General features: G+C 54.5%; 153 protein-coding genes and 1 tRNA gene (1 of these 154 cut by a window edge). 81 read left to right on the plus strand and 73 right to left on the minus strand.

From position 1 onward, the window contains the following. Nucleotides 1-1,370, plus strand: the 3' portion of a protein-coding gene (locus tag R3C20_15675) for a PSD1 and planctomycete cytochrome C domain-containing protein (protein ID MEZ6041941.1). The gene continues 967 nt to the left of window position 1, outside the view; the window shows 1,370 of its 2,337 coding nt (coding positions 968-2,337); its start codon lies beyond the left edge, outside the window; its stop codon occupies nucleotides 1,368-1,370. Nucleotides 1,371-1,408: 38 nt separating this feature from the next. Here the strand turns inward: R3C20_15675 and R3C20_15680 are convergent, their stop codons facing one another. From R3C20_15680 to R3C20_15695, 4 genes are all read right to left on the minus strand, one after another. Next, on the minus strand, nucleotides 1,409-2,677 hold the full coding sequence (locus tag R3C20_15680; protein MEZ6041942.1) for an efflux RND transporter periplasmic adaptor subunit: 1,269 nt from the start codon (nucleotides 2,675-2,677) through the stop codon (nucleotides 1,409-1,411). Nucleotides 2,678-2,752: 75 nt separating this feature from the next. Continuing rightward, on the minus strand, nucleotides 2,753-3,595 hold the full coding sequence (locus R3C20_15685; protein ID MEZ6041943.1) for a 1,4-dihydroxy-6-naphthoate synthase: 843 nt from the start codon (nucleotides 3,593-3,595) through the stop codon (nucleotides 2,753-2,755). Between the two features lie 3 nt (nucleotides 3,596-3,598). Then, the gene (locus R3C20_15690; protein ID MEZ6041944.1) at nucleotides 3,599-5,170 is read right to left on the minus strand and encodes a hypothetical protein; all 1,572 of its coding nucleotides are present in this window, start codon (nucleotides 5,168-5,170) and stop codon (nucleotides 3,599-3,601) included. 66 nt (nucleotides 5,171-5,236) lie between these two features. Next, complete coding sequence (locus R3C20_15695) at nucleotides 5,237-7,711, minus strand: cytochrome c (GenBank protein MEZ6041945.1); 2,475 nt, start codon at nucleotides 7,709-7,711, stop codon at nucleotides 5,237-5,239. A gap of 469 nt (nucleotides 7,712-8,180) precedes the next feature. Between R3C20_15695 and R3C20_15700 the strand changes: the two genes are divergently transcribed. Continuing rightward, nucleotides 8,181-8,786: a sigma-70 family RNA polymerase sigma factor gene (locus R3C20_15700; protein ID MEZ6041946.1), complete on the plus strand. Its 606-nt coding sequence runs from the start codon at nucleotides 8,181-8,183 to the stop codon at nucleotides 8,784-8,786. A gap of 501 nt (nucleotides 8,787-9,287) precedes the next feature. Next, nucleotides 9,288-13,910 (plus strand): protein kinase, encoded by a 4,623-nt coding sequence (locus R3C20_15705; GenBank protein ID MEZ6041947.1) that lies wholly within the window; start codon nucleotides 9,288-9,290, stop codon nucleotides 13,908-13,910. Nucleotides 13,911-14,301: 391 nt separating this feature from the next. On the opposite strand, the gene R3C20_15710 is transcribed toward R3C20_15705, so the two are convergent. The 11 genes from R3C20_15710 to R3C20_15760 all read right to left on the minus strand — a co-directional run bounded on the left by R3C20_15710 (nucleotide 14,302) and on the right by R3C20_15760 (nucleotide 22,049). After that, the gene (locus R3C20_15710; protein MEZ6041948.1) at nucleotides 14,302-14,595 is read right to left on the minus strand and encodes a hypothetical protein; all 294 of its coding nucleotides are present in this window, start codon (nucleotides 14,593-14,595) and stop codon (nucleotides 14,302-14,304) included. Between the two features lie 328 nt (nucleotides 14,596-14,923). Next, entirely contained in the window at nucleotides 14,924-15,118 is a 195-nt protein-coding gene (locus R3C20_15715) for a hypothetical protein (GenBank protein ID MEZ6041949.1), read from the minus strand. A gap of 468 nt (nucleotides 15,119-15,586) precedes the next feature. Further along, a complete protein-coding gene (locus R3C20_15720; protein MEZ6041950.1) occupies nucleotides 15,587-15,979 on the minus strand; it encodes a hypothetical protein in 393 nt (130 codons plus the stop codon). Nucleotides 15,980-16,069: 90 nt separating this feature from the next. Next, nucleotides 16,070-16,507: a hypothetical protein gene (locus tag R3C20_15725; protein MEZ6041951.1), complete on the minus strand. Its 438-nt coding sequence runs from the start codon at nucleotides 16,505-16,507 to the stop codon at nucleotides 16,070-16,072. Between the two features lie 101 nt (nucleotides 16,508-16,608). Further along, nucleotides 16,609-16,881, minus strand: a complete 273-nt coding sequence (locus tag R3C20_15730; GenBank protein ID MEZ6041952.1) for a hypothetical protein — start codon at nucleotides 16,879-16,881, stop codon at nucleotides 16,609-16,611. Between the two features lie 12 nt (nucleotides 16,882-16,893). Beyond that, nucleotides 16,894-17,106 carry a hypothetical protein gene (locus R3C20_15735; GenBank protein MEZ6041953.1) on the minus strand — a complete coding sequence of 71 codons (213 nt, stop codon included), beginning with the start codon at nucleotides 17,104-17,106 and terminating at the stop codon, nucleotides 16,894-16,896. A 377-nt stretch (nucleotides 17,107-17,483) separates the two neighbouring features. Then, nucleotides 17,484-17,909, minus strand: coding sequence for a hypothetical protein (locus R3C20_15740; GenBank protein ID MEZ6041954.1), 426 nt, complete (start codon nucleotides 17,907-17,909; stop codon nucleotides 17,484-17,486). Nucleotides 17,910-18,703: 794 nt separating this feature from the next. Next, the gene (locus tag R3C20_15745) at nucleotides 18,704-19,357 is read right to left on the minus strand and encodes a DEAD/DEAH box helicase family protein (GenBank protein ID MEZ6041955.1); all 654 of its coding nucleotides are present in this window, start codon (nucleotides 19,355-19,357) and stop codon (nucleotides 18,704-18,706) included. A gap of 206 nt (nucleotides 19,358-19,563) precedes the next feature. Next, nucleotides 19,564-19,875, minus strand: a complete 312-nt coding sequence (locus tag R3C20_15750; protein MEZ6041956.1) for a hypothetical protein — start codon at nucleotides 19,873-19,875, stop codon at nucleotides 19,564-19,566. Next, on the minus strand, nucleotides 19,872-21,338 hold the full coding sequence (locus R3C20_15755; protein MEZ6041957.1) for a DUF234 domain-containing protein: 1,467 nt from the start codon (nucleotides 21,336-21,338) through the stop codon (nucleotides 19,872-19,874). The genes R3C20_15750 and R3C20_15755 overlap by 4 nt, the downstream gene beginning before the upstream one ends. Before the next feature lie 123 nt (nucleotides 21,339-21,461). Then, nucleotides 21,462-22,049: a type I restriction-modification enzyme R subunit C-terminal domain-containing protein gene (locus tag R3C20_15760; GenBank protein ID MEZ6041958.1), complete on the minus strand. Its 588-nt coding sequence runs from the start codon at nucleotides 22,047-22,049 to the stop codon at nucleotides 21,462-21,464. A gap of 399 nt (nucleotides 22,050-22,448) precedes the next feature. Here R3C20_15760 and R3C20_15765 point away from each other — a divergent pair, with 399 nt between their 5' ends. Continuing rightward, nucleotides 22,449-22,769 (plus strand): hypothetical protein, encoded by a 321-nt coding sequence (locus R3C20_15765; protein ID MEZ6041959.1) that lies wholly within the window; start codon nucleotides 22,449-22,451, stop codon nucleotides 22,767-22,769. A gap of 142 nt (nucleotides 22,770-22,911) precedes the next feature. Next, nucleotides 22,912-23,796: an alpha/beta hydrolase gene (locus tag R3C20_15770; protein ID MEZ6041960.1), complete on the plus strand. Its 885-nt coding sequence runs from the start codon at nucleotides 22,912-22,914 to the stop codon at nucleotides 23,794-23,796. Nucleotides 23,797-24,059: 263 nt separating this feature from the next. Here the strand turns inward: R3C20_15770 and R3C20_15775 are convergent, their stop codons facing one another. Then, nucleotides 24,060-25,523 carry a DUF1501 domain-containing protein gene (locus tag R3C20_15775; protein MEZ6041961.1) on the minus strand — a complete coding sequence of 488 codons (1,464 nt, stop codon included), beginning with the start codon at nucleotides 25,521-25,523 and terminating at the stop codon, nucleotides 24,060-24,062. Between the two features lie 306 nt (nucleotides 25,524-25,829). Between R3C20_15775 and R3C20_15780 the strand changes: the two genes are divergently transcribed. From R3C20_15780 to R3C20_15805, 6 genes are all read left to right on the plus strand, one after another. Next, nucleotides 25,830-26,330 carry a DinB family protein gene (locus R3C20_15780; protein MEZ6041962.1) on the plus strand — a complete coding sequence of 167 codons (501 nt, stop codon included), beginning with the start codon at nucleotides 25,830-25,832 and terminating at the stop codon, nucleotides 26,328-26,330. Nucleotides 26,331-26,611: 281 nt separating this feature from the next. Beyond that, nucleotides 26,612-28,897 (plus strand): protein kinase, encoded by a 2,286-nt coding sequence (locus R3C20_15785; protein ID MEZ6041963.1) that lies wholly within the window; start codon nucleotides 26,612-26,614, stop codon nucleotides 28,895-28,897. A gap of 18 nt (nucleotides 28,898-28,915) precedes the next feature. Further along, nucleotides 28,916-30,325, plus strand: coding sequence for a hypothetical protein (locus R3C20_15790; protein MEZ6041964.1), 1,410 nt, complete (start codon nucleotides 28,916-28,918; stop codon nucleotides 30,323-30,325). Nucleotides 30,326-30,334: 9 nt separating this feature from the next. Continuing rightward, nucleotides 30,335-31,123, plus strand: coding sequence for a 5'/3'-nucleotidase SurE (gene surE, locus R3C20_15795; GenBank protein MEZ6041965.1), 789 nt, complete (start codon nucleotides 30,335-30,337; stop codon nucleotides 31,121-31,123). Between the two features lie 153 nt (nucleotides 31,124-31,276). Next, complete coding sequence (locus R3C20_15800) at nucleotides 31,277-32,224, plus strand: ribose-phosphate pyrophosphokinase (GenBank protein MEZ6041966.1); 948 nt, start codon at nucleotides 31,277-31,279, stop codon at nucleotides 32,222-32,224. Between the two features lie 422 nt (nucleotides 32,225-32,646). Continuing rightward, complete coding sequence (locus R3C20_15805; GenBank protein MEZ6041967.1) at nucleotides 32,647-37,788, plus strand: PA14 domain-containing protein; 5,142 nt, start codon at nucleotides 32,647-32,649, stop codon at nucleotides 37,786-37,788. 172 nt (nucleotides 37,789-37,960) lie between these two features. On the opposite strand, the gene glgX is transcribed toward R3C20_15805, so the two are convergent. Then, complete coding sequence (glgX, locus tag R3C20_15810) at nucleotides 37,961-40,195, minus strand: glycogen debranching protein GlgX (protein MEZ6041968.1); 2,235 nt, start codon at nucleotides 40,193-40,195, stop codon at nucleotides 37,961-37,963. Between the two features lie 621 nt (nucleotides 40,196-40,816). Between glgX and R3C20_15815 the strand changes: the two genes are divergently transcribed. The 7 genes from R3C20_15815 to R3C20_15845 all read left to right on the plus strand — a co-directional run bounded on the left by R3C20_15815 (nucleotide 40,817) and on the right by R3C20_15845 (nucleotide 46,555). Further along, nucleotides 40,817-41,512, plus strand: coding sequence for a hypothetical protein (locus R3C20_15815; protein MEZ6041969.1), 696 nt, complete (start codon nucleotides 40,817-40,819; stop codon nucleotides 41,510-41,512). A 37-nt stretch (nucleotides 41,513-41,549) separates the two neighbouring features. Next, nucleotides 41,550-42,401, plus strand: a complete 852-nt coding sequence (locus R3C20_15820) for a hypothetical protein (GenBank protein MEZ6041970.1) — start codon at nucleotides 41,550-41,552, stop codon at nucleotides 42,399-42,401. Nucleotides 42,402-42,471: 70 nt separating this feature from the next. After that, complete coding sequence (locus R3C20_15825) at nucleotides 42,472-42,594, plus strand: hypothetical protein (GenBank protein ID MEZ6041971.1); 123 nt, start codon at nucleotides 42,472-42,474, stop codon at nucleotides 42,592-42,594. Between the two features lie 307 nt (nucleotides 42,595-42,901). After that, on the plus strand, nucleotides 42,902-43,636 hold the full coding sequence (locus R3C20_15830; protein MEZ6041972.1) for a hypothetical protein: 735 nt from the start codon (nucleotides 42,902-42,904) through the stop codon (nucleotides 43,634-43,636). 156 nt (nucleotides 43,637-43,792) lie between these two features. Next, nucleotides 43,793-44,794 carry a DUF3299 domain-containing protein gene (locus R3C20_15835; protein ID MEZ6041973.1) on the plus strand — a complete coding sequence of 334 codons (1,002 nt, stop codon included), beginning with the start codon at nucleotides 43,793-43,795 and terminating at the stop codon, nucleotides 44,792-44,794. A 17-nt stretch (nucleotides 44,795-44,811) separates the two neighbouring features. Next, a complete protein-coding gene (locus R3C20_15840; GenBank protein ID MEZ6041974.1) occupies nucleotides 44,812-46,029 on the plus strand; it encodes a hypothetical protein in 1,218 nt (405 codons plus the stop codon). After that, the gene (locus R3C20_15845; GenBank protein MEZ6041975.1) at nucleotides 46,004-46,555 is read left to right on the plus strand and encodes a hypothetical protein; all 552 of its coding nucleotides are present in this window, start codon (nucleotides 46,004-46,006) and stop codon (nucleotides 46,553-46,555) included. The genes R3C20_15840 and R3C20_15845 overlap by 26 nt, the downstream gene beginning before the upstream one ends. 3 nt (nucleotides 46,556-46,558) lie before the next feature. Here the strand turns inward: R3C20_15845 and R3C20_15850 are convergent, their stop codons facing one another. Continuing rightward, nucleotides 46,559-47,896: a serine/threonine-protein kinase gene (locus R3C20_15850; protein MEZ6041976.1), complete on the minus strand. Its 1,338-nt coding sequence runs from the start codon at nucleotides 47,894-47,896 to the stop codon at nucleotides 46,559-46,561. Nucleotides 47,897-48,200: 304 nt separating this feature from the next. Here R3C20_15850 and R3C20_15855 point away from each other — a divergent pair, with 304 nt between their 5' ends. The 4 genes from R3C20_15855 (at nucleotide 48,201) to R3C20_15870 (ending at nucleotide 56,317) form a co-directional block, all read left to right on the plus strand. Next, entirely contained in the window at nucleotides 48,201-52,967 is a 4,767-nt protein-coding gene (locus R3C20_15855; GenBank protein MEZ6041977.1) for an FG-GAP-like repeat-containing protein, read from the plus strand. Nucleotides 52,968-53,151: 184 nt separating this feature from the next. Then, the gene (locus R3C20_15860) at nucleotides 53,152-53,763 is read left to right on the plus strand and encodes a hypothetical protein (GenBank protein ID MEZ6041978.1); all 612 of its coding nucleotides are present in this window, start codon (nucleotides 53,152-53,154) and stop codon (nucleotides 53,761-53,763) included. A 200-nt stretch (nucleotides 53,764-53,963) separates the two neighbouring features. Then, nucleotides 53,964-54,683: a head GIN domain-containing protein gene (locus R3C20_15865; protein ID MEZ6041979.1), complete on the plus strand. Its 720-nt coding sequence runs from the start codon at nucleotides 53,964-53,966 to the stop codon at nucleotides 54,681-54,683. Between the two features lie 152 nt (nucleotides 54,684-54,835). Continuing rightward, nucleotides 54,836-56,317: a DUF1501 domain-containing protein gene (locus R3C20_15870; GenBank protein MEZ6041980.1), complete on the plus strand. Its 1,482-nt coding sequence runs from the start codon at nucleotides 54,836-54,838 to the stop codon at nucleotides 56,315-56,317. 76 nt (nucleotides 56,318-56,393) lie between these two features. Here R3C20_15870 and R3C20_15875 read toward each other — a convergent pair whose 3' ends face one another. The 5 genes from R3C20_15875 to R3C20_15895 all read right to left on the minus strand — a co-directional run bounded on the left by R3C20_15875 (nucleotide 56,394) and on the right by R3C20_15895 (nucleotide 64,121). Beyond that, nucleotides 56,394-59,690, minus strand: a complete 3,297-nt coding sequence (locus R3C20_15875; protein MEZ6041981.1) for a TlpA disulfide reductase family protein — start codon at nucleotides 59,688-59,690, stop codon at nucleotides 56,394-56,396. A gap of 119 nt (nucleotides 59,691-59,809) precedes the next feature. Beyond that, entirely contained in the window at nucleotides 59,810-60,952 is a 1,143-nt protein-coding gene (gene mtnA, locus R3C20_15880; protein ID MEZ6041982.1) for an S-methyl-5-thioribose-1-phosphate isomerase, read from the minus strand. Between the two features lie 132 nt (nucleotides 60,953-61,084). Further along, nucleotides 61,085-62,701 (minus strand): arylsulfatase, encoded by a 1,617-nt coding sequence (locus tag R3C20_15885; GenBank protein MEZ6041983.1) that lies wholly within the window; start codon nucleotides 62,699-62,701, stop codon nucleotides 61,085-61,087. A gap of 970 nt (nucleotides 62,702-63,671) precedes the next feature. Further along, a complete protein-coding gene (locus R3C20_15890; protein MEZ6041984.1) occupies nucleotides 63,672-63,836 on the minus strand; it encodes a hypothetical protein in 165 nt (54 codons plus the stop codon). An 81-nt stretch (nucleotides 63,837-63,917) separates the two neighbouring features. Then, the gene (locus R3C20_15895) at nucleotides 63,918-64,121 is read right to left on the minus strand and encodes a hypothetical protein (GenBank protein MEZ6041985.1); all 204 of its coding nucleotides are present in this window, start codon (nucleotides 64,119-64,121) and stop codon (nucleotides 63,918-63,920) included. Between the two features lie 566 nt (nucleotides 64,122-64,687). Between R3C20_15895 and R3C20_15900 the strand changes: the two genes are divergently transcribed. From R3C20_15900 to R3C20_15930, 7 genes are all read left to right on the plus strand, one after another. Beyond that, nucleotides 64,688-70,384: a DUF3320 domain-containing protein gene (locus R3C20_15900; protein ID MEZ6041986.1), complete on the plus strand. Its 5,697-nt coding sequence runs from the start codon at nucleotides 64,688-64,690 to the stop codon at nucleotides 70,382-70,384. A 746-nt stretch (nucleotides 70,385-71,130) separates the two neighbouring features. Next, on the plus strand, nucleotides 71,131-71,637 hold the full coding sequence (locus R3C20_15905; protein ID MEZ6041987.1) for a hypothetical protein: 507 nt from the start codon (nucleotides 71,131-71,133) through the stop codon (nucleotides 71,635-71,637). Nucleotides 71,638-71,713: 76 nt separating this feature from the next. After that, nucleotides 71,714-72,580, plus strand: coding sequence for a transposase (locus tag R3C20_15910; GenBank protein MEZ6041988.1), 867 nt, complete (start codon nucleotides 71,714-71,716; stop codon nucleotides 72,578-72,580). A 75-nt stretch (nucleotides 72,581-72,655) separates the two neighbouring features. Next, the gene (locus R3C20_15915; protein MEZ6041989.1) at nucleotides 72,656-73,237 is read left to right on the plus strand and encodes a hypothetical protein; all 582 of its coding nucleotides are present in this window, start codon (nucleotides 72,656-72,658) and stop codon (nucleotides 73,235-73,237) included. A gap of 269 nt (nucleotides 73,238-73,506) precedes the next feature. Then, nucleotides 73,507-74,454, plus strand: coding sequence for an RHS repeat-associated core domain-containing protein (locus R3C20_15920; protein MEZ6041990.1), 948 nt, complete (start codon nucleotides 73,507-73,509; stop codon nucleotides 74,452-74,454). A gap of 49 nt (nucleotides 74,455-74,503) precedes the next feature. Beyond that, nucleotides 74,504-75,616: a hypothetical protein gene (locus R3C20_15925; protein MEZ6041991.1), complete on the plus strand. Its 1,113-nt coding sequence runs from the start codon at nucleotides 74,504-74,506 to the stop codon at nucleotides 75,614-75,616. Nucleotides 75,617-75,673: 57 nt separating this feature from the next. Further along, nucleotides 75,674-75,958, plus strand: coding sequence for a hypothetical protein (locus tag R3C20_15930; protein ID MEZ6041992.1), 285 nt, complete (start codon nucleotides 75,674-75,676; stop codon nucleotides 75,956-75,958). Between the two features lie 45 nt (nucleotides 75,959-76,003). Here R3C20_15930 and R3C20_15935 read toward each other — a convergent pair whose 3' ends face one another. Next, nucleotides 76,004-79,657 carry a WD40 repeat domain-containing serine/threonine-protein kinase gene (locus R3C20_15935; protein ID MEZ6041993.1) on the minus strand — a complete coding sequence of 1,218 codons (3,654 nt, stop codon included), beginning with the start codon at nucleotides 79,655-79,657 and terminating at the stop codon, nucleotides 76,004-76,006. A gap of 340 nt (nucleotides 79,658-79,997) precedes the next feature. Further along, entirely contained in the window at nucleotides 79,998-80,615 is a 618-nt protein-coding gene (locus tag R3C20_15940) for a sigma-70 family RNA polymerase sigma factor (GenBank protein MEZ6041994.1), read from the minus strand. A gap of 186 nt (nucleotides 80,616-80,801) precedes the next feature. Between R3C20_15940 and R3C20_15945 the strand changes: the two genes are divergently transcribed. From R3C20_15945 to R3C20_15960, 4 genes are all read left to right on the plus strand, one after another. Continuing rightward, a complete protein-coding gene (locus tag R3C20_15945; protein MEZ6041995.1) occupies nucleotides 80,802-90,221 on the plus strand; it encodes a hypothetical protein in 9,420 nt (3,139 codons plus the stop codon). A gap of 98 nt (nucleotides 90,222-90,319) precedes the next feature. Beyond that, nucleotides 90,320-90,814, plus strand: coding sequence for a fibronectin type III domain-containing protein (locus R3C20_15950; protein ID MEZ6041996.1), 495 nt, complete (start codon nucleotides 90,320-90,322; stop codon nucleotides 90,812-90,814). Between the two features lie 135 nt (nucleotides 90,815-90,949). Next, a complete protein-coding gene (locus R3C20_15955) occupies nucleotides 90,950-91,381 on the plus strand; it encodes a hypothetical protein (protein ID MEZ6041997.1) in 432 nt (143 codons plus the stop codon). Between the two features lie 411 nt (nucleotides 91,382-91,792). Further along, nucleotides 91,793-96,139 carry a hypothetical protein gene (locus tag R3C20_15960; protein MEZ6041998.1) on the plus strand — a complete coding sequence of 1,449 codons (4,347 nt, stop codon included), beginning with the start codon at nucleotides 91,793-91,795 and terminating at the stop codon, nucleotides 96,137-96,139. Between the two features lie 96 nt (nucleotides 96,140-96,235). On the opposite strand, the gene R3C20_15965 is transcribed toward R3C20_15960, so the two are convergent. The 4 genes from R3C20_15965 to R3C20_15980 all read right to left on the minus strand — a co-directional run bounded on the left by R3C20_15965 (nucleotide 96,236) and on the right by R3C20_15980 (nucleotide 98,998). Further along, the gene (locus R3C20_15965) at nucleotides 96,236-96,631 is read right to left on the minus strand and encodes a transposase (protein ID MEZ6041999.1); all 396 of its coding nucleotides are present in this window, start codon (nucleotides 96,629-96,631) and stop codon (nucleotides 96,236-96,238) included. A 12-nt stretch (nucleotides 96,632-96,643) separates the two neighbouring features. Further along, a complete protein-coding gene (locus R3C20_15970) occupies nucleotides 96,644-96,919 on the minus strand; it encodes a hypothetical protein (GenBank protein MEZ6042000.1) in 276 nt (91 codons plus the stop codon). A gap of 623 nt (nucleotides 96,920-97,542) precedes the next feature. Further along, nucleotides 97,543-97,989: a hypothetical protein gene (locus R3C20_15975; protein MEZ6042001.1), complete on the minus strand. Its 447-nt coding sequence runs from the start codon at nucleotides 97,987-97,989 to the stop codon at nucleotides 97,543-97,545. Between the two features lie 433 nt (nucleotides 97,990-98,422). Then, nucleotides 98,423-98,998, minus strand: coding sequence for a response regulator (locus tag R3C20_15980; GenBank protein ID MEZ6042002.1), 576 nt, complete (start codon nucleotides 98,996-98,998; stop codon nucleotides 98,423-98,425). A gap of 314 nt (nucleotides 98,999-99,312) precedes the next feature. Here R3C20_15980 and R3C20_15985 point away from each other — a divergent pair, with 314 nt between their 5' ends. The 6 genes from R3C20_15985 (at nucleotide 99,313) to R3C20_16010 (ending at nucleotide 104,772) form a co-directional block, all read left to right on the plus strand. Next, nucleotides 99,313-99,933 carry a response regulator gene (locus R3C20_15985; protein MEZ6042003.1) on the plus strand — a complete coding sequence of 207 codons (621 nt, stop codon included), beginning with the start codon at nucleotides 99,313-99,315 and terminating at the stop codon, nucleotides 99,931-99,933. A 43-nt stretch (nucleotides 99,934-99,976) separates the two neighbouring features. Beyond that, nucleotides 99,977-100,522, plus strand: a complete 546-nt coding sequence (locus tag R3C20_15990) for a heme NO-binding domain-containing protein (protein ID MEZ6042004.1) — start codon at nucleotides 99,977-99,979, stop codon at nucleotides 100,520-100,522. Further along, entirely contained in the window at nucleotides 100,519-101,610 is a 1,092-nt protein-coding gene (locus R3C20_15995; protein MEZ6042005.1) for an ATP-binding protein, read from the plus strand. Before R3C20_15990 ends, R3C20_15995 begins: the two co-directional genes overlap by 4 nt. Beyond that, the gene (locus tag R3C20_16000; GenBank protein MEZ6042006.1) at nucleotides 101,600-102,571 is read left to right on the plus strand and encodes an ATP-binding protein; all 972 of its coding nucleotides are present in this window, start codon (nucleotides 101,600-101,602) and stop codon (nucleotides 102,569-102,571) included. The genes R3C20_15995 and R3C20_16000 overlap by 11 nt, the downstream gene beginning before the upstream one ends. Nucleotides 102,572-102,601: 30 nt before the next feature. After that, nucleotides 102,602-103,399 carry a response regulator gene (locus R3C20_16005; protein MEZ6042007.1) on the plus strand — a complete coding sequence of 266 codons (798 nt, stop codon included), beginning with the start codon at nucleotides 102,602-102,604 and terminating at the stop codon, nucleotides 103,397-103,399. Nucleotides 103,400-103,488: 89 nt separating this feature from the next. After that, a complete protein-coding gene (locus tag R3C20_16010; protein MEZ6042008.1) occupies nucleotides 103,489-104,772 on the plus strand; it encodes an HD domain-containing phosphohydrolase in 1,284 nt (427 codons plus the stop codon). A gap of 68 nt (nucleotides 104,773-104,840) precedes the next feature. On the opposite strand, the gene R3C20_16015 is transcribed toward R3C20_16010, so the two are convergent. The 7 genes from R3C20_16015 to R3C20_16045 form a co-directional block, all read right to left on the minus strand. After that, a complete protein-coding gene (locus tag R3C20_16015; protein MEZ6042009.1) occupies nucleotides 104,841-105,236 on the minus strand; it encodes a YraN family protein in 396 nt (131 codons plus the stop codon). Between the two features lie 201 nt (nucleotides 105,237-105,437). Then, nucleotides 105,438-105,824: a 50S ribosomal protein L19 gene (gene rplS / locus R3C20_16020; GenBank protein ID MEZ6042010.1), complete on the minus strand. Its 387-nt coding sequence runs from the start codon at nucleotides 105,822-105,824 to the stop codon at nucleotides 105,438-105,440. Nucleotides 105,825-105,857: 33 nt separating this feature from the next. Next, a complete protein-coding gene (gene trmD / locus R3C20_16025) occupies nucleotides 105,858-106,553 on the minus strand; it encodes a tRNA (guanosine(37)-N1)-methyltransferase TrmD (protein ID MEZ6042011.1) in 696 nt (231 codons plus the stop codon). Between the two features lie 11 nt (nucleotides 106,554-106,564). Then, nucleotides 106,565-106,930, minus strand: a complete 366-nt coding sequence (gene rpsP, locus R3C20_16030) for a 30S ribosomal protein S16 (protein MEZ6042012.1) — start codon at nucleotides 106,928-106,930, stop codon at nucleotides 106,565-106,567. A 110-nt stretch (nucleotides 106,931-107,040) separates the two neighbouring features. Then, nucleotides 107,041-108,525 (minus strand): signal recognition particle protein, encoded by a 1,485-nt coding sequence (ffh, locus tag R3C20_16035; GenBank protein ID MEZ6042013.1) that lies wholly within the window; start codon nucleotides 108,523-108,525, stop codon nucleotides 107,041-107,043. Nucleotides 108,526-108,917: 392 nt separating this feature from the next. Then, on the minus strand, nucleotides 108,918-110,231 hold the full coding sequence (locus R3C20_16040; protein MEZ6042014.1) for a hypothetical protein: 1,314 nt from the start codon (nucleotides 110,229-110,231) through the stop codon (nucleotides 108,918-108,920). A gap of 134 nt (nucleotides 110,232-110,365) precedes the next feature. Next, entirely contained in the window at nucleotides 110,366-110,917 is a 552-nt protein-coding gene (locus R3C20_16045; GenBank protein MEZ6042015.1) for a DUF3365 domain-containing protein, read from the minus strand. Between the two features lie 138 nt (nucleotides 110,918-111,055). Between R3C20_16045 and R3C20_16050 the strand changes: the two genes are divergently transcribed. Both R3C20_16050 and R3C20_16055 read left to right on the plus strand, forming a co-directional pair. Beyond that, nucleotides 111,056-111,478: an Rrf2 family transcriptional regulator gene (locus R3C20_16050; GenBank protein MEZ6042016.1), complete on the plus strand. Its 423-nt coding sequence runs from the start codon at nucleotides 111,056-111,058 to the stop codon at nucleotides 111,476-111,478. Between the two features lie 424 nt (nucleotides 111,479-111,902). Then, on the plus strand, nucleotides 111,903-114,332 hold the full coding sequence (locus R3C20_16055; protein ID MEZ6042017.1) for an ATP-binding protein: 2,430 nt from the start codon (nucleotides 111,903-111,905) through the stop codon (nucleotides 114,330-114,332). Nucleotides 114,333-114,366: 34 nt separating this feature from the next. On the opposite strand, the gene R3C20_16060 is transcribed toward R3C20_16055, so the two are convergent. Further along, entirely contained in the window at nucleotides 114,367-114,579 is a 213-nt protein-coding gene (locus R3C20_16060) for a hypothetical protein (GenBank protein MEZ6042018.1), read from the minus strand. 131 nt (nucleotides 114,580-114,710) lie between these two features. On the opposite strand from R3C20_16060, the gene R3C20_16065 reads away from it, so the two are divergent. Together R3C20_16065 and R3C20_16070 are read left to right on the plus strand one after the other, a co-directional pair. Further along, nucleotides 114,711-121,064 carry an MG2 domain-containing protein gene (locus R3C20_16065; GenBank protein MEZ6042019.1) on the plus strand — a complete coding sequence of 2,118 codons (6,354 nt, stop codon included), beginning with the start codon at nucleotides 114,711-114,713 and terminating at the stop codon, nucleotides 121,062-121,064. A gap of 208 nt (nucleotides 121,065-121,272) precedes the next feature. Further along, the gene (locus R3C20_16070; GenBank protein MEZ6042020.1) at nucleotides 121,273-122,043 is read left to right on the plus strand and encodes a DUF1559 domain-containing protein; all 771 of its coding nucleotides are present in this window, start codon (nucleotides 121,273-121,275) and stop codon (nucleotides 122,041-122,043) included. Between the two features lie 3 nt (nucleotides 122,044-122,046). Here the strand turns inward: R3C20_16070 and R3C20_16075 are convergent, their stop codons facing one another. From R3C20_16075 to R3C20_16085, 3 genes are all read right to left on the minus strand, one after another. Continuing rightward, nucleotides 122,047-124,305, minus strand: coding sequence for a protein kinase (locus R3C20_16075; GenBank protein ID MEZ6042021.1), 2,259 nt, complete (start codon nucleotides 124,303-124,305; stop codon nucleotides 122,047-122,049). 172 nt (nucleotides 124,306-124,477) lie between these two features. Next, nucleotides 124,478-125,461, minus strand: a complete 984-nt coding sequence (locus R3C20_16080) for a purine-nucleoside phosphorylase (GenBank protein MEZ6042022.1) — start codon at nucleotides 125,459-125,461, stop codon at nucleotides 124,478-124,480. A gap of 158 nt (nucleotides 125,462-125,619) precedes the next feature. Next, a complete protein-coding gene (locus R3C20_16085; GenBank protein MEZ6042023.1) occupies nucleotides 125,620-126,597 on the minus strand; it encodes a hypothetical protein in 978 nt (325 codons plus the stop codon). 213 nt (nucleotides 126,598-126,810) lie between these two features. Here R3C20_16085 and R3C20_16090 point away from each other — a divergent pair, with 213 nt between their 5' ends. Further along, on the plus strand, nucleotides 126,811-128,439 hold the full coding sequence (locus tag R3C20_16090; protein MEZ6042024.1) for an NAD(P)/FAD-dependent oxidoreductase: 1,629 nt from the start codon (nucleotides 126,811-126,813) through the stop codon (nucleotides 128,437-128,439). A 190-nt stretch (nucleotides 128,440-128,629) separates the two neighbouring features. Here the strand turns inward: R3C20_16090 and R3C20_16095 are convergent, their stop codons facing one another. Next, on the minus strand, nucleotides 128,630-128,941 hold the full coding sequence (locus tag R3C20_16095) for an EthD family reductase (GenBank protein ID MEZ6042025.1): 312 nt from the start codon (nucleotides 128,939-128,941) through the stop codon (nucleotides 128,630-128,632). A 387-nt stretch (nucleotides 128,942-129,328) separates the two neighbouring features. On the opposite strand from R3C20_16095, the gene R3C20_16100 reads away from it, so the two are divergent. Then, the gene (locus R3C20_16100; protein MEZ6042026.1) at nucleotides 129,329-130,594 is read left to right on the plus strand and encodes a hypothetical protein; all 1,266 of its coding nucleotides are present in this window, start codon (nucleotides 129,329-129,331) and stop codon (nucleotides 130,592-130,594) included. Further along, nucleotides 130,594-133,377: a tetratricopeptide repeat protein gene (locus tag R3C20_16105; GenBank protein ID MEZ6042027.1), complete on the plus strand. Its 2,784-nt coding sequence runs from the start codon at nucleotides 130,594-130,596 to the stop codon at nucleotides 133,375-133,377. The genes R3C20_16100 and R3C20_16105 overlap by 1 nt, the downstream gene beginning before the upstream one ends. Before the next feature lie 89 nt (nucleotides 133,378-133,466). Here the strand turns inward: R3C20_16105 and R3C20_16110 are convergent, their stop codons facing one another. Beyond that, nucleotides 133,467-136,778 (minus strand): UTP--glucose-1-phosphate uridylyltransferase, encoded by a 3,312-nt coding sequence (locus R3C20_16110; GenBank protein MEZ6042028.1) that lies wholly within the window; start codon nucleotides 136,776-136,778, stop codon nucleotides 133,467-133,469. Nucleotides 136,779-136,847: 69 nt separating this feature from the next. Beyond that, nucleotides 136,848-137,702, minus strand: a complete 855-nt coding sequence (locus R3C20_16115; GenBank protein ID MEZ6042029.1) for a hypothetical protein — start codon at nucleotides 137,700-137,702, stop codon at nucleotides 136,848-136,850. 544 nt (nucleotides 137,703-138,246) lie between these two features. On the opposite strand from R3C20_16115, the gene R3C20_16120 reads away from it, so the two are divergent. The 3 genes from R3C20_16120 to R3C20_16130 all read left to right on the plus strand — a co-directional run bounded on the left by R3C20_16120 (nucleotide 138,247) and on the right by R3C20_16130 (nucleotide 144,021). Then, entirely contained in the window at nucleotides 138,247-139,767 is a 1,521-nt protein-coding gene (locus R3C20_16120) for a hypothetical protein (GenBank protein ID MEZ6042030.1), read from the plus strand. Nucleotides 139,768-140,225: 458 nt separating this feature from the next. Continuing rightward, nucleotides 140,226-141,530, plus strand: coding sequence for a hypothetical protein (locus R3C20_16125; protein ID MEZ6042031.1), 1,305 nt, complete (start codon nucleotides 140,226-140,228; stop codon nucleotides 141,528-141,530). Between the two features lie 307 nt (nucleotides 141,531-141,837). Continuing rightward, a complete protein-coding gene (locus R3C20_16130) occupies nucleotides 141,838-144,021 on the plus strand; it encodes a hypothetical protein (GenBank protein MEZ6042032.1) in 2,184 nt (727 codons plus the stop codon). A gap of 132 nt (nucleotides 144,022-144,153) precedes the next feature. Here the strand turns inward: R3C20_16130 and R3C20_16135 are convergent, their stop codons facing one another. The 5 genes from R3C20_16135 to R3C20_16155 all read right to left on the minus strand — a co-directional run bounded on the left by R3C20_16135 (nucleotide 144,154) and on the right by R3C20_16155 (nucleotide 150,368). Beyond that, on the minus strand, nucleotides 144,154-146,463 hold the full coding sequence (locus tag R3C20_16135) for an efflux RND transporter permease subunit (GenBank protein ID MEZ6042033.1): 2,310 nt from the start codon (nucleotides 146,461-146,463) through the stop codon (nucleotides 144,154-144,156). Nucleotides 146,464-146,488: 25 nt separating this feature from the next. Continuing rightward, nucleotides 146,489-147,538, minus strand: a complete 1,050-nt coding sequence (locus R3C20_16140; protein MEZ6042034.1) for an amidohydrolase family protein — start codon at nucleotides 147,536-147,538, stop codon at nucleotides 146,489-146,491. Nucleotides 147,539-147,607: 69 nt separating this feature from the next. After that, entirely contained in the window at nucleotides 147,608-148,894 is a 1,287-nt protein-coding gene (locus R3C20_16145) for a redoxin domain-containing protein (protein ID MEZ6042035.1), read from the minus strand. A 175-nt stretch (nucleotides 148,895-149,069) separates the two neighbouring features. Beyond that, on the minus strand, nucleotides 149,070-150,107 hold the full coding sequence (locus tag R3C20_16150) for an ATP-binding protein (protein MEZ6042036.1): 1,038 nt from the start codon (nucleotides 150,105-150,107) through the stop codon (nucleotides 149,070-149,072). Between the two features lie 176 nt (nucleotides 150,108-150,283). Further along, nucleotides 150,284-150,368 (minus strand) — tRNA-Ser (locus R3C20_16155). 361 nt (nucleotides 150,369-150,729) lie between these two features. Here R3C20_16155 and R3C20_16160 point away from each other — a divergent pair. Further along, nucleotides 150,730-152,289, plus strand: a complete 1,560-nt coding sequence (locus tag R3C20_16160; GenBank protein MEZ6042037.1) for an altronate dehydratase family protein — start codon at nucleotides 150,730-150,732, stop codon at nucleotides 152,287-152,289. Between the two features lie 162 nt (nucleotides 152,290-152,451). Here the strand turns inward: R3C20_16160 and R3C20_16165 are convergent, their stop codons facing one another. Both R3C20_16165 and R3C20_16170 read right to left on the minus strand, forming a co-directional pair. Next, nucleotides 152,452-152,811, minus strand: a complete 360-nt coding sequence (locus R3C20_16165; protein MEZ6042038.1) for a PilZ domain-containing protein — start codon at nucleotides 152,809-152,811, stop codon at nucleotides 152,452-152,454. 132 nt (nucleotides 152,812-152,943) lie between these two features. Further along, the gene (locus R3C20_16170) at nucleotides 152,944-154,668 is read right to left on the minus strand and encodes a hypothetical protein (protein ID MEZ6042039.1); all 1,725 of its coding nucleotides are present in this window, start codon (nucleotides 154,666-154,668) and stop codon (nucleotides 152,944-152,946) included. 311 nt (nucleotides 154,669-154,979) lie between these two features. On the opposite strand from R3C20_16170, the gene R3C20_16175 reads away from it, so the two are divergent. Next, complete coding sequence (locus R3C20_16175) at nucleotides 154,980-156,770, plus strand: DUF885 domain-containing protein (protein ID MEZ6042040.1); 1,791 nt, start codon at nucleotides 154,980-154,982, stop codon at nucleotides 156,768-156,770. Between the two features lie 98 nt (nucleotides 156,771-156,868). On the opposite strand, the gene floA is transcribed toward R3C20_16175, so the two are convergent. Continuing rightward, on the minus strand, nucleotides 156,869-157,813 hold the full coding sequence (gene floA / locus R3C20_16180; protein MEZ6042041.1) for a flotillin-like protein FloA: 945 nt from the start codon (nucleotides 157,811-157,813) through the stop codon (nucleotides 156,869-156,871). Between the two features lie 476 nt (nucleotides 157,814-158,289). On the opposite strand from floA, the gene R3C20_16185 reads away from it, so the two are divergent. The 3 genes from R3C20_16185 (at nucleotide 158,290) to R3C20_16195 (ending at nucleotide 160,716) form a co-directional block, all read left to right on the plus strand. Continuing rightward, nucleotides 158,290-158,751: a RidA family protein gene (locus R3C20_16185; protein MEZ6042042.1), complete on the plus strand. Its 462-nt coding sequence runs from the start codon at nucleotides 158,290-158,292 to the stop codon at nucleotides 158,749-158,751. A 119-nt stretch (nucleotides 158,752-158,870) separates the two neighbouring features. Continuing rightward, nucleotides 158,871-159,800: an ATPase domain-containing protein gene (locus tag R3C20_16190; protein MEZ6042043.1), complete on the plus strand. Its 930-nt coding sequence runs from the start codon at nucleotides 158,871-158,873 to the stop codon at nucleotides 159,798-159,800. Between the two features lie 151 nt (nucleotides 159,801-159,951). Further along, entirely contained in the window at nucleotides 159,952-160,716 is a 765-nt protein-coding gene (locus tag R3C20_16195) for a TIM barrel protein (protein MEZ6042044.1), read from the plus strand. A gap of 144 nt (nucleotides 160,717-160,860) precedes the next feature. Here R3C20_16195 and R3C20_16200 read toward each other — a convergent pair whose 3' ends face one another. Together R3C20_16200 and R3C20_16205 are read right to left on the minus strand one after the other, a co-directional pair. Next, nucleotides 160,861-162,081 carry a GTPase gene (locus R3C20_16200; protein ID MEZ6042045.1) on the minus strand — a complete coding sequence of 407 codons (1,221 nt, stop codon included), beginning with the start codon at nucleotides 162,079-162,081 and terminating at the stop codon, nucleotides 160,861-160,863. A gap of 36 nt (nucleotides 162,082-162,117) precedes the next feature. Next, complete coding sequence (locus tag R3C20_16205; GenBank protein ID MEZ6042046.1) at nucleotides 162,118-162,984, minus strand: AAA family ATPase; 867 nt, start codon at nucleotides 162,982-162,984, stop codon at nucleotides 162,118-162,120. 459 nt (nucleotides 162,985-163,443) lie between these two features. Here R3C20_16205 and R3C20_16210 point away from each other — a divergent pair, with 459 nt between their 5' ends. Then, complete coding sequence (locus tag R3C20_16210; protein MEZ6042047.1) at nucleotides 163,444-164,379, plus strand: dihydroorotate dehydrogenase; 936 nt, start codon at nucleotides 163,444-163,446, stop codon at nucleotides 164,377-164,379. A 91-nt stretch (nucleotides 164,380-164,470) separates the two neighbouring features. After that, a complete protein-coding gene (gene trpS, locus R3C20_16215) occupies nucleotides 164,471-165,451 on the plus strand; it encodes a tryptophan--tRNA ligase (GenBank protein MEZ6042048.1) in 981 nt (326 codons plus the stop codon). Nucleotides 165,452-165,597: 146 nt separating this feature from the next. On the opposite strand, the gene R3C20_16220 is transcribed toward trpS, so the two are convergent. The 6 genes from R3C20_16220 to R3C20_16245 form a co-directional block, all read right to left on the minus strand. Continuing rightward, on the minus strand, nucleotides 165,598-165,906 hold the full coding sequence (locus R3C20_16220; protein ID MEZ6042049.1) for a YkgJ family cysteine cluster protein: 309 nt from the start codon (nucleotides 165,904-165,906) through the stop codon (nucleotides 165,598-165,600). 87 nt (nucleotides 165,907-165,993) lie between these two features. Then, nucleotides 165,994-167,418: a sigma 54-interacting transcriptional regulator gene (locus R3C20_16225; protein ID MEZ6042050.1), complete on the minus strand. Its 1,425-nt coding sequence runs from the start codon at nucleotides 167,416-167,418 to the stop codon at nucleotides 165,994-165,996. A gap of 66 nt (nucleotides 167,419-167,484) precedes the next feature. Continuing rightward, entirely contained in the window at nucleotides 167,485-170,583 is a 3,099-nt protein-coding gene (locus R3C20_16230; GenBank protein ID MEZ6042051.1) for a CusA/CzcA family heavy metal efflux RND transporter, read from the minus strand. Between the two features lie 85 nt (nucleotides 170,584-170,668). Then, nucleotides 170,669-172,141 carry an efflux RND transporter periplasmic adaptor subunit gene (locus R3C20_16235; GenBank protein ID MEZ6042052.1) on the minus strand — a complete coding sequence of 491 codons (1,473 nt, stop codon included), beginning with the start codon at nucleotides 172,139-172,141 and terminating at the stop codon, nucleotides 170,669-170,671. A 291-nt stretch (nucleotides 172,142-172,432) separates the two neighbouring features. Further along, nucleotides 172,433-172,894 (minus strand): hypothetical protein, encoded by a 462-nt coding sequence (locus R3C20_16240; GenBank protein ID MEZ6042053.1) that lies wholly within the window; start codon nucleotides 172,892-172,894, stop codon nucleotides 172,433-172,435. A 300-nt stretch (nucleotides 172,895-173,194) separates the two neighbouring features. Continuing rightward, on the minus strand, nucleotides 173,195-173,746 hold the full coding sequence (locus tag R3C20_16245) for an SRPBCC family protein (protein ID MEZ6042054.1): 552 nt from the start codon (nucleotides 173,744-173,746) through the stop codon (nucleotides 173,195-173,197). A gap of 540 nt (nucleotides 173,747-174,286) precedes the next feature. Here R3C20_16245 and R3C20_16250 point away from each other — a divergent pair. Beyond that, on the plus strand, nucleotides 174,287-176,269 hold the full coding sequence (locus R3C20_16250; GenBank protein MEZ6042055.1) for a fructose-bisphosphatase class III: 1,983 nt from the start codon (nucleotides 174,287-174,289) through the stop codon (nucleotides 176,267-176,269). Between the two features lie 97 nt (nucleotides 176,270-176,366). Here R3C20_16250 and R3C20_16255 read toward each other — a convergent pair whose 3' ends face one another. The 3 genes from R3C20_16255 to R3C20_16265 form a co-directional block, all read right to left on the minus strand. Further along, nucleotides 176,367-178,187 carry an FMN-binding protein gene (locus tag R3C20_16255; protein ID MEZ6042056.1) on the minus strand — a complete coding sequence of 607 codons (1,821 nt, stop codon included), beginning with the start codon at nucleotides 178,185-178,187 and terminating at the stop codon, nucleotides 176,367-176,369. Next, nucleotides 178,153-180,438, minus strand: a complete 2,286-nt coding sequence (locus tag R3C20_16260; protein MEZ6042057.1) for an FAD-dependent oxidoreductase — start codon at nucleotides 180,436-180,438, stop codon at nucleotides 178,153-178,155. The genes R3C20_16255 and R3C20_16260 overlap by 35 nt, the downstream gene beginning before the upstream one ends. 354 nt (nucleotides 180,439-180,792) lie before the next feature. Then, entirely contained in the window at nucleotides 180,793-182,883 is a 2,091-nt protein-coding gene (locus tag R3C20_16265; GenBank protein ID MEZ6042058.1) for a hypothetical protein, read from the minus strand. 353 nt (nucleotides 182,884-183,236) lie between these two features. Here R3C20_16265 and R3C20_16270 point away from each other — a divergent pair, with 353 nt between their 5' ends. Both R3C20_16270 and R3C20_16275 read left to right on the plus strand, forming a co-directional pair. Further along, complete coding sequence (locus tag R3C20_16270; GenBank protein ID MEZ6042059.1) at nucleotides 183,237-184,487, plus strand: molybdopterin-binding protein; 1,251 nt, start codon at nucleotides 183,237-183,239, stop codon at nucleotides 184,485-184,487. A gap of 105 nt (nucleotides 184,488-184,592) precedes the next feature. Next, nucleotides 184,593-185,207, plus strand: a complete 615-nt coding sequence (locus R3C20_16275; GenBank protein ID MEZ6042060.1) for a GNAT family N-acetyltransferase — start codon at nucleotides 184,593-184,595, stop codon at nucleotides 185,205-185,207. Between the two features lie 151 nt (nucleotides 185,208-185,358). Here R3C20_16275 and R3C20_16280 read toward each other — a convergent pair whose 3' ends face one another. Together R3C20_16280 and R3C20_16285 are read right to left on the minus strand one after the other, a co-directional pair. Beyond that, nucleotides 185,359-187,875, minus strand: a complete 2,517-nt coding sequence (locus R3C20_16280; GenBank protein ID MEZ6042061.1) for a POTRA domain-containing protein — start codon at nucleotides 187,873-187,875, stop codon at nucleotides 185,359-185,361. A 117-nt stretch (nucleotides 187,876-187,992) separates the two neighbouring features. Continuing rightward, on the minus strand, nucleotides 187,993-190,632 hold the full coding sequence (locus tag R3C20_16285) for a sialate O-acetylesterase (GenBank protein ID MEZ6042062.1): 2,640 nt from the start codon (nucleotides 190,630-190,632) through the stop codon (nucleotides 187,993-187,995). Between the two features lie 231 nt (nucleotides 190,633-190,863). Here R3C20_16285 and R3C20_16290 point away from each other — a divergent pair, with 231 nt between their 5' ends. Beyond that, nucleotides 190,864-192,567 (plus strand): NADPH-dependent assimilatory sulfite reductase hemoprotein subunit, encoded by a 1,704-nt coding sequence (locus tag R3C20_16290; GenBank protein MEZ6042063.1) that lies wholly within the window; start codon nucleotides 190,864-190,866, stop codon nucleotides 192,565-192,567. A gap of 318 nt (nucleotides 192,568-192,885) precedes the next feature. Here the strand turns inward: R3C20_16290 and R3C20_16295 are convergent, their stop codons facing one another. From R3C20_16295 to R3C20_16305, 3 genes are all read right to left on the minus strand, one after another. Continuing rightward, the gene (locus tag R3C20_16295) at nucleotides 192,886-194,607 is read right to left on the minus strand and encodes a sigma-70 family RNA polymerase sigma factor (protein ID MEZ6042064.1); all 1,722 of its coding nucleotides are present in this window, start codon (nucleotides 194,605-194,607) and stop codon (nucleotides 192,886-192,888) included. 558 nt (nucleotides 194,608-195,165) lie between these two features. Beyond that, on the minus strand, nucleotides 195,166-195,651 hold the full coding sequence (locus tag R3C20_16300; protein ID MEZ6042065.1) for a hypothetical protein: 486 nt from the start codon (nucleotides 195,649-195,651) through the stop codon (nucleotides 195,166-195,168). A 41-nt stretch (nucleotides 195,652-195,692) separates the two neighbouring features. Beyond that, a complete protein-coding gene (locus R3C20_16305; GenBank protein ID MEZ6042066.1) occupies nucleotides 195,693-196,664 on the minus strand; it encodes a DMT family transporter in 972 nt (323 codons plus the stop codon). A gap of 247 nt (nucleotides 196,665-196,911) precedes the next feature. Here R3C20_16305 and R3C20_16310 point away from each other — a divergent pair, with 247 nt between their 5' ends. From R3C20_16310 to R3C20_16375, 14 genes are all read left to right on the plus strand, one after another. Further along, the gene (locus R3C20_16310; GenBank protein MEZ6042067.1) at nucleotides 196,912-198,354 is read left to right on the plus strand and encodes an MFS transporter; all 1,443 of its coding nucleotides are present in this window, start codon (nucleotides 196,912-196,914) and stop codon (nucleotides 198,352-198,354) included. Between the two features lie 43 nt (nucleotides 198,355-198,397). Beyond that, entirely contained in the window at nucleotides 198,398-199,633 is a 1,236-nt protein-coding gene (locus R3C20_16315; GenBank protein MEZ6042068.1) for a hypothetical protein, read from the plus strand. Between the two features lie 281 nt (nucleotides 199,634-199,914). Then, nucleotides 199,915-200,649: a flagellar hook basal-body protein gene (locus R3C20_16320; GenBank protein ID MEZ6042069.1), complete on the plus strand. Its 735-nt coding sequence runs from the start codon at nucleotides 199,915-199,917 to the stop codon at nucleotides 200,647-200,649. Nucleotides 200,650-200,705: 56 nt separating this feature from the next. Next, a complete protein-coding gene (flgG, locus tag R3C20_16325; protein MEZ6042070.1) occupies nucleotides 200,706-201,503 on the plus strand; it encodes a flagellar basal-body rod protein FlgG in 798 nt (265 codons plus the stop codon). A 32-nt stretch (nucleotides 201,504-201,535) separates the two neighbouring features. Further along, on the plus strand, nucleotides 201,536-202,612 hold the full coding sequence (gene flgA / locus R3C20_16330; protein MEZ6042071.1) for a flagellar basal body P-ring formation chaperone FlgA: 1,077 nt from the start codon (nucleotides 201,536-201,538) through the stop codon (nucleotides 202,610-202,612). Nucleotides 202,613-202,622: 10 nt separating this feature from the next. Continuing rightward, nucleotides 202,623-203,261 (plus strand): flagellar basal body L-ring protein FlgH, encoded by a 639-nt coding sequence (locus tag R3C20_16335; protein ID MEZ6042072.1) that lies wholly within the window; start codon nucleotides 202,623-202,625, stop codon nucleotides 203,259-203,261. 67 nt (nucleotides 203,262-203,328) lie between these two features. Then, nucleotides 203,329-204,492, plus strand: a complete 1,164-nt coding sequence (locus R3C20_16340) for a flagellar basal body P-ring protein FlgI (protein ID MEZ6042073.1) — start codon at nucleotides 203,329-203,331, stop codon at nucleotides 204,490-204,492. A gap of 53 nt (nucleotides 204,493-204,545) precedes the next feature. Continuing rightward, complete coding sequence (locus R3C20_16345) at nucleotides 204,546-204,962, plus strand: rod-binding protein (protein ID MEZ6042074.1); 417 nt, start codon at nucleotides 204,546-204,548, stop codon at nucleotides 204,960-204,962. Nucleotides 204,963-204,968: 6 nt separating this feature from the next. Further along, complete coding sequence (locus R3C20_16350; GenBank protein MEZ6042075.1) at nucleotides 204,969-205,415, plus strand: hypothetical protein; 447 nt, start codon at nucleotides 204,969-204,971, stop codon at nucleotides 205,413-205,415. 139 nt (nucleotides 205,416-205,554) lie between these two features. Further along, the gene (locus R3C20_16355) at nucleotides 205,555-206,127 is read left to right on the plus strand and encodes a flagellar basal body protein (protein MEZ6042076.1); all 573 of its coding nucleotides are present in this window, start codon (nucleotides 205,555-205,557) and stop codon (nucleotides 206,125-206,127) included. Between the two features lie 177 nt (nucleotides 206,128-206,304). Continuing rightward, nucleotides 206,305-206,691: a hypothetical protein gene (locus tag R3C20_16360; protein MEZ6042077.1), complete on the plus strand. Its 387-nt coding sequence runs from the start codon at nucleotides 206,305-206,307 to the stop codon at nucleotides 206,689-206,691. Then, entirely contained in the window at nucleotides 206,688-207,488 is an 801-nt protein-coding gene (locus R3C20_16365) for a flagellar basal body rod C-terminal domain-containing protein (GenBank protein MEZ6042078.1), read from the plus strand. The genes R3C20_16360 and R3C20_16365 overlap by 4 nt, the downstream gene beginning before the upstream one ends. Nucleotides 207,489-207,596: 108 nt before the next feature. Further along, complete coding sequence (gene flgL / locus R3C20_16370) at nucleotides 207,597-209,036, plus strand: flagellar hook-associated protein FlgL (protein MEZ6042079.1); 1,440 nt, start codon at nucleotides 207,597-207,599, stop codon at nucleotides 209,034-209,036. A gap of 30 nt (nucleotides 209,037-209,066) precedes the next feature. Then, on the plus strand, nucleotides 209,067-209,414 hold the full coding sequence (locus R3C20_16375; GenBank protein ID MEZ6042080.1) for an HDOD domain-containing protein: 348 nt from the start codon (nucleotides 209,067-209,069) through the stop codon (nucleotides 209,412-209,414). A 1-nt stretch (nucleotide 209,415) separates the two neighbouring features. Here the strand turns inward: R3C20_16375 and zwf are convergent, their stop codons facing one another. The 6 genes from zwf to R3C20_16405 all read right to left on the minus strand — a co-directional run bounded on the left by zwf (nucleotide 209,416) and on the right by R3C20_16405 (nucleotide 223,257). Next, nucleotides 209,416-210,930, minus strand: a complete 1,515-nt coding sequence (gene zwf / locus R3C20_16380) for a glucose-6-phosphate dehydrogenase (protein MEZ6042081.1) — start codon at nucleotides 210,928-210,930, stop codon at nucleotides 209,416-209,418. A 385-nt stretch (nucleotides 210,931-211,315) separates the two neighbouring features. After that, nucleotides 211,316-218,503 carry a S8 family serine peptidase gene (locus tag R3C20_16385; GenBank protein MEZ6042082.1) on the minus strand — a complete coding sequence of 2,396 codons (7,188 nt, stop codon included), beginning with the start codon at nucleotides 218,501-218,503 and terminating at the stop codon, nucleotides 211,316-211,318. A gap of 548 nt (nucleotides 218,504-219,051) precedes the next feature. Continuing rightward, nucleotides 219,052-219,363 carry a Rieske (2Fe-2S) protein gene (locus R3C20_16390; protein MEZ6042083.1) on the minus strand — a complete coding sequence of 104 codons (312 nt, stop codon included), beginning with the start codon at nucleotides 219,361-219,363 and terminating at the stop codon, nucleotides 219,052-219,054. Then, nucleotides 219,360-220,547: a dipeptidase gene (locus R3C20_16395; protein ID MEZ6042084.1), complete on the minus strand. Its 1,188-nt coding sequence runs from the start codon at nucleotides 220,545-220,547 to the stop codon at nucleotides 219,360-219,362. The genes R3C20_16390 and R3C20_16395 overlap by 4 nt, the downstream gene beginning before the upstream one ends. 10 nt (nucleotides 220,548-220,557) lie before the next feature. Further along, nucleotides 220,558-221,997, minus strand: coding sequence for a DUF1501 domain-containing protein (locus R3C20_16400; protein ID MEZ6042085.1), 1,440 nt, complete (start codon nucleotides 221,995-221,997; stop codon nucleotides 220,558-220,560). Nucleotides 221,998-222,063: 66 nt separating this feature from the next. Then, the gene (locus tag R3C20_16405; protein MEZ6042086.1) at nucleotides 222,064-223,257 is read right to left on the minus strand and encodes a TlpA disulfide reductase family protein; all 1,194 of its coding nucleotides are present in this window, start codon (nucleotides 223,255-223,257) and stop codon (nucleotides 222,064-222,066) included. Between R3C20_16405 and R3C20_16410 the strand changes: the two genes are divergently transcribed. The 7 genes from R3C20_16410 to R3C20_16440 all read left to right on the plus strand — a co-directional run bounded on the left by R3C20_16410 (nucleotide 223,256) and on the right by R3C20_16440 (nucleotide 230,644). After that, nucleotides 223,256-223,432 carry a hypothetical protein gene (locus R3C20_16410; protein MEZ6042087.1) on the plus strand — a complete coding sequence of 59 codons (177 nt, stop codon included), beginning with the start codon at nucleotides 223,256-223,258 and terminating at the stop codon, nucleotides 223,430-223,432. The genes R3C20_16405 and R3C20_16410 overlap by 2 nt on opposite strands. Nucleotides 223,433-223,515: 83 nt before the next feature. Next, nucleotides 223,516-225,051, plus strand: coding sequence for a sulfatase (locus R3C20_16415; protein ID MEZ6042088.1), 1,536 nt, complete (start codon nucleotides 223,516-223,518; stop codon nucleotides 225,049-225,051). A gap of 420 nt (nucleotides 225,052-225,471) precedes the next feature. Beyond that, nucleotides 225,472-226,569 carry an alkene reductase gene (locus tag R3C20_16420; GenBank protein ID MEZ6042089.1) on the plus strand — a complete coding sequence of 366 codons (1,098 nt, stop codon included), beginning with the start codon at nucleotides 225,472-225,474 and terminating at the stop codon, nucleotides 226,567-226,569. 26 nt (nucleotides 226,570-226,595) lie between these two features. Then, nucleotides 226,596-228,014 carry a hypothetical protein gene (locus R3C20_16425; protein MEZ6042090.1) on the plus strand — a complete coding sequence of 473 codons (1,419 nt, stop codon included), beginning with the start codon at nucleotides 226,596-226,598 and terminating at the stop codon, nucleotides 228,012-228,014. A 200-nt stretch (nucleotides 228,015-228,214) separates the two neighbouring features. After that, complete coding sequence (locus R3C20_16430; protein MEZ6042091.1) at nucleotides 228,215-228,796, plus strand: hypothetical protein; 582 nt, start codon at nucleotides 228,215-228,217, stop codon at nucleotides 228,794-228,796. Between the two features lie 1,116 nt (nucleotides 228,797-229,912). Beyond that, nucleotides 229,913-230,044, plus strand: coding sequence for a hypothetical protein (locus tag R3C20_16435; GenBank protein MEZ6042092.1), 132 nt, complete (start codon nucleotides 229,913-229,915; stop codon nucleotides 230,042-230,044). Between the two features lie 84 nt (nucleotides 230,045-230,128). After that, the gene (locus R3C20_16440) at nucleotides 230,129-230,644 is read left to right on the plus strand and encodes a helix-turn-helix domain-containing protein (protein ID MEZ6042093.1); all 516 of its coding nucleotides are present in this window, start codon (nucleotides 230,129-230,131) and stop codon (nucleotides 230,642-230,644) included. The last annotated feature ends 42 nt before the right edge of the window (nucleotides 230,645-230,686 follow it).

Below are 230,686 nucleotides of genomic sequence, written 5' to 3' on the forward strand. Positions count from 1 at the left end.
CCTGGCGATACCGCGAATGGGTCATCAATGCCCTCAACAGTGACCTGCCCTATGATCGTTTCGTCACGCTGCAACTGGCTGCCGATATCATCGATCCTGAAGACACCTCCGGACACGTCGCGCTTGGCTTCATCGGACTCGGACCAAAGTACTACCGACGAAACGATCCGGAAGTCATGGCAGAAGAATGGGAAGACCGTGTTGATGTTGTGTCCCGGGGCCTGCAGGGCCTGACCGTTGCCTGTGCCAGATGTCATGACCACAAGTACGATCCGGTTCGCACAGAAGACTACTATGCGCTGGCGGGCGTGTTTGCCGGAACGGAGATGTTCAACAAGCCCATGGATGGCGTCGAAATCGACGGTAAAGGATTGGCCAAGAAACCGGAAGACGCCATTCATATTGTGCGTGACGGAAAACCGCGAGACCTGAACGTGATGATTCGGGGCAATGTCAACAACAAGGGAGCCATTGTTCCGCGAGGCTTTCTGGAGGTCATGTTTGACGGTGAACGACGTTTGTTTCAGAAGGGTAGTGGACGAGCCGAACTGGCGGCGGCGATCACAGATCCCTCAAACCCTCTGACAGCTCGTGTCATCGTCAATCGTATCTGGCAGCAATACTTTGGTAACGGCATCGTCCGAACTCCAAGCAACTTCGGACAACTGGGTGAAGCTCCCACGCATCCGGAATTGCTCGACGATCTGGCAGCTCGGTTCATGCAGAACGGATGGAGCCTGAAGTGGCTTCATCGCCAGATTGCATTGTCCGAAACTTATCTTCAGTCGTCTGATATCCACCCGACAGCTGCCCAGACCGATGCAACAAACAGTCTGCTTTGGCGCATGCCCCGCCGAAGGTTGTCCATTGAATTCTGGAGAGATGCTGTTCTGGCTGTCAGTGGACAACTGGAGCAATCTATCGGAGGACCTTCTTTGCAACCGGACGATCCCGATCAGAATCGGCGAACAATCTATTCAGAAATCAGTCGCTTCGATCTCAATCCGATGCTGGCTCGATTCGACTTCCCGGATCCAAACACGCACGCCGCCAAGAGAACAGAAACCAATACACCGCTTCAGAAACTGTTCCTGCTGAACAATCCTTTTGTGACAAAGCACGCAGCAGCCATCGGAGAACGTGTGCAACAAACGCTGCATGACAATGCTGTTGAGAAGAGTTTTTCGAATACGACAGCACAGCTCTTCATGACTGTCTTACAGCGAAGACCGACCCCCGAAGAGTCAGCCGCCATGCAACAGTATCTGGCATCCCTGAATCAAGATTCACAGGATGAAGCCGCCCCGGATCGATTGACCCTGGCTGCTCAGGCTTTGTTGTCATCCAATGAATTCTGGTGGCTGGACTAAAGTCGCGACTGGACGAAAACGGTAGCAGGACGGCTTAATCATTTCGCAGCTTTCAGCCCGACAACAACAACGTCATTTTCCTTCAGATCACCTTCGACGACATGAGTGAACTGATAGTCGCTCTCACCCACGACGACATCGACCGCTTTCAACAGATCTCCATCTTTCACCCAGACAACCCGCTTCTTTGCCTCGACAACGGCTCTGGCCGCTTCGTCCACCGGTGTTTCTTCAGTGGCAGTGCTTTCATTTTCACCCGGAGGTGCTTTATCCAGATTCAGTTCCAGTCTGGCCTGATCTTCCTTTCGAACGTGTTCCTTTTGGGGAAAGTACCGCAATGCTCCATTCGGAATTTTGACGACATCCTTGTGTTCGCGGATCAGGAAAGTCAGATTGGCAGTCATCCCCGGCAGTAACTTCATGTCGTTATTCGGCGTTGCAACAACCACAGGATACGTCACGACATTTTGATTCGTCGTTGAACTGAGTCGAATCTGCTCGATGACACCGCTGTCGAACACCTCATCCCGGTAGGCATCGACTTTGAACTGTACCGGTTTCTGGTTGGCTCTTGCTTCGCTGATCAGACCGATGTCTGCTTCATCAATGGACGCGAAGATGTGCATCTTTTCCCGCATATCCGGGGCAACAATGAACAGTTCGGGCGTCTGAAACTGTGCGGCCAGGGTTTGCCCCGGATCGATCTTTCGATCAATCACAATTCCATCCACCGGAGATCGGATCTTTGTGTAATTCAGATTCGCCTCTGAGTTCTCCAGATTGGCCTTTGCCTGACGAACAGAAGCTTCCGCAATCTCCAGTTGTGCCTCCAGCGACATACGAGTGAATCGATACTGATCCAGTTCGGCCTGTGAAATGAAATCTTCGTTTTCTCCTTTCAGAGCCAGCGCACGCTGTTCATCATTGCGTGCTCTCTGCAGTTCGGCTTTCACTCTCGAGATTTCCGCTTCGCGGGTTTTCATCGCGGCGGTATCACGTTCTACCGATGCTTCGTAAATCCTGGGGTCGATGGTTGCCAAAATCTGATCGGCTTTGACTTCGTCGTTGAAGTCCACGAACAGTTCCTGTATCGGACCCGAAACGAAACTGCCGATGTGGACAGACAGAACCGGTTTCACTTCTCCGGTGGCATTCACAACGACGCGAATATTGCCGCGCGTGACTTTGTCCGTACGAAAATTCGGCTTGTTGCGTTCCGCCATCCAGACGGAGGCTTTGCGATAGCCGAAAAAGCCGCCGCCTCCCAGAACACCAAAGACAATCAACCAGATAATAAGCTTTTTCATGTGCCGGATCTTGCCTGGACATTTGCGTTGAGTCCACCCTTGTTTGGCAACTCAGCAGCAAAGTTTCATGGATTGTCACCCCTGATGAAGCACTTCGAGGGGCCGAGCATTCGGAGCAACAATTTTCAGTCCGGCCGCTCGGCGAAAGAGTTCGCCCAACGCGTTGCGGCCAACGTCGCCAAGGTCGATTGTCCAGTCGTTTACATACAAGTCGACGTGTTTCATCAGTACGTCATCATCAAATTCCTGTGCATACCGTCGCATCGTGGGCAGAGCAGCAGCGGGATTTGACTGAGCATACAACAACGAGTCCCGGATCACCGACTGAACCGTCTGCAGGGTTTCTTCGGGCAAACTCCGGCGTGCGACAATGCCTCCCAGAGGCAGCGGGCAGGACGTTTCATTCTCCCAACGCGTCCCAAGATCCTCGACAAGCCCGAGTCCCTCGTTTTGCCAGGTAAACCGGCCTTCGTGAATGCAGACGCCAAAATCCGCCGACCTGTTCTGAAGACACGGCATGATCTCAGAAAACACGACATGCTCAATCCGAGCGGTATCACCATAGAACAGCCGATACAAAAGAGCGGCTGTCGTATGCTGCCCCGGACACAGCGTCAGTTGATTCTGACTTGTCGGCCGTATCCCCGGCTCACAACTGAGCAGCAGGGGACCGACGCCAAAGCCAAGCGCAGAACCAGAGGGAAGCACAATCATCTGTTCTGACAAAAGCAACGCCGCGTGAAAACTTGTCTTGGCGACATCAAAGTCACCTGCGAACAGGCGATCATTGAGTTGTTGGATATCGATCAAACTGACATCAAACTGCAGGCCCCGCAAATCGACTTCACCCGTCATCAACCCATGAAAAGCAAAAGTGTCATTCGGGCATGTTGAGATCCCAAGTTGTATGGTTGTCATCCTTCAGTCCTTTGGCACGCGATTCAGGGTGTAGTAGGCATGGGGATGCAACAGGGGCTGACCACTGGCAGCTCTGATGCCGGGAGCATGCAGCTCATGGACGAACAAGGGGCGCAGACCCCGGATCGTCAGATCGACCCGCAGACCATCTTCGGACACACGGGCCTCTGTAATCTGAAGGTCCTGTTTTTGGATTTCGTCGCTGCCGTAAGAAGATTGATAAAGGTATGTGTAGCTGTTCATCGAATAAGAATTCACATTCGCTGCCGATTCGCGATCCACCGGAGTCGTAAACACCAGCTGAAAACCCGTCGGGAGAGCCTTCATTTCTTTGATTTCAAACGGCGTCCGGCCAGTCCAGACAAGTCGCTGCAGACCATACGAAGCTGTCCCCAGACTGCTCCAGCCTCGATTAGTCAACCCGACAAACATACTGCCATCGGTTCCCTGGGCCATCCGCAGAACCGCCGAAGCAAAGCCACTGCGGAATGGAAAACAGGCTCCCTGATATTCACCATCCACAGTTTCGAGGAACACACGATTCATTCCCGCCTGTGTAAATTCGCCGACAAATAATTGTCCATGGAATGGCCCGAAACGGCCGTTGCTGTCATCCAGCATGATGTCTGTTGTCGACTGTCCCATCTTCTTATAAGGAAACCATACGGCGGGAGGCTTTAACTGAGAAAACTGGTCGATCGCATCAGGAAAGGGAATGCCATTGGGAACTGTCCTGACACCATGAATGGTCGATCCGTTTTCATTCATCGAAGCCAGAGCTTCCGCATGGTGAAAGAAGGCTCCCTCGCGCATGTGGTGCAATGTATTTGTACCAACCCAGTTTCCCTGCTGGTCTGTGTAAAACGCGTCTCCCGCAGCATTGATTCCGATTCCGCTCGGTGAACGCATGCCCGCACAAACCGGGTGAAGCTGGCCATCCGGCGTGACTTTCATTCCCCATCCACGCCATTTTCCCTGACGGAAATTCAGTGTGGGCTCATGAATTGTTCGCTTTAATTCTTCGCCTTTCAGGCCAAGCCCGATATTCAGCGTGATCCAGAGATTTCCTTCTCGATCCAGCTTTGGACCGTAAGCATATTCGTGATAATGCCCTGTCACTCCCCAGCCTTTTGCAACAGTCAGATACTCGTCGGCAACATCATCACCATCAGTATCTCGCAATTCCGTCAGCTCGGATCGCTGCACCGTAAACAGCGACCCCCTGTGGTACAGCAGTCCCAAAGGCTCGTGCAATGCCGACGCAAAACGATGGTAGGTCACGTTCGAAGGTGAATCGTCGTAGACGCCCCCCAGTATCCACACTTCCCCTTTGCGAATGGCAACCGCAATGCGGTGATCATCCAGCACCGCAATACCACTCACTTCCAGAGCAAGTCCGTCAGGTGCCGGCTTCCATATTTTTGCCCGCGACGCCGTCGGCGCCTGCGACGTGCTGACGGAAATCAGTTTGTAAAAATCATCTTCCTGCAGCGCCTCATGATCCTGGGCACAGGTACTGTTCCACGGAAAGTCAAATAGTGTCAGCAGGAGGATTGGTAGTATGAGTGTTCGCATAGAATTTGCCCGGGGCGAATGAAGACAGGTGCTGAATCGAAGCATGAATCGAGGCCCATAAAGAAACTACCATCGATACCGAAGGTGAATCGTCACGGGGCGTTGACCATGAACCGTGATCGGAGCGATCTGTTCAACAGTCCCTTCCCGCGTCCGAATCTCGCTGCTGAGGCTCTCTTCAACAGAGACCGTCACGCCCTGATCATTGATATAGGCTCCGTCCGATCGTGCGTCCGGCTCCAGTTTCAATCCCTGATTCATTCTCAGCCAGAGTGAACTGCTTTCTGTGCTGGATGATTGAGTCAATGTCATCGTGCGTCGGAGACCACCATCGCCGTCCGGTTCGATACGATCTTCCAGATTGCAGGTCTTCAGCCGATACAAGAACGTCGGAGTGCCGTCCTTGTTCAGACGATAACCCTGAAAGGTCGCACCCGCTTTTTCTGCATTGTCCGGCCACTGCGAATTCATGTCCTTCAATTCAGACACCACAATTCCGGGTGGAAGCAGCACCTGATGTTCTCCGAGCGGATCAGCTGGCGGAGCGAATCGGACAAACCATGTTCCTTCCGCATCCAGAAATCGCCCTCGCCACGCCTGAGCCAGTGAAAGATTTTCGGCATCGAATGCGAAATGAACGTGCTGCGGAAAGCCAACGGCAATGGCATGCATCCCCGCCGCCGGCATAAAGGTTCGAATGACGATGGGGCGATCTTTGGGCGTGAGCTCATAATCCTGAGCACGAGCTTCCTGAATCTTCGCGGGCAAAGGCTGGTTGGGCAAATCATTCAGATAGGCATACATCGCGGCAATCTGTAATTCCACATCGCCGTCCAGCACCTCTGAATTCTGACTTCTGCCATTGGGAAAGAACGTCGGCATGCGAGTCCGGGGTTTCAATGCACCGGGGTCTTTCAGGAAATCATGCAACCACTCCGCGTTCACCCGTTTCGTTGCTCCTTCAAGATCAACCCCGACGGTTCCCGGCAGCGTTTCGCCCCGAAACGCATGACACTGAACACAACCGGTGTCCATTAATTGGCGACCGGCTTCAATCAATGCGTTTCGGTCACCTTTGGCGAAAACAGCATCAGCGGGCAACGGCCTGGCCGACTGACCATCAGACATGGTAATCAGCGCCGGCAATGATTTTGTCACCGAAGCAGGAAAGACGGGCATTCTGATGGTCATGTGCGGGCGAATATTGCCTTTACCTGTCAGGACACTGTTCAGAGCAGCAACAGTCAGACGCCTGCCCACTCCGGTGAGCGCAGGAGGAAGCCGGCCTTCGTCGCCAATATCGACATGCCCCACCGTTTCAAAATATGGTTTGCGAAAGCGACCCACGCCTCCCATCGAGTTGCGTTCGTGACATGCATAGCAGTTACTCTGAAGCAGCCGCATCTCTGTCTCGTCCTGCAACTCTCCGGAACTGAACGAACGCAACGCACTCTCCTGTGCACTGCTGAGCTCAAACAGGGGCTGACCTGCCTTGCGAGTCGCCTGTGTTTGATTCGCCGGTTCCCGTATGGATGAATCATCAGCTGTCGCCTGAATACACGACAACGGAGACGAAAGATTCAGTGATTCGAGACTGGCAACACTTGCTTCTGGTTTCAATCCCTTTACGTCGTGACAGTTGACGCAACCGAGCTGGACAAACAATTGACGTCCCGACTGAATCCCTGCATCATCGCCCCGAGCGTTGTCGGCTGGCTGTGGAACCGCAAGGGCCTGATCCCTGGTCATCAACCACTCAGCGATGTCAGCAGCATCCACGGCCAGCAGACTCAGATTCGGCATACGGCCTGACGGACGGACTTGCTGCGGATTCAGTAGAAAATGAGTCAGCGACTCGTTCGTATACTTCTGAGCGACCACCGGAAGAGGCACGGAATTCACACGCCTCGCTGCTGATGACAAGCCCATTTCCCTGAGCTCGTCCGGCTCCAGCTGCTCCAGAAGCTGGTCGAGCGGCGAGGGCTGAATCGCCACAACATCGTAACTTCCATCGGGTTCATGACATGCCACACAGCCGATCTGGTGAAATAGTTGCCGCCCATGTTGCGCATTGCCTTTTTTCCAGAATTCCATGGGAACCGGATTTGCGCCGGTCGCTTTGATTTCCGGAAAGGGCTGTGTCAGCGATGCCAGAAAGGCAGCGAGAGATGCGGCGGCATCAGATCGCTGAGCTGGCGGCAATGCTGACAGCATATCCGGCATGGTCGTTCCGGGCTTCTGTTCTGCCGGATTCAATAAATAATCCCGGATCCATTCGAACCGCACACGGCTTCCCACGGCATCCAGCACCGGCCCTCGTTTTGGATCCAGCAACACTTCTTTGCTCTTGTGACAAGCGGTGCAGCTGAGTTCGGAAATTAACAGTCTGCCAGCCGTCGATGGATCGATGTCAGCATGCAGACCGAAACGATCAAACGCAGGGACGAACGGCACGTTCGGCGCTGCGTCGTTCGAAGCTTGTCCGGAAGCTCCCAGCAAGAGCGTGGCAATGAAACAAATTGTGGGACGCAAGCACGTCACAGTCAGACTCCCGCAGACGGTCAGTTGGCAGAATAGACCTATCCTGGCAACTGAACCGAATCATGCAAGCAGCCTCGACACACGCTTCCCGGATGGATCTTCCTGCCAGGTCTGTCCTCTGGAAAACAGTCCCATTGTGAACCATGAAATTCGACTGTGATCCCTGCAATTCGACGCATCCCACGGCGTCGACGGCGGCCTCCTTCAGCGACGAGTATCCGAGTCCGTCACCAGCCAGTCCCCACAGCCAGGCGAAGAACTGCCCGGGTAGGCTCAAAATTCGGTCGGCAAACGCTCTTTGAATCTCCAATCCGTTCGATACCGTTGTTTCCCGAGGGCAAAATCATCGCTTCAACATTGTCTCGAATCGGCGCTGTTGAGCCGTTATCCTATATGCCTTCAGGTGGAGTGCAGTCAGCGAGATCCTGCGATGCTGTGCCTTTTCGTCCCATTCTGAGAAAGCTGCCCGGTGAACATTTCACTTTCCACAGATGCCGAACGCGATGACACTCCGCTGAGTCTGCTGGACGGACTTCGACAAAATGATGAATCCGCGTGGAGCCGACTTGTCGAACTCTGGACGCCGCTGATCTATGGTTCGTGTCGCAGCCGAGGTTTCAGTTCGGTCGATTCAGATGACATCGCACAGACAGTGATCGTCCGGGTCTATAAGGGACTTCCGGGGTTTCATCGGGACGGAGCCAGCAGACGATTTCGCTTCTGGATTATGAAGATCCTGAGAAACGAAATCGCTCGCTTCTGTCAACAGAACTCTGATCGCCCAGCCGCCGCTGGAGGCAGTGACCATCAAGTCATTCTGCAAAACCTGTCTGAATCCGAATCACCCAGCGACAGTGACTGGTTTTCTCCGGCACGAGTGGTCGCTCGAGCACTCGAAGTGATTCGAAATGACTTCGATGAAAAGAACTGGCATGCATTCGAACTGGTTGAATTCGAGAAACTGCCCAACCAGGAAGTCGCCGATCGCCTGGGCATGACGGCAAACTCGGTCCGCCAGGCCACCTTCCGTATTCGTAAACGGCTCAAGCAGGAATTGGAAGGCATGCTGGAATGAACGACGGAAGTCCTGACCGCTCGGGACCCTGTTCCACTCCAGTCACCAGGCGTAGCCCTACCGTCTGCGGTTGAAGGTCCACAGTTGGTCCTTTTTGCCGTCGAGCATCAGAGAATCAAACCCCCAGATCAAGCCGGTGTCACGAGCACCGTCGAGACTGCGCCAAACGTCCGGCGGATCGTCACGTCGTGGTGAGTCCAGCCGGATTTCAAACTGTACGGCTCGATCTTCAGAAGCCGCTGTCGTTTCGGATAAAATTTCCCGTAACGCTGGTCGGTTTCTTCCAGTGGTTCCTGGTTGGACAGCGCCAGGTTTGTGGATGATGGTACTTGCAAGTCAGTGGTTATCAACAACTTGCCTCCATCGGCTGGTCACCCGGGGCGTCTGCGAGGGATTCTGCAGAAGTCGTTCCCTCGCTGACGCTTCGGGTGACCATCGGCGTAAACCTGGGGCTGTCCAGTTGGAATTTCACGCCATCACCTCTGTGACTGAAGCAGTTTCATGACAGATCCACGCCCCAACCAGCCCTCGCCGCAACCAGGTCCTGCCGATCTCAATTCCGGTGACATGCCGACGATTCTGGCGTCCAATGGTGATACTCAGGCCGATTTCGAGGCCGCACTGGCTTCTGTGAAGTCGCTTCCCAATGACACGGAAATGGTGAAACAGTGTCAGGATCTGACGAATCGGCTGCGCAACATTGACGAGGTTCGTCGGCTGGCTGCGCAGTTGCCGGATGGTAGTGAAACCACGTCGGACGTTCCGGAGAAGCTTGGTCAGTTCGAGCTGCTGGAATGCCTGGGCAGTGGCGGTATGGGGCGTGTCTATAAGGCTCGTCATCAGCGACTGAACAAAATTCAGGCGATTAAGTTGCTGCACATCCATCGTGCCGGTGATCCGGAAGCCGTCAGCCGATTCCAGCAGGAAATGAGGGCCATCGGGCAGATGCAGCACCCGAATATCGTGTCTGCACAACATGCTGATGAAGCCGACGGAGTTCCCTATCTGGTGATGGATTTTGTCGAAGGCCGGTCGCTTTCTCACCTGACCAGAGAATACAGAGAGCAGGGTCGGAATATTCCCGTGGGCATGGCCTGCGAGATCGTTCGGCAGGCTGCCATCGGACTACAGTATGCTCATGAAAAGGGCGTGATCCACCGTGATATCAAGCCTGGAAATATCATGCTGGACGTTCACGGAGTTGTCCGTGTGCTCGACCTGGGCCTGGCTCGAATCTCTCCACAGAATGAAGACGATCGCAACCACGAATCACTGACCTCAGACTTTCAGGTCCTGGGAACGCCGGACTACATGGCACCGGAGCAGCTGCGGAGCAGCAGAAATGTTGATGCTCGCTGCGATATCTACGCGTTGGGAGCAACGTTGTTCTATCTGCTGACGGGACAAGTGTGTTTTCCGGCTGACAAAGACACTCCGCTGATGGATAAGGCCGTTCGGATCCTGTCAGATCCGCCGCCGGATGTGTCAGCGCTTCGGTCAGATCTGCCTGCCGAACTGGCCGACCTTGTGAATCGCTGTCTCGCAAAAGATCCAGCAGGTCGACCGGAGTCCGCGGGGAAACTGGCAGAAACGCTGGGCAACTGGGCAAGTCGAACAGCGATTCAACTGTCATCGGAAGGCAGCACAACAGAATTCGACAGTCGGACTTTGGCCAACCGGGCCACGGCCGGTGCCGGCGATCATTCGATGCATCGCAGGCTGATGATTGCGGCCGGTCTGCTTCTGCCAATTCTGTTTTTTGCCGGGGTAATTTACCGACTGAAGTTGCCGGACGGTGGCGAACTGGTGGTGGAGCTGACGGACCCGTCCGCAAACCTGACAGTGATTGCGGTCAAAGGTGACGAAACCAAGGAACTGGAATTTGCTCAGGAAGAATCTTCAACATTTCGACTGACGAAGGGGCCCTGGTCACTGCGGCTTTCCGGGCTGGATGCTGATCGATTTGAACTGACCGAAAGCTCGGTCACAATTCTGGACGGGCAGCAGAAACTCGTTTCCATCAAAGTGCGAAATCCTTCGGAAGACGCGGTTGCTCTGAAAGACCCCCCTGTGGAGCCAGCTTTGCCGGAACCTTCGCAGGGCCCGGGAGAACCTGCTGCGGCCATAGAACATCCTTCCGCAGAAACATCAGCAGCCGCAATCGACTGGACACCTCAGGACGCGTCAACTGATCTGTCAGGCATTGTCCTTCAACCGGCCAAACTCAGCCCCCACTTCCAGGTTGGCACTCACCTGCTTTGCAGCCCTGTCGGGATCAACGATCACTGGAATCACCTGCGCCACCATTTTGATGTGGACGTGACGGGCAAACGATGGCTGTATTTAACCGGCAAGGAAGTTCTGCTGCGGGATATCGCAACAAATGAAACCCTTGCAATGGCAGTTGGTGGAACCAGCGTGCACTGGGTGAGTACCGCCTTCTCGCCTGATGGTTCGCTGTTCGCCGTGCTGGATGCCAACATCAACAAATCAAGAGGGTTGGAAATTCGCGATAAAACCGGGCGACTGATCTCTCAGTGGCAGTATTCGGAGCCATTCCACGAGCTTCCTGAGTGGCGTCCCTGCCAGGTTCAGTGGATGTCCAACAATCAGCAGATCCTGCTCTGGAACCATGGCGCGGCGATTGTTTTTGATCTGCAGGGGAACGTGGTACATAAGGTTCTGTTCGCAAACAGCGCGTTCAACGCGCCACCCGAATGGCACGGTCTGAATTTTCCTGCCCCTGCTTCTCCTCCCGGAACCTGGACCGTCAGTGTCCATCCGGATGGTGGCGAGGTGACCTTCGTGCTGGGAGTCGGCAGAATTGTTCGCTGGAATCTGACGGACAATCAGTTGTCCGAGATTGATCAGTTCAAGCCATCATCGCACGAGGACTATGGAGGACTGAAATGGAGTCCGCAGGGAGACAAATTACTCGTTTGGTGTGGTGCACAGGAAGGTACGGAGGAACCGACGGCTCGCATTTATTCGCGAACCGGAGAGCTTCTGCATTCTGAACCTCGCATCCACTGGGGGCTGGCAGACTGGTCACCGGACGGGCTGTCCATCGTGACTGACAGCGGAGCGATACTTGACGACAAACTGCAGTTCGTGAAACAACTGCCTGTGACTGATCAGGAAGGCGAAATCTATCCTCATGCGTCTCGCATTCCGTACTGGAAAGCTCCCCTGGAAGTCGTCTTCACCTACGCTCATAACGGGCGGATTGATCATTCCGGAATGATTCGCCGATTCCGGCTGTCCGGTTCGGAACTGGAGACACGGCAGTCCGTTCAGCCGCTCAACGTTCGAGCTGCATCGCACACTTACGATGGAAAGCCGAGTTCCGTTCACACAATCGGTGACGGACAAGTGGAGTTATTTTGCTGGGATGGGGCAGGCCGTCGGGCGAACAGTGTGTTGAAAACTCCTATGTATATCAATGCCACCGGAATCAGCTGGTCCCGGACGGAACCTGTCATCGCAGTTCAGGATCACTTCTGCCAGAGGATTGTCGATTATTCAAACGGAGAGAATAACGTCTGGGATTATGACAACGCCATAGAAGATCGACTCGCGCCAACCTTCAGCCCGGATGGCCAATCGGTGGCTTACGCTGATGTCCGATCCGACAGGTTCGTAATCCAATCCCGGGAAGGTCAGATCCTTCATGAATTCGAAGGAGGAGAATACCACTCATTTCCCCACTGGAGCCCCGACGGTCGCTGGATCGTGTGGAAGAGCCTTAAAGGCGAAAACGTCAGGCTGAATATCGTGGACCTGTCAGCAGCTTCTCCAGTCCCTGTCACGATTCCACTCACACTGCATTTTCTGTTTGCCGTCACCATCAGTCCGGACAGCCGCTTTGTTGCCTACATCGACCATACCGACAACGAAAGACGCGCAGAGCGATTGCATGTCTATGAACTTGCAACGGGCCAGCAAAATCATTCAGAAATCACCTGGAATCGTCATTTCGGTTTTGCTCCTGTCTGGTCTCAGGATTCCAGCCAAATCTACGCCGGACAATTGTTCTCTGTGGGGCAGAACAGCGAACTGAAACTTGTCAGCGATCTGAATCGAGCGTCCTATGTTCAGTTTGCAGAATTTACGTCTGCTGGCAGGATCCTGCTGGGCGGTGCTGAGTTCACGAAAGGCGACCCATTCGCTTTCCACCTGCTGGAGGCGACCGGTGCTGAGTTAGCGACCAAAGTCATCTCCACCCGCATCAATCCCCTGTTGCAGCCTCCGTGCGCAAGAATTCGCCGACATGAAGATCACGCGATCGTGATCGCTCAACACGACATGCTGGGCCTCGGACATTCGTTGGCAATGCTGAACGTGGAAACTGGTGAATTCCAATGGAATGGAATTGCCTTCAGTGACGGACAGACACTGGCGTTGACGCCCGGCGGTGACATCCTTCATGGTCCCGAAAACATCGACAGATACATTGTTCAATCCATCCGTTACCCCGGAGGTCGAACGGTACCGGCCACGCGCAAACAATTGCTGGAGCGACTTTCAGAAACCGACCAGCAGGCCGCGGTTCGCTGGGCCACCGATCATGGCGCTCGGATGGTTACGGAAGACGGTGCTGAATCCGACCCGGAAGGAACCTCCCAGCCTGCCTCAACAGCACTGCCGAAGGCAGCGTCCATTTCTGAACTGGATTTCTCAGGGTCGAAAGAACTAGTGCAGGAAGAATTGGCTCATCTGGCAGCATTTGAGAACCTCAGCGTCCTGGACCTTTCGTCCACGAATCTGCCGGAATTGCCTCCTCTGGATACTCTCAAACATCTGACGGATCTGAATCTGAGCCATTCCTCGGTCACCTCGATTGCCGGAGTTCGGGAGTGTGTTTCTTTGCTTGCACTGAATCTGAGCCACACACCGATTGATCCTGTCGCTGTCGAATCCATCAGAGAACTCAAGAATCTGACACGACTCAACCTGAATCACACCAGGATCGACCGCTTTGCACTTGCTGAACTCGCCAGCTTACACAGTCTGAAAGAACTGCATCTTGAAGGAGTCGAAGTGCCGACCGAAAACATCAACCAGCTGAAGATGGCACTGCCCGACTGTCGGATTATCGTCGCTGAAAATCCTCCTCGCCCGTGAAGGGCTGTTGGTCGGATGTTCTGCCGCCGAAATCAGCTTGGTGAAACGGGACCAGCTCGAGCAGGAATCCTTAAACACGACGCTTTCCAGTCGAGCTGTCTGCCTGTTCCGGCTTTTCAATGGACAGCTACTCAGTTTGTCCAGCTGATGTTGCCTGAGTTGCAAACGCTTACCGGACGGTGGGCCAATAACGGACCGTTGCGAGACGGCAAGCAAGCGTCTACGAGGGCGCATCCGAGTACCCACTGTGCGTAGTCTGGCCGGGCCGGATTGCGGCCGGTTCGGAACACGGATCGGCGATGATGTCGATGGATATTCTGGCCAACGTTATTTCAGCGGCTGGTTTGTCTGTCCCGGATGATCTCGATGGCCGTAGTTTTCTTCCGGCACTTCAGGGCAAGACCAGCCACCGCCGCGCAGTGAGTGGCTGTTTACTCGACGCGAAGGCGGGATTCGATACGGAGGCAAGACGATTGAAGCCATCCGCGAAGGCGAGTGGAAACTGCTTCAGAATTCCCCGTTTGAACCACTGGAACTCTACAACCTGTCGGCGGGTCCCCGGAACAAAACAATCTGGCAGACAAAAAACCGAGGCATCGTCAACCAGCTCAATGCGAAACTGCGTCTCCATCTCCAACGCGGCGCTGTGCCAAAAGTAACCACCAGCCAGGTAGTTACGAATCACTGATGATAAGGAACGACGTTCATGAACACTGTGTTTGTCTGGGAACGCTGTTCGTGTCGCTGTGATTCAGGAATGACAACTGGTCTGAAAGGGTTCGACTGGGGTTTGGGGCTGAATGTTCGAACAGGTGATTTGTCCTTTGTGGGAAATCAGGCACCGAAGTTTCTCGAGTGGCGGGGGTATTGAGAAACATCGTGCCGAACGGGCATAGTTGTTGGAGCCAACGGTTTCAACTGTCGGAATGTCGGTTGCCCATCTTTTGCAAGAAACAATCGGTTGAGAACCTATTCTCGCCCGCTCGTCATCATTTGCCCGAGTGCCTGTAAGGCTATCGCTTCGGCAGAAAGCCTGAATGCGTCGACTGGTGAAAGACGACTGGCTGCTGAGATCTCGGGCGTGAGTCCTTCAATTCTGCCGCGATGTTTGCGAACTGTTCCAGGGCCGTTTGCAGGTCGTCGACGATTTCCTGGGCGAGGATATCGGGGTCGGGCAGGTTGTCGGATTCTTCCGGTGGTTTCGTCACGCAGCCAGAAGATGTCCAGGTTGGCTTTGTCTCGATTCAGCAGCTCGTCGTATTCGTTAGCAACGCCAGCGACCTTCGGGAGTTTCTTCCGTCTAGGTGGCCTTGCGGCGATTGGGACTTTGGGTTGTAGCATCTGGATGAACTCAACCAGCGTCAGCTCGTTTTAGCGGGTTGGCTTTCAGAATGGGCCGGTTTCCACCGGCCACCGGAAACCAAAGAATTGCAATCAAGCGGCACGAACCGGCCGTACTTGATAATCCGCACCGACATCGGCTCGTCCAGTATCTTTGTGAAGGTGATCGGTATCACATGAAGTACCGGAAGTCGTATGGGCGGGGCGACAGCGAAGGCAGTCGTTTCACAATCCGAGCGAGCGACGACGCGTATTCGATTGTGACCGGGAGCCTGTCATACAGGCTGTCGTTGAAACCAGTTCCATTCCTTGGTCAGGCTCAAGGAGTTCTGCTGTCAACTTGCCCAACCCGAGTGCCCAGAAAACCGGGTCAGCAGCAGCGGATTGGGGATACCTTTTTGGGCAGCGTAAAAATTGTCACCCGTCACTGACGGTACGATTCCCTGAGTCCAGAAAAAGCCGCTTCCGTTCCGCTCAAAGGTAGGCACGAGCCGCGATGGACCGGATAGCCTGCAAATGTCATGCTTGCCCGCCACACGAATTCCCCGCCACGGAGTGTCTTGCTGAACCTCGATCAGATCGACGGCCAGGGATCTCCATGCATCAAGGCAGCCGTCGATCTCTTCGTAACGAAACGGTGTCGTCTTGTAGACCACGACTCGCTTCGGTGACCGGCCATCGTGCCGCTTCTGGTACATGACGCGGCCTGGCGACATCAGTCGCCGCATCTCGTCTCTCGTCAAGAATGGGTTCTTGCCGTATTCGCGTGAACTCCCTCCGATTCGTAGACCAGGAACTGCAGACCACAGCCATCTGCGTCAAAGACCTGACTGCAGCAGTTGACGAACCGCGGCCGCAGTATCAGAAGCCCGGATCGCGTAACCGAGCCCAATGTACGCCGTACCTGGTCTCCCCAGCGATCCTCCACGGAATTCCACCAGCCTGCAGTACGTTGCCAGGCCAAGTCGCCATGACGCTGCGCGACATTTGTATTTGAGAACACGATCTTCTCGCAGAATCTGGAAGTGGAATTGCGGCGGCGGCACACTCAGCCTTGGAGAAACGTGAAGGTCGAAGTCCTCGCCCAGAGGTCCACGAAATCCTGCCGACCAGCGTTCTGGCAGAAAGAGGTAGAGGACATCGAACCGGCTGGATGTCCGCCGCAGGGCATTCAGCGCCCGACACGCCGATCCGCCAATTCGCGATGCGGTGTCGAACTTGTTGTGATGCCATCTGTGGCTGCGGGCAGCTCTCACGACTAATGCCCTCGGCTTCGACGGCTCGAACACGGAAAGCGGTGGAGAATCCAGATACTCCACCAAATACTGTTGGCGTTCTTGTGGATGATGCGTCCGGTTCAATTCACCAATGATGCCGGTAAACCACGTTCTGCAGCCAGGTGGAATATCGCTACGCGGATTGGGTCCATCATTGAACTGACGAGTGAACCACTGAGTGGACCAAATCGTCGCAGCCCTTTTAGCGGATGGCGATCACGGTCTTCCTCTCTCTCCGGATGAAAACCCAACCACGGCTCGTCTTGCCAGCCATGCGCTGGAAACGCTGGCACCCGCTCATCCTTGATGCCTCCGCGAGAACCCGGTTGTGGCGTTGATCGTGAAGCTGGCATCAATTCCTTGCGTTAGGCCAAAGGTCGATACGGTCCACTTTGTCCACCTGAAAGAACATTGATCCACGCATCCAGTAACTCGTTCCATCTCTTGTTGTAGCGAGTCGCCAATCGCTCACGCACGAACTCCTTGCGACGTTGCCGTTCATCCGCAGGCGTTTCGTCCGTCACAGTTGAGCCCAACACGGTTGGCTCAAGCAACAACCACAAAATGATCGTTTGCATGTTCGACTCGGACGCAGATCGCTTCAGCCCGTGAAAGTGTGGTTTGGGGAATCTTTCCAAAGACCCGCTTCGTGATGTCGACGAGTGGTTTCAGCCGGGCCCTTTTTCACGCTGTCCTCTCTGACGATCAAGAAATGCTGTCGTCCTCGCACGGCCCGAAGTGGAAGTGTCCTCGCAATCGCCCGGACAATCGAGTCATAGAGCAAAACCACGCTGGGCACCAGGGCGGTTCAGTTGCTCCATCGTCAGACTGTGAATGTCAAACAATCGATGTCGAACGGAGCAAAGACTTGACGGAGTTCCTCATCTGTACCAAAGGCCAAGACACCGGAATTCGACCGAACCGCCAACGAGGTCGCATTCGCATTGTCAACGCTTCACGGACTTCCTCGTCCCACCGATCGTGCAATCAATGAGTCTGCACGCTGCCGGGAAGGGAGGTGATTCGCAGTCCATTGGTCCGAACGACTGAAAGCCGCCTTCAGGTCGGGACAGACAAGTTTGTCGCCAAATGAGTCCGCCCTCGGCAGCACCAGTTTTCGGGATTCATCGTCGATCTTGACATCAATGGTGATCAGGTCGGCCATCAGCTCGTCGAAGTTTTCAATCTCAACGACTGCCGCTTGAATCTTCTTCGCATGCGCTTCCTTTAACAGCGACGCAACCTGGGAAGTACCTTCTGATCCACGTCGATTCAGCCAGAATAGGCCGCGTGGGAAACCCTTCCCGTCGGCAAGTGCATCCGCCAGCCGCGGACATGACAGATGGATCGCGCCCACTGTAACCGGCGACGACCAGTCCATTTGTGAGACTGCTTGTGGAAAGTATTTGCCTCAACTGAGCGTCTTGTGAAGCAAGTTCCGGCTTGATGTTCTTCAATCGGTCTGACCGGAAATCTCCATGCAGCTTGATTAGACTGCCACCGTCCCTCCGTGAGCTGAAACTGCAACCTGCGGTTGTCGAGATTCGTAGATGTGAGCGACCGTGTGGTGCGAAATGCGGTTGCACATGCATCCTGGCAGGTGATCGAAGTTTGTTGTCCAGACGATCTATGCTCGGCCACACCGGGGATATTGCAGCCAGCAGAGTTGCCCGAAAGACTCCCTTCCTTGTGCGATTGCAGATTCGATATACGCGCGACGGTCAGCTTCGCTTGGCCAGGCCTTCTGGAAGTAGACTTCGTATTCGCGAGGATCGTCTGCCGGGGGATACGCGTCTGGACCTTTGCTGTCGAAGAAATCCCCGGATGCGACGGCGAAGCCGGTCGTCAGACAGGCTCGCGCAGCGTGTCCGAGATATTTGTTGCTCAGAGCAATAGATCAGCCGCTTGAACTCCCAGATCATGTCCCACGCGGTCGGGATTCCGGGCGCCTGCAGATGCCTGTTTCCAAGGGAAATCCACATGAGATGTGGGCGCGCATGGGGTGGCTAGCCAGCCTCAGAAACTCGGCGAGACTGAGATGTGGGACTGAAACGGAGTCCATTCAATCTCCTTCGTGTAGCAATGCGATTTACAGTCAAAATATCAGAGTGCCGCCCTCACCTAGCGGTGCCCACTCTACGGTGAGGTCTAAGTCACTACAATCCACGGTCTGGATCATAGGGCAGTTTCTAACGTTCTACCCTCCAAGTGGAAAACGTCCGGCTGCGGCAGGGTTGCGAGCGCCTGTATGGCTTGGACGCAGAAGATCACTAACACGGTGAAGGTCTTGCCGGAACCGGTGGCCATTTGCACGAGGGCTCGCGGGTTGTTGTCGGACAGCGACTTTTCCAGATTGGTGATGGCTCGAACCTGGACGTCCCACAGGCCGGTGGTGTCGAGTTCGGGCATGTCGCGAAGGTTAGCGCGGAGTTGACTTTCCTGCCGGACAAGTCGCCGCAGTTCTCCCGGCCGATGAAACGAAAACACCTCGCGGCTTCGGGCGTTGGGTTCCAGCGTGTTGGTGAACCGAGTGTCCGCGCCCGTGGATTCCCAGGCAAACGGTAGCGGCAGGCAATAATGAGGCACCGTCTTTGGCAGGCCGCTGGTGTATTTGGCTGACTGGATTTCCACGCCCGTCAGGCTGTGCCCTTCCGGCTTAGCTTCGATCACGCCCGATGCCTTGCCGTCAAGACACAGCAGATAATCGGCGAACCCTGTCTTGAGCGGGAATTCTCGAACGGCCACGCCAGGGCCGGCCGTGATGTTCATGTCACGGCATTGGGCAAGCAGGTTGTCAATATTCTGTCGAGCAAGTTGTTCGGGAAACATGTGGCAACTAAGGGCAAATGTACGATCGTGTGCCTGGGTAGCGCGAGTCGGAACACCACGGAGGATACCTTTCCGGAGGCGTTGTGTCGCTCATGAAGAGTCGTTCAGTCCAGTAAATCGGCATGCGGCATCGACGGTGTTCGGCTCATTGTATTTCTCCTGCGAGCCTGCGGGTGGTTTTTGCCTTGGCGTTTGTATCCAGCGAGTTAGTTGGCTTCCCGGGTTTGGCGGCGGGTGGTGAGAGTGCGCTCGAGCAACTCGGTGGCGGGATTGGCGGCTCGCCAGTCAGCGTCAAGCAAATCGCATTGCTCATGGCAACTCGCCATGAACGTGGTGCATTTAAAAAGATGCGAAGGCTTCGCACCTTCAGCCAAACTGCGCTGGGAGTTGCAAGGCTGGTTCATCGAAACGGCGATTCGGTTTTCAACCGTACAACCGCTCTGATAGCCAGATCCAACCGTGGCTAAAGCCGAAGCGGCTAATGGGAGATCAAATAGGTGCTCGATGGTCGGACTCATTGCAATCCTTCCGTGAGATCGACTAAGTCCTGAGGAATGACGTCGTATCGAGCCAGAACACGTCGCTGCTCGGCATCCAAGTGCGGTGCGATGGCGACATGTTCGACTTGCCAGTCCTGATACTCGCGAAACGCCTCCAGAAACCTTGTCACGTGACCTTTGAAATTGTTGATGTCGGCGATCAGCTTGCCAGGGGAACGCTTGCAGGAACCAAATCGTAAACGTCGATCAGTCTCGTTCACGGCGACAAGATCGATCTCGGTATCGTTTTTGTCCCAGTATCCAAGGATACGATTGGTAAGAGGAAAGTCTCCAATGCCTTTCCGACTGCGTTCTTCGTACAACTGCCCGGCGAGTTTTTCGAGCCCTTTGCCTTCAACGACTTGCAATCGGTCAACTGCTTCGGCAATCAATTGTGATTGCGGGCGAAATTCACGAGCGGCAACTGAAGGTGCGATCGCGGCCAGCCACGATTCCAAAAAGTTATCGCTCAAGTAGTAGCGTCGACGTCGAGCAGTGGGCTTGGCAAAAATTGGTAGCCTGGATTCGATCAGGCGGTAACGGTCACTGAGTGTCTGCAGGTAGCCGCCGATCTGATTCGTTGAGTCGCCACTGGCCTCTCGCATGGCGTTGATCAGGTCGCCGTGACTGCTGCCGGGATGTCGAGCAACAAATTTCAAAACGGTATCGTAGCGTCCGCGTAATTCGCGAAGAAACCAGTTATCGGCTTCGGTTCGCAGTGGTGATGAACTGCCAAAGAAGATCTTCTGCAAGACGTCGGCTGGCGATTTGTCGATCACGCCTTGCTCCCAACAATCACGATAAAACTTGGGGACGCCTTCAAACAATGTCCACAAACTCAATAAGCGTTCTGGTGCCGCATCGGTGTGGTCGCGCAAAACGGACATGATTGAACCGATGTCCCAGTGAATCAAGTCAAGCACATCGGTCACGCGGTTGTACAACGGCGCGTCGCGGTTATCCAGAAGCGCCGTCATCTTTGTGTGAATGGAACCCAAAACGATCAGGCCACCGGCTTGCCGATTGGGTTGGGCAGACAAGCGATCCACTGCCGCCTGAAGATACGATGTGAAATCGGCCAAAGGTGAGCGGATGAAGGACTGAAACTCGTCCAGGATGACGATCGTTCCGGCTGTAATCAACGCTTCAATGGTCGCTGCCATTTCGCTCAGTGAACGTGGGTAGGGAAACTGCTCCGGTGAGATGCCGAATGTCGCGAGCGCGTCGACGAAAGTGGAAAGAACTCCGGCGTCACCTGAATCCGGAATCTGGACGTAGACAAGGGCAGTCGAACCGTGAGCTGCGATCGCCTGTTGAACGAGAGTGGTCTTACCAATGCGTCGTCGCCCAGTGATCTTGGCGAAAAACCAGCGATTGCGACGCAGTATGGCGGTGAGGTCATCCAGCTCAGTTGTTCGTCCGTAAAATCGCCAGTCTGCCATCGTTTTCTCGTGCGAACTAAGCTAAAACACCGTTACTCTAATAAGATAAGCCAGTTTTATCTTACCGATTATTTTGCTGCAAGTGTTTGACACTAAAAGGTTTCTGACGACATTAGTCCTGCATTATGCTGCCAGCCTCGCGTTCAATTCTTCCAAAATCGAGGTCAGCGAATCGCCGAACAACTCATACGCTCGGCCTAAGCCGCCGAGCTGATTGAAGGGGATGTCTGAAAAATCTTCGCTGTCGATGGCCAAGCTGCTGGCGATGTGGTCTTTGATGGCGTCGAGCCACTGTGTCTGCTCAGCGGTAAAGCTGACTCCGGCAGTCTGCTGGTCGGCCAGCCATTGCTGATAACGCTCCTGCACCATCGTGCTGATCGGCACCAGCGGCGAGTCCGGCTGCAGGACGTGACGCACAATGGCGATCAGATCGACCAGTTGTTTGCCTCCCTTGCCTTTGACTTTGTCAGGCTCAGTCTGTTCGAACGCGTCCCACAACTCTTGAGCATCCGCATTCAATGGCGGACGCTTGATGGCCTGCAACAAGTCTTTGACCTGTGAATATCGCAGGCCAGCTCGATGAGGACGAGAATACAAAATCTGCAAAGCTTCGATTTCATCCTTGTGCGTTTCAATGAACCCACGAAACCCTTTCACCAACTGGCGGGCTCGGTGATCGGCTCGATCGGTGAAACCCGCGTTCAGCAGCACGTCCTGGGTGACTTCGTCACACTGGCGAAACCGTTGATGGCATATTTCACGGAGTTGTCCCGTAGTTTCAATGCGGTGAACTTCGCACCCTTCCGGCGGACTGAGGACACATCGTCGTGCAAAGTGACGTAAGCGGTCAGGTAACCTCCTGCAGATCCCGCTGTTACGCCGATCCGATCAGGATCGATGTTCTAATTCTTTGCGTGATGTCGGACGAACTGCACGGCTCCTCCGAAATCAAGCTGCGGCAATGCACAGCATGGATTTATCCGTGACAAGAAGATTCCGGGTCGCTATACAATTCAGGCAGATTGCCGGCGGTTATTGAATGGCCTGAATGCATTTCTCTGGTCCCGGTCGCTGTTGTCTGAGTTTCTGAGCACTCACCCGGGGAGCGAGATGGCAACTGATGATACTGAAGATCAACTGCCGCATTGCATTTTCATGACTCTGTCGACCGAGTCTTTAGCGTCTAAAGTCAATCAATTGTTCCTGAACCACGGTTGGTCGTCACGGATGTGTTCCTGGACGGAATATGAAGTTCGTTCCGACTTTGCAGAACTGGTGATTGCATCTGAGCGTCCTGTGCTGATCAGCGGTGGTGTCGATCGCCAGTTGGAATCCGTCAATCGCATCGTTGAGATCCTGCAGAGCTCCGGTCTCCAATGCAGTTTTGATGTCTACGACGAACACCAGAATTGTGTTCGTTCCCAGCAATAGACACTTGAAGTACAACACCCTCAATTGATCCAGACAATGTGGTTTCAGTTCGGCGTCATACCCGTTCAGCAACCACCTGAACATTTGCTGAGACAAGGCCAGTCCCGTCAATTGAATCCCGTCCGTGAATTCGGAGAAACCTATGAATTCCTTCCGGCTGTATTTCGTCGCTGCCCTGGCACTCCTGATGTATGTGAACGGCGCCATTTACGCGCAGGTCGTCACGTCTGATATTCGGTATTGCGAAGGTCATCATCCGCGACATGTCCTGGACATCTACCGGGCAGAGAAACCGACCCGGACACCGGGTCCTGTCATGTTTTGGATCCACGGCGGAGGTTGGCAGGCGGGAGACAAAACGGATGTCGGTTTGAAGCCGAAGGTTCTGACAGAACGAGGCTTCGTGTTTGTTTCCATCAACTACCGCCTGCTGCCAGAAGTACCAATGGAGGACCTCATCAGCGATGTTGCCAAAGCGTTTGGATGGGTTCACAGGAATATCGAAACCTACGGTGGCGATCCCGATCGAATAATTGTTGGTGGCCATTCCGCGGGTGCGCAACTCGCCGCAATCCTCTGTACGGATCAACGCTACCTCGCGTCGGAAGGTGTTGGCATGGAAGTGCTCAGGGGCTGTGTACCGGTCGATGGAGACACATACGACATCCCCAAGATCATACTTACCGCCGAACATCGACAGGCCATCTACGGCGGAAAGATGTTTACCTTCGGACATCGGCAAAAGTTCGGTAACGACCCCGAAAAGCATGTGCAGTTTTCGGCGGTGACGCATGTGGCTCCAAACAAAGGTATTCCTCCGTTTCTGCTTCTGTATTTCTCGGGCAACCCGGATACGCGCGCTCAAGCCGACCGTTTGGCATCTGTGCTGAACGAAGCTGGTATCCAGGGGCGAACATTTGGTAAGGGGGACACGAACCACAGCCAGCTGAACAACGATTTGGGAAAACCCGACGATCCCGCAACAACCCAGTTCCTGTCTTTTCTGGATCATCACGCATCGAGGTAAATCATGCGATGACGCAAGCGACACAAAACGAAAGCCTGCCCCGGAACCCGGGATTCAAGCGGAAAGGCTCTTTCGATAGGACAGTGTCTCAAAAAGGGCTCTTATGTACGCAGAGGCCCTGTTGAGTACGTTGCATCTCACAGTGCAGGACTGTAGCGAGCCAGGGGTTTGAAGCCCGTTGTTGGGTTATCTGCGAATCCCAGCGAGACAGATCCATCGATGGTCGGTCTCTTCTTACAGGCCGGGCAGACATCGCGGTTGACCTATGCAATAATGTCGTGGACGATGTGCCCGGCCAGGTCGGTTAATCGGAAGTCGCGGCCGTCGTATCGATAGGTGAGTCGTTCGTGGTCAAGACCCAGCAGGTGCAGTAATGTTGCGTGCAGGTCGTGCATGTGCACCCTTCCTTCGACGGCATTGTGCCCAATTTCGTCCGTGCTGCCCCACGCAAATCCTGGCTTGACGCCTCCGCCGGCAATGAAGACGCTGAATCCCCGCGGGTTATGATCACGCCCGTCATTGCTCTGATTGAACGGTGTTCGCCCGAATTCGCCTCCCCACCAAACGATGGTATCTTCCAGCAGACCACGTTGTTTCAGGTCAGTGAGCAGCCCTGCAACTGGTTTGTCCGTAGCCAGTGCGTGGTCGGCATGCTTGTGCATTCGGGAGTGCTGGTCCCATCGGGGATTTGGCGATTCGTCTGCGTAGTTCACCTGAACGAAACGGACTCCGGATTCTGACAGCCGGCGAGCCAGTAAACACTGTCGACCGAACTCGTCCGTCGGCTTGTCTCCAATGCCATACAGATCCAGCGTTGCGGAGGTTTCGCCACTCATGTCCATCACCACCGGTGCAGCCGTTTGCATACGGAATGCGAGTTCGTAACTGCGAATCACACTTTCCAGCTGACTGTCCTGCACCTGGCGACGATTCACCTGAGCCTGGCTGAGCTGCTGTGTGAGTCTGAAGCGTGTTTGCGATGATTCGGCAGACAGGTTTGGATTTCGGATATGATCAATCGTCATCTGGTCGATGGGTTTCCAGGATCGACCAATGGCTGTTCCCTGATACACCGATGGAAGGAACGCATTGGAATAGTTTCGGGGGCCGCCTTTTTCGTCTGATGGCTGCAGAGTCACGAATCCTGGCAGATCCTGATTTTCCGTGCCCAGGCCGTACATCAGCCAGGCTCCCATCGACGGACGCACCAGATTTGTAGCGCCGGTATGCAGAAACAACGTAGACGGACCGTGCGCGACTCCCTCCGTGTGCATCCCATGAAGAAAGCACAGGTCGTCGACGTGTCCGGCAATATGTGGAAACAGTGTGGATACCATCTGGCCGCACTGTCCATGGGGTGCAAAATCCCACATGGGCTTCATCAGCGTTCGCTGGGTCAGTTTTCCAAAATCGCCCGACCGTACACCGGTAAAATCGATGGTCTGACCGTCCCTCGCAAAAAGCTCGGGCTTATAGTCGAATGTATCCACCTGACTGGGGCCACCCTGCATAAAGATAAAGATGATCCGTTTTGCCCGAGGGGCAAACATCGGGTTCTTTGGCAGCAGCGTGTCGCCGGAAATGGCCGTTGATGTGGTACCTGATGCATCAGGCCGCGCTGAGGCACCCTGAGACGTTTGGCCGGCCAGCATCGCCTGAAGAGCCACAGATCCAAAACCGCAGGCCGTTGACCTGAGCATGTCGCGTCGGGTTGTGTTCGAAGGCATCACGAAAGTCTCAATGGCGGGCCGAGGTGGAATAGGTGTGACGCGATGAAACATCCCTTGTTCAATCACCGCGCCGGCAGGGTCTACATGTTGGGCAGAACTGCGCCGACCTGCAAGTCGAAGTCGTCAACATGGGCAGTTTTCACCTTCAGATGAACAAAACAGGCCTATTGCGCGCTCTGTGCCGTTGCGAGGGCAATCTTGATTCGGGATTTTCGCCCGATAAGAGCACAAACGCGGATGACGAAACCGTTCCGGGTGGGACAATGCCGGTGCGGAAATCACCGGGAATCTCAGGAGCACACGATGACACAGGAAGCCGGCAGCTGCGGGAATGAAAAGGAATCGATGAACGCTGCTGCGGCAGCAACCATAGACTCCTGGATTGAAGTGTGGCGGGAAAGGCTGAAGAAGATTCCGCATGATACGGCCCATCGCAAGCATTCGGCCGACCGTTGGTCGATTTCAGAAGTTGTCGGGCACCTGATCGATTCGGCATGCAACAATCATCAGCGATTTGTTCGCGCTCAATTTCGTGACTCGCTGGTGTTCCCGAAATACGATCAGAATCAATGGGCAAACGCCGGGCATTATCTTCACGCCGACTGGGGGAACCTGATTGAGCTTTGGTACTTTTATAACAAGCAGATCGCAATCATCATTCGCGACATGGACGCAGCCAAACTTCAAACTCCCTGCACGATCACTCCTTACGACACGTGTACGCTGCAGTTTCTGGTGACTGACTACGCGGACCACATGATTCATCACCTGAACAAGATCGACGAACGACTGACACGGGATTAGCTGTCCGTTCGAAACCAGGACAGGCACGCTGGACGACTGTCAACGATCGTGTTTTTCTGAATGCAGTCTGCTGTGAAATCGCAGGCAACAGTGACGTCGCAGGCTACAGTGACGTCACGGGCGTCTATGAAGGGGCAGAGAACGGTGAAGAGACAGGTAACGGTGAAGGGGCAGGCAAAGTGGGAAGCCAGACATCGGAGCGAGTCCTGGAAGGCAGACACGTGTCTGCTTGTCTGGAATAATGTTCATTCTGCAGGGGGACATTGATATGATCCCGGGCCATGCCTGACGCCACCCTGAAATCTTTCCTGAATCTGTTGAAGAAGAGCCAGCTGCTGAACAGTGATCAGCTGGCTTTGGCTGAATCCCTTGCGCGCGGAAGCGAGCGAGTCGGCGGACAGAATTCTCTGCCGGCTGCTGGCAACGAAGCAGCGGTGAATTCCCGGTCGGCAGCCGGACTGAACACGCCCGAACTTCTGGCAACTGAGCTCGTACGTCGAAAGATGCTGACGTCGTGGCAGCGCAGCCAGTTGCTGCAGGGCCAGTCCGGATTCGTGTTGCAGCAGTATCGACTTCAAAAGCCCATCGGGCGCGGTGGAATGGGCCATGTCTTCCAGGCCCTCGACACAAATACGAGAGCCATTGTCGCCATCAAGGTCATGGCAAAAAAGCTCACAGCCAATCAGACGCTGGTGAATCGTTTTCGGCGAGAAATCAAGGCGACATCCAGGCTCAACTGTCCACATATCGTTCGCACGCTGGATGGTGGTCGAGTTGGTGATATTGATTTCATGGTGATGGAATTCGTCAATGGAGATCAGCTGGACGATGTCACTCGCCGCATCCCCGAGTTACCGGTAGGGATCGCCTGCGACATCATTCGTCAGGCCGCACTGGGGCTGCAGCATGCCCATGAGCAAAAAATGGTTCACCGGGATATTAAGCCAGCCAATTTGATCATCGCCTGGTCGGACAAAGGCGATGGCACGGTCAAACTAATGGATATGGGGCTCGTGCGATTGTCGGAAGAATCGACCACTGACACGACGTCGGCAGAACGAGCGGCAACTCGGGCAGGGCAGGTCATGGGAACGCCCGACTACATGTCTCCCGAACAGGCTTGGGATACAGCGACGGCGGATATTCGAAGCGATATCTACAGTCTGGGTTGCTCATTTTTTCGAATGCTGACAGGCCGAATCCCCTTTCCCGGGGACAATCCCCTGCAGGTGTTGATGAATCGATGTTCGAAGGATGCCCCGTCCGCTCGCAGCCTTCGATCCGATCTTCCGGAAGAGATTAATGCCATTTGTCAGCGAATGACGCTGCGAGATCCGGACGCTCGATTTCAAACACCCGCGGAAGTTGCCGCGGCACTCGAACCCTTTTGCGAACCGCTTACGGTGGATGCATTAAGAAAGGCCGCTCGCACCGCAAAAGCAGAGGACCTGCTTCCATTAGAGCCATCGAAAGACAGCGCTGATGAAAAAGAAACCAGCTTTGCTCAGGATGCCAGCTACCAGCAGTTCCTGAAGGAAATGGAAAGTGGGGCGGCAGTCGATCTGCTGAATAGTCGATCCGCCCAGGCGGACGGACTTCCTGAACTGTCCATTGAAGCCGCGATGGCGAATACCGTTCCTGATTTTCGTCGTCCGACATCTCCTGTCCTGACCCAGCGCAAACAAAATCGGGCCGCATTCCGGCCGGGCCTGATTGCCGCAATTGCATCTGCCGTGGTCTTGTTGCCAGTGGGGTACATTCTTTTTTCACCGGATCCTCAAACCAGTCGAAACGATGTACCAGTCAATGGCTTGGTGGATGTGGAAAACAAAGGCCAGACGAAAGAGGCAAATGTCGATTTGCCAGCCGCGAGATTCGCATCCCCTGACCCTGTGGAAGTCAAGGCGGGCGACGTCGTAACATTCAGTCCTGAACTAAGTATCACGCGTCCGGCGAACCGCGGCGTACTGTTCTATCGACTTGGCCCTGAAGCCCCGACTGCCGCGACAATTGATGCCGAAACGGGTGATGTCACCTGGCAGACCACTGTGCTGCAAAAGCCTGTTCGCTACCAGATCCCAATTCAGCTGGTTTACGCCGCCGCCTCGACGACGCCTCCCGTCACCAATTCAGACGCGGGCAATATCATTGCCGACTGCACGCTGGAAGTCGCGGTGACACGCGAATCCTCTCGATTTGCCTTGCCAATCCTGCCGCCGCAGCGAATGCCCATCGGGGAGTCATCGCAGATTTCGTTTGCGACGAAATCGGAACTTCCTCCGGAAGCTGAACCGGAATATCAGGTTATCCGCGGGCTGATGCCTGGAATGCAACTGGATTCGGTCAATGGAATTTTGCGATGGAATCCCGCCAAACGGCAGATCGGACGGCATGTCCTGACCGTACAACTGACCGACAAGGCATCGGACCAAATCCTTGCCACAACCGTTTACGAAATTCGAGTCGTTCCGACGGTTTTCAGTATTCAGCTGATCGAACCAACAACCCGCTCTATTGCAGCCGGACAAACACTTCAGTTGAACCTTGTCGATGCCAGTGGAATGTGACTCCTGCGCGGAGTGCGTTTGAAGACCGATCCCGACAGCCCGCCGGGCGTCGTCATCGATCCGGGCACAGGTGTACTGAGCTGGGATGTGCCGAAGGATGTCTCCGGAAAACAAGTGATCAGGGTGTCGGCCGAGCCGCTGTTGCCGGACGTTGAATTTGCGACAGATGCCCGAACCGAAACATCCATCGTTGTGGACGTGCAGGGGTCGAGTACACCAGATGCCACGCAGATGACCGATGCTCGTACACCAGATGCCACGCAGATGACCGATGCTCGTCCACCAGATCCGGACGAAGTGGCGGCTGCGGCCAAAGAACTCGAAGAAGTCTATAAGCGGGAAGTCAGCCAGGCGCGGACCCCGGCGGCTCGATCAGAGCTGGCTCGCACATTGTTCCTGGTGAGTGCCGATAAGCCAGCCAGTGCGACGGACTATGCACTGCTGAATCTGGCTGAAGAGCTCGCATCCCGAGCGAAAGCTGCAGACATCATCCTTGATGTCAGGCAGCTTCGGCATCGTCGATATGGCGTTTCTGAGCTCGAGGAGCTGGAGCCTCTGTTCCGGACTTTCAGCAAGTCGGCTCTCAATCAGTTGCAGCAGGATGTTGTTGTCGAGCACACCGTTCGTCTTTGCAGAAATGCGGCCACGGCAGGAGACTGGGCTTCCATCGACCACATGGTTTCGTTTGCGAAGTCGCTTCTGAAAAATGCCGATGGCGTGGCAGAACAGCTGAATGACGATCTGAACACCGTCGCTGATCTTGCATCTCAGCTCAAATCGGCAGGAACAGGTTCGCTCGACCCTGCATCCCCCGATGCTTTACGCCGGGACGCACTCATTCAGAAACTGGATCGCTGGCAGTTTGAGCGGTTGTTCAGCGATCTGGAAAAGCTTTCGTTCTTCCAGGCTCGAAACACGGCGAACCCGCTTCCGCAGAATGGCAAACCTCAGTGGAAGCTGCAGGACGGGCGACTGACCTTCGACGCGTCTTCGCAGGACGGCGCGGCCGGTTTGATCGATGTTCAGCGTGAAGTGGATCGGTATGTGGTGCGTTTTGAAATGTCTGTCGAAACTACATCACTGCAGTTTATTTTCGGGGCGTCCAGAGATCAGAATTTATCGGCATTCACCCTGATTCTGGATGCAACAGCTCCGGGGCAGGTGCAGCGCGTTTCCGGAGGCACGGTCATCGCGCGGCCCGGTGTATCAGTCCCCGCCTCCGGCTTTACGAGGCGACGCGTGGAGATCATGGTCGATAAGTCATCCGTCCTGGCCCGGATGGATGGCGTCGTCATTACCAATACTCAGATCGCTGACCTGAATGCAGGGCGCATCGGTTTACTTGTGGCATTGCAGCAGCAATCATCCCTGCCACGACTTCAAATCCATGATGCTCGCATCCTGGTCCTTCCGGCTCCGGCAAACTGACAGAATGTTATGCAGTTTCTGATTACCAACGACGATGGCTACGACGCTCCTGGACTTGCGGCTCTGTATCACGCTCTGAAACCCATTGGTGATGTCGTTGTTGTGGCACCTGCGAAATGCCACAGTTCAAAGGGCCATGCGGTCGACACGAAAAACCCCATTCGGATCGAGCGTCGGAACGTCGAACCATTTGGCGAAATCTATATCGTTCATTCTTCTCCTGCCGACTGCATTCGGGTTGGTTTGCGACACGTGCTTTCATCTCCGCCCGATCGTGTCGTCGCGGGAATCAATCCCGGCGCCAATCTGGGGGTCGATCTTTATTATTCCGGAACGGCCGCGGCTGCTCGCGAAGCGGCTCTGATGAATGTGCCCGCCATCGCCACGTCCCGGTATTTCCGGGATGATGCGCCAATCGATTGGGAAATTCTGGGCAAACATGTCAACCGCGTGGTCCGGCGGCTTCTGGAACCTCAGTTCGATTTACCGGTCGGGCACTTCTGGAATGTCAATTTTCCGGCCATCCCCGGTGAAATATATCCCAACGAAATCTCTTTTGTTCCGCATGGCAGCGAACCCCACGCCGTCAGTTTTGAGGTCGTGGAAGAAGATGGTCAAAGTCAGGTGTTGCGGTATTCCGCAATGTACCGCGACCGTGGTCGCTCTGAGACCTGTGACGTGCGTCATCTGTTCGACAATCAGCTCACGGCCACCGCAGTTGGCCCTCATACCACGGCCAACCAGCAATTTCCTCACAACTCCGAAGTTTCTCCATTCCGCGCAGTTCTCCCGGATTGACGATTGGAACGCTGGATGTCAGGATGCTCGCATTCGATCGTGGTAAGCGTGCACCGTGCACGCAGATTTTGAGCAACCGGCGTGAGCGGCGACGCTTTTCGGCCCGGGCGCTCGACATTGGGTCAGGGGATCAGCCCCTGGTAAGCGTCGCTCATGTACGAAAATCTGACCATCCTGAGCGGGCGAGCTAATATCGATCTTGCCAGGGAAATCACGCAGTACCTTGGCATCGGACTGGGGCATGTCGACTGCAGCAACTTTCCGGACGGGGAAACAAGCGTCAAGCTGAACCAGAACATCCGAGGCAGCGACGTCTTTCTGATTCAGCCGACCTGCCCACCGGTTAATGACAATTTGTTCGAGCTACTGGTGATGATCGATGCCTGTCGTCGAGCCAGCGCGGCCAGAATAACTGCGGTGATTCCGTACTTCGGGTACGCCCGTCAGGATCGAAAAGATTCCGGACGTGTACCGATCACATCCAAGCTGATTGCGAATCTGATCACGACGGCCGGTGCGCATCGTGTTCTGACCATGGATTTGCATGCCGCCCAGATTCAGGGGTTCTTTGACGTCCCCGTCGACCACCTTTATGCGTCGCCAATTCTGGATCGGTATTTTCAGTCACTCAATATTCCCGACGATGAACTCGTGGTGGTCAGCCCGGACGAAGGCAGCATCAAGCGAAGTCTGCAGCATCAGGAACATCTGGGCGGTACGCTGGCCATCGTAGACAAGCGTCGCGCGAACGCCATGGAAACTCGCCAGGCAAATCTGATCGGCGGTCCCATCGAAGGCAAGACGGCGCTGATCTTTGATGACATGATCACCACAGCCGGCTCAATTTGCGGCGCGGTGAATGTCGTCCGACAGCACGGCGCGAAACGAATCTTTCTGGGAGCTTCCCACGCTGTTCTCTGCGGTCCCGCGATCGAACGCCTGCAGGCGGCAAATGTTGACGGTATCGTTGTTACAAATAGCTGCCCATTGTCTGCAACACAAAAACTACCCAATATCACCGTTGTGAGTGTTGCGGAACTGCTTGGTGAAGCCATCCGGCGCGTCCACCGCAACGAAAGCGTCAGCTACCTCTTCGATTGAACAGCTCCCTCGTGAAGAGTTCAGAGACTGGCGACGAGTTGTGATGTCGTGACGAACTTGTCAGCGTGCTGCGAGGGTTCGTGGCCCTGGCATCTGTCGTCCCCTCGCCAGAATCCCCGTTTCAGGTCGTCGGAAATTTCAGGCCGGAACGCGGACCAGGTGGCTGGTGTCGCCCATTGGCTTCACGTTCTGATCACACCGCCGGACGAGGACATTCGTATGTGCCCATACTGACCCCGAGACCATTCCGGGTTTGGTGTTCTGAGGAACGTCGAGTTGTCCAGGCCTTCCGTGGGGACCTTGATTGCATGGGATTGAGTGTTTCGACATGATGCTTGGCTTCCCGCCGCTTCTGCCGCAAAACGAGTTCAATGCTGGTGAAATCTTCTTCACCACATCTGAAGAATACCGGAGCCTGCCCTATGTTCGAACGTCGCTGCCCTTTGTCTGCCGGTTTGTGGTTGCTGCATCAAACACTGCACTTCGGCCTGGTCAGTGTGATGCTGCTCCCGTACTGCAAAACGGCTTCCGTTGTATCGGCCGCCGAATCAACATCTGCGGGCGATGTTCAGAGGCTCAGTTTGCACAAGGGTGATCGGATCGCAATCATTGGCAATACGCTGGCCGATCGCATGCAGCATTTCGGGCATGTTGAAGCGGCTCTGCACAATGCATTTCCGACGCACGAGCTTGTTATCAGAAACCTGGGTTTCAGCGGCGACACACTGACGACTCGCCCCCGATCCGATAATTTCGGAACTCCGGATGAATGGTTGAATCGCGTGAAAGCCGACGTGATTCTGGCTTTCTTTGGCTACAACGAATCGTTCGGTGACGAAGCAGGTCTGGATCAGTTTCGAAAAGAACTGACCGATTTTATCGAACACACTGTTGCTCAGCGTTACAACGGCCGCTCTGCGCCGCGACTGGTCCTCTTCTCTCCCACGGCCTGTGAGGACCTGAAATGGCCGCATGTGCCGGATGGTGTTGAAAACAACAAGCGACTGGCCATGTACACAAAGGCGATGCAATCGGTGGCCGAATCGAAAGGTGTTGCATTCGTCGATTTGTTTGCCGCAAGCCGGAAGATCTATGGCCTGGCCAACTGGGACGTCAGTGTGCTGCGCAACCTGGATGGTGTTGAGCGGGATCGATTCGGAAAAAAGCTGCCGCCTGAAGGGACGTCCGGAACCCTTGCCTTTCCCCCTGCGACCATCAATGGGGTGCATCTGGATGACTTTGGCTACCGCGGTCTTGCCGCGATCATCTCCGGAAGTTTGTTTCCGGAACAGGCGAACAGCGCCGCGAAGGCTCGTCTTGAGGCCATCCGAACTGCGGTGCTGGATAAGAATCTGCACTGGCACAATATCTATCGAGCGACCGACGGATACAGCGTCTTTGGCGGTCGATCGACATTGAAGTTTGTCGACGGCCAGACCAATTTCGAAGTCATGCAGCGCGAGCTGGAGATTCTGGATGCAATGGTTGCTAATCGTGATCGAGTTATCTGGAAAATCGCAGGCGGTGCCGATCCGAAAACAACCACTCCGGACGATTCCGGCGTGCCGCAGCCGCTTGAGGTCAAAACCAACAAACCGGGTGCACTGGATGGGGGACAGCACAGATTTCTCACCGGCGAAGAAGCCATTTCTGAAATGACCGTCCACAGCGGGATGTCGATTGGGTTGTTTGCGTCTGAAGAACAGTTTCCCGAGCTTGTCAATCCGGTTCAGAGCGCTGTCGATCCTGACGGCAGGCTCTGGGTCGCTGCGTGGCCCACTTATCCGCACTGGAATCCGCTGGGAGAAATGAATGACAAACTGCTGATTCTTCCGGACGATGACGGAGATGGAAAAGCAGATCGATGCATTACGTTTGCAGACGGGCTGCATAACCCAACCGGATTCGAATTCTGGAACGGTGGAGTTCTTGTCGCGATGGCACCGGATATCTTCTTCCTGAAGGATCTGGATGGCGACGACATCTGCGACGTTCGCGAACGCATGTTCCACGGACTGGATTCTGCAGATACGCATCACACAGCGAACAGCTTTGTGATGGGACCATCCGGTCGATACTACTTCTCCCGCGGAATCTTCCACTATGAAAACTTCGAAACGCCGTGGGGGCCAACATCACGATTCGGCAGCAGTCCGTGCGGTGTCTTTGAATTTGACCCGCTACGATTTGACATTCGGTTCCAGTTTCCGATCGGGCCAAACCCGCACGGCGATTGCTTCGATCAGTGGGGAAATCAATTTGCGACGGACGGCACCGGCGGCACCGGAGACTACATCGGGTTTCCCGGACATGGATCGCCCCGGAAGTTGTATCGCAAACGCGTCCGACCGGTCCCGGCGACGGTCATTCTGGACAGTCCGCACTTTCCGGAAGCCAATCGCGGCAACCTGCTGATTGCCAATGTGATCGGATTTCAGGGGGTTACTCAATATGAATTCGGTCGCGATGGCGCGAGCCTGCAGGCGACTGAAGTCGAACCTATCGTTTATTCGACGGACCCCAATTTTCGGCCGAGCGACATGGAAATCGCCGGAGACGGTTCACTTCTGATTCTGGACTGGCACAACCCATTGATCGGCCACATGCAGCACAATCTTCGTGACCCAAGTCGGGATCACGGACATGGTCGTGTCTACCGTGTGACTGCAAATAACCGTCCTGTCATTCCGGTGGCCAGAATGAGGGGGAAACCAGTGCAGGAAGTTGTTAGCCATCTTTCTGCCCCCACATTGTCCGAGCGCTACCGGGCACGACTGGAACTGACAGGCCGGAATCCTCAGGCCAGTACGGAAGCCGCTTCAGAATGGGCAGCACAGTTCGACGCTTCAAAGCCGGAGAACGCACGTCATCTGACCGAAGCACTGTGGGTGCATCAGCAGCATCGTGTGCCTGACATGGAGTTGCTCTCCCGAGTATTGGGGTCACCCGAACCCAACGCTCGCGCCGCAGCGGTCAAGGTGCTTGCAGAATGGTCCACGCCCAATCCTTCCCCTGCTGTGGCGGATGGTACCCCGCCGCTTCCGGTGGATGAAACGATTTCTATGCTGGTTGACCTTGCCAGCGATCCGAGTCCCATTGTGCGAGCGCAGGCTGTCATCGCTGCCGCGAATATCAATGCAGCTGGCAGTGCCGAAGTGATCTTTACGGTGATGCAGCATCCGACCGATGTTCAGATTGATTTTAATCTGAAAGAGGCCGCCCAAATGATGGACCTGAATGGTTACATCCGCGAGCAACTGGCAGCCGGCAATCCGCTTTCGGCAGCAGCAGAAGCGTTCGCCCTGTCGAACGCCAGCGTCGAAGAACTGTTGAAAATGCAGAAAACCGAAGCTGTTTATCGAGCGATTCTGACCCGTGAAAACGTGCCGGCTGAAACATTAAGGGCATCGCTGTCCGGCCTTGCAGAACTGAGCGGCAAGACGGAAATCGAAGAACTGTTCTCGCTCATTGAAGGCCTGAATGATGAGGCCAGTGTCAACATTTTGAACAGCCTGAGTCGTCTGCTGGCTAATCAGCCGACACAGCAGTTGGCGAGCGTACGCGATCGAATTGTCCGACTGGCGGTCACCACGCCGTCCGCAGAAACCCGACGGGTTTCTCTTGCCGCGTGGATGAACGTCGATGGAACCAGCGATGGTGTCTTTGAAGCCGTTGCAGAGAAAAAGGTGGAGCTTGAGGATGTGCTGCAGAGCACGACGCTGGTTTCATCGACGACAGCTCAGTCGTCTATGCGAAAGCAACTTCTGGATCTCATCCCCGAAATGCCCGGTCACAAAGGAGCAGTGCCATTGACCCGGCCGGGGCTGAAAGTGGACTTTTTCGCCCCCAGCACCACGAACGTTGCCCTGGAGACGCTGGCAGCCATGACGCCGAAAGCGTCGGGCACGGCCGACATCGTGACGATGGATCTGCCTATTCTTCTGACTCGCGATGCTTTCGCGCTGAGATTCACGGGACACGTGAAAATCGAAACGCCTGGTGAGTATACGTTCTTCATTGCGTCGGACGACGGTTCGCGTTTCTACCTCAACAATCAACTGCTGATCAACAACGACGGGCTGCATGGGATGGTGGAACGCAGCGGGACCGTGAATCTGACCGCTGGTCTGCATGCCATCACAACAACTTATTTTGACAACGGAGGTGGTGATGGTCTGCATATGTCCTGGAAGGGGCCGGGAATCGGGAAAGAGCAGATTCCGGCCAATGCCTTCGTCACTGCAGCCGACCAGACGCTGCAGGATCTTGGCATTGCGGCATTGATGCAATTGCCCGGCGATGGGGCAGCCAAAACGGGCATGCTGGCTCGACTGCTGAAAGACCGTGCTTCTGTGAATTCGGCATTACAGGCATTGAACACAATTGAAGCCGACGCGTGGCCGAAAGAACAGTATGGTCCGCTTGCCGAAGCAGCCGTCTCGTATCTGGCCAGTCGAGAGCCAGAGGAACGCAATTCGGATCAGGCTCAGTTGGCGCTGAAAATTGCCGATGCTCTCCGAACGCGACTTGATGAACCCGGACGAAGCCGATTCGAAAAGCGTCTATCGGAAGTCGTGGTACCGTTGATTGAAATCGGGACCGTGCGCGAACGGATGATCTACGACAAAGAGACCATCGTGGTCCAGTCAGGTAAGGCGGTTCAGTTTCGACTAACCAACACGGACAACATGCCGCACAACTTTGCGGTCGTCCTGCCAGGATCACTCGAAGAGGTCGGGGAACTCGCCGAAACCACCGGTCGTGATGCTGATGCAGCAGCGCGGCATTTCGTGCCCGTGAGCGATAAGATCCTTGCGTCCAGTGACCTGATGCAGCCCGAACAAACCGTGTCTGTGTTCTTTGAAGCTCCGGAAGAACCGGGCGTTTATCCCTACGTCTGCACGTACCCGGGCCATTGGCGCCGGATGTATGGCGCGCTCTATGTTGTTCAGGATCTTTCGTCCTGGGATGCGGATCCTGCCGCCTATATGGCGGCCCATCCGATGCCGGTGAAAGACACACTCCTGAAGTATCTTGGTCGCAACACCGACTGGCAGCTATCGGACCTGAAGGGAGATGCCATGCACCTGTCGCACCGAGCGAACAATTTCGCCGTTGGTCGGCAGTTGTTTAAGGTGGCCAGTTGTTCGGGGTGTCATAAGATGGCAAATGAGGGCACGAACGTGGGCCCCGATTTGACAAAGCTTCCCGTCGAGTACTCTGTCGTCGATGTTCTGGATCATATTCTGAATCCGTCGAAGAAAATTGACACCAGGTACCAGTCGAACACATTCGTTCTGACATCCGGCAAGGTGATTACAGGGCTGGTCATTGAAGACACCGATAAGGAAGTCCGGGTTGTGGACAACCCAACGACACCAGACAAGCCAGTGGTAATCAGAAAATCAGACATCGACGAGCGAAACGTGAGCGATGTCAGCATTATGCCCAGGGGAGTACTGAATAAGTTAACCCGGGAAGAGATTCTGGATCTGCTGGCATTTGTAGTGGCGAAAGGCGAAGCGCAGCACAAATTGTTTCAGACCCACGAACATCAACACTGATGACTGGACTCATCAGCGAAACGGACAGCCTTTGAGGAGAGACGCCAGGCCTGTCTTCCGAGAGATATCGACGGAGGACAGGCGAGCGTCCTGGATGCGACGCAAATCCCGCGACTTGTGGACGCCGGAAAGGGTTCCGGTTGTTGGACAGGCATCTTTGCCTGAGGATTCCTCAGGTCACCTCTGACTCACCGTCAACTGCGCTGGTTTTCTGGCGACGGACAGGCGGAAGCGGATGTGACTTGTGCAGCAGTTGCTTCAGCGGACTCCAGTTGGTTTTCAGCTGCAGCACAACAACGCTGCGATCCTGAAGCGGATAGGTATTGTCGTGTGAGAACGCGATTTGTTCGGTTCGTGGAAGGCTGGTGTCGATGAGTGAGATCCAGCGTTCCGATGGTTTGTGATGCGGCAGTCGGAAGTCGATCTTCTCCGGGTTTGAGTTGAACAGTACCAGAAGAGTATCCCCGGAGATTGGTTTGCCGCGATCGTCCACTTCGTCGATCGATGCACCATTCAGCCGCATTCCCAGTGCACGAACAGTTCCGGAATGCCATTCGTGGTCTGCAATCTCAACGCCCGCCGGCGTCAGCCATGCAATGTCTTTGACACCGGCACCGCGAATTCGTCGCCCCTGAAAGAAGTTCCTGCGTTTGAGTACAGGTTGTTTATGCCAGAGCGTTGTGAGCTCTCGGCAGAATTTCAGGAAGTGCTGATCGGCATCCTCGCCCCATTGCAGCCAGCTGATTTCATTGTCCTGGCAGTACGCATTGTTGTTCCCATGCTGCGTATGGCCGAGTTCGTCACCGCCACGCAACATGGGGACGCCCTGTGAGAGCATCAGCGTCGCCATGATATTCTTTCGCTGTTTCAGGCGGAGCGCGTTGATTTCGGCATCGTCCGTCTCGCCTTCGACCCCGCAATTCCAGCTGTTGTTATGACTATCGCCGTCGCGATTGTCTTCCAGATTCGCCAGGTTACGTTTTTCGTGATAGCTGACCAGGTCCCGCAGACAGAATCCGTCATGCGCAGTCACGAAGTTGATGCTTGCATACGGCTTTCGGCCATTGTGCTGATACAGGTCACTGCTGCCCGTGAGTCGAGTTGCAAGCTCGGACATGGCTCCCCCGTCCCCGGCCCAGAATCGACGAACGGTATCCCGATATCGTCCGTTCCACTCAGACCACAGATGTGGAAAGTTGCCAACCTGATAACCGCCACTTCCCAGGTCCCACGGTTCCGCGATGAGCTTCACCTGAGACAAGACCGGGTCCTGAAGAATGATGTCAAAGAAGGCACTCAGCTTGTCGACATCATGTAGTTCCCGGGCCAGGGCGCTGCACAAATCAAAGCGGAAGCCATCAACGTGCATTTCCTGAACCCAATACCTCAAACTGTCCATGATCAGCTGAAGCACTCGTGGGCACTGCATGTTGAGCGTGTTGCCGCAGCCGGTGAAGTCCTGGTAGTAGCGACGATTATTGGGCATCAGCCGATAGTACGATGCGTTGTCGATTCCCCGCATGGATAGTGTCGGTCCGAGCTCATTGCCCTCACCCGTATGGTTATAGACCACATCCAGAATGACTTCGATGCCCGACTGATGAAGCCGTTTCACCATGTTTTTAAATTCATGAATGACTTCTTCAGGCTGACTGGCGGCGGCGTAGCGACTGTCAGGAGCGAAAAACGAAAGGGTGTTGTAGCCCCAATAGTTCGACAAACCATTGGCGACCAGGTGTCGATCGTCGACGTGGTAGTGGATCGGCATTAATTCAACCGCCGTCACCCCCAGTTTTTTCAGGTGGTTAATTGCTGCACGCGAAGCCAGTCCGGAATACGTGCCGCGAATTGGTTCCGGCACATCCGGGTGCAGCTGAGAGAATCCTTTGACGTGGGTTTCGTAAATGAGCGTCTGGTGCCAGGGCGTTCTTGGATGTCGATCACGGCCCCATCGAAAATCGGAATCCACAACAACGGCCAACGGCGCACACCACGCATTGTCGCGGTCATCCATCATCAGGTCCGCGTCGCTGTGGGACACCTGATAACCAAACATCGCATCCGACCATTCAATGCCACGGCCGATTGACCGAGCGTAGGGGTCGAGCAGAATCTTGTGAGGATTGAATCGATGCCCGGCGTGTGGATCGTATGGTCCGTGCACTCGGTAACCGTATAACTGGCCAGGACGGACATCGGGCATGTAGGCATGCCAAACCAGATCGGTCTGCTCACGAAGCGGAATGCAAAAGGACTCAGAACGATCATTGACGTTCCTGAAGAGACACAGTTCCACTTTGGTCGCATGTTCCGAATACAGCGCAAAGTTCACACCACCTCCGTCCCACGTGGCGCCCAGAGGAAACGGTTTGCCCGGCCATACTCTCAATTCCGCGTGTGATGCCATGGTTTTTCAGATGTATCGAAATGGGAGAGATTGCGATCTGGCTCGGCCTGGCCCGCAAGTTGCCCCAAAGGAGGTTCGTCGAGCGTTGCAGAGAACCAGAAACTGAAGTTGGCCTGTTTTTGTGCTCCGGGTTTCTTCAAGTTATCGACGCATCCGGCACGACATGCATGATCCACCTAACCAGCACCGCAGGTTTCTCGCAAAAGAACCACCCAGACTGCTTAATCGGCATGAATCCCTTCAACACAACGGAACACTTGATCAGTATGATTGGTGCGTGCGGAGGGTTTGAAGAATCCGGTTAGGCGGACTGTGAGTGAATTCGACACCTTGACCGGGGGCTTTCACGGGTTGTTTGGTACTCCGACCCATCGAACAGCCTTGACCCTGACCGATACTCAGCTTCGAACCTCTTTTGTGCGCGCTTCAACAGCCGGACGAACGGTTTGAGTTGAGTGATATTGGAAGAAGCCGTCCAGTTTCTGTTTGACTCTGTTTTTGTTGCACATTTGAATACGCAAGCTGCGTGCTTCCGGGAAGCTGCAGAGAATTTAGGGCCAGGCGTCGCGGTGCGTGAGCTGGTCTTTGACGATTACCGAACAACGAAGCCCCTTGGACACCATGAAAAACAGCATCTTCAAAGTAATGGCTGTGATCATGACCGTCGTTTCGGTCACGTTGGCAGGGATGGCGTGGGTGGCGAATTTCAATTCTCCGCACCACTTGTCCGAGATGTCGACGGAGCCGATGCAGGATTACACGTTCGAAAAAGGGGTTGGGATTGAGCCCACCTGGACTGTGACTCGCCGTGTAGGTGAGCCAGGCACTCTGGGTTCACCGTCTCCGAATCCGTACGAAGCGATTATTAAGGCACACAAGGACCTTCAGTCCCGCAAGCAAGCCGCGACAACCGAAGCCAACGATCGGGTTGCGTTGCTGACAAACGCAGATAATGGACTGATTCCAAGCTTCAAAGCGTCTCAGGAACAGGATCAGGCAGCAATGACGGTTCGGCGTCAGCAGCTTGAGCAGGCTTTAACGCAAGTGAAAGCTCAACTGTTGAAGTTGTCCGAAGAACTACAAGCGTTATCCGTTCAGTCAAAGGCCATTCGGGACGAAACCGATGTTCGACGCACAGACGTGAGTCGCTTGCGAAACGAACTGGAAGAAGCCCGGACGGATCTTTACCGCCTGGATCAGTTGAAGCGTGAATTGACGGATCGACTGGTTCGTCTGCAGATCGAAAATCAAACCCTGAATGAACGTCAGGAGCAGCTGTCATCCCAAACGAATGGCGCTGGCGGTTCGCAAATCTGAATCAAATGGGTCTGAATGAGGTTATCGGAGTAGCTCGATGAACAATGTCGTCGGCAAAACATTGGTTGTACTCAACCTGGTTTTCAGCCTGCTTTTCGTATGTTTTGCGGGAGCCGTTTATTCGTTCAGCCAAAGCTGGCGATCAAAGGCACTCGATGCGCAGTCTACGATTGCGACCCTGAACCAAAACATCGATGAGTTGAAGAGTCAGCAGCAGGAGGAGCTGGAGACACTGAAACAGGAGTCTCTGGCGTTCAAGGATCGCGCTGAAACATCGGAAGCCATGGTGACTCGGCTGAATACCAACATCAACGCCATCCAGGGGCAGTTGGCTCAGGCGCAGCAGCAGCGCGATAAACATCTGGCTGACCTTCAGGTTGCACAGGCAGAGTCAAAAGCCCGAATCCTGGAAGCCGCTGATCTTCAGCGAGAAACCAAGAAGCTGCGGGACACGATCGGCGAGCAAATCTCGCAGATTCGTGAGAAAGAAGACCTGAACCTCACACTGTCCGGCAAAGTCGCAGAAGCCTCAGAGCTGCTGGCGAGTTCCGATGAAGAAATTGCTCGACTTCGTGATTTGTGCCGCCAGAACAAGATCAATCCTCGACAGGCGGTCGTCGGACCGGTGCCAGCTGACAAGACGAATGTCGACGGCAAGGTGCTCGCCACCCGGCAGAACGAATCCCGCAGTGCGGAACTCGTTCATATTTCAATCGGTGAAGACGATTACGTCTCTGAGGGAATGACAATGACGGTCTACCGAAGCGGCGAATACCTCGGTCAGATTCGGATCATTGATGTCTATCCGGACAACGCGGTTGGTATGGTCATAGAGAAAACTCGAAGCGGCGTGATCGCTCGAGGCGATAACGTGACGACTCGCATCTGAGTGCGAGCTGCCAGCCAGTTTGCGAACATCAATCAGGTTTATTTACTCGTGTCTTCAGGGATTTCCCCCCATGTCTCAAAGCTCTGACCCTACTATCTATGACGGCCTGATGTTTGTCTCCCTTGGCGCTATCATCACAGCCATCATCTTCCTGACCCTGGCACTGGACAACTACCACTGGTCCGCAAGCTAATTGCCGTTGGAAGATTCAGGGACAGATTTCAGAGGACAGATAAAGACCGAGTCCGCCACGTCTGATCGAATGATCAGCAGTGGCGGATTCGGTTTTTTTCGTTTTATGCTGAAAACGAATGTTGTTCAGAATGCAGAAGGACTGATCCCCTGCCCGTTGAATTCGCTCGGCTGCTTCTCTTTTTGCGCCTAAGGTTTCGCGAATGTGGACCTGTCATCGTACAATCCACCACCAACCGGGAGAATGTACGGGTCTGGTTGTGGCATTGGTGTGTCTTTATGTGCAGGTGATTTTCGGGTTCAAGATCATGTCTAATTCTGTCGCTGCGCAGCCAAATACTCTGGTTTCTTCTGAAAACAGGCAGGCCGTCTGGGGAAAGACTGAGGGTTCTGACGATTTTGAGTATGTGCCAATTTCGCCATGGGCTCCCATTTCGCTGGTGATGGGAGCAATGGCGGTGTCTGGTTTCTTCGGTATCTACGGACTTGTCGTGGCGTTGTTTGCCTCGATTGTTGGTCTCACGGCCGTTCTGAAGATTCGTCAGTCGATCGAGCCAGTGACAGGCCAGTGGATGGCTGTCGTCGGTACTCTTGTTGCCGTCCTGTCTCTGACTTTGGGTACTGGCAAGATGGCCATGGCCTATTCGACAGAATGTCCGGATGGATTTCAGAGAGTGAATTTTTCCAGAGAGATTTCGGACAAGCAGTTCATCTATCTTGGATCAAAGCGGAAGCTTCACCCGGATGTATTGCCATTGGTGGATCAGAAGATCTTCCTGAAGGGTTTTATGTGGCAGACGAAAAGCAGTTCCGGATTGACAGAATTCACATTGCTGAAGGATAACGGTGAATGCTGTTTTGGCGGAAAAGCACAACCCTACGATATGATGAATGTGGTGCTTTCCAAAGGAACTTCCACCGACGCGTACACCAGCATGGTTGCCGTGGCTGGTACTCTGCGAGTCAATCTGGATGCCGGTGAGGATGAAGCGGTTTACATCATCGAGGACGCCACGGTAGGTGAGGCACAAACAGGGTTCTAATGCAGCATGACTTCGGGTTTGGGAGGCATCAGGCGGCTATTCCGCCGACTTTCCTTTGAATTCCCGCGTTATGCATCGAAGAATACTTTGCTTGCGACCTCGGTTGATGATGGCAGAGCAGGGAGGATGACAGGTGTGGCGATGGGATATTCCAAAATGAAAAAATGGCTACGCCCTGACAATCGGAAATTCAGCTTTCCTGCTGTCACATGCTGGTTTGTACTGGTGCTGGGGTGTAGCGACAGCTCTGAAAACTACGTCGATTACGCAAGCACCGCATCTGAGAACGTCCTGATTCAGGAATCGACCGACGTAGACCCTGATGACTCATTGACGTCCGCCGCTGAGGGAAAGGATGAGTCGCCGACAGCGCCATCCACCGACAGTCAGGAAATCGAACAGCCAGTCCCGGCGACTGAGGAGAACGTCATTGGGGCTGAGAAGGTCACTGCAGCTGATGAGGCCACTGCGGCTGATGAGGGCGGCAATACCAGCACCGAAACGTCGACGGATGGATCTGAGGGCAGCTTGGCGTCGGCTCAGCGTTCTGGTGAATCTGACAACGAAAACGTGGTAGAGTCCGAATCGGGCTCGGGAATTCAGCAAACCAGCGGGGTTCCGGAGCGAATGGGTGGTGGGGTGATCCCCGGTGCAGTGATCCCTGGCGCAGTGATCACCGGTGCAGAACTGCTGGGATCCGAAACTCCCGCGGAGCCACTTCCCATTCAACTTCTGATTCCGCACAAGACATTCCGCAAAGAGCGAGGCAGCAATGCACTGCGAGTGACCTACGACGATATTGACTTGCTCAAGGTGCTGAATATGGAACCCGTGCCGGTCGATGCCGTAGAGCATTTTCCGGAATGGTTGAGTTCACTGGATGGGCAGCGCATTCGCATCCGTGGATTCATGTTCCCGACGTTTCAGGCGACGGGAGTTGTCCACTTTACGCTGGCTAGGGACAATGGCATTTGTTGTTTCGTGCGGAAGCCAAAGATTTACGATATCATTGAGGTGTCACTGACCGAAGGAGCGGAAACTGACTACATCGAAGGGAAGCCCTTCGACGTTGAGGGTGTGTTTCACATTGAACCGATCGTGAATGAGATGGAACTCTTCGGTCTGTTTCGAATTGATGACGCGCGAGTGCTTCGGTAGCGTCAGGGGTGAATCCAATGAAGAGTTCCGCTTTCGCAATAGCGTCCCTGTCTTGCCTTGTTCTGTCCGGGGCCACCGCGACTGCTGCGTGGCTGTGCCCTTTTTGTGACGCGCCGTCGCTGTCCATGGCCGAACAGCTTCAGATGTCCGATCACGTATTGCTTGGCAAATGGCTGGGCGGAGATAAACCGACAGAGACCAAAGCGGGGTCATCACAATTCAGGATTGTTCAGGTCAGCAAGTCTGTTGGTCAGCGATTTGCAGTGGGGCAGACCATTGAACTTCCGCAGTATATCGCCGGCGACAAAGCAGCCTTGTATTCATTGATGGGGCCGGACGCCCAACTTCTGGACTGGCAGGTCCCGACTCAGATTTCGCAATCCGGATGGGACTACCTTTCGCAGATTCCCGCTCCGGTCACTGACCCTGAGGCTCAAACGGAACGCCTTGCCTTTGCGATTGAATTCCTGGAACACCCGGACCTGATGATTTCGAACGACGCCTATGCGGAATTCGCTGCTGCTCCGTACGAAGTGATTACACCATTGAAGGATCGGCTGCCGCGCGAGAAGCTTCGCCAGTGGCTGATGGATCCGAAGACATCAGCGACGCGCATCGGGCTTTACGGGCTGTTGCTGGGACTCTGCGGCACTGATGACGACGCAGCCGCTATGGAACAGAAAATTGTCGTACCCGACACCGATTTCCGTCTTGGAATCGAAGGCGTAATGTCCGGGTATCTGCTGATTCGAGGTGAGGCGGGTCTGAAGGTTCTGGAAGACACGAAAATGCTGTCGAAGACATGCCGCAACCCGGAGGGTGAAGAGATCAAACTTCCCTTCAGCGAAACGTATGCCTCCATGCAGGCGCTTCGATTCATGTGGACCTACGAACCAGACCGCCTTCCAAAAGACAGGCTGAAGCAATCCATGCGTCTGCTGTTGCCTCGCGTTGAAATGACGGACCTGGTGATTGCGGATCTGGCACGGTGGAAAGACTGGGATGTGCAGGATCAATTGATGGAAATGTACGATGATCCGAAATTCAATATTCCGGCCATCAAAAGAGCCATCGTTAAGTTCTTGTATTATTGCAGTCAGGACAAACCAGCGGTCGCCGATGGACAGGACCCCGTGAATCCACCGCACGCTGTGAAAGCTGCTGCACATCTGGCAGAACTTGAGAAGAAAGATCCAAAGACAGTCAGCGATGCCAAGCGTTACCTCATTCGTTAAACGTGGTCTTATTCTGATGGTGATCGTCTGTGGTGCAGCGAATCACGCTGCTGCAGAAGTGACTGATTCCGCCGATACGGGCTTCACGATCCGACACCATCAGCAAGTTGCCGTGGAGCCAGCCGAAGCGTACCGACACTTTGTTCGCGTGGGCTCCTGGTGGAGCTCCGCACATACGTATTCAGGCGACGCGACCAATATGACAATTGACGACAAGCCGGGCGGAGCGTTTCTGGAGAAGCTACCCGGCGGTGGATTCGTTGAGCATATGAAGGTTATTTTTGCCAATCCCGGAAAGAAGATTCGTTTATCCGGCGGTCTGGGTCCTCTGCAGGAATACCCGGTCAACGGTGTCATGACTGTCACGTTTACAAAGAACGACCGTGGAACGGGCATTGACATGACTTACCGTGTCGGCGGCTCTGTTTCCGGTGGATTAATGAGCTGGAGCTCCCCGGTCGATCAAATGCTTGCTGAACAGTTCGCAAGTCTGAAAGAACAGATCACCACACCCGATGCGCGATGAGTCTCAATTGTCACCAACGAGTGTAGCCTCGGGCTCTTCCAGGGCAGGATTCTGCCTGTTTTCGACTGACGTAAGTCCGATGGTTTCTGTCTGATCTGTAGCGGCCGAAGGAAGCTTCGCCTGGTGTTCACGCCACCATCGCTCAGCCGACTCCCATCCCCAATTCTGACACTGCGTGCAGTTTTCGAGTGCAGTCAGTAACTCTCTCGGTGTCCGATATCTGTCATCGGGCTTCTTATTCAGGCACTTCATAATGACGGCAGACAAGTCTGCTGGCACCTTCACCCCAATATCTTCGAAGGCAGGCGCCGGCGTTGTGCCGTGAGCGACAACCAGCAACACAGGGTTGCGTTCATCAAATGGAGGGTGCCCTGTCAGCAGAAAGTAGGCAACGCAACCCAGAGAATATAAGTCGCCACGACAATCGGAATTCTGACCACGTGCCTGTTCGGGACACATATAGCGGGGGGATCCCTGCAATTGCTGCCTGGTATTTCGAATATCGAAACCTTCTTCAGAGGCTGGTCGGACGAGTCCAAAATCGAGTAGTTTTGCGACATCGTACATGTGGCCCCGCTCCGTCAGAAAGATATTGCTGGGCTTGATATCGCGATGCACAAGTCCGTTTAACGCAGCTTCGTGCAGTGAACCGCAAATCTGCTTCAGGATGAAGACAACTCTGTCAGCGGGTTGCGGACCGAACTGATCCACCAGCTGTCGCAGATTCAAGCCTCGCAGGTATTCCATGGCATAATAGAACGTACCGGACTCTGTTCTTCCGTAGTCATACACCTGAATGGTATTCCAGTGTGTCAGCTGGGCCGTTGCTTTCACCTCACGTTCGAAGCATTCCAGAAGGTGAGGGCTTTCAGCGCGATCGCGTCGAACGAGCTTCACGGCGCACAGTCTCTTGAGCAGGCGGTGTTCTGCCAGATAGACATCACCCATACCTCCCGTCCCCAACAGCTCCTTCAGCTTGTACGGGCCCATATCTTCCTGTAATCGCAGTCGAAGACTGAGCTGCCGATTAATGAGACATCCATAAATGGCAAATCCGAATCCGACGGTCAGAATCGCGATGTTTTGAGAAAAGAACGTCAGCAGAGCCGGAGCCCTGCCTCCGGAAAGATGGATTTTCTGATCCAGAATCCACTCTGCTGTAACACCGGCGATCAGAATGCTCCCGAGGAACATGAGGTGTTTCCACGGCGACATCAAATCGGCTGGTGCCTGAGGAGCTTTCACCGCCGCCATCGACTGCGCAAACGATTCCACAACCTGCGGCAACGGGGCCGCGTTGTCAATCTCATATCGATCGGATGAAGTGATGGGTTCAGGCACGCCTGCTTACCAAGACGGAAGAATTGGTGTTTCTGATGACAACTGTCACCGGATGCCGGGGATGTGTACACCATCAGAAGCATAGTTCGGCCTCGACGTTCAAATCTCAAATACACGGCTCACTACGGAGTAATACCAGGGGCGATTTCCTCCTTTCGAGTTCACTTCCTGCGGGTAAGGTGAGTCATGGCGTCGACAGCGACGGGCAGAATCTTCGCTGCATCGCTCGAATGCAGAAAACGTTTCTGCGATCATGCCTGTCTGGCCTGTATTCGACTCACCTTGTTCCCTTCGGAAGTCTGCCATGCCCGCGTGCTGTCCCCGCCTGACCACATCCTCAATTGTTTCCTGCCTTTTGACGATTGCACTGAACAATTCCGCGCTGGCGGATGATCACCGGCTGGACGAGTTCCAACGCGTCGAACTTTCGGACATCTATTTTTCCGAGGGTGCTGGCGCCGGAGACATCAACGGTGATGGGCACGGTGACGCGGTTTACGGGCCGCACTGGTATGAGGGCCCGGCGTTTGAAAAGAAGCACGAGATTTATCCGGCTGTCCCGCAGAACATGAAGGGCTATGCGGATCACTTCTTTCACTGGGTTTATGACTTCGATGGTGATGGCAACAATGACGTTCTGACCGCTGGCTTCCCCGGCACTCCCGGCTACGTGTATCGCAATCCCGGTCGAAACAACCTGGATTCGCTCTGGGAAAAATTCACCGTAGCGGATCAGGTCAGCAATGAAGCTCCACAGTTCGCCGATATCACGGGCGATGGAATTCCCGAACTGATCTGCACGCGGGACGGGCATTACGGTTACTACCTTCCTGCCGCTGGCAAGCCGCTGGAAGCCTGGACCTTCCACAGCATCAGCGCCGCGACGGCCCCCAAGCCGTTTGGTCATGGTCTGGGCGTCGGCGATGTCAACGGCGACGGACGTATGGACATGCTGGCTCGCGATGGATGGTTCGAACAGCCAGCAAAAGTTACAGCCAACGAAAACTGGGCGTTCCACAAACACGAATTTGCGCGAGCGTCGGCGGACATGTTTGCTTACGATGTCGATGGTGACGGCGACAACGACATCATCACCAGCCTGTCCGCTCACGATTACGGTCTCGCGTGGTTTGAGAACACCGGCAAAGGCGCTGGCGACGAAATCGGTTTTACTCGCCACCTGTTGATGGGCGACAAGGCAGAAGACAGTCCGTACGGACTGTTGTTCACCGAACTTCACGCCGTGCAACTGGCCGACATCAATGGCGACGGCCTGAAAGATATCATCACCGGCAAAACGTACTGGTCGCATCACACGCAAAGCCCGATGTGGGATGCCGGTGCGGTTGTGTACTGGTTTGAGCTTCACCGCAACGGTGACGGCACTGTCGATTTCATTCCGCACAAAGCCGATGGCGAAGCGGGTATCGGTCGCGGGCTGACAGTGATGGACATCAACAACGATGGTCTGCTGGACATCATCACTGGTGGCATGAAGGGTGGCAATGTTCTGATTCACACTCAAAAAGAAGTCAGTCACGAAGAATACGAATTAGCGCAGCCGCGGAAGACCGTTGCCATGGCCGAAGGTCTTGAACCCGAAGCCGCCGCCGCCCATATGACCGTGCCGCCGGGATTCAAAGTCCAGCTGGCCGCCGGCGAACCAACCGTCCATCAGCCGGTCGCGATGTGTTTCGATGCCAGAGGGCGCGTCTGGATTGCGGAAGCTCACACATATCCTTTGCGAGCTGAAAATGGTCAGGGCAAGGACAAGATTCTGATTCTGGAGGATACCGATGGCGACGGTACGCTGGATAAGTCAAAGGTCTTTATCGAAGGACTCAATCTTGTTAGTGGTCTGGAAGTGGGTTTCGGTGGCGTTTACGTGGGAGCTGCTCCGTACCTGATGTTCATCCCCGACATCGACGGCAACGATATTCCGGATGGTCAGCAGGGAGGTCTAATCACGGCGTCAGCATCTGCCGCGCTGGAGACAATGAACGGTATCTCGCAGGCAAACCTTCAGTTTCCCGGCGATGTGCCCAAAGGCGCGATCGTTCTGCGAGACGGTTTTGGATGGCATGACACTCACGAAACGCTCAACGCATTCATCTGGGGCCCCGATGGCTGGCTCTACGGTTGCCACGGTGTCTTCACCCACTCGAAAGTGGGTCGACCGGGCGAATCCGACCAGCAGCGTATCCCCATGAACTGCGCGGTGTGGCGCTATCACCCCACGAAAGACATCTTCGAAACCTTTGCCAATGGAACCAGTAATCCCTGGGGCGTCGATTTCAATGATCGCGGTCAGGCATTTATCACGGCATGCGTTATCCCGCATCTGTGGCACATGGTTCAGGGAGGCAGATATCATCGGCAGGGTGGTCGTCACTTTAACGAATACACCTACGACGACATCAAGACTATTGCTGACCATGCTCACTATGTTGGCAACATTCGCGACCATGCCTGGTGGGGCCACGAACCCAAAGCAGCAGGCGGCACTTCCGAAGCAGGCGGCGGACACGCTCACGCCGGAGGCATGATCTATCTGGGCGACAACTGGCCCGATCAGCACCGCAATCAGATCTTCTTTAACAACATCCACGGGAATCGCATCAACAACGATCTGCTGGAAAAGATCGAAGGCCAATCCGGCTACGTCGGACACCATGGCCAGGACTTTCTATTCGCTAACGACCACTACTATCGCGGCATCAACCTGCGTTACAACCACGATGGTACGGTATATCTGATCGACTGGTACGACAAGAACGCGTGCCATCGCACCAATCCGGAAATCTGGGATCGCACGAACGGCCGCGTGTATCGAGTCAGCTATGGCGACGTCAAAGCCAATTCTGTGGACGTTGCCAGCTGGAACGAATCGCAACTGCTGGCGGCTCATGAACACAAGAACGAATGGTTTGTACGGATGGCCCGCAAGACGCTGATGCACAAAGGCTGTTCGAAGGAAGGAATCGCAGCCATCAAAGCGGGGGCGGCCAACGCGGAACTTACCGTTGAGCAGCGACTCCGATACCTGTGGACACTGAATGCTCTGGACTCTTTTACCGAGGACTTTGCCGACGAACTCCTTCTCGATAAGGACGAATACATCCGAGCGTGGACCATTCAGCTTCAACTGGAAGATTTCCAGGTTTCTGAAGAGCTGATGGAAAAATTTCAGGTCATGGCGGCGTTTGAGAATTCGGCTGTCGTCCGCATGTACCTGTCATCTGCCCTGCAGCGCTTGCCGCTCGAAAGTCGCTGGCTGCTTGCGAAGAATCTGGCTGCTCACGCAGAAGACGCGGATGATCACAATATCCCTCTGCTCTTGTGGTATGGCATCGAACCTCTTGTGCCAACAGATGCCAAACGAGCTATGGAACTGGCTTTGCAAACAAAAATTCCACTGCTGCAGCGGTACATCGTACGGCGAGCATCTGTCCAAAACGACACGATCGCTCCGGTCGTAGCTGCACTGAACACCGCCAGTGCCGAAACACAGCGGCTGATCATGGACGAAATGCTGGCGTCGTTTGAAGGTCGGGTCGGCATTCCCATGCCCGAAGCATGGCAGGCCGCTTATGATCGCCTGAATAAGAGTGGTCAGCAGGATCTGGCTGACAAGGCAGATCAGCTGGCGATTCTCTTTGGCGATCAGCGCGTGTATCCGAAAATGCGAGCTCTGCTGGCGGACGCCTCGCAGAACGTCAAACGTCGTCGTCAGGCACTGGATGTGCTGGTGCGAGGTCAGGACAAATCGGCCGCCGGAGTACTGCTTGGCGACTCCGTCCTGAAAGATACAGAACTGCAGGGCGCGGCTGTCCGAGCATTGGCGACGCTGGCCGACGCAAAGAACGACGATGTGCCAGCGACGTTGCTGGCGGCCTATCCGTCATTCAGCGAGGCCACTCGCAAAGATGTTGTCAGCACGCTGGTGTCTCGGCCCGCATGGACGACCGCTCTGCTGAATTCCATTGGCAAGGGCGACGTTCCCAGCAGCGAACTGCACGCTTATCATGTGCGACAGATTCTGGCATTCAATAATTCGGCTCTGAATGAGCTGCTGAAAAAGAACTGGGGCGAAATACGCGAATCCAGCGAAGACAAGAAGCAGCAGGTCATCGAATGGAAACAGCAACTCACGCCCAAAGCCCTGAAAGCCGCGCATCTGGGGAACGGTCGCCGCGTCTTTGCGAAAACCTGTCAAAACTGCCATCGCCTGTTTGGAACCGGCGGTGACATTGGTCCGGACATCACAGGTTCTAACCGATCCAACCTGGACTACATCCTGGAAAACATCCTGGACCCAAGTGCCGTTGTCGGTCGTGATTATCAAATGACAGTGGTGGCTTTGACAGACGGTCGTGTCATTAGTGGCCTTTTGAAGCAGGAAACCGACAGCGCACTGACCATTCAAACCATCAACGATAAAGTCGTCGTGCCGAAAGCGGATATCGATGAACGCGCTCTTTCGAACGTGTCGATGATGCCCGAAGGGCAGCTCAAGACTCTTACGAAAGAAGAAGCTCGGGATCTGATCGCGTATCTGGCCAGCCCGACTCAGGTTACGATGTCCGGACCGCCGTCTGACATCGATCCAAAGACGGGGCGGGTGTCCGGAGCCATTGAAGGTGAAAGTATGAAGATCATCGGCAAGACCGGCGGAACTACCCGCAACCAGGCCATGGGCAACTTCAAAGCGGATCGCTGGAGCGGAAATGATCATCTGTGGTGGACCGGCGCAAAACCAGGCGACACATTGTCGCTTGAGTTACCCGTGGAAGCCGATGGCGTCTACAACGTTGAGCTCGTCTTCACCAAAGCCAAAGACTACGGTACGGCAAAGATCAGCATCGACGACCAGGTGCTCGAAGGAAGTGTGGATTTCTTCAACGATCCCGACGTAATCACCACCGGGGTGCTGAGCTATTCCAACATTCGCCTGACGAAAGGCAACCACAAACTGAATCTGCAGATCACCGGAGCCAACGAAAAAGCAGTCAAAGCCTACATGGTTGCGATCGATTACGTCAGATTGACAGAAAATCCATCTGACAAGTAGCCTGCCAACAGCTCGGCGGGGCATTGATTCATGTATCCCATTGATTCAGGTATCCCATTGATTCAGGTATCTAATAGCCAAACCGTGCCCGCTTCGCAGAACATCTCCCGTTGTTAATGAATCGACATCGTGCCTGCCGGGTCCGTTCGTTTCCGAGTCCGAGTCTTTGAATTGAGTCTCACCAATGAATTCGGGGTCAATCGATGGCAAGAAGGTCACACTTGGCGGCTGGATTGCTCAGCATGTGATTGTCTTTGTGATTTGTATCGTGTTTCCCGGCATTGTGACGGGGATGGCCCCGGCCAGCTGGATCTGCTTCGAACGCATAGACGGTGAAGTTCGTTGCACAGCAAAGACGTGCATGTACTTTGTTGTCCCCTTCAAAACGCAGAAGATTCAACCGGCCAGAGAAATCACGAAAAGGGAACGCGCGGGTGGGACCCAACGAAAACGTGAATTCGGTCGAACAACCAACAAGACCGTCTCCGTCGACGGCGAAGGCTTTTTGCAGGTTCATGGGCCGGGTGATCAGTTCATCGAAGTGAGCGTTTCACCCGCCAGCCTCGATAGCGTTGTTGAAAAGGCCAGGGCGTTTGTAAGTTCTTCAGAACCTGAGTCGCAAACACTCTTCGCAATCGCCAACTGGAAATTCGGCGCGCTGATGGGCGGATGCCTGACGGTGTTGACTGTGCTTTATGTCGTTGGCTATTCGCTCGCTTTATTCCTCGGAATCTTCAAAGGTCTGCGGCGTTTGCTTTCGATTGGTGTTTCGCCAGACACTCTCGAGGGCGAGTGACAAGCAGAAGTGCAGTCAAAGAACGTTTCGGGTTAGTTCAACGATTCTGAACAGGCGTGTTTCGACCAGAATCGAGAGATTCGACCGAATCCATGCCAGGAATTCAAAGACTTTGGCGAATCGTTCATTCGCGGACGTCATTTCGCCGGAATCAGGCAGGACTTCTGACCTGCCGTTGCAACATCTGAAGAACAACCTCTATGCACACGCCACATCCTTCTGTGATCCCTTCTTGCTCATCGTTACTAATGCTGATTGGAGGTTGTGCACTTGCAACTCCTGCTGTCCCCGGATCAGGGACAGCCAGAACGGAAGTCAGGGATCTGAAGGACTTCGATCGAGTCGAAATTGCCATTCCAGTGGAAATTGAAATCCGAAAGGCTGACAGCTTCCTGGTAGAACTGACGCTCGATGATAACCTCCTGCCTCTGGTCGATTCGACGGTGACGGATGGCTTGCTGAAGGTCTCTTCGAAGGAAAACCTGGCCGTCAAGGCACCTTCGAAGCTTGTGATTTCTGCTCCGGTGATATCAAGCGTCGCCCTGGCCGGGGCGATTGATGGCCGGATTGATGAATTGGGTGGTGACAATGTCAAACTGAGTTTGGCCGGGTCCACAGATATCAGCGTGGGGCTGCAGGCAAAGGACTGCAGAATCAGTATTGCAGGTTCAGGAAAGGTTTCAGCCACGGGGACGTGCGAGCAGTTGAATATCTCCATCGCGGGCAGTGGCACCGTGCACACGGAAGAGGTTCCGGCAGATGGTGTCGATGTTTCGGTGTCAGGTTCAGGTGATGTCTTTGTGCAGGCGACTCAAAAGCTGAAAGTGTCCATTGCCGGCAGCGGTCGAGTCCGTTATGTCGGAGAACCAGAGATCACGCAAAAAGTCGCCGGAAGTGGCGAAGTCTCACGCATCGAATGAGTCCAACGCCAACGGTCGTTTGGTTTTCCTGCAGATTCGGACGATAATCGGTGACCCTGCTTTAAGCTGTCGCTGAGGACTGTTCGATGGTTGCACAACATACTTGCCCTGTCTCAAATCCTGTGTTTTCGGCTGCGCCATCACCGAATACAGTGGCTTCACGTCGTTCATTCCTTGAATCGGCAATGGGATTCGGCAGTGTCGCAGCAGCAGCCATGTTGTTCGAAGACGCTGTCGCTGACGGATCAGTTCAGGATATTGGTCCCTATGATCGTCCGGGCAACGGTTCGCATCTGACAGTACTGCACCACCCGGCCAAAGCGAAGCGAGTGATCCAGTTGTTTATGGCAGGGGCAGCCAGTCACATCGATCTTTGGGATTACAAGCCTCAACTGGAACAGCACCACGGAAAGCCATCCGATTTTGGTGAGCACGTCGAAGCCTTTCAGAATGGACTCGGTCCGTGGATGAAGTCGCCATTTCCATTTCGTCCATACGGTGGATGTGGCAAGTTCCTCAGCGACGCTGTTGCTCCGCTGGGAGACTGCGTCGACGATATCGCTTTTATTCACAACCTGGTCGGAAAGACAGGCGTCCATAGTCAGGCAACATACCTGCAGGCCACCGGATTTGACAGGCCTGGCTTCCCAAGTGTCGGTGCATGGGTGAGTTATGCACTGGGATCGATACGGCAGAATCTTCCCACATTTGTCGTGCTGCCGGATCATCGCGGCTTTGCCAGCAACGGTCCCAAAAACTGGAGCTCTGCATTTCTTCCCGCAACTCACCAGGGCACGATGATCTTTCCACAGCGAGCCAATCCAATCGCCGACCTTCGACCCGAGCTTGAATTCGCGACAAAATCGGCGGACCGCGACGGTTTCGCGCTGCTCCGACAGATGAATCATCAGTATCAGCAGCTACGCCCGGGTGACAGCCGACTGGAAGCTCGACTGAGGTCCTATGAACTTGCCGCTCAAATGCAATTGACTGCACCTGAGGCATTCGATTTGTCACAGGAAACAGAACAGACTCTGAAGTCCTATGGACTGGATCGTGCAGGTACGGAATGGCCAGCGGAAATCAATATCCCGGAAGAAGCCGAGTACTTCGGGAGAAAATGCCTGATCGCACGGCGACTAATCGAACGTGGAGTACGATTTATTCAAATCTGGTCCGGAAACGACAATGGCTTCCCACGCCGCAACTGGGACAGTCATGAAGACATTGAACGGGATCATCGACCGCTGGCGACAGGAATGGCTGTTGGTACCGCAGCCCTGATCAAAGACCTGAAACAACGTGGCCTGCTTGATGACACACTTATCCTGTGGACAACCGAGTTTGGCCGAATGCCGTCAACGCAGGGCAGCAAAGGCCGCGATCACAATCCGTATGTGTTCACCAACTGGCTTTGCGGTGGTGGTGTTCGGGGAGGCGTAACTTACGGTCCTTCCGATGAATGGGGCTACAAACCGCTTGATCGCAGTCAGCCGACGCAGGTTTACGATATTCATGCTACGGTGCTGCACCAATTGGGCATCGACCATCAGCGGCTGACTGTTCGTCATGACGGCATTGACAGGCGATTGACTGACGTGCACGGCCATGTGATTCACGATATTCTTGGGTGAAAGCTGCCCCAGCCTGCCAGCAGAGCTCCGGATTGGAGTCACCGTGCAATGCCTGACTTTGCTTTGGGTGCGATGTCTATGGATTGATTCGGGGCATATTCGGCTTTGCAGGGGAGGCGCCGGAAGCTTGCCGTTTCCACGTTCCGTTCAGGATCTTCTCGACAATCTGACGCAGTTCGGCTGCTGCTCCCGGTTGATAACCAACCTTCACGGCTTCGACAAATCCATCCGGGCCGATAATGATCGTACAGGGAATCCCGGACACGCCATAGATCGTCGCACCGATACCATTGCGGTCCAGTAACGTAGTCGGTGCCAGATTTCGGTCTGCCAGAAACTTCGAAACGGTCGCAGGTTTCTCTTTCAGATTGACCGCCACCAGCATTACTTTTTCCGGGGCGAATTCCGATGTCGCTCGTACATATTCGGGCATGATTTTTGTGCACGGTCCACACCATGATGCCCAGAAATCGAGGATCAGCACTTTCCCCGAATGGTCGGACAATCGGAACGGAGAACCATCCAGCATCGGTAGCGACAGGTCCGGTGCAGGTTCTCCAACAAGTTCCATCACCTGCTCATCTGTTGTCGGCATTTGCCATTTCGGGTCCGGGGCGTGATGAAGGTCCCATGCTGTGTAGCTGGCGAAGTTTTCATCGGAATTCCATTGGCCGGAGAAGATCTCGCGAATGCTGCCCGATGGAATTTGACAGTTGCCGAGCATGCTGGATGTTCCCGTCAGCGCGGTGTCATCCATCTGACCAGGAATCAGACTCATCGCCAGCCCCTGGTCCATGACAATCTGAATCGCATGCTCATCCTTCACAAGCGTTGCGCCTGTCACCTGCTCACTGGTCCCATCACTGCCCATTGCCCCGCTCGGAATATCCGGCGGAGGCGTCAGCCAGATGATGGAAGCGATACGATGCCGTTCAATCTGCAGTGTTTCCTGCTGAGATTCGAATCGCACAAAGGTCTCATCGGCATTGATCAGGTGACCGCGAAGCAGATCACCATTCGGAGACATCAACACGTGCGTTGCAGGTGCTTCAGATCGGAATCTGGGAACGGTCAGCGTGATGGCCTTTGCATCGTCGTCGATGAAGTGCCGGATTGAGTTCCCGACGGTATCTCGAATCTGAAGATTGCTCAGTCTGACAAACGTCTCGCCCTCGATCGGGTTTGGACTTACTCTGTTTCCATTTGCGCGAACTGCGTTCGGAGGTTGAATACCGGAGCTGCGGCGTCGGTTGATCACACTCGCTCTCACCAGCAATGCGCGGGACGTTCGATCGATACTGTCCATCTCGAACGATTGAGCGACCTGGCCGTTCACAGATACTCTCAGCTTGTTGCCCTGCCGGAAGATGGTGATACGAGCCTTCATCGCGGGCAGCTTGATCTCTGTGTCCACATCATCTGCTCTGCGACGTCCATCAACCGATCCATCCATCACCATGATGGTGTTGTCGCGAATCGCAAAGGCGATTGCAGGGCCGCCTGGTTGGTTACTTGGGATCTGAGTGAACAGATTCAGAAGGACGTTGGCAGAAACATTCTCGGTCCATGAAAGGGAAAATTCGACAACGTCACCATTCAGAATGGAGGCGTGCCCGATGGCTTCGGAAGCTCGGAAAGTAACGTGGTCCGGTTTCAGATCCGGGCTGCCGACAATGCGTCTCCAGTTGGGATCTGAGAATCCGCCGCCGCTTTTCTTTGGCTGCTTTGGATTTGCAAGCTCAATGGCTCGAACGACCCCGGCATCCACTTCGACGGCGTCAAAGAATGGGGAAGAAAGCTGAATTTTCTGAGATGTACACTGCAAAACGCGGCAGGGAATGACATCGTTGTTTCGCAGGTAGATAACGTCCGGAAAGGCATCCGCGTCATAATCAGACTCATTCCCTTTGCGGCCTGCAAGAATTCGGGCGGGCTGGCCCGAACGCAGACGGACCGCATTGCGACCACCCGGCGGCGTCCAAAGAATCGGGTGCGTGGGATGGTTATCGATGGTTAACGATCCTGGAAGAGTTCCATCTGCAAAGAAAAGCCGGTCCGGCAACGGTTGCTCCGTGCCTGTTGCCGGAAGTCGAATTCGTTGAATGGATTCGATCGACGATATGATGGGGTCGATACTGTTGAGGGTTTGAACAGTGATGGTTTTTTCGTCGGCTTTCATCCATTCGCCGGAAATTAATTCTCCGTTGCTCCACGTAGCTGCGATCTGGCTGACGGACCTTTCCGGCACATTGGCATAATGGCTGACGATCCCCTGGATCTCGGAGACTTTGACAGGTTGTTTGCCGTCGTCGGTGATCAGGATTGCCTGATCCGGTGTGCCGACGATGGCCTGCAATTGTCCATAGTACGACATGCCATTCGTCAGGTGAATGCGGCTGAATTCAGGTTTGACACCTTCGAAATTGCTTCCATCCCATTGCGACACCGTGAGATGTTCGATTGAAAGATCGTGAGATCCGTTGCGGATCAGCAATCCTGGATTGCCTGGCGACGAATTCCTGGTGTCAAGTTCGGCGAGTTGCTGACCACTTTCTGAATAAACGATCATTCGATGAGCAACGTGATCGACAAAGAGCATCAGGTGCAGCCGACGAGTGTTGTTTTCCAGCCGGCGAACTTCTTTGAAAACATCATTGCTTACCGCAACCAGTGTCTGATCCCAGACCTCCAGTCTTAAGCTGGAGTCCGTGTTGCTGCCAAGAGAAAAAACAAACGAAGGGCATTCCGTGGAAGTCAGAATCAATTCGACTTCATAGCGATCCGGAAGCTGCAGCGGCCGAAACATGACCGCGTCTGCTCTGGTCGTTGTCACATGTCCGCCGCGTTCTTCGACCCAGCCTGGTGGTTCTGTCCATGAGGAAATCAGCGGATGTCGCCAGCCGGTTAAACCTGACGGTCCGGCATACAATAAGCTGGCGTTTGCTGGCTGCGAGTCCTGTGATCCTGAATGAACCAGTCTCATCTGTTTGCGTAACAATTTCACGAGCCCATGACGATCCGTCTGAAGATAGAATTCGTCTTCTGTTATCCCCGTCAGCACTCCCGCCAGAACGTCACCATTCCGCATCTGAAAGACATGCATGCCGGGCGGAATGGATTGCCGTTCCTGTTGTGGCCAGGTCACGGATGCCAGATCCGCAAGCTGGATCTGCATCGGTTGCTCAAAGAGGAGTGACTGCCAGGACAGTGTCTCCTTATCTGCTGTAACAAGCTTTCCGGGAAGATTGTCTCCGCTGACCCAGTGCAAGACCGGATCATCCGCGCGACATGGCCCCCGTCCGATCATCAGCGCGATGAGCAGTAACTGGACTGGCAGAATCGTGAATGAAAACGAGCGGATGAACGACAACACGAATCGCCTGCGAATTAAGCAGTGATGAGGACACAAGTCGGCGACCGTTCGGGGTCCGGCTATTGTTTTGCAGATGGGGCGGAGAGCACGTTTCGCTGGGAGACCGGCGGGCAACTTAGTCATGACTTCCCCAGAAGCGATGCAATGTTCTGTGTTGTTGGAGAATGAATCACGCCGCGTTCTGTGATCAATGCTGTAATCAGCGACGCCGGTGTTACGTCGAACGCCGGGTTGTAAACGGCGGCTTCCATCGGCGCTGTGATTCGGCCAAATCCACAGCGAATCTCATCGGCCGACCGTTGTTCGATGGGAATCAGACTTCCATCCGGAATGTTGAAATCAAATGTGCTCGATGGCGCCGCGACGTAAAACGGAATGCCATGATGTTTCGCAAGGACGGCCACCCCGTACGTCCCAATCTTGTTGGCCGCATCACCGTTTGCCGCAATTCGATCAGCCCCGGTGATCACCGCCTGAATTCGCCCTTCTTTCATCACTTGTGCCGCCATGTTATCGCAAATCACGGTCACGGGAATTTGTCGGCGAGACAATTCCCACGCCGTCAGACGACTCCCCTGCAACAGCGGACGCGTCTCATCTGCAAAGACGTGCAGTCGTTTTCCGGCCCGATGGGCAGAATAGATCACGGACAAAGCCGTACCGTCGCCTGCTGTGGCCAATGCTCCGGCATTGCAGTGAGTCAGAATGGAGGCGGATTCGGGCAGCAACGCCGCACCGTGTTCGCCCATCTGCCGACACATTTGAACGTCTTCCTGATGGATACGTTTTGCTTCTGCAAGCAGTCCGTCATGGATCTCGGCGGGCGGCAGATCATGAAGTGATGCCGCATGCCGCTCCATTCGATCCAGTGCCCAGAATAAATTGACGGCCGTCGGTCGACTTGTTGCGAGAAAATGACTGACCTGCTTCAGACTGTTTGCAAATTCATCGGCGGTTCCGTGTCGGTGAGGTTGTGTTCCGACGACGACACCATAGGCCGCAGCCACCCCGATGGCCGGAGCTCCTCGAACTCGCAACACCTTGATTGCATCCCAGACAACTTCCACTGTGGGGCAGGAGATTTCCTGAAAAACCTCGGGAAGCAATGTCTGATCAATCATCCACAGCACACCGGATTCTGCATCGCCCTTCCAGTGAAGCGTCTGAAAATCGGAACCGGATTTGTCGTCGTTCATCGGATTACCATTCTGCCGCGCCACGACACGGTCCTGCGTTGCACCGAGATCACAGGGCACGGTCATTACCTTGCATGTCGCATTGGATTTGCCGGACTAAGAATTCCGGACGGAGATCTTCGGACAATAACTGACCTTCAGCGGGATCGAACATTTGCTGATCAGCTGAAGGGCAACGGGACAAAATGCAGACGTCCGTTACTGAGCGGACTGCGCCTGAAATTGTTCAGACAATTCGTTCCATCGCCGTTCCAGCTGCGTCACTTTTTCCGGATGGGCAGTTGCCAGATTAGTGGATTCCCCACGATCTTTGCTCAGGTCGTACAGTTCCCAGGGTTCGCCATTGGAAGCGACGATCTTCCAGTCCCCAAGTCTCAAAGCTCGATGATTGTCGTGGCACCACCAGAGTTCTTCATGCGTAACGGTTCCATCCTCTTTGAAAAGGGGCACCAGACTGTGACCGGGCGCTTTGGGGACGGGTTCGCCCTGCCATTCTTCCGGGGCTCTTGTACCGGCAACGTCCAGAACTGTCGGGACGATATCAATCAGGTGTCCCGGGGTATGACGCAATTCGCCTCTGGAGGTGATTCCTTTGGGCCAGTGAGCGATCAGCTCTGTTGAAATGCCACCTTCGTGCACCCAGGTTTTGTGTCGACGATGGGGAGTGTTGGCAAGGCTTGAAAAGCCAGGCCCCAGGCAGAGAAAGGTCTCGCCGGATCCCATCGGAGCGTCGGGATTGTGGCTGTCTCCTCGCACCATGATTTCAGCACTGGCCCCGTTGTCCGAGGCAAACAGAATCAGTGTGTTCTCGAAGGCATTCATCTGTTTCAGTTGACTGATCACGCGACCAATCTCCTGATCCATTCGGTCGACCATGGCAGCATGGATCGCCATTTTTGTTGCCTGAAACTCCTGCTGGGTTTCGGTGAGTTCATTCCACGGCAGAGGACGAAAGATTTCGCCGGGTCCCAGCTTGTCCAGATCTTTCGGGAAATCATAAGGTGGACCCAGTTCGCGTTCCATTTGAGGTGGATCGTGGTGAATGATTCCAAGGTCTTTCATGCGCTGTCCGCGTGACTGCTGAGCTTTGTTCCATCCCTGCAGATAGGTCGTGCGATACTTATCAATATCTTCCTGTAACGCGTGAAGAGGAAAATGGGGCGACGTAAACGCGATGTAACTCAGGAATGGCCGATCCGGGTGTTCAGATGCATGTTCCTGGAGACACTCAATGGCATGATTGGCGATATGCGTTGTGGCATAGTAATTTGTTCCGCGTTCCACCGGAGGCAGCTTTTGATCATCCTGTGTGTGGCGCTTGGGATAAAAGAACCGATCATGATCTTCCAGTGAATAAGAACGATCGAATCCCCCATCCAGCTGCTTCCCGTCGATGTGCCATTTGCCGGAATGATACGATCGATACCCGGCTGACTTCAGCAAAGCCGGAAGCAGCGGTGCCCATGCTGGCCGCTGTCCCTGTCCGCCACGGCGTCCTGTTCCAAAATGAGCGTCCCGCCGGACCTGTTGCGCGTAGTAGCCGGTCATAATCACGGCCCGCGATGGCCAGCAGCGGGCCGTATTGTAGAACTGGGTGAATCGCAGGCCATTGGCGGCCAGTGAATCAAGATTGGGTGTTTGAATTTCTCCGCCATAGCAGCCGGCATCCGAATAGCCCATATCGTCCGCCAGTATCACGATAATGTTGGGGCGGGCGGCAGAATCGTCGGAAGCCGCTTTAGCGACTGGAGTTGCCGCCAGACAGGCCAGGAGGGCCAGAATGAATCCTGCACTTATCGGTTGCACCAGGTTCATTTGGTGCAACAGCCATGGTGCTCTTCTCCGTGGAGTTATTGGGACACGCGTTCTTAACTCTTTCGGGGCGGTGAACATGAGTTTTGCTGATTCCTGACTGGCGATACCGTCTGCGAAAAAAGGGCCAAAGGACCGGGGCGGCAACCCCATGGCGCTCCTCTGGCTGGCACGAACAGGAAGGTCCCGTTCACTCATCATTCTACGGTCCTGCGGCAACCGGACACAACCAGGGAGAATTCTGATCATGGCACGAAACAGGAAACGCCAGGCGACGAAGGTGTTTGGTGTTGTGATTTGATTACAGCTGGTACGCGACCGTGGACGGCAGACGGACCAGACGTGCTCGGTCAGAACCTCGCGGTTTTTCACGAACGATTGCGATACCACCCGTTCTCATCGGTATCGCTGCGTACCCAGGCCAAGCTTTAGTCGCTTGGATTCTAGCCGCCATCATTGAGGGGGCACGCCGTGGAACTTCCTGTTCAGTGCAGCGGGCGACCGACTTGTCTTCAAATTGTTGGGTGGACCATCTATTGAACCACCTCTGGCTTCCGGGCTGGCTTGCAGTAGCATTGAATCCTGAGGTGGGGTGATGCGATTGGCGTCGCGGCATTTGGTGAATTGGTCGACGGCGTCCAGCCAAAGTTCAGCCGACAAATTCAGTCTGCCCAGAATCGGTAGAGTGCTCTCTCGAGCAGCGCCCCATTTGCCGAGCTTCAACTGGCGGCCCGTCTGTCGAGAAGCTCCAGATGCTGCGGCAACGACATGATGAGACACCGCCTTTGCTGGATGCTCGGCGAATCGGACATTTCTCGCGAACCTACTTTCTCTTCAGCTCAAGTTCTACCGGAGTAAGCCATCCAGCCTATTGGCGGTGTTCGATCCGCACACCCTCTGCATCTACCGTGAAAACGTCGTCGGCTGTTTTCAGATCGGCAATGCGTCCAGGAGCACTCGTGAAGTCGCTCTTCTAGGGAGTCGCCGCGAGTCCCGCTCGAACGGGATTCAGACCCACATACGCCATGCACGCTGCGATCGCCGCTTCGTTGGGAAGCACGGTGGCCTTGAAACGCACTAACCACGAAATGCTCGACAGCCGAGCCCGAGGTTCGAGCAGCATTTTTCCATCGGCCATCAGGTGAGAGAATTGAGATTTTGTTACAGAGGCCTCCGCCAAAGAACCAGCCTGGCTGCAACGCTGAGGTAACGGCGTCCACTACCGACGAGCCACCTCTTCGTCCGACCAATCTTTCGCAACATCCGACCGACTTCTCAGGATGAGATGCAGATGATTGGACATCATCGAAAGACAAAGGACGTCCACGTCAAAGATTCCGGCCAGAAACTCCAGCTGTTGCTCCGGGATGCCCCCAATTCTCCGCGAATTGAAGGACGCTCCACCAAGAAGTGAAAGCTTCAATGAATATTTAGAATTTCCAACCCATAGTGAATCGCTAGTTACGCGTTATTCCTCGGCCAAGCGATTCGTAGGGTGAATCGCTACATGTTTCTGCCGCAAACGAATGCTGTTCGAACGTTGAGAGCCTGCGGACCTTCATTGTATCCGCGGTAACTGAGTCTGCGGGCTTGTAAACTATTGCCCGTACGGTACTCTGGGTGCGTGACTGATAAGTCCCCACATTAACAGAGCCACTGCTGAACATTTTGTCAGGTGTTTGGCAATGCAGTGCATTCGCCTCTGCATACCTTGATGCCTACTTGGCAGTACAGAAGTACATCCATATGGCGAATACTAGCCGAATTTCACGACGCAGAGATTGGGAAAACGCGGGCTCAACAGTTCTCGGAGTTTAAACCTTGGAAGTGACAGCAGACACCACAGACCCGACTTTCTCGATTCATGCTGAGTTGGTGGGTAGCATCAATTTCGCTGGTTATCAGAACTCTGTGCCTGTTTTGAAGTCGTTGAGCGTACGCAACAATGGCTCGTTTACGGCACGTGATCTAAAGCTATCCTGTGAAGTAATGCCCTCAGTTGCGCGGAGCCGTGTGTGGCACATTGATCGAATCGAACCTGAAGAAGAACTTGAGATCTTCGACCGTAAGATCGATCTCGAGCCTCAGTACTTGAGCGGGTTGAATGAAGCAGAACTCGGCCGAGTCGATTTGTGTTTGGTCGCCGCGGATGAGGAACTGGCCCGAGTCAGTTTCGATATACGAGTCCTGGCCCGCGATGAATGGGGAGGCTTTGCCTCTGGCCCGGAATTACTGGCGGCGTTTGTCATGCCAAATGATCCGGCCGTTGCTCGATTGATGAAGAAAGCTGGTGATACGCTTGGCCAACATGGACACTCGACGGCGCTGGATGGGTATCAGTCTCGCGACCTGCGTCGAGCATACATGCTGGCTGCTGCGGCATGGTCAGCCGTCGCTGCAGAGAAGCTAACTTACTCGAATCCACCGAGCAGTTTTGAGAAATCTGGACAGAAGACTCGTCGGCCATCTGTCGTGTTACAAAACGGCCTCGCAACCTGTCTTGATTCGACTTTGCTGTTTGCGTCTCTGATTGAAGGGATCGGCCTGAACTCAGTGATTGTCTTCCAACAAGGGCATTGCTTCGCAGGCGTGTGGCTTGCCGATACTACGTTGAAACATCTTATTGAAACGGATGTCAGCGAAGTCAGAAAGGCAATTACAGCGAAAGAGCTGATCGTCTTCGAGACGACTCTGATTACACAATCCCCTCCTGCTCGTTTTCAGGATGCTCAGGCCACGGCGGTCAAATCATTGAATCGAGAGAATGACGCCCGATTTGTTGCGGCCGTCGATATTGCAAGAGCGCGGTTGGCTCAGATCCGACCGCTCGCTTCGCACGAGTCAAATGAGAATCAGCCCACGGTTGCTGACAATCATGATTCTGGAACAGTGCCGCTTCCGAAAGTACCGGACCTCCCCGATCATCGAAGAATCGACCAGCCGGAAGAACTTCCGACGACTCCTCGAGGCCGCATCGAACGCTGGCAGAGCAAGTTGCTGGATCTGTCCCTACGCAACCGGCTCCTTAGCTTTAAGGACTCGAAACAGGTCGTGCCGTTCGTTTGTCCGGACGTGCCGCAGCTTGAAGATGCATTGGCTTCGGGAAAGAAAGTTCGTCTGATATCGCTGCCTGAGGAGAATCCAGTCGGTGAACGAGACGAGGCGCTCCATCAACGTGCGAATCGCAAAGACCTGAACACAGAGTTCGCACGCTTGGCGTTGGCTCGAAACGAACTGGCTTCACCGCTGTCGAAGAAGGAATTGGACGGTCGACTGATTGAGCTGTATCGCAAGACGAAAAATGACCTCGCTGAGGGTGGTTCCAATACTCTGTTTCTGGCCGCTGGGTTTCTCTCGTGGCGACGGGCAGCGGATAACGCGGTTTCATATCAGGCCCCTCTTCTGCTTGTGCCGGTGAAGTTGGTTCGAGCGACAGCAGCCTCTCCGTTTTGTCTTGCCAGTCATGAAGACGATGTTTGCTTCAATGCGACACTGATTCAGATGCTGAAGAAGGATTTTGGCTGTGATCTCACGGCTCTCGAATCGAATCTTCCCACAGATCAAAACGGTGTCGATGTTAGTCAGGTGTTTGAAATGGTACGGCGAGCAGTCCGTCAGGTACCCGGCTTCGAAGTCGTTGACGAAACGGCACTGTCAACATTTACTTTTGCCAAGTACTTGATGTGGAAGGACCTAACAGATCGACTTGAGCAGTTGACGCAAAATCGTGTTGTCCGCCATCTCGTGCAAAACCCCGACAAGGAATTTCAACCCGCAGTGTCGACACCGTTTCCACGCAATCGGGATATCGACAGGAAGTACCCACCCGGTCAGTTGGTTCATCCTCTTCCAGCGGATTCATCGCAGTTGGCGGCGATTGCTGCTGCGGATGCGGGGCACGACTTCGTGTTGATTGGGCCTCCGGGGACAGGAAAAAGTCAGACCATTGCAAACTTGATTGCGAATTGTCTGGCCAGCCGAAAGACTGTGTTGTTTGTTGCAGAGAAAACTGCTGCATTGGATGTAGTCTACAGGCGTCTAAAGAATCACGGACTTGGCGACTACTGTCTGGAGCTTCATTCGAACAAGGCGGAGCGGAAGAGCTTCCTGACGCAGCTCACGGATGCATGGAAGGCCAACGAGTACTCGAACGCGGACAGGTGGCTGGAAATCAGTGATCGAATGAGAATTCGAAGGGATCAGCTGAACGTGTACGTCGATGCTCTTCACGAAGAGCACTCGAACGGTTGGTCGGTCTTTCGTGCAATGGGCGTTTCAGTCAAGGGCGGTTCTTCGACAGTTGTTCCTCAAATCGATTGGCCGCCTACGATCAAACACGACAAATCAAAATATCAGGAGCTGGTTCGTTCGATCGAAGAACTGAGTCTGACTCGAAAAGAAGTCGGAGCCATACAGAAGCCTCCGTTTCTGACCATTCGAGAATGGTCTGCCGTCCGGGAAAAAGAGTTGTTTCAGGAAGCTGCCATACTGAGGAAAGCGGTAGCTCATCTGAGGCATACGTTACACGCATTTGCATACGGAATTGGTGTTGCCGATGTGTCTGATTCATCCAGCGATAAGCTTCAGGTTTATAGCAAGGTCGCCAAAGAACTGATCGCGACAGCAACCGAGAACTTCGGAATCATCTTTCACAAACATTTCGCCCAGCTTTCGATGCATGTGGATTCTCTGGAATCTTCGATTCGTGTGCTTCAGAAAGAGACCGCTCTGTTGAAGGCGGAGTACTCTGAAACTGTTCTTATGGAGATTCCGATCGATGAGATTGAGAAAGAATGGCGAGCGGCCAATACAAAATTCTGGCCTCTGTCGTTGCTGGCCAAACGACGCGTGCAAAAGTTGCTGCAAACCTATGCGTCGTCGGGGATGGCAGAACCTGCGACAGATCTTGCCGCCATTCGCAATCTACAACAGGAAATACAGCGAATTGACGCAAGTCCTCTAGCGAATCAACCGGTTCATTGGAAAGGTCGTGATTCCGACCCGGCAAAGATGCGTAGTCACCTTGCCAAAGGCAAAGAGCTCAAGCAAGCCGTCATCGAACTGGGCAAACACACGGGCCAACTGAATGTGATCTCTCAGAAACTACATCCCGTGCTTGGAAGAGACTCGTCGTCACATCCTGTCACCTTGGCTGCGAAACAATTTCTTGCAGCGATAAACGCCTTTGCCGAGTCCGTTCGAAAATTCCGTAATGTTGCAGGCGGCTCACCGATCACGAAAGGATCTCAGTCGATCATCGAAGATGTAGAGAACCAACTGGCAACTCTGGACGCCGGCAAAAGCTCATTGCGAAAGTGGATTGAATGGCACGAGATCACGGAACGCGTCACTCGACTTGGGCTCTCGTCCTTTGTGGCAGCAATGGAATCTGGAACATTGACTCCTGAAGAAGCTCCTGCGGTTTTTCAACTGGCATACGTCCGCTGGTGGCTTCCTACCGCGATCGACAGCAGTGACGCATTGCGAAGATTTCAACGCTACAAGCATGAGGATGCGATCCGTGAGTTCCGAGACCTGGACGATGAAGCGAGAGTTGAAGCGTCTCTCACGGTTCGACGAGAACTGAAACATCAACTGCCCGATCCGAACACGGTCCCGCGACAATCCGAATTGGGGATCCTGCGGCATCAGGCTCAACTTCAGCGGCCAAGCAAAACCATCCGAGAGCTTATCCGGAGTATGCCGACAAGCTTCGGAAAGCTCGCCCTGTCTTCTGATGTCTCCCTTTCGATCGCCCAGTACCTGCCGCCCGATCAGGCGATCTTTGATGTTGTCATTTTTGACGAGGCATCTCAGATCACTACGTGGGATGCCATCGGCGCTATCGCGCGAGGACGACAGACAATCATCGTGGGCGACCCAAAACAGTTGCCGCCGACCAACTTCTTCGGGCGTACTGAAGATGACGCGAGCAACGATGAAATGGAAGATCACGAGAAGGATCTGGAGAGCATTCTTGACGAGGTGAAGGCGTCTGGAATCCCCACGATGCAACTCAACTGGCACTATCGTAGTAGTCACGAATCACTCATCGCGTTTTCGAATTATCACTACTACGGAAACGAACTGATCACTTTTCCGTCTGCGGTCACTGCAGATTTAGGTGTTTCGCTGAAGTACCAGCCCAAGGGTTCTTTTGATCGAGGGAGAAGTCGCACGAATCGAGAAGAAGCTCGCGCGATTGTGTCCGACGCGGTCGGGCGTATGAAACGCTGGATGAAATTGACTGCGGAGGAGCGGCCTACGCTGGGTGTCATTACATTCAATAGCCAGCAGCAATCGCTGGTTATGGATCTGTTCGATCAGGCGCGCCGCAACGCGCCGGAGATTGAGTGGTTCTTTGACGATTCGCGCATCGAACCGACTGTCGTGAAAAACCTGGAGAATGTTCAGGGCGACGAGCGGGATGTGATGCTCTTTTCCATTGCGTTTGGTCCAGACGCAACAGGAAAGATTTCGCTCAACTTTGGAGCACTCAATCGAGCGGGCGGCGAACGGCGACTGAATGTGGCCGTCACTCGCGCCCGTAAGGAGTTGGTTGTCTATTCGTCGTTTCGAGCAGACCAGCTAAATGCCGACGGAGCCAAGCACATTGGTGTTCGCCATCTCAAGGAATTTCTGGACTATGCCGAACGCGGTCCCGTGGCGCTGCATGGTCAAGCCAAAGGTTCTATGGGAGGATTTGATTCACCGTTCGAAGAAGCTGTTTCGGAACAATTGCAATCTCGAGGTTGGCAAGTTGTTTCGCAGATCGGCGTTTCAGCGTTCCGAATCGATCTTGGAGTTGTCCATCCTGACAAACCAGGTACGTACCTGGCCGGGATTGAATGCGACGGCGCGACCTATCATCGATCGGCAACCGCTCAAGATCGCGATAAGATTCGAGAGCAGGTTCTACGACACCTCGGCTGGGAGATCGTGCGAATCTGGTCCACCGACTGGTGGGCGGACAGCGACGCAGCCGCCGAACGATTGCACATAGCGCTTACGGACCTCCTGGGGCGTAAACGCGAGAACGACCGACTGCGAGATGAGCAGGAAGCTGCCGAGCAAACAGAGTCAGAGTGGACTGACGACGAAGTCAGCTCGACTGAAGAGGTTCCCGAAGAAGAACCAGTAAGTGAGATTCAACATGATACGGACCGCCTGGTTCGCTATCGCCCGTTCGACGGCGACGGCTTTACAATCCAACCAGAAGCGTTCTTCGACAAAGACTACACCGAAACTCTGAAAGCCCTGACGCTGGCGGCTCTGGAAAAGGAATCTCCTATCCGGGAAGACATCCTCTGTCAGCGAATTGCCCGACTGCACAACATTAGCCGAACGACCAGCAGAGTGCGTGATCGTGTCTTGTTTCTGATTCCACAGGTTGCATCCACCGACGAATCGTCTGGTCGATTCTTGTGGTATCCTGGCACTCCGATTGAAACAACCGACTATAGACATCCCGACACGGAAGAAAGTCGGCGCTCGGTAGACCAAATCTCATTGGCAGAACTTTGTGACTTTGCGATCAGTCATAATGATATTCTGAAGGAATCTAATTCCGCCGTTGGACTGGCAAGGAAACTTGGTATCGCGAGGTTAAGCGCTTCGGCAAGAGACCGACTTCAGGAAGCAGTCAACCGAGCTGCTGAACTCTTTGTCGAACGAAGTCAAATTTAGCCTAGAGACATTTCTCCGCCAAACCAGACGCGACTTGGTTGTCGACGGGCTGGTTGATACAAGTGCCATATACACAGATGGAAAGGGAGCATATCTGACGTACGAAAATGCGCTAGATCTTTTCCAAACGGAATGACATACGAAGCTCAGTTTAGTAAGCCTGGATGTACTACTGGTGTCTGTAGACTGTGCTTGCTAACTGGTTGTGTGGATGTGGTTCTAAATGAAGCGAAGACGTGTCTTAACGGTGGCTATTGCAATATGCTGCATGTTGCTGTTCATTCTATATGCTTCTCTGCTACTTGACCACAATCGGTGGCACATCGAACAGCGTGCTGTGGAAGCGAGTATCGAAAGCCTGCGCAGCAGAGTGCCACACGGTTGTCCACCGAATGCCTGGTCAAACGCCGTTGGCAGGCTCGATGCTGTCTTTTCGAACGTTATCTATAATGAGGACGATCTATCTTTAGACGGCCTAATTGAACTGAAATTAGATCTTCAGCATCAGCTTGAAGAGGGCAAGGTGGACCCCGCCTTGCTCACTGCCATCTTTAATCGCATATGTAACTGTAATGATGTAACGCGAGCGGAAGGTCGTCGGCATCAAAAGGACTTCAATGAGTATTTGGACCTCTGCAGAAGGAGTCGCGATAAGGGGACACTCTGAATTGTTGAGAGAGTGGGATTCTTCGACTTAACGATTACCGGGTCCAATTCGGGACAATTGCGTAGTCGGTGTCGCACCAGTGACCAGTCAGTTGACGGGAGCCGATCATACAGGTCTGACGGACGAATCGTTCTGGTATGACAGCAACGGCAACCGTCTGACGAGCGGGTCGACGGTGACTTATTCCACCGATGATCACAACCGCATTCTGTCCGACGGAACATTCACGTACGCTTACGATGCGGAAGGCAATCGGATATCGAAGACGGAGATCTCCACCGGCGAGGTGGTGGAATACTCGTGGAGCCATGTGAATCAGTTAACGGCGTTGACGTACAAAGACGCGAACAACACCGTGACAAAGTCGGTGACATATCGTTACGATGCTCTGGGGCGACGCATTGGCAAGAGCGTTGACGAAACGGGAGACGGCATCGTGGATCGCAGCGAGACCTACATCTATGACGGGGCCGGCTTATTGGCCGATGCATTGGGATCGATTCACATCAGCGGCCCGAATGGCGAAACGAGGATGAACAACGGAAGGATGAACAACGGGGCCATCCACCTGATGTTGTCCTGGTGAGGCGGAATGTTTAGAGTTCTGTTGCTGTTGTCAACGGGCGTTTGTCAGGGTTGTCGATGTGAAAGGGAGAGTCAGGATGCCACGAGCGAATCGGCGGGACGTTCTGGCGGAGGGTGAGATTCAGGTTGTTCATTTCGTGAATCGGTGCGTTCGGCGGGCCTTTCTTTGTGGAAAAGATCCGCTCACCGGGGTCGATTACGAACATCGTCGCGAGATGATTCGGCAGCGGCTGGAGTTCCTGGCCGGAATCATGGGCATCGAAGTGCTCGGCTACAGCGTGATGAGCAATCATCTTCACTGCGTCTTGCGCAGCCGGCACGATGTTGTGGTCACGTGGTCGGACAAAGAGTTGGCGCAGAAGTGGTGGGCGTTGTGTCCGGCTCGCAAGCAAAAGGATGGCTCCGCGGCCGAGCCGACCGAATTCGAAATCAATGCGATTAAGAACGACAGGCAAAAGCTAAAGGACGTGCGAATTCGGTTGAGCAGTATCTCATGGTTTATGCGGTTCCTGTGTGAAAAGGTGGCTCGCGAAAGCAACAAGCAGGATGAATGTACGGGCCGATTCTGGGAGGGTCGCTTCAAGGCTCAGGTGCTGGCCGACGACGCGGCGATCCTGGCGTGCATGCAGTACGTCGACCTGAATCCCGTGCGAGCCAAACTGGCGAAGACACCGGAGGCAAGCAACTTCACCAGCGCTCAGGACCGTATCGCAGACGCGAAGACGGCCGATGAGGTTTCGACAGCGGACGCTCGCGACAACCGCATGGAGCACGGTGAACGAGCCGGGTGGCTGGCCCCGGTTGCATTGCGCCCAAAACCTCGGCCAGACATTCCTCCAAAGCAGCGGTCGATGAGACCAAGCCTGGTCGCCAGCCTGGCCGCATCACTCTCCTTAGAGAGACCAGAGCCTTCGTCGCACCTATGCGCTATTACCGACCCGTAGCAATCTCAGGCGCTACGAACACACATCACCCCCGTACGCCAACAACCTGCACAATGAAACAGGATTCATATGGATATGAACCCGTATGAAAGCCCGCAGCAGACATCCGGGGGAGTTGCAGATTCCGCTCACTCAAAAGCAATTGCGGTCTATCGCTTGCGACTGGCAACGATCCTTGGAATCAGCCTTCCTGCGATCATGTACGCATTCTGGGTTTGGCGCAGCATTGTGGCCATTAACGAACGCCTTGAGGAGGCAAAAGCCGAGCCATTCCTGTACGGCGCAATAACCCGCCGCTGCCTCGACATCCTGAGCCAGGGAGTCCTGTTTGCCGTATCAATCGCAGCCGGATGGTGGCTCGCATTTCCGTTGTACCAATCGACCTGTCGATTGATCCGCCGAATCTTCGTACAACGTGCCCCCGAGGATGTATGGTGCGCGGCAAGTAACCAGGCACTTTGGCCACTGCCATACGCAGCCGCAGGTGGTTCCATCACATGGTTCCTGTATGAGTTCACCCTTCCACATAGCACAACGAATGATGTCCTCTGTGGCACGATTGGCAATGTATTTGGCGCGTGGTGCTACCTCACGTTGCTGGTTTCGTGGATCAAGGTTGCTCGCAAAACGCCAAAGACAAACCAGCCGACGACCTGATGGTCTCAACGATCGACGCACAACAATTCGCACAGACACAGTGAGACCCACAGCTTCGACGGCGAGGTCGCACTTGTGCCAGAGTACGACGGCAAATCACCAGGAATCGACTTCCGATAGAGGTGGAGAGAGCGATAAGGGGACATTCTGGAGAGAGCGATAAGGGGACATTCTGAATTATAGCATGGCGTTGAAACATCGCTCGAAATCTGAATCACCTATTCTGGCACTCACGCACAGAGACTCTCGGTTCTGATCAGGACACAATAATGGGAACCACAATCTTCGTCTGGGATCCAGTATTTGACTGTGTGTCCCATGAATTGGACGGCACAGGAGCAGTCAAAGCCAGCTACACGAACGAACCGCAGCAATACGGCGGAGTCATCAGCCAGCACCGAGACGGTACCACCAGCACCCTCCACGCCGACGCCCTCGGCAGCACCCGATTCCTCACGGATGAATCTGGTGCTATCACTGACACCTACCTCTACGACGCCTGGGGAAACACCGTCGCAGAAACCGGCACAACCACCATGCCATTCAAATGGGTCGGAAAGTACGGCTACTACGCTGACGAATCAACAACGCAGGTTTACGTCAGAGCAAGGATGTATCAGCCGACTGTGGCAAGGTGGATCAGTATTGATCCGCAATTCGACGAAACGAACGTGGCGTTTGCTTACGGAACGAATCGTCCGGTAAGCCATCTTGATTCTTCGGGTCTATTGACATGGGAGTCACTAACACTGGAAACCGGCCCGTGCGGAATGTACCACTGGCCGGTCAGGTTTATTCCTGAATCGGAACGACAGGGCTGGATCCTCCAGGAGGTGTCGTTTTGGTTTGATATCGGTCAATGTGATTCGGCTGTTTCAATAAAGAGCCAACCCTGCAGGTCCGGAAAGATCACCGGCAACTCTGGTGCCGTCGAGCTGCACACATATTGGGAGATCTGGTACGTGACGAAGTCCGGCGATATCGCGACAGCTGGACGACTACGTCGCAGCCCATCGAAGAATCGGGTGTTTGACGAGAAGAGTGCTGTTGTCGGGGGCGGAATGGACTATTTTGGCTTTAATGGCGGGGCTGACACCTGCGTCGAGGAGACGGCCTCTACTCAAACGGGAAAAGTGTACTTCCTGCGTGGCAATATAATACCGCCCGAGTTTTTAACTCAGTCCGGCAGACCCCTTGCCGCACGGTTTTGGGGTTGAGATGTCATTCAACCCAAAGAACCTATACACGTGCAAGAAGTAATCGGACATGACCTTCAAAAAGAAGTTGTTACTGACAGCCTTCCTGTTCTTTGCACTCACTTATGGTTCATGGACTGCTGTTCGTGTTTGGGTCAGACTTCGCGCCTATAGCAAGTTAAGCCAAATAGCCAGTTTTCGAAGCGAAGCGGACAAGGAATTGGCTGCAGACGGAATTCAAGTGCTGTATGAAGCTAATGGGAACAAAATTGCGTTTTCCAATTGGAGTGGAATTCGGATCCAATTGGGTGACGATTACGATGCAGTGCCGCAGTTAGATATTCAGAACCGTTTTTGCCCACATGAAATTAGATGCGTCAAAATCATTTCGGGCCGACCGTACGGACAGCGAGAACCACAAAGTCTGTTGAAACAGGAAGACTTCGATCAGTTCTCAATCTGTAACGACTTGAGCTATCTCGAGCTCAGTGGAATGGCTATTGACTCTTTGGATATATCAGACGACTTTCCTGACCTAAAAGAGTTGGTGATTGAAACAAGCTGTGTCGTTGGGACACTGAGGCTTGGTGTCCGAAGTGGTCTGACTAAATTGAAGTACTATTCGGATGGAGGCCCGGCACCAGTAGATTTGGTTGATGTTTTGTCGCATGCATCATCATTGCGTTCCTGTGACTTGTCCGGACAGTCAGTTCCAAAGACTGTCTTGACAGCAGTCCAGCGTTTGCAGGATCTGAGATGGTTAACTCTTAAAGGAAGTATTGTTCCAGCTTCCTGGCTGAGCCGCATGGCTTGTCGAGATTCGCTGGAGGTGCTTCGCATTGATGGCGTCGACGCTGATGAGGCTCTTTGTGAGACGTTACGCTCGATGGTGGAGCTGCGTGTTCTGGATATCAACATTGACGGGTTAGCCGACGGAGATTTCGGCGAATTGTTCAATTCAGAAAATTCGATCGAAATGCTGATACTGCGTTCTCCGCTAGTAAGTGATGATTCTACAAAGGAGCTGACGAAGAATGATTTACTGCAGCTAAGAGACAACAAGAAGTTGAAAGTTCTCTCGATCCCTGAGACAGCAATTGATGCAGATGTATTGAACGAGATTCGACTTCTGCGACCTGACTTATGGATTCAAGTGGCGCGCGTTCGCGATGTTGAGATTTAGAACCGCCTGCACGCAGCACCTCACCTGGCTTGCACTGCATTTCTGAATTCGATTCAGTTGATTGGTGAATACCGCACAGGAACGAACTGGTACCGACAGACTTACACCTACGACCCAGCTGGCAACAGGACACTGAAGAATATCGACACGGTTCAAACAACATATGCGTACGGCGTTGCGAACCAGCTCGTGTATGGGGAGGCTTCGACGGACAGAACAACGTATGTTTACGATCAGGACGGCAATCAACAGGTCGAAGTCCCTGCCGCTGGCAATAGAACGACGACAACCTGGAATTGCGAGAAGGACGGGAGCTCCGGGGGAAACTCATTCGCCCGGTGAATGCCGATTCCGAATGCCATCAGAACAAGTCATCTGAGGGCGATGTCATGGGCGGCTGTTCTGGGGCCGGTCGGTGAGGGACCAGTCCAGATCCATGTCTGCGAGTTGTTGTCGCACATACTGCAGATTCCACACGTACATCGATTCCGTCTTCCCGCCGGTCCCGCAGGCGAGGTAGTTCTGATCGGGGCTGAACGCGAGGGCGAAGGTGGCTTCGGGGCCGGCTGCGGAAAACGATTCGCCGTATGGATTCTGGAGCCACGCAAGAGTCCTGAACGGGCTGGTTTGCACCAGTCGCACCCCTTCTCCGTCCTGAAGCGCAAGCATCGATTCATCCTGAGTGAAGGCTCCGCGTCCGAACCCGGAGTTAGACAGTGGTATTTCACAATTGAGTTGCCAGTTGCTGGTATCAAAGATCATGGCTTTTCGGCGCGTCGACAGCAACAGCCACCTTCCGTTCGGGCTGAACAGGGCGTCGGCGCTCACAGCTCCCGGCAATTGGTATTCGAAGACGACCGTATGGTCTGAATTCTGAAGGACGCGGACGGTGTCCAGATGTTTTCCAGCGAGCGCGTACAGTGAGCCATCATCGGAGGTTTCGATAATCCATTCATCCGGATGGGAAGGAACTTCTGCTCCCAGTTGCATGTCCGCGTCGGTCAGTGTTAATTGCTGAACTCCCCGATTCGAAGTGTGAATCAGGCCACTTCTGCTGTCCCGCGTCAGATCAAATGTTACTGTGGTTGACGATGATACCGACTGACGTGACGCAGACGCATCCATGCTGTTTCCGTCCGCAAAGTGTCGGCAGTTCCACCGAGCAAAATGTGAGTGCCCGGAACAGTACAGAAAGCGATCGTCCTGAGCGAATTGACACTGCACGGTTTTGCTTTCGAAAGGCAGGACGTACCGGACTTCACCCGAAGGCCAGTCGCGGATCACGACCTGATCTGCCGCCGTATGCGCGAGCAATGTTGATGATTGGTTAAACGCAGCGTCATAGATTCCAAAGTCACCGCTCTTCCATCCCAGAACTCGACACGCGATCGAATCTGCGACGCGCCAACGCCCTACTGACACACCCGTATCCTGCAATGCGATTCGCAGCCCGTCCGAACTGAATCGTGAGGCATACCGTTCAACACGGATGACCTGCTGACCCGACCACGGATTCCAGAATCGGCTGGTATCATCCCATGCGTTTGACATCAGCAGTTGATCGTCCGGACTGAACTCAACACGCAGAGCCTTGCTGGTGTGTCCGGAACATGTTGTGACGGGGCCAGCACGTTGCTCAAGATTCCAGACATAGACCTGATGGTCGTAGCAGGCTGTCGCAAGATACCGGCCACTATGACTGAAAGCTGCGTCTGCGACATACTGCGTGTGTTCCAGAATCTCCATGGGATCAGTCGTCTGAAGGTCGAAAACACCGACCTTGTTGTTAAGGCCGATGACGACACGACTGTCGGCGGCTGAAAACCGGATGAAGGCGGGTGAGACATCGACTGGCCGGATTCCGACAACCCTTCTCATCTCCAGATTGAAAATCAGGATCTGATTTCTGCCCGGAAAAGCGGCCAGCTTACTGTCACCACTGAAAGCGATCGATCGCGAATACCATTCCGCATCGACAGAAACCGCTGGCAGAATCACTGAGCCATCACGCGTATCCCAGATTTCTATTGCACAGCCCTGGTACGAGTGCCGTCCCAGAATCGCGACATACCGATCATCCGGGCTAAAACAGGTGAACGGCGGATACGTGTGGGACCATCCGTTCGAGAAATGCGCAACGGTCTCTCCGTCTGCCACTGTCCGGATCTCAATCCCCGTTGAACTGGAGATCCTGGCATAATGCTCGATCCGCGAATCAAATCCCCATCGGTTGAAGGGGCAGTAGGTGCCTTCATCTTTTCGATCAACCTCCAGAGCGATGTCGGCAAGGCCCATGCACGCGATGGCCTCGTTCCGGAGTTTCATGACGTCATCATCGTCAACAGCAATCTGATCTCGCAGCGCCGAGGCATTGGAGATCGCTTCCAGTCCGTCAAAGCGACGGCCTGGTCGATGACTTTCCCGACCGGAGCCGGCACGTGCCGCGTAGGCATCAAATAGATTCAGGGTTGCCATTCTGTTGGCAGATCGCTCGCGTGCTTCGGCATCAATGGCTCTCCCGAGCGATTCCGTTAGTTTCGACTGGCGATGGCTGAGTTCGATGACGGAGTAGGTCGAAACAATGGCAATCATCAGAAGCAGTGAAAACGCCAGACAGCTGAGTGCCGCAACAGTTGGGTTTCGACGGCACCAGAGCTGTATGCGTTTCAGGGACGACGAACGGCGGGCTACGATTGGCTTCGCATCAAGAAAACGTCGCAAATCCAGGGCCATATCCCGAGCGGACTGATATCGCAGACCGGGGTCGGCCTGGGTCGCTTTCACGACGATGGTTTCGAGATCCTGTGGAATATCCGCGGCAATCGTTCGCGGTGCAGGACACGAAGTCGTAGTGATCGCATGAATGAGCGTGGCTCGATCTGCGTTGGCAAAAGCAGGCTCGAGGGTGAGAAACTCATACAGTGTCAGGCCAAGGCTGTAGACGTCACTTCGCCGGTCGTTGCTACCGCGAAATCTCTCGGGCGCCAGATATCGCAGCGTACCGACGATGTCGCCGGACTGCGTCAGTGCATCAAAGTCTTCGTCGAATCGATTGTCGTGCGAATCGGTGGTATCGCCGGCCTTCGCGAGTCCGAAGTCCGTAATCCAGATACCACCTTCGATATCCAGCATCAGGTTCGCCGGTTTAATGTCCCGATGCAGTACTCCCTGCATGTGGGCAAAATCAAGGGCATCGGCCACGCTGGCCATGAGTTCGGCAATGCGTCTGTAGAGGAGCACATTTGAGATGCGTCCGGAGCCGGACGGCAGCACAGAAACTGACGAGGCAGCGGATCCGCCGGACTGGGGGGCTGGTGAGCGTGAAGTTGAGGAAACATTCTGGCCATCGTTAATGTCTCGTCCCATGACCAGCGAATTCGCGATGACATGACTTTCTCTCGTCGCTGCATCCGTGGCAGAACGACCGTCAGGGGCTGCTGCGGTCCGGCCGGTCGCCGGTGTTGACTGAGAGGGCGACCTCGCCTGGATGTGCGAATGATCTTTTGCCCTCTGGATGTGCCGCAATTCCTGAAGCACTGAGTTCAGACTTTGGCCGTGGATAAACTGCATGGCCAGAAAGTGGATGCTGTCTGCGTAACCAACGCCGTAGACGGGAACGATGTTTGTGTGGTGCAGGGAAGCTGCGATGCGTGCTTCGCGCTGGAATCGTCTGGCCTGAGTGTCGCCTGGAGTCACCTGCCACGGAAGCAGCTTGATCGCGACATGCCTGCCCAGAGATTCCTGAATTGCCTCGTAGACAACTCCCATGCCTCCGCGACCGATTTCGCGAATAATACGATAGTCGCCCAGTCGATTGAGTTTCTTTCCGTTTGAAGTCATCACCCCCGCATGACGATGCGGCGGTTCGGACACCTCAGCCTGTTCCATCATGGCAATGGCCGGAAACAGTTCACGGATCTCGTTCTCCAGCTCGGGGTGACGCTGGACGAACTCAGAAAGCGATGGATATTCACCCTTCCGCTTTCGGCTCAGGAATTCGTCCATCATCGGGCCGAGTTTGTCGTCATTATCCGAGGACATCGTGCACCACTCTTCGATCTGCGTCTACGCTCTATTCTCTGTGATCCATGAAGAAGTTCAGAAACGCTTTCTGCCCATCCGAACCATTGCCTCTCCCAAATGCTGAGGCCCGAACCGACAAGGGTCATACTGCGAATACACTCCGTCTTTGTACAGTATGATGCCGATGCCAAATGCAGAAATTTGACCTGGACGAATACCGTCGTAGATAATGCCGTCGCAGGGTAATGCCGTCGCAGGGTAACACTTTCGCAGAAGGGCGTTTGTATCCTGAGGCGAACTAAATTCAGATCATTCGAAACAGGGGACCTCTCATTCCGTCAGGAGAACGGGCATTCCGTCAGGAACGCAGTCCCTGCTCCGGGCTGAGCAGGTCTTTCAGTCTTCGAATCGCCCGCACATATCGCTTGTAAGCCGCCTGAGATTCGACACCCAGTACCTGAGCGGCTTCGTTGTTGTCCAGTTGTTCAAAATGCCGAAGAGCGAGAATCTCTCGATCGTTTTCTTCCATCGAATTCAGAGCGTCCTGAATCTGTTGCCGCAGCTCAGCACGATTGGCCGCGTTGCTGGGCGAAGAAAACGGCCCGACCAGTTTGGCGGCAAGCGCGGCTGACGACGCTTCCAGGCGGCCGCTGGTATCAATCGAGACTTCTCGCCCGGCATCGCGGGCCTGCGTTCCAAGATGAAAGCGATGCAATTGCGCCAGTTTCTGGGTGGTCAGAAATCTCAACCAGACAAACGGGCTGACCTCGGGATTTGCCTGATATTCAGTAAATCGCTGTGTCGCATCGATGTACGCATCCTGAATGACATCCGACGCATCGACGCGTCCATTCAGTCTCCGGTCCAGGCGCAGGCAGATCATTCTGCGCAGACGATCGCGATGATTCGCCAGCAATTCACCCAAATCGACTTCGGCCAGCCCCGGCTGTACGTTCTCAGGTCTGTCGTGCGTCATTTCCTCCTCCTTCCTGAACGAGTACTGCGGAATCGTCAGGATCTTGTACAGCCAAAACAGACTCAGCCGAAACAGACTGGTTTTCTCTGTACGACTCACACGTCAAACCGCAGTACCACATTCAGGATCCATGGTTCATGGTGTCGAACCTCCGGGGCGATCGCGAGCGGTTTGGGAGAAAAAAACATGAATAAACGCACTGTACTGACGATGTTACAACGATTCCTGAGCACCAAACAACATGGACGTCGGATTCGTCGGAACAGTCGTCGCAGCGTCTGGTCGCATCGTTCTTCCGGAGCACAGCTGGTTGAACATCTGGAAGACCGAACGCTTCTGGCTGTTGTTTCAGCATTCGACAGTGTGACGGGACTGCTCAGTGTGAATGCTGACGCAGCGGACAACATCAACATCACGGCTGTTCTGGGCGAGGTGAAGATCAATGGTGCCGATCCGGACACAGGCGTTGCTTTCGCTGAGGGGGTCGTGACGATCAATGTCACGGCAACCGGCAATTTTCCGAACGTGATTGATCTGCGGAACATTGATCCGGCGGTGTTCGGCGGTGTTACAGGAGTAACGATTAAAGGCGGAGCTGGCGATGACGAGATTATCGCACCCCGAATCAGTTCGCTGGTCCAGGGAGAAGACGGCAACGACGTACTGCTTTCCGGAGACGGCGACGACGTAATCGAAGGTGGGGCAGGGAATGACCTGATCTACGTTCTTGATGGAAACGATACATATCGCGGCGGCGATGGCGACGACGTCTACGAATTCGTGGGCAACCTGCCCGGTGGCCTCGGCAGCAACACGTTCGATGAAACCGCGACCGGCATCGACACGTTTGAGTTCAGTCAGTTCACAACGGGCGTCACTTTCGATGCCGGTACAACGGCCACTCAGTCCGTCGCTGCAGGGACAACCATAACGCTGCAGAACGGTTCGACAATCGAGGTGATCACAGGCGGCCAGGCTGACGACAATCTGACGGCAGCGCCTGGGCTTGACACACGGCTCAGCGGTGGCGATGGCAACGACACGCTGGTCGGTTCATCCGGAAATGACACACTCAGCGGGGGCTTTGGCGACGACGATCTCGACGGCGGACCTGGCAATGATGTGTTCGAAGCGATCCTCGGTCAGGATATCGTGACCGGCGGCGCGGGCTCGGACACGATTGATTTCTCAACGCGATCCACGGGAGTAACGTTTGACCTCGACCTTTCGGGGATTCTGCAGTCACTCGGCGGTCCGGAAGGCGTAACTCTGAACGACGCTATCGAAAACGTCATCGGCTCAATGCAGGCCGACACCTTCCAGGCCGACTTCCTGCCCGGCGGTGTGACGCGACTGATTCAGGGCAGCGATCCGACAATGTCGCCAGGTGATGAACTAATTGTCGACTTTCAAAATGCCGCGGGCGGCTACACGATGCGAGGTGTTGGCAGGGGCGACTACCGGTTGCTCGGTGGTGGCTTCGGTCAAATCGACTTTGAAAGCATTGAGAGTCCGGGACACCAGAACATCGCATCGCTGAATTTCACACTGCAGCCAGACGTACCGGCAGGCCCTTACAGAATTTCCCGAGAAGGTGACAGCATCTTCTTCACAGACGATGAGGGCTCAATCTATGGCAGCGACGGCAGCGATTTCATCCACTTTATCGAAGTGATTGGTTCAGATGCTGCAGACGATGAACTCATTGTCGATCTCACCGGCGGCCCCATTGCGCCACCTGCAGGCATCCACTTCTCCGGCGGTGTTGGCGGTAACGATTTGCTGACCATGCTGGGTAACGGAACCGGGGATTATACCTACGCTCCCAGTGCCACGACGTTTGGTGATGGTGAAATCAGCGAAACTGGCGGCCTGCAATTGACTTTCGACGGGCTGGAACCAGTAAACCTGATGGGGTTTGGCAGTATCACCGTTGCGCCTCCGAACGCGGATGATCAACTAACGCTGGAGGGTGCTGTATTCGGCGGTGACGGATACCTGGTGGTTCGTGGCACATCGGGTGGTGTCGCGATGGAGGAGCTGCGAGTCGCCAATGGCACCCTGCTGAAGATCGACACCACGGCGAACAGTGCCGATGGCAATGATGTCATTGACGTCAATGGCAGTACCACGCTTCACGGTGTCACCAATGTCGAGATCGTAACTGGTTCAGGCCTGGATCAGGTTCGCGTTAACGGCACAGAGACACTGATCGGCTCAATGACAATCAGCAGCCGGGGTGAAGTCGTTGGCAACGGCAATGGGTTCCTGGATTCGATGGTGAACGTACGCGGTGCGACGGTTGATCCGAAGGGAGGTGGCGTGGGCATACTCCGCACTGGACCAATCAGCTTTGATGCAGGTTCGACTTTCAAAGCTGAAGTCCGCGGCAAGTTACCCGGCAGCGATCATGATCAACTGGTCGTACATGGAGCCGCAGATCTCGGCGGTGCCGCACTGGACGTTTCCGGAGCAATTGTCGGCACCTCTCCAGGAGACGTGATCGTCCTGATCAATCTTGCGAATTCCGGCAGTTCTGTCAGCGGTACATTTGCTGGCCTGCCGGAAGGCACACAGGTCCTGCTCAATGGTCAGAATTTCTCAATCAGCTATGTCGGCGGAGACGGAAACGATGTGACTCTAACCGCGACAGCTGTCCCACCAATGGAGGTCTACGTCGACGACGACCTGTTCGGCACGGCCAATGGAACGCCGATTGCCGATGCCAATCCGGACGCTCCAGGAGCACAACCCGGGACGTTTGGCGTTGATGTGTTTTCAAGGATCGTCGATGGAATTGCGGCCATTTCGGCTGGAGGAACCGTTCATGTGGTCGGGGGGCTGTACGATGAGGACATTCGGATCTCTAAACCGTTGACGATCGATGGCACGAGTTCAGATCGACTCGACACACGTCTTGGTGGAGCTGGAGTTTTCATCGAGTCGGGAGGTGACGACGTCACACTTGGCGACTTGTGGATCACCTCGGAACTGAGTGTTAGCGGCGTCGCGGCACCACTGCTGCGGAATGTGATTTCCAGTGGCTACACCGGCTTGATGGGACGCAACCTAACAGGCGTTCTACGAGTAGAGAGTTCTCTGTTTCAGGCGAACCAATTCACCTCATTTGACGTGGATTCGCCGGGATTGCACGTCGTGATTGAGGATTCGACCTTTCAAGCAAATACGCTGGGGCCGATTCAAATCCAAAACGTTGATTCGCTAACACTGCGCAATGCAATGTTTCGCGAGAATACTGCCGGTATCTTGCTTCGATCGATCGGAACGTTGACCTACGACACGGAGCGCAGTGAGGTCAGTGACGATATCGAGTTTAGCAATAACACGCTAATGCACCGCAGAAACGGAGTAGAGCGAGACCCGCTTGAGCTACTAAGTATTCAAAACCTGGTCATCAATACTTTTGGCGGTGAGGACCACGTTACAGGGCGACCGCATTCCGCAATGATCGCCACCATCGATACTGGAAACAACCTGACCGGGGACAGTATCACGATCGAAGGCTCCGAAATAAGCGATAGTTTTACAACAACCATCAATGGTACCGACACGGAACTCCATAACGGCACGCAAGCGCCGGTGATCATGCGTGGCATGGAGAGTCTGGTACTCAGAGGAAATGCGGGCGCGGATCGCTTCGATGTTACTCCGACTCGAGACTATGCCATTCTGGTTGATGGCGGTGATCCAATTGGTCAAAACGGAGAACCATCCAGCTTCGATGTTCTGAATATCGTCGTGCAAGCCCAGCAGTTCAGCTACTTGAATGGACCGGAAGTTGATTCTGGCAGCATCGTTATCGATGACTACCTGCCGATTAGCTTTGATCAAGTCGAGTTGGCAGAGCTGCAAGCGCTGCCCGCGCCAGATGGACTGCCTACGTTCAAGTCGTTTCCGCTGCCATTTGGCAACCCCAAGAGTAATCCAGTAGACGTCGAATCGGGCGGAGATGGCGAAGTTAAGGTCTCTCAGGGGAATTTCCAACTCACGTTTTCCGAATTGGAACCTGAAGAGCAAGTAGTACTCGATCTTACCGAAAGCTCGGACGACGTTAGCTTCAATTTTGATGGCCAGCCCTATGCGCAGGATTTTGTTATCCGCGGGCGCGGTGAGAATTCGGTCTTTCTGAATGGCGGTACTTTTGAAGAAACAACTCTGAATCTTCTGGAAGACGGAAAGGCACAAGTCACCATCAATCCAACGATCACGATGGATGGCATATTTGAGCTCGTCATCAACTCGAACGTGCGAACTATCCACCTCAACGGCAGCGGTGCCAACGATGAGTTTGTTATTGACGACGCTCTCACTGGCGTTGCTTCAGTTACTCTTGCACCAGCGCCATCTCTGTTACCCTTCAAAGTCAATCTGCCCGACGCAGCCGAAGTACTGGCGATCAGAGGAGGGGGCGGTGATGATCTTGTTCGTGTGAATACAATGGCAGGTTCGACGGAGCGGGACCTAACTGTCATACCCCGGGAGGATTCGCTGACGCTTGCGTCAGGGAATCGTCAGTTGAGTCTTGAAGCGTTTTCCGGAACTTTGGCGATCAACAACACGAACCCGTTGAGTTCTCTGAATTTTGATCTGTCAACGATGGCAAACCAGGTACAAGTGAATGCACCGGAAAGCGATTCCAACAGGATCGAAGTGACGGGGCTCGGTGGTGAGACCAAAATCATTGCCGTACTCATTGGGCGGACATCGTTCCTTGGCGACGGTGATGACATAGTCAATATGGAGTTGGCCACCTCGCCCGGTTCCTCAATTCAGGTTGCAGGCATCGATGGCGCCGATTTGGTTTCGCGTGCTGGCAACTGGGGGCGTGCCGGCAACTGGGGGATCGTCACGTCAGGACTGGATAACCTGACAATCGAAAGCACCGGCGGTAATGGGGAGGTATCCTTCGATGTCACTTCGCTTCATGGTGCCAACAGCTACACCGCCAACCTGCAGGAATCGGATATCGCCCGGATCGAAGGCGGTGCTGCAATTAGCGACAATATGGTCATCGGTCGCTATGGAAACGCGTGGCATCCGGTCGGCGCAGAATTGGTTTCCGGTGGAGCCAACGTGCGCGTCGCAGGTGCAGGCCGTCTGGAAGTGCGCACTGGTGGCGGTGATGACACGTTGACGATCGACGTAGATCAATCTCGCGGTTCTGACTTGATTGGAATGCCCCTATTCTTCGATGGTGGCGAAGGCGGATACGACACATTGGAGTTAGTGGGGAATCCAGCAACTGCAGTCGAAAACGCTAACTACCGCCCCGGACCGGATACTCATAACGGCAGTCTGGAGTTCACCGATGCGGTACAACAACGCCTGATGAACGTTGAATTTGCGGGACTGGAACCAGTCCGGAACACTGTCTACGGAAGTTACCACAACGTGTACGGTACGCCGCTGGATGAGAATATCACGTACACGACCGTATCCCAATCCGCGGGACTGTTGTCAGGCAACCGGAGGTTTGGAAACGTTTCGATTGACGACAAAGAGGCCTATTCATTCCTGGTGGAGAATCTCACGGTCCCTCCGACCCTGCTTCTGTTTGGCGGAGGCGGACGCGATCGGTTCGATGTAGAACTGCCATTTCAGCCGGGGATCGATACGCTCAGTGGTATCTCAGTCATTGGTGGAGCGACGTCGTCTGGTGCAGTACGAGAGCAAACAGAGTTAATCCTGCGAGGGTCCAGTCACGACGAGACCTTTGAATTCGAAGCGGACTCCACCAGTCTTCCTTATACACGGCTTTACGCATCACAGACTGGGGCATTGCAGCGGGTCAAGATCGAAACCGATGCCATCGAAGATATCCTGATTCCCGCGTCAGGCGGTCAGGACACGCTTACGATCGCGGGATCTGACCAGGCAGAGAACCTCGAGTTCCGTCCATCTCCGGAAAGTCCAGGTTACGGATCGTTCGTCGCACCATACACTTATGACGTCTCGTATTCCGAAGCGGATGCCCGATCCCCATCTGGTTTAAACACACTGACTGCATTTTCGATGGGGACACTCAGTGCCGACTTAGACGCCGGTCGCGATTCCGTCACAATGTACGGTACAGAGTTCAACGACAATTTTCGCGTGACCGCCACTTCAGCGGAGATTCGATCAGGCAATCCCATTTCACTGAGCAACCATGAGTCGATCCGAATTGAATCGCTTGGCGGCGACGACTGGATTGACGTCGTGAATCCCATCGCCATTGATGTTCATGTCGATGCTGGCACGGGAGACAACGACCGGCTTGTGGTGGATGGCCCGGCTGCGAATGCTCAATTCTATCCTTTTGAAGACGTGCGATCCGGCCGACTAGTGACTCAGCGCGCAGGAAGACCACGCACAATCGATTACGCCGGCGTCGAAACGTTGGCTGCAGGGTTCGACAACTGGGATACCGCTGTTACCGTCTATGCAGATGACGGTGAGAATGACATCACCATCAACCACGACAGTGACACGCATATCAGCATTGATGATCGCACAAAAATTGAGATCTATGGAATCAGCTCGGACGCCAGAATTTGGGTTGACGGGAAAAAAGGGGCAGATCGCTTTGCGACAACGTTGTCGGATCAGGATCTGCACCTGGACGCAGGTGATCTGGACGCATTCGACAGTGTGACGTTCTACGCTCAGAACGCTCAGTATCAGCCTGATGCCACTTTCAGCAACGGAAGAGCCAATCTGTCTCTTGCGGGATTCGATGAGATTATTGTGGAAGCGGATTCTCTGCTGGCTCGGAGTGACGAATCGATTCCTTCGGCCCGCTTCAGGGTGACAGGCAGTGATGATCCACAGGCCAAAGCCGTGGCTTTGGTCGTACCGAATGAAGGGAATTCCATTCCGCGTGTTGGCATCCTTGGATCAGACCGCGAAACCGTGTTGAACGATCCCGAATTCCCTTCGGAGACCAATGGAGGAGTGGCTTTCGCGACCGGAAACCTCAATGCACATGGCAATCTGTATTTCGACGTTGCCAGTTCCGATAGCGAGTCGGTCCCAGGCTTTGAATTGTTCGCCGCGGTGGTCGAATCTTGTGAGTTTGTTGACATCCCGACAGGCGGGCTAATCTCCGTGCAGATTGACCACAACCACCGTGTGGCGGGCCGGGGAACCGTACCGTTCGGAGGCAACAGTTTGATCTCCGTGCAGATTGACCACAACCACCGGATCGCCGCCATTGTTGACAACGATCCGACAAACAGTGGCAGTCGCATGCACTCCGTATTGGAGGTTCTCGACGCAGCCGGTGAAGTTGTTCTGGCCAGCGGTAGCAATATCGCCGGAGCCACGGGCAACGGATTGTTAACAAACCCTCTGCCAGCAGGCACGTATCTGGTGCGTATTTCGAACAACAACCCTGTTGGCGAGGGCAACTTTGAACTGGTGATCTTTGATGTCAATGATGCCAGCGCTGTGACAGCTGAAGACGGGCCATTCCCTGTTAGCGGAAGTCTCGAACCGGGCCAACATGCTTCAGGCACGCTGCCAGGAATGCCAGGTACCGATGATATCGTGACTCTCACACCACTCGGCGACCAACAATCGATATTGCGGTTCAACGCGGCCACACCACTGACTTTACGCGACGTCGAGATTGTGGCCATCGATGCACTTGCCGGCAACGATTTGCTGCGTGTCATTGGCAGTGAGAACTCGGACTCAATTGCCTTGTTAAGCGGCGAACTGTTCATGAATCACCAATCGTTTCTTCACAGCAACTTCGAATCGCTCTCACTTCTGACGGGCTCGGGCGATGACAAGGTTGGAGTCAGTCAGTCGCTATCCGTCGCCGGCTACGTGCGTGTTGATGGAGGCGACGGAGCGGATCGCCTGGAGATGCAGCTTGACGGTCCAACTGCTCAGTTGATGCTGCCAGGGTTGCTGCAGGATTCGCGGCTCGTGACCAGTGTTGCTGTCGAGTCGTTTTCGCTGACTGGTTCGATGGATGAACTCGGGAATTTTACAGACATTATCGTCACTGGTTCGGCTGGAACCAACAGGTCTGTTGCTGTCACTCCGCAGTCCGTAGACACGGTCGATATTACCTCCGGCGTGTTCAGTGCCGAGCTTACAATGGCTGGTCAAATTACGATTTCTTCTGCAATGCCACCACTGGGTTCCAAAAGAACAATTCACCATGTTGAAGTGTATGGAAGCATGCTGGACGACACGATCGAATTGTCGGCATCAGAAGTCAGCTTCGACGGCGCATTGAAAACCATTGGACTATCGGGGATTGCGTCCGTTGCCGTCAGCGGAGGTCCGGGACGTGATACCTTCAGGGTAACGCCGTCAGCGACGACATCCTTTCATATCGACGGAGGAAATCCGATTGGTTTTGGTGATTTCCTTTATGTCACCCCTGGTTCAGGTTCCTTAATTCAGCATGCCGGGCCAACGAATGATTCCGGTGGATTCGAAGTCAGTGGAATGCAGCCGATCAGTTATGTTCACATCGAAAACACGGTGCTGACGTATCAGCCGGTTGGCATCCAGCCCGCTTCGCCATCACGAGACGGCTTACCGCAACTCGCATGGTCGTCGGTGATCGACGTGGTTTCGTACGAAGTGGAACTTGTGAATCTTACGGCTGGCAGTCATCCTGTGCTTCTGGAAGCCGAGGACACCGTATTTCACCCAGCCGCACCGCTTGATTTGGGGCAGTATCAGTTTCGGGTTCGGGGAGTGTTTTCGAGTGGTGATAAAACAGCCTTCAGTGATCCAGTGACGTTTCTGGTCCAGACGCAGACGCAGTTTTCTGGTGAGCAGACCAGCCGGGACGGTCTTCCCGATATTCAATGGTCCCCGGTTGCCGGGGCTGAGCGTTATGACCTCTGGATTGATAATCGTACAACAGGCGAACGCCAGTTCGTGCGGCAGCAGAACCTTACGGAAACGTTGTTCACACCCGAAACGGCATTTCCGATTGGACTGTATACCGTTTGGGTTCGCCCGTTTGGTGCGAACAACTTTGGAGGAACCTGGGCAGCGATGCCGCTCAGAGTGATCACGCCTTCAATCATCACGGCTCCCGTCGGCGGAACAGTGGGGAATACTCCGACGTTTGAATGGACCAGCGTTCCGGGAGCAGAAACGTTTGATCTCTGGGTGCGTCAACTGACTCCCGTCGTCCACGATCAGATTCTGCGAATTCAGGATCTGACATCGACTTTGTACCGAACGGAAACTCCATTACCCGCAGGATCCTACGTGTTCTGGGTGCAGGCTCAGGGAGCGAACGGTTTCCAGTCTTCCTGGAGTCTGGCGGCCCGTTTCAATACCCTTGCTCCGCCGGTGGTATTGGGTCCGACCTCGGCCACATCTTCAACAATGTCGCCGGTCTCCTGGTCCGCGGTCCCCGATGCATTGAACTATGAACTGGAAGTCACAGACTCATCGAATAACGTTATCATTCGTCGGGCCAATCTGACTGGGACATCGTTCACACCATCCCCCCCCTTTCTTGATGGAGTCGAGTATCAGGTTCGTGTCAGAGCCGTCGACGTTTCGGGAAATACCGGAAGCTGGAGCAGTATCGTTTCGAAACACCGCCGGCACGCGTGCAACTGATTGGACCGGGTGGAAATAACGGGGGCAATGGGCTGCCCGAAGGGCCTGTCCTGTTCACGTGGAACAGTGCTGCAGGGGCAGTCCGGTATGAGTTCTGGGTGAACCGAATTGACAATGCCGGACCGTCAAATCGCGTGCTGTATGAATCCGGGCTGACGGAGACCAGTTTCACATCGGGTTTGATGGAAGCGGGGACTTACCGCTTCTGGGTGCGTGCCATCAATAGTGCCGGGAGGGCTGGGATCTGGTCAGCCCCGCTGGATTTTCAGATCAGTGATCTTGAGAATTCACAAGACGGCACTCAGGAGACCCGGTTGCTGACACAGCTGACGAACCCGGTTGCAACGCCTGCTGCAAAGGAAGCGACGATCAACGGTACCACACGCGACAGGGCGTCCGCTCGTTTCAGCCGTGATCGTGACGATGCCATTGTTTTTAAGGGGCGACCCGGGTTGGAACGATCGGCTGACTATGAAGCTGTGGATGTGAGCACGAACCTTCAGAATACCAGCAACCCTGATTCGGGCCGATTCAACGATGTCGACCGCCTCACCGATCTTGCCTTTTCAGAATGGCCCGGGCTGACAAGTTGAAAACCGGATGTTCAGAACTGCCTTGCAACTTGCAGCCGGCGATTTTGCGACCAGCACGAGCGGCGACTTCGGTCGACATACAAATCAAAAGACCCTCGACAAACTGATGGTCGAGGGTCTTTAAGGCTTTGTGTTGTGGGTTTCTGGATCGTTCCGGGACGGCTGCCCAGCAGGACCTACACAATAGCGGCCAGTGATGCCAAAGACGCACGGATTGAACATGGCCGGAAAGCTGGCTGGCTGGCCCCCGTGGAGTTGGAGCCGAAGCGAAAGAAGGTTCGCGAGAAGCGTTCAACTTGCCGAGCCGCCAACAAGGGCTGCGTCGTCATGTCGTTGGCAGAGTACCTGCAACTGCTCGAGTGGACCGGCCGCGAATTGCAACCCGGCAAACGCGGGTCCATCCCAAAGAACACTGCGCCGATTCTGGACAGACTGAATCTGTCCAACGAACTCTGGCTGCACGCAGTAGAACTCTTCGGCAAACGCCGAGCCGCCAATCGCGTGACACCGGCCTCAAAGTTCAACGCCAACGCAAGGCCCAACGTACAGCCAGCGGCAGTTCAGTAGTCAGGTATTGGCCGAAACCGAACGATCAGTTTCGACGCGATTCAGCTGCAAAGAGCGGGGCCGACCGGAATGACGCGATTGCCGTCTGATCGTCGGCTTACTGCTGCGTCGACTTTCCGGGAGGAGTCGGCCTGAAAGGCTGGAGAGATGGCTCCGCACACCGCAGTTCGCTGATTTTGGCCTGCCTCGTCGAGATTGGCCGGACCTGCCGGTGACGACTGTAGAGCCATTTGGTTGCACGGAGTATTCTGCGATGGATTAGGGGGTGCGTGAGATGTTACGATCTTTCGGGAAAACCGTCTGGATAAACAACGACCGCACTGTCGATCCGAACTCGGACCATTGATTCGCTGACTTTCTGCACTCAGCAGTGCCGCCACACCTGACTCCAATCAGCCATTACGCAACGCCATGACTGCCAAACGATCCTTTGTCAAAGCACTGTTCAGCCGATTGGTTCCCTCTGCCTTCGAATTGCTGCGGCCATTCACTCCCCGCCGCCGCTCCCGCCGTCGCCACCAAACATCCATCACCGAACCCCTCGAAGTCCGCCAACTGCTGACGACGGGGCTCGTGGAGTTGATTCACGATACCAATACCATTCCAGCAGGTTTTACCGATGACTTTGCCGCGAAGCCGCCGTTCAGTGCAACTATTAACGGCATCGTCATCACACTGGTAACTCCACAGGGGAAAGGAACATCGCTTTGGCGAAGTGACGGGACAGTGAAAGGAACTTTCCCACTCACTGACAATTCAACTCCATTTTGGACTTCTGTGAGCGAACCTGTTCAGTCAGGAAACCTCGTCTATTTTGCTCATGACGATGGCGTGGCCGGATGGGAGATTTGGCGCACGGATGGGACCATCGAAGGAACGTTCATGGCAGCTGATCTGGTATTCGGTCCCGGGAGCAGTACTCCGACCAAGATTCAGGCTAGTTCCGTCGGTGTTGTGTTTGAGGCCGTTAATCGGTCTGGGGCATTTCAAGTATGGAAATCTGACGGAACCAAGGAAGGGACCATACGACTTGTTTCAAATTGGGATATGCCAAATGTGACCCGCATAGAACAGTTGGTCACGACGGAAAACGACATCTACTTGTTGACGAACTTTGTGTCGAACCGATGGACAGACAGTGTCTGGAGGTTTGATGGTGACACGTTACAGCTTGAATTGATTGTGCAAAGCAATTCTTACCGTGATTTCACGGCTCTGTATTGGGCTGGCGGAGAACTTTATATACCGCGTGCCCTCACTCGAGCTGAGCCAAAAATATGGAAGTGGATTGAATCCACGAACTCCTTGGAAGCTCTGCTCGACGCGAGGACCAATGCGCCTTTGATTTCACCATCTCGCTATTTCGCCACGAACGACGGGCTATTTGTATCGGCGGCCGTGTCGAATTCGATCAGAGGCTACTGGTACTTTGACAGTGGTGGAGCTAGCGCGTATCCGCTGAAATATGATGGAGATGTAGCAGAAATCAGGTCGATCGTGGCGACCCAGGATGTCACCTTGATTCGCCAATATGGGATTCGAGAGACGATTCTTGCATTCGACCCAGTCGACAGAACATTGCAGGAATGGGCAATAAATCCTGCAGACCATCTGAGTGAGTTTTACGTTCTGAATGACGCGCTCTACTTTACCGCGCCGTATTCATCGGACGGGCAAAGACCGAATTTGGCGCTTTGGTTATGGGACTTCCAGAGGCAGCGAAGTGTGCTGATTGCTCAGAATGCGTATACAAGTCCATGGTCTTTTCCCCTGGGACGCGCTGCCAATGGTTTCGTTAGTCTCAAAAGCGTGCCTGACGCTCCTGGAGCGGTGTTCGAGTTCAACGTGTCCGATGCTGATGGCCTCAATCAGTGGATAGACGTCAGTCCCGGCACCGCCGACGGAGATGTGTTATCAATAATCGAATCGGAGCGGCGTCTGTTTTGGCTCACCGACGGAAAGAGCACCGGGACCATCTCGAGCGACAATGTATTGTGGGTCCATGATGATTTGGACGATCATGTTGTCAGACTGGCCGCTGACCGAACTGCGGTCACGGAAATCATTGCTAGTCCTCAGAATACGGCGATTGTTGTCGATCACATTCGTGATTCATTGGGCAAATATCACCGCGAAGGCGTCTGGACTGTTGTCGGGGATGAACTTCACCGACTTACCGACATGTCCGTCCGAGATGCTGTGATTGCGCCGAACGGAATGAGCTATCTGCTTGTTGAGGGCGACGATGCAGGTCTTTGGATTTCGGACGGATCAACTGAAGGGACCCGCCTCGTCAAGGAAATCAGCAGATGGGCCGCAGGTGGGTGGACTCCCGGCATCCTGGAATTTGTTGACGGCACGCTGTACTTCCAAGTGGGCAATACGGTGTGGAAATCTGATGGCACAGCCCAAGGTACCCAGCAAATGCTGGCTGAGTTGTCTTGGGAATCAGCACCCCACGAGCCAGTTATTCACGCTGGCGGTGGACTGGCCTGGGTTGATTCTGATGGTCTCATTCAGGTGCTTGGGTCAGATGGACAGCTTGGGCCGCTTGATCTTTCGGCGATTGACGTCGCTTTGTATCGATGCAATCAATTGATCAGATCGCCGTCAGGTGATGCACTATATGCCATCTTGAGCTATTCCAATATTGCTAGTCAAAATGCAAACTACCGAATGATCGCGAAGGTCGATCCGCAGACGCTCCAAGCGGAGGTCATTTTTAAAGCCGATCAGTTCACGGGAATTGCAGCTATTGAAATCCTCGGCAGTCGACTTGTTTCCAGACTGAGTCGGCGCGAATCCATTGAAATCGTTGCATTCGACCTCACCACATACGAATCGACGAAACTCACGTCCATTGATTCCATGTATTCCTTTCAATTGACGTGGGGAGAGGCACAACGGTTATGGAAGGCTGATTCACGAATCGTTTTCGTAAGCGGCCTCGACCCAGTTGATCATTATCTGCACCTTTGGGTGACGGATGGAACGGTCGATGGCACATTCGAGCTGGAGCATTCCCTGGAAGACTTGCAAATCCTTCCCAAAACGTCCTTTGTCCACTACGACGGCGGCATTGCGTTTGTTGCCGCGTTGCCGGAAACCGGTTACGAGTTATTTCGTATTCGCACGGATGCGGCGGTGCCTGAGTTGGATGGGGCGGCGATTGATGTCACAGGCGGGCAGTCGGTGGTGACGTGGCCGGAGGCTCGGGCGGCGGTGCAGTATGACGTCTGGATTAAAGACCTGACTGATCCGAAGGCGCAGCCGATTCAGCGGCGAGTCAACGAGGCGTCGCTGATGCTGGATGAAGAGCTCACCGGTTCTGCCTATCGCATTGCCGTGCGTTCGGTGAATGTGCTGGGTGAAACGACGGCGTGGAGTTCTCCGGCAGATGTATCCGTCGGCGATGTCCCCGTTGTCTATTGGCATGCGGCGCGAACAACGTCGGCTGCACCAGGGTTTGCATGGTCGGCGCCGCCCAATGCGGTGGCTCATGAAATCTGGGTGACCAATACCGATACAAAAACGCGAGCCTTCTATGAACGTGATCTGACGGACTTGTCCTTCACGGCGACTTCGCCGCTTGATCATGGTCACCATGTCGTTTGGGTGCGATCGGAATTGTCCGATGGTTCGTACTCGGACTGGAGCCAACCGGTCGCCTTCGATGTGCTTGCACCTGCACTGGAAGCAACCAGCGGAACGAGCCTGCAAACAACGCAGCGGTTTACAATCACGTGGCCCGACGTGGATCTGGCGACATCGTACGAAGTGCGAATCATTCCCGAAGGCGCGACGGCTTCTGCGTATCGAGCCATCGGCATCACAGGAACCAGCCATCAGGTGAATCGCGATTTGCTTTCCGGACGCTACACGGTTTTGCTTCGAGCCTGGAGAGGCGATCGGGCGCTGACCGAATGGGGTGACGGCCAGTCGCTCACGCTGCAGATGGCTCCCATTCAGATTCGGGCGACTGCGGCTCGCATTGTCTGGCCAGGCAGTTCCCTGGATCTGTCGTATCAAATCGAAGTGCGACGCGCGTTTGATGGTGCCGTTATTGTGCCTGTGACTACGGTTAATGATCCGGAGTATGTTCCCGGAGCGCCGTTTGGCCCGGGAGTATACTCCATCCGCGTTCGCACCCACTTTGCCGACGGATCGACATCGATCTGGTCTGATCCGGTAACGCTGGATGTGCTTCATCCTGCTGTATCGATCGTGTCATCCGCAGAACCGACAGCCGATGCAACTCCCGTGATCGAATGGACGCCCGCGACAACCGGTCCGTCCGCGACCTATGAAATCTACGTGTCCAGCCCGGGCGTTCGAGGTGCGTCGTATCATCGCGAGGGTCTTGTGGGGACGAATCATCGAATCGACCGTCCGCTCTCACTGGGCACTCATCGCATTTGGGTTCGCACGCACTTTGCGGATGGTTCACGCAGTGAATGGAGCGCCGCTCAAAGCCTGGAAATCGGGCCTCGTACGCTCGTCGATTTTAATGCTCCTGCGATTACATGGACGCCTGTTCGAGGTGCCACGCATTACGAACTGTGGGTTGATTATCTGGGCGGCGAATCGCCCGCCGTTCCACAGCTCATCCACGAAGCATTCGTCACCGAAAACCGCTGGACGCTTTCTCCAACGTCGCCGAAAGGCACCTACCGCGTGTGGGTGCGAGCCATCCGCGCCGAATCCGGCGACAAGTACCTGGCACGCTGGAGCACGCCGATTAATTTCCGAGTTGAATAATGTCTTGTTACCGTGCCGCAGGGGGGACCAGGAAGCAACGCGCCCACCGGCCCACCGGTGTTGCGGCATGAAAGTAAGCGCCCGGTGAGGGGCATTCTAATCGTCTGAACAGCGTTGTCGTTCGAGTTTTCGACGTTCTGCGATCTTCCGGCGGTGTTGGGGGTGTGAGGCGAGCCAGGTGTTTGGCAGCAGGGACTCGAGAGGGGCTCCGAGCGGAAGCTGAATCAGCACGTCTTTGAGCCAGGCCCAGGGTTCCACGAGGTTGGCTTTGCAGCTGGCGATCATCGAGATGAGAATGGCAGCGCGGTGGCCGGCCGGTTTGCTGCCGACGAACATCCAGTTCTTGCGACCGATGGCGACGGGACGCATGGCTCGTTGGGACGCGTTGTTGTCAATCGACAAGTCACCGTCGTCAAGAGAGCGATTCAGCGCGGTCCATTGATTGAGCGTGTACGTCGTCGCTTTGCCCGACAGGCTTTCGGGAAGGAACACTTCGGCGTCGAGCTATGTCTTCAGATCGTTCAGCAGCAGACGTGAGTGCTCTTCGCGCAGCAGCTGGCGTTCAGCAGCAGCCGACAGGTCGCGAGTCTCGGTTTTCACTTGGTACAGTTTGTCGATCACGGCCAGCACATGAGAAGCGCGAGCCAGCTTCTTCGCGAGCCTTGTGCCAGTAGCGACGACAGTGCGTCCAGAAGGCCACTTCTTTGATTGCACAATCTTCAACGGCTGGGCGTGCTTCCAGAAGAATGCCAGGCACGCGACGCGGCGAGCGATCTTCATTCGAGATCCAAATGACGGCTCCACACGGCAGATCAATTTCAACGACGGGCGACGTCAGAACCGTCAACGGGACGAACTCGGGGCCAGAGGAAGAATTCAACCCTTTCCTGCCCGAGCGCCTTTGCGCCTCGGGTTTCCCTTCGTCCCGGCAGCTTCCCTTTCGTGGCCAATTTCTGACGCCATCGATAAAACGAATTCGGCGAACCCCCAATCCGCTCACAGAACTCCAACACATTCCGTTCAGATTCTTGCTGCTCACCAACCCAAGCCGCCCACAGCTCCGCCGTAGAATGCCTCGCCATCTGATACCCTCCCGGAAAAATCCAAAAAGTACCAACACCCACAACATGCGCTTCACCGGGCGCTTACGTTTTAACGTCTCCTGCTCGAGCCCGTCCCGTTTTTCGCAACGCTGTTAACAGCCTGTTGGCTTGAATTCACTCCCGTTTGCGCTCACTGCCATCAGGTCAGGCCCGTCGCAACGAGCGGCCTGCTGTCAAACAGAAAAGCCCAGCCGCAGAGAACTGCGGTTGGGCTTCTGGTTTCTTGTCTGCTTCTGCTCTTACCAGCTTCTGCGTGCCTGATTTCTCATCAGGGCCGCGTATCTTCGCTGTGCAATTCAGTTATTGGATCTGAAGAGCTGCCACCTGTTTGATGGCGGCGGTTGCAGCGGCTGCGTCACCACCACATGTCTGCAGCAGTTGTCGAGCAGCCAGCAGCAATTCCAGTCCCTGAGCCGGGGCTTGTGTCACAGCTTCGCTGCGAGCCGGAGCACTCCATGTTCTTGTCGCTCGCTTCTTGCCCGCCCCTACGGGACGACGCTTGCGAACGGTACTGATGCCGAGCTTCCTTCGTGCATTCGCAAATGCAACCTGGCAGCTGTTTTCGTTCAGCGGTTGCTTTGGGAACTTCTTCCTGAGTTGATCAAGAACTTCCCGACCAGTTAACTCTTTGTTCGTCGAGAGCAGATTGCGAATCTCCCTCGCCATATTGAATTCATCACTACTTGCAGCACGCTTGCCCATATTTCCTAATCCAATCTTTTCAGGAGACAGTGATTGGCGATTCATACTTGTCAACACCACCCGTCTCACACAAATGTCGCGGTCGGTGTTTTATGATAACCAATGCCGATTGCATTACTATGAACAGCCTGCCAAAGCATCGATATCTCCGATTGATTTTCATCTTAGAGATACCGTCGCAACACTTGCAGCCAAAAGGCAGCATGTTTTGCAGATGATTTCAGGCATGTAGCAGTCGCTGGATGATGGGGATCTCTCTGGATGCAATCGAATCTCGCCGCAGGTGGCGCGGCCAGTTACAGTTCGGAAGTCACCTATATGCAACGTCAGCAGAATTTGTACGGCTCTTTCACAAGAGCCCCGACAGTCCACTGATCAGCCTGTTGAAAAACGGAACTGGCTCGAGCAGGAGACCTCAGAGCACGACGGTTTACCGTCGTCCTGCGTGCCTGCCCCGGGTCTTCAACGTCTACTTAGCTTAGACGTTTACGATTTCATCCCGAATCAAGGGTGTTCGAAATTCCAGACCCAGATCAGGGCAGGCGATTTCCAGGAACGGGGCACGCTGTGTCGCCGGGGAATTGCTCTTTGGGTTGATCACCTTGATCACCATGTTGGGCAGGTCGCCGAGTGACGAGACGGCAGTCGCAAGCCGATCAACGATCTGTCCCTTCATGAATCGACGCAACGAAACGCCTCGGGCAATTCGGAACAGTAAATCAGAAGCGGGAGCATCCTTGTCGATGAATTCCATCGCGAGGATATGTTCGGACTGACCGCAGTCCGCCTGGGTTGCTCCTGACAACATGAACCGCAGGATTTCGGGATGTGCTTCTGCAACCTGAGTGAGCAGGGAATCCCCTCGCAGTCCAGGCATATTCAGATCAGAGACGATGACGTCAAATCCAAGCCGGTCGATTAGCTCCAGCGCCGCAAATCCATCTTCGATGTAATGAACATCCCATTGAGGATTGCTTCGACGCACAATGCGTCGAATAGCATTAAGCCATGCAGGATCGTCATCGACGAACAGAACCCTTAACACATCAGTCATGACTGTTTCCTCTCGATTAAGTGTCATTGAGTTACATATGGCGCACTCAATCCGTTCGAGTAAGAACAATGACCATCCGAGTCAGAACAAGGTTGTCTGTTTCAACTGTAGATTGCGTAAATGCACTTGAGTCACAAATTCAATGAATTGTGAATTTGACAGGCGAGTCACATAAGCCATGCTTCAGCGGCAGCAAAGATGCACCCCGAAAAGTAGTTCGGGATTCCCCTCGGTTACTGCATGCTTTCGTACGCGTAATTACTGACGCGTATCCACAACAGTCCATGAACCACGCAGACATTGGGGGCAACATGATGCGAAAGAAACAGGTTCTGACGAGCGGTGAAGTCGCCAAACTTTGTAACGTGAACTTTCGCACTGTTCTTCGATGGATTGAGCGCGGGGAATTACCCGCCTACAAACTTCCAGGGAGGGGAGATAACCGCATTCGTGTGGATGACTTCATTGAATTCGCTTCACAGCACCACATGCCGGTGCCGGCAGAGTTTCAGCCCATGCCTCGTCATGCACTGGTTGTTGATGACGAGCCCCACATGGCCCGAAGCATCCGACGTATCCTGACGCGGGAAGGCTTCGACGTAAAAGTGGCAGCCGATGGATTCCGCGCAGGAGTTTATCTGGGCACATATCGGCCGGCGATCGTGACGCTCGACCTGCAAATGCCAGGACTGTCCGGCTTCGATGTTCTGTCATTCGTTCGGCAGATGTCCGGCAAAGAACAGGTTCGAATTCTGGTGGTTTCCGGGATGGACAACGCCAGCCTTGATCGGGCAATGACCGCAGGGGCTGATGCTGTACTGCCGAAGCCGTTTGATAACGATCAGCTGATCGAAAAGGTCAGGGAACTGCTGAGCGACGATTTCAGCGCAGCCCACTCATCGGCTGAGGTCGCAGAGCCTGCGACAGGGCGTTGATTTTAAACCGTAAGCCGTTGACCGCGCACAGGAGAATCCGGCGATGAAGGGGATTGTATTCACACTGTTAAATGAGCTCGTTGAAAAGCAATTCGGTCTGGCGATGTGGGACGCTGTGCTGATGGATTCTGGTGAGTCCGGTATCTATACGGCGGCCGCCTCTTATCCTGATCAGTCCATTCTGAATCTGGTGATGTCACTTTCTGCCAGGTCAGGACTGCCGCCCGATGACCTGATTCGCGCGTTCGGAACTTACATGGTCTCCGGATTTGCAGAACAGTATCCGGACTTCTTCCCTCCCGGTATATCTGCCAAAGAACTTCTGATGTCCGTTCAGGGGATTATCCACGTAGAAGTGAAGAAGCTCTTTCCCGATGCGATCCTTCCACAGTTCGAATATGAGGATACATCGCCGACGACGCTCACCATGAAGTATCGTTCTCCACGCTCCCTCTGCGTGCTGGCAGAGGGACTGATTGATGGGACGGGCACTTTCTTTGGTGAGAAGATCAGCCGCGAGCATTCTCAATGCGTCAAAAGAGGTGATCGGTTCTGCCAGTTTGACCTGACATTTGGAGGGCGAACATGAACGAAGCACAGCCCCTGCCAGATGCAGGCTGCAATTCGAAGGACGTGATTGACCTGGACACCATCGATCCAGCGGTCATTAATTCGGACGTCATTATGCGTTCACTGAATCGTGAACGTCAGGCACGAAAACAGGCGGAACGCCTGCTGGAGGACAGATCCCGCGAACTCTACACGGCCAGGCAGGAGATTGAACAACAGTACCAGTCGCTCATGCTGACGCAGAGCCAGCTTGTTCATGCCGAAAAGATGGCATCGATTGGTCAACTTGCGGCGGGCATCGCACACGAGATCAACAATCCCATTGGCTTTGTCACAAGTAACCTGCAGACACTGCAGGACTATTCGCGCGTGTTCCTTGAGCTACTGAACCTTTACCAGCAGCTCGACAACGCCTGTGCCACAACTGACGCAGGCGAAATCGTTCGCCTCCGACAGGCAATTGCCGATCTGAGGGACCGGGAAGATCCCGATTACATCATGGATGATCTTGGTTCCCTGCTGGATGAGTCTCAGGATGGGCTGAAGCGTGTGCGTGAGATTGTCCAGAATCTGAAGAGCTTCGTACATCTCGGTGACACAGAGGAACAGTTTGCGGATCTGAACGAGAACATCGAAGCGACGCTGAAGGTCGTCTGGAACGAGCTCAAGTACAAGTGTCGTGTCGAAAAGCAGCTGGCCAGTATCCCTCGAATTCGCTGCTTCGCCAGTGAACTCAATCAGGTATTCATGAACCTGCTGGTCAATGCCGCTCAGGCGATTGAAGATCAGGGAGTCATAACTATCAGCACCGAGAGCACAGATCAGGAAGTCATTGTGAGAATCAGTGATACCGGGTGTGGTATTTCGGAAGACGTGCGCAGGAAACTGTTTACTCCGTTCTTTACCACAAAACCTGTGGGCAAAGGTACGGGGCTGGGACTGTCTATTTCCTGGGGGATTGTGAAGAAACATCGCGGAACCATCGAAGTGGACAGCGAGCCTGGTCAGGGGACGACATTTTCAATTCGTCTTCCCATGTCTGAACCTCAGTCCGGTGGAAATGATTCAGAGAGTCGATGCGTCACGGGAGTTGCTGATGACAACTGAAGCCACTATTTCTCCCAGTGCTGTTCAGCTGGCAGAAAAAGAACGCAGCGCCAGACTCAGAGCCGAACGATACCTGGAAGGAAAATCGCTCGCGCTGAACATGGCGAAGGAAGAACTGCGCGAACAGCACGAAGCGCTGAAACAAGCCCAGTCTGCTCTGCTTCATTCCGAAAAGATGGCTTCTATTGGTCAGCTAGCCGCCGGGGTCGCTCACGAAATCAACAACCCGATCGGGTTTGTGACGAGCAATCTTTGCACCCTGACTGAGTACGTAAGCGTCTTCAAAGACTTACTGAACCACTATCGTCAGCTCGAAGATGCAGTAGACAGTGGTAATCTTGACGCGGCACGGGAACTGCTGCCTTCTATTCAGGGCATTCGCGAAACTGAAGACCTTGGCTACATCTCCGATGATGCCGGCGACCTGTTGAACGAAAGTAAAGACGGTCTGGAACGCGTTGCTGAAATTGTGAGAAACCTGAAGAGCTTCGTTCGACTTGGGGAAAGCGGAGAACAGACCGCCGACATCCACGAGGGTCTGGAATCAACACTGAAGATCGTGTGGAACGAATTGAAGTACAAGTGTGAAGTCCGGAAGCAGTTCGGTGACGTACCGAGGATCCTGTGCTATGCCAGTGAACTCAATCAGGTCTTCATGAATCTGTTCACCAATGCTGCACAGGCCATCACAGAAAAGGGCACGATTCTGATTGAGACCTTTACTGAAGGAGACGAGGTCGTCGTTCAGATCAGTGACGATGGTTGTGGAATTCCCGAGGAGAACGTGGGGCAGTTGTTCAATCCGTTTTTCACGACCAAGCCTGTCGGCAGTGGTACAGGATTAGGGCTGTCGGTCTCGTGGGGCATCATTCAGAAACACAATGGAACAATCGAAGTCCAAAGCAAGGTGGGCCTGGGGACTACGTTTACGATCAGGTTGCCCATTCGACGGGCCACCTGAATTTCTTTGGCATGTTCGAGGAAGTCAACGATGGAACAGAAAACGATTCTTTGTGTTGACGATGAACCCGGCATTCTTTCGGCGTTGAAAAGACTGCTGCGTCGTGAGCCCTATCGCCTTTTGACTGCGAGCAGTGGTGAGGAGGCGCTGCAGGTATTTGCCAGTGAAAAGATCCATTTGATTGTTTCCGATCATCGCATGCCCGGCATGACGGGGACCGAACTACTTTCAGAGATTCAGAAGATCAGCCCGGAAACCGTCCGTGTGGTGCTGTCGGGTTATGCAGATGCAGCCGCGATTGTCGAAGCGATTAACCGCGGACATATTTTTCGTTTTCTGGGCAAGCCGTGGAGTGATGAAGAACTGAAAGCGAACATCCGCGCCTGTCTGGAGCAGTATGACCTGATCGCCCATAACAGATCACTGACGCACGAGCTTGCAGAGCGTAATGAGCAGCTTCGGCGACTCTCTGAGCAGCAGCAGAGTCTGATCGAAGAAAGAACCCGGTCCCTGCAGATGGCGCAGGAAGTCGTTCAGGCTCTGCCCATGCCAATTATCGGTGTCAGCGTTGACGGGCTCATTGCCCTTGTGAATTCAGAAGCCAACAGCCTGTTGAATTTCCCGATGGGAACGTCGGTGCAGGAAGCGTTTCCGGAGAATCTGGCCACGGCAGTGTCAGAATCTGTTCGCCTTGGGTCGAGCCGAAAAGTTTATGTTCGCACCGAAGTCTCCGGACAATCAGTTCAGGCATCCGTCGTTCCACTCATGCATGGTCACGACGTCCGGGGGAGTCTTGTGCTGATGGAATTGTGTCCCTGCACAGTGTGAAGAATTCTAAAAACGGCACGGAACGCGCGATGGTGATCAGACAGCGGGACGAATTCCTTCCGCATGGCATTTCTTGAGGAACCAGAGCCATGAACACGCCCGTCATTTTGTTTGTCGACGATGAGCAAGGCGTCATTAATGCCTGCCAGCGTGCACTTCGAAAAAGTGGATTTGAACTGCTCCTGACGACCTCAACGGATGAAGCGCTGGAACTGGCAAGGACACGGGAGCTGACTGTTGTTGTTTCCGACCAGCGAATGCCAGGCATGGAAGGAACCGAATTGCTGGAACAGATCCGAAAGATTCAGCCGGATACCGTTCGGATGATTCTGACAGGGTACGCTGATATTACGGCTACGGTGGATGCGATCAATCGCGGAGAAGTTTTCCGCTTCCTTGCCAAGCCATGGGATGACGCTCAATTGGTCGCCGTTCTGAATCGGGCGGTCGATCAGTACAACCTGGTGATGGAAAATCGCCGGCTGAATGCTTTAACGAAATCACAGAATGACGAACTGAAGCTGCTGAACAATGAACTGGAAATCCGGGTGCTGGAACGCACTCAACAAGTCACGGACCTGAGTTCGCGACTGCGAGCCATGTTGAATGGATCGCTGAAAGTCTTTGCCCAGCTGATGGATGTCACCAGTTCCTCGATGGGCAATCACTCCCGCCGCGTCGCTGAAATGTCGATGCTGATTGCGGAAGAACTTTCATTGCCGGACGAAATGCTTCGCCAGATTGAAGCGGGCTCTTTGCTACATGATATTGGCAAGTTGATGCTGCCGGATGCCCTCCTGAAGAAGGATCCATTGCATCTGACCGCTGATGAGCGTTCGATGCTGCAGCAACATGTCCTGCGCGGCGAATCGATACTGCAGGCGATTCCGTTCTTCAATGATGCTGCCTTGTTTGTGCGGCATCATCATGAACGCATGAACGGCACCGGATATCCAGACCGGCTTCAGGGCGATGAAATACCACTTGGTGCCAGAATTATCGCGGTCGCCGATGCGTGGGATAAACATCAGAACGATAAGAAGGCCTATTCCAGCAGAACCTCTTCCGACGTTCTCAGGATGTTGAGAGACCGTGCGGGTGATCAATTCGATCCCGGCGTCGTCGACGCACTGGAGCGGAGCCTGGAACGTAACCGGAAAGCGGCCCATCAGCTCGACAGCGTGGTCGAAGTCTACGCCGATGCACTCAGGCCCGGCATGGTCCTGGCCACCGCAATCAAGACGGACGCCGGAGCCATGCTGATGCCCGCCGAGACACAACTGACCCCGGAGAACATCTCACGCCTTCGAAGATTTTATGCACACACCATGCACGGGTTTCAGGTCTATCGGACGGCAGCAGAACTGGTATAAAAACCTCACGAGGGCCGGACACCGCAGGCGTCAGCCAGGGCATCTCGCAACGGTCCTGGACGCCCGTGTCAGCCAAAGAACTGGCCGTTTCCGTCGGCTTCGAACGCATTCCTGAAGTGCTGAATCTCCGGCTGCTTGTTCTCTTCTGACCAGACGATTGAGATGACATCAAAGCGGGCCGCGTGGTCCAGACGTCGTTTTGCCTTCAGCCAGCCCAGAGCGGCCCGTGTGATTCGCCGCTGCTTCTCGCGATCAACAGCCTCAAATGGCTGACCATGACTTTGTGTTGATCGAGTCTTCACTTCAACGAAGACGATGCACGCACCGTCCATGGCAATGATGTCGATTTCACCGAACGTGTTGCGATGCTGCCGCTCGAGGATTCGATATCCCTGCTTCTTCAGAAACCGCACTGCGGCATTCTCGCCTTTGTCTCCCAGCAGGATTTGGAACAGTCTCTTCATTCCATCGATCCGGCAACAAAAAAACGGCATTCTGTGGAACCCCGGTTCCAGAATGCCGTTCAGTGGATAGCATCAACGACTCAGCGAACCAGGGTTCGCGGTCATTTGCAGCACCAAAGCGAGCGAACCACGCGGTACGCAGACAGCGGTCTTGAAAACGCTGTCGTCGGCACCGTTGCGAGTGGCCCGTCCGTCAGATGCTTATTTGCCACCTTCGCCTACCTGAACTTCCCAGGGTTTTGCACGGCGTTCTTTGAGGCGGGTTGCTTTGCCGGTTCGTTCACGCAGGTAGTAGAGCTTCGCGCGGCGAACCCGAGCGTGTCGCTTCACTTCAACGGCGGCAACCTTGGGTGAGTGGACAGGGAAGGTGCGTTCAACACCTTCCCCCTGAACGACGCGGCGAACGGTAAACATCTCGCCTGTTCCCTGGCCGCGGCGTGCAATGACAACGCCACTGAAAATCTGGATGCGTTCTTTGTTGCCTTCCAGAATTCGAGTGTGGACGTCAACAGTGTCGCCAATCGTGAATTTCAGTGGGTCTTCACGCAGGCTCGACTGCTCTGCAATATCAAGTAGTTTGTGTCGCATGATTCGGGATTCCCTGTCAAATCTCTCTGAGTATCAAATTTCGTCTGTCTTCTTCAGCAGATCGCTGCGTCGTTCGGACGTGCGAATCCGGCTTTGTTCGTCCTGCCATCGTTCGATGGCTTTATGATCACCGCTCAACAGCACCTCAGGTACCACCATCCCTCGAAATTCTCTGGGTCGGGTGAACTGAGGATGTTCGAGCATCCCTGATTTACTAAACGAGTCATATCGACTGCTGGTTTCGTCTCCCAGAACGTCGGGAATCAGCCGAATGACTGTGTCGATGATCAGCATCGCAGGCACTTCTCCGCCGTTGCAGATAAAGTCACCCACCGATACTTCGGTTGGCTGCAGCCCCTCTCGAATTCGATCGTCGAATCCTTCATAGCGGCCACAAAGCAGGATCAGTCGTTCCTCTGTTGCCAGTTCTTCAACCAGCCCCTGATCCAGCTTTCTTCCCTGAGGCGTCATCATGAGAAGTCTGCCGGGTTTTGGTGTCTCGGCCTGAACCGCTTCGACACAATCAAACACCGGCTGACACATGATCAACATCCCAGGGCCGCCCCCGAAAGGCTTATCGTCGATTTGCCTTCGTTTGCCGGGAGCATAGTCTCTGAAATTGTGAAGCCTGACATCCACAAGACCGCGTTCGATTGCCAGTTTCAGAATGCTCTGTCCGAGGTAACCCTCAAACATCTCCGGAAACAATGTCAGAACGTCAAATCTCATCGAACGCCTGATTACTCAGCGGCAGTTTCTGCTGGCTCAGCAGACTCTGCTGATTCGGCCGATGCTGCCGGAGCTTCTTCTTTGACCTTTGGTGCCTGCATTGGTGGAGGCGATGCCGCGCTGCCGAACCTGTTGGTGCGGACCTTGCGAATCAGTGCATTCACTTTTTCGCTTGGCTGAGCGCCAACAGAGAGCCAGTAGTCGACACGTTCCATTTTCAGGGAGACGCGTTTTGACTTGTCGGCAACCATGGGATCGTAGAAACCGACCTCTTCGATTGCTTTGCCGTCACGCTGAACTCGTGAATCCATGATGCAGATACGGAAGAATGGACGGTGTTTGCGTCCCATCTTCTTCATTCGAATACGAACAGCCATTTCAACTCCTGAACGAACAAAACTTGCCTCAGCCAGCAGGAACGCGGTCTTTTAACGGACTGAGGCTCCTGTAAACCAGTCGGTGATCCAATAAACTGAAGAGCATCCCGCTATTTTCGGTTCCGCTTCTTCTGCTTTTTCGCTTCTTTTCGTTGTTTCTTCTTCTTTTCTCTGAGTACGTCGCGATTGACCTGCGGCGGCTTCGCAACCCGAATCCCCCGCGGATCCATATCGCCTCCGGGATTCATGAAACCGCCGCCAGCCAGCTGCTGAACGGCCTTCATGCGATCTCGTGCTCCCAGATTCGACATATCCTGCATCATGCGGGCCATGCCGTTAAAGTCCTTCAGCAGCTTGTTGACATCTGCTGGCTGAACCCCGCTACCCCGGGCGATGCGATTGCGTCGACTGCGATCGATCAGATCGGCATTCGAACGCTCCGCCGGGGTCATGGCGTTTATGATACCTTCGATTCGCCTTAAGTCGTCCTCGGGATTCATATCCCCCATCATGTCGACCAGTTTTCCCATTCCGGGAACCATCTTCATGATGTCACGCATGGAGCCCAGCTTCTTGATTTGCCGCATTTGCTTGCGGAAATCATCCAGCGTGAACTTGCCCTGCTGCATTTTCTGCTGCTGCAGCAGCATCTCTTCTTCGTCGAATTCCTGCTGGGCTTTTTCGAACAGCGACACGATGTCGCCCATGCCCAGAATTCGGCCCGCCATTCGATCGGGATGGAAATCCTCCAGCCGATCCAGCTGCTCGCCCACACCGATAAATTTGATCGGTACGCCGGTTACAGCTTTGATGCTCAACGCGGCCCCGCCGCGCGAATCACCATCCAGCTTGGTCAGGATCGCTCCGTCGAGCTCCAAAGCCTCGTTGAACGCTTTGGCACTGTTGACCGCGTCCTGGCCAGTCATCGCGTCGCAGACCAGCAGAGCCTGATCCGGGGCGACACTGTTGTCGATTTGCTGGAGCTCCTTCATCAGGGAGCTGTCAACGTGCAAACGACCGGCAGTGTCCAGAATGACGACCTTCGCGCCGACCTTCCTGGCCTCTGCAACTCCGTTGCGACAAACCTGGACCGGATTGCTCCTGCCCGGATCTTCGGAATAAACCGGACACCCAACCTGCTGGCCGATGACTTTCAGCTGCTCAATAGCTGCGGGGCGCTGCAGGTCTGCCGCGACCAGCAGGGGAGAATATCCCGCCTCTTTCAGGCGTCGAGCCAGCTTTCCGCAGGTTGTCGTTTTTCCGGATCCCTGCAGACCACACATCATGATCACGCTGATTCCGTCCCGTTTGACGGCCAGCGTGTGATCGACAGGCCCCATCAGGTTGATCAGTTCCTGATGAACAATCCCAACGATCTGCTCTTCGGGACGCAGCGACTTCAGAACCTTCTCGCCAATCGCCTGAGCGGTGACGCGTTTTACGAAATCCTGCGTGACGTCATATGCAACATCAGCCTCAAGCAGGGCTTGTCGAACCTGCTTCATACCATCATGGATATTGGACTCGGTGATCTTTCCGGTTCCCCGGAAAGCCGAGAAGGCCTTACCCAGACTTTGAGTGATGTTTTCGAACACGAATTCAATCGCCCCGTTTCGGGGCCTCTCAAAAACGCACGGACTGCAGACGACGACACTGAATCTTCGGCCCGTAATTGTTATCGCAACTTGTTTTGCGACAACGTGTTACATGAAATGCAGCGGCCGGGGACCACAGTGCTGGAACCCGCGCGCAGAAAGAGCCGAAAAAATCGAAACGCGGATCATATCGTCGTCGTATGTCGCTGACAAGCCGTTCGTTTGCGGAGAATCAGAAAGGAAGAAGCTTCCGGAAACTGCCGCGGGCTGACCGTCCGTTGAAACATCCGGACGGGCTCACGCAGGATGACTGTAAACCGTCGTGTTTTGGTGTCTCCTGCGCGAGCCAGTCCCGTTTTTCAACAGGCGGCCAATTTCAACAGCGTGCTAAGCTAAGGAGTGAGATTCTCTGTGTTCAGCCCTGGCTGGCGGGAGCGAAATTCCGGGCATGTGTCGATCAGGATCTCTCGAATGGCTTGCCGATCTTCCGGCGAAAGATGTGAAAATGCCGGAGAAACGTCACGGCTATCCAGGATTTCATCAAGGCGCGACCAGATTCGATTCCTGACGCCCGGAGGCAAATTGGTGAATCCATCCGAATAGATGAGAAAGCTACAGGGGTAACGAAAAAGACGCGTCTTCAGGTCGAACTGTCTCAGGCTTCGATTCTGGGAGTCAAACGGTCCTCGGGACTGAAAATCCTCCACAAAGCTCGTCGTCCCCTTCACCGTATCCTGAAGCGGCCACTCATTACTGAAGAGCAGACCCTTCAGGACTTTTTCTGCCGCAGACGAGTATCGTCGTTCAGTCGATTCCGATTCGTGGTCCTCCGGCCTTCCCAGTGCTTTGTTCATGATGATTGCATCGCGGGCGGTGATCAGACCGGAATGGTTGGCCGCTGTGAGCACATTGTGAAACGTCGTCTGATGCTGCAAAACCATCAGGGCGACGATATCACTGTGGTCAGACAGATACGGTTTCGTGTTCACCAGGTCGGAAAGCCGTGTGATGTTGGCACCTGATTCCCGATCAAAGTCTTCCACTTCGCCGTCCTGGTCCATCACGACATTTCCCATGTGGCTCATCGAGCCATGGGTTCCGGTGACATACCATCCGCCCCAGCGGTTTTCGAATGGACTTGTGTCGTCATTCAGGAAGGTCCCCAGTCGGTACACCGGTAATCCGCCGGCATCCGAATAGACAGATCGGACCATGTGCCCAGGTGTTCGCCTCGTATGTGTGCTGCCATGACACTGAAGGCAATGAGCAGTTTCTCGTTCGATGCGCGGGCGATCACCGGGTGTCTGTTCGAGCGTATAGAAGGTGCCGCCAAGTCGAGCGTCTGCTGCGGAGAGCTCCACGACTCCCCCGCGCTGCACCCATCCGACATAGACGTCATCGTTGAAATAGATGGCACGCGGGGTTCGCGGGGTGATCCGGCTGACCTGAAGGCTGGTTTTCGAGAACACCAGGACCTGAGACGAAACCGGTACCTGAAGTTCTTTCAGCACGGACTTCAGGTACCCATGATCGTCGTCCCAGTTCAGCCGGGTTTCTCCGCTATCCAGCCTTTCCAGTAGTCTGGCCACAGGGTCCGTGGCCTGAGACGTACTGTAATTGATCGGCTCCTGCTCGTAGTCCAGCTGAGCCACCGCATTCTGAATGAGGCAAACACAAACGATCGTGGACCGCAGGACCGTTTTCATTCTGAGGGCTCCAGCAGAGACGGATTCAATCGGGCGATTCAGTTTTCCGGGACAGTGTTCTTTCCAGTTCTGGCGTTCGATTTCGCGTCAGAATTTCCAGCTTGAAATGAACGCCAGTGTCCCCGATGACCAGACTATTCGAGCACAGGGACTTTGTAAGAAATAGCGCCAATGGCCTGATTCTTCGGAACAGTCCTGTAGTTCTCATGGCACATGATGCACTTATCCATCACCACAGGAACGGTTGTCGCAGCCAGCAGGAAGGATTTCCCATCTTCTGTGACCACTTCGTCATAGGATGCCTTGCCGGACAGTATTTCTTTGACAGCTCGTTTCTCAAAGCCGTCCTGCGGTAGATTTTCGTCGTTGTAAGGATGGCCGCTGGCATCAATCAGCCGTGCTTCGTGCCAGCCTTTTTCCTTCATCGCACCAAACAGGGCTTTGGCGGCAACCGCTGCGGCGATGGAATCTTCGTCTTCGACATAATGCTGGGTGATCAGGACGACGCTCGTTTTGTAGACGTCATCCAGGAGGCGAACTTCGCGACGAGCTCGCTCCACTGCCGCTGGTGACGGCTTTGCGGCTGCGGGACCTGCAAGCGCAGTTCCGCCGGATCGCTCGCCGGAAACAGCCAGGGTCACAACAATTCCCGCCAAAAGCACGAATGAGAGGGCGATTTTTTTCATTGAGCAATTTCCTTCACGGAGTCCGGGTTCTAATATCCGATAGCCACACCTAAAAACTGGAGAGGAATATCCTGTTACGAGACTACATTCGAAAAAACAGGATGTCAACATCCTGTTTCATCCTGAGAAAGCGAATGAATGTTCTCCCAAACAGTGGAATACGCTCTGCGCGCGGTCGTTCATCTGGCAATGCACTCCCCGAAACCCCAGAAAACGGCGGATATTGCGGACGCGACGAAAGTCCCGAGTGCTTACCTTTCCAAGGTGTTGCAGGGTTTGAGAGAGAAGGAAATCGTGATTCTTCAGCGGGGAATTGGCGGAGGTGTCTCACTGGCACGCGATCCGGCGGAACTGACGATTCTGGATGTGGTCAACGCTGTTGATCCCATCGAGCGAATTCATACCTGCCCCCTGGATCTGCCGGGGCACGGTGTTCGTCTTTGTGCACTGCATCAACGAATGGATAACGCACTGGCATCGATGGAATGTGCGTTCCAGCAAACAACTCTGAAGGAGCTGCTGGCGGATCCCAATCCCAGTGTTCCGCTCTGCCGCGACTAAACGAATTCCGCATGAATGGTTCCCTGCGGCCTTGATCGCAGGCAGTCTCGCACGCGATTGATCGCGGTTGTAGAACGGCGGCGAATTGACAAGACTCCACATCACAGTTCGCGGCGAGGTGCCGGATCTGGTGATACAGGACGTCGTTTGTGGCCCTGTTCACGAGCGTTCTTCGTTCACGAGCGTTCTTCGGACGTTCTGCGGATGAAAGTGTGGGCCAGGCGGTTTCTGACCGTTGCACTTTCACCCCTGCGACGGGAACGCCATCGCGTTCGCAGGATTGCCTTCTGATTATCGTGGCCGAATACAGTATCGTGGCCGAATACAGTGCCGAATACAGTATCGTGGCCGAACACAGTCCGCTTAATGGCCGAATTCGGGTAAGGCACGCCCGGTCTTCTCTGGTATCTGGAACAAGTAAATCATGACGGATTACGAAAAGCTGGGACAGTTTTACCTCGGCAAGACTCATGATCTGAAGACTGGTGTCACGTCACCGGATGATCTAGTGATGTATGACGCAAAGGATTTGACGACGCACGCAGTCTGCGTCGGCATGACCGGAAGCGGAAAGACGGGGCTTTGTCTTTCGCTGCTGGAGGAAGCCGCGATCGATGGCATCCCGGCAATTTGCATTGATCCGAAGGGGGATCTCGGCAATCTGATGCTGACATTTCCCAACCTTGCCCCACAGGACTTCGCTCCCTGGGTCGACCCGGTCGAAGCAACCCGACAGGGGCTCACGGTACCTGAAATGGCCCGGAAGACGGCTGAACTCTGGAAGCGTGGATTGGGGGAATGGGGACAGTCGGGTGAACGGATTCAGCGATTTCGTGAAGCCGCGGAAGTTGCCATCTACACGCCGGCCAGCACGGCTGGACGACCTCTGACCGTGCTCAAATCGTTTGCTGCTCCCAATGCTCAGGTACGGGAGAACTCCGAAGCCTTCCGCGACAATATCCTGTCGGCAGTTTCGGGATTGCTGGCGCTGATGCAGATTGACGGCGACCCCATCAGCAGTCGCGAGCACATCCTGCTGTCGACGATTCTGGATTTTTACTGGCGAGAGGGACAGGATGTCGACATGGCGACACTGATCCGATCGATCCAGGCGCCGCCTTTCCAAAAGGTTGGGTTTCTGGATCTCGAGTCGTTCTATCCCTCAGGCGATCGATTCAAGCTGGCCATGTCGCTGAACAGTTTGCTGGCCTCGCCCAGTTTTGCGGCGTGGATGGAAGGGGAGTCTCTGGATATCCAGAACCTTCTCTATACCGCCGAAGGTAAGCCACGTCTGGCCATTATTTCCATCGCACATTTAACAGATTCAGAACGAATGTTCTTCGTAACCATACTGTTGAATGAAATGATTTCGTGGATGCGAAGTCAGCCGGGGACCAGCAGTCTGCGCGCACTGCTGTATATGGATGAAGTTTTTGGCTACTTCCCGCCGACCGCCAATCCACCTTCCAAACGACCGATGCTGACGCTGCTGAAGCAGGCCCGCGCGTATGGCCTCGGCTGTGTACTGGCGACGCAGAACCCGGTGGATCTGGACTACAAAGGCCTTTCGAACTGTGGTACCTGGTTTTTGGGCCGTCTTCAGACAGAGCGAGACAAGATGCGCGTTCTGGAAGGACTCGAAGGTGCAGCCGCTTCGACGGGTTCGGAATTTGACCGCGCCAGTATGGAGCAGACGCTTGCGGCTCTTGGCAGTCGGGTGTTCCTGATGAACAATGTCCACGAAAGCGGGCATGTCATCTTTCGCACGCGATGGGCACTGTCGTACCTGCGTGGACCCATCACTCGGGATCAGATCGAAATACTGATGGCACCGCTGAAGGCCGGCGATTCGTCTTCCGGCGGTTCGTCCGCATTTGCGGCTCCGGCGACTGAGCTTGCTAACGACGATGCTCGCCCGGTGCTGCCTCCTGAGATTCCGGAATACTTTATGCCGATCCGCCGATCGGTGGAGAAAGTTGTCTACCGCCCGGCGTTGCTGGGACAGGCACGCGTGCACTATGTCGATTCGAAGACGGACATCGATCAGTGGGACGAAGTCACTTTGTTGCGACTGGCCGGCGATGGCGTTGACAGGGATGCGTGGAGTGAAGCAGAAGAATGGGACGAAGCAGAACTGCCCGAACTGACGGCCCTGCCGGATGAACCGGACGCAGCGTTCCGTGATCTTCCTTCCGAACTCATGCAGAAGAAGTCGTACAGTGCCTGGGAAACGTCGCTGAAAAATCATCTGTTCCGAAATCAGAAGCTGATGATCAACGTATGCCCGATTCTGAAAGAAGCGTCACGTCCGGGTGAAAGCGAATCCGATTTCCGAATTCGGCTCCGTCATGCCGCTCGAGAACAGCGTGACCTGCTGGTTGAGAAACTTCGGGCAAAATACGCATCCCGGTTTCGCACCATCGAAGATCAGATTCGACGAGCAGAACAGAAAATCGAAACAGAAAAATCGCAGAGCTCCCAGAAGAAACTCTCAACGGTGGTTTCGATCGGCAGCAGCGTCCTGGGCGCGTTGTTTGGTCGCAAACTGACCTCCTCAACAAACATGACCCGCGCGGGGTCGGCGATTCGTTCGGCTTCGTCGCTTGCCAAAGAGGCTGAGGATATTCGTCATGCGGAAGAGGCGTACGAGGCGGTGGTTCGTAAACGCGAAGAACTTTCCGCTCAGGTTGAATCCGAGGCTCAGGCCATTCAGGATCAGTTCGATCCTGACTTAATGGAGTTTCAGCACGCGGAAATCACACCCCGCAAATCAGACATGTCGATCATGCGTGTTGTCCTTGTCTGGCTTCCCTACGGCGTCACGCGCACCGGGGAAACTGAACGCATTTTCTGATGTTCCATCAAGTCTGATTGATGCCGGTGTTAGCTTAGCTGTCCGTTGAAACACCGGACAGGCAGGCAGGACGACTGGAAACCATCGTGTTTTGAGTTCTCTCGCTGGAGCCAGTCCCGTATTTCATCAGGCTGTTAAACGACGACCGCAGTTCAAATCGCTTCATTTCGACAGGTTTGTTGATTTTGTTTGAACGATTGCGGCTGTGGTTGACCTGAATAGCGGGTGTTTCTGTTTGCGTATGCATCAGCACCGGTGAATGCGCAAGTGGTTGACTGCGGTTCAATCGGATAACCTGCTTTACGAAGTGAAGAACGGGTCAGGTACGTCGTACATGAACGTCGTGCATTGATAGCGTGAAATCAAAGGAAATCTGTCATGCGTTTAGCGCTTGTCACCCTGCTTTTGACAGCAGTGGTCAGTACAACGGGTCTGATGGCTACCGTGTTCGTTCAGGATCGTGACGCAATGAGACAGCAGGCCGATCAGTTGATGAAGGATGGCAACTGGGCAGAAGCCTGGGATTTGCTGGAAAAGCTGTCCCGTGATGCAGCCAACACCGATCGCCGACTGGCACAGGATCTAAGGAAAGCGGTTCAATGTCTGAACACGCTGAATCGCACGGCGGAGTTTGATGATTATCTCGAAAGTGTGATCGCCGCCCATCCAGCAGACTGGAGACTGTTGTCCACTGCTGCCAGCCTGCTTCAGGGGAGCGTGCCACACGAAGGGTTCCGAATCGCGGGCCAGTTCGAACGTGGCTATCATCGGGGAGGCGGTGAATCTGTCAGCGCAGAAAATCGAGATCGCGTGCGATCGCTGCAGTTGATACTGGACAGCATCGAGGCGATTCGTGATGACGAAAGTGCGACGGCCCAGGAACGTGCTCAACTGTACAAACAACTTGCCGACAGTATCGGGGCTCACCGATTTGGTGAAGCATGGAGACTCCAGGACATCACCGATCTGAGCACACTGCCCGATTACGACAAAGGGGCCGGATACAGATACGGCCGCGGATTTCGAGGTGCTGCTTACGGAGGTGAAAACAAAGGCGCGCCTGTGGATTCGGATGGAAACCCGGTCTTCTATTCCATGCCGGATTCCTGGCAAACCGCCGTCAACGATGGCCAGCGCTGGCGGTGGGCTCTGGATCAGATTGTTCAGGCGGATCCATCCCGGCGCAGCGAAATTGATCTCGAATGGGCCGGGTTTCTGCAAACACAGTTCGGAGTCGCATCCAGCGCTATTGGCGGTCCACCGGTGGTTCAGCGTATCAAAGTCGCACAGCCTGAAGGGCAGACGGAATCGGGCGTATGGGCCGCACATGAACTTAGTGACAACGAAACCATCGCTCGCCTTACCACTGGTGTGAAGCGATTTGCCTTGCCGGATGAATTCAATCATCTTGTGATTTTCAACAGAGTCATCGCTCGAAACGATGATCATAAGCGCGCAGCGCTGGAAGCAATGATCAGCGTCCGGATGAATCGTCACCAGTATCCGCAGGCAGCGTCGCTGCTGGCTGAGCGACTGAAGGTATCGACATCCGACATCGAAAGGAATGCGGTGCAGCAGCGCATCGATCAGATCACTGGAAACTGGATCCAGTTCGAAAGTGCCAGCGTCCAGGCGGCAGGCCGCGGTGCGACAGTGGATATTCGTTACCGAAATGGTTCGAGCGTTGCGTTCGCGGCCAGCCCGATCAACATCGATCGGCTGCTGACCGATGTGAAAAACTATCTGCAGAGCAACCCGGACCAGCTGGACTACCAAAAGGCCAACATTGGCGACGTCGGTCATTTGCTGATCAATGGGGATCATGAAAAGTATGTCGGCCCGTCGATCGCAAACTGGACCGTGCAGCTGAACCCGCCGGCCGATCACTTTGACGCTGAAGAGACGATAACAACACCACTGCAGAAAGCCGGCGCATACTGGCTGACGGCAAAGATAGACGGCGGTAACGAAGTTCGCATGGTCATCTGGGTTGCTGATACAGCAATTACCCGAAAGCGGATCGAAGACGGCACCCTGTATTTTGCCGCCGACGCTGTCAGTGGAGCCGGAATTGCCAATGCAGATTTTGAATTCTTTGGCTGGAAGCAGGAACGCATCGATCGAACCAACAAATACAGAATTCAGACAAAGCGATTTGCTGCCCGCGCGGATGCAAACGGGATTTGTATTCCGGACCCATCACAGACTGTGCGAGGATTTCAGTGGTTGTCGATTGTACGAACGAAAGACGGGCGACTTGCTTTTGACGGATTCAACGGTGTGTGGAATCCGGACAAGATCGACGTGTTCAGCTATTCGCCCATCAAAGTCTACACAATCACTGATCGGCCCGTTTATCGACCGGGACATGGTGTGAAGTATCGTCTCTGGGTTCGACAGCCGCGATTCAGTGAAGACAACGCTCGCTTTGCCAATCAGGATTTTCTGGTCGAAGTCCGTAACGCAAAGGGCGAAGTCGTCGACGAACGTATTGTCAAATCCGATCAATGGGCCGGGATCGATGGGGAATATGAACTGCCGGCTGATGCCACGCTTGGAAGCTGGCAACTGCGAGTTTGCGAACCGAAGCAGGGAAAACCTGAAAACCGCGCGGTTTTTGGCGTTGGCCGTTTTCAGGTAGAAGAATACCGCAAGCCGGAATTCGAAGTGACTGTCGACGCCCCGGACAAGCCCGTCATGCTGGGCGAAAAGATTCAGGCCAAAGTGAATGCAACATATTACTTTGGGGCACCCGTCGCCGAAGGGACTGTCCATTACAAAGTCGAACGAACTAAAAAGGACAGTCGCTGGTATCCCGTGGCAACATGGGACTGGTTGTATTCGCCCGGCTATTGGTGGTTTGCTCCGGATTACACATGGTACCCGGGGTTTGAGCGATGGGGTTGTATGGCGCCAATCCCACCGTGGCACAACTGGAGCCCCGATCCACCTGAGATCGTGGTGGAAGGCGATGCAGAACTGCAGTCGGACGGGACCTTTCTGATCGATATCGAAACGGCAGCCGCTTTGGCAAACCACAGCGACAGCGATCACAGCTACAGCATCACCGCGGAAGTTGTCGACAAATCGCGCCGGACGATCATTGGCAGCGGCAGTGTGCTCGTGGCTCGCGATCCGTACAAAGTGTTCGTCTGGACGGATCGTGGCCATTATCGAACGGGTGACACCGTCAATGTGAACCTTCAGGCTCGAACTCCGGACGGCAAGCCCGTTCAAGCAACCGGCAAAGCGTCGTTGTTATCCGTGACCTATGACGGCGATAAACCGGTCGAGCAGGAAGTCGCATCGTTCGATGTCACAACTAACGAAGCAGGGACCGCTTCACTAAGAATGGTCGTGCCATCTGCCGGACAGTTTCGCGTCAGTGTCAACCTGACCGACGGCGAAGGCCACCAGCAGGAAGGCGGCTATGTTTTGTATGTTCGAGGTCCCGGTGCAGACGGTCGCGGTTATCGATTTAACGACATCGAACTGATCACGGAAAAACGTGAGTACCAGCCAGGCGAAACAGCGACGCTTCAGATCAATACCAACAAAGCCAACAGCACTGTGTTGCTGTTTGTTCGACCGGCCAACGGGCTGTGTCCAAAGCCGATCGTACTGAAACTCAACGGCAAGAGCACCACGTTTGACATCAACATCGAACGTCACGACATGCCCAACATTTTCGTGGAAGCGGTGACGATTGCTGACGGCCGCATTCACAGTGAAATTCGGGAAATTGTGGTACCGCCAGAACAAAAGGTGGCCAACGTCGAAGTGCTCCCGGCTGCTGAACGCTATCGCCCGGGTGAAGAAGCCACAGTGCGTTTGAAACTGACCGATGCCAACGGCAAGCCATTTGTCGGTAACACCGTTCTGAGCGTTTACGATGCCAGCCTGGAATACATCGCAGCCAGCGCCATTCCGGAAATTCGGTCCTATTTCTGGAACGTTCGACGGCATCACAGCATTGTCCTGCAGAGTACCCTGCAGAAGAACTTTGGACCGCTGCATCTGCCCAATGAAAGCGTCATGCAGGTCTTGTGGGGGAATCAGCCGATCATGCGTGGCGGTCGCGCCCGATTTGGAATACAGGCCCGCGGGATGGGCGGCTTCGGCGCCGGCGGGTACTTCGATCCGGCTCCCGCCGCACCGATGCCCATGATGGAGGCAGAAGGTGCGATGGCGGATTCCGAGGTCGCTGGCCTGTCGGTCGGACGCCAAATGATGGCGAAAAGTGCTGTGGCAGCGCCCGGAGATCCAAACTCCGAAGCCACACCAACCGTTCGTTCCAACTTCGCCGACACAGCTCACTGGGTGGCCAGTGTCACGTCCGACGAAAGCGGCATTGTCGAGGTGAAATTCACCGTGCCGGACAACCTGACCACCTGGAAAGTTAAAGCCTGGACGCTGGGCGAAGGAACGCGAGTTGGTTCGGGCGAATCTGACATCATCTGCAGCAAAGATCTGATCATCCGTCCGCAGACGCCGCGATTCTTTACCGAAACCGATCTCATCACACTGTCTGCTGTTGTCCATAACTATCTGGACAGTGCGAAGAGCTGCCGCGTGCAGCTTGAAACCGAAGGCGGTCAGTTGCAGTTGCTCACCGATGCCGAACAGGTCGTGCAAATCGCGGCAGGTGGTGAAGTGCGAGTCGACTGGAACGTCCAGGTGATTGCATCGGGCAATGTTAAAGTTCGCATGAAGGCACTCACCGACGAAGAATCCGACGCCACCGAATACAGCGTGCCGGTTAACGTCCATGGCATTCGCAAGACGGAAAGCTACACCGGCGTCATTCGGCCGGACGGCGATTCCGCAAGCGTCACCGTCATCGTGCCGGACAAACGCATCGAAGAACAGTCGCGGCTTGAGATTCGATACAGCCCCTCGCTGGCAGGAGCCATGATCGACGCGCTGCCGTATCTGGTTGATTATCCGTATGGCTGCACCGAACAAACGCTCAACCGTTTCCTTCCCGCCGCCATCACTCAGCAAACACTACTGCGAATGGGTGTGGATCTAGCGAAGGTCAAGGATCAGCGGTTCCAGCTCAATGCGGCCAAAACGTATCTCGGCAAGTACCCGGATCACTGGGGCAAGCCACCGGAAATCCAGACGCGTGACATCCGTCCGCTGCCCGCTGATTTCGGCATGGGCAGCAGCACACTGGCCGCGTGGATTCAAAAGAACATCGACGCCGATGCAAAGAAGCTCAACGGTGTCGGCAAGAACTTCAATCCGGTGTTTGATGAAGTCGAGATGAACAAGATCATCACGCAGGGCGTCACCGATCTGACCAATATGCAACTGTCCGACGGCGGCTGGGGCTGGTTCAGCGGCTATGGCGAACATTCAACGGCACATCTCACATCACAAGTGGTGCATGGGCTGATGATCGCTCGCGATAACGGAGTCCCCGTGCTGCCGGATGTGATTCAGCGCGGCGTCGAGTGGCTCAGGAATTATCAAGCGGAACAACTGGTTCTGCTTCGTGAAGGTGACTGGCGCCGCGAGAATCCAAAGAAGCTCGAAAAACGCGACAAACGTTACAAAATGCAGGCCGACAACATGGACGCGTTCGTGGCGTTCGTGTTGAAGAAATCAGACTCACACGACGCTGCAATGAATGCCTACCTGTACCGAGATCGCGAGCATCTGTCGGTCTACGCGAAGGCTTTGTCAGGCTTGGTCTTCCACGACGAAAACCTGATCGAACAACGCGACATGGTACTTCGAAACATCGAACAGTTTCTCGAACAGGACGACGAAAATCAGACTGCATGGCTGCGCATGCCGCAGAATTCCTGGTGGTACTGGTACGGCAGCGAATACGAAGCGATGGCGCGTTACCTGCAACTGTTGATCAAGGTCGATCCGAATGCAGAACGAGCCTCGCGACTGGTTAAGTATCTGCTCAACAATCGACAAAATGGTACCTACTGGAAGAGTACTCGCGACACAGCTCTCGTGATCGAAGCCATGGCCGACTACATCAAAGCCACGGGCGAAGATCAGCCTGACATGACGGTCGACGTTGTCATTGATGGCCAGGTCGCAAAGACCGTGACCATCAATGCCGACAACTTTTTCAGCTTCGATAACAGCGTGTTGCTGGAAGGCGACGCGGTGAAGACCGGTCAGCACAAAATTGAACTACGACGCAAAGGCACCGGCCCGCTTTACTTCAACGCGTATCTAACCAACTTCACAAAGGAAGACCACATCACCGCCGCCGGTCTGGAAGTCAAAGTCGATCGCCGCTTCTATCGGCTCGAACGCGACGACCAGGAAGTGAGCGTTCAGGGCGATCGTGGTCAGGTGGTCAAACAGCAGACGGCGAAGTACAAACGCGTCCCGCTGGAAAACCTCGACACCGTCACCAGCGGTCAGCTGATCGAAGTGGAACTGATCGTTGACAGTAAGAACGATTACGAGTACCTGCTGCTGGAAGATCACAAGCCCAGCGGATTCGAACCTGACGATCAGCTCAGCGGTTATGTGTACGAAGGTCTGCGAGCCTATCGGGAACTTCGTGATGATCGAGTCTGCTTCTTCCTGAGCACCCTGGCCCGCGGCCAGCACAGCATCAGCTACCGCTTGCGAGCCGAAACGCCCAGCCAGCAGGTCAGTGCATTACCATCCGTCATCGAAGCCATGTACAGCCCGGAACTGGTTGGCAACAGCGACGAATTCAAGCTGCGAGTAAAAGATCAGGAGCAATAGGGGAAGTCCTTCTTTCTGAACGACGAGTCCAGGTGTTGGATCATCAACGATCGACGCCCGCCAATCTCCCCGGGGATTGCCCACGGGGATTCGTTCGGCAAATGCAGACTTTTGCTGAAGACTTGCAGACAAGTTTTCCGGGCTGACAGGTCTCCAGGTGCGCCCTGATCAATGCTTGTTGACGTCTGAAGCCCTGGAGATCTTCGTTATGACACCGAACCCGGACAGTCAGGTCGATTCAACGATCCCGGTTTCCGAATCGGACCGCATCATTCGAAGTGGAGATCGAATCAGTTTGATCCTGATTGGTGTTCTGTTCGCCGGGATTGCCTCAACCGCTGTCTATTCGTCTTCGTTTAGCCCGGAGGCACGGCGAGCCAGATGTTGCGCTCGAATGGAGCAGTTGTTACTGGCCATGGATCAGTATCACGTTGATTACGGTTCCTTTCCGCCAGCCTGCACCGTTGATCGGGAAGGGCGACCGTTGCACAGCTGGCGAACTTTGCTGCTGCCTTATCTCAATCAGTCGTCGTTGTATCATCAAATCGATCTGACCAGGCCCTGGAATGCGCCGGAAAACAGTCGGGCATTCCAGACGGCGATGCCTCTGTTTCAGTGTCCCTGTGCCAGGCTGGGTCACAATCAATCGACCTATCTGGTCCTGAATGGTCCGGACTGCATTTTCAACGCGGACAAGACCATGCAGATTCGGCAGATCACGGATGGCACCGCCAACACGATTGCGATTGTGGATGTGCCCGAATCGATGGCGATTCCCTGGATGCAGCCGGTGGATCTTTCGCCGGACATGTTACCGTCGATCAAACGAATGGAAGATCTGTCGCATTCCGGGGGATTGATCGCAGGATTTGCCTGCGGGAAGAGCCATTTCATTGACTCCGGGATCGATGACAATACGCTCAGGCATCTGTCGACCGCTGCCGGGGGCGAGGGCTGCAACTGTGCGGCGAATTTCTGATGGTCACGGACCTGACAGGCCGGGGGGCGGGGCGACGGGCCGAACAGTCGAATGACTTCGATTGAAGGCACGCCAGACAACTGACCAGATGATTGCCATCAGCGTCAGCGCGGCCAGGACGGCCATCCAGGCGTGTCGCGTAGCTCGCCGCGCCATGTCGTCAATCGGCTGAAGTGCCGTGGCACGTTCTTCCTGGACAATGACCATCCATGGACTTTGCATATTGGTGATGGGGGACATGGCCGCAATCCATGGCCGTTGATATTCGTCAGTACCATTCCATGGCTCCGCTGGTTTCACAGAATTGCCGGATGCATTCTGTGGATCGGGCAGCGCATCCGATGTATCCGCCGGATCGGAAATCGCTGGCATTCCTGATAACCGGCCCACGGGATCGGTGTACACGGGCAACCGAATATCTTCCGGCTGCCCATTATGTTGAGCCATCGCGGATTCAATCTGACGGATAGTACCGGTATCCAGGCGAAGCTGGTGGAAGATTTCGTCGATGGTTTGGTCTGGCAGTTCCAGTAGAGACTCAGTCAGCCACGGATGGTCCAGGAGCTGCCAGTCGCGGGAATCTGCCAGTGCAATAATTCTTCGGACGCTGTCGGCATCTGATCCCTGCATGCGCTGGCCCAGCCGAGCCTGGAGTTCGCCCAGATGCGCGGTTCGGGCGAACACACCTATGACTTCACCTTCGCTGTCGCGAACCGGGACGCTTAACGCCACCATGTAGCGGTCTGTCGCGTTGCTTCGAAACGCGAGGCTGACATGGCGATCCTGAATCGGCTGAATGTCCTGCGGAACCTGTTCCGGGTCAAATTCCTCATTTCGTCCATGAAAATAGTCGCGCCAGTTGAAGCATTCACCCACCGTGGATTCATACTTTTGTCGCCACAACTGAATGCCATCGCGGTCTGTCAGAAACCAGCTGGTATCCGGGCTTCGGTTACGGCGAGTATTCGCTTCTGTACAGCGTTGTTGTGCCATATCCAGCAGCTGAATCCATCGGGGTCGGTCTTCCAGCGGCAGAATGTGTGACGCTTTCATTTCCGCAATCACGTCGTCGGTTGGCCGGTTGAGGACATCTTCCAGGGCGCTGCCCACTTCTTCGTCTGCCAGCACAAGTTCAAGTTCTTCCAGCCGATCCAGCAGTTCATCTTCCAGTGCAGCGGCCTGAAGTCGAGCGGAAAGAGCATCGCTTTCCAAAGCACGCTGTGTAAGACCTTCTTCCGTCATGGCCAGATTATTTTCGAGTGCCGTAACAAAGATGGGAACCATGGCGGCCATCAGCAATACCGGACCGACAACTCCCAGCAGCAGAAGGGGGCGTCGTGAACGGTGCCGGTCGCGGGCATCCAGCAGGTCGCGCACGGCCTGAGCATTCGGAAGTCGTTTCTGAGGTTCGACAGCCAGACACTCATCAATGATGTCCGCAAGCCGTGAATCGACTCCCCGAACGGATCGATGCAACGATGGTACTGGCGATGTCTGAATCGCAGAACGGTAGATTTCCAGACGATCGCTGAGGGATTCGGCAGCCTCCAGCTGTTTCTGCATAACGTCCGAACGAAACGGCGGCTGGCCGGTAATCATGTGGTACATCATCGCACCAACCGCATAGACATCCCAGCGAGAATCGGGCAGTGCCTGCATGTCGGCCTGCTCTGGTGCCATGTAATACAGCGTACCCAGAGCGGGACTTTGCTCGTGCGACATGCGAGCCTGGCCAAAGTCGCAGATTCGGGCATGCAACTGCCCATCCAGAAGCACATTATCCGGCTTGAGGTCACAATGCAGAACGCCCGCGCCATGCGCATCGATCAGCGCGCTGCACACTTCTCTTGTGATTCGGACGGCTTCGTCCACGGATAGTGGACCTGCGGCCAGGTAGCTCCCCAGCGATCCGTTTTCGACAAACTCCATGACAAAGTACGGCGGCTCTGCGGTCCAGCCAACATCCAGAAGACGCACAATGTTGCGCGACGTATAAACGGCGGCCAGCTTTTCAACTTCCCGATGCAGCATCGACCAGTTCAGTCCGCGGCGATGGGGATAGTACTTGATGGCGACCATCCGACCGGTACGGTCTTCCCGTGCCAGCCAGACTGTTCCATAGGCTCCCGTTCCCAGGCGGCGAACGACGGTGTAACCCTCAATTTCTGCCGGCGGACGATTTCCCTGTAGGCTCAACCGACGTGATCTTTCATGATCATCTTCGTTCTGAACCTGAGTGTCGCCTGGATTCTGCGAAGTCATGAGTCTGGTCGAGCAGTTTTGGGAGCATAAGTGGCGGTCCGCAGGGAGGATGATACCAGCGGATGGTGCTCCGGGGCAATTCGCGCCGTCAATCGCTTCGGGAGAGAGGACTTCCCCGGTCGAATGCCAGCCCGGATTTCATGGGCAGGCACGGAATCACGGATGTTCTCGATTATTGCCGGTCGATGGATTCGTCAGACGGACAGTCGGGCAGCGCGCTGATGGCTTCGATGACTTTCCAGAGCCAGTCCGTGAAATCGTGCTCGATCATGGAGGCCGTTTGAGTGACGTCTGTATGGGTCAGCTTGTCAGTGCCCAGCCCGGCTGCCAGATTTGAAATGCAGGAAATACCAAGAACGGAAAGACCAAGCTCGGATGCCACCAGGGCTTCCGGCACGGTGCTCATTCCGACTGCATCGGCACCGAGAAATCGCGCTGCTCGAACCTCAGCCGGAGTTTCGTAGCAGGGGCCGTGCATCAGTGCGTAGATGCCCTGATGCACGTGCAGGGAACACGGGACAGACGCGGCCGCCGCTCGCAAATCTGCGCACCAGACCTGACGTCGCAACCGATGGGTGACTGACACCGGAACTCCAACCGAAATCATCGCGCGGTCATCGGGGCGGGGTCGGCTGAGCAGCGACACAGAAGGCCATTCGAGGTGACCGGAGATCAGCATCAGGTCTCCCGGCTGAAACTCGGGTCGGATACCGCCGGAGGCATTTGTGATGATCAGTTTATTCACGTTCAGTCGGTGCATCAGTCGTGTTGCAAAGGTCACTCGCGATTGCGGGTGACCTTCGTATAAGTGGACCCGACCTTTCAACAGAAAGACGGTACTGTCATGGTGCGTGCCAACCAGAAGTTCGCCTGCATGGCCCGCAATTCCAGGCACCGGCATCCCCGGAATTGTGCCGTAATCCATCCTGACCGTGCCGGGACGATTGGCCAGCTCTTTCGCGGCGTGACCAAGTCCCGAACCCAGAATGACGGCCGTTCGATTTTGCTTTAAGGGGACGCTCGACAAACGGGACAACACAAGATCTGCTGCGCGGTCGATCAGATCGTTTATAGACTCATCAATCAAATACACGGTTGAAAGATCCCTCCGGTGGTACCCGCTGGCTGTACGGTCTGTGTCTGTGCGAGACTGCACGGCAGGACGACTCGTTGATTGAGCTCGTTTGTTGCGGGCTATGCATAGATGATAGTAGTGCTGTGTGGCGTAGTCTATGCTGTCGAGTTGGGTGTTTACATTGCGTCCCCTGGTGCGTCCCCTGGTGCGTGCCTGCATTACAGTTGTGTCGCCCCTGGCTACGACTGCGGACGTGCGGGGACTCGCCAGCCAGTTTTTTCGAACAGGGGTACGTACGCAGACGGGATCCAGAGCCGGTCTTCCGTTGACGGGACAAGAGGATAGTCGAGCGGATGGATGAGCGAATCGGAATCGGAATTCAGATCGATCAAATAGCGGGATGCCGCAACTCGACGCGAGAGATTGCGAAGCTCAAATGGTTCCAGCAACAGGGGATTCATTGGATCGAAAATCCCCCGGTGTTGTTGCCGTGCATTGCGAACAGCACCTCGGGCCATACGCAGTTCGGTGTCGTTATCGGCCATCACCTTTGCCTGGCCGGGAGGAATGACTGCTTTATCGATGGATTCGGGGCGATCCCACGGATTGATATTAGGCCAGATGAAATACGGAAAGGCGCGGCCGCGTTCCAGCAGGCGAATGTTGTACGTCTTCGGCCGGGGTGTTGGTTCATTGGCTTTGGGCTGGTTGCGATTCACAATGCAAAGCAGGCGGCCATAGCCGTCCATAATTTCAAAACCGAAGTTCATGTAGTAACTGAATGTGTCGGGAGTCTGCTGCATGATCTGCATGTCTTCTGCGATCATGGCCTGAAATTCATCCCGAGCGGCAACGGCATGTTCGAAATGTGTACGGGCTTGTGGAGCACTGCATCGCACCTGAAACCAGGCACGTAATCTCGCTGGAAGTTCGCTGGTCATGGGGCCAAAACGATCGTGGAAGGGATCGCTCAGAAAGTCAGACCAGCGATTGTCTTCCAGGCTGACAAAGTTATTGACAGGAGGCAGCGAGAAACTAACTTCCGGCGTATCGATGCCAAGCATTCGGACACCGACATTTCCATCCAGCTGAACAGCGATTGTATCGCCATCGTGAACATGCTGCTTCGGAGTGCCATGCTGATTGCTGTAAATACCGGGGCGGGCAAATCCCGTGGTCCTGTTGTTTCTCGAATCCGTTCGGATGGCGTTTGGCATGGTGATTCTGGTCCTGTGCGGCCGAAAGAAAACGACTCTGGTTAATGATTCGAATGCGCTGAACGATTGTTGTGGCTCGTGGGACGGCAATCCGTGCCGTCACATGATGCAGGCTCGGGAGGTATCGTAGACTGCCCTGCAATGCACCGCTAGAATCCTCCGCATCTTCGCGCGAAGGAACTGCCACATTCTGAATCAATCCATGAAGATTTGATGAAATACGACTGCATCATCATCGGCGGTGGACACAATGGCCTTGTGTGTGCTGCCTATCTTGCCCGCGCTGGGCGTAGAGTCCTGGTTCTGGAACGCCGACCCTTTCCCGGAGGAGCGTGCGTGACGGAAGAACTTTGGCCAGGCTTTCGAATTTCGACGGCGGCTTATGTCGTCAGCCTGTTGTTGCCTGAAATCGAACGTGATCTCGATTTGAAGCGTCACGGTTACGAAGTCCTTCGTCGAGTGCCTTCGTCATTCACTCCGTTTGAGGATGGTCGTCATCTGTTTCTTGGCCCGGATGCGGCTCAGAATCAATCGGAAATCGGTAAGTTCTCGCAACGTGATGCGGAACGCTTTCCGCAGTATGAAAAACTGCTCACGCAGATTGCGGAGAAACTGGAACCGGTGCTCAGCAATACGCCGCCCGATCTGTTGCCTATGCCTGCTGAATGGCGACGCACATCCTGGGGAAAAAAACTGCGTGACTTCCGGACCAGTGCATCGATCTACCGCGCTTTTGGTACGTTGGGCAATCGATTGCCGGAGGCGATCGAACTCCTGACCGGCGCGGCGCGACCGATTCTTGATCGCTGGTTCGAGTCTGATGAACTCAAGGGGACGCTCGCCACCGATGCCATCATTGGCAACTTTCAGAGCGTGTCAGCTCCCGGGACGGCTTACGTTTTACTCCATCACGTGATGGGTTCGTCCGGTGGAGCTCGCGGAGTCTGGGGCTATGTTCGGGGCGGAATGGGGCAGCTGTCGGAAGCCATCGCCAGTGCTGCTCGCGAGGCCGGTGCGGAAATTCGATTCGAGTCAGAAGTGGCCGAAATTCTGGCGGAACAAGGCCTGGTGAAAGGCGTGCGTCTGACGACCGGCGAATGCTTTGAATCATCAACTGTCGCGTCCGGTGTTGATGCCAACCTGACCTTCCGAAAATTTCTCAGCGAACATCACCTGCCGGAAGATTTCCGTCAGGCCGTTGATCGAATCGACTACAGCAGTGCGTGTGTCAAGATTAACCTGGCGATGAGTGAGCTTCCAAAGTTCTCTTGTCTGAATGGGAAGTTCGATTCGGGCTCATCGCCTGGCCCGCAGCACAACGGCACAATTCACATCAATGCCCGCATGCAGGACCTGGAAGACGCCTGGTTCGATGCTGTCAGTGGAAGGCCTTCGCGCAAGCCAATCGTCGAAATGACAATTCCAACATCGGTGGATTCCACGATCGCCCCGCCGGGAATGCACATTGCATCGATGTTTGTGCAGTACGCTCCTTACCATCTCGGCAACGGAACCTGGGACGATCATCGCGAAGCATTTGCAGATGCGTGCATCGAACAGGTGAATCGTTTCGCTCCAAACTTTGCAGCGTCTGTGGTTCACCGACAGATATTGACGCCCGTAGATATCGAACGCATTTACGGCCTGACCGGCGGGAACATCTTTCAGGGCGCCATGCCGCTGCATCAACTGTTCAGCATGCGACCTGTCGCTGGCTGGAGCGACTATCGGACTCCACTGGAAGGACTCTACCTTTGTGGAAGCGCAGCGCATCCGGGTGGTGGCGTGATGGGGGCCTGCGGGCGCAATGCGGCCCTGGAAATCCTGCGGGATCACCGTTGATCCTTCTTTCAGGAGGACCTTATCGTGCATTGATGCGATAAGGATGGTATCGGACGCGGCTGATTTGCAGCGGCTTAGCGTAGCGTAGCTGTCCGTTGAAAAACCGGGACAGGCACCCTGGATCAAAGGAAAGCGTCGTGTTTTAAGGTTTCCTGCTCGAGCCAGTCCCGTTCTTCAGCAGGTTGCTAAGTTAGATGACATCTTCGATCTCTGTGTAGACGAAGGTGACGCCGCCGGTTGCGTAATTGGGGACATCCGCCACGGCCGCCTGCCCTTCGGGTGACGCGAGGATTTCGTCCAGCTGTTCTCGCGATTCTGCGACCAGATCTGCCATGTAATACCACGGCGACGGAGTTCCGTCTGCCAACCCCTGAACTTTCCCAATTGTCCACCGCCGGAGGCCGACCATGCGTTTTGCAAGTGGGATGTGGATTTCCTTGTAATAGCGATCAAAGGCTTCCGGATCATCGGGGTGTCCGTACAGGACGAGCAGTCTGATCATGGAGCGATACCCTGATAAAGGCTGGTAGAATGGTGGCTCACTGGACCCGCAGGCGGGATTATCGCCCAAACCGCTTCAGGCAATTTTGAGATGTGTTACTGTCTTCCACAGAATTCTGCAAACCGTCGAAAGTGTGGAGCTTGATTGGTGGGGGTCTGTACTGACCGGAGTCTGCGACATTCTTCTGTGTTCTGCCAGCTGCTAACAGCCTGTTGAAACACGGGACTGGCTCGGCCAAAAGACCTCAAAACACGCTGGTTTCCGGGTTTTTCAAAGGACAGCTAAGACAAAAGTCGGGTGCTTCCAGAACGCTCGTTGACTTCGCGCACATGTTTATACAATAATGTATAAATACATTCGCGTATTAATTCGCTGGGGGGGTTTGGGATGCGGAATATCACAGGTCCACCGGTTGAGAACGATGATTTCTTCGATCGGAGCGAAGATCTTGTCGGATTTATCCGCGAATTTGTGAATCAGAGCAGCGTTTTGCTGGTGGCCCCGCGGCGTGTTGGAAAGTCTTCACTGGCTCTGGAACTCAGCCGAATCCTGCGTCCGCTGACCTTAAGTCCGGAGATGGAAGCTCGGCTTGAGTCCGCCAATTTGCTGACTGCGACCAAAGCAACGGCCTGGCTCCCCGTGTATTTTTCGGCAGAAGGTTGTTCCGATGATGTCGACTTTGCCGACAGGCTGGTTCGATCGCTCAAGGACGGCGGGCTCAGGGCTGACGGTTTGCAGCAACTGGAATCACTCATCCAGCGGGTCCGCAGTGGTCTGGGAATCCGGCGGGTGGATGGTGGATTGAATATGGAACTTTCCGATGCGGCCGAGGTACAAGGCACGTCACTCGGGAGGGAAATCGAAAGTCTGTTTCGCAGAATCGAAGCGCAGTCAGATGATTCGGTCGTGATTATCATTGTCGACGAATTGCCGGAGCTGTTGTTGACGCTGTCCAGAGACTCCGGTGGTGACCATCGCGCAGAGCAGTTCCTGCACTGGCTTCGCCGAATGCGGCAGACCTATCGGAAACGCATCCGTTGGATGTTCCTTGGATCCATTGGTCTGGACACGTTTACGGATCAGCGTGGTATCCGGAAAACGATCAACGACCTCGTGACACGTAGTGTCGGGGCCTATTCGCCGGAAGTAGCGGACCGCTTTCTTGAGAAGCTTGGGCGATCAAATCATCTGCTGCTTACGCCGGAAGTGCGGAAAGAGATTCTGGCGAAAGTTGGCTGGCCGCTGCCGTATCATCTGCAACTGATCTTTCATGCGCTGGTTCAATTGAACCTGTCTGCAGAAGTGACGGCTGCGGATGTGCAGAAAGCACTGGAAGAACTGCTGCAGCCCGGTGGTTATGGTTACTTCGATACCTGGCGGCAACGCTTAAAAGAACAATTCTCGCAGGCGGATGCCAATGCTGCCCGCATTATTCTGAAGCTGCTGTGCCAGCATCCTCAGGGGCTTGGACGTCAGCGATTGTTTGACGAACTGATGAGTCAGACGCAGGCGGATCCCGGTGAGACGGAAGAACGCCTCTCCGATCTGTTGATGATCTTGTGCCGCGACGGCTATCTGATGACGAACGTCGACCGTTACACGTTTCGGTCTTTCCTGCTGAGGGAGTACTGGTATCGGCGGGAGGTTCGGTGATGGAGAATCCTGACAAACATCCGGCTCTGCCGCTGCATCGCATGCGGGTTTACAATCCCGGACGCATGACGGATGTGGAAATTGAACTGGCTTTTGTGGCTCGCAGGGACACGCTTCAGAGAATTCTGCAGGACGTGACTGCTGAGGAGCCAAACGGCCGACCGCAGCATCATTTGATTATTGGTCAGCGCGGTATGGGTAAGACGACTCTGTTGTTGCGCATCGCTGCCGCGCTGCGCAGTGAACAGTATCGCCATAAGTTCATTCCACTTGTTTTTGCGGAAGAACAGTATTCCGTGGATCGTTTGTCACGATTCTGGCTGAACTGTCTGGATGCGCTGGCGGACAGTTGCGAACGTGAGCGCCTGCAGGACGATGCCGAACGGATCGACAGGATTATTTCCGATCTCCCGCGATCAGCCGGTTCCACGATGGAGAAAGATCACGCGGCAGCGGTCGCAGCGCTGGATGCGTTCATGCAGGAATCGGCCACACTGAATCGGCGCCCGGTTCTGCTGGTTGATAATCTGCAAATGGTGTTCTCCCGCACTGTCCAGCAGCAGCATGAATTCCGTGAAACTCTGATGCGTCCCGGGGCCCCGATTGTGGTGGCTGCCGCTCCACAGCGTCCTCCCGAGCTGGATGATTACGGAGCTGCGTTTTACGACCAGTTCAAGAGTCACTACCTGCGTCCGCTGACAGCAGACGGAATGCGGGAAGTGATGTTGTCACTTGCTGATCAGGCGGGCCGAAACGACATTCGCCAGCACATTGTGCAGAATTTCGGGCGACTCCAGGCGCTCCATCAGCTCACCGGAGGTAACCCACGAACAACGGTCCTGCTGTTTCATTTGTATGCGGAAGATTGTTCTCCATCGGTTGCGGACGATCTGGAAAAACTGCTGGATGATGTGACGGCGTTATACAAGGCACGGTTTGAGGACCTTCCACACCAGCAGCAGTTGATTGTGAGTGCGATTGCAGAACACTGGGATCCAGTCGACAGCCGCACCCTCTGTCAGACAACCGGACTGGCAGCCGGAAAAGTCAGCAGCCAGCTCGATCGACTGATGAAGACGGGCGTGATTGAAGATGTCGAACTTTACGGTACGACTCGTCGGGGCTATCAGTTGGCGGAGCGATTCTTCAATGTCTGGTTCTTGATGAGACACGCGTCTCGTCGGCAGCGCCGGCAAATTGCATTTCTGACCCGTTTCCTGGAAACGCTCTACGAACCCACGGAACGCGAAAGCATCGCTCGACAGATGTCACTGGAACGCGGCATGAGTCGTGGTCGAATGCTGATGAGTCTTGCTGTGGCCGATACGCTGGTAGATTGTCCGCTGAAATCGGACCTCACACGCAACACGCAGCTGGAAGCGCTGGAGCAGCAGCGAAGGACCGCTCAGGCAGAAGCGGACCGTCTTCTGAACCTGAAGGACGTGTCGAATGAAGTTCAGGAATTCGATCAGCTGCGAAATCGACTTCGAGACCGCCTGGGGATCGAACTCAGCCACCGCGTCCTGGGTGACTGGCGTTTTCTGACGTCGGGACGAAGAGAACAGCTGGCCGCCAGAGCCGCGTTTTCTGACGATGAACGCGCACTGATCACGAAGGAGCTGGAATCCAATCGAGTACTGGATGAGAAGTTGTATTCACCGGAGACGCTGGACTGGCTTGCAGAGCGAATGAGCTCCGGACAACTGTGTTCCGCAGTGCACGCAGCGGAATGGGAGCGGGCCATCGATGCGGCAGATCACCACGCGGAACGCATTCGAATGATTCTGGGTGCCATGCCCGAATCAGTGGCAGCACAGTTGACGGAGAAAACACAGGACCTTGCCGCGAGAATTCTTCAGCCGACTGCGGACGCCGATGCAGAGGAGTTCTACCAGTACGCTGTTTACCTGCATTTGAAACTCAGGAGATATACAGATTCAGAAGCGGCTTACCGGACGGCCATTCAGCGCGATCCTGCGTTTGCCAGACCGTGGAATGGGCTGGGGGCTCTGCTGAAGAACTGCCTTCAACGCTATGAAGAAGCAGAAGACGCCTACCGACGCGCCATAGAACTTGACCCATCGAATGCATGGCCGTGGAACAACCTGGGGAATCTGCTTCAGTATCATCTTGATCGTTATGAAGAGGCGGAAAGTGCCTACCGTCGAGCCATTGATCTGGACCCTTCGTATGCCTGGCCGTGGATTGGTTTGGGAAATCTCTATTGCGACGCGCTGCACAGGTTTCAGGATGCTGATGATGCATTTACGAAAGCCATGGATTCTGAGGCCACCCGAATTTCTGCGTTGCTGAACCGCATTTTTCTGCAGCGAGATTTTCTGGGAGATCCGGAGGCTGCTCGCCGCCTGATGGAGAGCGTCCCGGACGACCATTCGGCGTGGTTTCATGACACGTTTCTGCTGCATCAGGCTGTCTTTTGCGCCTACGATCAGAACTGGGGACTTGCCGCAGAACGACTGGAGCAGGCTCTGGACCAGCTGCATGATGGACTTCCGGCTTACACGGCCGACGACTGGTCGCGCACCGCAGCAGTACTGCTGCATCTGAACTATGGGCAGCCAATGCTGTCTTTGCTGGAAAAGCGCGGTGATGAGCGACGACTGCGACCGTTCTATGAGGCCGTTCGAGCTCACGTGGGCGGCGACCGGCGTCTGTTGTTGAACATTGCCGTCGAAGTGCGTCAGGCTGCCGAATGGATTTTCGACCAGATTGCCCTGCGAAGAAGATGGCTTCCCGAATCCACGATGGCAAAACGGGAGTGACAGCATTGCCAGTTGGTCCTGCCTCGGTCAAAGGTCAGGACCATTTCATGACACATTCACTGGATCCGTTCTGGAGTTTTGCCTGCTGCCTACCACTGGCACAGGGTTTCGACCTGAGCGGCAGAGCCGTCACGAAGCCAGCCATCCAGCTGAGCGGGATCTTTCAGTTGCTGGCCTCTTACTGTGGGGACAGCGATAAAGCGACTGTTCACGTCGCTCAGCGCGGTCATGTCTCCCCAGAGTTTTTCAAACTGTGATACGGGGAAGATATCTTCCTGACCATGTCCCCAGCGTTTCTTCACATCTTTCAGTGTGATGTAGGTTGGCATGCGGCGGCCGAGTTCCCGGATGGCTTCATCAATCCGCTTGCTGTCATTCAGGCACGAACGTGTCAGACCAAATGCGGTCAACAGTCGATCGATGTCAATCCAGGTCGACATGGAGTTGTACCATGACAATTTGAATTCTTCGTCCTCACGTGGCATCGCAAGGCCCTCAACCAGACGGACTCGACCATCGACTTTCGCCAGTCCGCCGCCGCGATCTTCCAGCCGCCGACTAATAACTTCGAACGACAGGTCGGCATTGGATTGAATGTGCAGGCCCAGGCAACCGGCATCCAGAGATGCTCCCAGTGTGTCGATGTTGTGCAACAACAGATACTTCAGCTGTGGTTGTTCGGCAAGAACATCTTTCAGCGTACCATTGCGCAGCAGGTTGGGAATTTCGTACCAGTGGCCCACCGGGTGCATGCATTGCCAGGGCAGATTGTCTGTGTAGTCTGCTGCTTCGCCTGCAGTGCGTGCCCAGTTGATCAAGGCCGCTCGCAGACTGATTTTGACTTTTTCCTTTTGTTGATCCAAGACTTGCTGAGCGACTTCTTCCCATGCGAACTGCAGATCGCGAACGGTTGGGATCATGCGGAGTCCAACCGAAGCTCCTCGGGAAACCTTTACGTTTTGACCGGCATACCGCTTTTCGACTTCATGTCGAATAGGAGCATCCGTCAAATAGCCGGTGGTCACAATGTGGACGGGCTGCCTGCCGAATTCTCGGGCTACTTTGCGAGTTTTAGCAAAGTGAATGTCCAGAAACGATCGGTACCTGCCAGCCATCCGGCAGAACGGATTCAGCGCCTTGACCACTCCCGCGCCTTGTGTCCATCGGCTGCCAACACCGGCGGCGAGCGTAATCACGCCGACTTCGCCATTCGAAAGTGCGTTTCTTCCGAGTTCGACGATGTCCGGTGCAATGGTTCGACGGGCATCCATGATGTCGGTGGCTGCCACATCTTCAATTCGAACGTTGCTGTGAAGACGGTTTTGCGAGAGTCCCAGTCGTCCGCTCTTCAGGTCTTCGCGCAGTTGTTCGTGGGCCACCGGATCGAAGCCGTTGTCACGCAGTAAATCCTCCAGCCTTCCGGATTGTTCTGCTTCTCTGGCTGTGGTGGGCAGTATGCGATTTATCAGACGCACGGCCAGATCTGAATGCTGTCCGGAACTGCCCGCGTCGCGACAGGCATTTCCAACGCGTTCGAGTTCTGATCGAACCATCGGTGAAAGCTCGCTGATCCCTTTCCGCAGCCAGGCGGGAACCATCAGCGCGTGATAGCCGATCGGAACATCACCATCGTGTCGGAGTTCGGCAAAGGTTCCATGATCGTTGATTGCAAAATCGTAGACGACCGGGTCCATCGCAAATGGAACGCTGGCTTCCATGCTTCGTTTCACCTCAACCATCTTCACCTGCAGCCAGTCCTGGGCTTCGCTGCGCACGGCCGGGTCAAAGATGAATCCCATCCCGCCGCCGGCCATGCCTCCCAGCATCCAGAATCCATGAAAATTCGAGCCGTACTTTGCCTGACACTCCTGAACGAGTCGTTCGGTGTAGGCGTTGCTGCACCAGGGGATGATGGCCTGCAGTGGTTCATGGAAATTGCGATGTGTGGCACGTCCGACACCAGGAATATCCCCGGCCTTCAGTGCTTTGGTGATGTCGTCCAGCAAACCGATTGCATCTTTGCGCGCCGCCCATTCGGCTTCGGATCGCAACAGATATTTCTCCGTCACCATTTCCAGAATTGGCCCGACGTTTTGAGCCATTCCGCCGTGAACAAGGACCAGACTGTCCTGCAGTCTCGCTCGTGTTTCCGCGCTGACTTCCTGCTGAGTGAACACGTGATGTTTTGGCATTAGTCGCCCGCGACTAATTCCGAATTCAGGATCATCCGCTTCTGCGATACTTCCCTGAATCAGCTTGATGCCTGGCCAAACGCCGCCTGAATCCTGCCAGCCTCCGCCCGAACCACCGATCCATTCTCCCAGGATCGCACGGGCGGCCACAATGCGGCGGTCCGATTCGGCAAGTTCCCCGGTCAGGGCCGAGACCTGCCCGGTAGCTCGCATGCAGATTGAAATCAATGATCCAAGAAGATTTGTCGAAACGGCCAGCCGCGATCCTTTCGGGATGTCGTTCACGCGACTCACAACTTCCAGACCCAGTCCCGGTCCGATCATCCGCGAAAACACGTCCGCGATTCTTCCGCCGCAACCTTCCATGCCCGGCGGTATGATCCCTGCGGCAATGATGGCACCTTTTAGTAGTCCCAGATAGTCACGGGCAAAGTCGAAGACTTCGTTGATGTTTTCAATTTCGACTCGGGCGTCCAGGTCGATACTGACCAGCCGAAGGACTGGTTCATCGATGACACGAAGGCTGCAGTCGATGGGTGGAACCGGCTTCTGATGTCGGCCACGGACAGCCAGATCCACCGAAGCGTTGATTACCCGTGCGCCTTCCGGAAAGTCCATTCCCAGAAAGAAGATGTCGCTCCAGCCGCTGTGCGAGAAGTCCATGCGGACGGCTGTTCGTTCGCGAAGAACCGGGTAGCCACTGATATCTTCACCCGTGCGCAGTAGCTCAGGGCGAATGCGCAGGGGAACGTCTTCGGGATGTCCTGTTCGAAACATCCACTGGTTGCCCCGGACCGTGCGCACGCTACGGCGAACCTGATCCGCCAGCGTTTGAAATGCCAGCTTGTGATAGGCTTCTGCCAAAGCACTGCTCAGCGTGATGGACGGTCCGTCCTGATGTTGTCGAGTCAGGAAGACGTCAATGGCTTCCGGGAAACGACGATTCAGCAGATGTTCATAGCCATTATAGGGGATGGTTCCGCATTCGCGTCCAGCCAGTTGACCCGGCATGTGAAAACGATGGATCGCGTAGAGAAAGAACAGGGCTCGAACACGTTCGTAAAGGTTATCGGCCCTGCGACGAAACGTGTCCAGCACTGCGCATTCCGCCAGTAATTGTTGAGCGGTCAGGTCGCTGCAGAAACGGTCCAGCGAAGCATCCCGGATGTTGGCGTCCGAGGATGTGATGATGTCGATGAGTGATGGCATGGCGAAGCGTGAAACCGAGAAGTGGTGAATGAACGGAGGAAGTCGCCGATCGGATCGCAGGGGCGTTTCTTACTGTCCGTTTCCGGATTTTAATGCCAGAAGATTGACCAGTTCCGTCAGGATCAGATCACGGTCTCGTCCGCTCAGAGAAATCGCCAGTTGTGCCAGCAACAGTCCGTACTTGTAACTGATGTTGTAACGCGATCCGGCAATTTCCAGGGCCATGTATCGTTCTGACTGTGCCAGTTGATTCAGTGAACCGGAGAGGTCAATGTTCTGCCCGTCAACCGCGGCGTCCAGATTTGCCTGCAACAGAGTCATGATCCCCGGAGTGAGCACATGCATGCCAAACATACAGAGGTAATAGCCAGCTCGATGCCCGGCAACAATCAGTCGCTGTTCTGCCACGGTCGGGGTCGGCTTTTCGATCACCGTATTCACTTCATACAGGTGATCATGCTGTGGAGCCGGACTGCCGCCGATCGTTCCGAAGTACACAATTTCATTTTCGCGAGTCGCCTGAACTGCGCTCACGGAGCATTCCTGCTGCCGGGCCACCTCGATCAGCTGCGCGGCGCAGTTGCGATCGGTTCTGCTCAGATACAAATGGTCGGACACCAGGTGCAGAAAGGAATCGTCTCCGACAAAGTCACGCGTTCTCAGGATTGCGTCACCGTATCCCCGTGGGTCTTGCTGTTCGAAGAATACCAGGCGAGAAGCGTGACCTCCGGCGGCGGACAGATACGGTTCGCTTTGACCCGGTCGAACAATAATGGCGATTTCATCGATTCCCGCGTCAACGATGTCATCCAGCGTCAGCCGAAGTGCGGCCCGGATCTCTCCGTTTCGATCGACCAGTGACTGCAATGGAAGTCGGGCGTGATGTTCACCTGCAGCGGTGATGACGGCCTTACGAATCTTCATAGTCTTCAGTATCCACTCAGGAAACGCTTTGTCGACTGGTGACGCGTTGGCGCGCTCAGTCCGTGTGATTTGATCCGTGCAGCATTCTCAGATCTCCGGTCGACCCAACGGTTCGAACCGGATTTTCAGAGGCTCTGCCAGTCAGAGAGCAGGTTCTGCAATTTGGATGCCTCTTCAGATTGCCGGACAATAAGTCATCGGCAGGTTGCGAATCGGCATCACACGTTGTCATCGAAGCTTCAGGGACCCACAAGTCAGGACAAACTGGTCTTCCTGTAAAACTGACAATCGTTGTAACATCTGCAAATCCTGCCGATTGATGGTTGGAGAAGCAATGTTTGCTGGTGTTTGTGCTGGCGAGTCGCAACCTGTTGTTTTCAAACGACTTGTGGAGCTGCTTGCCGGCTCTTCAGCGACTTTTCTGTCAATCGGCTCGATGTTTGCTTGCCAAGTGTTGCGTCGGCGAATGGATTTGCTGACAGGTCAAAAAGACCAAAGAAAACTTTGATATCTCACGCAAGGGACGAGCATGGAAGCTCTGAGAGTGCGAACGGTTCAATCTGCGCTGATGGCGACCGCTGTACTTGGTTTGTGGTCGTGGGCCTCAACCGAAGTGTGTCCTGCAGCAACGTGGCAGACTCGCAATTTTTCTGTCACTGCCGAAAGAGAAGAAACAGCCCGCAAGGTTGGCGAGCAGGCAGAACAGTACCGGCGCCAGCTGGCGGTCTTCTGGCTGGGTGCGCCACTGCCGAACTGGAGCAAGCCCTGCAAGCTTCGTGTTCGCGAGGGCGCTATGGGAGCAGGTGGCCAGACGACGTTTCAGTTTGTCCGGCGCGGTAAGCAGTCCGAAGTTATCAATTGGGACATGTACGTCCAGGGGTCGATGGAACGCATTCTCGATTCCGTTCTTCCGCACGAGATTAACCACACAATTTTCGCCTGCCACTTTCGCCGACCCCTTCCGCGATGGGCAGATGAAGGCGCTGCGACCCTGTTTGAAGATCGGTCCGAACAACTGAAGCAGCTTGCTCTGCTGAACGATGTCATCGACAACGATCGCGAACGCATCACGCTCAAGAATCTGCTGAGCATGACGGAGTATCCGGAAGGCATGCGTCCGATGCTGATTCTTTATGCTCAGGGCTATGCGCTCGCAGATTTTCTGGTGCAGCAGAAAGGGCGTAAGGCCTATTTGACGTTTCTGGCGGACGGTGAGAGCATCGGTTGGGATCAGGCGATTCGAAAGAACTTCGACCACGAAGGCGTTGAATCACTGGAACGAAACTGGCAGGGCTGGGTGCTTGCCGGTATGCCGCGTCTTGTCACACCGCGCGATCGAATGCTGGCCGGAGACCTTGATGGTTTCGACAGTGGCAGCAACACGCAACCTCTGCCTGCCTGGAACGAACCTGCGGTACCAAAGAGACGTTCGCTGGTCTCAGGCCGAAACACGGCCATCATCCGTTCGCAGAGTCCCGATGCCCCGGCGGCATCACGAGCAGGGTTACAACAAGTGGCAACATCACCGGCGGCACCGTCACAATCTGCACGGTCCGTTTCGGCACCACTGCATGTGGTTGAGCCTGTTTCCTCTGCAACGATAGCCCTGACGCCCGGGCCACATGGTGAAGAGATGCGATCGGCAAAACTCGATGGTCCCCGTCGAGCGTCGATCGAAGCGCCGGTGCCGGGGGTTTTGCTTCCGGGGGAACGACCATCACAGCACCGCGTCTCAGTGGCGATGCCTGAGGATTCATCCGCCCGTATTCTGGCGGCCCATCATCGCAGCGAATTCGATGAGTACCTGGACGAATTATTTGCGGGCAGTCGATCTGTCGCTGCACCGGGTTCTTCAACGCGCACCGCATCAGAATTGAACAGAAGATTTTCTCGACGAGAGCAATTCGAACCCACGACAGCGCCATTGAGTTCGGAAAGCAGAGTCGATTTGATGGAATCGTCCACCAGTCACTTTGAAAGCGTCCACCTCCCCAGAGAACGCAACGCGGCATCCGGCAGCACTCCTTCGTGGGCCGGATTCCCGGGGCAGAAGAAGTTGTTCTGACTTCGAGCGACAGGCGAAGCCATCACGCAATATGGCTTCCAGCTTGGCGATGTTCCTCCTCCTGCATCACCGAAACCTGTCACAGACACCCAGCGTTCCTGCTCGGGCGAGTCATCGATACCCGCAACGATGACTCGCCCGCTTTCCATTTCTCTTTCCACCGCATGACCCACGACAGCAGCGATTTGACCAGAAGAATTCCGGACATTCGGCTGAATTCCGTTTCCCAATGAATTCATGAGATCCGCAGGCAGGGTCGGATCGTTGAAGCCCGAACCTTGATTCCGGCTTCCAATCCCCCGTAAGTTTCAGGAGCCCGGAAGTCTTACGCGTCAGGGACTCCGATGAGCCAGCCTTGCATTCGATGTGGGTATGCCGTTGCAACCTCCCGCGATCTGCCGAATTCGGTTGCCGTCGTATGTGCGGAGTGTTCTTCAAAAAGTCGAAAACGCCTGCTGTTGGCTGGTGGAATCGGTCTGGTGGTTGCGGGGGTGGTAGTCGTGTTCCTGTATCGGGAGATTCGGCTGTCTGCTGTTCCGCGCATCAGGATGCCTTTTGCGGATATGCAGGCTGTGGATCGAATTCTGCCGACGGACAATGCATTCCGGGAATATGATGCGGCTTCCCTGACGGCGGAACCCAAAGGAGTTTTGGCACCACGGGATGACTGGAACTCTGTTCCGGAAGCGTGGCGAATCTGGCTGGAAGAAAATCGCTTCGCACTGTTGTTGATAGAAGCCGGTGCAGGAAGGCCTTCTGCCATGGTCTGCCTGCCGCACGAACAGACTTATACGTCGATGTTATCTGTGGCACATCATCGCAGTCTTCATAATCTGACTTTGCTGGAGGCTTCGCGATGTCGTGCCATCGGCAGGCATACGGAAGCCTGGCGCTGGTTACGTATAGCTTTTCGACACAGCCGGCATTGCGGGATGCATGCCATGCATCTTAATCGATTGATTGGGGCTGCATTTCATTCTCAAGCGGTGCAGGCAATCATGATCTGGTCGGAAAGCGCGGACGTGGATTCGGAATTCTTGCAACGGGCGTGGTTGGACATTCGCAAAGACTTCGCAATGACGCTCAGGCCGTCAGAGACTCTGTGCAATCAATACTATTTTGAAAGGAATACGTTTGAATTCCGGTTGCGGTCTTCAGGAGTGGAATTCTTTCGGCCCGAACGCAATCCTCAGAACCCGGTCAAAGCGTGGCTGGATTGTGAGCCGGAACGGGGCCTTCGCTTAATCGACCTTGTCTATGCGAATTGGCGGCAACAGATTGACCTGCCCAGGCGGGTACAGTCTCTGCTGCCGGGAAGTCAATTCGGACTGTTCGTGAATTCTGCAGACAAGGACAATCCCGTGGATGCAGAAACGCTGGAACGATGGTGTCTTTCATCGTCGGTTGCCCGGAATTTTCTGCGATACAATTCCGCGTTTCCAAAGAGCTTGCGTACAGAGAAGACTCTTCAGGGGTTGCTGGAAGTTTCGTTTGCGGCCAGGATCTACTTTCATCGAAACAGACGTTTTCCGGCAAGCCCCGGCGATCTGGAGCACTTGTTGCCTGATGGCTGGCCGGAAGATGCGACCTCTGATTCTCCGGAAGGCCTGAGTTATCGCTGCGAAAACGATGGCCTTTCTGCAGTGATCTGGTGTGCTGGCTACGATGGAGACAACGATGGCGGCAATATCGACACCCAGCCCAACGATGAATCGTACGATTTGGGCTTCCGGCTGAAGGCGTTGAACGCCAGAGGAAAATGAACGCCAGAGGAAGGGGAAGTCGAGGGTATCGGAAGTCCGGCGAGATGACCGCCGCGTCTTGCTTCCGTGCAGTCAAACTCCCGTGCAGTCAAAATCCAATACTGTCAATGGTGTGCGGGTTTGCAGAGGCCTGTTACGGCACGTTGCTGTTGGGGCTAATGCCGGAAATGACCTGCTCCGGCATTCTTTGGGCAATTCGCATGAAGAACGTTTCTGGTTCGCCCGGTGATGCGCCTACAATCTCCGCCCACGAGTGATCCTGCTTGTGCTGCACCGCATCTGAAATCCTAAGCCTGCCTTCCTGTCCATGTCCTTCCATTTTACAACCGCCACGCTGCTGACGACGATCATTGTATTGCTGATCGCGGGTGCGTGCTGCTGGATCAGCTGGAAGCGAAGTGGGTTTGCGAAACGCTTCGGTTGGCTCGAATTGCTGCGGTTCGCGATCGTGGTTGTCGTTCTGATCACGCTGAATCAGCCCGAAGTGACTCGACGGTTTGTTCCTGATGAACGCCCGACCATCGTTGTCCTGCACGATGTTTCGCAAAGCATGCAGACTCGCGATGTGGTGACCGAAACCAGTGAAGCCAGGTCGCCGGATCGAAGACGGGAGCTTGTTGATCGATTGATTCAGCCGGAACGATGGTCTGCGGCCGAAGGACGCGTCGACATTGTGTTCGAACCGTTCAGCTCGTCTCTGGCCAATCCTGAAAAGGCAACAGATCTGAACAGTGCATTGATTCTGGCTTCCGAACAGCACACCAGTTTGCGTGGCGTGGTGTTGTTGTCGGATGGTGACTGGAATCTCGGCAGCGCGCCGCATGTTGCTGCGACGAGTTTGCGCATGAAGAAGGTACCAGTTTTTGCTGTTGGAATTGGCAGCGAACAACGCCTGCCCGATGTTGAACTCACGGGCCTGGATGCACCGACATTCGGCGTGATCGATAAGAATGTTCGCGTGCCATTTCGGCTGATGAACTGGCTTCCCCGGGATCTGGAAACGGTCGTCACGCTTACCGGAACGGATGGGGCAGAAATTGAAAAGCGAGTTCGAATTCCGGGCATGGGTCAACTACAGGACACCATCGAGTGGCGTCCGGCGAAGACGGGCGATTATGAGCTGACCCTGAAACTGCCAGTCGATGACCGCGAAGCTGTGGCGGACAATAACGAGCTGTCGTTTCCAATCACGATCCGCCAGGAAGCTTTGAAAGTGCTGATTGTGGAATCGTATCCGCGATGGGAGTATCGCTACCTTCGGAACGCGCTGGAACGTGATCCCGGTGTTGAAGTGAATTGCCTTCTGTTTCATCCCGATCTGGAAGGTGTGGGCGGGGGGCGCGGGTACCTGGAGACGTTTCCGGATGAGAATCAGTTATTTGAATACGATGTCGTTTTTCTGGGAGACGTCGGGGTCGATTCACAGCAGCTGACGGTTCAGAACTGCGAGCTTCTCGGACAACTTGTCCGAAGTCACGCAGGCGGGCTGGTGTTTTTACCTGGTTTTCGGGGCAAACAATTATCGCTGCTGACCACTGAACTGGAAGAGCTGTATCCGGTGGTACCGGATGAAGCGCAACCTCGGGGAGTTGGTAGTTCGCGTCCTGCCCGGTTTGCGTTGACCGAAGCTGGCCGGCGCAGTCTGCTGACGCGACTGGAAGCCGACGACGACGGCAACGAACGCATCTGGCGGGATCTGCCGGGATTTCAGTGGTATGCGGCTTCGCTGCGAGCCAAGGTTGGCACGGAAGTTCTGGTGACACATGACGCCGACACCACCAAGTATGGTCGGATTCCGCTGATCGCGACACGGCCTTCCGGAACGGGCAAAGTGCTGTTCATGGGGACAGACGGCGCATGGCGATGGCGCAAAGGTGTGGAAGACCTTTACCACTATCGATTCTGGGGGCAGGTTGTCCGCTGGATGGCGTATCAGAGAAACATGTCGCAGGGTGAACGCATGAGGCTGTTCTATTCCCCCGATCGTCCGGAAGCGGACAACGTGTTGACACTGAACGTGAATGCGATGACAGACGCTGGAGAACCACTTCGTGAAGGTCGCGTCACTGTGCATGCCACGTCTCCATCGGGCCACAGTGAGACAATTCGACTGAAGGCCGCCTCGAGTGATTCCTGGGGCCTGTTCACGGGGACTTTCGTTCCCGGAGAAGGAGGCGTCTGGAAGCTGGTGACTTTGTGCGAAGAAACCGGTGCGACGCTGGAGACAGATGTCTCCATTCAGGGGCTGGAACGTGAACGCATCGGTCAGCCCGCACGTTTTGATGTCTTGAGGGAAGTTGCAGAAATCAGCCGCGGTCGAGTGGTGGACGCGAGCGACCTGTCGCGTTTGGTTGACGATATCGCTCAACTCCCTGAACCGGAACCCGTCATTCGTCGGGTTCGCATCTGGAGCCACCCACTCTGGGGGGCACTGATCGTATTGATGCTGGGCGCCTTCTGGACCGGCCGAAAACTGGCCGGGCTGGCGTGAAATTTTGACTGCGGCGGCGAAGTCTGAGGCTTGTCGCTACCGAACGATCAAGTCTGTCGAACGATCAACTGCGTGACGGTGGATGCTTCACAGCGGACTTCGATTTGAATGTGCGCTTGTTCGGGTGAGTCATCAATTCTGTTCAGTCGGAGTCTGGTCGACGGCTTTCCTCGGCGCGAAGCAGGACAGCATGGCAGGCAGGATGATCAGATCGCCGAACAGCGCGGCGGCGATTGTCAGTCCACCCATCGTTGCAAAGATGTGATGATCGCGTGAATCGCTGAAGGCTACGGTTGAAAATCCGGCGACGAGTACCGTCGTTGTCATCACCAGTGCGACTCCGACACCGGTGAATGCTTTGCGAATGGCAGTGTCCAGGTCGGGCGCGAGCCGACGTTCTTCTTCGAAACGCGTCAGGAAGTGGATTGTGTCGTCAACGGCGATGCCAAGGCAGACTGTGAATGCACAGACGCTGACCATTTCCAGGTTGTAGCCGGCAAGGACAAGCCATGTTCCCGCAACAGCCAGCGGAAACATATTTGGCACGATGGAAATCAGACCGATGCGAAGTGATCGGTAGGCCAGCGCGAGTACGAACAGAATGATGATGGATGCTGTGCCCAGGCTGGCGGCCAGATCCACCACAATCTGGTACAGATTTTTCCATCGCCAGATGGCGTTGCCTTCCAGTTTAATGGTGAAATTCGGATGCAGCGCTGCGATATTCTTCAAGCCGTCTTCGATCCTGGAGAAGACAGGGCCAAACTTGGCAATGCCCACGTCCTGCACCCGGAACGTGACTTTTGCGTACTGTGTTTCGGGGATGAAGAAGGCACGTTTCAACGGTGGCGGAAGCAAATCGATCATTGACATGCGATCTTCCGGCGGTCCTTCGCCTGGAAGCGCATCCACGAGATTGCGAATTGAAAGTGGGAACCCAATCATGGGTTCGGAATGCAGCAGGTCATCTACTTCGATCAGCACGCGCAGAATCTCGGGATCATCCTGCTGGATCTGTTCGTTCCAGGTTACATCCACCTGAGCGAACTCAAGCCCTCCCAGCACGTTGTCCATATGGCTGAGAGCCTGGTAGGCTTCACTTCGTTCAGGCAGAGAATTTGCACGGCGTTCATCCGGCCGCAGCGTCAGGGAGACAGCGATCAGCAGCACCGTTGCGGCGATTCCAGCCAGACTGACCGGGCGAGGGTGTTTCAGAACCCATTCCACAAGTTCGCCAATTCGGGTGAGGTTCTTGTCGATCAGGCTTTTGTCGTGCCCAACGTGAATGTTGCGACCAATCCACGTGGAGCAAACCAGCGGGATGATGGTGACCACCGCGATGAATCCCAGAAGCACACCAACCACACTGCAGATTCCGAAATCCTGCACCCATGAATGGTGCGCCAGCACCAGAGATCCCAGTCCAATCGCTGTGGTGAGCGATGTGAGCATACAGGCCATGCCCACCTGATGCAGTGCGGTGCGAGCGGCCTGCCGTTCGCTGAGTCCGGAGGCTCGCAGCTTGCGAATCTGAACCATCAGGTGCACACCATCGGTCAGGCCTACCAGACTGACAAGCACCGGGAGTATGACATCGTTGAAGGGATTGTCCTGCAAATCGAAGTATCGAATAAAGCCCAGTGTCCAGAACACACCTGCGATGGGCGCGAGCGATACGATCAACACGGCCCGAAAACCGCGGAACAGGATGACAGCCATCAGGCCAATCACGCCGTAGCCAATAATCTGATACTTCAGCTGATTGTCATGGTGGGACTGCATGGCTGCGATGAATGCCGGGGTTCGTCCCGTGACCTGAAACTTTGCTTTCACCTCAGGAAAATCAGCCGCCGCCCTTTCCGCCGCTTGTCGCAGCTCGATCGTGCACTGCTCATCGCTGCGTACGAAATCCCAGTCGAAGGTCACCAACAGCAGCATGGTTGTGCCATCGGCGGAAAGAAGCTGCCCACCGACAAGCGGATGCTGCATCGCCTTCTTCTGCGCGGCGGCAAATCGTTCGACTGATGCTTCAGAGCGGGGAAACAGGGGTTCATTCAGTCCGAAGATGTTCAGAATCGGAACACGATCCATCCAGAGAATGGATCGAACGTAGTCCAGTTCCTCCAGCGATTCGACCACGTGCCGCATTGCCTTCGCACCCTCCGGCGTGAAGAACTGCGATGACTGCACCACAATCACGGCGTCAGAATCCGACAGGCTGACCGGGTCAACTTTGGGTAATGGGCGCGGTTCAGCTGCAGCGGTTGCATTGTCAGTGGAAACTGTCTCTGCAACGTCCGGGGAACTGACGAATAAGTCACGCACCAGTCGAGGGTTGATGTAGCCAACGATTGCGATACCAGAGATGACCAGCACTGCTGCAGCGGTAATCGCGCGATGGTCCACGGTCCAGACCATCAGTCGGTCGAAAGCAGATTTCATATCACATGTTCAGTAAGAGATAGAATCATGCAGCATCGGATAATCGATAGATTCGCCGTGCGTTCTGGTGCCAGAGTTTGTTCTTGTCTGCGACAGATCGCTGCATGGTGATTGTTCGCAGTGTCGAGACCCATTCGGCAAATGTTCCGCCCAGTCGGCAAACGGGCCAGTCGCCGCCGAAGACCACGCGGTCTGGCCCGAATGCGTCCAGACAATGGTTGATGATGGGACTCAGGAGCTCTACCTTGTCCTGCCCCTGTTTCACAGATGCGATGACACCCGAAATTTTGCAGCTGAGATTAACGCACTTTGCCAGATCATCGATATCGCGTTTCCATTGATCCGCCGAATGGCCCGATGGGCCTGCCGGACTCTGATCTTTGGATTTCTGAAAGGCCTCGGGCCTGGCATTGCCACAATGATCCAGCACGAACTGTGTCTCCGGGCACTTCTGAGCCAGTTTGACAGCATCTCCGATTTCTGCCGGGCGCATGCACAAATCGTAACTCAACCCCATTTCGCCGAGTAAATGCATCGACCGGATGAACTGTTCGTGCAAACACAATCCGCGGGGCGTTGTGCCGGGGTGCAACACCTGCCGCACTCCCTTGATGGCCGGCTTGTCCGCGAATTGCCTGATGAAACTGGCGAACCCCTCCGAATCCGGACGTCCTGAGATGATGGCTGCTTTGGTTGGAGTCCTGCCGTTCGCGATTTGCGCCAGCAGCAGGTCGGCTTCTTTCTGCTGATCATCCGGGTGGACGTCAATCTCCATATAGACGCATTGATCAATGGGGAGTCCGGCCGTAGCAGTGGCGTATTCTTCGTTATGAAATCGTTGTCGCAATTCTTCTGGTGCAGATTCCAGCCACGGTGTCCTGAGTTGTTTCAGGTCCCACAAATGCTGATGGGTATCAATGATGGGGATGTGTTCGTCCGGGGATTGCGTTGTGCCAGAAATGGCGGCGGCGGCTGAAGAGAGCCCCTGTTGGCCTGCAGCTGTGGTTGCCATGGCCGCGACAGCAGTAGTCAGCCAGTTGCGACGTGAAATGTGGCTGGACGATCGATGATTCATCACGAAGGGCTCCGGAAATTGTGACGAAGGGACGGCTTTCAGGGCGAGAAACGATTGGCGTACTCGATGCTACTGGCCGCCAGTCGCCTTTGCGACTTCCGCCTCGTACTGAACAAGGGACTGTTGATAATCGGCCTGGTCCGGTGCGAGTTCAACGGCTTTCTTCTGCCACTTCACGGCTTCAGGCCAGTTCTTCTGCTCCGCATAGACTCTGGCCAGCGTTTCGATGATGGATGCATCGTTGTTCTGTGTCAGTTCGGATGCACGTTTTGCAGCCGCCAGAGCAATATTCAGATCGGTTGTCCGGCCGTCTTCCAGAGTCGCCATCAGCCACGCAACCTGATTCAGCATGTCGGCGTCATCGTTGAAATGCTGCATCAACTCCGTGGCGTATTCTGAAACAGCGATTTGATCTTTACCACACAGCAGAATCTGCAGTTTCAGCATGCGGATATTGTCGCTGTCAGGAATTGACTCGAGGATCTTGTTCAGACTGTTTACGGCTTCCGAAGTTTCTCCGGATGACATCGCGTTACGCAGCACGGGCATCAGTGGCATCAGAGCCGCATCTTCGGCCTGGGTTTGCAGAAAGTCATTTCGAACAGATTGCACATCCCACTTGCGTTCAACAACCTGTTGCAGAACATCATCCATTCGTGCCGGATGTCCGATCCATTCAATAACGCCAGTCTGCCCAACAATAAATGCGGTTGGAATTCCGCCCTGTCCAGCTGCCACCATATAGGTTGCATTTGTCTGCTTCAGGTCGTCCAGTGCGATCCGATAAGTGATCACATCATTCCACGTCCGTCCGTCAGGAGATTTCTGCTCCAGGAACTCCTGAACGGTTTCCAGGTCTTCGTCGGTAACCCCAACGAAGCTCACCTGGTCTCCGTACTGATCCTGAAGCTGACTCACGTGTGGCATGCCCTGACGACATGGGCCGCACCATGTTGCCCAGAATTCGACCACGTAAACCTTACCGGGTTCAAAATCAGGAATGGCATCGCCTTTGGCCCATTTGGAAATCGTCAAAGGAGGTGCGGCATCACCGGGAATGAGTTGCTGTATGTCGGGCAGCAGGCGAGCAGAATCTGCGCCTCCGCCTGGCAGAATCTTTTCCATGGGAACACTGTCGACGGTGACTTCCCCATCGACACTCAGTTCAACCGAGTGCACCGACCGTGGCGCTAAGGGGACCTTCGTGACTTCAGTGCTGGTCGATTCGGTTGTTGGACTATCGTTGCAACCCATGATCATCGAAACGATCAGAAAGGCCAGGCAGCTCATCTGATGCCGGAGAACGGCTCTGTTGTGGCTGATCTTGTTTGTATGACTGTGCCGGGCTGAATCCATGATCCGCATCCGTTCTGTTTTGAATTCGTTGGGAAAAGAACTGTCGTCGCCTCCGACCGATGCATCGTATCCGCCAGAACCTCTTCGTCCAGCGGGCTGCTGCGAGAGTCTCCAACGTTTCCTCCGTGGAAATGAATCACGTGACACGATGAACACAACAAATCGGGAAATTCCGCTAGTCTGCCCGCAGGGATTTCTGTCGACAGTAGTCTGAAAGCAAGGGCTGGATTCGTTCGGCAATTGTGTGCTGAAGCCCGGGCATATCCAGCATTTGCCGAGTGGGACCGGCAAATCTGGCGTCACGCATGATGGTGTGTATCAACAGGATTTGCGGCTTCCAGCCTGCAGTGCGCAGGGCGTGAGTAAAGGCCGTCTGGTGAGTTCCTCCGGCGGGAGTTTTCTGATAGTTCACCCAGGAACAGCAGTGTGTGCTGTTTTCGGCGTACCCAACTGCAGCCGCGTGAATCATCATGTCATCAAACGATTCCTGCATAGAAAATGCTGGCCGGTCGCCCCAGCGATCATTTACCGTCGATGTCTCTAACAGACGCCGTGCAAGATCTGCAAGACCTCCTGGCGCGTGGAACAGCTGTTTGTTCAGGGAAATTCGAATGCCCGGATAAAGGAAGCAGGCCTCTTCCAGCATCTCCCCGAGACGGGTCGGATCAATTCGTGTGTCGTTGAAGATATCCGGGTCGGGCTCCAATCGAATCTCAGTTCCGCGCCCCGATCCGGTTTCGATCACACGGGGAGGTCCCTGCGAGTCCCCGGCAAGAAACGTCTGCTGCCAAAGCTGTCCTGACCGCCAGGATTGACACACAAAGTTTCGTGCCAGGACATTGGCAGCAACCACTCCAACTCCACGCAGGCGATGCAGATGAACATGTGGCGCATGACCATCTACCGAAGCGCTGTGATGAAGACTGGTCAGATAACTGGATGCCAGCGACTCGTATCCCTCCGGACCAGGCATTTCGAACGGCAATCCTGCACCATCATCGCGGACGGTCAGGCTGCGTCCGTCCGGTTGCAATTCGACATCAATGAATGTTGCGAATCCCTGTAGCACCTGATCCAGACTGTTGGAAACGACTTCACTGATCAGATGCAGTAGTCCCGGTTGCTGCACATCGCCGACGTACATAGCTGGCCGTTTTCGAATATTGATGCGAGTCGTGCCCGCATCCGGAACGGTCCACAAGTGATCGGGCATGATGCTAATTCCGGGATGTCGTCGTGTCTGAAGCAGTCACTTTCCACGACATCATCTTACGCAAATTCCTGCAAAACAGAACACACCGGCACCCGGATGTCGCCAATGTGTTCATGCACCAATATGGCGCTCGGCGTTCTCTGAATCATGATGGATCGAATCAGAAAACTGCTGAGCGGAAGCCGTGAGACTCGAACTCACAAGCGGGTGAACCCGCCACCTGTTTTCAAGACAGGGCCCTCATCCAGCCGGGTGACTTCCGTAATGTCGTGATCTGTTTTTCGCGTTCGTGCTGAATTTCCTGCGCTTGCCCCGATCTTTCCTGATGCAGGTACTGGTGATGGAAAGACGGTGTTGAAAGGCGAGTGATACCAAGCCATGTCATGCAATGCCCCACGGCTTGCGGGCGTTCCAGTTTGACACGCAGCTTTCGATTCAGGTTCGTGGAAGTCTGCTGTCCGTGTTGATCACAATTCTTTGTTGCCCCGGGTTCCGGTCGCGGAAAGGGCAATTTCAAACAAGATGATTCATGACGACACGGTTTCCTTCCATCTGAATGATCAGACCGACATACTCCGCGTCCCTGCTTCGTTTCGCTTAATTTCTTCGCTGGACAATATCGTTGAATCAGCTTCAAAAACTGTTGCGACTTCATCCGTCAGACAATGTGGCCGTCGCTCGAGTCGCTATGGCAAAAGGTGACCACGCAGAATACGACGGCGGCAGCGTCGTTCTGGAGGATGCCATCCCTGCCGGTCATAAGGTTGCCATTCGGGCCATCGCGCAGGGTGAAGCGATTCTGAAATATGGACAGCCAATCGGGCAGGCATCCGAGTCTGTCGCCGTGGGGCGGTGGGTTCATGTTCATAATGTGAAGGCGTCGCGCGGTCAGCAATCGTACGAATTCTGTACCGAGATTACGTCGCCGCCAGTGCCCACAGAGCAACGGACCTTCATGGGTTATCGCCGCAGGGATGGGGGCATCGGAACAAGAAACTACATTGCTCTGCTGAGCACTGTCAATTGTTCGGCCACGACGGCCCGGTACGTGGCTCAGGAATTGGCGCGAACTGATCTTTCGGATTTTCCAAACGTCGACGGCGTCGTTCCTCTTGTCCACAAAGGAGGATGTGCGTTTGCTTTTGATGGCGAAGACCACCGCCAGTTCAATCGGACTCTTGCAGGCTTCGCAACACATCCGAACTTTTCTGCGAATCTGATTCTGGGGCTTGGTTGCGAAACAGCGCAGGCAGGGCATCTTCAGTCGCAGTACGGTCTGGTGCAACTTGGGTCGGGCAGCCGCAGCAGTGGTTCAGCACCGGACGGCAATCCTCTGGTTCTGAATATTCAGGAGGAGGGCGGTGTGCGCCGGACTGTCGATCGCGCTGTTGGTCTGCTGAGAGAACTGCTGCCCGAAGCCAACAAGGTTCATCGCGTGGAGATCCCGATCTCGGAATTAAAGGTGGGTCTGGAATGTGGTGGCAGCGATGGTGCCAGCGGAATCACGGCCAATCCGGCTCTTGGTTACGCCAGTGACCTGTTAGTCGGCCACGGTGGTACCGCAATTCTTTCAGAGATTCCGGAAGTTTACGGTGCCGAGCATCTGCTGACGCGAAGAAGTATTTCGCGTGTTGTTGCTGACCAGTTGCTGGAACGAATTCACTGGTGGGAAGAATATGCACGGCGGCATGGTGCAGCCATCGACAACAATCCTTCCGTTGGAAACAAGAATGGAGGACTGACCACCATTTTCGAAAAGTCGCTGGGAGCTGTGGCCAAGGCGGGTACGACTCCATTGCGGGCCGTCTACAAGTATGCAGAAACCGTTGTTGAGCGTGGATTTGTGCTGATGGATACGCCCGGTTTCGATCCGGCATCTGTCACGGGGATGGTTGCAGGTGGTGCTCAGGTTGTTGTATTCACCACCGGCCGAGGCAGTTGCTTCGGTTGCAAGCCCGCGCCCACTATCAAGGTGGCCACCAACACCCCAATGTTCAATCGAATGCGTGACGACATGGACATCAACGCCGGTTCCATTCTGGAAGGTCGCCGACTCGAAGATGTTGGTCGTGAGATCTTCGAAACGATTATCGCCACGGCTAGTGGCCAGCCGACGCTCAGTGAAGTCCAGGGAATTGGCGATGAAGAATTCTGTCCCTGGGTTCCCGGTCCGATCTTTTGATCAGACGGCCGGCAGGAAACCGCAAATCTGTCAGACGCGGAAGTCCGACCAGCCAGCGAAATCGGCGAGGGGTTGTGAAATGGAATTCACTCGAGTCAGCAACTCGGCCCGCTGCTTTCCGGAAGCTGGTCGTTCCGCAATCTCACGAAGTCTGCAGGAAACTCAGGAATCTGCACCGTCGGAGTTGGTGAGGAAGGACCCGCCGCTCATGAACATCCCGTTGTCGCAGGGGTTGCACCATTCGATACGAACGTTGTACTGAAATTCACGAGTTTCGCTGGCCATGCGGACGACAACGTCTCCGGGTGTGAGTGACCCGCGGTGGAGCAGACCAATACCGGTCCGACTGATTTCCCGCGTCATAGCAGAAATTGTATTGCCGCGGGACGTGCGGATTTCAGCGGGAACGGACAGTTCCAGTCGTTCGTTCGTGCGAACATTTGAAACGTTGGTCTTACCAATGCTTTCCAGAACAATTCGCAATTCGTCGATGGTCGGCCGACTCCAAGGATCCTGTGTCACTTTCGTTTCCCCTGAAAACAATTGCTGTTGTGCGGCCCTTCCCGCATGGCATCATCAGGAACCTTAGTTCGCTGAATTCAACACGCTGGCAAAACCGTCCAGGAAACAGGGCAACCAGGTAGGGAACCAGTGTCAGACTTGCGACTGAGTCGGCTTTTTCCGGCCGGGTGCGAAGAGGAGGAACAGCACGATTATTCCGCCTGCAGCAAGTCCCCACGATCGTGCCGTCATTCTCGCGAACAATCCGCCGGTTCGAATGACCTCTGGAGCCTGTGCGGCGACAACATCCGTTGCGTCAGCCAGATCGACCGGATGAGAGGTCGTAAAAAACGGATCGGATTCAAATCCCTGTGTCGCTGAGCTGCGAGTGAGACTTGCCGTCTGAATTGCTGGTGTCTTGAGCAGATGGCCGGAAGTTGCTGGCTTCAACGGCGGGGTTTCGATGGGCAGTGCAGCTGTTGCTGACTGGAACGAGTTTGAATGCTGCAGCCCCGGGACAGACAGATCTCCGTAGTGAGCAGTCGTTGACCGGTTCGATGGCTGCTGGACCGGGAATGAACTCCGCGAAGGGGCATTCAGATTCATCTGAGCGGGTTGTGAATCGCCGTTGGACCACCAGTTTGTTTCTTCTTCCGTCTTTGGATCCTGCTTCCATTCAAACCCGGTTGCATCCGTCAGCGGTTTAGCCGCAGTCTGGTCAACGGAAGCAAACAGGTCGTTTGCCTTGGCTGAATTTTGCTGCATCGAATCCGCAACGACCGGCTTTCGTGGCGATTCAATGAATGATGGATCGAACCCGAATGGATCCGATTCGATGTTCGATTCACCCATGTTTGAATTCATGTCGAACGATGAATCGCCACTCGTCCGCGGTGTCGCGTCGGCCAGCAGGGAATCGAATGCTGAGTGTTTCGAATCTGCCGTTTGAGTTCCTGCGTGACTGTTCATTGCTGGTTTGGCGGTGTCCGGTCGGTCCTGAACAAGGCCAGCGAACGCATCGAACTCATCGCCAGCTCTGCTCGACGATGGCTTGGATGCGGAGACGAGTCGAGTCGAAGGCTCTGAATCGACTGGGTGACCATTGCGTGCCAGGAACGCCTGCAACGCATCTGCTGGATTGGCGCTGGTTTCCCCGAATGCAGCGGATGCCTCAGTTTCTTCGACGTTCTGCCGGGTCTGAGTTTCGATGCTGGCGAAAGTATCTTCACTCAGATCCGGTTGAACCCGGTCTGTCCTGATTTGCGAGCCAAACTTTTTTTCTGCATCCTCATTGATGAACGCCGCAAACGAATCGTCTCCCCGGGGCAAATCCGCGTTGGGATCGGATGCTTCCGATGCTTCGGATGCTGCAAATTGAGCCGCGAGGTCTTCGAAGTCGCCGCTGGCATCTTTCGAGTCTGCGACAAGCTTGTTGAACTCATCGGTCAGCGCGTCGTCAGCTTCCGCGACTCTTGACTTCTTCAACTCCTGCAACGCAGTGCGTTCCTGTTCGAGCTTCTTTTCCAGCTCAGCGAGGTGTTTCTCTTCGGCAATCCGATTTTCATCGACAGTCTGGTTTTCCAGCTCCAGGAACGGATCCGATTCGACGGGACCTTTGCCTGTCATTCGGGCCAGCAATCCGGACAGAGGGCCTTCCTTCACTGGCTGCTCCGGCTCTTCAACAGTGCCATCCGCCAGTAAAGCCTGTCGTTCGGCCTCCTGTCGTTCGGCTTCCATTTCAAGCTCTTCGATCGTTTTGTAGTCCGATTTTGGAGTCATCGAAAACATGTTGGCCAGCCGGCTTCCCGCACAGCCAGCGCCGGACGTGAGCAACAGTACTGCAAGGCTGCCATGAGCCAGTTTTCTGGAAGGTCGCATACCGATTCACCCTATATTCAGGAGTTGGTCACTCAGGAATCACGGATTGGAAGTGCTGAATGAGCCCGACAGTTCGTATCGGCTGGAACAATCACCCCTAAGAAACGGAAGCTAACGGTTCGAACGATTCTGGCCGTCCTGATGCTTCAAACTCCGGGTTGTTCCGATTCCGAAAACCTGGGGGTTTGCGGTGAGTTTGCTGACACCGGATCATCCGAAATCACGGACGATGTCGGCAATCCGACAAAAATGACTCAAGTGTGAACCCGACAACGGTACGAACCTGGCGGGATGTTCGAAGGCTGCGCAAAATGCGATCTCTGGTGACCGTCCTTCTTGTTCTGCTCTGCGGGCACGGAAATCGCACCCTCGTTTCGCCGCCAGCTTCTGCCTCGGAATCTTTGGTCGATGCGAATTCCGCACGCCTTCAAACGCTTTTTCGAAGCGAATGGGAACGCGTCCTGAAGGAACACCCGGACTATGCTTCGGAGCTCGGTGATCGTCGGTACAACACGCGATGGCCGGATGTTTCTTTACCGGCCATGCAGGCCGCTGATCGGGCGTCCGCGGAAGCTCTGACCGAACTTCGATCCATCAATTTCGAAAGCCTGAACGCCTTAGATCGGCTTAACTACCGTTTATTTCAGCGGCAATATGAAACCGAAATTGCCGAGCGGAAGTATCGTTTGTATCTCATGCCCCTCAGCCAGCGAGGGGGCATCCAGGATCAGAATCGACTGACTGACCTTTTGAAGTTCGAAACCATCCGTGACTACGAGGACTGGATTGCCAGGCTGAATGCGTTTCCGGCGTATCTGGCACAAACCATGGCGTTGATGGGGCAGGGAATTCGCGAAGGGATGCTGCATCCGAAAGTCGTCATGCAACGCGTGCCGAATCAGATTCGCAAACAGATTGTCAGCCAACCGCAGGACAGCCTCTTTTTCAAGCCATTCCGGAGTTTTGTTGTCGAGCTTACAGACGCGCAAAAACAACGACTCCGCACACAGGCTGCCACAGCAATTCAGGAACGAGTCATCCCGTCTTACAGGGCATTCCTGGAGTTCTTCGAACAGCAATATCTGCCGGCCAGCTACGATCACGCGGGATGCTGGCAGAGGCCCAACGGCCAGGAGATGTACCGACATCTGGCGAAGCGATATACAACCACGGATCTCACTCCGCAGCAGATTCACGAAATCGGTCTCTGTGAAGTCGCTCGCATTCGGAAGCAAATGGAAGTCATTCAGAAGCAGGTGGCATTTGAGGGTTCGTTCCGGGAATTTCTGACTTACCTGAGAACAGACAGGCAGTTTTACTATTCGACGCCTGATGAACTGTTGGCCGCGTATCGTGAGTGCTGCAATCGCATCGACCCTCAACTACCACAGCTGTTCATTCACCTGCCTCAAACCGGATACCAGATTGTTCCCGTTCCGACTCAGATGGCTGCCGATACGACAACCGCTTACTATCAACCTCCATCTTACGATGGTCGTCGTCCGGGGACTTACTATGTGAATCTCTATCGTATTGAGACCCGGCCAAAATTTGAAATTGAAGCGTTATCCCTGCATGAATCTGTCCCCGGACATCACCTGCAAACAGCATTGGCGATGGAAGTGAAGAGTATGCCCAATTTTCGGCGATATGGCGGGCAGACGGCATTCATCGAAGGATGGGCTCTTTACAGCGAGAAGCTCGGTGAAGAAATGGGCTTCTATCAGGATCCCTATTCACGATTCGGGCAATTGACCTATGAAATGTGGCGCGCCGTACGGCTGGTTGTAGATACCGGGATGCACAGCCTGAAATGGTCACGGCAGCAGGCGATCGATTTTTTCGCGGCCAACACCGCCAAAAGCCTGCTGGACATCGAGAACGAAGTGGACCGGTACATTGCGTGGCCCGGTCAGGCGTTGGCCTATAAAATTGGAGAGCTTCGTTTCACTGAGCTCCGAAAACGGTCAGAAGCAACCTTGGGAGATCACTTTGATGTCAGAGAATTTCATGACATCGTGCTGCGCAATGGTGCAGTGCCGCTGGATATCCTTGAAGAACAAGTCGATGCATGGCTTGCCGAAAAGGCGACCACTGAATGAATGTTGACTCTACCTGTCGTGCTGGCCGGTGTATTGTACTGGCCGGTGCGCCGTGGTTTGATTTCACCACGGCACGTTCGGCAGTTGAAGAGTTCGATCTAAGAATCGTGTGTTGCAGACCTTAAGTTTCCACTGCGATAGGCGTTTGCAATTGCTTCAGGAATGGCGGCTTCAGCCAGCACAACCGCTGCCTGATTTTCCTGCGTGACGGCCTTCATTTCCTGTTCCAGGGCAACCGCTGCCGCGCGACGTTCTTCGGCTTTTGCCCGAGCGATACGGACATCCGCTTCGGCCTGGTCCGCCTGCAAACGCGCCCCCACATTGTCGCCGACATCAATGTCAGCGATATCAATGGAAACGATTGCGTAGGCGGTTTGTGAGTCCAGACCTTTGTTCAGCACAGTTCGGGCGATCAGCATTGGGTTCGCCAGAACTTCCTTATGCGTTGCGCACGACCCAATCGCAGAAACAATGCCTTCGCCAACGCGAGCAATGATGGTCTCTTCCGTGGCTCCGCCGATCAATTGTCCCAGGTTCGTTCGTACAGTCACTCGTGCACGTGCCTTGAGCTGGATCCCATCCTTCGCGACGCCATCCAGAGTGGAACGACCCGTGCGGCTGACATCCGGGCAATCAATGACCTTCGTGTTGACACTGGTCTGAACAGCCTCCAGAACATTTCGGCCTGCAAGATCGATGGCCGCCGCGGTGTTCCAGTCGAGGTCAATGTTAGCGCGATGAGCGGCAATTAATGCCCTGACAACCAGCGGTACATTTCCTCCCGCGAGATAGTGCGACTCCATTGCGTTAGTGCTGATATCCGTGACGCCGGCCTGAACAGACATGATCCGACAATCGACGATGATGTTGGGATTCACCTTCTTCAGTTTCATGAACACCATTTGCAGTGGATTGATGGCGGCTCCCGACATCATTGCCCGAAACCAGAGCGAAAATACCGACGCAAAGACCACCAGAAAGATCAGGCCGATGATGCCCATGATGATGCATGTGCCGATGATCGCAATCACCCAGGGATCCATTCCCGGCCCCTGCGCCAGCATCGGATGATGCGGCGGCAGGCTCGAATTCAATGGAAGTCCCGTTGAAGCGAGAATGGCTGCCAGCGAAACATTCATCGATTACTCTCCCTCATCTGCAGTCTGCCAGAGGCAGACGCAAGAATTTCCGAATGAAAACGAATCCAAAGATTCTACAACAGCACCATGGATTTCCGGGCGTGAGTGTAGCCCGCCGCCCGCCGAATTCCCAACCAGCCAACTGCTGCGAAAACTTTGATTGAGTGAAGCCACCCGCGGCGCATGGTTCTCAAGTGAATCCAAAGTGAATAGATTTCCCCTGGCCCTGCAGCATCGGTGTGCTGATGCTGAACGCAGGGGGGAGAATTTGGATCACAGATTCTGCTGCCACCATCAATTCTGCGTGGCGCAAAGGACTTTGTATCCAAAATATTTGCTGGTGTTTATTCGTAAGTGGTTATTTTAGAAGGACTTCCGTCATGGGTGTCGAATCCCGGCTCGAAGAATTAGGCATCACGCTTCCAGCACCACCACCGCCCGGGGGAGTTTACACGCCGGTTGTTGTTGTGGATCGGATGGCTTACGTCTCCGGACAGGTGCCTTACGGACCGGATGGAAAACTGCTTTCAGGTCGAGTTGGTTCGGAGATCACAGAAGAAGAAGGCGTTGCTGCCGCTCGAGTCGTGGCATTGACAATGCTGGCCACTATCAAGGCTTCTCTGGGCAGTCTGGACCGTGTGAAGCGTGTCGTCAAAGTGTTCGGAATGGTCAATTGCTCGCCGGATTTTCAGCATCATCCACAAGTGATGAATGGGTTCAGCAACACCATGGTGGAAGTCTTTGGCGAGGCTGGCAAGGCTGCCCGCAGCGCTGTCGGTATGGGATCACTACCGTTTAACGTGCCTGTGGAAGTCGAGGCAATTGTGGAACTGCATGAATAGTTTGCTGCAGGTGCCTGTTTTTCAGGGACTCGGCGTCCGAAGAATCAGACTAACGGACTGGGGGAACTGCTCAGGCTGTTGAAAGACGCCGGGTTGCAGCAACCAGCTGCAGTGACACTATGGGACGAGACAGGGTTGAGAGCGAAGATATTATGGCGACAGAAACCAAAGCGACTGGCAGGCAGAGTACCGGTGTTCCGCGACTGGACGCCGCGCTCGGGGGCGGCTTGATTCCAGGCACGCTGACGGTCGTGATGGGGGCCACAGGCATCGGCAAAACACAACTGGGGGTGAGCTATGCGAATGCCGGTGCTGCGCAGGAAGGTGAGCGAGGCATCCTGTTTGATTTAACCACGCGAGGTGACTCACAGAATCAGCCGGAATACGCCCGTCGGCTGTTCGACTGGAAGATGACGATTCGTCAGCTCGCCGACCGAATTGATCCGGCGGTTGTCTGGGATCGCGATGCCATTCGTTCCGACTATCTTCACGTGTTTCATCGTGGCGGACGGCGGGTGACAATCACGGATATGCAGCCTGAAGAGTGGCAGGAGTTCAAAGCAGATTTGATGCGTCGGCTGGATCAGACGATTGCATTTTTCTACGGCAATTTTGTCCATGGAGTTCGTCGATGTGTGATTGATGGTGTTGAACCCACCGAACGGGACGCTGAATCGTTTCAGTTTCATTTGTTCGATTACATCTACCATCAGGTGCTGCGGAAAGAGCACGACTGGCTGGCGCGTGATTTATTTCGCGTTCATTTTCGTTCGCAGCAGGAACTCGTGCAAAAACACGCTTACGATTACCAATCCGTTGGAGGAATGCTGCTGTATACAAGCCATGAGGTCATGCTGGATGATCTCATCAGCCGCCCCATTCAATCCGGCGACGTTCTTTCCAATGCGAATACCATTATCCTGATGGGGAAAACTCGAAACGGCAATCAAATGGGCCGTGCGATGTATGTGGCAAAACATCGCGGCAGCGCATGCGAGGAACAAATCATGCCTTATCGAATCACTGAAACGGGCTTTGAGCTTGAGTGATATCTGTGATACGGCCCGATGCGGTTCAGACGCCTTTGTCATCGCTGAATGCGAGTGCTGAATTGCCTGCTGCCCCATTCCGTGTTCCCAGCCGAGGCTGCTGTGTCGCTTACGCAATGTCGCCTACTTTGACCTTATGAAAGATTGATCGATGTCCGGACAGTTACGCCCTTCGGTTTGTGTTGATGCCGTTTTTGAAGGACGACCAATTGATCAGGCTGTTCGGTCAGTCAGTGGCTGCGGCATTCCCGCATTTGAGTTCTGGGGATGGTGGGATAAGGACCTTGAACAGCTGAATCGGATTCGGCAGCAAAACGGCATGCAGATTTCTGCATGCTGCACGCATTTCATCTCGTTGGTCGATCCAATGAAACGTGCGCAGTACCTGCAGGGGCTCGAACAGACGATCGATGCGGCGAAATCGATCGGGTGCAAAACCATTATTTCGCAGGTCGGCGATTTTCGCCCGGAGGCCGGACGCGATGAACAGCATCGGTCACTGGTGGATGGGCTGAAGGCGGCAGCGCCTCTTTTGCACCGAGCCGGAATCACTCTGGTTTTTGAGCCGCTGAATGAACTGGTTGACCACGCCGGTTATTATCTGGTCCGCAGCGACGAAGCGTTTCAGATTGTGGACGAAGTCGGCAGCGAATATGTGAAGGTCGTCTTCGACATCTATCATCAGCAGATCAGCGAAGGTCATGTGATCCACAACATCACTTCGAACATCCATCGCATCGGGCATTTTCACGCAGCCGGTAATCCCGGCCGGCACGAATTGACGAAGGGCGAACTGAACTATCAAGCCATCTTTGATGCCATTCAGAAGACGTCGTACGACGGGTATGTCGGACTTGAGTACTGGCCGGTCGATGCACCAGAAACGGGACTCAGAGAAGTCGCGTCGTGGTTCTGACGTCGACAACGGCCCGGTGAAAGTGACAGGGCTCGCGGCTGATTCAGGATTGCTCGGCGGCTTAATTTCCTTGCTTTCAATGCAGTCTTTGGGGGGCCAGATCTTCTGGTGCCGCAGAGTTGTCCAGGATGACGCTTTCGCGGGTCAGATTCCGTGATGGGATTCGGAACGGTTCAGTTCATTTAAGAAATTGCAGATGGCTCCGGGCAGTGGCAGAAGTTGTTCCGGCCCGGGCTCTGATTCAATAAGTGTCTGCAGAAGCCATCGCTGCACCCTTGCAATTCCATCACCGGTAACGGCGGACACGGACAGAACGTCTTTGAAGCCGAAGGTTTCGAACGCGGGGGGACTCGACGGGAGGTCATTCTTCGTCAGCAACAAGGCCGTTGGCACGGGAGCGTCTTCAGACTGTACCAGGGCAGTGAGGGATGGTTCCAGCGGCTCACCAGTGGATGCATCATGCAGCAGAAGGATTGCATCACATGTTGCTGTGCCTGCAATTGCATTCCGGATTCCTGTCCGTTCAATTTCATCGACCGTGTGTTCACGCAGTCCGGCAGAATCCACGAACTCAAATGGCCAGCCGTCAAGTACTGTTCGTACGTCGATTAAGTCACGCGTTGTTCCGGGCTGTTCTGAAACAATGGTTCGATCGTACCCCACAATGGCATTGACCATGCTGGACTTGCCGGCGTTGGGTCTGCCGAGGACCAGCACACGGTAAGGAACGATCAGATGGCGAGCAAACGACTGCCACCGCAACGTTTCCTTCAGACTTTCGAATGGATTGAAATCGCTGGTGGAGGGAGGATCAGCTTTTCGACGATGAATGGCGTTTGCGATTCTTTCGAACCAGGCAGCCAAACCTGATTGTGCTTCGCCGTTTGCCACGCGGTGCGCCTGCGAGAGCACAAATCCTGCCGTACGGAGGGTTTCTGTCTGCCGCAGAACCCGCTGGATCTCAGCTTCGATCAGGTTCTTGAGGACGTCAAACGAAGATTGATCGCAGGCTGAAAAAAAACAGTCTCGCAACTGATCGGTAGATAGTGGCAACTCCTCCAGAACGGTAATTCCGCTGGCCACCAGATCGGACTGAATGGCATCAACAGCAGCAGGACCTCCATGGCAATGGACTTCACACGTCAGCGGCGACAAACGGCAGACAACGATGTCTTCGTGGCCCCATTGCCCGTAGAGAATTCGACCGGGTGAAGCATCGCGGAAGTCAACAGACGATCGACAACGAAATGACCGCTCGACCAGTGCGACGAGTTCATCCGGGCGTTCCGCCGTGACCCGCAGGACAGCAACCGCTCCGCGAGTCGCCGCGGTCAGCAGTTCGACAGTTCCGTTGATCTTCCGCATGATTGCCTGCGTGACTTGATTGCCTTCGTGAAAGGATCAGGCGGCTTTGGAATCCGGTAACACCTGCGCGGTTGCGCTGGATGCGGGTGGCTGAGCTGTGTCGCTGGCAGATTCTTCCATCGCCAGCACTTCTTTGCCCAGCCCCTCGTAGTCAGTCGCTCCGGGACAAGCCGGAGCGTAGTCGAAAATTGACTGTCCGAAGCTTGGGGCTTCCGCCAGCTTGATGTTTCGGCGGATGCGAGTGCGGAAAATGCGTGCCGCGGCCCAGGGCGCGTCACCATCGCTGGATTTCAGGAAGTGCTTCAGGTCTTCCGTGACATCGGCGGCCAGACGCGTACCGGATTCGTAAAGGCACATCATCACACCGGTGACTCGCAGCTCGCGATTCAATCGACGACGTACCAGAGCAGTGGTTTCGAAGAGTTTTGACAGACCCTGCAAGGCAAAGAAGTGGGGTTGCAGGGGGATAAAGACTTCACCAACGGCAGACAGTGCGTTGATGGTGAGCACACCCAGTGATGGTGGGCAGTCCATGATGACGTAGTCGAAGCGATTCTGTTCTTTCCAGTGCTGCATGGCATTGCGCAGAATGAACTCGCGTCCCTGCATGCCAGCAAGCTCAACTTCAGTGGCGGCAAGGTCAATATTCGAAGGAACGACCGAAAGGTTTTCAGCCACCAGCTGCCGGGCGTCGTCGAGTGTCGTCTGCTGCGAAAAGACATCGTAGACAGTGGTCATTTCCGGGCCGGCTTCGATACCCAAATGAAAGGACGCGTGTCCCTGAGGGTCGAGGTCGATCACGCAGACCTTGCGTCCCTGTCGAGCCAGTGAAGCTGCCAGGTTTACGCTGGAAGTCGTCTTGCCAACGCCTCCCTTTTGATTCATCACAGCAATACTTCGCATTGTTTCTTCATCCTGTCGAACAGATTACGGCAACAAGAACTGTTGCGGAGGCTTGTCGAGCACTGCAGTTTTCGAACACGGCGGTTTTCGAGCTGATTGGCGATGTTTCTGCGGGAGTCAGTGAACTATTGACACGGGCTGTTCACTGACCGATTTTTCCCGATGGCCGGCAGCCCTTTCGATGGGGTTGGAATCCTGGGGGCGCCGAGTCTATTCGGATGGCGATGGCACTGACATAGCAGTCCGCTGCGTCACCAGGCAAATCCAGTCGCCAGGATGAATCCCCCGTGACACTCTGGCAGAATTCGCAGATCGGTCACTTCATTTCCCGCTTTCTCTGAATCCGCCGGGCTCCTTCATCCCGCAGTCTGCCCATGCTATGCTTCGCTCTGCTTGATCGTATTTGAAGATTGAGATTGTCCGTTTTCTTCGCGTCAGACGCAAAAGCAGTGATTTTCGATGAGTCTACAAGCAGCGCCATCGCTGGCTGTCACGCTGAATCGCCTTCAGTTCAGGAATCCGGTCCTGGTCGCCTCCGGTACGTTCGGCTACGCGAAGGAAATGGCGGCATTCGTCAATTTTTCAGAACTCGGCGGCATCATCCCCAAGACGGTGACGCCGCAACCGCGCCCGGGCAATCCACCGCCTCGCACCGTTGAAACTGCCAGTGGACTTTTGAATTCCATTGGACTGGATAATGACGGATTCGACCAGTTTCTCATCGAAAAACTGCCATATCTGAAAAGCCTGGGCACCGGCATCATTGTGAATGTTGCCGCAAAGACTCAGGATGAATTTCAGACGATGGCAGAGAAGCTCAATGATCAGCAGGGGGTTGCTGGTGTTGAATTGAACATCTCATGCCCCAATGTTTCGGGGGGCGTTGATTTCGGGACGGACCCCAGACTGGCTTCGGAGGTTGTGGGAGCGTTTCGAAAAGCCTGCCGATTGCCGATCATTGCGAAACTAACCCCCAATGTCACAAGTGTTGTGCCGATTGCTCAGGCCGTTGCCGATGCAGGTGCTGATGCTGTGACACTTGTGAATACTTTTCAGGGAATGGCGATCGACTGGAAACGCCGCAAACCCATTCTGGGGAATGTGCTTGGCGGATTAAGCGGCCCGGCGATCAAACCGCTGGCACTACGAATCGTCTGGCAGGTATCACAACAGGTGAATATTCCGATCATTGGTGTTGGCGGTATTCAGTGTATCGACGACGTCATGGAATTCTTACTGGCCGGCGCATCTGCCGTTCAGATCGGAACGGCAAGCTTCTACAATCCGGGGATTGCCTGCCAGATTGTTCAACAGTTGCCCGATGCCCTGAACCAGCTGGGTGCGAAGAGCGTCGCAGATATCACAGGGACACTCCAGATTGCTGACAGAACTTAGTCGAGAAGAAAAGTCTTCGACGGTTTTGCCGCAGAAAATATATTTTGATTCATACATCCCACATTAGTTCATTGAACGAGCCAGTATTCCGATGAGAGTTCTTTCCGGCATTCAGCCAACGGGGCGTTTTCACTGGGGCAATTATTTTGGAGCGATCCGTCAGTACATCGCTCTGCAGGGTAACGAACAATCGTTCTACTTTATTGCCGATCTGCATGCATTGACAACGGTTCGAAATCCCGTTGAGCTGGCGGACAATGTCCAGAATGCCGCTCTGGATCTGCTTGCCCTTGGGCTTGAACCGGAAAAGGCCACACTTTACCGACAATCGGATGTCCCTGAAGTAACTGAACTGACATGGTTGTTGATGACCATCACTCAGATGCATCTGCTGGAAAAGTGTCACGCTTACAAGGATAAGAAAGCAAAGGGCCTTCCAGCAGACGCCGGCCTGTTTGCATATCCGGTGTTGATGGCCGCCGACATCCTGATCTACGACAGCAATCTGGTTCCGGTCGGCGCAGACCAGGTTCAGCATATCGAAGTCACTCGCGACCTGGCTCAGCGTTTTAACAGCCTGTACGGCGAAACGCTGCAACTGCCGGATGCACACGTTCTTGACGCTTCGGCCAAAGTGCCCGGGGTCAATGGCGAGAAAATGTCGAAGAGCTATAACAACACAATCCAGATTTTCGACACACCCAAACGTCTCCGTAAGCGAATCATGTCCATCAAAACGGATTCGAAAGCCCTGGAAGATCCCAAGGATCCTGACACCTGTGCGGTTTTCGATCTCTACCGGTTGTTTGCCAGTGAACAGCAGCAGAATGAACTGGCGAATCGATACCGTTCCGGGGGCATGGGCTACGGCGAAGCCAAGCAGGCACTGTATGATTCTGCGATGGAGTACTTTGGCAAATCGTTTGCCCGCCGCGAGAAGCTCGAAGCGAACCCCGCTGACGTTGAAGATATTCTGCAGGCGGGAGCCAAACGAGCGCGTGCAAAAGCTCAGGAAGTGCTGGACCGTGCAAGGACCGCCTGCGGACTCGCCTCAGGAAAAGGTCTCCGCTGAATCTCGGTTCACAAAGCTGTCGGCGAGCGATTCGATACGTCACGTCCGGGCAGACGTTCTTCCCTGTGGAAGTCTCTTGTCTCTTCGCAAGATCGGTCGGCAGTCAGAATGGCAATTGCTGGTCTGATATGACCAGTTTGAGCGAGTTACTTGTCAATCCCTTCGTCCCAGCGTGATAACCGGCAAAGCGTGCTCCCGATTTCGAATGCCCGGCACGCATCCGGACGATATTCGTAGTTCCGACATCGACGTAGGTCCGGGTCAAACCAGACGCATGGGATCAGATCAAAGTGTTGATCGGCATCAATTCGCTGCTGGATCGTTTGAAGTAAACTGTCGGGAACGTTTCTGGCCGCCTCTTCGCCCGGTGCGAACGGAGGAACGGGCGTTCGCATGCAGCAGGCACCGCAACGATCACAGTTTTCGATCAAAGGGAGGTTTGCTCCTCCATCCACGGGACACGATTCCTTTGCGTGACCGGCATCTGAATCAAAGGGCTGCGATTCGCAGCGGATTCTCTGGCTCAGGCTCCAGTTGAAACGTTAGTCGATACCGTATTTGCTGACCTTCTTCCACATCGTGACTCGGCTGAACCCAAGAATTCTGGCGGCGGCGGTCTTGTTGCCACCTGTTTCTTCCAGCACTCTAAGCAGTTGGTCGCGTTCTTCTCGCTGTTTTGGTGTCAGTTTATCAACCGGGATTGTTGCTGGCGCGGTGGACTTGATTCGCCGCGTTCCATCCGGCATCCGCTGGAAATTTCGTCGGGCAGAAGGATTTCGAATTTCGGAAGGCAGGTCGAAAAGAGTAATCCGGTTGTCTGCCACGGTTGTCATCGCGTGCTCGATCGCATTCCGCAACTCGCGCACATTTCCGGGCCAGTCATAGTCGAGCAACCGCTGCATGGCATCACGAGAGAAGCTATTGACGGCTCGTACCTGGCGTGAGGAAATTTCCCTGAGGAATTGGTTTGCGAGCAACGTAACGTCTTCGCGACGATCGCGTAGAGGCGGAAGTCTGATATCGAAGACATGGATTCGGTAATAGAAATCTTCCCGAAATTCACCTCGTGAAATCTGTTCCCGTACATCCTTGCTGGTGGCAGCAATAATTCGGACGTCGATTGGCACTGGCTTGTCACTACCAACCCGTCGAATCCCGCGTTCCTGAAGAACGCGAAGTAGTTTGAGTTGCAGCAATGGCGACACCTCTTCGATTTCGTCAAGAAACAGTGTCCCGCCGTCCGCCGCTTCAAACATTCCAACCTGATCTCGGACCGCTCCTGGAAATGCTCCTTCGACGTGCCCGAAGAGTTCACTTTCGAGCAGTGGATCGGGAATTGCGGAGCAACGAACCGCGATGAATGGTTTCGCGCGACGATCACTGACGGAGTGAATCGCACGGGCCGCTGTTTCTTTTCCGGTACCTGGTTCGCCACTGATGAATGCTGTTACGTCGGTCTGTGCAGCAAGTCTCAGCCGCCGATACACTTCCTGCATGGGCTGGCTGGCACCGATGAGCTGTTCGAATGCATCCCGTTGACACGTTTGCTCTTCGAGCATCTCGATCTTCTGGTATGCAAGAACAAACTCCGTGACATCTCTGAAGCATCCGATGGCTCCCTTCGGCTTCCCCAGATCATCTCGAAGGAGACGGATACTTCCGTGAAGCTGCAACGCTCTTCCATCTCTTGCGAGCACTTTGTATTCCTGACGGTGCACACCGTCAGCAGTGCTCGGAGAGTGCGCACTCAGAATTTCAGGCAGTGACCCGAATCCCTTCTGCTGGCCTGCTCCGAGCATCGTGCAGGATCTGCCAAGAACGTCCTCTCGCGAGTACCCTGTGATTCGCGTGGCGCCGTCACTCCAGGAAACAAATTCTCCCAATTCATTGACGGTGAAGAATCCCACGGGCATGCCATCGATCAGTTTGGCAAGCAGGGACGGGTCTTTCTGATAGTCGAGTTCCATGACGGACCTGTCAATTGATGAAGAAATTTCTGGTGAGCCCGAAGCGTCTTTTATCTGCGCGATGGGTTAATCGTCGGATGCCTCTTCGCCCTCAACAAATGGGCGAGTGAACCAGGGATAGATTGCCGGTACCACCAGTGAAGTCAGAAGGGTCGATGTGACCAGACCGCCGATAACAACGGATGCAAGTGGGCGTTGCATCTCTGCGCCGTCACTTGTCGATATGGCCATAGGAAGGAAACCAAGACTCGCAACGAATGCGGTCATCAATACCGGCCGAAGCCGTGAAAGCGCTGTTTCTCGTGTGGCCTGATCCAGCGGCATGCCGGTCTTGCGAAGCCGTTCGGCCGCGCTGACCCAGACGAGACCGTTCAAAACGGCGACACCGAACAGAGCAATGAACCCAACGCCCGCCGAAATGCTGAACGGAAAACCTCGCATTTTAAGCGCGAAGACGCCACCGGATGCGGCCATGGGAACCGCAAGGAAGATCAGCATCGCGAGACTTGTTGACTTGAAGGATGTGTAAAGCAGCAGAAAGATCATCAACAGAACAATGGGAGTGATCATTGCGAGACGTTTGCTCGCGGACTGGAGGTTTTCAAAATCTCCACCCCACTGAATTTCATATCCGGTGGGCAGGTTCACTTTGCTTTCGACGGCTTTCTGTGCAGCCGTGACAAACGACGCCACATCCACGCCGCGGACATTGGCAGAAATGAACGTCCGGCGGCGGTTGGAGTCGTGTTCGACGGTAGGCGGTGTTTCTTCCGGAATCAGGTCTGCAAGTTCTCCCAGCGGCACGGGTTTTCCGCCGGCATCGGCGACCGGAAGCTGCCGAATCATCTCTTCTCTTCCACGCCAGTTTTCCGGAATACGGACCATGATGGGAAATCTTGCTCGCCCTTCGAAAATCGTTCCGCATTGACGACCTCCAAGCGATTCCACGACATCCATCACCTGTCGAGCTTCGATTCCGTACTGAGCCATGGCCTCACGCCGGGGCAGTATGGTCAGGGTGGCCAGGTTGGCCTGGTAGTCTGCTTTCACATCCACCGCGCCCGGTATCGTCTTCAGCACGCGTTCGATGTCTTTCGACAGGCTCGCCAGTTTCGTCAGATCATCTCCGTACAACAGCACAGCGACGTCGGCTTTGACTCCCGCTACGAGCTCGTCGACTCGCATTTCGATGGGCTGCGTAAATCCAAATGCCACACCCGGAACACGGCTATTCAGGGCATCGGACATTTCTTCAATCAGTTTTTCTCTGGTGACTCCAGGACGCCATTCGGTGTGATCCTTCAGAATGACCCAGACATCGGTTTGATGCACGCCCATCACATCATTTGCGATTTCTGGTCGGCCTGTCTTGCAGAATGCTGTTTTGACTTCCGGAAACTGAAGGATCTCTTTTTCAATGCGAGTCGACATGTCGATCGCACCCTCCAGCGTTGCGCTCGGAAGCCGAACCGCTTCGACCAGTAAGTCACCTTCCTCCAGACGGGGCATGAATTCGGCCCCCAGATTTAATCCGACCGGAATACTGATACCAAACACGGCGATCGCAATGGCGGTCGTGATATAAGGATGACTGATCGCCCGACTGACAATCGGGGCGTAAAGCCACTTGATCCAGCGAACCAGGAAGACATCTTTGTCTTTCATATGTCGCGGAAGGGCGAGAGAGGCCATCGCTGGCATGAATGTCATTGACAGGATCAGCGAGCCAGCAAGGGCAAACAGGACGGTCAAAGCCATCGGGCGAAATAATTTACCTTCCGTCCCCTGAAGCATCAGGATCGGGAGATAAACGATGGAAATAATCAGCTCGCCGAACATCGTCGGTTTTCTGACTTCGATGGCGGCGTCGCGAATGATCGTCTTATGGTCTCGGCCATCATGATTATGGGATAACCGATGAATACAGTTTTCGATCATGATGACAGATGAGTCCACGATCAGCCCGAAGTCGATTGCGCCCAGGCTCATAAGGCTGGCTGTAATTCCAGTCAGTTGCATCAGATTTGTGGCAAACAGCATGGAAAGCGGGATCGCCAGTGCAGTAATCAGTCCGGCGCGAAAACTGCCGAGCATCATCAGCAGCACCAGAATCACCAGGGCTCCGCCTTCCACCAGATTTTTCAGGACCGTATGCAGTGTGCGACCGATCAATGCAGATCGATCGTAGATCACTTCAATTTCGACTCCTTCGGGCATTGTCTCGCGTATTTCGTCCAGTCGAACCTTGACTCGTTCGACGACTTCGCGTGAGTTCTCTCCCACCAACATCATGACCAGCCCGGTCACCGCTTCACCTCGCCCATCACGAGTCACTGCGCCCTGACGAGTCATTGGGGCGATTGCCACTTCGGCAACGTCGCGAACCAGTATCGGCGTTCCATCTGCCTCACGGCGAATGACGATACTCTTCAGATCCTCAACGCCGGTGACAAGTGCCTGGCCTCGAAGGAATCGTTGTTCGTCGTTGTGGACGACGTAACCGCCTCCGGCCGCCATGTTGTTCGATTCGATGACGTTGAACAACTCCTCAAGTGTGATGGCATTGCTGTTCAGCAAAGATGGATCCGGACGAATCTCAAACGTCTGATAGAAGCCGCCGTGAGTATTGATTTCCGTCACACCGTTGACTTCTCGAAGCTTTGGTGCGACTTCCCATTCGAGGATTGTCCGAAGCTGCATGGGCGAATATGTCTGTCCCTGAGCGTTTCGGACTTCGAACTGGAGGATCTCTCCCAGAGCCGTGGTGAGCGGACCGATTTCCGGTGTGCCATAGCCTGGCGGGATATTCGAGGCGGCGTTTGTCAGGCGTTCTGAAACCAGTTGCCGAGCCAGATAGATATCGGCACCCTCTTCAAAAACGATGGTGACGACCGATATGCCGAACTTTGAAACGCTGCGTACTTCTTCGACGTTTGGCAGTCCGCCCATCGTCGATTCAACCGGGTACGTCACGTAGCGTTCCACTTCGACGGGCGACAACGAGCCCGCGTCCGTGATTACGGTTACCTGTACGTTGGTCATGTCAGGGACGGCATCAATGGGCAGATGGACGGCCGCATTGATACCGGCAACGGCCATCAACAATGTACCTGCAAGGACCAGAAATCGATTTTCAAGTGTCAGTTCGATCAGGCGGGCTAACATGGCGGGCTTTCAAACGAAGCTGCGCTGGGATGACTGAAATCTACGCAGTGATTCGGCTCATTGAATGGAGCCGGGATAGAGACAACTACTCTTCACGCTCAAGCAGCATTTCGCTCTTCAGGACAAAGGCACCCGCAACGACAACCTGATCGCCCGCGTTCACGCCTGAAAGAATCTGCACATAATCACCCGAAGAAAGTCCGGTCGTGACGTCCACTCGGTGGAAGGTATTCTGGTCGTCCGGCACGAAAACAAACTTCTGAGAGTCGTGCTCCACGATCGCACTTTCCGGGACAGCAATGGCTTGCTTTGCTTCGCCGAGTGGCACTCGCACGGTCACATACATCCCCGGGCGAAGGGATCCATCCGTATTCCGGATGACCGCAATCAAAGGCACCGCATTCGTTGATGGATCTACTTCACGTCCAACAAAATACACGTTAGCGACCACGGGTGTCGTTGAACCCGGTGTCACAAAAACCTCAATCTCATCGCCAGGGTTTAATGCCAGGGCACCACGATCCCGGTCTCGCAGATCGGCAGCTACCCAGAGCGTTGATGTGTCCGCAAGAACGAACAATGAATCGCCAATACTGACTCGTTCGGAAGTACTGAAGTTCTTCTGCTCTACAGTGGAGGCAAATGGCGCACGAACCCGCACCAGTGAAAGAACGCTTTCATCCATGTCCAGCTGATCGTCCGAATAGACATCGGCCCCCACCTGCCCCAGCAGTGTTGCAACATTCTGTCGGCTGATTTTCAACCGGCGCTGGGCATCGTTCACTGCGACTTCTGCCTGTCGACATGACTGCCGTGCGTCAAAAATCAGTTGTTCCAGTGTTCCCTGTAATGATGCTTCTGCAGTGTCGCGTTCCGTCTGTCGTTCCTGCAGAACCTTTGCAGGGACGACACCTGTTGCAACGTTCTGCTGAGCAGACTTTGTCAGAGATTCGGCCAGCAACAACTGAGAGTAATTCGAAAGAATCTTTTCCCTCGCAGAGCCAAGCGAAACCCCACGCAGCTGCTCCTGAATCTGATCCAGCGGCTGTCGACCCTGAATGGCGCCGGCCATTTTCTGAATGCCCTGGCAAACCAGTTGTTCCCAGTCCCGCTTCTGTGTCACGATCGCCAGGTCAGCTTCTCGCTGAAGAACATCCGCGCGAGCGTGGCCGACTTCGGAGCTGTTGAGTTCCGCGAGAACTTCACCAGCCTTCACGCGGTCGCCAGGTTTTACGTGGACACTGGTCAGGACGCCCGACGTTGCCACGCGCACTTCGATATGACGCTGGTCGTCGTACCGAAGACGACCAGCTACCGTATTGAACGGTCTGACTGGGCGTTCCTGAACTCCTTCGACCTTGAGCGACGTGGCTGCAGCTTTCTCGTTGTTCAGTGTGACCGTCGACGGCTGTATGTCGCCCGAGACCTCGGATTCAGTTTCCCTCGGTTCCATTTGTTCGACGACTAGTGGCTGAGGCTTCACTCGACTCCAAACCACGAAAGCGCCCGCGAACGCTGACAACAGCATTGCGCCGGCAATGGGGAGAATGTACTTCATGATGATTGACCGCCTGCTGTTGACACAGCTTAAAAACTCAGGGCACAGGAACCAGTTTTTGATCAGCGCAAGAATGAATTGCGCATTGTGAACGGGATTCACCACAGGCAAGTGGGCGGTGCGACGCGGTCAGGGCAGAGAACAGCGTGGACCACAAGGTTGATGGTCAACGCAGACGAACTCAGCCGGAAGGGAATCCTGGACGTGGGCACGAACAGAACAGAGACCGGACGACCTGCAGATTGCCGCAACGCTGGCTCAGGCGTGAGCCGAGCGGCAACGGAGCCGGTTCTAGATGATCGCGGTGCCGGTCACGGCCGCCAGCGACTTTGAAGGCAAGAGCGTGTTCAGGAAGGAGCCCGGAGCATTACTGATCGGAGGCTCAGTTCCGACTGACACTCTGAAGTCGAAGGATTCAATCAACAATCCCTCGTTTAGAACAGCAACGTCATTTGCGTGCGATTCCGGAGAACAAATCAGCGAAAGCAGATCTTCCACCACATTCCGCTGGGGCGAATCTCCCGAGTGTTCGGGAAGGCTGCCGGGAGTCACAAGATGCCAGTGCCATTCAGTGAAGCAAACGGGTGAGGCCTCATGGAATGTGCGAATATGGGCAGCCTGAGCGGCGTGCGACTCTGGTGAATGAGAGTGATGGTGCATCATTGGCACAGGCCCGCGCCACATGCACAGGCACAGCATCAGGCGGAATGCCTGTTGATAAATGCCTGATTTGTTGTGGAACATCGAGGACATGCCAGTTCACTCACCGAAAATACAAGAGTCTTCTCAGATCTTCGCTCATGACAATTCGGGAATCAACCCCGAAGCAGCAACTTTGCCAACCTATGTGATACTCGGCACACCTGGCTGTCGAAATTTCGCACATTAGCGCTAATTGTTCGATGAAAACCGACGACCGAAAAACCGGGACCGGCATGCAGGACGACCGGAAGCCGTCGTGTTTTCAGGTCTCCTGCTCGAGCCAGTCCCGTTTTTCAACAGGCTGCTGCGCTCCCAAGCCAAGCAAATTGTGGACCGTTTCAGGTACATGCATCACACATCGTCAATCGGGAACAGCTTCTTCATCTGGGTTTGTCGGTATTCGAAGATGCGTTTGACATCGTTCTTCACACAAAGCCAGTGTACGAATCGTCCGCCCGGAACCCCGTAGTGAACCCGATCTGTCATTTTCACATAGTTCCCGACCTGCTCAAAATAGTGGGTGTGGTGCCACCACAAATAAGGCCCGCGAAGTTGCTCATCAACAAATCGAAACGGTGGAGCCCACTCACTGATTCGAGTCCGCCATTTGATTGGGATGCCGCGTAATTTCAGACGGTAGTCGATGAGAGTCCCCTCCTGAATGACGATCGGCCGTGGCGTGGTTACGTGAAAATGAAGCCACTTCGGTGTGATCGTTTCCAATTGCATCGCATCGGAAAAGAACTCAAAGACCTCGGTCAGGCTTCCGGAGAGGAGCTGTGTGGTTTCAAGCAGAAATCCAGCTTTGTCCGGATGCTTCGAAATTCGAACATCTGTTGAAAATGAATCTGACAGCGTCGCTTTCGGACTGGCTGTCCGCGTGGTTGTTTCCATCAGGCTCATCGAAGTTCTCTCCTGGTATCCATCAAACGAATCTCTTTGCACCACACAAAAATCGACCAGTGCATCGTAAGAACCATCTCGGTCAGGCGTCCGGTGACTTCCACGACCTGCATCGAAAACTGGTTTTGAAGCGAATTTCTGGTACGTGAACCTCATTGAGAGTCTGCGCGATTCTCGTGCCGTTTCAATTGGGCAGAACCTTAGGGCGAGATGTACTAACCCGGGGATCCGTGTGAACGAAGCATCCGAGGCTCATCACCGCAGCCGCGGCCGAAAATTAACCGGCTTTGGGGCGTCTGCAGAGTTAACCTCCCAGGAACCCATTTCTCCGGGCAGAACGAGGACTTTCGGGCTGAACCGAGCCCCTGGGTTTCGCAAAGTCCAGCTTTGTGGAGTTTGGTTGCTTGCGATTCGGAATTCACTGCGTTGACATGGTGAAATCAGACTGCGTGAGTTAATTTCGAACATGTCGATTTCATCTCGGCTTGACTGCCGTAAAACGCACAATTGACCTCTTCTCCTCATTGAACGCCCTGCAACATGCTCAACCCTACAGTGTCATTTAAACGTCCCGAAGCAGATCTGTCGCTCCTGGAGTTACTGTCGTTAGAGTACCCCAACGTCGACGCTGCCATAGCTGAAGTGGCTCGACTGTCGGCAGTGCAGACTCTTCCCAAAGGGGCAGTTCACGTCATCAGTGATATTCACGGTGAAGATAAAAAACTTCAACATGTGATCAACAATGCCTCCGGGACACTTCGGCCGCTGGTGGAAGAATTCTTTGCCGAAACGATGAACGCAGGCGAACTGGAAGAGTTTCTGAAGCTGACGTTTTACCCCGCGGAAGTGACTGGACAGCTCCGGGAAAAACTCACATCTCCCGAGGATGTTCGCGCATTTGCAGAACGAACCCTGAAACCACAGCTTCAATTGCTACGCTACCTGGTTTCGAACTACAGCCTGCGTCTGGCAACCAAACTTTTCCCGGCAGAATACCGGGAACTTCTGCTGGAGATGCTGCATGCTCCGTCGACCGAACGCAGCGTCGAGTTTATTTCCGCCATGCTGGACGAACTCGTTCGTCGAGATCGCGCGCTGCACCTGATCCATTTACTCGGCCGCCTGATTCGAAACCTGGCTGTCGATGAATTGATTATTGGGGGAGACTGCTGGGATCGTGGGCCGCGCGGCGATCGCGTCGTGGACTATCTTCGTCTGCAACCCAATGTGGAGTTCATTTGGGGCAACCACGACGCACTCTGGCTGGGTGCTGCTCTCGGCAACGAAGCGCTCATCTGTACGGTTCTTCGCATCTCACTTCGATATCGACGTTTGGGGCAGCTGGATGAGGGATACAGCATTCCCCTGACGCCGCTGGAGCACCTGGCTCGCACGGTTTATGCTGAAGATCCGGCCATACACTTCCTTCCGAAGGGAGATGGTATGCGGCCAAAAGAAATCGTTGCCCGGATGCAGAAGGCTGCGGCAGTGATGCAGTTCAAACTGGAAGGGAAACTGATTGAACGCAACCCACAATGGGAGCTCAATCACAGAAGATTGCTGCACCGGATTGACTACGCAAACGGTACCATCGTCATCGATGGCGAAAGGTACCCATTGAGAGATCAGTTGTTCCCCACAATTGATCCGGATCACCCTTATGAACTTACACCCGAAGAAGCATCCTGTCTGTCTCATCTGAAGCACTCCTTTCTGAACAGTCAGAAGTTGCAGGAACAAGTCCGATTTATGGTGGGGCATGGTTCGATGTATCTTCGTCGCGACGAGTGCCTGATCTTCCACGCATGCGTGCCGGTGGATGCCGACGGCAACTTTCTTCCACTGGTGGTGGATGACCAGCGGATGGCCGGGCGAGCGTTGTTTGAAGGTATCGAGAAAGTTGTCCGTCGGGCCGTGATGCGGTCAGCAGAGAATGATCTGGACTTTCTCTGGTATCTTTGGAGTGGTCCTCGATCTCCACTATTCGGGAAGGACCGAATTGCCACATTCGAGCGTGATTTTATCCAGGATAAAAAACCGCATCGTGAAACCAAGGATCCTTACTTTTCACTAATCCACGAAGTCGATTTCTGCGATCGCATCCTCCGGGAATTCGGCATGGAAACTGATGGTGGTCTGATTGTGAACGGTCACGTTCCGGTGAGAGTCGAAGCCGGGGAGTCACCACTCAAACGAAGTGGAAAAGCCATCACAATCGATGGTGCTTTTTCAGAAGCTTACGGCGATTATGGATACACCCTGGTTCTTGAAGCGAATCGCATTGTACTGGCAGAGCACCATCACTTTGACTCCGTTGATGCAGCCATCCGCGATGGTATCGATATCGTTCCGAAGGTTCAGGAGATTCGAGTGTTTCATCAGCCACGCTCAACACGTGATACCGAGCGGGGACAACGAATTCGTTATCGGATTGAAATGCTGGAACGCCTGATCGAGGCCTATCAGACCAACCGGCTTCACGAACGCCCGGCTGGCCATCTGGAAGAATCCGCTCGATTGTGAGTTGCCACCTCAGATTGGGTGGTTGGCCAGGAATACATTCGACTGGATCGGTTGGCCCGAAATGAATTCGAAAACGACAATCTGAAACGGAATGACCTCAAACCGTCATCTGGAGGACTATGGCTGCGGCCAGCAGAATCAGCGCAAAGGTGTCCTGCAATTGCCAATCCGATCTGCGAGAGCGAGTGAGGAAATCCAGAAGCGCGCCGGTTGGACATCCGAATCGACAATAAGCCATTGGTGTGAGCGCAGAGGCAACCAGCCCACCGATGGCGACGATGATTGTGGCAGTACCAGCAATTGAAAACAGCCAGGCATCAAACGGTTCTATGTCGACCGGACTGAACGGCAAATGCAGGAACCCTACAAGCATGACCCAGGTGATCAGAATTACCGGAATCAGCCTCAGCCGTCGCTGTATCTTGCCGGAAATGGACAACTTCCATGGCAACCGATTCCGCAACAATTGTTGCACAGCTCCGTGCGGGCAGATGTGGCTGCAGTAAACATTTCGGCGTGAAACAATCGGGACGATCACAGCGGCAAGAGTCAGGATCACCAGACCTGCCGCGCGTTGCCATGGAATTCCGTTTTGTGACCATCCCAGTAAAGATGCCTGCGACAGTAAGTCTCCGTTAACAAGTCCCAGCCAGACGATCAGAATAATCTGAAACGACCATCGTAATCGGCGCTTTCCCCGAAGTCCCGTTGTTCCGATCAGAACGCCAATGGCGGTGATCAATGTCGTTGAAATATTACGGAGCGTAACAAAAGAGTACACCGGATTCTCCGATTTGGAGCCACTGGCCGTCTCCTGTGTCTCCTCAAGCCTTCGGACGTAGTCCACTGCAGCAACCTGAAGCGATTCGGCGACAGCGAGGCTTGTCATTGTTGCTCCGCTGACCCCTTCGATTCGTTCGGTGTCGAGGTCCAGTTGTGATAGTTCGCTGATGCTGCGTCCGACGAACAGCTTCCGGAAGTAAGTGTCGTCTCTGACATAGTCGACGTAGGGTTCATTGTCGTAGCTGTTTCCAACAGCAATGCCGACAACGTTGTCGTCGGTGGTCAGGCCGATGAGCGTGTTGGTTGGACCCTGGTATCCAATCAAATTGTCTGCGGCTGGTGATGTACAAAAAATGTGTCCCAGCATGATTCCTGAGGCGTTTGTCACGATCCATTTGCCGGGACCGGACTGATTCGAAGCGGAGACGGAATTTGCCTCCGGAAAAATGATCTGCACATCCTTCAATTGTGGTGGCTCGGGAAATTTCAGCGAAACTTCACTGCGATGGGTGAGTTTCCCGTCTGGGCTGTTTTCTGACGATCGGTCTTCGTTCAAAGCGAATCGGAGACTTTCCAGGATTGCCAGGGATGTGAGTGTTGCACCGGAGACTGCTTCCACCTGCGGAGCGCGGCGCATGTCCTGCAGAGAATGAGAACCAAACGCAGGCAGGAAATACTGATTGTCCAGGATTTCCTGAACATGGTCTCGAGTGTCCAGACTGCTCAGGATCTTGACTTTACGAATGCGTCCTTTTGTATCTGCAGTCACGAGGACATCTGTTGGCCCGGAAAAGCCAATGATATGATCAGCTGCCGGAGATGTTCGGACGGCGTAACCCGAGAGCTCGCCGTCACGGTTCTCGATTGCAAGCAGGTTGCCCATGGTTTCGAGGCCGGAATCTGCTTTTTCTGCCGGGCTGGCCGGGGTGATGGATGCTGCGTCGGGGAAGACATCCTGCACCAGCGGTAACAGCCGCGACAGATCTCTTTCGGCGATCAGCATTTCGATTTGCCACTGTCGGTGCTGGATGTGAATCAGCAGGACGATCGCGACAAAGACGAAAACGCGGTAGACAATGATCAGCCTGCCCGCCATTGACTTAATCAGCAGGAAGGACCTGGACAGCGTCGACATGCATGTTTCCATTCACATGCATGCCATTGATTTCGACGATGCAGGGATCACCTTCTTTCGCTCTGAAAACTCCAAGACTGATGAAGTTGTTTTCCAGCGGCGCGGGTTCCTTCATGTTAATTTCTCTCGTGACAGTCATGCTGCCAATCGTGACTTTCACCTTCACATTCGATGCGCGATTTTCGTGGTTCAGATATCCCAGACGAATCTCATGCTTGCCGGTGGCGGGAGCGTCGAACTTATAACGAATGGCCGATTCTTTGTTTCCTGAATACAGATAGCCAAATGCCACAAAGCCCCGGAGCCCCGTGCCTTCGGTCCACGGGCCGGTTTTTTCTGCCTGACGATCGTCGATCACAAGGCCGGGAAGTTTCTTCGGATCGAGTCCGGGCATCGGCCCTGTGGAACTGGCGAGTTCCATCGCATCGTCCGGAATTTTTACAGGCTCGTAAACCGTATCCCGATGCGCTTTTCCGGGCAAATTGAGCAAGTCAATCAGTTCGGCCAGATAGCGATTGTAAACATCCCGCGGCTGGCATTCATGCAGCACGCAAAGGCTGGCAGCGCGACCAACCACTTCACCCATCATGCCGCAAGTCTTCATGACGCGAGTCGTTCCCAGCGCTTCATGTGTCACACTGATATTTCGCCCCGCCATAAACAGGTTCTCAATGTTTCGGCTGTAGAAACATCGGTACGGGACCGGGTAACCATATTGGCGGTCGACGGATCGATCGTGAACGGCATAACTGATAAACGGATTATCCGGGAATTTGTCTGCGTACTGTTCTTTGGGATAGTGCAGATCGATCGACCACGTGCTGGGCACGCATCCATCCGGAAAGTCACGTTTGGAAACAATGTCTTCGTTGGTCAGCACAACGTCTCCCATCAGACGCCGTGATTCGCGGGGGCCGCCGATGTAGGCAACCCACGTCAAGATGGCGGTTTGATGCTGGTCTGCTCCATCACGGTTTTTCATGGCGTTGAATGCACCGTAGACCGCACGGAGATTGTGGTCGCGAATACCTTCTGCATCGCCAATGGCATCCTTGTCAAATCCGCTTTCCCAGAACCATTGACCGTGGTGGTCCCGAGGGTAAGGAAAGTCGTCCATCTTCAGGTCCAGAGCCCATGGAGTTTCCGGGAACTGCGTCGTCTGGTCGATTTCGTCCCAGGCCCACATGTTGCTCATTCCCATCCGACCTTTGTCTTCCATGTCCCAGTCGGCGTCTGCCAGGTAGCCAATCGTTCCATGCCCTGTACTATCGCAGAACAGGCGACCCTGAAACTCCGAATGTTCGCTGGTACGGGTATCGAATGCGGTGACAGAAACGATTTTCTTTTCGCTGGTCTTCACCTGATATGCGTGATGATTCAGAAACAGATCGATGTTCTTTTCTGCGCGAACGATGGCTTCCTTCTTTTCGTCTTCAAATTCTTCGTACCGTCCGGGCGATTTCGTTGCATGGTCGCAGAACTCTTCAACAATCTCACCGATCCGTGGAAATTTGCCCCGTCGGATATTGCCCATGGCCCAGACGCGTATTTCACTGCTTCCGTTACCGCCAAGAACCGGCCGATCCTGAATGAGTGCGACCTTGCAGCCCATTCGAGCAGCGGAAATCGCTGCGCCCATTCCGGCGTATCCACCGCCAACAACAACCAGATCGTAGCCGTCTCGCTTTGTTGGTGTTTTGTCCAACCCAAGCTGTGTTTGACGCCATGCAGCCAGTGGCTCGGAAATGTTCGGCGGTGCCTCGCCGGATTTCGTGAAATAGAGCGCATCGCACCGACCGTCGAAGCCGGTCAGATCATGCAGAGCAATTTGTATTTCGGTCTTTGTCGTTTCAAATGTTCCGCCGTCGTGCCAGAACCATTCCGCACTTCGTGTCCCAAAAGTTTCCGGTAACGCCTGCCCGTCAATCAGGACCTGAAACCGTCCGGGTTGACCCTTTGCATTCCATCGAGCGACCCAGTCTTTAGTGCGGACGAAGACGCGCCATGTGCCTGCTTCCGGAAGAGTCACGGTGGTGTTGGCGTCTTTCACAGGTTGCCCCAATCCGTGGGCCAGCATGTAAGGCGATCCCATTTCGCGAATGAACTGAGTGTCCAGTTTCCATCCGCCGGGATGGGTGAAACTCTCGGCTTCAACCAGAACACTGGACGTGTCTTTTCCTTTGGCAAACGACCGTGTTGACGATGAATTCAGCACGCATACAGCGATACAGACAATCAGCATTCGAAACATAGTGAACATCATCCACCTGGGAAGGAAATCGCAGAATCGTCCTGCCTGCCAGAATAGTCCGGCGCATAAAACTACTGTGCACCGCAGGCTCATTCCATACGCCGACGTTGATGCATCATCTCTACAGGAGCTGGCGTCATGGGTGAGCATGCGGGAACGCCGATCGTAATCGACGATCGCCCGGCAGGCGAGACTCCGGGCACAATTCGGTCGAAATTCATGCGTTGTGCATTTCGAGACGACGCACCGCATGCACCTCATCCTGCCCTGGCGCTTACCGCTTTGGTGCGGGATTGGGCTGGAATCGTCTGGTCAGCAAAACAGACGCGGGATAGCCCGCTTCTGCTGAATCGCTTACAGCCACAGGTATTTCAGGATGAAGTCGTAGACGTCGCCGAAGCAATAGTAGGCCAGCGACGTTTCATTGCAGTAAATTCGAACGGTGACTTCTGCTCCGATTCGTTTTTCGGGCAGTTCCTGACCGTCGTCTGCTTCGGCGAGCAGTTCAAACGCTGTTCCCATCTCCGTGTCTGTGGTGGAACGCGTTGCAATGCTTGTCAGATGACATTTCAGTTTGTCGTTATCCGGCTGAGTGGCCAGATAAAAGTTGCCGGGTATTCGGAGCGATTCTTCCGGTGACTTGCCACTTTCCAGACGACTCCGCTGAGTCCGCAGGATATGCCCCATCCGCTTTTCTGGTACGAGCAGTTCCATATGCCACTGGCCTTCATCATTCATGATGTCGAACAGATGATCGCCTTGTCGCACAGGTCGGTCTTCCAGCATCTGCCGCAGCTGGAAGTTTGGAATAATACCATCATGCGAAGCAACGATGGTGAGTTTTTCCTGTCTTCGATTCTCAAGCAGGCTCAACTGATTCTTTGCGATTTCCAGATCTGCCTGCGCGCGGGTGAGTTCGACGCTGATGCGGGCGACGACGTCTTCTCCCCGACTTCCATCACGCTGGACGGCGCTTCTGGCGCCGGCAAGCTCTGAAGTCTTCAGGACCTTCAGTTGATCCTGTTTTCGCACTTCTGCTTCTGCGGACCGAATTTGTTCGTCCAGTTCGTCATTCACCATGACGACCAGCACCTGACCTGCTTTGACGCGTTCTCCCCCTCTGACCTTCAGGCCTTCGCGGGTGATTTCGCCGTCCCACTTTGCAAACACGGCGTACTGCTCTTTTGGCATCAGTTTGCCTTCGGCATCGACGGGGTACTCCAGCCGATAGAATGTGCCGGCCGCAGCAATCAATGCGATGCCCGTGAGAACGGCCAGTGTGATCGCCAGCTTTCGGCCGTGGAACCACTCCATGCCCGTGCCGAGAATCTTCCAGAGCTTCATACCCAGGATACGGGAATGTTGACGTGCATTCCACAATGCGGCACCGATGTGATCGGCGAGCAGTTCGGCACGCTGTTCGAGTTGTGAAGACACTTCCGATTCGGCAATTTGTTCCACAACAATGCAGCCGGTTGCTTTGGGCCGCTTGACTCGCCGTTTTCGTTCTTCTTCTTCGCCCTGCTTGTGTACCATCGGCTCACTTTCGTAAGTCGGCACAAGCATCACCATGCGAGATCCGCTCTCCTGAACGAAGTTCGCGAGAGGTTGTTCGATCTGTGGTGGAAGCCCATCGATTTTGCCTGTGTAGACGAGCGTCTCGCCCATTTCGATCACGCGCTGGGCAAGCTTTGCCATCGCAACGATCAGGTTCGAACGATGGTTGACCGAACTTTGCCCGCTGACCGCGCGCACGGTTGTGCTGCGACCTTTTCGCACGACGACACTGAAGCGGTCGACGCCCAGTAGACTGCGCCCGTCACTGGCGGCTGCATCCGCCACTTCCTGCTCGTCGAGTGTCCGCTGAATACGCAGGGTGAACTGTTCGAAATCCGTCCAGAACTGGTTCTTCGCGTCAGCTGTTTCGGGCTGATTTTTGCGTTTCCCTTCGATGAATCGAGAGGCATATCCGCACATCTGTTCGAGAAACTGCATGTAACCGGATTGTGCTTTTTCGGGAACATCCGGCCGCTGAAACAGTTCGACCACACCAACACAATTCTTCTCCTTGTGGAGTGCAGAAAGAACCAGCACATGCTCGGTGGGTAGTTTTGCTTCGCCTCCATGGGCGATCGTGCGCGCTTCGCCGGTTTGCAGGACTTCGCTGAGGAGCTTTTCGTTCAGCTGAAGCGCACCGGGTACCTCGCGCAGTCCGGTTTGATCGAGATTGACCTGAGCGGCCATGCCGAGCCGACCAGTATCTTCAATCATCCAGACAGCGCCTGCCCTCGCGCCGATCGCGGTGACGACTCGCGTCAGGAATTCCTGGAAGTAAATCTGCGGGGGAATATTCTGGCCGGACATCTGCTCGATTTCTCGAGCCAGTTGCATAACCTTTTCTCGAACGCGTTTCAGATTCTCGTCCGATGGGACTGGTTCCGACATGACTGGATGACTTCCGTACGAATGCAAATTCCAACAGATGAACGGATGGGATTGACGCGGAAGTGTCTCACACCGAAGAAATCGGAGCAACACCCAGATCGGCTTTGAACCCGCCAGAAGTGTGATGCTGCAACACCTTGCGCGAATCCAGGTTCGGTATCTGGCCCACAAATCGGCGAATCTGTCAGGCCCCCGGCATTTATTGCCGATGTCCGATGGCGGCCGATCGCTTGCCGCCACTTCCGATCCTGTTAACGTCCTGACCTGTTTCTGTTCAGTCGTTTCCAGTTGACGCTTTTGCCCCGGCGTCCGAAGTCATCTCCATTCTCTCTGTGTGCCGAGCCTGATAAATCATGTCCGCTGAAGTCATTGCCATTGGATCCGAATTGACCTGCGGTTCGAAACTGGATACGAACAGTCAGTGGCTGAGTCGTGAGCTTGAAGCGCTGGGCTGGACCGTAACGCGTCATACCGCACTGGCCGATGATATGGCTGCGATGACGGCTGAATTTCGGGAAGCGGCCACCCGATCCCGTGTAGTCATGATTACCGGCGGACTCGGGCCGACACTGGACGACATCACACGCGACGCGCTGGCGGCAGCATTCGGGCAAGCATTGATTACTGATGAGCAGGCGCTGGAGCAGATTAAAGCACTCTTTGCCGCGAGGGGCAGAGAAATGCCAAATCGCAATCATCGGCAGGCTCAGCGGCCCGAATCGGCTCAAATGATCCAGAACTTCTGTGGCACTGCCCCCGGGCTTATCATGCGAATTGAGCCGGATGCGGAAGGATTGGTTCATCCCGATGGATGCCTGATTGCTGTCATGCCGGGCGTTCCGGCAGAAATGAAGCCGATGTTTGAGCAGCAGGTCCGTCCGAATCTGGTTGCGAGCAACACCGTGATCACGCGAAAGGTGATTCGCAGTTTCGGATTTGGTGAATCGGACGTTGAAAAAATGCTGGGGGAACTGACCGCAAGAGGACGTAATCCGGAAGTGGGCATCACAGCCAGTGAAGCCGTGATCTCATTGTGGATCACCGCTCGTGCAGAAGATGCGATGACCAGCCAGCGTCTGGCCGAGGACGTCCGCGCCGAAATTCTTGAACATCTGGGCGACGCCATTTACACGGAAGGCGATCTTGAACTGCATCAGGTTGTGGGGAACCTGTTGGTTCAACACGGCAAGCGGGTGGCCTGTGTGGAAGGAAGCACAACGGGCGGGCTGATCGCACATTGGTTTACTGAAGAACACGCACACGCGAAGTGCCTTGCGTCTGCAAGTATCTACGCGGACTTGAACTTCCTGAAATCGATTGTCGATGCGGGGCCTTCGGAGACATCCGGACAATCGTTTGCGATGCTGGCTGAGCAGGCGGCCTCTCATTTGCTGGCAACCGGAGCGGCAGATTGCGTTTTGCTTTCTTCACCACACACGGACGAATCGACGAACACCGGGATTCGCATGAAGCGTGGTGAAGTGGCCGTTGCCGATGCGAACAGTTTTGAGGTTTTTGATGTCAGCATGACTGGAAATCTGGCGATATTTCGACAGCGGGCAGGCAGAACGGCTATCAACCGGCTGCGCCTGATTCTCCGGTGAGAATCGCGAGTTCTTTCGCCAGACTCCTGTAGGTGTTGTCTTTCCGTCAGCGTATGATGCCTCCCCGGAATTTTTTCGTATCGGATATTTCGAGGTCCACAAACCATGGCGCGCAAGAAAGCCTCTGCAAATAAAAAGAAGGCTGCTGCAACAGCGAAGAAACCCCGCGCCACAAAGCTCAGCCGTGCTGCGAAGGCTCGCAAGGAACGTCGGGCAAAGTCTGCGGGTCAAAGGGCCGGCAAGTCCACGCCGGTGGAGCCACCGATGACAGCCTCGATGGTAAATTCGCAGTATCCGCCTGACGAAAACGGGATTCTGGTGCGGGAAGCGCACCGAGCAGATATTCCCCACCTGGAAGCATTCGTCGAACGATTTGTGCAGGCAAACCGGCTGCTGCCTCGAACAACCGACGAACTTTACGATCTGGTTCCGTTTGGCTTTGTGGCGTGGGTCAATGATCAGCTGGTCGGCTTCGCGGCTCTGGAAATCTATTCCGCCAAGCTGGCCGAAGTGAGAAGTCTTGCCGTGCATGAAGACTATCAGGGACGAGGAATCGGCAAGCGACTGGTTCAGAAGTGCGTTGATCTCGCCCATATGAGAAACATCCTGGAAGTGATGGCGATCACCTCTTCGGATGGTTTTTTCAAATCCTGCGGGTTCGAATTCACCCTGCCGGGCGAAAAGAAAGCGCTGTTTATGCAAACGCGAGATCAATACTGATCTCAACCGGCTGCATGCCTTGTTGCTTAAGCAAGTCTTGATTGGCGACCATGCTTTGTCTGGGGCCTGTTTTTGGCGGTGTCCACCTCTGGTTGCAACTTGCCATTCGATCCGGGATTGAACCAACCCGCGACGCTCCGGCAGCCTGTTTCTACTCGATGATGCCATTCAGGGTTGTTGGGGTAAGTACGTTCTTCAGTGTTCCGGTTGGGTTTTTCTTTTCACTGGAGGCGTCGCGTTTTGACTTGTTTTGGTCATCCGGCTTCAGGCTGTTTGGCACGATATCGAATCCGCCGGATCGTTTTGAACGGCTGGCAGGGTGGATTCTGCGGGCTGGTCGGTCCGCTGGTTGCAGTGCTTTCACTCCGGATGCGACAACCGGAACGAGGTTTTCTTCCAGCGTCGTATCGTCGGTTGTGTCGATGCTGCGAAGGGCCATGCAGATCGGGCGGATATTGATTCCCTTCCCCGCCCCAAAGACTTCGCCCTGCTGAATGATGGTTGCAAGACGCTCGACTTCTTCCTGATCCAGAGATTGCGCTGTGCGGACCAATTCCCGTATGAGTTCCTTTGTCTCCGGGATGCGCAGAAGGCCCTGTACAATGGCCTCATCGACGTCTGAACTTGTCGAGATACTCTCTCCGTGTTTCATGATTTGGTCAAAATCCTGCATCCAGTCATCCATTGCCCCGTCGGTCCGGATCAGAGATGCAGTCGAAAGTTGCGTTTCCATTTTCACAAACACATCATTGATGCGTGACCAGAGGGACGCATTGAACAGCTTTTCCAGCAGCCGAGCGTCCAGCTCGCGGCCATCCTGCCTGAGCCGATCGGCGTACTCCAGGACAAGCCCTCTTCCGATAGCTGTCAGGCCGAGAGTCGTTCTTTCGCGAACGTCCGCTTCTTCAAGCTGTGAGGATAGACTTGCGACCTGACGATCAAGTGCTCCTGGTTCCAGGTGAATGGAACCGAAGATGTCTTCGTCGTAGAACTCCAGGGATTGAATCCGACCGGATTGGCTGTCGAAGACAACAGTTGAATTGTTGGTCCTGAATCGCGCTTCCAGAAGGTTGCCGTTCTCCCCGGCTGGTCGGATGGATTCGATTTCGGACAGGATCAATTGAGGCGTCGTTTTCAGGCAACACTGAAAGAAGGGGCTGCGTTTGACATTGATTGCGAAATCAAATTTACCATGCGACTGAAGCTCGCCATTTGGGTTGAACTGTTGACTAATGCCGAGCTCTGCGACGATGCCTGTATCGCGAGTTGATAGTAGAAACGGACGATGTGAGTCCGCAATCTGAAACTGGGCGAATTTTTCTGTGAAGATGAGCTGACGAGCCGGAAGTAGATGCTGATCGTCAGAAGATGCCTGAAGTTCGATCTGGAACCCTTTTCCCGGGGAGATCACAATCGTTGTCTCGATCTGTTGGGGCGGGGAGGTACCAAGCAGCATCTGGTTGATGATGTGGGCGGAACTATAGATTGTCTTTTCGGCTGGATTGCTGGACGTCACATAGCTGCCTATCCGTACAACCATATCTTCGTCGCTCGTGTGCCAGTTGTTGAGCCATTGAGAGATTCGCAGAGCATAGGATTGTTCTGGCGACAGCGGGGCACCGAGACCGGGGAAGTTGGCTGATTCTGCAACCTGAATGGTGACAGCGATCGGCTGATTCGGGCCGAACGGGATTTCCGGAATGACATCCACGGCCGAAAATCGACCGCTTTGCGTCAGCTGTTCCCTGATTCGATTTCGGACGGCTTCGTTGTATGCAAAAGGAGGTTTCAGCTGCAGGAGTTCCAGAATTTGTTCTGTGGAACTTTCTTTGTTTCCCTTCACGAATACTTTGTTAACAGTGATCGGTCCGCCCGTTTCCTGAAAGGAAACACTTAGGTCCTGTGTCCTGGTTGTTGGATTCTTATCGATACGGACCTGAAATTCGGGGAACCAGAATCCGTTGTGATCCAGCCAAACCTCAATCAGCTTTGTTGCTTTTTGTCGCTTTTGATCCAGCAATGCGCAGGGATCTCCGACGGTCCAGAAGGAAAGGACATCCGTGGAGTATTTTCCAGTGTGATCCTGAATAATTGGGGTGGGTTCGCCGGAACCGGTTTCGATCAGTCTCCGGAGCTGATTCGATACAGACTCTGAAACTCCATGAATGTGGACTGGCCCAAGTTTGTATTGCTCTCCCTCCTGAATCTGTATTTTCCAGCCTGTTTCAGGCTGTGATTCAGACTCGGATACCTCCGTTGGTTTAGCAGCCTCTGATGAGTTTGCTGCGGCAGGTAACACTTTTGTTTTCACATCGTAGTAGGCGAGTTCGATGTAGCCGGCTGCGATGCGTTCGGAGACGACATCAAAGAATTGTGGCAGAGGCAGTTTGGACACGGCAGGGTGCCGAAGGTGATCGTCCATTCGTAACGCGGCAAGAATTTCCTCTGACGAAAACGCACTGACACCTTCAATTTGCAGCGTCTTGAGTTTCTCCAGCGACTCTGAGGCCGCCTGTGCCATGGTCGCAGGTTCTCCTGGTGTCGCAGTCACCTTTGCCGTGTCTGCGGAAACGCGGTTCTCAGCAATGGCCCAAAACACGATACCAAGCAGGCAGGGCAGAAAGAACAGGTTACCACAGTCAGAAATTCTGGGATGGGCAGCAGGCATACTCGGTGAATCCTTTCTTCTGCTTCGGTATCCGATCGCATCATACGATTCGGGAATCAGCGGTCAGCATGATCGCCAATGGACTGACATTTGGGAAGGTTGCTTCCTGTGTTCGTACTATTCCGTTGTCGTTGATTTTTCTGTTGAGGCCGCTGTTTCGCGGTGGAGCCAGGGAATTACCAGTTCAGCCCAGAGTTGGCCATGTGCTTTCAGGCCTTCTTCACTGAAGTGGACGCCTTGCCCATTGGCTTCCCGCATTCTGCCGACCAGTGTGTCGGTGTCCGGTCCCTGAAAAGCTACACCGTCTCGCCACAGCGAGGCCTGTGCCTGCCGAATCTCTGGTGACGATTCATCCCCGGGCACGTGGTAGGTGGCCTGGGCGACAAACCACGGGACCTGCCAGCCAGTTTCCTGCCGGGATGCTTCAATGAGGCGCCGCAAGTAGGTTGCGTATTCGGTTCCCGGTAATGTCCGGCTCTGATCTTTCTGGTTGGCATCGCTTTCGCCCTGGTGCCAGAGAACAGCCCTGAAACCCTGAATCCCCAATGGTTTCATTCGATGGATCAACGTTTGAAATGCCTGTCCATTGCTCGCCCAGTCTCCATTGTCTAATCGAACGACGCGACTCTCAATGGTTGGCGGGTTTCGAAATGTTTCGCCCCTGGGCAGCCATTCACGAACGCTGGTGGCTCCGATACCACAGGCAACGAAACCCACCGGGACATGAAACTGACGGACAACGGCATCACCAAAGGCTGGCAGAAAACTGCCTCCATTGCCGCTCGCCCCCGGCTGCGGGTCGTGGGCAATCTGCCATCGATTCCCATCGAATGCTGCCACGCGTCCCGTTTCCGGCGATTGTCTGCCTTCGCCATGATTGGCCGAATTGGATTGGCCGGCAACGATGAAAATCTCTCCCACACCAACGTGGTCAATTTGTGTCGTGGCGACCACCTCGCCTCCGCAAAGAGAGCGAACCTGAACTTGATACCAACCACCGGATGGCACAGTCAGCTCTCCCGAAAAACGGTTGCCTTCCATCAGATCAGAGACTCGCAACCATTTGACGCTGGTTTGATCTGTTGTTTCGTTCGCACGCACATATCTCGCTTCGAAGGACACGGTTTGTTCCCGGGAAGGTGCGTCTTCGAGCGTGCCTGACACCCGGACACGACCTGCATTGTCTGGAGTGCGCTGAACGACCTGGTAGTCCAACGGCTGGCTCAGTTTCATCTGCGCTGTTCGGTGCGAAACAGCGGCAGGCCTGTGGGAGGTTGCCACGCTTCGCCAGATGCGGATATCGTCGACCACAGCTGCTTCTGGTGGGAGCAAACGCAGCACTCGCTTGTTCGGGTGGGCAATACCGGGAGATTGAAATTCAGCGATCTGCCGGCCATCGATCAGTACTTTCGCCTGATCCTTGTGAATTTGAATAACGATGTGATGCCATTCATTCTTCGCAATCGCATGAGCAGTGCTTAGTTTCAGTTTCGATAACATGGACTGTTGTTCGTTCGTCAACTGCCCGTTCTGGCGAGCCGTACGAATACTGGTTTTCATCACCCCAGTCGCAAGGTCCTCAATCGTGATATGAGTCGTGCTGACTTTGACACTGAAGAGATGGCCAGCGTGAACATCTTTGAATTCAGGATCGGCAATGTTGATATTCAGGCTGTCTGTGTCGCTTGGAAGCATGAGTCGTAGTTCAATGACACCGTTCTGAAATTCAAAAGGATGGCGGACAGATGCTGCGTGGTTGGCTGTTTTGTGGGTTTCGATAAACATGGATCCCTCGCGCAGATCCACTTGCTTGTGACCTCCGGCAGTTGTGTCACTGCTGGTTGTCCATCCGTTTCCCGGTTCATCTTTAAGTTCCTGAGGTTCGTCGCGTTCGAATGTGTCTTCAAAGATCAGTTCACCGAATTCGAATGCATGGGTTCCGATAAAGGCCATCAGCTCTTCGCATTCAAAGAAACCCTTCCACATATTGTGTCCCTGTCCCTTCGGCACAATCAATTGCATTTGGCCGCCCAGAGCGACGTAGCGATCACGCATCATTCCGGAGTTCTTCTCCAGCGGAACAACGGTGTCCACGTCGCCATGGATCGAGAACATCGGCACGCCAGCTTTCGCAAGCGGTCCAAGCCGATCGATGGGATTGAATTCTTTCAGTCGTTGCGACAATTCCTGAGCAGACAACTGAAACGCTCCGCATGCGCGGTCCAGCCCGGGATAGCTGGCAAGATTGCACACGGGGTAGATTCCGGCAAACGCCCCCACACGATCGGGATGATCGGCTGCCCAGGAGAGGGTCATCAATCCGCCGCGACTTCGACCGAGCAGGATGGGTCTGCTCGAAAACCCTTTCGATACAAGGTGTTCGTAGAGCAGTGTATACAACCGTGAGCCTGCGGGGCTGCCGTAGGATTCGCCAACGTCGATGCCGGCAATCGCAATGCCATTTCGGGTGAATCGACGAAACATCCATTCTTCTGCGTTTGATGGAAGATTGGGAAGTGTTGGTGCGTACCAGATCCAGGGCACAGCTTGTCCTGGTCGAACTGATTCCGGAGGAATGAGGAATGCCGTTCGGCCCTCGATCTCGAAGACCTGCCCATCAATCGGCAGAGTTTTAGTGGGTACGCCCTGGATTCTTGGCTGCTGCGACTCGTCAGCTGGCAGGGTGTATGGAGCCAGGCAGCAGGTGGCGACGCAGAAGGCGGTGGCGATGATACTTCTGATCAAATGGTGCATCATGGTTCGTTGCCGAGGTTGCGGACGGGAACCTGTCCGTTGCCTGAAAACAGGAAGAACGGGCCGTTGATGAAAAACGGACCGCGAAAATCGCGACTGGCCAAGCAGAAACGATCCCTTTATACTCGCCGGTCACGGAAATGCCTGGCAGACGCCATCACTTTTCGTTGGTTTAGAGACCCAAACAGGGCTTATTTCCTTCAAGGAATGCTTTTTACCAAAGACCCCGATTTCATGTCAGAAGAACTGAAGTTAAGCAAAGTCGAGTTGCTCAAGCTCGAAAGCCATCAGCTGCGCGGCTCCATTGGCGATGAACTCCGAAATGATGAAGCGAGTTTCAGCGACGACGCCTCGAACCTGCTGAAGCATCATGGTTCGTACATGCAGGATGACCGTGACCTGCGGAAAGCAAAAGATGAAGATGGCAACCTGATTGGCAAACAATACTCCTGTATGGTGCGGACCCGGGTTCCGGGTGGTCGCGTGACCAATGCTCAGTTTCTGGCAGAACTGGAATTGTGTGATCAGCTTGCTAACGGAACAGTGAGAATTACCACTCGGCAGGGATTTCAGCTGCATGGAGTGCTGAAACAGAATCTTCGAGAAGTCATCCGAAGTATTAACAAGACGATGCTGACAACATTCGCCGCATGTGGCGATGTGAATCGTAATGTCATGTGTTGTCCGGCCCCGTTCAGGAACAATGCCGTTTATGACCAGATGCAGGCGTTGTCTCAGACACTGGCTGAGCACTTCAAACCCAAAACGACAGCCTACTTTGATCTCTGGCTGAAAGACGATGAGGGGAACGAAACGAACGCCTCTGAGTTTCAGCCTGTTGACGAGCCCATTTATGGTGAGCGCTACTTGCCACGCAAGTTCAAGATGGCGATAGCGCTTCCGCATGACAATTGTGTTGACGTGTATTGTAACGATCTCGGTCTACTGGCTGTGGTCGAAGACGAAACGATTGTCGGGTACAACGTACTGGTTGGCGGCGGCATGGGACGTACACCATCCGCCGAAAAAACTTTCCCGGCCATTGCCAAGAAACTGGCTTTTGTAACGCCCGAGCAAGTCGTGGGTGTGTGCGAAGCGATCGTGAAGGTACAGCGAGATCACGGCAATCGAGATGATCGCAAACGCGCAAGGATGAAGTACCTGATTGCAGACTGGGGCCTGGAAAAGTTTCGAGCCACTGTTGAACAGTACTATGGGTCCAGCCTCTCGGATCCTCATCCTTCTGATGTGACTGGTGTGGACGACCATATCGGCTGGCATGAACAGGGGGATGGCAAATTATTCCTTGGCATCAATGTCGAAAATGGTCGCATCAAAGACGAAGGCAGCCTGCGTCTTAAGTCGGGCCTGAAAGCAATTCTGACCCGTTATGGTATGGATACGCGACTGACCGCACTTCAGAGCGTTATCCTTTGTGATATTGATCCCAAAGACAAATCTGACATTGATGCGATGCTGTCGGAGTATGGCATTCGCAAAGCGGATGAACTCTCGCTTCTACGCCGCTATTCAATCGCCTGTCCAGCCTTCCCAACCTGTGGTCTGTCCATCACGGAGTCCGAACGTGCACTGCCCGGGGTCATTGATTCTCTGGAGAAGGAGATTTCCAGACTGGGACTGCAGTCCGACAAAATCGCCGTCCATATGACAGGTTGTCCCAACGGCTGTGCCAGACCATACACGCCGGATATCGGATTGGTTGGTCGGGCAGTTGGCAAATACACCATGTTTCTGGGCGGAAATGCGGAAGGAACACGTTTGGCGTTTATCTACCGGGATATGGTTCCGCTGGAAGACATCACTGCAACGTTGTCGCCGCTGCTGATGGCATACAAGGCCGATCGAAAGAATGCGGAATCATTTGGTGATTTTTGTAATCGCATGGGACTGGAAGCGCTGGAAGCTTACGCTGCCTGAGTCAGGCAATATGCGGATTGTTCCGAATCCGGCGGACACGAATCCGGCGGACACGAATCTATCTGCAGCCCGCTAAAAACCATGCAGGAGTTTACCCGACGTGGCAGTGGGGACCGTTTTCACGATCCCCCGCCGACACGTCGGGTTTTTTTTTCAGCGGACTGTTCGCTGAATTTCGTGGCCTGTAATTTGGGCGGTGCGAAGGCTTTCCCGGGATGATGTTTGGCTCTGGTTCACGGGACGCAAGCAAAACAGGCTCCGAAGGGCAGAGTGCCTTTCGGAGCCTGTTGAGAATTGCGGCTTTGGATCCCCGGGGGATCACGTCAATTCGAGATTTTCGATATCGACGTCGATATCCACCATTGGATTGGCTTCATCGTGAATCGGCAACGCATCATCGGCGATGTCTACAAAGCCTTTCAGATGAATCGCCCGCGTATGGTGTTGAAGCTTCTTCAACGCTTTACTTTCGATTTGACGAATTCGTTCGCGGGTTACCTTGAAGATTCGTCCTGTTTCTTCCAGCGTGTAGCTGTAACCATCTCCCAGACCATAGCGAAGTTTGATGATTTCACGTTCGCGGTAAGTCAGGCTCTTCAGGACGTGGTCAATCTTGTCTCGAAGCATTTGCTTGGCCGCAGATTCGGCCGGGCTGCTTTCGTGGCTGTCTTCGAGGAATTCACCGAAGCTGCTGTCTTCACTTTCACCAACCGGCGTATCCAGGCTGATGGGGTGCTTCCAGGTCTTCATGATCCGTTCGGTTTCTTCGATGCTCATCCCGACGGCTTCGGCCAGTTCTTCGTTGCTGGGTTCACGGCCGGTGTTCTGGCGAATTTCTTCTGCCTTGGCCTTCAGCATTGAGATGCTCTGGAACATATGAACCGGGATGCGGATCGTGCGAGCATGGTCTGCAACTGCTCGCGTGATTGCCTGACGAATCCACCATGTGGCATAGGTTGAGAACTTGTAGCCACGTCGGTACTCGTACTTTTCTACCCCTCGCATCAATCCGGCGTTGCCTTCCTGGATCAAATCCAGAAAGCTCAAACCACGGTTGCGGTATTTCTTTGCGATCGAAACCACGAGTCGAAGGTTACCGCCGGACAACTTCTGCTTGGCATCTGTCCATCCATCCATCCGCTTGCGGATTTCACCACAGCGTCGCAGAAACTGATCGGGAGTTTCCTGAAGCAGCTGAACGTATTCTTCGAGTTCACGTTCCAGAGAAATTCGTTCAGAGTCGGCGGTCTTCATTCCTCGAAGGCAGGCAATCTCGTCCTGTAGCTGCTCAATACGCTCCCCGATTTGCAGCATACGTTTCATGACTGGCTGCAGGCGATGAGTTCGTACGCTGAGTTCTTCGCAGAGAGTGCACATCTTTCGTCGGCGAAGGCGAATCACTTCTGCCAGAGCATTCTTATCCTGACCATCTTCCATGCCTCGCCAGGCGAAGAAGTCAATCTTCGATTGCTCCATCAGGTGACGAAGTGTTCGCAGATTTAGTTCCATTCGACCTTCGATCTGCTCCTTCCGTACGTTCTCCGTTTCGGAAGTTCGCAGTGTTCGCTCGAATGGCAGTTCGCTGCGGCGAACTTTTTCAATCGTATCGACAGCAATTCCCAGGGCAAAGTCAGATTCCAGCACATGCCGTCGCATGCGTTTGCGGGTAATTTCAATCTGTTTGGCCAGAAAGATTTCACGATCCCGAGTCAGCAGCGGGATATTTCCCATCTGGCTCAGGTACATGCGGATTGGGTCGCGGGAAGACAGTGCTGACGTTTCTGGTCCCAGCAGGGCCCGTGCAGCGCGATCAACCTGTTCCTGTCGAATTTCCTCTTCGACGGGTTCCGGCTCCAGCGGAATGTCAGGGTCTTCGATAAAGTCCAGCCCAAATTCGTCAATCGCCATGATCAGGTTATCGACCATTTGCGGGTCGCCTCCCTCATCCGGCAACCATTCATGCGCTTGCTGAATGGTTACAAAGCCACGTTCCTTCGCTTTTTCGATGATCGCCTTCAATCCGGCATCCAGACGATACACGCGAGTCCCCTTCGTTTTGTTAACACCAACTTGACTGTGGATGTCACGTGTTGACACTGAAATAACGACGCCGTCCGGCGAACATCCGATCAGAAATTCAACAGTGCTGATAATCCAACAAAATCAATGACGCTGGAGGGAGCATTGCTCCGGAAAAATGATCGAGTGTCTGTGCCTCCCTGTTGAGACACACGCAGGCCCCTGAACTTGGGAATACTTGCTGCTCAATCTCGTAAAAGACGATCCTTCCGACCCATTCACTGGCTGTTGGGATGTCACAAATCCATGTTTCCCAGCATACACGTGAATCAGAAAAATCAATCGACTGAGTCAGCAAAAAAAACAGATCGGCGGACGTTATTCAATCGCTTCCAGCAAACCCACTCAGCGTTGGAGGGGTGCAGCGAATAAGGGGCATCGCCATTACTCGTCGCCGATTGGAACGATTATTCGCAAGAAAGTGGTCCGTCGTCAACTTGAAGCCTTCCCTCAATCTGATGATTTCCCGGAAACCCTGCCAACGCCTCCACGGGGAAGGGATCTCCCCTGAATCGAGATTCAGTCGCCATTTGAGGGATCCGTACTCCCGGGGGTGTTCAATCGCATCCGAATCTGACTTCTTGTGATCTGCCGCCGTATCATGAACAACAACTTCAACCCAGCGGCATTGAACAGCAGTCGTGACCAAAGGCCCCGAAATCCACGGAAATGTTCGTATTCGATATGTTCGTGGACCTCGGTGACATCGTCTGCAATCGCCCGAAAACGATGTGTGTGGACCCAGGACTTCATTGGTCCGGATTGCTGTGTATCTGTGAAACCTGCGGAACTGACGTTGGAATGAATGGCCGTCCAGGGGACAGGAATTGGCCCCATCCACATCGTGAAACGTGCGACAGACCCTTCGTCAATCGGTTCACTCGAATGGATTTGCATCACCATGAGCGGCGGTGTCAAAGTCTTCAGGATGCCGGGTTCAAAGTGGAACGCCGCTACTTCAGCGACAGGAGCATTCACGAAGAATCGATAATCGAACACGGGCATTTGTCGTTCCCATTTTCCAGTGATCAGGATTGTCTCGGTGATCACCGTACCATACGGATCAACACAAGTCCCCCGATGATCATTCCGCCACCCGCCAGTTGAGCCCAGCCGACAGATTCACCCCGGATCAGCCAGGCAGAAGCAATGGCGATCAGAGGCACAAGGTTCTGGAACGCCGAAGCCCGCGCGGCACCGGAATGGCGTACACCAAAACTCCACATTGGAAGTGCCAGACCAGTGGAAAAAACGCCGGAGTAAAGCAGTATCGCCAGAAGTTCCGGTTTGGCTGCCCGCTGAACGCTCTGCGATAGCCACGGGGCCGCAACGGCAAGATGAAATGGTAGTGCAATTGTCGCGGACCAGGCCGAAAGCTGCATCGGTGATATTGACTTGAGCAATGGTCGACTGATGACGGTGCCTGCCGACCACCCGAGCGCTGCACCGATGATGCAGAGGTTCCCGATCAGACTCTGCTGGTGCTGGTCGCCGCCCGTCTTCTGCAATGCGACGACTACGGTTCCCACAAAAGCAATTGTCAGTGCAAACCAGGCCAGCGGCCGCAGCTTCTCTTTCAGAAACACGCGGGCGGCCAGTGCGGTCCACATCGGAATCGTGGAAATAATCAAAGATGTATTTGCGGATGTCGTGCGGGAGATTCCCAGCAGAAACAGGAATTGATAAAGCCCGGAGACAATGACTGCGTAGGCGAAAACGTGCGATTTCTTCAACGTCTTCGCTGGCCGCGTACCACCGCGAAATTCACGCCATCCCAGGAATGCAAGAACGCTGGCAGAGAACACCAGTCGTATGGCGTTTAATCCATACCAGTTCATCTGATCCAGACCATTCTTCATGATCGGGATATTGATACCCCAGATGAAAGCCACGCCGACCAGTGATAATTCGGACCACATGGTCTGCTGTGCGGTACTGTGGTCGCTGACAGCCGTTCCGGCCGCATGCTGGCTGGCATCCGAAACACCCGGTGATGCAGCGCTGTCCGAACTATTCATGAATACTTCAATACTTCTTTAACATTCGTGACATACGGGCGGATGGGGTGATTTCAGATGACTGATCAAAAGAGTCTGACTGTATGGCGGACTCTGCTACGATTGTGGGACACGCTGAGCGTCAGTGGCTGTCACAGTTTTTCCCCTTCAAACCCGGATTTCTGAGAATAACAAAGTTGTGTGAGCCCTTTCGTGTCCGTCGGTGTCGGTTAATGTTCTTCCTCGATACTGCGAATGAACACCAGCCATGACCACAACAATGCCTGCGCGACGACTTGCCGGTTCTGCCCGGACCACCGCCCGAACAATTCTTGCCGACTATCTGAGTCTGCCTGCGCTGGTCCATATGCTCTGTTTTGGATCATTCCTGAACCGAGCGGGCTCCTTTGTCATGGTGTTTCTAACGATTTACGTGAGTGAGCATCTGAACCTTGGCCCGGTCTTTGCGACTCGATGCATTGGTGTTTTCGGATTGGGGTCCATCGTTTCCTCACTCCTGGGCGGTCAGCTGGCAGACGCATTCGGTCGTCGAAGGACATTGCTTCTTGCGTTGTTTGGCGGCGCAACCCTGCTGGTGGCCATGAGTTTTGCCAGGACAGGTGGTCAGTTTATGGGATGTCTGTTCCTGTTTGCACTGATTATTGAGATGTATCGTCCGGCTGCATTTGCCATGGTGGGGGACGTGACGACACCTCTACAGCGTTCGCATGCCTTTGGGTTAATGTACATCGCCGTGAATCTGGGCTTTGCCATCGCTCCGCCCGTTGGCGGCTGGCTGGCCTCAAAGTCGTTTCAGTGGCTGTTTTGGGGCGACGCTGTGACCACTGCTGCTTTTGGGATCGTCGTCGCTCTGTTTATTCAGGAGACCCTTCCCCGGCGACAGGCTCAACCGGAAGATAGGGACACACCGTCGGAAACAGCGGTGCCTTCTCTCATGCCATCTATGGAAGAACTATCAGCAGAATCCGATCTGGCGCTGCCGACGGATCGCGAAGATCCTGATATCGATTTGCCCCGTCCGGAGCCAGCTTCACCGTCGTCCGGAACGCAGATCACGCAGGAACCTGATGCGTTCATTTCGTTTGGTCGTGCGGCGCTGGCCATCGGCACCGATGGTGTCTTCCTGTTGTATTGCCTTGGCAATCTGCTGACCGGCATGGTCTTCATGCAGGCGTTTTCCTCATTGCCCATTCACCTGCTTTCGCTGGGGTATTCCGAATTTGAATTCGGCTCAATGATTTGCGTCAACGGCATCCTGATTGTGGCCTTGCAGATGCCAGTGACTCACATGCTGAACCGTCGCAACCGAGTAGCGATGATACTACTGGGAGAAGTCTTTCTGGCTGCCGGATTCGGACTTACAGCATTTGCCGTAAGCCGGTCAATGTTCATCACGACGATTATTCTCTGGACATTCGGCGAAATTATTCAGGCTCCCATCAAGCAGGCTATTGTCACCGATCTGGCACCGTCTTCGTTAAGAGCCCGGTACATGGGAGTGTTTTCCATGTCCCACGCATTGTCGCTGGCTCTGGGACCACCGATCGGTGGTTTCGTCTTCGAACGCTTCGGGCCACGGTATGTCTGGCTGGGGGGATTTGGTGTCATTTTGGTAGCGATGTGTCTGTATCTCGTGATTTTTAATCGTTTGAATGCGAGAATCAGTCTTCATCCCAGCCATGCGGCGTGATCGTCCAAATGCTTGAACGTCGCGCTATTGCAGGAATCTGTTAATGGCGCGAGCGTTCGACTTCTATCCACTTGCTCTTGCGTTGATTGTTCTGGCTGAACTTTCGGGCAGCCTGAACGAAAGGACGTTCGGCCAGGTTTCCGTTGATCCGGAGGTCGCCGAGGTTGCCAAAGGCCTAATGACATGGCGGCGACAGTTTGAGAGCGTACTGGTCGATTCATGCACGGCCATGGACGACGACATTGCGAAAGCCCGTTCATTATCGCCGGACTTCGAACTGTCCGATCAAAGCTGGGGCCAGTTGTCCACGTTTTGGTATCAGGATCAGTTCTCTTTGGCCATCCGCTATGAACAGCGAGAATCCGGAAAGACGATCTATCGAGTCTGTGCGGCCGTTTCAGACTTTCAGTATTGGCAGGCTTCAACGGACACCGACTTCCCCGATCGTTTCAGCGTGATCAACCGAGGATCACTTCTGCAGCCTGCAACACCCGCGCTGCATCAGTTTATGGATCACCCCCTGCAGGCGTTGTGTCGTACAGCGGCATTGCGCGGGCTTTGGTGGTCTCCCGGTTCACAATGGATTTCCGAACGACTGGAACAACTGCCTGGGCTCCGTTTTGCGGGAAGGGAAGCGATCGGCGAGCATCAGTGCATTGTGCTGACGGATTCGCTGCATGCGTCTGACAATATCGCACCATCGTTCGGGCAAACGTGGTACTGTGATCCGCAGATTCAGTATCTGCCTCGGAGATTTGTGATTCAGGATGTCTCTTCGATGACAAGTCTCGCATTTCTACAGACATGGGAAGCTACGGAGTTTCAGCGAACTGAGGAAGGAATCTGGTTTCCGAAAGCCGGATTCGTTTCTCGTACGACGGAAGGTCTGAATGACAATCGGCCGCGGCTGCAGTGGGTCATTACACGTCTCGCTTTTGACGAACCCGTCCCCGATGGGATGCTGGTGCCGCCGACAGTCAAAGATCGGGATAGCTCTGATTATGACCCGGAAGCAGAGGAGTCGCAGGGAGCCATCAATGTCTTCGCCCCACTTGAATTGAACGATGGGCAGGATCCAGCGGATGCAGTGTTCTTTCCCAGCGAGGAAGAACTGGAGTTTGGTTCCATCGCTTATCGCACGCGGGTCGAACGCAATCAGAGGACACAAGTCTTTAAAGACATTGGAAGCATCCTGCTGCTGCTCTTTGTTCTGGGGGCTGTTACTTTCAGCCTGCTGGCCGCCTACCGACAGCTCTCGGGAAGTACCAACCGTCGCTGAGCAGCCGGTCTCGTTTCATTTGGCAAGCCGACAGCAGCCGCAGGGGTGTATCGAAATGCCGCCGCGTGAACCGGCAGGGATCGCTGGTTAAGCCTGCCCGTGGTATGGAGTTTCCGTATCCGTCGTCTGCCCCTCCATGAACACCCCCACAGGAGTTACCCACCTGAGCCCGCATCTGCATTGCGTGAACCGCCGGATTCAGCCGATTCGACATAATCGACACATTCAGTACAAGGCGAATGGTAACTGCATCGGGGGCGCTGCAGTAATGGGGGATAAACATGATTTCCGGGCTTTACAGTGCGGCAACTGCGATGCAGGTTGCTGACATGCGCCATGTTGCGACGGCGGAGAATCTGGCAAACGTCCAGGTCCCCGGTTTTCGCAGGCGGATCATCCCGCAAAGCAGTTTTGACACGATGCTGCAGATGAACTCACAACGAGATCTGCTTAAGTCTGTCAACCTGGGAACAGTAGCAAGACCTGTGGAGTACAGTTTCGAGTTTGGACATCTTTCGCAGACCGATCGTCCGATGGATGTGGCGATTGAAGGTGATGGTTTCTTCACCGTGGATGGTCCGTTCGGACCGCTTTACACGCGAAACGGCTCCTTTCATGTCACTCCCGATCGGGAACTTGTGACGATTGATCGACTTCCTGTCATGGGAGTTGCCGGGCCCATTGTCCTGCCAGCGGATGCGAACACTGAACGTGTCCGCATTACAAGCGATGGTCGACTCATGGCCGACGGCGTTGAGTTTGGTCAATTCAACCTGGTTCGGTTCGATAACGTCGATCAGCTGACAAGTCGAGGCGCGTCTTTGTTCGAAGCGCCGCCGACAGCAGGGCAGCAGCCATCCACGGCTACTCTGCTTCAGGGATCATTGGAACTGTCGAATGCCTCAACGGTCGAGGAAATGGTCAATATGATCGCCACGACACGTCAGTACGAGGCCGCTCAAAGAGCCATGAACAGCATTGCAGAAGCCATTCAGAAAAGAATTGGCCTCCGGTAATACCATCACATTCAAGTTTGTAGTGCGGCGATTCTGAACAATACGAGGGGCAAAAAATGCTTAGAGCTCTGTATACCAGCGCAACTGGCATGAAAGCGCAGGAGATGCGCATTGACAACACGGCCAACAATCTGGCGAACGTCAACACGACTGGGTTCCGACGAAGCGCGATGGATTTCGCGGATCTGATTTACACCACCTATCGCCAGCCCGGCACGGCAGTTTCGCAGGGACAGGTGTCTCCGACAGGGCTGCAGATCGGTAACGGAGTGCGCGTGGTGGCAACGAACAAACACTTTGTTCAGGGGACCATTGAACATACCGGTAATCCCCTGGACGTAGCGATCGAAGGTGATGGGTTCTTTCAGTTTCGAATGCCCAGTGGCGAACTTCGGTATTCTCGTGCTGGAAACCTTCGCATCGACAATGCGGGACAACTGGTGAATGCGGATGGTTATCTGCTTGATCCACCAGTCACCATCAATCAGGGGCTGGATATCTCTCGCATCACTATCAGCGTGGATGGTCAGGTTCAGGGCGTACAGTCAGGCAGCAGTGCGATTCCTGTCAACCTGGGTCAGGTACAGCTGTATTCGTTTCTGAACCCGGCGGGGTTGTCGAGCGAAGGCAGTAATCTGTTTGCAGAGACGGTTGCTTCAGGAGCGGCCACACAGGGGATTGCCGGACAACCCGGCTATGGAATGATTCGACAGGCGTCTCTTGAATCGTCGAATGTGGAAGTGGTGACCGAGTTGATTTCCCTGATCAGCGCGCAGCGTGCTTACGAGATCAATTCGAGGGCCATCCGGGCGGGTGACGAAATGCTTTCGACCTCCGTCCAGATTCTCAGGTAGCAGCAATCATTTAGAGTAACGGAGTTTTCGCCATGGAAGGCGTCCTGGTTTGCCGGCATTCGGCCGACAGCATCGCTTGTTTTGCACTGAGCCGCGTGCATGCCTTTGCTGTTGCGCTCGTGATCATTTTTCAGCTTGGCTTCAGTGACTTTCTGAACGCGGATTCCATCGTAGTCACAATGAAGGCGAACGCATCAGTCACTGCGACGGTGGTTCTTCTAAAGGACATTGCAACCGTCAACACAGTGTCCGTGGCAGACAGGGAAGATGCTGAAAACCTTGAACTGTTTGAATTCGACCCGGCGGACATGGATCAGGAGTCTGAATCCGTTGTCAATGCTGAGTACGTACGAATTCGCCTGACGTTACACGGGTTCAGTGTCCGCAGCATTCAGATGCGCGGCCCGGTCGAATCCGTCGTCCGCTATCAACCACCGAAGGTAACGTCCGATGCAGACATTGAAGAGGCTGCCCTGCAAACTCTGGCAACAGCCATGAATGCGGAAACGCAGGATCTGAAAGTCAGTCTTTCAAGTCCGTTTATCCGAATGCTGCCCGCCAATATTCGTGACAGGACGGACCTGCGTGTCGAAGTGAGCAGACCCGTCGCGCTGAGTCCTGGTCCCAAGTCGATGACGGTCAAGCTGTGGCAGGGTGACGAAATGCTGATCGCACGTTCCGCGCGGTTCGAGGTTCTCAGACGCTATCAGATTGCAGTGACCCGCGTTTCGCTGAGCCGAAACGAACCCATCGTTCCCGGCGCCATTCAGACTGAATTTCGATTTATGAACAGAGAAGTTGATGAAGTGGACCCGGAGGCGATTCACGGGCGAGTCATCAAAGCTGATCTGAAGGCTGGCAGTTTCGTATCACTTTCAGATATCGGCGATCGGCCGGTCGCTGAGGCGCCACGGCAAAACACGATACGGATTCGTCGTCGGGATATGGTGCCCGCAATGGTCCGATTTCACGGGATCGAAATCCACATCCGTGCGGCCGAAGCTCTGCAGGATGGTTTGGCGGGCGACGTGATCCAGCTCCGAAATCCGGAGTCCAGAAAAATTATCTCCGGCCGCATCCAGCCCGATGGCACCGTCCTCGTTCACTAAGGAGCAGAATATGTTTTGTGTCAATCGCCATCGGCTGTCCGTGGCCGTCATTGTGGGCATTGTAATGGTGTCTGTTCACTCAGGATCTCAGGCGGATTCTCACTGGACTCGTCGCAATCAGCAACGTGCACACATGTTTCAGGATTCGCGGGCACGAGCTGTGGGTGACTTATTGACGGTGATGATCAGCGAATCGACTCAGATTGGCAACAAAGAAGATACCGCCTTAAACAAGACCGGAACGACAGACGCTGCGTTCGATCTCGCCTCTGCCTCCGGTGGGGGTTTCGGTGAACAGGGGGCATCAGCATCACTGGATGCGACCGGAGAAACAGGGCGTGGATTCACCGGCAGAGCCACATACAACGATTCCCGGCGCTTTGTGGATCACATCACTGTGACCGTCGTTGACGTACTGCCCAACGGAAATCTTGTGGTCGCCGGAAAACGCTGTATGACGATTTCCGGGGAGCAACGAACACTGAACGTTTCAGGAATTGTTCGAGCAATCGACATCGGCCCCGACAACAAGATCAATTCTCAGTACATCGCCGACTTCCAGACGATCTATACGGGCGAGGGAGTGTCGAAGCGTTTTACGAAACAGGGATGGATGAGCCGAACCATCAACAAAGTCTGGCCCTTCTGAGATACACGGAATTGTGCCATACGGAGTTACTTATCTTCTTCGATCGCTATTCAGAAAGAGGCCAGTTATGCGAAGTGTGACCAGCGAACGAACGACCAGCGAACGACTGGCCGCCATGTTATCGACGGTGTTGTTGGTGCTGATCGTTGCAGGCAGGTCACCTGCCAGTGCCGCCGCTCCTCCGGTTCGCATCAAGGAAATTACAACGATTGCAGGAGAGTTTGAGAACAAGCTGACGGGGCAGGGACTGGTTGTTGGATTGGCCGGGACAGGGGGATCAAGCCCGACCACCAAATTCAATGCCTTAAATATGATGCAGCAACTTGGCCTTCGCGCGTCACCACTGGATCGCGAGCAGGTGCAGCGTTCGCAGGAAAAGACCAACAATATGTCCACGGTAATCGTGACGGCAAACCTGCCACCTCACGTTCGTGCGGGGCAGAAGCTTGATATTTATGTGTCGGCCTACGATGACGCAAAAAGTCTTGCCGGGGGAACGCTGGTACAAACAACACTCACAGGAGTGGACGGGGTTGTGTATGCCATCGCGCAGGGGGCGATCTCGATTGATGGCGGTAACTTCGGTGGCGAAGCAGCGACAGTCGTCAAGAACCACCCGACTTCCGGGCATATCGCAGGCGGCGCGATGGTTGTCGCTGAAACACCGACCGAGATCTTCAGGAACGGTGGGTTCGAACTGCTGTTGAACATGCCGCACTACGAAACAGCTGTTCGAATTGCGCGGGAAGTCAATGCGCTTTGCCAAAACTGTGCGACGGTCGCTAATCCGGCGACTGTTTTTGTTCGGTTCCCGGCAGAGTATGTCAGCACACCCTATGAATTTATCGCTCTTGTTCAGGAACTGACCGTTGTGCCTGATGCCGTGGCGGTCGTCGTGATCAACGAGAAGACCGGAACGGTCATCATTGGCGATGATGTCCGTATTTCGCGGGTGGCTATCACGCACGGAAATTTGTACGTCCGCACGGTCGAAAACCCCCAGGTATCACAACCCAATCCTCTATCGAACGGTGAGACGACAGTTGTGCCGCAAACTAATGTTGATGTGACCGAACAGAGTGGCAACATCACAGTGCTGGAAGAATCAGCGACTGTTGGAGACCTGGCAACTTCCCTCAACGCGCTGGGGGCAACCCCCCGTGATCTGAGCGCAATTCTGCAAATGCTGAGAAAAGCTGGCGCATTGCATGCAGAAGTAATACTGAATTAATCAAGTCGGACAAAAAGCACTCGATAGACCAATTTGGCGAAAGGACTCGCGCAATGAATCCGGCAATTCCTGGAATGGCATTGACTGCACTACCCAATGCACTTTCGATGGGGGCATCGGTACTTCGTTCTGTGGGGCAGGGATTACAGGAACTCAAAAACCATCAGAAGAACCTGCAGGCGGAAAAGGCAGCTACTGGTTTTGAGTCAGTCTTTATTTCCATGATGCTGAAAGAGATGAGACAGACTCAGTCCGGCGAAGGACTCTTTGCCGGTGACAAGAGTGATACGTTTGGGGGGATGTTTGACATGATGATGGGACAACATATGGCTGATGCCGGGGGCATTGGTCTGTCCCGATTTCTAACATCAGCGGGGATCGGACAGGCGGGGGCTGACGACGCAGAGCTCGTTCGGTCCGGGAACTCTGTCAGTGCGGCCATTGCGGCCTATCAGACTTCGAATCGATAAGCAGCCATGTCCATGTTTGGGGAAAAGTCAATGGGGGCAAATGCAACTCAGACTGCGGCAGTCGACCAATCCGGGCGAGTCACACCTCGACTGCAGCTTCGGGATGTGCAGTCGCTGATCAGCCATCTGGATTCGGAAGAAGCATTGCGCGCGTTTTCCAAAGTCATACAGGACATGCCTCAGATGATTGTGTCTCCGGAAAGTCAGCGAGTGTTTCGTCAGCGTCTGGATCAGGCTGCAACAGTCTCAGAAACTCTGGCGGAACGCCGTGCGGCAATCCTGATGCACATCGGGTATCGGTCCGGCCTGTCAATCGGTGAAGTTAATCTCTCCAACCTGGTGGCAGTGAGTGATACCGAAACCGCTACTGCACTCGTGACCTGCCAGCGACGCCTGCGCCGGTACTCACGCAACCCAGCATCTGGGGGCGGTCGTGTCCTGGATTATGAATGAAACTCACGTGATCAATGCTGTAAGTTATTAAATGAAGTGCTTGGGGATCAGGCGACAGTCGCTACACGGCAAACGGTGTGCGGTCGATGCCATCGGATGGCATTCAATTCAGAACCCGATCGTAAGAAGGGTTGAGAAAATGAATTCCTTTAGTATCGGGCTGACGGCACTGCGAGCGCACCAGCAGTCCCTTGAAATTCTTGGCAACAACGTTGCTAATGCTTCAACGCCCGGATATCACCGGCAGCGGCCGGAGCTTGTTAATGATGTCGGGGTTCGTGTTGCCAGAATCACCCGGATGAAGAACGATTCCGTCGAGACAGCTTTGCTGCGGAACAATTCTTTGTCCGGATACAGTCAGCAATCGCTGGATGTGGCTACGCAGATCGAATCAATCCTGACGCCGAGCGAAACTTCGATCCATGCGAACATTTCCGAGTTCTTCAATCGACTGGAGAAGGTCGCCAACGCACCTCAGGATATGTCCGTTCGGGCCGAAATGCTCTCTTCCGCGCAGGAGCTGACCAACGGATTTGCTCACCTGGATCAGGCACTTCTTGAACTCGACGGCGATACGCACGCAGCGCTGGAAGACGGGCTCGCCGAAGTGAATCGTCTGATCACGCATATTGCCGACATCAATCAGCAGATCTTTATCGCACGCGGTCAACAGAAGGAACCAACGATCTGTGTTGACCAGCGTGATGCCTGATGGGGAGCTGGCCCAATGGATGGAAGTTGATCTTGCCACCAACGAATCCGGAAAGGAATACGTCATTGCCGCGGCGGCACCAGCATCATTGGTCAGAATGGAGCCGGGTTTCAGCTGACCGAGAACAGTGATGGTGATCTTGCGGTGACACAGTCGGCGATGCATCTCGAAGTGCCCATGAACAGTGGGAAACTCAAGGCATTGCTGGAAGCCACAAACAGGACGATCCCTGACGCGCGAGATCGACTCAATTCGTTTGCTCAGCAGGTGGTACAGGCCGTTGACGAACAGCATGCGAAAGGGTTACCGGATTCGGGGCCGTTTGTTTCTCTTCTGGGAACAAGGTCTGTCGGGGATGTGAATTCGCCGTTGCTGTACGCGGAGACGGCATTCCCGGTGTCGAAGGGCGACATTTACGTCACCATCACAGAAAATGCCACCGGCAATCGATCGACCCGGAAAATCTCAATCAATCCGGCGACCGATTCACTTTCTGATATCGCGGATCAGTTTGAGGCACTGACGGGGCTGACTTCCACGTCGACACTGTTCGGGGAACGTTGAATCTGAGTGCAGAATCCGGTTACTCCCTGGACTTTGCCGGCCGAGTCGACAATCAGCCGGACCTGAGTCTGCACACCGGGTCCGCTGTCCCTTCGTTTCACGGAACTTTCACTGGTGGCGTCAACGAGCAGTATTCTGTTGAGTACTCCGGAGCGGGCACTATTGGTGTCACCCCCAATCTTTCGGCGACGATTCGAAATCAGTCCGGCGTTGTGATTGCGACTCATCAGGTGGGTGAGGGGTATCAGGCAGGAACGGCTTTGTCTCTGGAAAACGGTTTATCATTTCAGCTGAGTTCGGGCGACGTCAATGCGACGGACCAGGCGTCGGTTTTTGCCGTCACAGATTCGGACAGCACGGGCTTACTGGCCGCGACGGGATTGAATTCATTTTTCGATGGAGTCGATGTAGCGGGTTTCCGTGTTCGGACGGAGGTCTTCGAGAACCCAGGAAACATTGCCGGGACAAAATCCGGAATTACGGGCGATGCCAGCAATTTTGCGTCTTTGGCCGGATTGCGTGACAGGAGATTTGGTGGACTTCAACAGCGGACATTTGTTGAAGAAATGGCGGATATCACGGCAGATGCCGGGTTGCAGGTGCAAACGGCTCGCGTTCAGAGCCAGCAGGCCGAATCGTATCAGCAGCGTCTGGAAGCAGACCGCGCTGCCGTTTCCGGCGTCGACGTCAACGAAGAAATGCTGAAGATCATGGAAGTGGAACGAGCGTACCAGGCAGCCGCTCGATTTATCACATCGGTGAATGCAACGCTCGATGAATTATTCCGAATTGTTTAGTGGTGCTTCTCTGAGTGCGGCGGGATACGTCGCTCTTTATTTCTGGTGAATTGAGTTGGGATGGATCCCCCCGAAACGGGCAGACTGAAGATCAGTGGATAAACCAACATGACAATTCGCATAACTCAACAACACGCGATCAACACTGCCCGCGGACATCTGCAGCGACAGGCTGCTGAACTGTTTGATGTGCAGCAGCAGATCAGCAGCGGACAAAAAATGCAGCGACCGTCGGACGATCCGGTCGCGATGAGGCGTGCACTGATCCAGAAAGATCGCCTCGATCGTCTGACCGCCCACACGAATTCACTGGGGCATGTCAAATCTCGTCTGGATCAGGCGCATGTTCAGCTTCGCGAAGCTGGCAATCTGCTGCTGCGAGCCCGTGATATTGCTTTATCGGCGAATGGAATCACTGACGAGTCTGAGCGCAGCATTCTGGCCCACGAACTCGATGGAATTCTTGAGCAACTGGTCAGCGTTGCAAACTCGCAGGATGAAAGTGGGTACTTGTTTAGTGGCACGTCGACACTGGTCAGGCCATTTGAAGTTACCGCAACCGGCAATGCCGTTTATAGAGGATCTGTTGAGAACACGAAGCTGCATCTGACAGGCGACGTCGATCGCAAAGCGTTATTGCCTGGTGGTGATGTGTTTCAGCCGCAGGCTCGCGAGAATCCGGTGGTTATTGGCAGTACGCATGTCCGCGCTGGCAGCGGGATATCTACTGCGACGGGTACGAAAACGATTGACATTACGCATTCGTCGACCACGTTTGCACCGGGATCGGGCGTGGCAGCAGGAACCAGTTCAGCGACTTCGGATACCATTATTGGTGCGGCCGGTGTGCACAGAATCCAGATTACTGACACGAGCGGTACGGGTGCCTTTGGGACGATTTCGCTGAATGGCGGGGCACCTGTCGATTTCAGTTCGACCGATACGGACCTGAGAATTATCGACACTCAGGGGCAGGTCGTTCACGTCGACACGACGTCCATTACTCCCGGTTTTTCTGGTGAAGTCGACATCACTGCGGATGGAGAAGTCTCTGTCGATGGAGGCGCAAGCTCAACGCCATTGACATTTGCTGCCAATCAGTCAGTGACTGACAGCCGGGATGGTTCGACTGTTTTTCTGGACACGGCACTGGTTGATCGTGTTGGCTCCGACACCATCGAGTTCCCGGGTACGTCTGACGTCTTTGCCGCAATCACACAGCTTCGGGATGATATTCGCAATACTCGAGGTCTGTCGGACTCTCAGCTGAGTGAGGCGATCAATCGGCGGGTCGGAGATCTGCAACGCGTCCACGATCACGTTCTTGATATGGTCGGTGTTCAGTCTGTCAGCCTCGAGCAACTCGATCGTTTGCAGATTCGGACGGAAGATCTGACTCTCAATGAGCAGCTGGAATACAACGAAACAACAGCGGCCGATATCACGGCAGCAGTCGTTCGCATGCAGGAACTTACAAATCTTCAGCAGTATACGGTTGCCGCTGTCTCAAAAATCCTTCAACCGACACTGCTGAATTACCTTCAATAAAACTTCCTTAACTCAGGCTGGGTGATCGAGATGATTCAAAGGATTGATCCACCTCACTTTATTTCAGCGGGGCCACACGTGGAGCGAATACCGTATGAAAATCTGAAAGAGATGTTTGAACTGCTCGAACGTCGCGACGCAGGGCTTTCTGAATTTGTCGAGAAAGTGTCTGCGTTTCCCGCCGTGCGCAAGGTGATCATCAGGGCCGCGAATTCAGCCGTCATGGCAGGCTCCGTAAACATCACGGACGCGACACACGCGGCCGCGCTGCTGGGGACTCGACGGCTGGTACATCTTCTGCAGACGATGTGTGTTGACGATGAGTTTAAAGCCTCGAATCAGACGGAAATCCCGGAATCTGATTCCGTTACCGTCTGAATCATCGCGGGCTTCGCCACGTTGTAGCTGAGTCCGCAATCAATCGGTCGGCAGACGGAGGGCCCCATGTTCCCGCCTGGTAAAGATCCGGTGAAGAAGAACTCGATTCCCATGCGTCAAGCACCGGTGTTACGAATCTCCATGCTGCTTCCAGCTCATCACTGCGCGTGAAGAGCGTGGAATCGCCACGGATCACATCCAGCAGCAGGCGTTCGTATGCCTCAGGAAGATGCGTGGTAAAGTGGTCTTCATAGTCAAAATCCATAGACACTGGCTGCACCTGATACTGCATGCCGGGGCGTTTAGTCGAGAAACGCAGTGAGATGGATTCGTGTGGCTGAATCCTCAGGATTAACTGGTTGGGGCGTGTTTCCACCAGATCGCACAGATCACCATCACATTCGACAGTCGAGAAAAGATTCAGCGGGGGATTCTTAAACTGAATCGCGACTTCTGTCAGCTGTTTGGGCATCCGTTTGCCGGTCCTCAGATAAAACGGGACGCCCGCCCATCGCCAGTTGTCGATGGCAACCTTCATTGCGACAAATGTTTCGCGATTCGAATTCGGGTTCACACGTTCTTCTTCGCGGTAGCCCAGTGCGGGCTGTCGATCAACCAGCCCCGCCATGTACTGTCCACGAACCGCCCAGTTGCCCACGGAACCTGAATGTCCGGGTCGAAGTGCCTGAAGCACTTTCATTTTCTCGTCGCGGATTTCTCTGGCCTGAAACAGCGAAGGCGGATCCATCGCGACCAGACACAGCAGCTGCAGGACATGATTCTGCAGGACGTCCCGTAATGCGCCGGAAGTATCGTAATAGGCGCCTCGCCCACCTTCCATACCCTGTGATTCAGCAACGGTGATTTGAATGTGGTCAACATGGTTTCGGTTCAGAAGCGGTTCAAAGATGGCATTACCGAAACGAAACAGAAGGATATTCTGAACGGTTTCTTTGCCCAGGTAGTGATCAATTCGATAGATCTGATCTTCTCGGAGGCGGCTTGCGAGTTGTTCAGTAAGTTCCTGGGCTGACGCCAGGTCGTGACCGAATGGTTTTTCAACGACAACTCGCAGCTGTCCTTCGTCAGCACGGTTTGGAATCATTCCGGCACAGTGAAGACCTTCGACCGCATCGGCAAAGAGTGATGGCGCTGTCGCCAGGTAAACGACTCGAGACCGTTGCCCTTCTGAAAGCTTCGCCTCAATGGCGGTTACCTCCTGATTGAGCTGGTCGTAGTCAGCCGTTTTATTGATATCCAGACGGCGGTAGAAAAGCTGTTTGGCAAACCTTTGCCATGCGGCTTCGTCGAACTTGTCTTCCCCCAGTCGTTCCTGAATTGCTTCACGCAATTCCGCTCGAAACTCTTCGTCCGTCTTTTCCCGCCGCGCAACACCAATCACCGGACAATTGGTTTTCAGATAATCCTGCCGTGACAACTGGTAGAGCGCAGGAATGAGTTTTCGAGATGTAAGGTCGCCTGAAGCGCCGAAGATCAGTATGGATGTATTGCTCATTTCACTTCTTGCAAGGACGAACACGTGAAGACTGCACCACAAACTGGCAGCGGTGTGCTCAATGTACGGCAACTGCCACCGAGAGACAAAGGGCGACTGATGCGTAAACGTTGAATCCCTGCATAGGAGACCGAAGCAGGTGACCCGCGGTACACCGCGGGTGGCGGCGTGAAACACTTTGCGAAAGTGACACAGCCTTTCCAGCAAATCCCTGTATATCTAAAGTCCCAGGCCCTGGAGCAACACGGAAACGTTCGAAAGCGTTCTGAATGGCAATCGCCTGAAGTGCTTCATTCGAACCGAAGTGGGGGCAAAAAAAAAGCGGAACAGGTCATGACCTGTTCCGCTTCGACAATCTCTGGTGGTTCAGTCTTCGTTGAACCTATCAGTTCTCGCCATCTTCACGTCGGTTTCGACGCTTCGGTGTCGCCAGAGCCAGGATTGCTGCTGCGGCCAGATTGGTGTGACCGTTGGAGGATTCCTCTTCCGAACCTTCCTCCCACCACGTTGCAGCATTCCAGTCGGCCATCACGGAATCGCACAACAATACCTCTTCTGTATCGCTCGCCGGGTTGTCGGTGGGAGCGATGCTGCTGAATTCAGGTACAGCAGGCTTGTCGAGCTGTGGATTCAACTTGACGTCCTGCAGTGGATACTGAGCCGTCGTCATGACGAATGATTCGACACCTTCAGAAACAGCCGTCAACTGAACGTTCGGCTCTTCGGTTGGTAGAACATCAGTGTCGGTGGCTGACACGATGCTGAAAGCTACCACGGAACTCCACCGAGTTGCGAGGCCCATGTCGCTAACCGCTCTAACCCAGACGCGGTACGCTCCGGCTCCCAGATTCGTTGCTGGCGTGAAGGAGGTATTTGTCAGCTCGGTCTCGTAGATCACCCGAGTTGTCACGCCGTTGACTGTCTTATTGACCCAAAGTTCGTAGCGTTCCGTTCCGCTGACGCTGCTCCAGACGAACTGAGGCGTACCGGAAGCAACGCTGCCTGCGGACGGGGAAGACACAACGGGTGGTTGGTCGATTCCGAATCGCTGTACTGGCGACCAGTTGCCATAGATGTTGTTGCGGAGCGGACGAACCCAGACCAGATAGTCACCAGCCGGCAAGTCAATCTGTGAAGTCAGTGATGTCGACTGGATAAACTGATTCCGGAGAACAACTTCGCCGGTCTTCGAGTTTTGCACCCAAAGGTCGTAGTGAGTGGTTCCGGAGACAGCAGTCCATTCAAACGTTGGTGTGTGGTCGAAGGTACCGCCTGTTGGAGTTGTTACAACGGGTGTGGAGAGCACCGTGAATGATTTCGCTGCGCTCCAGCGTCCGGGTTCATTGCGACTATTGATGCCTCGCACCCAGGCTTTGTATTCTCCGGAAGGCAGGCTTTCGAGAACCGTATAGCTGGTCGTTGTGAGATCCACCTCACGAATGACCTGGCTTTGCCCCGTTGAGATGTTGTTGACCCAGAGATCGTATCGAGCGGTATCCGGAATCGCCGTCCATGAAATGGTCGGGAAGGCCGTTGTTGCTTTGTTGCCAACCTGCACGGGTGTTGTGATGGTTGGTGCTGATACTACGCGGAACAGGTAAGGATCGCTCCAGAACCCCGGCCTTTCCAGTGAGTCGTATGCTCGCACCCAAACACGGTACGTTGCGATGCCGAGGTGCTCCGTCGGAGTCCATTCATTGGTAGTGAGTGTGGTGTTTCGCAGGTACTCTCGTACCTTCGTTGTGACGTTGTCGACCCACACGTCATACCGGGTTGCTCCTGCAATTGCCGTCCATGTAATGGTGGAACGCGGTCCTTCTGTCAGCGGAGCTGGTCCGACGATAACGGGAGGCTCGTGATCAAGAACCGTCACATTCGTGCTGCCGGACACATAGTTGGTTGCCGTGACGCTAATGGTCACGTGTTGAGGCCCGTCTGCATCGGGGTCGTTAACTGCAGTGATCGGGAAATCAACCGACGAACTGCCAGCAGGGATCGTGACCGTCGCAGGCACTGTCAGTTCTGTTTCGTCACTGCTTGCCAGTGAAACGATCAGATCGTTGACCGAATCGATGTCGCTTCGTGTGACCGTACCAGTGGCTGCATTCGCTCCGGCATTCTCCAGGAACTGCGACGGATTAACGGTGACAGTCACAGTTTCATGATCTGCAACGTTCAGGACCAGACTGCCGGGAGAGATTGAAAATTCTGATGCCTCAATGGTGACTGCGATTGTGCCGTCGTCAACATTGTCGTCCAGAATCGTAACGACGAACGGCACCGATGCAGCGCCGGCGGGAATCGTCACGGTTGGAGGTACCTGCAGCTCTGTTGTGTCGCTGCTGAGCAGGTTCACGACCATTGCCTGGCTAATGTCGGATTGATCCACTCGGGACAATGTCAATGTAATTGAACCCGAGTTTTCCAGAACGGTCGTGGTTGGTGAGGTAATCCGAAGGCTTGGCTCAATATCTTCAACCACCAGATCCGTTGTCACCTGGTTCACATAGCCGGCAGCAGCTGCCGTGATGGTGATCGACTCGGGACCTTCAACGATGTTGTCATCAATAACATCGACCGGGACGACAACAGAAGACTGTCCGGCAGGGATGGTCACGATCGCCGGTACGGAGACAGACGAGGGATTGCTGCTGGTCAACGAAACGTTTAATGGCGACAGCAGGTCCGTGTTATTCCGAGAGATGGTCAGCGTCGTTGCTCCCGCGCCTCCGTTTTCCGGAATTGTCGAGTCTGCCGCGACCATTGACAATGTCTCATAATCCAGGACATCCAGTGTATCTGTGCCAGCCAGGAAGCCGGTCAGGTCGATTGTGGAACCGCTGATTTGAACGACTTGTGTTCCGTCGAGAAGCGAATCGTCAACAGCATCGATGTCGATTTCAATCTGTGATTGATTCGGTGGAATTACAACAGAAGTGACCGTGGTCGCCTCCGATGGATCGCTGCTGACCAGATCGACTGTCAGTGCTGCCAGTCCAACGGTATCCAGATCCAGTGTCCACGAAAACAGGGTTCCAACATCGCTCGGGTTGTCGTCTGTTATTTCGAGGTACCAGGTGCCGCTTGGGTTATCACCATCGAACATACTCAGCGATTGTTCTGGTCGGAATCGACCGGTGAATGGCGCACTGCCAGTCAGGATGCCGAAATCAGCTTCATCGTCCAGAGTCGTTGATGTCATGAAGGAGCCATTCGAGAGCACATCCGTGAATAGCTCCACGCGTTTGGTGCCTGTTTGACCAACATGAACGAGGAAAACATCAAGATCAGAGAGCCAGCCATGCTGAAGTGAAAGTGTGACATCAACATCTGTGATTGCAGAAACCTGAGAAGGCACTGACACAGCCGCCAGAATCTTGTCGTTGTCCAGGATCGTCCTCGGGGCTTCGCCGACGAATTTCTGTGTGGCGTGATAGTCGTAAGGGCCGTCTATATCTGTACGGCGAACGATGGCAGTCGTTGCAGCGGTGCCGTCATTTTCGACAACGGAATCTGCGGCAATTTCAATCTCCAGACCCTCTGTGTCCAGGACGGCGATGGTTGCGCCCTGTCCGGAAAAGTAGCCATTCGCAGACACGTCTACCAAAGCGATTTGCGTGCCATCCCGCAGTCGATCGTCCACTGCATCCAGCGGAATCTGAATCGATCCCACACCAATTGGCAGTGTAACGGTGAGCGGCACTCCGACTTCCGTCGGATCAGAATTGCTGAGAGTGACCGTCACTGTTGAAGCAGACCGCGTTGCTGCCTCACCGAAGCTGATGAATGTATCGCCCGGATCAGTGGCGATGTAACTGTTGAATACGGCCAGAGTTCGGTCTGTTCTTGCGAACTCTCCCACGGAACTGGAGACCAGAATCGATCCGGTGACGCTCAGGTCAATGTCATCCAGCACACCAAGGCCGGATGGAACTGCCTGTAGTTCCGTCCCGTCGGAAGCAAATTCGACTACGCTGCCATCGTCCGCTGCTCCCAGGATGATTCCGTTGGCATCTACAGTGATGGCTCGGACTGCTCGATCCAAAGTCACGAATTCAATAACGGCTAACGTCGTTGGATCGAATTTTCCAACAACCAGACCACCGTCTTCAAGTGCATACAACAACCCGTCGAGACCGATCGTTGTGTCGCGGTAGCGATAGTCTGTTGGTACCAGTCCGGGGATACCGTCGCTTGCCAGCGACATAAATCCGGAAGCCGCATTGATTTGACGGACAAGTGCACCGTTGAGGTCAAAGACGTTAATCACATTGCTTGCGAACACGCTCTGGTAGATTTCGCTGCCGACAACCGCCAGACCTTCCTGAGACTGGCGCTGGGATGAGAAACGATCAATCAACTGCCCATTGAGCGGACTGATCTCCAGAATGTCATCCGAGAACAGGGATGTCACATAAAGGTGACCGGTTTCTGGGCTGGCAGCCAGTCCACCAGAAAGATCGAAGCCGTTGATCGCCCCGACGAACATGCGTTTGGTCACTGAACGCTGTTCAAGGTCGAACTCCAGAATTTCGTCATTAAGGAACGGGTCCAGGATGTAGAGCTTGCCATTCAGGTAAGCCAGCCCTTCAAAGCTTGACGTCACAGCATTCACTGAATAGGTGTCAACAACCTGACCGAGATCGGGATCGACCTTGTAAATGGTATCAACGGACGAATGCAGGACGTATACATAAGTTCCATCGAACGCACTTCCGGCGTTCCCCCCGATGTCGAACGGCATTGGGATGGTCTTGATGATCGAGCCATCAACGGGATTGATCTCGTAAAGACTATCGCCGAACAGCGTGTTGCCGAACAGTCGGTTGCCGAACGACTTTGTGCCAAATCGATCCACTGCGCCAGTGTTCGTATCGACGCGAACAATTCCAAAGCTGTCGCCTGGTGCTGTCTGCATATCCGTCAGGAACACATAGTCGCCAAATGCGGTGATGCCTCCGGATGATTTATCGGATGGGTTGGTCGACAGCCCTGGCACGCTGAAGTGGGTCCAGGTGTCGTTCCCGAAGTTGTAGACGGAGACAAAGACCTGTGTCGTTCCGTTGTAGACGGCAATCTTGCCGTTCTCCAGGACGACCATGTCATGGGTATCCTGACCAACGGGGCGAACACCACTTGGCCAGGGGACGGCGATTGTGTTTACGAGCAGACCTGTGTCGTCGTATTCTTCAATGGTGTTATTTGCAATCACCAGATCATTGGGCGGAAACAGGTCGTTGTTACTGCGAGTGATTGTCAGGGTTGTGGCATTCGGACCGTCGCTTTCACGAATCACATTGTCCGCGACAGAGATATTTATGGTCTCGTGGTCAAGCACCGACAGGGAGGCTCCCGTGGTGTAGGTGCCGAGAGTGCCACTGATCTGAACGACCTGTGGGCCGTCGAGAAGCGTGTCGTCAATAATGTCGATTGGGAATGTGACCGATCGTCGACCGGCGGGAATGGTCACAACCGCCGGGACAGTTGCTTCGGTCGTGTCACTTGATGTCAGGAAAACGTCGACAGGGTTAGCCACGCTTGCAAACTGACTTCGGAAAACGGTTCCGGTGGCTGCGCCTGGTCCGGCATTCTCAAGAATTGCCTTCGGGGTCACCGTCAATGCAAGCGGTAGCTCCGTGCCAAAGGCTGTCAGCTGGACATTGCTGAGCGTACCTGTGATCCCCCGGGTGTTGTCGCTGACTTCGAGCGTCCAGGTTCCAAGGGCGTTTTCGCCCCAGTGGTGTGTCGATGTAAAGACCCAGCCAGAGTATTGCTCAAAGCTGGCTGCTCCGGTCAGAACGCGAGCGCTGGCGAGTTCTGATCTGGTGCCACTTGGTGAAACCAGTGTGACAGTGAGGTCTTCGCCGCGAAAGTGGAATGGAGCATTGAAATAGAGTTCAACATTTTCGATGCTGAGCTGCCCTGTCATATTGATTGGGAAGCTGACCACCGATCCATCGTCCGGGATGGTCTGGTTCAGAGAAATCAGCCCGGAGGTAACAGAGGTTTCCTGATCAAGCGGCACGTAGCTTAAAGCCATATTGACCGCGGCTTCAGCATCCACGACCCCGTAGCCGTATTTGTGGTTTACCCAAAGTCCGGCACCATTCAGGCTCCAGCCCGGATCCGTTGGATCAACCAGTCTCGCTGTGCGGACGAGAATGTCCTGGACTTCTCTGTAGGTCAGGTTGGGATTTGCTTCCAGCATTAATGCGACAACGCCGGATACCATCGCCGCGGAGATAGAAGTTCCCTGAGCATACTGATACGTGTAGTTGTCGTTGATGGACTCACCATCGGTGTTGCCGAAGATGTTGTAACCTTCGTCAGACCGAAAGATGACCTGCCCCAGATTGTTGAACTGAATGTCGGTGTCAATCGGGTCAGTGGTCACCATAGGGCTGCCGCCACCACTGGCATAGGCAGAGACGAGAATAGACGCCCCCTGTTCAAAACCGAGTGAACGGCCGGAACTATTCACAGCGCCCACTGCGATTGTGTACCTTGAACTTGCGTACCCGTCGTAGTTCACATTGTCAATTTGACTACTGCCGTTGCCGGCAGCCCAAACATAGATCGTTCCCTTACCGCCTCGGCCCTGTTCCGCACCCGCTCGCAGGGCAGCTGAAGCTCCCAGAGATAATCCATGGAGAGCCCCATCACTGACCGGGCCCCAGCTGTTGTTTGAAACGTCGATGCTGGCCTGAGCGTAATTCAGGGCGTTGCCTTCTGCCGTTGGGCTCACCGTGGATCCACGGTTGGTTCCTGTCGTCGGAGGCTGAAGAAGTCGAATACCGACCAGGCCGGCTTCGGGGGCAACGCCAGAGATACCTTCGTTGTTATTTCCCTGTGCAGCGATGTAGCCGCCAATTGCTGTTCCGTGAGAGATGCCGTAATTCGATGCCGGGGTGGGATCGTTATCATTTCCGACGAAGTCAAAGCTCGCCCCATTGATAACATTTCCGATCAGATCGGGGTGAACGAGCTGCAGGCTGTCGTCAACGACCGCAACCACGACGCCTGCTCCGGTGTAGTTGTCCCAAACATTGGTAACGTTCAGGTCATTGCCGACGGTTGCACCAAGCTGACCATTGTTGCTCAGGTACCATTGATCGTTGAAAAACGTGTCATTGGGAATGAATCGCAATTCGACCGGCTGCTCAAGCTCCGGTTCCAGCGCTTCGAAGCCATAGATGTCTGTCAGGCGATCGGCAGCATCCTGAATCGAAATGCCGGCATCGAACGTAAGAGTGAAACTGTTCGGGACAGCATGGTAGATTTCAATACTGCTGGCACCTGTTGCGGACAGCAGAGCGTCCGCATCCTGAGGTGTTGTGAACACGGCGACGAAATCATTCGCCGTTGTCTGGCCATCGTATGTACCCAAAATCGTGGGGTTGAACAGCGCCTGGGTCAGATCCGCAGCCAGAAGTTGGCGATCTTCCAGCAGTTCCGAGCGGACATCTGCCGACCGTCCGTGCCGAGTTCGGCCTCGACGAGCGGAGCGTGGTTTCCCGAAAAGGTTCCGAAGGTTGTCGACGAATGTACTTTTACGGAACGGGAGATGTCGCATTGTGTATCAAACCTCAGACAGAAACTCCGGCATTTCGCCGGAAACGGATGTTCCTGAAGATGCGCTTTTCAGAGGGAAACGGACTGTGTGCGTTAGTTGGAAAGGACGAGTTGTGGCAGGTTCTCTAACAAAGACAGAGTCACAACCGCGCAAACCGGGACGTTTTGGTACCGGTCGCCACGTATGATGGTCCCTCCTGGGATGCCATCGCAACATGTTTTCCGGTGAATCAGGGACGAATCTGCGACGCGAAACGGTGTGTTTTCCCGATGTTTTGCAGATTCAACGAGTTGTACGGGACTGTTTCCCAATGACCTCATTGACAGTCGACTTTTCCGCTTTTGCGGATTGTCGGGGCACAAGTGTGCACCGACGTGACTACCGTCCGCTGGAGATCGTCGCCACCTGAGGGTTAACCTGACTGAAATCCTCGTGGCAGAAACATATGCAGCAGGTCAAAGTGGTGACTACCGGTCACGACGGTTCTCGGTCCTGCAACAACAGCTCAGAAAACCACGACTGAGACATTTTCGCGGGCAAAAGCGACGCTATTCTGCCAGCATGGCTACCACGACCCCTTCAACGATCTGACTGGGAATCGTCGGCTGGCAAATTCGATCATTGAGGCAATGTTTCCCGGTGGTGACGTCAAATTGCCATCCATGCCACGGGCAGGTCACGATGTTGTTTCGCAACATCCCTTTTCCCAGGGGGCCCCCGGCATGCGGGCAGATTCCATCCATGACGTGGAACGTTCCATCCACGTTGTAAACAGCAAAGATTCGACCGGCGGCCACAATCTCTCGAGATTCACCAAGGGGAATCTCGGCCGCAGCTATCAGTTCAACAGGCGTGCTCATTCATTTGCTTTCAGTTGCACAGCGACTTCCTCTGTCCGTTTCAGGACACGCATCATATTACCGCCAAGGAGCTTTTGAATCTGCCGGGCGTTGTACCCCCGGTTCACAAGTTCCTGAGAAATGCGTGGATAGGTGGCAACAGATTCCAGCTGGTCCGGCAACCGGGGGACACCGTCAAAATCAGATCCCAGACCAACATGATCTTCACCAGCGATACGAATGATGTGTTCGATATGATCCACAACATCATGGATCGTTCCGTGTGCTTCTTCGTCACGTACTGCCAGATCCGTCGGAATCACGAACCGGGAAAAGAAATTGACCATCACAACCCCGCCATTGGCCGCCGTCAGTTTCAGAACATCATCCGGCACATTGCGGGGGTGATCCGTGATCGCACGAGCGGACGAATGCGAGAACATTACCGGAGCTTTCGAGGCTTTGAGTGCCTGCTTCATGGTCTCTGGAGATACGTGTGACAAATCAATCACCATTCCCAGTTTGTTCATTTCGGCAATAACGGCCAGGCCGAAATCTGACAGACCGTTCGCTCTGGGATCGTCCGTTGCGGAATCCGCCCACTCAAGGGACTTCGAATGGGTGAGCGTCATGTAGCGGCAGCCGAGATCATAAAGCCGGTGAAGGTTTTGAAGCTCACCTTCAATACTATGGCCACCCTCGACTCCCATCATCGACGCAATTTTTCCTTCAGCAACGATACGTTCGATATCGTTTGCCGTGCTGGCCAGTTCGAAGTCGTCGGGGTATCGCTTCAGCATCTGCTGCACGATGCTGATTTGTGCAAGGGTCTGAGACAACGCGTCGCCCGTAACCATCGTGTCTGACGGGACGTAAACAGACCAGAACTGCGCTTTGACACCACCTTCACGAAGGCGAGGGATGTCTGTATGTATGGAGGGCTGGCGCTGAGAGATATCCAGATTGTCGAAGCTGGAATTGGCCTTCGTTCGTACTTCCCATGGCAGGTCATTGTGGCCGTCAAACAGCATGCCCGCATGGTGAATACGTAATGCTTCTTCTGAGACTCTGATGGGGGTGTTGCGATTCGATGCCGTGGTGTTTCCCACGGTGAGGTCGTCACCATAACTGCCGGAAAATGGAGACAGGATCACGACTGCTGCGAGCAGTCTCTTCAAAACCGGTCTGCCGATGGAGTTGTTCATTGCATGTCTACTACGAAAGGATTTGTTGGACGACGCGGCATTCTTCAACACCCGTCAATCGTTGGTCGAGACCCTGAAACGGAAATGAGAGTTGTTTGTGATGGAAACCCAGCAAGTGCAGAATTGTTGCGTGCAGGTCGCGAACATGAACGCGGTCGACAGTGGCGTTGAATCCAAATTCGTCACTCTCACCAAGTGTCACACCGCCCTTGATACCACCTCCCGCCAGCCACATGGTAAAGGCGTTCGGGTGATGATCCCGACCATCATTGCCGCCCTGAACCATCGGCGTTCGGCCGAATTCGCCTCCCCAAATCACGAGCGTGTCGTCCAGCATTCCCTGCTGTTTCAGATCTGCAATCAGCGCAGCACTGGCCTGGTCGGTGTCTTTGCAGTTCTTCCTGAGGTCGTTGACCAGATTGCCGTGCTGGTCCCAGGCTTCATGGAAGATTTCGACGAATCGAACACCTCGCTGGACGAGCCGTCTGGCCAGCAGGCAGGTATTCGCAAACGAAGGTTCACCCGGCTTTGCTCCATACAAATCCAGCACGTGCTGCGGTTCACTGGAGATGTCCATGACATCCGGGGCGGTCGCCTGCATTCTGTATGCCATCTCAAAGGCGTTGATGCGTGTGGCAATCTCCGGATCGCCGACGTCCTGAAGACGCGACGCATTGATCTGGTTGATGACATCCAGGGATTCTCTTTGCAGTGCACGATCGACACCGCGCGGATTGCTGAGATACAGTACCGGATCTCCGGTGGTCCTGAATTCCACGCCCTGATAAAGCGTTGGAAGAAATCCGCTTCCCCAATTTGCTGAGCCTCCACTCGGGCCTTTCTTGCCTGTGCTGAACACGACAAATCCGGGCAGGTCCTGAGATTCAGATCCCAGACCGTACAGAGACCAGGCGCCGAGGCTTGGTTTGCCGAACTGGAGCGATCCGGTGCTCATCTGAATCTGGGCTGGTGCGTGATTGAATCCGTCGGTCACCATCGATTTAACGATGGCGATGTCGTCTACGACCTTTGCCAGGTGCGGCAGCAGCTCAGAGAGTTCCGCGCCGCAGGCTCCATGGCGGTCAAATGCGAATTTTGGCCCGAGCAATGTCGAATTGGGGTTAATGAATGCGGCCCTGTACCCCTTCAGAAGTTCGGCAGGAGGAAGTGTTCCGTTATATTTCGCCAATTGTGGCTTGTTGTCGAACAGCTCAAGGTGACTGGGCGCGCCAGCCATGAACAGAAATATGACGTTCTTTGCCCTTGGCGCGATGTGTGGGCTCCGGGGCGCCAACGGATTTGCGTCTCCCATCCCGTCCGAAGTCGAAACACCGGCCGACGCGGGATTCGTCGCGGCAAGCAGCGAGTTGGCCGCGATGCTGCCAAGCCCGATACCGCACTGATGCAGAAACCAGCGTCGTGCGGCAGAGTAACTATGTGGCATCGGCATTTGGCCACTCGTTGAACGATAAAAACCACCACTTGATTCCCGGGGTGACTGCATTAGAAGCTGTCCTTATTCAGTGGCCGACGATTCCGGTTCAGATTTTGCCTGTCCTTCAGCCAGCAGCAATTCCACTGCAGATTCAAGAAACTCGAACTGATGCAAGCCGACAAGCTTCAGTCGAACCCTGCCCTGAGTATCGATGAAAAGGGTTGTTGGATAACCCTGAAAATCGGGCACCTGCTTCAGTGTCTTTGAGTCGATGAGGGCGCAGGGATAGTTGATCCCATCTGATGAAATCACCTCACGCACAGTGACCATGTTAGTTGCTTCGTCACCGCTGTTTTCCTGATTGAGTCCAATCATCTGAAAACCCGCTTCTCCAAACTTGTCCTGCAGCCTGACGAAGGATGGGATCTCTTTCCGGCACGGACCACACCAGGTTCCCCAGATATCGACGATACAGACTTTCCCTTTGAAATCGTCCAGCGCGAGTGGCTTGAGTGTGCTGACATCTTTCAGAGTGAAGTCGAAAGGGAATGGTTCATGCGATGCAAGCAACGCTTCGACCTCTTCCTTCAGTGATTCCTTGATGGTGGTCGACCACTGCGGCAGACTTTCTTTGAACTCGGCCGATTCTCGCAAGGCTTTCAGTTCTGGCGCCGTGGACAATGCTGACAATTCTGTGAATCCGTTTTCGATGGCTGATCGCAATGCGGACATTGCCAGATCCTGCTTTCCATCCGCAGCGAGCGCTGTGGAGTATCGAAACAGGATGTCGCCCGCCAGACTCACGCCCGCCGGAAACTCGATTTTCGCATCGATCGCCTTCTGCAGGATCTCTCCCGCACGCATCGACGCAAGATGCGAACGGCTGATATCTCCCTCCATGCCAAAGTGGACCCCCAGCTGGTGACACAATTGAAGGTAGCCAAAAACGGCTGCGGGATTTTCAGGAGACGCCTCGTACGCAGATCGATACTTCAAAAAAATGCTGTGGATGTCGACATTCGGAAACTCCACGCCCGCCAGAAGTGGATCGGCAACGGGGCGCTGACTGGCTGATTTCGCCGGGGCATCGGTCCCTTCGCTGGATGGACTCCCAGCCGGTTCATCGCCGTCATGTGCATCAGCGTGTTCTTCGCGCCCTGCAGGACTATCAGAATTGGGTTTGTCCGAATGCGCGATGCTGTCTGTCGTCGGTTCCGAAGAACACCCGGAGATCAGAAGTAAGGAAGCGATGAGGACGAGCGAACAATTTTGCATGAAATCGAACCATTTGCGGAGTTGCGTTTACGCGACGGGAGTCGGTGCATTATGGGGACTCATCGTGGAATTGTTCCAGCGACTCTGCTGCATTGATCACCATTCTGTGGTCGAACAGATCTTTGCGCGGCGGTTGTTCGTACCTGATAAGCTTGACTTCTGCAGGGATGTCTGAATGCTTCGCCCAGAGAAAGTGCCATTCGTTTGCTCGGACGAGCATTCATCAAAGTGACGCAAGTGCCACCAGGAGACCGCATAATGATTCTGCTCGAGTTCGTCTTGAACGGCAGCCAAAGATTCCGTTGGTCTGTTCTTCTGGCCACTCTGCCCGTTCTCGTGTGCCGGGCGCTGGCCGGTGAGTCAATCCGTCAGGAGGCGGCATCGGCGAATCCTTCCAGTGCCGCCCGCCCTCTCAATGTTCTGCTGATCATGTCTGATGACCTGACAGCGACTGCGCTGTCGTGTTATGGCAACTCAGTTTGCAGCACTCCAAACATTGATTCGCTGGCCAGTCGGGGAACCCGCTTTACTCGAGCCTATTGTCAGGCAACCTATTGCGGTCCTTCCCGGGCGTCGATGCTGACGGGATATTATCCGCATGCCACTGGGGTCCTTGGTTATACGAACCCGAGGCCACAAATCGGCGATCGAGCCACCTGGCCACAACATTTCAAAAACAACGGCTACTACAGCGCTCGTGTGAGTAAGATTTTTCATATGGGTGTCCCGGGTGGAATTGAGATCGGTGGCGATGGCCGGGATCACAATCATTACAACGGTGCCGATGATGAATTCTCCTGGACCGAACGATTCAACAGTCCAGGCCCGGAGTGGAAAGCTGTGGGAACCGGGGAGACCCTGGAAGGGAACCCCGATGGCAAAAAACCTGTTGTGGGTGGCAATACATTTGTTGTGGTTGAAGCTGAGGGTGATGACCTTGTGCATTCGGATGGCATGACAGCTGAGAAAGCGGTTCGACTGATCCACGATCACAAGGATCAGCCATTCTGGCTTGGCGTTGGATTTGTTCGGCCACATGTCCCGTTCGTGGCTCCGTCCCGCTACTTCCGGCCCTTCAAGCCATTCGACAGGATGGAATTGCCGCCGAAGCTCGAAGGCGACTGGGACGATATTCCAGAGGCAGGCATCAATTACAAGACCAGTCTCAATATGAAGATGGACGAGCGGCGGCAGAAAAAAGCAGTCGGCGCGTACTATGCCTGCGTTAGCTATGTCGACACTCAGGTCGGTAAAGTGCTGGCCGCCGTTCGGGACGCAGGTATCGAAGACCACACCGTTGTGATCTTTACCAGTGATCACGGTTACCATCTGGGTGAGCATGACTTCTGGGCCAAGGTGAGTCTGCGGGATGAATCGGCGGCAGTCCCCCTGATTATTTGTTTGCCTGGCCAAAGGCCGTCTGTCTGCCATAGCCTGGTCGAACTGATCGATCTTTTTCCGACGACGGCAAAACTATGCGGACTAAATATTCCTGAGCGGCTTCAGGGCCGGGACATCTCACCGCTGTTGCGCAATCCCGATTTGTCTGTGCGTGACGCGGCGTTCAGCGTGGCTCCAAGCCGAAAAGGATTTCTGTTGCGAGAGGACCAGTATGCGTTTATCCAATACGGCGAGGACGCAGAGGGTGGCATGGAACTGTTCAACGTTCAAACCGACCCACAGCAATTCACAAACCTCGCACAACTTCCGTCGCACGCTGGCCAGGTGAAGGACTTTCGGCAGAAGATGTCGGCCAGGCTGGCAGCGATCAGGCAAAATGATCTGGGCAGGTGATGTGGGTTGTTCGCGTAGAACCAACGCGAGGAGCCGCCTCATTTCAAGCATTCCATGCGCAGCGCCATGATGTGACTTGGCCAATTCTGTCTTGAGGTCTAAAACATCCTCGAGGTCTAACCTAACCTCGCAGCCTGTTCAAAAACAGGACTGGCTCGAGCAGGAAACGCTGAAACGCGATGGTTTCCAGTCGTCCTGCGTGCCTGTCCCGGATTGTTAACGGACAGCTAAGATATCTGGACCGGTGAGCGACAGGACGTGCCGAAAGGCTCTCCGTCGACGCGTTGCCAGTCTGTCAAAAGCAATGCACTTTTCTGAAATGCGTCCGCCTGATTCTTAACAGGCATCGTTTGATGAATTCCTGTCTTCTTACGTTCGTGAACTGCGTAATCTGCCTCGCACAATCTGCAAAGTCCTGAGATGACCCAAAAATCCCTGCTTCAGCCTTTCTCACTAGGTGACCTGCAACTTCCAAACCGCATCGTGATGGCTCCCCTGACTCGCGCGCGATCTGGTCCGGATCGGATCCCCAATCACATCATGGCGGAATACTATGTTCAACGAAGTTCTGCCGGTCTGATCATCTCTGAGGCTACGACAATCTCTGAAGAAGCGAACGGTTGGGTCGAGTCGCCCGGCATCTACACAGACGCCATGATCGCGGGCTGGTCCGGAGTTGTGGATTCTGTTCATCAGGCAGGCGGTCGCATTTTCCTGCAGCTTTGGCACATGGGCCGAGCTTCTCACAGCAGTTTTCACAATGGGCATCCTGCGGTTGCGCCGTCCGCTATTGCTATTCATGGCGACGACATCCACACACCAATCGGAAAACAGCCGCATGAAACGCCTCGTGCGCTGGAAACCGACGAAATTCCTCGCGTTGTGGACGACTACCACAAGGCGGCCGCCAATGCGAAGAAGGCTGGCTTCGACGGTGTGGAAATTCATGCGGCCAATGGTTATCTGATCGATCAGTTCCTTCAGTCGAAATCAAACCATCGCACCGATGCCTACGGAGGAAGCGTTGAAAATCGCTATCGCTTTCTGGGCGAGGTTGTGTCGGCTGTCACATCTGAAGTTCCCGCTGATCGAGTTGGCGTGCGACTGGCTCCAAATGGCGTTTTTAACGATATGGGTTCGCCGGATTTCAGAGAGCAGTTCTTGTTCGCCGCATCACAGCTGGACAATTTTGGTCTTGCCTATCTGCATGTCATGGACGGACTGGCATTTGGTTTCCATGAACTTGGTGAACCGATGACCCTGAATGATTTTCGCAAAGTGTTCGCGGGGCCGCTGATTGCCAACTGTGGCTACACGCCGGAATCAGCCGACGCTGCTGTTGAATCGGGTGCCGCAGACCTTGTGGCATTTGGTCGGCCATTTATCAGCAATCCGGACTTTGTGGAAAGGGTTCGTAACAGCTGGCCGCTTGCCCCCGAGGCCGATGTCTCTGACTGGTACTCACCAACGGGAGCCACGGGTTACATCGACTTTCCACTGCATGTGGCAAATCGCTGAACTGGCCGTCTGGCTGCACTCCTCCAATGCGTTCCGGCGGTGCTTCCGGAAACAATATGGTGCTTGTAACATTCAATGAATACGATGACGGGCAGGATGGCGGCGACGGAAACCTGACGCGGGCCGAGGCTTGCGCGGACTCGGTGACGTTCCGGGAGACAAGTTTCGAACACGATTTCCGCAATCGTCAGACGGCTGTCATTGGAGAAGAAAACGCCTGCAGCGTCAGCGTGTATGACAACCTGAGCCGCGTCATTCAGCGAGAATCCCGGTGGGGCTCGTCGACCGGAACGCTTCTTTCGAAATCGGTGACAAAGTTTGATGACCGGGGCCGTGTCTATCAGGCGGTGGCCTATGCGGTGAATCCGAGTACAGGAGCCACAGGCAATTCGCTGACCAGCAACAATTGGTATGACGCAGGCGGTAATCTGATCAAATCACTGCCAGCCGGGTCTGACCTGTTCAGCAACACCACGTACGACATTTTGGGGCGAGCGACGCATCAGTATTCGGGCTACGATCTGGATGAGACAACCTACGCGGAAGCAGAAACCGTCGTGGGTGACACGATCATGGAACAGCAGGAGATGACCTACAACCAGGTCGGTTCTGTGCTGAGCACAGCTTCAAAGCAGCGGTATCATGATGCGGCTGCCACACAAACCGGAGCCCTCGGCAATCCGTCCACGACACCGAAGGCTCGTGTGACATACGCAGCATCGTGGTTTGATGGTGTGGGACGCACGATTGCCTCAGCCGATTACGGAACGAATGGCGGGACGGCTCTCAGTCGGCCTTCGACTGTCCCGACTCGATCCGACACGATTCTGGTCAACTCGACCGTCTACAACAGCGAAGGCGAAGTGGAATCGACGTTTGATCCAAAGAACACCGAAACTCGTTTTGAGTACGATGATGCCGGACGTCAGACGGCTCAGATTGAGAATTACATTTCCGGCTCCAGCGGTTGGGATAAGAATCGGACAACGTGGACGTCCTACACTGCCGATGGCCAGGTGGAAACACTCACAGCATCCAACGGAAGTACAGGCAATCAGCAGACCGTCTATTACTACGGCACCACGCTGGCCGACTCCTCCATTGCTTCAAGCCGTCTTCTGGTGAAGGTGGCGTATCCGGATGCGGTGATTGCAACGGTCTTATCAATCGCATCATGCCTCCGTTGCGGGATCGCCGCGTTCCAACCAAGAGCTTCTCCACCACAACGTCAGCCACCTCAGCCTCAGCCACCTCCTGATGGCGATGGATCCGGATCTGCAAACAGATCCTGGATGACTTTCCACTGTAAATCACTGACAAATGGCTTCGGGGCCGTCCTGGACCCTGTCGTATTCGGCCGACGTCGTTGCGGCCACGAGGACAGGGTAATCAACATAAGAGCGTCTCCTTTCGCTCACGCTAATATGCAAATCCCCTGCCATTGAAGTTTCTACAATCAAGTTTTGAAATGACCTCTAAGGATTTTCGACTGTGAAGATCGATACCCAGTAGATTGCCTTCTTGACGGGAAGGTTTGTGTTCCGCAGTGGGCACCTGAGGGATTTTTTCATACCACTAATCAATTCCAACTCCCTTGGGATCCTGTTTCCACGGCCACGATTGAGATAGTATCCGAGGTTCTGCAATGGACGACATTTCTCTATTGAAGGTTCCAAACTTTGTTTATGGGCCAGACTGTTCTGCATGGGACGTTGAAGATGTGTATGCGACCGCATTGTCCGCAGAATCAGAGTCATCTCTCCGGTTGTCCTGTTGGAAGGAATACATGCGGCGTTGCCCGTATGGTAATGGCTCTTTTGAGATGGTGGCGTACCTACTGAATGATGCCGGAGATGCCATCAGATTCGAGGCAATTTCGGTTGTCTGTTACGTTGCTCATTTGGGACTCAAGCCAGATCTCGGAGTTGATCCGAATAACTATCGCTCGGTGATTGAATCCTTGAGGATTGAGTCAAACCACTTTATGAAGCCATGGGCGTTGGCCGCTCGCTTCGGATTGGTGGATCTCTCCGCTGTGACTGAAGCTCAAGCAGAAGTTGATCGATGTAGTCAGGCAATTGCCGCGTTGGTCCAAAAGAACAACGAGACAGTGGGCGGCATCGATGAAATTGAGTTCTTGAGACTTCGGGCATTGAGCGATATGAAACATGTCGCTCAGGACATCATAGATCGAAAACACCGTATGCCCTTAATCCTTCGTTCGTGAAATCTCCATTCTAAGAATGGCTCGATTTGAAGGCACTTGTTAGCATCGGTCAGCAGATGCATTCGAAAACTCTTTTCAGCAGAATTGATCACGCCGTTCATTGATAGGAGCAAGCGACCAGCGGGAGCGGATTGTCATCTTCCCGGCGTCAGTTCGAGCCCGCGTCAAGGGTCGTACCCTTGCAGGCGCATGGTGGGACGGTGAACACGTCGACGACTCCGAAAGTTCAGTACAGCTGCGCAAACGGCTCGTCGAACACGATCCGTATCACGGGGATGACGTACCCGAACGGTCGCTGTCTTGTCCAAAACAATGTGGTTGATGATTACGGCACCTCTGGCAGCATCAATGAGGGGAATCGCTAAAGGGGACATTGTGAATGTCCCCTTCGTGATTCTCTGGAAACGAACCGAAACAATCGCGGATTCTTCCACCTCCAACAGCGCCATTCATTCCATCAGTGGAACCATTGATCGGTCCGCAGGTGACTCCTCCCGCGCCGCCTGCGCCTTTGAACCCGCAAACTTGCCCAGCTACATGTCCAATGCCAGACATCGGACCAAAAGCGGGAGTTGGAGGCTGCGTCTTCGTTGGCGTTGTGCTGATCGACACTGATCCCGTGCCCGACCCGAGACAACAACCCAGAATTCCGTGGCCTACCGATCCGGAGAACAAGCGCACACGATACGAATGTCGAGTTCGTGCGAGGAATTGGCACATGGACCACCCTTGTCAGGGTAGAATTTTCATTCACGTGAGTTACGACGAGGCCGAGGCAAGAAATATCGTGAGCACGGTGTGTGTGGAGGCTGGCTGCCACAAGGCGGTGATTGCGGGCACGCGAAGTGCCGACCTCTGCCCAACTGAGTCGAGTTTTTTACAGCGGGGCTCTTCAATGACAGGTTTTTGCGATTGGCGACGCTTGAAGATCGGTGACGCGGTTAGACTTATCGAATGGCCAATGGAACTGCGACGGGACTGGTTACATTTAGAAACACAAGAGCTTTACGATTGGCTGATCGAGTCTGGAACTGTCGTAGTAGTCTCGGAAATCGATGATTCGGGATTGCCGTATTGTAATGTCCAACGAACGATCGATGGGGTGCAATGGCGAGAATGGCTCGCGTTAAACCATGGCGGGATCGAATTGGTCCTTTGCAGGGCTTCAGAGTAGACTGCATTTATGGTATGCGATTGACGCTGGATGAAGGATTTGGGGGCGGGATACAATGGGTCTGGCTAGTGTAGTGTCTTTGAAATGTGGTGAATTATTCGGCGCTGAATTGTGCGTGCGGTGTTGAATGGGTATCTGATTCTTTAAGGAGGATATCCATGCGAGTGGCACCGGCGATCGAGTTGACTCAGGAAGAGCGAACGACGCTGACAAAGTACAGCCGCGGAAGGAACACGCCTGCGAAAATCGTGCTTCGTGCGAAGGTGATTCTGCGAGCGGCCGAGGGGCTTCAGAATAAGGTAATCGCCGCAGAACTGCAGACCGATCCGCAGTTTGTCTGTCGCTGGCGAACTCGCTTTGTCAAAGGACGCCTGAAGGCCATTGAAAAGGATGCACCGCGAAGTGGGCGAAAGCCGTGCCAGAAGGTTGTGAAGATGGTTCTCGACGCGACAACTCAGGAGAAGCCTGCGGGAGCCACGCACTGGAGCGTGCGAACACTGGCGCAGCATCTGGGTGTCAGTCGTTCGGTGGTGCATCGCGTGTGGCGGCAGCACAATCTTCAGCCGCATCGAACGAAGACGTTCAAGGTTTCGAACGATCCGAAGTTTGAAGAAAAACTGCATGATGTTGTGGGTCTGGACCTTAAGCCACTATTGCCTTACAAAACTCCGTAGGAGGCGCTGAAGCGTGGATTTTGGCAAGGTGTTATCCCATGA

The sequence above is a fragment of the Planctomycetaceae bacterium genome (assembly GCA_041398825.1).
Taxonomy (GTDB): Bacteria; Planctomycetota; Planctomycetia; order Planctomycetales; family Planctomycetaceae; genus F1-80-MAGs062.

Coding starts and splice junctions, on each gene's coding strand:
- R3C20_15680 (MEZ6041942.1), bottom strand. CDS start 2,677: ATGAAAAAGCTTATTATCTGGTTGATTGTCTTTGGTGTTCTGGGAGGC.
- R3C20_15685 (MEZ6041943.1), bottom strand. CDS start 3,595: ATGACAACCATACAACTTGGGATCTCAACATGCCCGAATGACACTTTT.
- R3C20_15690 (MEZ6041944.1), bottom strand. CDS start 5,170: ATGCGAACACTCATACTACCAATCCTCCTGCTGACACTATTTGACTTT.
- R3C20_15705 (MEZ6041947.1), top strand. CDS start 9,288: ATGACAGATCCACGCCCCAACCAGCCCTCGCCGCAACCAGGTCCTGCC.
- R3C20_15720 (MEZ6041950.1), bottom strand. CDS start 15,979: ATGCGGCGACTGATGTCGCCAGGCCGCGTCATGTACCAGAAGCGGCAC.
- R3C20_15730 (MEZ6041952.1), bottom strand. CDS start 16,881: ATGCCAGCTTCACGATCAACGCCACAACCGGGTTCTCGCGGAGGCATC.
- R3C20_15735 (MEZ6041953.1), bottom strand. CDS start 17,106: ATGCAAACGATCATTTTGTGGTTGTTGCTTGAGCCAACCGTGTTGGGC.
- R3C20_15740 (MEZ6041954.1), bottom strand. CDS start 17,909: ATGGACTGGTCGTCGCCGGTTACAGTGGGCGCGATCCATCTGTCATGT.
- R3C20_15745 (MEZ6041955.1), bottom strand. CDS start 19,357: ATGTTTCCCGAACAACTTGCTCGACAGAATATTGACAACCTGCTTGCC.
- R3C20_15750 (MEZ6041956.1), bottom strand. CDS start 19,875: ATGAGTCCGACCATCGAGCACCTATTTGATCTCCCATTAGCCGCTTCG.
- R3C20_15755 (MEZ6041957.1), bottom strand. CDS start 21,338: ATGGCAGACTGGCGATTTTACGGACGAACAACTGAGCTGGATGACCTC.
- R3C20_15765 (MEZ6041959.1), top strand. CDS start 22,449: ATGGCAACTGATGATACTGAAGATCAACTGCCGCATTGCATTTTCATG.
- R3C20_15770 (MEZ6041960.1), top strand. CDS start 22,912: ATGAATTCCTTCCGGCTGTATTTCGTCGCTGCCCTGGCACTCCTGATG.
- R3C20_15775 (MEZ6041961.1), bottom strand. CDS start 25,523: ATGCCTTCGAACACAACCCGACGCGACATGCTCAGGTCAACGGCCTGC.
- R3C20_15780 (MEZ6041962.1), top strand. CDS start 25,830: ATGACACAGGAAGCCGGCAGCTGCGGGAATGAAAAGGAATCGATGAAC.
- R3C20_15785 (MEZ6041963.1), top strand. CDS start 26,612: ATGCCTGACGCCACCCTGAAATCTTTCCTGAATCTGTTGAAGAAGAGC.
- surE (MEZ6041965.1), top strand. CDS start 30,335: ATGCAGTTTCTGATTACCAACGACGATGGCTACGACGCTCCTGGACTT.
- R3C20_15800 (MEZ6041966.1), top strand. CDS start 31,277: ATGTACGAAAATCTGACCATCCTGAGCGGGCGAGCTAATATCGATCTT.
- R3C20_15805 (MEZ6041967.1), top strand. CDS start 32,647: ATGTTCGAACGTCGCTGCCCTTTGTCTGCCGGTTTGTGGTTGCTGCAT.
- glgX (MEZ6041968.1), bottom strand. CDS start 40,195: ATGGCATCACACGCGGAATTGAGAGTATGGCCGGGCAAACCGTTTCCT.
- R3C20_15815 (MEZ6041969.1), top strand. CDS start 40,817: ATGAAAAACAGCATCTTCAAAGTAATGGCTGTGATCATGACCGTCGTT.
- R3C20_15820 (MEZ6041970.1), top strand. CDS start 41,550: ATGAACAATGTCGTCGGCAAAACATTGGTTGTACTCAACCTGGTTTTC.
- R3C20_15825 (MEZ6041971.1), top strand. CDS start 42,472: ATGTCTCAAAGCTCTGACCCTACTATCTATGACGGCCTGATGTTTGTC.
- R3C20_15830 (MEZ6041972.1), top strand. CDS start 42,902: ATGTCTAATTCTGTCGCTGCGCAGCCAAATACTCTGGTTTCTTCTGAA.
- R3C20_15835 (MEZ6041973.1), top strand. CDS start 43,793: ATGAAAAAATGGCTACGCCCTGACAATCGGAAATTCAGCTTTCCTGCT.
- R3C20_15840 (MEZ6041974.1), top strand. CDS start 44,812: ATGAAGAGTTCCGCTTTCGCAATAGCGTCCCTGTCTTGCCTTGTTCTG.
- R3C20_15845 (MEZ6041975.1), top strand. CDS start 46,004: ATGCCAAGCGTTACCTCATTCGTTAAACGTGGTCTTATTCTGATGGTG.
- R3C20_15855 (MEZ6041977.1), top strand. CDS start 48,201: ATGCCCGCGTGCTGTCCCCGCCTGACCACATCCTCAATTGTTTCCTGC.
- R3C20_15860 (MEZ6041978.1), top strand. CDS start 53,152: ATGAATTCGGGGTCAATCGATGGCAAGAAGGTCACACTTGGCGGCTGG.
- R3C20_15865 (MEZ6041979.1), top strand. CDS start 53,964: ATGCACACGCCACATCCTTCTGTGATCCCTTCTTGCTCATCGTTACTA.
- mtnA (MEZ6041982.1), bottom strand. CDS start 60,952: ATGACCGTGCCCTGTGATCTCGGTGCAACGCAGGACCGTGTCGTGGCG.
- R3C20_15885 (MEZ6041983.1), bottom strand. CDS start 62,701: ATGAACCTGGTGCAACCGATAAGTGCAGGATTCATTCTGGCCCTCCTG.
- R3C20_15890 (MEZ6041984.1), bottom strand. CDS start 63,836: ATGGCCGATGGAAAAATGCTGCTCGAACCTCGGGCTCGGCTGTCGAGC.
- R3C20_15900 (MEZ6041986.1), top strand. CDS start 64,688: ATGCCCTCAGTTGCGCGGAGCCGTGTGTGGCACATTGATCGAATCGAA.
- R3C20_15910 (MEZ6041988.1), top strand. CDS start 71,714: ATGCCACGAGCGAATCGGCGGGACGTTCTGGCGGAGGGTGAGATTCAG.
- R3C20_15915 (MEZ6041989.1), top strand. CDS start 72,656: ATGAACCCGTATGAAAGCCCGCAGCAGACATCCGGGGGAGTTGCAGAT.
- R3C20_15920 (MEZ6041990.1), top strand. CDS start 73,507: ATGGGAACCACAATCTTCGTCTGGGATCCAGTATTTGACTGTGTGTCC.
- R3C20_15925 (MEZ6041991.1), top strand. CDS start 74,504: ATGACCTTCAAAAAGAAGTTGTTACTGACAGCCTTCCTGTTCTTTGCA.
- R3C20_15935 (MEZ6041993.1), bottom strand. CDS start 79,657: ATGTCCTCGGATAATGACGACAAACTCGGCCCGATGATGGACGAATTC.
- R3C20_15940 (MEZ6041994.1), bottom strand. CDS start 80,615: ATGACGCACGACAGACCTGAGAACGTACAGCCGGGGCTGGCCGAAGTC.
- R3C20_15945 (MEZ6041995.1), top strand. CDS start 80,802: ATGAATAAACGCACTGTACTGACGATGTTACAACGATTCCTGAGCACC.
- R3C20_15960 (MEZ6041998.1), top strand. CDS start 91,793: ATGACTGCCAAACGATCCTTTGTCAAAGCACTGTTCAGCCGATTGGTT.
- R3C20_15970 (MEZ6042000.1), bottom strand. CDS start 96,919: ATGAAGATCGCTCGCCGCGTCGCGTGCCTGGCATTCTTCTGGAAGCAC.
- R3C20_15975 (MEZ6042001.1), bottom strand. CDS start 97,989: ATGAATCGCCAATCACTGTCTCCTGAAAAGATTGGATTAGGAAATATG.
- R3C20_15980 (MEZ6042002.1), bottom strand. CDS start 98,998: ATGACTGATGTGTTAAGGGTTCTGTTCGTCGATGACGATCCTGCATGG.
- R3C20_15985 (MEZ6042003.1), top strand. CDS start 99,313: ATGCGAAAGAAACAGGTTCTGACGAGCGGTGAAGTCGCCAAACTTTGT.
- R3C20_15990 (MEZ6042004.1), top strand. CDS start 99,977: ATGAAGGGGATTGTATTCACACTGTTAAATGAGCTCGTTGAAAAGCAA.
- R3C20_15995 (MEZ6042005.1), top strand. CDS start 100,519: ATGAACGAAGCACAGCCCCTGCCAGATGCAGGCTGCAATTCGAAGGAC.
- R3C20_16000 (MEZ6042006.1), top strand. CDS start 101,600: ATGACAACTGAAGCCACTATTTCTCCCAGTGCTGTTCAGCTGGCAGAA.
- R3C20_16005 (MEZ6042007.1), top strand. CDS start 102,602: ATGGAACAGAAAACGATTCTTTGTGTTGACGATGAACCCGGCATTCTT.
- R3C20_16010 (MEZ6042008.1), top strand. CDS start 103,489: ATGAACACGCCCGTCATTTTGTTTGTCGACGATGAGCAAGGCGTCATT.
- R3C20_16015 (MEZ6042009.1), bottom strand. CDS start 105,236: ATGAAGAGACTGTTCCAAATCCTGCTGGGAGACAAAGGCGAGAATGCC.
- rplS (MEZ6042010.1), bottom strand. CDS start 105,824: ATGCGACACAAACTACTTGATATTGCAGAGCAGTCGAGCCTGCGTGAA.
- trmD (MEZ6042011.1), bottom strand. CDS start 106,553: ATGAGATTTGACGTTCTGACATTGTTTCCGGAGATGTTTGAGGGTTAC.
- rpsP (MEZ6042012.1), bottom strand. CDS start 106,930: ATGGCTGTTCGTATTCGAATGAAGAAGATGGGACGCAAACACCGTCCA.
- R3C20_16040 (MEZ6042014.1), bottom strand. CDS start 110,231: ATGAAAACGGTCCTGCGGTCCACGATCGTTTGTGTTTGCCTCATTCAG.
- R3C20_16045 (MEZ6042015.1), bottom strand. CDS start 110,917: ATGAAAAAAATCGCCCTCTCATTCGTGCTTTTGGCGGGAATTGTTGTG.
- R3C20_16050 (MEZ6042016.1), top strand. CDS start 111,056: ATGTTCTCCCAAACAGTGGAATACGCTCTGCGCGCGGTCGTTCATCTG.
- R3C20_16055 (MEZ6042017.1), top strand. CDS start 111,903: ATGACGGATTACGAAAAGCTGGGACAGTTTTACCTCGGCAAGACTCAT.
- R3C20_16060 (MEZ6042018.1), bottom strand. CDS start 114,579: ATGCATACGCAAACAGAAACACCCGCTATTCAGGTCAACCACAGCCGC.
- R3C20_16065 (MEZ6042019.1), top strand. CDS start 114,711: ATGCGTTTAGCGCTTGTCACCCTGCTTTTGACAGCAGTGGTCAGTACA.
- R3C20_16070 (MEZ6042020.1), top strand. CDS start 121,273: ATGACACCGAACCCGGACAGTCAGGTCGATTCAACGATCCCGGTTTCC.
- R3C20_16075 (MEZ6042021.1), bottom strand. CDS start 124,305: ATGACTTCGCAGAATCCAGGCGACACTCAGGTTCAGAACGAAGATGAT.
- R3C20_16085 (MEZ6042023.1), bottom strand. CDS start 126,597: ATGCCAAACGCCATCCGAACGGATTCGAGAAACAACAGGACCACGGGA.
- R3C20_16090 (MEZ6042024.1), top strand. CDS start 126,811: ATGAAATACGACTGCATCATCATCGGCGGTGGACACAATGGCCTTGTG.
- R3C20_16095 (MEZ6042025.1), bottom strand. CDS start 128,941: ATGATCAGACTGCTCGTCCTGTACGGACACCCCGATGATCCGGAAGCC.
- R3C20_16100 (MEZ6042026.1), top strand. CDS start 129,329: ATGCGGAATATCACAGGTCCACCGGTTGAGAACGATGATTTCTTCGAT.
- R3C20_16105 (MEZ6042027.1), top strand. CDS start 130,594: ATGGAGAATCCTGACAAACATCCGGCTCTGCCGCTGCATCGCATGCGG.
- R3C20_16110 (MEZ6042028.1), bottom strand. CDS start 136,778: ATGCCATCACTCATCGACATCATCACATCCTCGGACGCCAACATCCGG.
- R3C20_16115 (MEZ6042029.1), bottom strand. CDS start 137,702: ATGAAGATTCGTAAGGCCGTCATCACCGCTGCAGGTGAACATCACGCC.
- R3C20_16130 (MEZ6042032.1), top strand. CDS start 141,838: ATGTCCTTCCATTTTACAACCGCCACGCTGCTGACGACGATCATTGTA.
- R3C20_16135 (MEZ6042033.1), bottom strand. CDS start 146,463: ATGAAATCTGCTTTCGACCGACTGATGGTCTGGACCGTGGACCATCGC.
- R3C20_16140 (MEZ6042034.1), bottom strand. CDS start 147,538: ATGAATCATCGATCGTCCAGCCACATTTCACGTCGCAACTGGCTGACT.
- R3C20_16145 (MEZ6042035.1), bottom strand. CDS start 148,894: ATGGATTCAGCCCGGCACAGTCATACAAACAAGATCAGCCACAACAGA.
- R3C20_16150 (MEZ6042036.1), bottom strand. CDS start 150,107: ATGCCCGATCACTTGTGGACCGTTCCGGATGCGGGCACGACTCGCATC.
- R3C20_16170 (MEZ6042039.1), bottom strand. CDS start 154,668: ATGCGACCTTCCAGAAAACTGGCTCATGGCAGCCTTGCAGTACTGTTG.
- R3C20_16175 (MEZ6042040.1), top strand. CDS start 154,980: ATGCGATCTCTGGTGACCGTCCTTCTTGTTCTGCTCTGCGGGCACGGA.
- floA (MEZ6042041.1), bottom strand. CDS start 157,813: ATGGATCCCTGGGTGATTGCGATCATCGGCACATGCATCATCATGGGC.
- R3C20_16185 (MEZ6042042.1), top strand. CDS start 158,290: ATGGGTGTCGAATCCCGGCTCGAAGAATTAGGCATCACGCTTCCAGCA.
- R3C20_16190 (MEZ6042043.1), top strand. CDS start 158,871: ATGGGACGAGACAGGGTTGAGAGCGAAGATATTATGGCGACAGAAACC.
- R3C20_16195 (MEZ6042044.1), top strand. CDS start 159,952: ATGTCCGGACAGTTACGCCCTTCGGTTTGTGTTGATGCCGTTTTTGAA.
- R3C20_16200 (MEZ6042045.1), bottom strand. CDS start 162,081: ATGCGGAAGATCAACGGAACTGTCGAACTGCTGACCGCGGCGACTCGC.
- R3C20_16205 (MEZ6042046.1), bottom strand. CDS start 162,984: ATGCGAAGTATTGCTGTGATGAATCAAAAGGGAGGCGTTGGCAAGACG.
- R3C20_16210 (MEZ6042047.1), top strand. CDS start 163,444: ATGAGTCTACAAGCAGCGCCATCGCTGGCTGTCACGCTGAATCGCCTT.
- trpS (MEZ6042048.1), top strand. CDS start 164,471: ATGAGAGTTCTTTCCGGCATTCAGCCAACGGGGCGTTTTCACTGGGGC.
- R3C20_16225 (MEZ6042050.1), bottom strand. CDS start 167,418: ATGGAACTCGACTATCAGAAAGACCCGTCCCTGCTTGCCAAACTGATC.
- R3C20_16230 (MEZ6042051.1), bottom strand. CDS start 170,583: ATGTTAGCCCGCCTGATCGAACTGACACTTGAAAATCGATTTCTGGTC.
- R3C20_16235 (MEZ6042052.1), bottom strand. CDS start 172,141: ATGAAGTACATTCTCCCCATTGCCGGCGCAATGCTGTTGTCAGCGTTC.
- R3C20_16240 (MEZ6042053.1), bottom strand. CDS start 172,894: ATGTCCTCGATGTTCCACAACAAATCAGGCATTTATCAACAGGCATTC.
- R3C20_16245 (MEZ6042054.1), bottom strand. CDS start 173,746: ATGAGCCTGATGGAAACAACCACGCGGACAGCCAGTCCGAAAGCGACG.
- R3C20_16250 (MEZ6042055.1), top strand. CDS start 174,287: ATGCTCAACCCTACAGTGTCATTTAAACGTCCCGAAGCAGATCTGTCG.
- R3C20_16255 (MEZ6042056.1), bottom strand. CDS start 178,187: ATGTCGACGCTGTCCAGGTCCTTCCTGCTGATTAAGTCAATGGCGGGC.
- R3C20_16260 (MEZ6042057.1), bottom strand. CDS start 180,438: ATGTTTCGAATGCTGATTGTCTGTATCGCTGTATGCGTGCTGAATTCA.
- R3C20_16265 (MEZ6042058.1), bottom strand. CDS start 182,883: ATGTCGGAACCAGTCCCATCGGACGAGAATCTGAAACGCGTTCGAGAA.
- R3C20_16270 (MEZ6042059.1), top strand. CDS start 183,237: ATGTCCGCTGAAGTCATTGCCATTGGATCCGAATTGACCTGCGGTTCG.
- R3C20_16275 (MEZ6042060.1), top strand. CDS start 184,593: ATGGCGCGCAAGAAAGCCTCTGCAAATAAAAAGAAGGCTGCTGCAACA.
- R3C20_16280 (MEZ6042061.1), bottom strand. CDS start 187,875: ATGCCTGCTGCCCATCCCAGAATTTCTGACTGTGGTAACCTGTTCTTT.
- R3C20_16285 (MEZ6042062.1), bottom strand. CDS start 190,632: ATGATGCACCATTTGATCAGAAGTATCATCGCCACCGCCTTCTGCGTC.
- R3C20_16290 (MEZ6042063.1), top strand. CDS start 190,864: ATGTCAGAAGAACTGAAGTTAAGCAAAGTCGAGTTGCTCAAGCTCGAA.
- R3C20_16300 (MEZ6042065.1), bottom strand. CDS start 195,651: ATGCCCGTGTTCGATTATCGATTCTTCGTGAATGCTCCTGTCGCTGAA.
- R3C20_16305 (MEZ6042066.1), bottom strand. CDS start 196,664: ATGAATAGTTCGGACAGCGCTGCATCACCGGGTGTTTCGGATGCCAGC.
- R3C20_16310 (MEZ6042067.1), top strand. CDS start 196,912: ATGACCACAACAATGCCTGCGCGACGACTTGCCGGTTCTGCCCGGACC.
- R3C20_16315 (MEZ6042068.1), top strand. CDS start 198,398: ATGGCGCGAGCGTTCGACTTCTATCCACTTGCTCTTGCGTTGATTGTT.
- R3C20_16320 (MEZ6042069.1), top strand. CDS start 199,915: ATGATTTCCGGGCTTTACAGTGCGGCAACTGCGATGCAGGTTGCTGAC.
- flgG (MEZ6042070.1), top strand. CDS start 200,706: ATGCTTAGAGCTCTGTATACCAGCGCAACTGGCATGAAAGCGCAGGAG.
- flgA (MEZ6042071.1), top strand. CDS start 201,536: ATGGAAGGCGTCCTGGTTTGCCGGCATTCGGCCGACAGCATCGCTTGT.
- R3C20_16335 (MEZ6042072.1), top strand. CDS start 202,623: ATGTTTTGTGTCAATCGCCATCGGCTGTCCGTGGCCGTCATTGTGGGC.
- R3C20_16340 (MEZ6042073.1), top strand. CDS start 203,329: ATGCGAAGTGTGACCAGCGAACGAACGACCAGCGAACGACTGGCCGCC.
- R3C20_16345 (MEZ6042074.1), top strand. CDS start 204,546: ATGAATCCGGCAATTCCTGGAATGGCATTGACTGCACTACCCAATGCA.
- R3C20_16350 (MEZ6042075.1), top strand. CDS start 204,969: ATGTCCATGTTTGGGGAAAAGTCAATGGGGGCAAATGCAACTCAGACT.
- R3C20_16355 (MEZ6042076.1), top strand. CDS start 205,555: ATGAATTCCTTTAGTATCGGGCTGACGGCACTGCGAGCGCACCAGCAG.
- R3C20_16360 (MEZ6042077.1), top strand. CDS start 206,305: ATGAACAGTGGGAAACTCAAGGCATTGCTGGAAGCCACAAACAGGACG.
- flgL (MEZ6042079.1), top strand. CDS start 207,597: ATGACAATTCGCATAACTCAACAACACGCGATCAACACTGCCCGCGGA.
- R3C20_16375 (MEZ6042080.1), top strand. CDS start 209,067: ATGATTCAAAGGATTGATCCACCTCACTTTATTTCAGCGGGGCCACAC.
- zwf (MEZ6042081.1), bottom strand. CDS start 210,930: ATGAGCAATACATCCATACTGATCTTCGGCGCTTCAGGCGACCTTACA.
- R3C20_16385 (MEZ6042082.1), bottom strand. CDS start 218,503: ATGCGACATCTCCCGTTCCGTAAAAGTACATTCGTCGACAACCTTCGG.
- R3C20_16390 (MEZ6042083.1), bottom strand. CDS start 219,363: ATGAGCACGCCTGTTGAACTGATAGCTGCGGCCGAGATTCCCCTTGGT.
- R3C20_16395 (MEZ6042084.1), bottom strand. CDS start 220,547: ATGAACAACTCCATCGGCAGACCGGTTTTGAAGAGACTGCTCGCAGCA.
- R3C20_16400 (MEZ6042085.1), bottom strand. CDS start 221,997: ATGCCGATGCCACATAGTTACTCTGCCGCACGACGCTGGTTTCTGCAT.
- R3C20_16410 (MEZ6042087.1), top strand. CDS start 223,256: ATGAAATCGAACCATTTGCGGAGTTGCGTTTACGCGACGGGAGTCGGT.
- R3C20_16405 (MEZ6042086.1), bottom strand. CDS start 223,257: ATGCAAAATTGTTCGCTCGTCCTCATCGCTTCCTTACTTCTGATCTCC.
- R3C20_16415 (MEZ6042088.1), top strand. CDS start 223,516: ATGATTCTGCTCGAGTTCGTCTTGAACGGCAGCCAAAGATTCCGTTGG.
- R3C20_16420 (MEZ6042089.1), top strand. CDS start 225,472: ATGACCCAAAAATCCCTGCTTCAGCCTTTCTCACTAGGTGACCTGCAA.
- R3C20_16425 (MEZ6042090.1), top strand. CDS start 226,596: ATGCGTTCCGGCGGTGCTTCCGGAAACAATATGGTGCTTGTAACATTC.
- R3C20_16430 (MEZ6042091.1), top strand. CDS start 228,215: ATGGACGACATTTCTCTATTGAAGGTTCCAAACTTTGTTTATGGGCCA.
- R3C20_16435 (MEZ6042092.1), top strand. CDS start 229,913: ATGGCTCGCGTTAAACCATGGCGGGATCGAATTGGTCCTTTGCAGGGC.
- R3C20_16440 (MEZ6042093.1), top strand. CDS start 230,129: ATGCGAGTGGCACCGGCGATCGAGTTGACTCAGGAAGAGCGAACGACG.